We start from the raw sequence: 230,686 nt of genomic DNA on the forward strand, positions 1-230,686 counted from the left end.
GCGGCATTACCTGGCCAGCGCCGCTTCGATACCGGCACCGCGGCGCGCTTCTCCTATTGCGGAGAGGCGAGCCGGGCCGACCGCAAGGAAGGATGCGAACACATGGAGTGCAAAGCGCTGCATTGGTCGAGCGCGTACCGCCGCACAGTCTCAGCGCGAAATATTGCTGTGGTCTAATTTTGCCGGACACCTCAATGGGTGGATAATCCATCAACTGAGGAAAAGTACATGGCAAAGCAACGCAAGAAGTTTGACACGAATCTGAAGCTGGAAGTCGTGCGCATGATCAAAGAACAGGGGCTGAGCGTCCAGCATGTCAGCGAAAGTATGGACATAGGCCCGACGGCGATCCGTCGTTGGGTTACGCAGTACAGCGCCGAGCAGAGCGGCCAGGCCGGGATTGGTTTGCCGCTCACGTCAGAGCAACAGCGCATACGACAATTGGAACTCGAGAATCGCCAACTTCGCCAGGATGTCGATATATTAAAAAAGGCCTCGGCCTTCTTTGCCCGCGAACTGAAATGAGCTATCAACTCATTCGTCAACTGCAAGAGAAGGCCTTCCCTGTGCAGCACTGTTGCCGCGTTCTGTCGGTCAGCCGTTCTGGCTATTACGAGGCGCAGCGTCGTTCTGCTAAACCGGTTTTGTGCAAAGCAAGCGTCCACCTGAAGGCTGCTTTCATGGCCAGCCATCAAAGCTATGGAAGCCGCCGGTTGGTCACCGCGATGGCGAACCAAGGTATCCAGGTTGGACGCCACAAGGTGCGCAGTCTGATGCGCAAAGCTGCCCTAAAGCCCGTGTGGAAGCGTAAATTCGTCCACACCACCGATAGCAAGCACAACTTGCCGGTCGCTGCCAACATCCTCAATCGGCAGTTCAATCCGGTCGCGCCGGACATGGCGTACGTGACCGACATCACGTACGTCCGTACCGGTGCTGGATGGCTTTATCTGGCCATCGTGCTGGACTTGTTCGCACGCAAAGTGGTCGGCTGGGCCATGGCCCCGAACATGCCTGCTGAACTAGTCTGTGCTGCTCTGAACATGGCGATTCAGCAGCGCCGGCCAGCCCCCGGGCTGATCGTCCATTCTGACCGTGGCAGTCAATATGCAAGCGAGCTGTACCAGGACCTTCTCGACGAACATGGCTTTGTTTGTAGCATGAGTCGCAAAGGAAATTGTTGGGACAATGCCGTCGCGGAACGCTTCTTCTTGAATCTCAAGATGGAGCGCGTCTGGCAGCGCCAGTATGCCAACCATGCCGAGGCCAGGAAAGACATCACTGCGTACATCGTCGGCTTCTACAACACCGAGCGATTGAATTCAGTATTGGGCAATCTGCCGCCCGCCGCCTACGAGCGGAAAATGGCAGAAAAAGAACCTATTGTTGTGTCCGAAATTACTTGACCACCGCATATCACGGCCCAAGCGTTTAGCAAAGGCCGCGCGTAATTCAGAAAAATCGTCGTCCACCTTAGCCTGATGCGCTTCCCCATTGTCGACCACGATCTGCGAAACGACGCGGTCACGCCATTTTTGCGGCTGGCGGTTTTTCAGCCAGAAAATCGCCGCCGTCGGATCCGGTGCGTATCGCTTGATGATCGGCGTCAGCGTGATTTCGCCCTGATAATTCGAGACGTGGACGTCGTCGTGGCTGTAGCCGAGCGCGCGTTGGTACAGCTTATCGACCACCTCGGCATCGGCCTGGGCTTTGCCACTTTTTAAGGACTTAAGAAATGTCGGGTGAGCATGCTTCCACGCGTTAATCGTCACCTCCGACACACCAAAAAAATCGGCCAGCTCGTTGTCAGTCGCGCCGAGCAAGCACAGCTTCCGCACCTGCTCACACATCTCATCGCGGTACGCGGTACGCGGTACGCGGTACGCGGTACGCGGTACGCGGTACGCGGTACGCGGTACGCGGTACGCGGTACGCGGTACGCGGTACGCGGTACGCGGTACGCGGTACGCGGTACGCGGTACGCGGTACGCGGTACGCGGTACGCGGTACGCGGTACGCGGTACGCGGTACGCGGTACGCGGTACGCGGTACGCGGTACGCGGTACGCGGTACGCGGTACGCGGTACGCGGTAGGTCGACCAACCGTTTTCTTTTCATGCGCGTCCAGTATTTCTAACGACCTCGTATTTTTTTTCATATTGCACTCTCAAGATAACGGACTGTTTCCACCGCTGCCTGCGCGCGCGAGATTATTCCGTCAAAGTTATTCCACGCCGTCGGTTCCGGAAAACCCTGAGGCGACCGCGCAGGAGGCTTACCTTTCTGCCGACATGATTTGTGAAACACCCGGAATACAAACGTCATCGCGATTCACCTTGATCCCGGTCCAGGTAAATTAGTAAGATTCTTTTCATTTCTGTTTTCCTTGAAATTATTCCTTTGTCATTTTTCCTTCCTCGACCATAAAACCACTGATCCTTACTCCATCTCACTCCACCCCTAAAGGGTAGCCCGCTCCTGCAAGCCGACTCCGAAGGACCTTCCTTCATCTTCAATAAAGCACCGCAAACGTCGATGCGCTGACGTTCGCGTTCTTGGCACACCCCAACAATTTCCTTTGCGACTCATGCTACAAACAAAGCCATGTTCGTCGAGAAGGTTCTGGTACAGATCGCTTGCATATTGACTGCCACGGTCAGAATGGACGATCAGCCCGGAGGCTGGCCGCCGCTGCTGAATCGCCATGTTCAGAGCAGCACAGACTAGTTCAGCAGGCATGTTCGGGGCCATGGCCCAGCCGACCACTTTGCGTGCGAACAAGTCCAGCACGATGGCCAGATAAAGCCATCCAGAACCGGTACGGAGTACGTAATGTCGGTCACGTATGTCATGTCCGGCGCGACAGGATTGAACTGCCGATTGAGGATGTTGGCAGCGACCGGCAAGTTGTGCTTGCTATCGGTGGTCTGGACGAATTTACGCTTCCACACGGGCCTTAAGGCAGCTTTGCGCATCAGACTGCGCACCTTGTGGCGTCCAACCTGGATACCTTGGTTCGCCATCGCGGTGACCATCCGACGGCTCCCATAGCTTTGATGGCTGGCCATGAAAGCAGCCTTTAGGTGGACGCTTGCTTTGCACAAAACCGGTTTAGCAGAACGATGCTGCGCCTCGTAATAGCCAGAACGGCTGACCGACAGAACGCGGCACAGTGCTGCACAGGGAAGGCCTTCTCTTGCAGTTGACGAATGAGTTGATAGCTCATTTCAGTTCGCGGGCAAAGAAGGCCGATGCCTTCCTAAGAAACACACCCTGATTCTGATAAATCCTGTGGATGCAGCGTAAATCCGAATTGCGCGGCACGACGATGAAGCTGCTTGATGACGCGGTCCCGGTATTGCTGCTCATAATGGTCTGCGCCCGGATCCCGGTAGTCCATGCCATATCGCATCGCGTTGTAGAACAGGACGGCGATCTTGCGCGCGGTCGCGGTCACTGCCTTGGCTTTGCCGATGCGTGCGGCAAGGCGCCGGTAGAACGCACCAAGCGCGGTATTGCCGAGTCCACGACTTGTGCCCATCACTTGTCCGGTGTGCCCAGTGTTAGGGGGGCTGCAGGCACATCCTGGTTGATAAGCGCCGCCGGGGCTGGCGCCAATACCGGTGACGTAGTTAACAGCCCCGGCTTCGGCCGCGCGCCTTCAGGCAGCATCACACGCTTTAGAATGCCATCTTTAGACAGCAGGACATAGGTGGCATGCACCTCTTTGATGCTGGTCCCGGGCAGCAATTCCCTGCCCTGCATGACCGCCTGTGCCGGCTTGCCGTCGGCGCTCAGAATGGCGATGCTTTCCTCGGTTTTTTTTGCGACCACTACGCCCGTCAGCTGGTAATTGCTGCCGACTGTTGCCGTGCTGGGCCCGCCAAACAAGCCGGCAGCCTGGGAGATATCGATCTGCGCATCCTCCGCCTGAGGCGGCGCTGCGACCGCACGCAACGCCGGCTTGACTAGCTGCATCACCCAGTAAGCAGTGCAAACGCATAGCAGGATGAAGAGCAGCGGGCTGAGGAGTTGAGGCAGACGCCTGGTATATCCGCCCAATTTTTTACTTATTTGTCTGTTCATATACTGTCCACGAAAATCACGAAAAAAAATTTGTAGGCTGGGATTACATCCCAGCCTTGTAATCGGCGCCATGATGCGAAAACTCGTTCATGTGGGTTTCGGTGTCCTCAAATCAGGGGAATCATTTAAGTCCGCCTTGCATCGCACTTGGCGGTCATAACAGTATCTACTTCCAAGGTGTTGTTTTTCCTTGATGGAATGCGCATTAACAGGTTGTTGAAAAATCCCCGGGGCCTGTCAACACCTGGGGGCGGGTATACGTTGTACGGTCAGGGCAATTTTTCTTGATAAATCCATGCGCAAATCCGACGTCACCCAACACGCCATGTTCAGCTACCGTACGCTGGAAGAACGCATTCCTGCCGACCATCCGCTGCGCAAATTGCGCGTTCTGGTCGATGGCATTTTGCAGAGCATGAGCCTGGAGTTTCAGGCGCTGTATTCGCGCCGTGGCCGGCCGTCGATTGCGCCGGAACGCTTGTTGCGCGCCAGTCTGATTCAGACGCTGTTCTCGATCCGTTCGGAGCGGCAACTGGTGCAGCATATCGAGTACAACCTGCTGTATCGCTGGTTTGTCGGGCTCAACATCGACGAGCCTGTGTGGAACCATTCGACCTTCAGCGCCAATCGGGAGCGCCCGTTCAGTGAAGCGATGACGCAGCGGTTCTTCGCGCAGGTGCTGCGCATTGCGCAGTGGCAGAGCCTGGTATCGGATGATCATTTCACGGTTGACGGTACGATGATCGAAGCCTGGGCGTCGGTCAAAAGCTTCGTGAAGAAAGATGGCAGCAGCCCGCCGCCTGAGGGTGGCGGCCGCAATCCCACGGTGGATTTCAAGGGTGAGACGCGCTCGAACGACACGCATGCATCGACGACCGATCCCGATGCACGGCTGTACAAGAAAAGCGAAGGCGAGAAGTCCCGCCTGAGCTACCTGAGCCACGCGCTGATGGAGAATCGCAACGGCTTGATCGTCGATGCCGAGACGACGCTGGCGACCGGCACAGCGGAGCGCGAGGCGGCACTGACCATGGCCGAGCGCACTATCACCAAGTCGGGCGCGACACTGGGCGCCGACAAGGCATACGACGTTGCCGGCTTCGTCGAGAAGTTGCGCAAGTTGCGGATCACGCCGCACGTGGCACAGAAGAAAAGCAGCGCCATCGATGCACGCACGACACGGCACGCCGGCTATCAAGTGAGCCTGAAAAAGCGCAAGTTGGTCGAAGAGATTTTTGGATGGAGCAAGACCGTTGGAGGATTGCGCAAGGCCAGATTCATCGGTCTGGCCAAGGTCAAGGCGCAAACGGTCTTTACCTTCGCCGCGTACAACTTGACCCGTATGGCGACGATTCTTGGTTGGCGTTTGTCGGCCGTATAGGGCGTAATCCGTCCGCAGCATGCCGAAAGGCACGGAATTCTGCCCAACATGGACTAAAAGCCCGCTAGAAACCGGTTCCCAGGCTTCATCCGTGGTCGCAGCGAATTGATTTCGACTAGTCATCGATAAAACCCGAAGGTATTCATGCCTTTTTCAACAGCCTGTTAACGTATCAACTGGTTGATTTCAATAATCGGCATCAGCACCGCCAGCACGATCAACAATACCACCACCCCCATCGCCAGAATCAGCGCCGGCTCCAGCAAGCCGGCGATGGTCATTGCGCGCCGCTCCAGATCCTGCTCCTGCGCACTGGCGGCCCGCTCCAGCATGGCTGGCAATTCGCCGGTTGCTTCGCCGGCACGGATCATGTGGATCAGCATCGGCGGAAAATGCCGGTGCGCCGCCAGCGCCCGCGCCAGGCCGACACCCTCGCGCACGCTGGCGGCGGCGCTGTCGACCTGCTGCCGCAGCGCGACGTTGGAAAGCGTATCGCGACTGGTTTGCAATGCCTTCAGAATCGGTACGCCGGAGCCGGTGGTAATCGCCAGCGTACGGGCGAAGCGGGCGGTATTCAGGCTGCGCTCGAATTTGCCGTACAGCGGTGCGCTCAGCAGCCAGATATGCCAGCGCATCCGGGTCGAGGGATTCTTGAGCGCAGTACGCCAGCCGTAGACCAGGGCGATCGCCACAATCAGTACCATCCAGCCATAGTTGCGCACAAAGTCGGAAACGGCCAGCATCAGTACGGTTAGCAGCGGCAATTTCTGCCTGGTATTGGCAAACACCGAGACGATCTGCGGCACCACATAGGTCAGCAGGAAGATCACGATAACGAATGCCACTACCGTGACGATGGCGGGATAGGTGAATGCCAGTTTCACCTTTTGTACCAGCGCATTGCGGCCTTCTATGTAATCGGCCAGCCGCAACAGCACACGCGCCAACTGACCGATCTGCTCGCCGGAGGCCACCAGCGCCCGATAAATGTCGGCGAAATCGCGCGGATGGCCTGCGAGTGCGCTGGACAACGAGGCACCGCCCATCACATCCGAGCGAATCGATCCGATCAGATCGCGCAAATAGCTGCGCTCGGCCTGTTCCAGCAACGCGGTCAAGGCCTGCTCCAGCGGCAGGCTGGCTTCCAGCAAACTGGCCAGCTGGCGTGTAAACAAGGCGATCTCAATCGTCGACAGATGCTCGCCAAAGCCACGCCGGCGCAGGTTGCCGGCGCCATCTACCTGCTGCGCAACCAGCTCTACCGTCAGCGGCAGCAAACCCTGGGCGCGCAGATCGGCACGCGCCGTTTTGGCACTGTCGGCATTCATCACGCCGTTGCTGGTGCTGCCGGCGGCATTCACCGCTTCGTATCGAAATGCTGGCACGCTGTCCTCTCTTATTCTTTGGTAACGCGCAGCAACTCGGCTTGCGTCGTGACGCCCTCGGTCAGCCAGCGCAGACCATCCTGGCGCATGGTCTGCATGCCGTCGCGTTGCGCCGCCTGCCCGATCTCGGCTTCGGCAGCGCGATTGTGAATCAGCGACCCGATCTCATCGGTGCATTGCAACAACTCGTAGACGCCGACCCGGCCGTGATAGCCGGTGTGACCGCATGCTTCGCAACCGACCGCATGCCACAGCTGGCCATCGTGACGGCGGCAATCGGTGCACAGTTTTCTGACCAGACGCTGCGCCACCACGCCCAGCAAGGACGACGACAACAGAAACGGTTCGATCCCCATATCCAGCAAGCGGGTCACGGCAGCAGCAGAGTCGTTGGTATGCAGGGTCGCCAGCACCAGATGCCCGGTCAGCGACGCCTGCACCGCAATCTGGGCGGTTTCCAGATCGCGGATTTCACCGATCATGATGACGTCCGGATCTTGCCGCAAGATCGCCCGCAGGGCTTTGGCGAAGCTCATGTCGATGCGTGCGTTGACCTGGGTCTGGCCCACCCCGGCCAGCTCGTATTCGATCGGATCTTCGACCGTCAGAATATTGGTTTGGCTGGTATTCAGGCGCGCCAATGCGGCGTATAAAGTGGTGGTCTTGCCGGAGCCGGTGGGTCCGGTGACCAGCACGATGCCATGCGGCTGCGCGATCAGGCGGTCAAACTGCGGCAGCACTGCGGCACTCATGCCGAGATGCTGCAGATCGAGCCGGCCGGCTTCCTTATCCAGCAAACGCAGCACTGCGCGTTCGCCATGCCCGGTCGGCAAGGTCGACACCCGCACATCCACCGGCTTGCCGCCGACCCGCAACGTGATGCGGCCATCCTGCGGCAAACGCTTTTCGGCGATATCCAGCTGCGCCATGATCTTGATGCGGGAAATCAGCGATGCATGGACCGCCTTCTTGGGCCGCACGACATCGCGCAAACGGCCATCGACACGAAACCGCACCACCGAAATCTGCTCGAATGGCTCGATATGAATATCCGACGCGCCCTCGCGCAAGGCCTGCGTCAGCAACACATTGATCATGCGGATCACCGGCGCATCGTCGGACGACGCCAGCAAATCCTCGATCGCCGGCATATCGTGCAACAGTTTGGCGAGGTCCAGATCGGATTCGAACTCATCCACCACTTGCGCCGCATCGCCACCGGAACCGGCATAGGCCTCGGCAATCGCCGCATCCAGCGCAGCGCACGCCATCGACCGCAATTTGACGCGACCGAAGCGACGGCTGACTTCGGCAATCGCGGTCGGCCGTGTGGCGTCGGAAATCCACAATTCCACGGCGTGGTCAGCGTCGTCGGCCTCCCCGCTACGCTGCGCCAGCAATGAGAAATTGCGGGCGAACGCGTAAGGTAACAGGCGAGCGTCGCTCATGGCGCTTTGTCATGCAGGAAACCCGGTGCCGGCACGGGTTCAGGTATCAGCATCGCAGGTAGCGCCGGTTGCAGGTCCGGTCCGGCTTGCTGCCTGGACCGCAGATCAAGGAACGGACCGCCATCTTCCAGTTTTGGCGATACCGACGAGCCGAAATCGGTCAGAATGCTGTTGCCCGGTTGCACGCTGCGTTGTGCTTTGCGCATGTAATCGTAACGGTCTGCCACCACCGTTGCGCTCTGCTCCCTGTTGCGAATAATGGTAGGACGCAGGAATATCATCAGGTTGGTTTTGTTGCGGGAACCGGACTGATATTTGAACAAGTTGCCGATCACCGGCAGATCGCCCAACAAGGGCACTTTTTGGATAGCGCTCTCGTTGTCGTCGCCGATCAGGCCGCCCAATGCGATGATGTCGCCATCGTCGATCACGACATTGGTATCCAGGGAACGCTTGGTGGTGGTCGGCCCGTTTTGATTGGATGCGGTACTGGGCACCACTGCCGACACCTCTTGCGAAATTTCCAGGCGCACGGTACCGCCTTCCGAGATATGCGGCTTGATCTTCAAGGCGGTGCCCACGTCCTTCCGGTCGACGGTGGTAAACGGATTGGTGGTGGTCCCTCCGGTCGTGGCGTACGAGCCGGTAACAAAGGGCACGTTCTGGCCGACTACGATCTTCGCTTCTTCGTTATCCAGGGTCAGTAAATTCGGCATGGACAGGACGTTGCTGCCAGTCGTCGCATTCAAGGCACTGGCGAGTGCGCCCAGGCCGATTTTTCCGGCAATCTGGCGCAACACGCCAAGCTGCAAACCGCTGCCGAGAGTCGGCACACTTGCCGTGGCGCTTCCTGAATTCAGCGCCTGGCCAAGCGCCGTGTTGAACAGGTTGCCGCTGGTGATGCCTGCATTGCTACCTTGAAATCCGGTACCGCCGCCGACCCGGTAAGCACTGTTTTTGTCCCCGCTCAGCGCCAGCCACTGCACGCCGATCTCGCTCGCCGCCGTGTCCGTCACCTCGACGATCAAGGCTTCGACATAGACCTGGGCACGCCGGGTATCGAGCTGATCGATGACGCCGCGAAGGTTGCGGTAGACCGGCTCGCTGGCGGTAATGATCAGCGTATTGGTGGTGTCGTCGGCCTGGATAAAGCCCGCCGCACCGGCCGCTGGCGCAGAGCCGCCGGAAGATGCCGCTGGTGAAGGTGGCGCTGGTGCCGGCGTGGCGGACGCTGCGCTGCCGGCACTTTGCAACATGCCGCCTGCGCTGCCGCCAGCACTCGGGCCGGCGGAAGAATGGCCGGTCGGCGGCGGCGAGGTATCGAGTGAAACGATGGCGCGCAGCGTTTTCGCCAGCTTGACGGCGTCGGCATTTTTCAAATAAACCACATGCACATTGCCGACCTGCGTCGTCGGCTGATCGAGCTTGGCGATAAGCGACTTGGCCAGGTTGGCGCGCGCCGTCGATGGCGCGCGAATCACCACCGAATTGGTTCTCGAATCGGCCAGCATAACGATGCGGGCGCTGTCGCCGCCAGCCGCTGCAGCGCTACCGGACTCCAGCAATTTGCCGGCCATAACGGCAATATCGCTGGCCACTGCGTAGCGGATCGGGACGACATCCAGATCGCTGATGGCCGGCACGTCAAGTGCCGCGATCATTTTCCCGAGACGCTGCAGATTTTCGGCGTAGTCGGTGACCACCAGCGTATTGTTGCCCGGGTTGACGTTGATCGTATTGTTGGGCGAAATCAGCGGCCGCAGCACCGGCATGATATTGCTTGCCGATTCGTAATTCAGGGAAAAAATCCGGGTTGCAATCTGGTCGCCCCTGACGCCCGCCGCCCGGGTCGGCCCCAGTTGCAACTTGGCGTCGGCTTCCGGCACCACTTTGACAAAGCCGTCGCCGCGCACCACCGCATAGCCTTGCAGACGCAAGGTCGACGCCAGCAAATCGAAGGCCTGGGATTTGCTCAGCGGTTTTTCCGATACCAGATTAATGCTGCCCTTGACGCGCGGATCGACGATGAACGTCGTATTGGTGTATTGGCCGACGGCCTTGATCACGGACTCGATGTCGGCGCCGACAAAATTCATCATGGCCTGGTCACTGGCGTTAGTGGCAGCTGTTGGCGCCGGCACCGGCCGTGCCGCCGTTGCCGTCGTTGCCGCAGCGCAACTCAGCAGGGCGATGGCTGCCGCCGCCGCTACGCGCCGGCTGTGTGCTTCGAATGTTGAGCGTATTGCGAGATACATTTTATCTTTCATGATTTGAACTCTAGTCCGATAACATTCTTGCCGTTGATGCGGCGCGGCTGGCCCAGCAAGCTCAGTAAGGCGGCCAATTTTTCTTCCTGACCCGCCGCAGCTTGCGCCGTCCCCGAAAACTGTAGATGACCGTCATGCAAATTGCCACTACCCTCGAGCAACATCGATCCGCCCAATGTCTGCAAGGTCAATCCGGCCTGCCTGCCCTGCCAGTCAAACCGCATGCGATAACTGCCCAGCGGCTTCTGCGGCGACAGGCGCGTTGCCATCCCCATCATGTCGAGTGTCATCACGCCGTAAAAATCGACGCCATCGGTGCGACGCGCAAGCGCCATCTGCTGCCAGCTTAGCCGCAGCTTCCCCGACGGCTGCAGGGTATTTAATGGCGCACCCAATGCCGCCAACCGTTCCGCCGGCAACGACATGCTGGCCGCACTAATGGTCCAGGTACTCCAGCTGCCGCGAATGCTGACCGGTTGTGACAGCACTTGCGCGTTCTCCAGGGTCGCACCCACCCGCCCGACCAATACCAGCGGCGACAATTGCCAGACAAAGCGGCCCGGCAGCAACGGCATCACGGCATCCCTGCCGCTGGGTGCCGCGCCGATAAATGCAGAGCCGCGCCACAGCGAACCTTGTGCATCGCCCAGCGTGATCCGTCCGCCGGTCCGGCTTTCGAGTAGCGGCGCCAGCCATGCTGCCGGAAGAAAGGCAAGCACGGTGATTAGCACGCTAAGGAGTGCTGCTCCCGCCCACAGGAGTCCAATGCTTAGCGCTCGCCCACGCTGAAAACGCAAGCCCTTACTCATGCTTGGGCTGCCACAGCGTGACAGTGGCATTCACGGTATCGGGCTGCGCGCCTGGTCCGCCGGGGGCGCTGACATTGGTGTCCACGACCTGCCAATGCGCGGTCTTTTGCGCATCGTCAAGCCAGTCCACCAAGCCGGAAAAAGCCACCGCAGACAACTGCACCTTGGCCATGTCGCCGCTCATCACAATGCTTTGCGGATGCAGGCCCTTGCTCTTGAATGCGGCGTCAAGGGCCTCCTTGCTCAACGGCGAGGCCGGTCGCTCGGCCGCATGACCAGATAAGGACGCAGCCTTGGCCGTCAAGGACTGCAATTCGGCGGATTGCTGGCGCAGCGCCGGCAACACTTCTTGCAAGCGGGTGCATCCGCTCAAAGCCGGATCGATCAAGGCCAGATATATCAATGCCAGCAACATCAGTGCCGCGGCAGAACCCAGCAAGCGCCGTTCACGCCGATTTCGTTGCGACCACCATGCGCTAGCCGACCCACGCGTTTTTTCCCAGGCCTGCTGGAGTGGATTGGATGCCGGCATCACTTGCTACTCCCGATCTGCCATACGCCGGCGGCCGGCCTGGTCAAGGTTAACTTCTTCTGCTCCAGGGCTTTGCTGATTTGCGCTTCGGCTGCTTCGGCAACGGCGGTATCTTTCACATGCACCAGCAAATGGTGGTCGCGATATTCCAGCGCCGCAATCGCGCCACTGTCCGCGCTCTGCGGCAATGCGGCCCAAGCCTCGCCAAAACCGGCCGCAAGTGCAATAAAATCGTCAGGCGCAAACTGACCGCTGGCGCGTTCCGCGGCGGCAACCTTTTGCTTCATCTGCGCGATCGGATCGACGATCACGGTCTCGTTCGGATAGGCGGCACGATAGCTTTGCATCATGCCTGCACGCAGGCTGCCGGCCTCACGGCGCATGCGCCACCAATCGACATTCAAACTGACAATACTCACCAGCAACAAGGTCGCCGCCAGTCTCAACGGCCAGCGCCAGCGGCGCCAGCTGAACCCGGTCCCGGCGGCACTGGCCGTCAGTCCGCTCATCAAATCCACGCCACCGCCGCGCGTCAACGCTTGCGCGCCTGCAACCCAGTGCGACCAGTTGTCGGCCAGTACCGTGACTTGCGCCACGCCGAGCTCCTGATAGGCCGAACGACTGGATTCAGGGACATACAGTGTGACCTGCTGCTGCGGCAGAATAGCAGTCAGCCCATCCAGCACTTCTTGTGCCACCGACTGGCCGGAAAGCGGCGATAGCAACCAGCCTATCCCCTCCTCTGCGGAGGTACGCAATGCGACGTCGATAGCGCCGCCGTGATCGGTCACGGCAGCGACTGCCGTGCCGGGCCCGCGCAACGGCAGGCAAAGCTGCGCCGGCAAGGCTTGCAGATTGTGTGCGCCGAGCGCCAGCATAGTCTTGACCACCAGCTCCAGCCAATCCCGTTGCACCACGGCGATCAGGCGCACATTATCGGTAGCGCCATTGCGCCCGCGGCCGGCAACAATCACGCAGGCTAGCGGGTCGGCCAGCAATTGCTCCTCCACCAGGTTCGGCAAAGCCAGCTTCAGTTTGGCGTCCGACAATGGCGGTATCGGCATCCGCCACAGGTTGACATCGACGGCGGCCAGTATCAGCACTACCCGCGCGGCGGCGGCGACAGTCTCGGCCAGATCGGACAGTTGTTCGGTTCCCTGGCGTTCGATGCGGCCCTGCTCGGATACCAGCGCAAACCGGCAATCCGGCATCGGCAGCGCGGCCGCGCCATCGAGCATGGCCCTGGCGGGTAGCCGGATAAATAAGATACTCAAAACGTTTCGTCCATTTATTGTTCCTTGGCCCACACGATATTGGTACCGGTACGGTTATCGGTGCGCTGTATCAAAAATACGGCATTGAGTGCAGCGCGCCCCATGCGAATCTTGCCGTTGACCAAAAAATAATTGCTGGAAAGCGCCACATTCGCCGTGTCCGTGAAATTCCTGCCAAACAGTTGCTTCATTTGCGCCGACAAGTTTGGTATATCGAGAAAGGGCGCGCTACGACGACTGGCAACCAGGGTATTCGCCTGCGCCAACGATAAAGCCGCAAAACGTGCGGCCAGCAGTTCCGCCGGCGCAGTATTCACATTGACCGGCGTTGCCACCGGCAGCAGCACGACAAAATCGTTCAATTGGCGCACCATCTCCGGCTTGAAGCCGGGCAAGGACAACAGGTCGTCTACCTGCAGCATCGCCAGTGTGCCCTTGCCGGCGTTGGCTGGCGTCTGCTGTGCTGCCGAGGGTGACGCTTGCGCGGCGATGGCCTGCGCCACAACGGTGGCCAGGCTGACAGGCAGGCGCAGGTTGCCCAGCAGGCGTTGGAAAATTGCCAGCTCATTGTGATTGACGACGCCATTGGCGCTCAGATTACTCAGGTTATAGCGTGACTGGGCATCTATGATATTGCCGGAAAGGACGGCATCACCAGCATCGCCACCGGACTGAGCGTCTTCCACATACTGGTCAAGGCGCGTTTCCGCCAGCGGCGTAGCCCATGGTTGCCCCAAATGATCCACGGACGATTGCCGGCCGCCTGCGCGTAAAATCATGCTGGCCCAATCCAGTGCGCCGCGCATTATCCAGTCCTTCTGCAACTGCAAGCGCTGGTTCTCGATCGAGCGCACCTGCACCTGCTGTTGCCAGAACAGGCTGGCAACGATGGTGACCGCCAGCGTGGTCAGCAACAAGGCGGTGACCACCGCGACACCGCGCTGCGCGGATGGGGGCCGGGCCGGCGCTCTCATGTCGCCCCCAGCAAGAAGGTCTTGACCATGCTGCCGTTACGGCCGCGCAGCTGCAAGGCAACTTCGAGTCCGGTCCAGCGGTTGGCGCCGAAAGTGGTGTCATGGCTGCCGCTTGGCGTAACGGCGGGCGGCAGCCAGCCAAGTCCGTCGCTGTCCCACAATTGCATCTGCAGCGCCGCGATATTCGATTGCAATACCACTGCCTGCGCATTCGCCGCGCCGTTACCGGCGTCGTTGAGCGCCGCCTGCCACATCGCATCGAGTGCGTTCAGATCGCGGGTCGCGACCGATTCCTGGCGTGTCAGTACACCATTGCGCAGGCGGTAATTGACTATCTGTACACGGGCCGGCTGTTGGTCTGCAAATACCAGTCGCACCATTAACAGGCGATCCCGGGCTGCCAGCAGGGTGGGACGCGTCGGCATCAGGCTGCCCGGCGCAAGCCGCGCACAATCGCTTTGCAGTTGCGCAAAGGTGAGTTGCATGGCGCGCGTTTGTTCCATTTCCTCGGTCAGCGCGACACGGGCGCGCACGATACCATCGAGCCCGCGCCAGCCGAGTACGGCAACCAGCGCCAGTATGGCGATCGCAATGACCAGTTCGACCAGTGTGAAGCCGCGCGCAGCGCAGCGCGGACTCTGTCTAGCGCACATTGGGCACCACCTGGGTCAGCTTGACGATGCGCGACTGCTGGGCGTCGAACACTGAGACCTCGACCTGCCGAAAATAGGGGTTCGGCGTGCCTGACACATGCTCTTCGCACAGCAGCTGCAATTCGCCTTGCGTGCAATTGAAGGAACGATCGCCGGTTGCAGGCCATTCATGCCCGAGGCGAATTTGGGTCAAGCGGTTTTCAGCCGACCAGCTTGCCATCGTGGTGGCACGCAGACCGCTGCTGTTTTGCCTCAGGCTAGCAACCACACGCAGGCTAGCGCCCAGTGCAGTGCAGACAATGACCAATGCTACCAGCACTTCCAGCAAGGTAAAACCAGCCTTATAACGGTAGGCAAGCAGGCGCGGGATAGGCATCTATTCAACCGAAAAATGACCGATACCGTCAGCGCGGATGATGACGCTGGTATCGCCGCTGGCCATGGTCAGTGCAAACGGCTTGTCGACCGGCTCGCGGCCGAAGGTAATGCGCAGCGCATGCGGCGCTCCGGCGTCGGTTGGGGGTGGATTCATCGATAACTGCATCGGCGTACGGTTGAATTCGCGCTGACGCAGCATGTCGTCCTGCGTGAGCGGTTGCCAGCCGCTTTCTTCCCGCACCAGAAAACGGTAGCTGCTGGCGTCGGCTTCGAAGGCGGTGGGCCGATTGCGCAAGATGGCCTCTTCACGCGTCAATTGCAACAGCAACGCGATCCGTTGCGCATCGTTTTGCATTACCTGGCGATCGCCGGGGAAGGCAGTCAGCGACACGACTCCCAGCGTCATGCCGGCAATCACCACCACCACCAGCAATTCCAGCAAGGTGAAGCCGCGTTCCGAAGCCATCACAATGCCCAGGAACCGATATCGGCATCATTGCCTTCGCCGCCCGGCTGCCCATCTGCTCCGAAAGAAAGGACGTCGATTTCACCCTTGATCCCCGGCGATAGATATTGGTAGGGATTACCCCAGGGATCTTTCGGCAGCTTGTCTATGTAGCCGCCGGTTTTCCAGCCATTTGCTGCGGGACCGGCGGTCGGTTTGACGACTAGGGCCGGCAAGCCTTGTTCGGTGGTCGGATAATGCTGGTTGTCGAGTTTATAAAGCTTCAGCGCCGACATCAAGGTCGAGATATCGGAGCGTGCCGCCATCACGCGTGCGTCGTCGGTGCGGCCCATCAATTTAGGCACTACAAGCGCCGCGAGAATGCCCATGATGACCACCACCACCATGATTTCGATCAGCGTAAAACCACGTTGCGTGTGAGTGCGATGTGCTTTGCTGCACATCAATTTCGCGTCCGGCTTACCCATCTCTGTACTTTCCCTAACCATCGTTGTATGAAATTTTGAAAACGTCGCTCCATCAATTGCCGCTTCCATCCACTAGGGGCACCTCGAATAACCCATTTTTGACACTACGAGCCAGCGTTACGGATTTTCTCGGGCGACAGGGCGCGTTTTTGGCCAATTTTATTGGCTAAAAATGGAGCGATATCTTTAATCAGTTCACCCGATTAGGCGTGCTTGACACCATTCGCGTGCTCTGATTTTTTGGGGTATCAGGCTATTGAGCTCAGCAATATATTTATCCAACAAAGCCTCGTCGCCGAAAGAGTAGGAAATTTATGAGGTCCCTGCTCTCCGAGAGAACAAGGACCTTATCTTCAAACTAAGGCTTAAAAGAATTTTCGTATACCAACCATCGCGCCCGTCTGCGAGACTCCGGCAACAGGATTGCTTCCCGGAGCAGCAGCACTAACAGATAAAGCCGACACGCCACCATTGGCAATATGACCTGCGGTGACATAAACAGCAGTCAATTTAGAAAAATAATAAGTGGCTCGAAGCGCAACCAAGGTTGCGTTGCTCGAAGCATTCCTTACAATGAGCCGAGATACTTCGCCGTCGAGCAGTATCGACGGCGTAAGCAAATAGGCGGCATCAAGAAAGTACAGGTCACTGCGCGGCGTCGCACTGGCGCCGTTGTTACGCCGGATATCCCCACCGCCAACCTTGAAGTCGCCAAATTTTGCATAGCCATTGAGCATAGTACGCGTGTCCGTCATCGAACTCCTGATCAAACCGCCGAAAGCGCCAGGGCCGCCGTGCAATTCATCTCTGACTAGCGCAACACCCCAATTCGCTGCATCGTACTTGAGCATCGCCGACCATTCACGGCATTGCTGTGCGTTTGCAGCATTTTCGCCTGCACAGTTGGTTCCAGCAGGGCTTGGTCCTGCATTTACCACGTCGCGTCCCAAACTATATCCAGCCCCCACGGTAAGCCCGCTGAATGTTCCGCGGTAAGCAATTGAATTGTCAGCGCGCGCGTTTGGGATGTAACTATCGAGGGAAGCCATACTGTAAACATTTGGCCCCAAAAGATAGCTGTCCAAGATGGACCAAAAGAACATCGTATATTGACGCCCCACCGTCAAAGTTCCCCAGGGATTAGAAAGGCCAACGAAAGCCTGGCGTCCGAACAATCGACCACCTTGATTCGCTTGTCCCTTGGACAAAGCAAAACCATTTTCAAGTGCAAAAATAGCTTTGAGTCCATCGCCCAGATCTTCGGCACCCCGAAATCCCAGTAAGGATGGTAGACTCCCTGACAAGGTGGGCGTACGGATTAAGCCTTCGCCCTTTGCGCCAACGTTATTGACATACTCGACACCGGTATCGACCAAGCCGTAGATGGTTACATTCGATTGTGCATAACTGGCACTTGCGACACATGCCATTAGTCCTGCGATCAAGTATTTTATTTTCATCACTGTCTCCTCTTTATAATAATTTTGGCAAAGCGTCTCCCTTAAGCTTGCGACGACGCAGCCCTCTGGTGTTACAAAATCAAAAGACTTAAAAAAGTTTCTATCAGCCCTGTATTACGAATAATGCAGATTTTTCTTCAATATCATGGATGTAAAAAAGGCATTTCCGTAATAGGCATCTCTTCCAGCGACAAATGCGCCGACGCAATATTTTTCAGTGCTTTAGCCAGCGCTAATCGATTCCTTGCGTAGATTACCGACTAATACCGCTACATTTTTTGAGTGTCCATTCCATTTCCTATTATTCAAATTCAAATTTCCCGTCGGAGAAGGTCACGCGCAAACGAAAACCGCCTTCGTTGATTAACCACGGGCGAACTTTGAATGAGCGTGCGCCGGCCCGATGCATCGGATCGGCGGCAGCGATTTCTTTCGCGTGCACCAATGAAGTCGCGCGAATCACAAACGTTCCCTCACCCAACCATTCCGATTCATCATCGTTCCAATGCGGGCCGGCGGCCAGCATCACGCCGCTCCGCTCAATCGCGCATTGATGTTCTAAATGGACAGGTAGATTTTCCATCACCGGCCCCAGTCCATTGGTCGGGGTTGAATGCACCATATAAAATTGTTTTTGCAGCATGCCCTTGCTGGCTTCAAGTAATTGGGTTTTGGTTACTTTCACGTTGGGATCGCTCAAGTCAACGTTCGTCTTCAATCGTATTTCGAAGTGTTCCCAATCCATCGATCTCTATCTCGCATACGTCGCCAGCCTTCATGAAAAGCTGTGGTTTTCGTGCCAAGCCAATCCCCGATGGTGTGCCTGCAATAATCAAATCACCGGGTTGAAGAGCGAAAGGCTCGGAACAAACCGACACCAGGGTTGCGACATCAAAAATCATTTCTTTCGTATTCGCATCTTGTACAGTTACGCCATTCAAACGTGTCTGAAGACGTAAGCCTTTCGCACCTGACGGTAATTCGTCTGCCGTGACAAATTCCGGGCCAAACGAGCCTGATTTTTCGAAATTTTTTCCCATCATCCATTGCGCGGATTTGAACTGATAATCACGGATGGACCCTTCGTTGAAAATCGAATAACCGGCGACGTAATCCAAGGCGTTCGACTTGTCGATATAGCGGCCAGCCTTTCCAATCACAACAACCAACTCACCTTCGTAATCGAATTGCGTCGATACGCGAGGACGAATGATTGGAGTTCCATGACCAACCCAAGAACTCGGATATCGGTTAAACAGCACTGGATAGGTCGGCGCTTCGAAATTACTTTCCGTCGCATGGTCTGTGTAATTAAGACCAACAGCGATCGCCTTGGACGGCGCGCGCACCGGTGCAAGCAATTTCAAGCTGGACAATGGCGTGCGCACTTTCGCGTTTTTAATCGCGCTGTTTGCACCGTCCATTGCCGATGAGCCTAGCGCCAGGAACGCTTCTAAAGTATTCGGTAAGCCAGCCATCGTGAGATTGACTATCTCATCACCGAGGCGAGCACCGAGCGCCGGGATTTGGCCATCCATAAAGGAGACAATACGCATATAAAACTTTCGTTAGTGAATAAGATGAATAAAATTTCTCAGGTATCTATAGGAGGCTGATCGATTTCGTAATTTTTCACAAAATCATCGGGAAGCTCCGGCCCCCATACATACAGCGAGTCATGCAGCGGATGATCGGCTGCAGGCCAGGTGAAGCCGCTGGGTACAAAGTCCATGTCAAATGAATATTCGCAATAACTGCCCCATGGATCCCGCACGTAGCGAAAATAATTGGAGCCCAGTACATGACGGCCCACACCCCACCCGCGTTTGTAATCGGCCTGAATCATTTGCTCCATGCCCTTGCCCACTTCATCAATGTTCGCGACATCCCAGCTGAGGTGATGTAGACCGGGACCTTCACTTTTTGCCATGGCAATAAGGTGGTGATCACTGCCATGGATTCCATGCATGAACACGATCACGTCGCCGGAGCGGTCTGTAACACGCAGACCTAGTGCCTCCTGATAAAACGCTATAGATGCCGGCACATCACCAGAAAAAAGCAAGATGTGCGAGAGGCGGCGTGGTCGTACCGGCAAAACTTTTGCCCGATTGGGCGCTGCGCCAGCCCCCAATCGAACCGCAGGCTCGATTAACGGGCTGCTTTTCGCATAGGGGGAGCTTTTCTCCGACACGATGATCTGTATTGGAAAACCCTCTGGATGCCGTAGCCAGAGACCATTTGCCGTTCCGAATGAGTGTGGTTCGGCGCGAGTAAAACCACCTAGCTCTGCTTGCTGGACCAAGCCAGGGAAGTCAGTGTCATAACAGGCAAACGTCAAAAATTGCAGCTTTTTTGGTTGCCCGACGTGCTCATGTATGACACCCCATCGATGGGAATGCCCCAGCGTGTAGAGCTCAAGGTGCGAGTCGGCCTCTCGTACATCTAAGCCGAACGCAGTATAAAAACGCGCTGCTTCTGCCAAGTCAGGAACGCTAAATGCAAAACAATCGAGGGAATGGACGGCTGACATATTTTTTGAATATTCGTTTTGATGAAAGATATTTTTTCTGTTTTGAGACCAGTCTTGAAGTAACTATTGCAAAACAGCTCTTCCGATAGTTCTATGGGCCGCGGCGAGAAAACTTGCATCCAGCGCATTCCCGCGCCAAGCAATATGCTGGTCCGGACGTATCAGCGCGAAATCGTTGCCATACAATTCGCGTACCTCGTGATCATGCACCCTGACTAATGAGAAGCCTGGCAACAAAGCGCGCGCTTGAAGTAGCTCATCGGACTCCCCCACTTCGCTGCCCATATGGAGTAAGGTAAAACCCATTCCGAATCGGTCATACAGCGATGTACCGTCCTCAAGCCAGAAATGGGGGGCCCGATGGCCAGCTCGTGCGCACGGTTGATAAAGATTGGCGCTATCCTGCGTAGTAGGTCCCGACTCAATCTCGACCAGAGGCGAATCTTCATAGCGCGTACCCAGTTGGACGCCTGGGATCACGAATTCACGATAAGCGTGGAACGCCAAGTAGTCTCCAAGCGCTTCGCGCATCGGAGCGCCACGCGCGCTCCCCTCGAAGGTGGCTCCAGGGGGATGAATATGGCCAATGCTGTCGGCAAATTCACGCGCGAAGCGGGTATTACGTAAAGCAACCGGATGCCGTTCAGCGTGATAGCTTTCTCCCAGCATATCGTCGGCATGTCCCTTCACCATCGCTTCCAATTTCCACGCCAGGTTTGCGGCATCATCGATACCCGTGTTGTAACCCAAGCCACCCGTTGGCGTAAATAAATGAGCGGCGTCGCCAGCCAGGAACACACGACCGGTACTTAAGCGTTCTGCTACCAAAGCAAAGCCAGCGGTCCAGGACGATTTGCTCTTCACTTCAAAGGGTATATCTGCTCCGATGGCAGCAGCAATGCGACGGCGAATATTCTCGTCGCTGGCAGCTTCGCCTTCGACTGCCTGTACATTCATGATGAAATGCCCGGTTCCATCGACTGCAATCACCAAAGCCCGCTGTGTCGGACCGAAAGTCCAGTATTGCCAAGCCGGCTTGTGTGGCCCAACTTCGTAAAGCCCTGGTGCATAAAAATAGACCGCATCCATTTGACCTCCCATGAAGCCGCGTTTTTCTCCTGCGACGCCTTCATAACGAATATTTAGTCCCTTTCGTACCGAGCTGCGCGGCCCATCACAACCGACCAGATAACGGGCGCGTATGGAACGCGTTTGTGCAGGACGATCCTCTGTTGCAGCGATTGCGACCAACGCGGTAACGCCATGCTCATCCTGTGTAAAACTTTCCATCTGTGCCGAAAATGCAATATCGCAGCTTGTTTGTCGACGCGCACAATCCAACAAAATGGGTTCAATATATAACTGAGAACAACGATGCGGCGGCTCTGCCGTGGGCCATGTATATACGTGATCGGCGGCCCATCGGACCGCATCGGCGGATGTCGGCTGTTTCAGGCGGGCCAGTTCGTGTCCAGCGATCGACGTAAAATAAGCAATATCCGGCGGATAGTCTGAAGGCAAGCCCGACGCGCGCACAGCGCGGGAAACACCGATGCGGCGAAAATGTTCCATCGTCCGCGCGCTATTTGCGTTGGCAGCCGGGTGCACACTCGTGCCTGGCTTATTGTCGTAAAGCTGCACGCTAACGCCTCGCTGTCCTAGTTCTGTAGCCAAAAATAAGCCGACAGGTCCACCGCCGACGATAAGAACATCACAATTGAACACTTTAGTTCCTCTAGTTATTTATATAAATTCGCTATTTCTTCTGCGGCCAACGCCATATGATCTTAGGCCGTTCTATTTCGCTGAAACAATGAATTGGATGCAAATTAAGTAGCCACCTTTTCGGCATCCAATTAAATGCTAAGTCGCGACCATAGAAATTACTTCCTTGTATGCCTGTGATAAATGGCTCCCGTACCGAGCATCGCAAGACTGGCAATCACGGTCGGTACTGCAAAGACGACAAACGCTACTTGCGGTGTATGCACTGCGGCCAACAAAATTCCACCAGTCATGGACCCGATGATCGAGCCGACGCGTCCGACTGCCAGTGCCCAACTCACACCGGTAGCGCGAGCGACGGTCGAATAGAATCCGGAAGCTAATACATTTGCGCCAGACTGCGCACCGGCTAAACCCACGCCAGTAAAGAACACCATGACATACAGCAAACGCACATCTGACATCGCCAGGCCGATGCAGGCGATCGAAACTGCTGCAACCAGATAGGAAACGCTAAGCACCACAAACGGATTAAAGCGATCCATCAGTTTGGCGTTGATCAGGGAGCCGATCACTCCGCCAGCGGGCATCATCGCGCCGATAGTTGCTGCTTGCGTCACCGGAATGCCAGATTCGGTAATGATGGTTGGTAGCCAGCTGCTGACTTGGTAGTAAACCCACAGAGTACAAAAGAAGACAATCCACAGCAGGACGGTACCAGCTCGATAATGCTTATTAAACAAAGTGGAAATGACACCGTTATTCTTGTTGAACAAAGTCCAAATAAGGCCATAGTTTTTAGTGGACGAAGATAGTTCAGCTATCAAAATTTCCGGTATCGGATTGTTCTTGCCAACTTGGCGTTCAACTACTTTACGTGCTTCTGCATCGAAACGTGATTTGCCGGCCATAAAGCGTAGCGACTCCGGCAACCCGATCCAGATGATCGGTGTCAGAATGAACGGCACGATACCGCCAAACAAAAACACGCCCTGCCAGCCAAAAGATGGAATCAGCAACGACGCGATGGCACCGCCAAATGCAAGACCTAACGGGAAGCCGCAAAACATCAACGTGACCAGCCACGCTCGATTTTTCTCGGGAGCGAATTCGGCTGATAGCGTAATCGCTGTGGGCATCGCACCCCCAAGTCCTATACCGGCCAAAAATCGTAACCAGCCCAGTTGACTCGGTGATGTTGCATAGGCACAAGCTATGCTTCCGATGCCGAACAAGATCATCGATATGAGAATCACGCGCTTACGGCCAATACGATCCGCGAGCGGACCGAAAACAAAACTACCGATAGTGAGGCCAAACAGACCGGCACCGAAAATCGGCCCCAGTTGCGTCGATGTCAATATCCATTCCTTTTTAAGCAAAGGTGCGACGTAGCCAACTGAGCCCACATCGAATCCATCGGCTGCCACTACCAAAAAGCATAAAAATAAAGTCAGAATCTGTAGACCGGACGTCTTCCTGCCATTCATCAAGGTGTCCGACGTCATTGTTAGTGTTTGCATGTTTTGTCTCATTTGTTGTTCGCTAATGCGAATCTCTAGTAGTTATTCGTTGTTGCCTGGATGCGTCGGCAGTCGCACGAAAAATGGCACACGACTTGATCGCCACCTGCGCCGGTTTCCAACTGCTTGGGTCAATTTGCAGACGCACAACGGGAGAGTCGCCCACAGCGGTCGCGGCCAGCGCCTCGCCTAAGCGGCGGCAGTGGGACCAGTCATCGTTAATACGCTTGCTCCAGGCACCGTCTTCGATTTATTGCCGGGTGATACTAGTGATGGACAGGGCACAACCTTTGGTGGCACCGCTGTCTACCGATATTCACGAAATGTGTCTGTCCCAGCGATGAATGTAGACTTTGTCATACAGACCTGCCAGGGTGAACGGATCGCCGTTGTGGAAGCGCGCCACATCTTCAAGGCTAGCCGCCTCAAGAATCATAAAACTTGCCAGATTCGTGTCGTCGTCATCGCTCACGCACAGGGGCCCGGCTTGAATCAAGTGAGGCATGACATCCGCCTGTAGATTCGGTTTGAAATATGCGCGATGATCAGCTCGAAGCTGCTCACGTAACTCCGTGGTACCCACCCTGTCGAAACACAATCGAATGTAGAGCATTTTGATTTCTCCTTTTTTTTGTCAAATATTTCCGCCAACATGAGACGCACATCGACATCCATTTCACACTTCAGTGCTGAGTACAAAGTGCAGGGACATCCTGCCTCCGAGAGGCCAACAGCATTCATACGGGCAGACAACTGCAGGCCACTCCCTATCTGCAGAAACGAGCTCAATACGAAATTAAGCCATTCACTCGGAAGCGATCCAAGAATTCGAATCGAGCGGTCCCCTCTTCCGGGCCGGCTTGAATCACGTTTCCAATCTGCATGGCTTGACCGCCGGCGCCTGTGTATTGAGGCCATTGAGGCAAGCCAGCGCCATTCGGATTTCCAGTACGCGCAAAATTCGTCCAATAAGACTGCATCGTGTCCGACACAGCAATATCCTGTGCCGATGGTGCCGCCGTTCCGGGCGCGAAATGGCCAAACACGTACCCCACTTCGGTCCCGTGCGTTGCGATCGGGTTATAAGCAGACGTCTGTCCAAAGTTATACTCATATACGGGCGAGTGCCCTGTCTTTCGATGCTGACTAAGCCAACCCCAAGTCTGAAACTTGATGACCTGATCCCCAATCAAACTTTGAGCCGATTGTGTTGCCTGATCGACAGAAGTAGCCGGATATACATGTAAGAAGCTCTGCAGATTCGCGGCACCGAATTCTGCTGTTGCAGCGTCGGTGTAGGCCTGGATAGTCTGGTGCGGCAATGCCCAGTTAAAAAATGCCAAACCTTCGTCGGCATTCCAGCCAGCGAGAAGCGGAACGTCGTTTTGACGTCCGTTCATGAAGGTAACATACGGATTTTCCTGCAAGACATAACCATCGACAATCGGTGCATAGTTGGTCACACCGGGGTCGGTCGCCAAGGTCCAGTTGGTCGCAGTTTGCAATTGCAGCGCGGGAACGGCTCTGAGCTTATCAAGCGTCCCGGCATTAAACTGGGTGCCTAGCGCGAGTCCCATCGACTGAGCGGCAGCATAGGGCTTCATCTCGCCATTTACGCTCTCCCAGAATGCGCCACTTTCGCCAATCGCTTTCTGGAACAAACCTGCAGCCAGAGGTGATGCCATGAGTATGCCTGTGGCATGAGCGCCGGCCGATTCCCCGAAGAGTGTTACGTTTGCCGGATCACCGCCGAACGCGGCGATATTGTTCTTCACCCATTGGAGAGCTGCAATCTGGTCTTCCATGCCATACATCCCTGACTTGTGCCCAGTTGACTCGGCATCAAGGTCTGGTCTCGACAAGAACCCAAACACACCTAACCGATAGTTTAACGTGACCAAAACAACGCCCTTTTTGGATAGAGAGGTACCGTCCAATGGGAATCCGTATGTTGAACTATCCGAGGTCGTACCAAACTGAAAACCACCGCCGTGCAGGAAAACCATCACGGGCAACTTTGCTCCGCGTGTTTTCGCGCCACTCCAGACATTTAAGAACAGGCAGTCTTCGCTGACATTGTTTGTGATTATTGGCCCACCGAATGGAGCCGCACCCCAACACCTGGCGCCAGAAGTGGTAGCAGAGCGTTGGCCGCTCCATGGCTGAACTGGTTGAGGCTCCTTCCAGCGCAGGTTACCAACGGGCGCTGCGGCATAAGGAATGCCCTGGAAGCTGACGATGCCCGAAGCGTCCGCAGGATTGCCGGCGAGGCTTCCCGCGGCAATCGTGACATGATTGTCTAGAGGCGTCATTGAGAGGTCGAACGTTGAATCCCCCCCTCCGCATGCCGCCAAGATCATAGTCGCGAATGAAATAGCGATCCCGCATCGAAGCGTCTTATTTTTGAGCTGAAGCATTATTTGTCTCCTGGGTCAAGCTGACTCCAACATGCGCGACGCACTTTGCGAGGCGGATGTTGGGGGGCAGATTAAACATTTGAAAAGCTTATGGGCGGTCGGATTTGATCATCCAACCTTCTAGATCAAGCAACGTTATCCAGATCAGCAGCACCGATAAATATACTGAGGTGACTGATCAATCAAGACGCTGTCGGTCTGGGCTTACCAGGAAGTTGTAGATGCAATGATATTGCCAAATTGCAATATGCCGTTTTCAAATAGCACATGATTATTGTCTCCTAGCTGTCGATTATTTTTTATTTAGAACTGATTTTTACCTGATAATACCGACTTATATTTATTTGAAAATAGAATTATCATAATAATATTTATTCGATTTTCATATAGTCGTATCACCAATCGAGGCTCGAGAGAAAACAATGAAATTTGATCTAAACCTGCTGCAGGTGGCACTCGCAATTTTTGAAGAACGCGGTGTCAGCGCGGCATCGCGCAAGCTTGGCATGAGTCAGCCCGCGGTGAGTGTGGCTTTGAATAAATTACGTACAGCGCTGGGAGATCCTTTGTTCGTGCGTACGGCCCACGGTATGGAACCGACGCCGCGCGCGTTATCGCTGATCAGTCCAACGCGTGACATCTTGCAACGAATTGATGTCGACGTACTATCCAGCGAACAATTCAATCCAGCAAGCACAAGTAGAAATTTCTCGATTGCGCTTTCCGATGTTGGTGAAATGACTTTTCTGCCTAAGATCTTAAGCAGCTTTCGCCGGGATGCTCCAGGCGCGACTATTAGTTCTGTGACAATGGCACCCGCCGATTTAACGATGGCGCTCGAAATGGGAAGGGTCGATCTTGCGATCGGCTATTTTCCTGATCTCAAGAACCGCAACCTCTATCAGCAGCGGCTGTTTTCCCATAATTTTATCTGTCTGCTCAGCAGGACAAATCCAGTCAAGTCAAAGCGCATTTCGATGGAAGAATTTCTGAACGCAGACCACGTGGTGATCAAGGCGGAATGTCGCAGCCAAGACTTATTTGAGCAACAGCTAAGCAAAAAAAAGATACGGCGTCGGATTGTGTTGTCGACACCAAATTTCATCTCAATTCCATTTTTGATCGCATCAAGCGATCTCGTAGCCACGGTTCCGCGCGCGCTCGGTGAAATGTTCGCTGGCTTTGCCGACATCAGGGCAGTCGAACCACCGTTGGAAATGCCGAAATGTGATCTGATGCAGCATTGGCACAAAAAATATCACAGGGATGGCGCCAACATCTGGCTTCGAGGAATAGTTGCGGACATGTTCAAGGACTAAGCTTACGCAAGGCGCTGTCCGCCGACCTCAGACAAGATTGAGGCTGATCTTGCTGCATGCGAAATTTATCAAAGCACATCTTGTCATGCATTAATTAGCGAATGACAAGATGTACTGCTTACATATTTTCATCTTCGGTCAGTGCATGCTAAGGCAAATCTTGAAACAGTTACTGCAAAATGTTTTCTCCGGTAGCTCTATGAGCTGCCGCGAAAAATCTTACATCCAGCGCATTACTGTACAAAAACTAGTCATACTGAATTTCTTAGTTGCTCCTAGCTTGAGTGAGCTCTAGAAGATGGTTGTCTTGGCAAGAGGTAATTATGCGGATCTATGACGAATTTCTTTGGTGCACCTGCATCGAATTGTTCATAGCCGGAGGGGCCCTGATCAAGCGAAATCACTTGCACACCGACGATATCAGCAATGTGGATGCGGTCCCACAGAATCGCCTGCATCAATTGCCGGTTATATTTCATGACCGGCGTTTGGCCGGTATGCAAACTATGTGACTTGGCCCATCCCAAACCCAAACGAATGCTCAGGCTGCCGCGCTTCGCTGCTGCGTCGCTTGCTCCCGGATCCTCAGTAACATACAGCCCTGGAATACCTATGCGACCGGCAGCGCGCGTAATTTCCATCAGAGAATTTAGAACGGTCGCAGGCGCCTCTATTTGAGAGCCGTCTTGACCATGTCCTCGCGCTTCGAATCCAACGCAGTCTATTGCGCAGTCGACTTCAGCATCGCCAAGTAATGTAAATATTTGATCCGCCAGTGTAGTTTCCAGTGATAGATCCACGACTTCGAATCCGACATGGCGGGCATGCTCCAGGCGGGCCTGGTTCATATCGCCAACAATCACAACAGCAGCACCCAATAGCCGAGCGGATGCGGCGGCAGCAAGACCAACGGGCCCAGCGCCGGCCACATAGACAGTCGTGCCAGGTCCGACACCTGCAGTGACAGCGCCGTGAAAACCGGTTGGTAAAATATCGGAAAGACAGGTCAGATCCGTGATCTTCGACATTGCCTGATCCTTGTCCGGGAATCGCAATAAATTAAAATCTGCGTACGGCACCATGACGTATTCCGCCTGCCCACCGATCCACCCACCCATATCTACATAGCCGTACGCGCCACCTGCGCGTGAGGGATTTACGTTCAGACAGACACCGGTATGTTGCTCCTTGCAAGTACGACAGCGTCCGCATGCGACGTTGAACGGTACCGACACCAGGTCTCCCTTTTTCAAAGTCTCGACATCCTTACCAATTTCGAGGACTTCACCGGTGATTTCGTGCCCCAATATTAATCCCGCCGGCGCCGTCGTCCTGCCACGTACCATGTGCTGATCCGAACCGCAAATATTGGTTGTAACCACTTTCAAAATCACACCGTGCTCTATTTTCTTTCCTTGCGGGGTTTCCAATTTTGGAAAAGGAATTGAACGAACTTCGACTTTGCCCTGCCCTAAATACATTATTCCGCGATTTTCTAGCATTGCCATCTCCGATGTTTTGAACGTTTTAGAATATTTTTACGAAATCCCGGCATCTACGATTACAAATCCAGTACCAACTCCGCACTCAGTGCCCGCGAGACGCATGGACAAATCTTGTCTCCCTTGGCCTTCTCTGCATCCGTCATATAGGCATCTCGATGCTCTGGTATCCCTGCCAGCACACTAATCAGACATGTACCGCAGATCCCCTGCTCACAACTGGTAGGGATTTCCACTCCCTGCTCCGCAAGCGCTTGCACTATACTTTTGCCAGACGTAACCGAATATCTCCCTCCCGAACGAGCAAGGGAAACAACAAAATCTTTCTCGAACCCCGATATCACATTTGGCGCTGCGCCGAAATATTCACGATGAAGTGCCTCGGATGGCCAACTTGTCGCAGCGACCGATTCAACCGTATTCATAAACGGTCTTGGTCCGCAGAGATAAAGCTGAGCGTCAGTCGCTCGATGTCTAAGCAGACTGAATAAAGAAGCCTTCACCTGATCGACGTTACCCTCATGGTGAAACGTAACCTTGCCCAAAAACGGGGACATAGATAGGTGCCCATGAAACGCCGTGTGCTCGACCGATCTTGTGAAATAGTGGAGAACAAATTGCCGGTCGGATTCTAGCAAGTCATGCGCCATGGAAAGCAATGGCGTAATCCCGATTCCACCTGCGATGAGCAAAATCGGCCCGCCGCCCTCGTTCAGTAAAAAATTATTTCGTGGTGGACTTATTTTCAGAACGTCTCCGACACGGATTTTTTCGTGCATCGATTTCGAACCACCTCTTGAAGCAACTTCTTTTTTTACCGCTATTCGGTAGACCTTATCCGATGGCGAATTCCACAATGAATATTGTCGAATCAAACCATCCCCGATAAATACATCAATGTGCGATCCAGGTGAAAATTCGGGTAACGGTGCACCGTCGATGCTAAGTAGTTCAAAAGATCTGATGTCGATCGCTTCGTCACGAATACTCGCCACCGTGGTAAAAATAACAGTCATTTCTTGCATCTCCTTCAAGCCAAGGAACAAGATGATGAAACCAATTTTCTTTGGCCCATGCTCATTCTCCGAGACAATCTAATAATTTAGCCGGATACATTGGGCTTCTTTACATCTCACCCTCGGGCTGATTAAGTGACTTGTTTGTCGCCTTCGGCGCGAGCCTTGATGATACGGCGAGCTCGGTTGGGACCTACGTCAACGTGGATGTCGATCATGGGGCCTTCACCGAAACGGCACATATTGCGGTACTGCGCTTCGATGATTGCTTTGTCTTCTAGAAATGTCATAGCCGTCTGTTGATAAAGTGCTTCAAGACTATCTGGCTTGTCCGGATGAGATGATTTTGCTATCGTCCAAAAGTAATGGCTCGTCGTCGCGGTCTCCGGCGTAACACCGTGAAAGCCTCGAATATGCAGCCCACCACGTCGTGGATCGTCCAGCGATTCGGTATCTACATCGACAGCGCCAGTAAATATATTGAGATGACTGACGTGAAAGTCAATTTCCATCCAGCGATCAACCTTGCCTTTGAATGGCCAAACAGCAATATAAGTGGCGGGCGGTTCTGACGCTTTTAAAAAACGCACCACACGAACGCTTTCCGCATCGCTCGTTACTTCGTTTGATGCTTCCATGTGCGCCTTCGGGTTGCCACCGATTGTCTTTGAATGCACATAACCGACGTGACTTAGGTCAAGCAGGTTGTCATGAATGAGTTGATAGGGTGCGTCATAGTGGAATACCCCACCTTTGAATTGATATCGGGGATCCTCATGAGTGGTCACTTCCGGCGGTGCGCCGACGGGTTCGGTTATCGTGTCCGTGCTGTCGCTCTTACCCATCCAGATCCAAATGATCTGGTTTCTGATTTCGACACGATAAGCTCGCACACACGCTTTGACCGGAATTTTTGCCTGACCCGGAATTTCGATGCACTTACCATTCGGCGCATATAACAATCCATGGTAGCCGCAACGAATACCGCCTTCATCCAGCATGCCGGAGGAAAGTGGAAGGTTGCGATGACAGCAGCGATCCTCCAAAGCGGCAACTTCGCCGGATTCGGTGCGAAACAACACAACCGGCTGGCCCAGATAGGTGCGAGCCAAGGGCTTGTCTTCTAGCTCCCAAAGAAAACCTGCTACATACCATTGATTCAGCGGAAACATAATTTCTCCTAATGTGTAGCCTTGACGATGGCGCCTTGGCGATATTTTTATAAATAGGCATCTATGCAGACAATGCCTCGACGATTCGACGCGAAACAAAGTTGTTGAAGATCGTGCCAAATCACGTTTCAGTATTCATACTAAGAACGAAATCCGAAACGGTCGAGAGCATGCAGCGGGAGCCGCGTTAAAGATCTGTCCAGCAAATGGTCGCAGGTTGCGCAAAAATTTGGGAGACGCGTGCGTTGCCAACAATGAAGACCTTACCAGCCTGAGCTTGTCAGAGAGTCGTAAATACATCGCTGATATTGCACGGCAAGACAATGTTTCCAAATGGACCGTGATTCTTGTCTCCGAAATATCACCCTGTATTTGTGATTCTTTTGTTCGTCGATCATTTTATTTAAAACAGATTTTTATGAGATGATACCGATTTAGGATTATTTGAAAATAGAATTAAGCGAATAATATTTATTCAAATTTCGTATAATCATTTCGGTGATTGGGAATTGAAGGCGTTGATCGGCGCATTGATCATCGGCGTCACCGGAACCGCATTCGAGCAGATCGGGCCTTTACTGGTGATCTCTTCGACCAGCTTCACGCGAACACCGGCTGAACCTATGCCGCAAACCAAATGCGCCCACCGCACTTTGATACACGGCGCAGGCCAATGTTCTTTATCATGCGAGGATCGTGTGCACTAACGAAATAGATGGACACGTGTACACCATGGAAGAGAATGACATGAAAAAAGCCATGAACAACCCCACCGCAATCTCTTCAGAATTGGCTAAAGCTTATGCCGACGCCCGATACCAAGTCGCAGGCCCCCACGCGAACTTCACACTGCATCCCGGCGAATACTCGCCAGAACTGATGTCGCTGTATCGCCGCAACAACACATTTTCGTCGGCGTTTTTAACCGCTCACAACCCGCTATCGAACATCGTTACGGATGCGGAAAACGCGACCGCACAACATGCGCTCGAAGCCAAGCTGGCCGAGCTCGGATTGACGTTTCTGAGTGGTTACGGCTGCGATGGCGGTGGTGCGTGGCCGAAAGAAGTAAGCGCACTCGTTTTAGGAATCGATTTTGAAACCGCCCAGGCGATTGCGATCCGGTACGGCCAGAATGCGTTTTTGTTCGCGGCCGATGATGCTGTGCCGAGGTTGATTTTGAACCGATAACGGATGCGTTTTGCGCGATTCTTTCCGGCGCCGATCGTCCCGATATCGAAACACTCACGACAATTGCACACGGGGCGCCAGCGCCGAAGATGGCCCGTGGGCCTTCAATGCGCTGCCCGACGCCGTCGGTATCGGTCGTGATGGTCACGCCATCGAACGAGCTGGAAGCGGATAATTTTTAGGTCAACTTTCGTTGCATTCGTGCACGCTTGCGGCAAACGAACTGGCGTTTCGTTGACCTTCTCGCGCACTGGCCAAGACGCAGTCAAGCGCCGTTTTTATGTCGATTCCGGATAATCATCCTTGACCATGCATTTGGGCTTTTGACTGGGTTGGAAGGTAACAACACGACGCGCAGCAATGGAGATCTCTTCCCCAGTCTTCGGGTTACGGCCAGGTCGCTGGGGTGTCGCCCGCCGTACCGCCGAAGGGCTATCAGCCAAAGAAATTCATCGCTGTTTGAAGCGCTACATTATTTGAGAACTGTACCCGCTCATTCGGGCTGATCTATCAGATGCATCGAAAATTTCTTGGCATAGGAGCGTCAATGCCGTCGCGGAACGCTTCTTCTTAAATCTCAAGATGGAGCGCGTCTGCCAGAGCCAGTATGCCAACCACGCCGAGGCCAGGAAAGACATTACTGCGTACTTTGTCGGCTTCTACAACACCGAGCGATTGAATTCAGTATTGGGCAATCTGTCGCCCGCCACCAACGAGGAGCGTGTACTTATCGTCCGGTTTGAGGTTTTTTAGATTCATTGTTTGTCTCCAGGCCACCCTTTGGGCGTGCTATGTTTTGATCGTTAAGGGATAAAGATCGTGTGTGAAGTCATCGAGACGGGAAAAAGAAAGAAGGGTCTCGTTATTGAGCGACTGGATTCGCCTGCGCCAAGCCGCCAGAATCGCCAGCCGGTCTTCATTGGAGACATAGGGCACATGCCAGCCGATGAACGGCGGATGCACTTGCAGCCCGGTGTAGGCCAGGGTTCCTTGCAGGAGATGCTTCAACATGTCTTGCAGCGGCCCGTGGATGCCATCAGGTCTGAACATGTGCTCCTGCTATTGATTATTTATATTGAAGCCCGACTTAGACAAACGTTTTCATTGCTGCGAAATGGTCCACTCATTTACCTTTGCGTTTTTTGTAAAACAATTGAAGCACTTTGCCATATTCCGATTTCCTCTGACTGACCTTGGTCCTATATCGGTGAGATTCGGCTATTTAAAGCAATTCAAGACTTGGGCGATCAGATCGCGACTGAAATAAAGTGGCGGTCCTACGAGCTCAATCCAGATATGCCTGCTGACGGAAAAGATCGCAAAGAGTATCGCTCAGGAAAGTACGGCTGGGAGCGCTCGAAACTCATGGATGCGCAGGTGGAGGAAGTTGGCTCCCAGGATGGCTTGGCGTTCGATTATTCAAAGATTACACGTGCACCCAATACCCGCCTTGCGCATCGCTTGACTGAACTGGCAAAGCACTATGGTCGCGCCAACGATTACGTGAACAACGTATTTCATGCGTACTTTGAAAATGGAAAGGACATCGGCGACAAGGCGGTACTGTTCGCTATCATCGAACAGATTGGGATCGATAAAAAGCAGGCAGAAGCCTACCTAGACATTAACGAAGGCCTGTAGGAATTAATCGACGCCGAAAAAGAGGCACAGTTTCATGGAGTCAGTAGCGTACCGCAATTCGAAATTGGCAACCTGATTATCGGTGGGCAAAACCATGGACCGTATGTCGCGACGCGCTGGTAGCCGTAGCGTCATCTGCGAAAACACCTGCACCTGGACTTTCCTGCGACGTTAATATCGGTCTTTGCGCCGAGTAAGAGAGACACCTAATAGCCAGCCCAAGCATATTGGATTCGGCAGTTGCATCAAGAGTTCGCTTCGCCGGGCTGCGCCCTTGGCCTGCCTGCCGAACCCACTCATTATTCAAAAGAGGCTGAAAGGTATCAAGATTTCTGGCTCCCTAACATCGGAATGGGAAGGTGGGGTTAATTTCGCGCTTACGTTATTTTCAGAGGAAGGCGGCGGTGGTGCTGCCAAAGTGGTGGCAAGGTCAGAACAGATCCGTATCAGACCTGCATGCATCAGTTCATCCAGATGTTCTTGACCAAGACCGAGACCGGCCCCTTTCTTTAATAACGCGTCGCCACTATTTTTTCCGTCAACCAGCAATAGTAGTGTACGCAAACGCGATGCCAGTTTCTGGCTACGGGTTCTTATTTCTTCACGGCCTGAATCCGTTTTGTCAAAAATTATCATGATCTCCGTGCGCTCTTATGTAATTTATTTTCGCCAAATAACAGTACGACAAATTATTGCGAATTGCAATACAACAATGTGACAGTGCCGCATAACGATCCGAACTTCGTGCGTACTGAAATGCATTGTCGTATTCTCTGCTTTGCACCCAGCGATGATGCTGTCGCCCAACTCACCAGAAACGTTTCGCATCGACTGCCGTTTGAACGTTGTAGCCAACCATCCCGGTTCCGCGCGTCTTCATGGAGCGGGAATCAGGGTCGGTCAGGGAAATCTGTCCATCTGGCGCATCCTTGAGCTGGACCTCGATTTCCTTGAGTACCTGCATTTGTTTCTTGAGGGCGGCAATCTTGTCTTGCAAGCGTACTGTTCTCAATTGCGCTACGTCGGGTTCTTGACGGTCGGCGGTGTCGAGGGCCGTGAGATATTGATTGATGCTGTTTTCAATCTCTTTCATCCGCCGTTGCATTTTCTCTTTGGTGAAGTTCCGGTCGCGGTTGTTGACTGCCTTGAACTTACTACCGTCGATGGTGACGAGCGCGTCGGAGAACAGATCAAGATTCTTGCATAGCACCACAAACTCGCGAGACACATTACGAATCGCCTTGCCATTGTCTTTACGAAAGTCGGCAATCGTCTTGAAGTCGGGTGCCAATCGACCGGTCAGCCACATCAGTTCAACGTTACGTTGCGCTTCCCGTTCAAGACGTCGACTGGACTGGATGCGGTTGAGATAGCCGTAGATGTAAATCTTCAAGAGCATGGCGGGATGATACGAAGGCCGGCCAGTTTCCGCGGGAACGACGCCACCAAATCCGAGCATGGCCAGGTCCAGTTCGTCGACGAACACATCGACGACGCGCACTGGATTGTGTTCGGTGATGTAGTCATCCAAATGCTCGGGGAACAGCGTGCCTTGCGTGCGATGCTCTCCTTGGATAAAGCGCTTCATCTAGCTACCCCGCCGTTGGATGAGATAGCCAAATAACGTTTCGGGAATAACTTCGTTTACACAGATGGCCAAAAAAATGGTGAAAATGCAATCCCCTAAGAGCATCGCGTTTTCACACACTCTGGGCCGATGTTGGGATTCAAAGTTTTTCGCTGCGCGCGCATCATCCTGGACGGTATTGAGACGATGCACATGATCAAAAAGGGGCAGCTCAGCTGCCCCGAAGGCGAAGTCTCGTCCGCAGCGTCCCAGTTCTATTCCCTCGCTTTCTAACCAACTGCAGTCGGCGAGCGTCTAGCCGCCTCCATCGTCTTATCGCGACAAAACCGTGCTGAGTGGGTAGCGGCAGCGTGACCGATGCTCCGTAGCCTTGAGTAGGCTCAACTCTTTACTTCCATCAATCCGTTTGAAGCATCGATTTTCTTCGAGGTTGGCTCAGTGTCTGGCAGCAGCATCGTAGCGACACCCGCTAAACAATAGAACACTGCACATAACGCAATCCCAAAAGAAAGACCGTAGGCAGTGGCAATTCCCCCTAGCAGAAATGGCGAGAATGCCGATATTCCCCGGCCAGTGTTGAAGCAAAATCCAGCCCCTGTCGTTCGAATCCTTGTCGGGAAGAGCTCAGAAAAATATGATCCGAAAAGGCCAGCGAAGGCGATAAAGAACGAATAGACGGGACCTAACCAGAAGAGGGTGACATGGTCAGTCGTCACCGCATAGATTGGCAGCGTGATTGTCGTTCCAACAAACGAAAGAATAATGGCGCGCTTCTTTCCTATCGCGTCTGCGATATAGCCAAACACGTGATAACCAATGAATTGGCCGACACTCAGAAGAGTGATGAACATAGCCATCGAGTGAACGGAAAGCCCTCTCTCTCGCACTAAATACGTAGGCAACCATGTCGCTGCTCCCCAGTATGCCGTCAATGCGAACGTCGAGGCCATCGTACCAAGCAACGTTCGGCGGAGAAGCTCCGGCGCGAAAATCTCCCTCATCGAGACCGACTGTTGCGCGGTAGCCTTGTCTCTACGGACACTTCGCGCCTCCCATGCAGGCGATTCTGGGACACAAAAATAGACGTAAACAACGGCCGTTGCGACGGCGCCTCCACAGACCAGAAATAGGGCACGCCAACCGTACGTGGGCAGGACTGCGGCCGCGATCAACGCCGCAAGACCTCCGCCAACTGGAAACGAACTCAGGACAAAAGCAACAGCCCGGCCGCGCTGGGCTGCCGGCCAAGTCTCAGCTACATACGTTGAAGCGATGGCCCACAGCCCGCCCAGACCCAAGCCCGCCAGGAATCGCAATACAAGTATCTGCCACCATGCATTTGTCACTGCGATTGCAGCAGTAAAGCCCCCAAAAATGATGATGGAAAGAAGCAAGGACTTGCGCCGCCCGAAATTGTCCGAATATGAACCAAGCACGACGCTGCTGGCTCCAATTCCAATCAGGGTAGCTGTCACCAGCAAGCCCGCCTCGGAAGGGGACATTTTTATTGAATTCATCAAGATGGGCATCGCGATTGTAAGAACGATGATTTCCATCGAATCGAACATATAGCTGACGAAACAACCGATCAAGACCCGCCATTTAAGAGATTTCATGTTATTCCTTACGGTTGTCATCCGAACCATGCATTCGTACGGCATCGATCAGTGCTCAACCCAATGTTTCTAATTAACCTCATGGATATTGAGGTCATGAATTATGCCGTTCGGATAACGTATTAAATAATAGTATACGTATCCGTCTTTCATGGATTTACCTGTCAGGATTGGCTTCAGAACGAATGACTGATTCCCAAATACCCACCTATCTGTTTCTCGCCTGGAAGCGGGTTATTGCCCGATGCTTCAACTGAAAAATTGGCGGTCGCGCTATTCCGTACCTGACCTACCGTTGTATATAGCAACGTCCGCTTCGACAGACTGTAGTTCAAGCCAGTCATGAACAAATTTGCGTTTCCTGCACCGCCGCTATTGGTTGTAACCCGGAAAACGCCGCCGATGAGCTTTAGCGCGGGAGTTACCAGATAGTTTGCACCAACCCAGTAATGGTTGGCCTTGTTGGTAGCGCCGGCAACAGCTTGTGGCGAACGCAAGTTTTGGTAGCCCGCGAATAGTTTGAGCTTATCCAAAGTCAAAGTTCCGCCCAACATCAATTCTTTGGATGTTTCGAAAATGCTGACGTATTTGCCATCTATGTTGCGCACAACGTCGTAGACTGCACGCACTTCCATGGATGGCGTCGCATAAACAAGCGACACCGCGTCTTTTCGCAATGCTGTGGTTGATCCGGCCTGCTCGCCCAGGCTGATCTGAGCCGCAGCATTAAATCCGTTCCAGTCGGGCGTTTGATATTCGATCATGTTGGTCGTCGCCAGCCAGCTACGCCCCCGCACCAGGGTCGGTGTCCCAATGAATTGTTGGCCGCCCGGGTCGAGGCTATAGAAGGCCCCGCTGTCGAGAAACTTATTGCTTCCAATTTTCACGGATCCCCAGGTTGGACTACCCAAGCCAACGTAGGATCGACGATTGAAAAGCGCCGGACCATTGGTCGTCCCCTTACTGCTGTCGAAGCCGGATTCCAGTAAGAAAAACGCTTGCAAACCGCCGCCAAGGTCCTCGCTTCCCTTGAAGCCGAACCAGCTGGTCCCCCACTGGTTACCAGCAGCGCGCAAAAGATTTCCAGTTGAGCCATCCGGCTTTCGGACATTAGTCTGAAAATCCACGCCGGCGTCGACACGACCATATAGCGTAACGTTGGTTTGCGCTTGCACCTGGCTAACACAGGCGCAAGCGAGTATCGTTGCAGCGCCGAATTGCGAGGTTTTCAAAACAGATTTTTTCATTTCATCTCCTAAGTAAATAATATGGCGTTAGCCATTTTTTCGAGTCTGGAAAGCTCGATTTCTTGATTCGGACGACGCGAGTCACATAATTTTGGGTATAAAAGTCCCCAGATCCCATTGGATCTTTTAAAAATTTCAGATTGATTTGTTCCCGGGACCGGCCGGAAATCAGGGAGTAAAAATAGTTATGGCAAAAATTCGAACCTGTTCGTTTACAGCAATGAACAAGCCTGTTCGAACGTCAATCGAGGATTTCGAGGAAATATTTTTGCGCTATCGCCATAGCCAAGACCGCAAATAAAATTGGCTTTCACGACGCCATCCGGAAAAAATGCCTGATTGACCTTGCTTGCGTCAAATCCGGACATTGGCCCGCAATCCAGTTCCAAAGCCCTGGCGGCGATCATCAAATACGCGCCCTGCAAACTGCTATTTCTGAATGCGGTCGCCTCCGACAATACGTCATTGTCTTTGAAGAGATTGCTTGCATTCGGATTATGCGGAAACAGATATGGAAGCTGACCGAAGAATTTTGTATCGTATCCAATGATGGCGCACACGGGTGCACTGTTCACTTTATCGATATTACCCGGCGAAACTGCCGCAGCTAGACGGGATTTTGCTTCCGCACTTCTCAAAAAGATAATCCGCGCCGGACTGCAATTCATGCTCGTGGGACCAAATTTCATCAAATCATAAAGCTCGGTCAATATTGCGTCGCCGACCGGTTTCTTCGACCATCCGTTTTGACTTCTGGCTTCAGTAAAAAGCTGTTCGGATAATTCCTTAGATATTCTTGTCATCATCAATTTCCTGCTAAATGTTTAACTGCATGAATGGATCAGTGTTAATGAGGTAGGTTGGCAAACGGTTATTTCAGCGATCGCCCTCCATCTACGGGAATAATGATGCCGGTGGAAAACTTGAGATGGCTCGCTGCGGCAACGACTGCATCCGCCACTTCTACCGGCGACGCGAGGCGTCCCAGGACGGCGAGAGCGACTTGCTGGTCGCGCCACTCCTGATCCAGCGACTTGACGAATTCGGTGTCGATCAAGCCGGGCGAGACCGACACCACGCGGATCGAAGGGCCGAGCGCGCGCGCCAGCGACATCGTCATGTTGTCGATGGCGGCTTTGGACGCGCAGTAGATGACGTTGCTACCCATCGCCGTACGCGCCGCTATCGACGAAATATTCACAACAAGCCCGTCACCCTTGGCTGCCAGCAAACGCTTGAACGCTCGTATCACCGCAAACGGCCCACGGACGTTGGTTGCCAGAATCTCGTCGATGAGGCGGTCATCCAGTGCATCCAGATCGGCATGCTCTACGAAGCGCGTAGTGCCGGCACAATTGACGAGGATGTCGACACGGCCTAGCTTCGTGTCTATTGCCGCCGCTGCGGCCGACAACGCCGGTCCATCCGTCACCGGCATATGCACCGCGAGATGCGGGTGGCCACCGAGTTCGTTCACCAGTTTGTCGGCTGCTTGTCCTGAGCTGTTGTAGCCAGCCGCAACGGTGCAACCCTGAGCCGCCAAGGTATGACAGATGGCGGAGCCCAGGCCACCGGACGCGCCAGTGACGACGGCTACTTTTCCTTGAAGTGATAAATCGCGGTTCATGACCTGGTTTACTCCGCGCAAACCGCAGTGTTGGGCTTTCCGTAACGCCGTACCCGGATATCAGCCTGTTCCTGGTGGCCGGCAAAGCCTTCCAGCGCGCACAGGCGCGAGCAGTATTCGCCGATGAGCGCGGACGCCTCATCGGTCACAACACGTTGATAGGTGCAGGTCTTGATGAATTTTCCGACCCACAGGCCACCGGTAAAGCGCGCAGACTTCATGGTGGGCAGCGTGTGGTTGGTGCCGATCACCTTGTCACCGAACGACACATTGGTGCGCTGGCCGAGAAAGAGCCCGCCAAAGTTGGTCAGGTTATGGAGAAAGTAATCCGGGTCGGCGGTCATCACCTGCACGTGTTCAAATGCAAGACGGTCGGCTTCCTGCACCATCTCATCGACGCTGTCGCACAGGATGATTTCGCCATAGTCTTGCCATGCCACGCGCGCCACCGCTGCCGTGGATAGTTTAGCGAGCTGGCGCTCGATTTCGGCGGGGACCTCTGCCGCGAGTTTTGCGCAGGTTGTGAGCAGGATGGACGGTGAATTCGTACCGTGTTCCGCCTGGCCCAAGAGGTCGGCCACCGCCAGTTCAGCATCGCAGGTTTCGTCGGCGATTATCAGGGTTTCGGTCGGGCCTGCGAGCAAGTCGATACCGATCTTGCCGAATAGTTGACGTTTGGCTTCGGCAACAAACGCATTGCCGGGACCGACGATCATGTCGACCGCGCCGATCTGCTCAGTCCCCAGCGCCATTGCGGCGACCGCTTGCACGCCCCCCAGGCAATAGATTTCATCGGCACCGGCCAGATGCATCGCAGCGACGATTGCGGCATTGGGTTTGCCGTCGAATGGCGGCGCGACCGCCACCACACGTTTTACGCCCGCGACTTTGGCGGTCAGGACGCTCATGTGGGCGGAGGCGACCAATGGATACTTGCCACCGGGGATATAACAGCCGACAGAGCTCACTGGAATGTTTTTATGGCCGAGAATCACACCGGGCAAGGTTTCTACCTCGACGTCGCGCAAGCCCAGCATCTGAATTTCGGCGAAGCGGCGAATCTGTGCCTGCGCGAACCGGATGTCAATCAGGTTTTGTTCCGATAGCTCGGACATGCATTGCTGGATTTGCGCGTCCGAGAGGCGGAATACGTTTGGCGCCCATTTGTCGAATTTTTGTGAGTACTCCCGAACCGCCGCATCGCCGCGCTCTGAAATTTCCTTGATGATGCCCTCGACGGTTGAACGCACTTGCGTTGCAATTTCCGCCTTTGCCTCGACTGGCTTGCTGCTTTTCAAAATTCGTATCATCGTTTTCTCCTATGTTCAAAAAATGGTTATTTACAGAAGTTGCTTGAATCGACAGGCGAGCGAGAACCTATGTTCATCGCCATACCGCTCTCTCATCATCAAATTACCGTCGTACCGAAAGGGACAATCAGGGCACGCCCATGCCTGCGGTGGCTACCCTCATGCTGCGAATAAATCCGTGGCGTCGAATAGTCGACTTGTCGCTATCGTCTAGCTCTGCATACAGTAGAAAAGGGTTTTACGGTCTTCGCCGCCGAGCACGCATGGCACTCCTTATCTGAGATGAACTTTAGCACCCATTAAATACTAATTCAATAAAAATATATATTTTATTTTGCTAGGTAAGATCTGAAATAGGTTCGCACCGAGGTTGCCAATAGGAAAAAATGGGCTCCATACAAATTTTAGGAAAGTCAAATATGTATATCTACCAGGTTGAGGGAAGATAACTCGCAGAAGCCGGGCGGCTTGATAAGGAAGGATCGACGAGGCGATAGCCTCTGAGTCAGGGGGGGGGGAATGCGCCGAGCGTATTCCGGTGCGCGTCGGCGCTCGGCGGCGGTGGAGTTTATGCAACCAGGGAAGGATCTTGTTTGCGCTTTGGCTCTTCATGGTCAGACCCGGCGTCAATTGCCGAAAGACCGGCAATCACAATGTTCATGGTGACTTCCATGTGCTGGGCGAGCAGTTGCGCAGCGCGCGGCACGTTGCGCGCCACCGCAGCATTCATCAAGTCGAAGTGCTCCTGATTTGTATCGCGCTTGACCGTCTGGAAAGGTATTGAAAGTTGCCGGTAGCGCTCCGTCTGCTGGTAGAGCTGTAACCGAATTCGCAAAAGCCAGGGGCTGTCGCAGGCGGCAATCAGCTTTTGATGGAATTGGGTGTGCACGTTGGACCACCCATCGTTCAAGCGCACCGCGCCATCGGTACTGATGCGCTCTGGGGTCCGCGAGAGCAGGTGATAGGCCGCCACAAGGTCAGCCTCCCAGTTAACATCGCCGCATGACATTGCGCGCTCAAGGCAGATGGTTTCGATCTGAATCCTGGTACGCGTCAGGTCACGCAATTCTTCGATCGAGATCGGCGCGACCCGAAATCCTCTCTGCGGCTCGGCAATTACCAGCCCCTCCGCAGTAAGACGCGATAAAGCCTCACGCACAGCACCCAGGCTAACACCCAGACCTTCGCACAAGTCCTTTGTTTTGAGTTGCTCTCCCGGCTTGAACTTGCAAGATAGAACGTCAGCTCGCAATCGCTCGTACGCCACTTGAGTCAAACTCCCCTGCCCACTCAGTCCATTCATTTCATACTCTCGCACATTCTTAAGACACTACAAGTCTAGCACAAAATATATATTTTACTTGACTCAACATTTTGATTCACATTATAGTTTAATATATATATATTTTTCTTATCAACAAATCAGAAAGGTGTCCACGTGCGCTTTATTTCTTTCAATTTAAACGGCAAAGACGGGCTGGCCGTCGTTAATTCCTCCGGTGAAGCACGCGGTTACTTCGTCGGAGATTCCAAGTTCCCGGGTACGCTCGACACGCTGATACGGGATGGCGCGGCCGCATTGAAGGATGCCGGTCGGATATTGCAGGATGGTGCCTTGGTGAATATTCAAGATGCCGATTATTTGCCACCCTTTCTTGCAGCGGAAAAGATACTTTGCGTCGGCCTTAATTACGTCGACCATTCCAAGGAAAGCGGATACGATGTACCGAAGTATCCAACGATCTTCGGCCGTTTCAACTCAAGCTTGATAGGTCATAACGCACCCTTGATTCGCCCGCGCAACTCGATCCAGTTTGACTACGAAGGCGAATTGGTCGCCGTCATCGGCAAGAAAGGCCGGCACATTTTGAAGGACGCCGCGCTTGAGCACGTGGCCGGCTACTCCCTGTTCAATGATGGCTCGATACGCGATTTCCAGCACATGACGCCGCAATGGACCGTTGGCAAAAACTTCGACGGTACCGGCGCCTTCGGCCCCTGTTTCGTCACGGCGGATGAACTGCCGCCCGGCGCACGCGGTTTGCGGCTTCAAACCCGCTTGAATGGCGCTATCGTCCAGGAAGCGTCTACCGACGACCTCGTATTTGACGTCGCCACGTTGATTTCACTACTGAGTCAAGCCTTTACTTTGACGCCCGGAGATATCATTGTCACTGGCACACCGTCGGGCGTCGGCGCCGCACGCAAGCCGCCGCTGTTTATGAAAGCAGGAGACATCTGCGAAGTGGAAATCGAGGGTTTGGGTATTTTGCGCAATCCGGTCGCCGACGAATGACAGAAGCGCGACGCCAGACAGCGATATGAACATGACAACAGCTAACCACAGCGTGAGACGGCGTACAGATCGACTAGGCGTGCATTCGCTAGACCATTTCTGCATGACAGTGCCTGACCTGGAAATCGCACATCATTTTTATTCCACCTTCGGTCTGAACGTTCTCCGCGAAGACGGGGAGCTGCACCTGTACACGCATGGGCACCCCCATAGGTGGGCAATCCTCCGACGAGGACCGTCCAAGAAATTGCAATACCTGTCTTTCGGCGTATATGAGGAAGACTTTGACGCCTTTTGCGAACGGCTCGCCGTTACAGGCGTTGCTTTGGTGGATCCGCCCACCGACCATGATCGAGGCGGTCTGTGGATCCGGGATAATGAAGGAACCCTGCTGCAACTGAAAGTGGCAAAGAAGTGCTCGCCAGACGCCAAAGCGGCAGTCATCAATCTTGCCACGCCGCCCGGCGTTCGCGGTGTACAGGAGCGAGAGCGGGTGAGCGCAGTTCGGCCGCGGCACCTGTCGCACATCTTATTGTTCGCCTCGGACATGCCGCGTTCGCTAAGTTTTTACGTCGATATACTGGGATTGCGGCTTTCCGATAACGCAGGTACGGTGGCATTTCTGCATGGCGCACACGGCAGCGATCACCACCTGGTTGCCTTTGCTCAAGGTCGTGGTCGTGGCCTGCATCACTCGTCCTGGGACGTAGGATCGATTCAGGATGTCGGTCTTGGCGCCATGCAGATGGCGGCCCAAGGATATAAAGCCGGATGGGGCCTGGGACGGCACGTATTGGGATCAAATTTTTTCCATTATGTACGTGACCCCTGGAATAGCTACGCAGAATATTCTTGTGATATGGACTACGTTCCCAATACGATGGAATGGGAAGCGAAGGTGCATACGCCTGAAAATGCCTTTTATCTTTGGGCACCAGATCCTCCGGAGGATTTTGCGGTCAATTATGAAGCTAACATCCCGGCGTAAAATCCCTTAGCGTTGGCGGTCCAGATAAACGGCTTAGAGTTCTTGAAGTGAATATCTGGCACGCTCCATTCCGATCGACAGATTGATCGCGCTGGCGCAAAACCAGATAACACTAAAAACGACGAATAACGCGCTGCCGCTGATGCGTGGCGCCAACCAAGCCCGGCCTGCAAACAAGGCGCCCCACAACGCAAGTCCGCCTAAGATCACTTTGACGCTGTGCATATCACGCTCCGCGCATCGGCACGCACGCAGATCGATAGCGTTGCTCCAGCGATGACGGAAAAATAAAAAAATATTTCGGCACGGCACTCTCCCTGATTGCTGATCCGCACCATCCGCCATTGTTGATCCGATGGCGGATGATCTGTCCGGGCTAAGCGATGGTGGATGGATGCAACAAATCTGCGATACCGATGCGTCGCGCGAATTCTTCACGCACCCGTTCGGCGACTTCTGTGACTGCGCCAGCGCCATCGTCGATAAAGTCAATTACCGAACGGAACGGCCGTTCGCCAGCCGGCAGGTTGACGATGCGGGTCATTTCTTCGGCCACCGCCAGCGGATCTGCATGTTCCGGCGACATCGCCGCCAGGCGCGCCCCAATCTGGTCCATTAGACCGTTGTAACGTGCATAGGCTGCAGCCGTTTTCTGGTCGGCTGGCTTGCCAGCGTTGGGGAAATGATCGGTGCCACGCGTGAATGCCCCTGGAACGATGATCGACGTTTCTATACCGAAGCGAGCCAGTTCGTAAGACTGTGTGACTGCCAACGAATCCATTCCCGCCTTGGCCGCTGCGTATGGTCCGATGAACGGCGGAAAGCCACCGCGGGTGGTCGTGCTGCTGACCCACAGCAGCAAGCCCGATTGCTGCTCCCGCATCTGCGGCAGCACGGCGCGATTGACACGCTGGGCGCCAAGCACATTGGTATCGAATACCTGGATCATTTCTTCAGGGCTGAACGCTTCCGTCGGTCCGACCACCAAATGGCCGGCGTTGTGAACGACGACGTCAATGTGTCCTCGCTCGGAAATAATCTTCTCGGCTGCTGCATCGGCCGAGCTCTGCGATAACACGTCCAGTTCCACCGCGCGCAGATCAAATCCCTGGGCAAAGCTCCAGTCCTGCAGGTCACGCACCTTAGGCGCGTTCTTGCCATTGATATCGCGCATGCTTGCGTACACGGAATGTCCGGCCTGCGCTAGGGAACGTGCAGTCAGGTTGCCGATTCCGGCCGAGGCGCCTGTGACCAGGATGACTGATTTTTTCATGATGATTCCTTTCGATGAATTGATGCGGGGTCTGGACGCGTCCGATTAAACCAGGCCGCCGTTGGCACGCAAGGTCTGCCCATTGACCCAGGCGCTGGCAGGTCCCACCAAAAAGCTGACCGCTTTGGCGATATCTTCAGGAGTGCCCAAGCGTTCCAGCGGCGCGGCCTTAGACAAGCGTTCGATGACTTCAGGGCTTTTGCCGTTGAGGAACAAGTCGGTCGCTGTCGGTCCCGGAGCGACGGCGTTGACGGTGATCTGTTTGCCGCGCAATTCCTTGGCCATGATGTTGGTCATTACCTCGATTGCACCCTTGGTCGCGGCGTACACCGCGTAGCCGGGAAGTGCCAAGCCGATCACACTTGTGGAAAAGTTGACGATGCGTCCACCTGCCTGCAGGCGATTGGCCGCTGCACGCAGGGTGTTAAAGCTGCCCTTGAGATTGACGGCGATCAGGCGATCAAAGGTGCTGTCATCGGTGTCTGCCAACATGGGCAGATTTGGCGGCATGATTCCAGCATTGTTGACAAGAACGTCGACCCGGCCGAACGCCTGTATCGCCTGGTCGAACATCGCCTCGACTGCAACAGGATCGGCGACATCGGCCTGCACTGCGATGGCTTGCCCCTGGGCTGACACGATCCGGTCCACGACTTTTTGCGCTTCCACCGCGTTGCCGCTGTAATTAACGACGATGGCGTAACCGTCACTGCTGAGTTGTGCGGCGATGGCAGCGCCGATGCCACGGGATGCGCCGGTGACGATGGCGACTTGTTGGGATGAGGACTGTTGCATGATGAATTCCTAAGAAAATGGATTAAAGGTCAGTTGGGCTAACGTGCCTTTGTTGTTTGGCGGCGAGTCAGTGGATGCATTCTCGCAGCTGGAATGATTTGGATAAATATGCTTAGATTGCCATCATTATTCAGCCAGCATCAACAATCAGGAGTGGACATACATGGACCGTTTTGATGCAATGCGCCTCTTTACCCGCATCGTGGAGCTAGGCAGTTTCACTAAGGCGGCCAATGATTTACAGATGCCGCGGGCGACCGTGACATACACGATCCAGCAGATGGAAGCGCGCTTAGGCGTGCGCCTGCTGCAACGTACTACCCGCCATGTCAGGGCAACGCTGGATGGCAACGCTTATTACGCCCGTTGCATTCAACTCATAGCAGATCTGGAGGAAACGGAGACGGCCTTCGACGCCAGCGCATCAAATCCCAAGGGGAAGTTGCGCGTCGATATGCACGGCAGCCTGGCCATGCATTTTGTGCTGCCGCATTTGCCGCAATTTCTGACGCTGTATCCGGATATCGAACTTGAAATCGGCATGGGCGACCGCCTCGTCGATCTCGTTCGCGAAGGCATCGACTGCGCCTTGCGTGTAGGTGAATTGCGCGACTCCAGTCTGGTCGCCCGAAAAATTGCGGTGCTGCCGCAGGTTACCTGCGGCAGCACCGACTATCTGGAACGCTTCGGCACCCCGGATTCGATTGCCGCCTTGAACGAACACCTTGCCGTGAATTTCTTTTCATCGGTTAGCGGCAAGATCCTGCCTTTCGATTTTTTGGTCGATGGGGTGGAGCAGAGCTTGATGCTAAAAGGGAAAGTTGCAGTGAATAGTGCCGATGCTTACATACGTTGCTGCGAAGGCGGTCTCGGTCTGATCCAAGTTCCGCGCTATCACATTGAAAGTCAACTGGCAGCGGGAATTTTGGAAGAGGTTCTTGCCAGTTTCCGACCCGCGCCAATGCCCGTCTCTATCCTGTATCCGCATCACCGGCAGTTATCCCGTCGTGTGCGGGTGCTGGTTGACTGGGTCGCTGATCTGATGAGTCGCGCTGAAGGGATTTAATCAGATATTTCTAGTTTGAAGAAAAAATTTTTGGCCGCCGCTAGTAGAAAAGGATCCGCTCCGCCTTATCGCTGATTTCCATCAAATCCGTTTTTGAAGGTCACCTTAAGCATGACTGAGCTCGAGGTCAATCTGTTCTCCCTCTATGTACACCGCTTTGAGGTTTAGCTGGCGATCAAACACCAGAATGTCGGCATAACAGCCGGTTTTCAGACGGCCGCGTTCTGTGACGCCAAGATAATCGGCCGGATAAGTCGACGTGCGCAGCGAGGCTTCAGCCAGCTCAATCCCGAGCGACACCAGATTGCGCAAGGCCTGATCCATGGTCAGCGTACTGCCGGCCAAGGTGCCGTCGGCGCGGCGCACACCACCCATGCATTTGTGGACGACTTGTCGTCCCAGCATGTATTCGCCGTCCGGCATGCCCGACGCTGCGGTTGAATCGGTCACGCAATACAAGCGTGGAATGGCACGCAATGCCGTTTTGATGGCGCCGGGATGAACGTGCAGCAGGTCGGGAATCAGTTCGGCATATTCGGCATGCGCCAAGGCGGCGCCCGCCATGCCTGGTGCGCGGTGATGGAAGGAACTCATGGCATTGAACAGATGCGAAAACCCGGCTGCACCATTGTTGAGCGCCGCGACGCCATCCTCATAGGTGCCGAGCGTGTGACCGATCTGCACCCGCATGCCACTGGCACTCAGGGTCTTGACAAGTTCCAGGTGGCCGTCCACTTCCGGCGCTATCGTAATCAGTTTCAGCGGTGCGAAGCTGCGCAGCCAGTCGACCTGTTCGAGTGTTGCCTCCACCGCAAAGTCAGGCTGGGCGCCAAGCTTGCCTGGGTTGATGTACGGACCTTCAAGATGTGCGCCCAGCACGCGCGCGCTGCCGCTGCGACGCACGCGGCTGGCGCGGCCGATGGCACTCAACGCTGCTTCGAGATCAGCAACTGGCGCTGTCATGGTGGTCGCCAGCATGCTGGTAGTGCCATGCCGTGCCTGCATCTTTGCGATCACATGCACCGCTTCGCCGGCATCCATGACGTCCTGACCGCCGCCGCCATGAACATGCAGATCGATAAAGCCGGGCAAGATATAGTCACCGCTATGCGTGATGTGAGTCGGATCAAGGTCCAGGGCTTCGCCGCTGATGCCTGTTATCAGCTCGTGGAAGCTGATTGCACCGGCGATCCAGCCCTCGGTGGTCAGCACGTTGCCGTGCAGTTGTGAGATCGAAGGCATCAGATTTTCTCCGCAATAAAGGGGTATGGAACTCTTGGTGCGGATTGCTCTGGGCGCTTGGGTGAGTGATCATCCAAGCCTGCCCGACCGGTCTCCTTGGGCGTAGCGCTGCGCCATCCGTTCCAGCGGCGTTATCTTGATCTTCGACGCCTGCCCGGCTGAGCCGAACGCTTCAAAACGCACTTGGCATATTTCCCTGGCTGCCGCCGTGGCATCCTTGAAAAACTTGCGCGGATCGAATTCGGACGGATGCTGGGCCACGCTGCGACGCATTGCGCCGCTCATTGCCAGGCGAATATCGGTGTCGATATTGACCTTGCGCACACCGTGCTTGATACCTTCCAGAATTTCTTCGACCGGCACACCATAGGTTTCCTTCATGTCGCCGCCGTACTGGCGGATGATTTCCAGCCATTCCTGCGGCACGGAAGAGGAGCCGTGCATCACCAGGTGGGTATTGGGAATGCGCGCATGGATTTCCTTGATACGGCTAATCGCCAGAATGTCGCCGGTCGGCTTGCGGCTGAACTTGTAGGCACCATGGCTGGTACCGATCGCAATCGCCAACGCATCCACACCGGTGCGCTTGACGAAGTCCGCTGCCTGGGCAGGATCGGTTAGTAACTGGTCGTGCGACAGTATTCCCTCGGCACCGGAGCCGTCTTCCTCGCCCGCCTGACCGGATTCGAGCGAACCCAGACACCCCAGTTCACCCTCGACCGACACGCCGATATAATGAGCGAAGTCCACCACCTGACGGGTTACTTCCACGTTGTAATCGTAGGAGGAAGGGGTTTTCATATCTTCCATCAGCGAACCGTCCATCATCACGCTGGAAAACCCGGAACGGATCGAAGCCTGACATACCGCCGGGCTACCGCCATGGTCCTGATGCATGCAGATCGGGATATGCGGATAGGCTTCCACCGCCGCTTCCACCATCTTGCGTAAAAATGCTTCACCGGCATATTTACGCGCACCGGCCGAGGCCTGCAGGATCACCGGGCTGTCGCAAGCATCTGCTGCCTGCATGATAGCGAGAATCTGTTCCAGATTGTTGACGTTGAAAGCCGGTAGGCCATAGCGGTGTTCAGCAGCGTGGTCCAGCAGTTGGCGTAGCGATATGAGGGACATGCAAATTTCCTTTAACGGTCTGTGTAGTCAAGCGTTGAATTTTTTCACTGACACGGGATTCGGTACATCACTCTTCTGCGGCGCATTATGATAGCCCTCAATGCGCTCGACTTCATTGCGCGAACCGAAGATCAGGCCGATGCGCTGATGCAACGAGGTCGGTTGCACGGCCGTAATCGATTGACGGCCGGTACTGGCTTTACCGCCTGCCTGTTCCATGATGAAGCCGATCGGATTGGCTTCGTACAGCAGCCGCAGTCGACCTGGCTTGCTGGGGTCTTTTGAGTCGCGCGGATACATGAACACACCGCCGCGCATCAGAATGCGGTGCGCTTCGGCCACCATGGAGGCAATCCAGCGCATATTGAAGTCCTTTCCGCGCGTCCCTGTTTTACCGGCCATGCATTCATCCACATAGTGTTTAATCGGTTCTTCCCAAAAGCGGCTATTCGATGCGTTGATGGCAAATTCATTCGTATCGGGCGGGATTTGCAAGCTGGGATGGGTCAAAATGAATTCGCCCAAATTAGGGTCGAGAGTGAAGCCGTTGACGCCATTCCCCACGCTCAGCACTAGCATGGTTGATGGGCCGTAAATGGCATAGCCGGCAGCAAGTTGCTGCGAACCCGGTTGCAGGAAATCCTTTTCGCTGACGCTTTGGATACCATCCGGTGCGCGCAGTACCGAGAAAATACTGCCTACCGACAAATTCACGTCGATGTTGGAAGAGCCGTCAAGCGGGTCGAACACCAGCAGGTATTTTCCCTTGGGAAACTGGTGTGGAATCTGATACGGATCCTCCATTTCCTCTGATGCCATTCCTGCCAGTTGGCCACCCCGTTCCGTGACATGCAAGAAAGCATCGTTACTCATGACATCTAGTTTTTTTTGCGTCTCACCCTGGACATTGACTGAGCCGCCTGCGCCACCCGCATTGCCGAGTACACCGCCCAGCGCGCCAAAGGCCACTGCACGCGCAATACTCTTGCATGCCAGCGCAACATTCAGAATCAAGCTATTGAATTCGCCGCTGGCTTCTGGATAACGACGCCGTTCTTCAATCAAGAACTGGGCCAAAGTAGTGCGATGCTGGGACAAGGGCATGATAATTTCCGATAAGTTCATCATTCATAGTTCCGAACATGCTTCCATTGTGGAAGCAGTGCACGGACCGTATTACAGACATGCGGCACGGTAAACCCAAAATGTTCGTAGAGTGCGCTAGCCGGCCCGGACTCGCCAAACGTGTCCATGCCCACCACAGCGCCACGCAGCCCGACGTACTTGCGCCAGTAGTCGGACACACCCGCTTCAATGGCGATACGCGGCGCATGCTCCGGCAGCACTGCGTTCCGGTAGTCGGCATCCTGGCGATCGAAATTGTACGGCGATGGCATCGACACCACGCGGACAAATATCCCTTCGTTCAGCAATGCTTCCTGTGCCTTCATCGCCAGATCGACTTCGGAACCGGTGGCGATCAGCACGGCTTGTAGTTCACCGGCTTCTGCCTTCAGCACATAGCCGCCCTTGCGGATATCGGCCAGTTGCTGCGCGCTCTTCGGCTGGTACGGCAGGTTCTGCCGGCAGAAAATGAGGCTGGTCGGCGTCTGTTTGTGTTCAATTGCAACCTGCCACGCCACCAATGATTCAGCCGTGTCGGCAGGACGCCATACGTCCATGTTCGGGATCATGCGCAGCGTCGCGGTCTGTTCGACCGGTTGATGGGTCGGGCCGTCTTCGCCGAGGCCGATCGAATCGTGCGTGAACACATAAATGGGATTGATCTTCATCAGCGCGGCCATACGCAGCGCGTTGCGCGCGTATTCCGAGAACATCAGAAAGGTGCCTCCGAACGGGCGGAATCCACCGTACAGCGTGATGCCGTTCATGATCGCAGCCATGCCGAACTCGCGCACACCGTAATAGATGTAATTGCCGCCGTGTTGTCTGGAAACGCCGGATGCCTCTTTCCACAAGGTCAGGTTAGAACCGGCCAGGTCTGCCGAACCGCCAATCATTTCCGGTAAGCTGGGCGCCAATGCCTGAATGGCATTCTGGCTGGCCTTGCGGGTGGCAATGGTTTCAGCCTTGGCATTCACTGCCGTCAGTTGCTGCGCGACGTATCGATTGAAGTCGGCCGGCAATTCTCCATCGAGCCGACGCTGGAGTTCCGTCGCCAGCGCGGGGTGCGTTGCCTGATATTCGGCGAACAGCGCATCCCACTCGGCTTGCCGCCCTGCCCCCTCTTCCTTCGCATCCCATTCGGCGTAAATGTCGGACGGGATCTCGAACGGTGCATAGGGCCAGTCAAGGGCGGCCCTGGTGGCAGCAATTTCTTCGGCACCAAGCGGGGCGCCATGCACATCATGGCTACCTTGCTTGTGGGGCGATCCTTTGCCGATCACCGTCTTGCAGCAGATCAGCGTCGGTTTGCCTGCCTCTTTGGCGATATCGACGGCTGCATTGACAGCATCGACGTTGTGTCCATCAACATTGCGCACCACATGCCAGCCGTAAGCTTCAAAGCGCCTCGGGGTATCGTCGGTGAACCAGCCCGCCACGTGACCGTCGATCGAGATGCCGTTGTCATCGTAAAAAACGATCAGCTTCTCAAGACCCAGCGTACCGGCCAGCGAACAGACTTCGTGGGAGATGCCTTCCATCAGGCAGCCGTCACCGACAAACACATACGTGTGATGGTTGATTAAATCAAAGCCGTCACGGTTGAATTCGGCAGCCAGCATCTTCTCCGCCAGCGCCATGCCGATCGCATTCGCCAGACCCTGGCCGAGCGGACCGGTAGTGGTCTCGATGCCGGGCGCATAGCCATATTCCGGGTGGCCCGGGGTCTTGCTGTGCAATTGGCGGAATTGCTTGAGATCGGCTATCGTCAGCGCATAGCCGGTCAGATGCAACAGCGAATACAGCAGCATCGAGCCATGACCGTTGGAGAGTACGAAGCGGTCGCGATTCGGCCACTTCGGATTGGCCGGATTGTGGCGCAAGTGCTTGTGCCAGAGCGCCACCGCGATATCTGCCATGCCCATGGGCATGCCGGGATGGCCGGAATTGGCTTGCTGCACAGCATCCATGGCGAGGGTGCGGATGGCGTTGGCGAGGCGTTTGTGCTTGGGCATTAATGTCTCTTTCTAGAATTAAAGAGCATTCAAAATTGATTCAATTGCGATTGCGCAATATCTGAATGCGGTTTTTTTGCTGCCAATACTTGCCCACCACGGCAGCAATGCTGGCTACACTTTGGGATTATTTGGCGTCTGGCTTGAGCAAGACTTTGATCGAATCCATTGAGTCGGCCACTTTGATCGCCTGCTCCCATTCCGACAGGGAAAAGGTATGTGTGACGATGCCCTTTGATGTCACCAATCCGCGCGCGAGGAGGTCGATGGCTATCGGATAGCAGTCCGCGCTCAGATGCGCACCGCGCAGATCGAGTTCCTTTTCTTCGCCGATGATTGACCAGTCGACCGTGGTGTCTTTTCCGAACACACTGAACTCTACAAAACGCCCCAGTTTGCGAATCATGTTCAAGCCTTGAATCACGCCGATCGGTGCGCCGGTCGTTTCAATATAGACGTCGCAGCCATAGCCATCCGTCAAGGAGCGAAGAATCGCTTCTGCATCTTCCTTGCCAGGATTGATCACCACATCGGCACCGAATGTTTTGGCTAACGCTAATCGCTCATCTACCATATCGATGACAATCAGCTTTTTGGGCGTCTTCAAATGCGCTACCTGAACCATCAGCAAACCCAACGTTCCGGCCCCGGCAATCACCACCACGTCATCCAGTTGAATATCGCCGCGATTGACGGCATGGATGGAACATGACAGCGGTTCGGTAATCGCAGCATCTTCAAACGCAATACTTTCTGGAATTTTGTGGACGATTGCGCGTCTGGAGAGGCGCATGTAGTCGGCCATCCCGCCCTCGGCCACATCGCGCTGAAACCCATACACATCATGCACTTCGCACATCCAGCGGTAGCCCGTCTTGCAATACCGGCATTTGCCGCAGGGAACGATCTGCTCGGCAATGACGCGATCACCGACCTTGACGCCGTGGTGCTCTTCGGCTCCCTCTCCCACTTCGACCACATGCCCCCAGAACTCATGTCCGGGAATCACCGGCGGCTTGACGTACGACGGCTTGTTCTTCTCGGCATCGCCCCAAAACCTCGCCGCGCCGGCATAACATTTACAGTCACCGGCGCAGATGCCGCAGGAAGCGACCTTAATCACCACTTCGTCCGGCCCGGCTGCCGGGCGCTTGACGCGCTCAAGGCGATAGTCTTTGGGCGCGTGACAAACCACCGCGAGCATATCTTCATCGTGGAATTTCATTTTTTTCCGTATATTTTTCTAGGCGTAGAACCTGATATCCCGCAGGGCGTCAATGGCCTAAGACAAGTTTGATGAGTCATCTACTAGTTGCATCAGCGACTGGCCTATGCTGCGCAAGATCAGAAAGCTGGAGCAGGCGCCGGCGTCGAGTACGCCGATCGATCGATCCCCTAGTCTGGCTGCTCGGCCAATACGCGCACGTAGCGCGCGGGTCGAATCCATGCCGCTTTCAGCCGCCGCAATCATGTCGCTCAGACACGCCTTAAAAGACTTGTTCTGATCCAGTGCCTGCTTGTAAGCTTCTCGCGCCGGGATCAGCGTGTCGATCAAAGTCTTGTCGCCGACCTTGGCGTCGCCGATGGTCTGAACCGCCTCAATGGCGGCATCCAGCGCCTGGAAAAACAAGGCCTTGTCCAGAGTGTCATGTCCTTCCAGCGTCTCGCCAATAGCAAAAAAGAAGCTACCGTATAGCGGGCCCATCGAACCGCCAATGCCTTCCAGCAGCACCATCGAAAGATCGTCGAATGCGACCGATAATGGTGCGCTTTCCCCACGCTCTGCCAGCCGCAAGCCGCATTGGGTAAAGCCCTTGCTCATATTGATGCCGTGATCGCCGTCGCCGATGGCGCCATCCACCTCGCTCAGATACTGGCGATTGGCATTGATGGTATCGATCAGCTGATTGACCACCCAGCCGGCCTGGGTGACGTTTACAGAAATGTCCGTATTCATGCGTTGTTCTCCTTGTTGTCTCCTACTGTCAGGCCGATGCTGCTGCAGGCGTGCCGCATGCAGGTTTCGAGCTCAGTATCCAAGCGGGTCAGTGTGAGTGTTACACCCATCATTTCCAGCGAAGTAAACAGATTGCCGACGAACGAATAACGCACATTGAGTCCGGCTTCAGCCAGATAGTCCGCAACGTCGGCATACAAAATGTATTGTTCCATCAGCGGTGTTGCGCCCAGACCGGACAACAGGACCGAGACCGTATCGCCTCTGGCGAATGGCAGGTCCGGCAACAAGCGGTCAAGCATCATGCGCGCCATGTCCCGGGCCGGTACGACTGCCTGCACCGCGATCCCTGGCTCGCCGTGGTGGCCGATGCCAACTTCCATTTCGCCATGCTTGATCGTGAAGTTGGCTTTGCCTACAGCGGGGATGGTGCATGCAGATAAGCCAACGCCTATCGAGCGGGTGTTGTCTACCGCCTTTTGCGCCGCGCTGATCACTTCGTCCAAGGTCCCACCTTGTGCGGCTCTTGCACCGCCGACTTTCCACATCACGATTTCCCCGGCAACCCCACGCCGTTTAAGGATATCTTCAGGCGGTGCCGAGGCAGCATCATCGTTCGCCACCACCGTTCGCACCTGAATTCCAGCCCGTTCCGCCATCTTGATCGCCATCTTGACGTTCATGTTGTCACCGGCATAGTTGCCGTACAGGCAGGCAATACCGGCACCGCCGTCAGCCGCCTTGAAGGCATCGAAAAAAGATTTTGCGGTAGGTGAAGAAAACACTTCTCCGACTGCCACCGCATCCACCATATTGGGACCGACGTAACCGATAAACGCCGGTTCGTGGCCCGAGCCACCACCGGTGACAATCGCAACCCGCCCTTTTCGGGGCGCAGCGACATGTCTGACAACGCGCGGATTTTCCGGGACAACGATCAGTTCAGGATGGGCCGCAAGTATGCCTCTCAGCATGTCCTCGACAACCATATCGGGATTGTTGATCACTCTGTTCATTTTGTTCCTCTATTCACTATTGTGCGGTGTATCCGCCATCGATCAGGATGTTCTCGCCATTGATCATTGCAGCCCCGTCACTGGCCAGGTACAGGATCAGTCCAGCCACTTCCCCTGGACGTGCAAAGCGGCCAACCGGAATCTTTGCCTTCATTTCATCGCCAACTTTTCCGGCCCAGGCTTTTTTCCCAAGCTCGGTTTCTACCACCGTCGGCGACACCGCATTGACCGTCACGCCGTGCGGTGCCCATTCGACCGCCAACACCTTTGTCATGCCGATCAACGCGGCTTTACTGGCGCAATAAGCAACATGGCGCTCCAGCGCAATGACGCTGGCCTGCGAAGCCAGGTTGACGATACGACCATAGTGTTGACGAATCATGTGCCGACCTGCTGCCTGCGCCAGCATAAACGGGGCCTTCAAATTGACGGCCATCGTTTTATCCCAGTCGGATTCGGACAAGGCAGCCGCCGACTCCAGCAAGGCGACTCCCGCGTTGTTGATCAGGATATCGATCTTGCCGAATTGCTCGACGACCTGTTTTATCACCAAGTCAATCGCCGCTGAATCCGTCACGTCCAGCGCAATTGCCAGATGTCGGTTTGCGCCACCCGCCAGACGGGCCGGCAACTCAGACACGGCAGGGCTCATATCGAGCAGCGCAACCTGTGCGCCGCATTGCGCGAACAACTCCGCTACTGCCAGACCGATGCCATTAGCCGCCCCGGTCACAATAGCGACCTTACCGGTCAGATCAAAGCCGTGTGTTGATGTTGATTCTGTTATCACCGTTGCTCCTACTACTGATTGTGGGTCATTGAAGATACCTCTGCGAGGTATCTTCATTTCGTCATTTCTTCACTTTTTTGAGAAATGCATCTGCGTTGGACGGTATGATTTCAGTCCATGGCACTGTATATGACTTTGCTGTGCCATCAGCCCACGGCATATTGGCGGCATACTCCGTCCAGATTGCAGAGCGCGGTTTGTATGACGTACCTTTCAGTGTCCGCAGCGCAACATCCAGCGCACCCTGTGCCTGCGCCTGTGCGTCCTGGAAGTTGGTAGTCATTTCGCTACGCTTGACCGCTCCGATAGCGTCGGCAATGCCGTCCACGCCAACGACTGGAATCATCTTCAGATCGATTCCTTTGGATTTGATCGCTTGTACCGCCCCCAACGCTTCATCGTCATTTTGCGCGATGACGCCATTGATCTTGCCCGGAAATGCAGTCAGCCAGTTCTCCATCAACGCCATCGATTCCGCACGCGACCAGTTAGCCGTTTTGCGTGCAAGGACTTTGACATTCGGGTATTTATCCAGCACTTCCTGATTACCTTTGGCACGCTCGATTTGCGCGGACTGACCGATCGGACCTTCAATGACGACGACATTGCCTTTACCACCGATAGCCTTGATCAGCGATTCCGCCTCCATGCGACCGGCAACCACATCATCATTACCGACGTACGATGTCAATTGATCACCCGACACCCGTGTATTGGAACCGATCACCGGAATATTTGCGGCCCTGGCTTTGGCGACCGCTGCCGCGCCGGCTTTCAGATCGATGGGGATAAAAATGATGGCGTCAAACTTTTGCGTAATCATGGTGTCGAATTGATTGCTTTGGGTCAACGCATCATAGTTGCCGTCGAACACCGTCACTTGTACCGATCCGTCTTTGACCGATGGATGCTCTTTCAACGACTTGCTCCACATTTGCATGAACTCGCCCTTCAATCCATATACCGCAGCACCGATACGCAACGGCTTGGCTGAAGTTTGCGCCATGGCTGAAGTTGAGGTAGCAACCGCCAGTACCAAAACTATCTTTTTCAGTAACATCATTTTATTTATCTCCATGATTGAATAATCGATTAATCGCTTAATCGCTCAACTACTTTTTTTACGTGAAGCATCCAACAAAACGGCACCAACAATGATGACGCCTTTTACCACCTGCTGATAATACGAAGACACGCCCAACAGATTCAAACCGTTATTGATGACACCTATCAGCAATGCGCCGACGACTGTACCGCCCAACGACCCGGCGCCACCGGACAGGCTGGTACCGCCGATTACCACCGCGGCGATCGCATCCAGCTCGTAGGACAGGCCGGCTTGCGGCAACGCTGCGGTAGTTCTGGCGGCCAGCACCAGACCGGCAAGTCCGGCCAGTAAGCCGCTGACGACATATACGGAAAAGATCATCTTTCCAGTGGCAATGCCGCTGGTCTTGGCGCTCTTTGCATTGCCGCCAACCGCATAGATATAGCGACCGTAGGTGGTGTATCGCAATACAAACCAGAAGACGACAATTACCACCGCAAAAATCAATACCGGCACCGGTATCTGCCACAGATGACCGCCGCCAATTGCTAAAAATGCGCTCGGCAAATCGGACACCGGCATGCCGCCGTTATAGATGTAAGTAAAACCGCGTGCGACGCTTAACATGCCAAGCGTTGCCACGAACGGCGGAACGGAGAAGCGCGCCACCAGCAAACCATTCACAGCCCCCAGTCCGCCACCGACGCACAAAGCAGCAGCGATCCCCACCGCAATGCCATGCGGGTTATCACCGGACACCAGGGAGGCACTGACAATGCCGGCAAATGCCAGAATCGCGCCGACCGATAAATCAATCCCTGCGGTAAGAACCACATACGTCATGCCGATCGCCAATATGCCGTTGATGGCGGTTTGACGAAGGATGTCGGTCCAGTTACCCCAGGTCATGAAATATTCGTTCGACAAAGCCAAGATGACGCACAACAAAATGAGTGCAGCAACAATGCCGTAACGGGCGTAAAGGTGCTTTAAATCCACTACATTAAAGCGCCGCGAAGTTTGAATCATGGAGGTTTTAGTATTCATCATGAGGCCAAATGTAAAAGTTCTTCCTGGGTTGCGGTATGGCCGTCGATCAATGCGACTAGCTGGCCTGATTTAAATATCGCGATACGGTCGCTGACGTCGAGAATTTCTTGTGCTTCCGAAGACACCACAATAGCCGCGCCTCCGTTTAGCACAAAGTCGTCCAGCAATTTATATACTTCTCGCTTGGCGCCCTCATCGATGCCACGGGTCGGTTCGTCGCACATCATAAAAATCGGGTCCGTCGAAAAGCAGCGAGCCAATACAACCTTTTGCTGATTGCCGCCACTCATGGAAGAGACCGGGAGGGCGACAGAACTGGTTTTGATGCTCATCCGACTCACCATCGCGGCAACCAACTTCTGCACTCGACTTTTATCAATCAGAGAAAAATGCGATAAGCGCTTGTATGCCGCCAACGCAATGTTGTCGCGCACAGAACTACTTAACACCAAGCCAGTATCCTTACGATCTTCAGTGACCAGCGAGATGCCAGCTTTAATCGTAGCCCCCGGATTGCCAATTGGTATGGCTTGATTGCGCAAGCGCGCTTGGCCAGAATCAGGACGCGTCAAGCCATAGACGCAATTCAGGAACTCGCTGCGCCCCGCCCCCATCAAGCCGTAAATGCCCAACACTTCACCCTCATGTACGGTCAGAGAGATATCATTGAATTCGCCTTTACGGCTCAATTTGTTGGTTTCCAGCACGGCTTGCCCGGTAGAACGACGTTTCTTTTCGGCGCCGTTTAACTGTCGACCGACAATCGTACTGACCAGATAGCCGCGGTCGATATCTTTGATTAAGCCGCTATCGACGAAAGCACCGTCGCGAAATACCGTGTATTCATCCGCGATCTGGAATATCTCGGAAAGTCGATGAGAGACGTAAATGATCCCGGCGCCCTGCGCCGTCAAGCGGCGGATGGCATCAAACAACACCTCGGTCTCGCGCTCGCCAATCGCAGAGGTAGGCTCATCCATGATCATGATGTCGCAGTCATGACTGAATGCCTTGGCGATTTCGACCAGCTGAATCTGCGCCAGGCTCAGCGTTGACATCAATGCGCGGGGATTGATAGGGAATTGAAGTCGGTCGAGCAATTGCTCGGCTTGCCGGATCAGGCGTTTAAAGTCAACCAGAAAACCGGCCCTGCGCGGCTCCCGTCCAAGAAACAGGTTTTCTGCAACCGTCATTCCGGGAATCGGTGACAACTCTTGGGTGATGATGGCAATTCTGTGTTGCAGAGCCTCGGCTGGCGTCGCAAAGTCGACGGATTTGCCTTTCAGCAGCATCTCGCCACCATCCCTGCGGATGATTCCCATCAGGGCACCTAAAAAGGTAGATTTCCCAGCGCCATTACCGCCGCATAACGCATGGACAGTGCCGGGTCGCAGGCTCAATCGGCCGTCCTCAAGTGCACGGACGCCGTTAAACGCTTTTCGCACACCAGTCGCTGCAAGAAGAAGTTCGTTCACTGTGCCTCCTGTTGTTAATCATTTGCTCTATGCTGAGCAATTGCTTGCTGATTTGAATCATAGAAAACTTTTTAAGCACTGTCAATTAATTTGACTAAATAAAATTCAGCGTCCCCCGTCCAGCCATCGCCAACACTTTCCTCAGAATGAAAGTCGCGTTAATTGTGGAGCAAAGTCGATTTTCACTGAATGAGAATAGCGCTTGACAGTCGCCTCTACACAAATGAGAATATGTGCAGCCGTGAGTAATTTCTCATTCATTTGACGCTTGTAACGGCTGACAAGCAAAGGAAACTAACGTGAAAATAGCGCTAGGCTGCGATGAAGCAGCTTTCGAACTGAAGGAAATCATCAAAAAACATTTGCTGGCCAGGGGTCTTGACGTGAGCGACTTCGGCACGCATGATACGAAACCGGTAATTTACCCAGACATTGCATTCGCCGTCGCAGAACAGGTCGCGCAGGGGAAGTTCGATAGAGCCGTCCTGCTGTGCGGAACCGGAATCGGCATGGCGATTTCAGCAAACAAGGTGCCCGGAGTACGTGCAGCACAGTGCCACGACACCTACTCCGCTGAACGCGCCAGCAAGAGCAATGACGCGCAAATTATTACGATCGGCGCACGTGTGGTAGGACCGGAACTGGCGAAGGCCATCGTCGATAAATGGCTGGACGCTGAATTTGACGGCGGCCCCTCGCAGTCAAAATTGAAACGTATTGAAGAATACGAGTTGAACCTGCGAAACACCGACAATCCAAAGAACCAAACCTGATGCCGCCGTCACAGCACCGGCAGGCACCGTAGCCATGAAGATGAAAGGAAAGTAGATGTCGACTGACGAGCTAACACGGATAGCCACGCTTTACTATGTAGATGGGCTGACCCAGGAAGACTTGTCAAAGCGCTTTTCCATTTCGCGCGCCACCGTAGGGCGAATGTTAAAGCGGGCCCAAGAAGTAGGTATCGTCGAGATCAGGGTGCGCCATCATCCGCGCGATACAAGTCAGCTGGAAGAGGAATTAATCGCTCGCTTCGGGATAGAACGGGCGATTGTTTCGATCAATCACAAGGATCAGGATAAACAACGTGAGCTGCTGGCGGGTCTGGTTGCGAGCCACCTGGACCGGATTCTCGTCAACGGTGCGATTGTCGCCGTCGGCATGGGCCGCAATATCAGCGCCATCTCCGAACACGCGGTTTCTTCGACCCAGCGCTCCTCTACGTTCGTGTGTGCCATCGGCGGTTCCTACCGTGGCGGCGAGACGATGAATGCAGACCACATCTGCCGTCGGCTTGCCGCACGGTTTGGCGGAGAAAGCGAAACGCTATACGCCCCTGCCCTGGTCAGCGATCCTCTTGCGCGCGAAAGCCTGCTAAGCAACGAAACGGTAAAACAAACACTTGATAAAGCCAGAAGGGCCGATATTGCCCTGATCGGGATCGGCGACATGAACGATGACAGCAACATGGTACGAATGGGATGGTTCACGCCGGAAGAAATCTCCCAGCTAAAAAGCCTCGGTGCCGTCGGCGACATGATGGGCTACGATTTTATCGACATGAGCGGCAATCTCAGCAAAACTCCGATGCAGGCCCGCGTAATAGGCCTGACGCTCGTGGATTTGAAGAGGATACCGAATGTCATCGCGGTTGCCAGTGAAAGCACAAAAACCACTGCGATACTTGGTGCGCTGCGTACGGGCGTGATCAATACGCTTGCTACTACTGAGCATATAGCACAGTCGATTTTGAGTCTGGAGGAAGCGACGCGAGCATTGCCAGCCTGACCAGAAAAGATCAGCATTTTATTTATGAAAGTTGAGTTTAGAAAATTCTACTTTTAAACGCGATCATTTGGCGGGGGATTACCGACTTTGCGCAGCGCGGATGTACGTTCAGCGTAGACCCACGAAGGCATATTAAGCATTCCATAAAGGCGCAATCTCAAGGGTCAAATCGTGTAATCCGTGGCGAGCAAGGACATCCAGTTTTTACACCTTTTTTCCCAAATCATCTTGGTGTTAGTTGGTTCAATATTTCCATCTGATATAGAGAGCCGCCGCCACTGGTATCAAAAATACCGCAAGGGAAATAGGCAGTTCCTCACTCACGGAATAGCCAGCTCGGCTCACCCCGAACCATAGATTCGCCGCCGCTCCGAACAGCCACAACACAATGAACACCTTGACCGAAGCGCCGATAGCGCTAGGTCCGCCGAGCATACGTCCCATACCGAGACAGATAGCCAGCAATAGCAGACCGGATGCAATCGCCTTAACGGTATGCATGAAATATTTCCTTCTTGGTTAAGGTTTGAGAATCTCGGAATAGAATTGCACGCCGCGTCGCAAGTGCTGGTCGAAATCGAAACCCTGGCGGATCATTTCGTTGAAATCTTCCAGTCGGATCTCCATCAGGTAACTGTCGGCGCTAGCCACTAGGCGCGAAGCAACGGCAGCTGTGTGTACTGTGTCGGCGCCGTACCAGTTGCCGGGATCAGCGTGCCCGACCGGATACTTACGACTGTCTGTCTCGATTTGCCAGCCGCCATCCAGCAACACCCAGAAACTGCCGGGATCGCTGTCGCTGCGGGCAATAAGATTACCCCTGGTAACTTCCCATTCCTTCGAGTGGTCGATGACCCATTGCAACTGCTTACAATTGAGGCCGGTGAAGAATGGCGTCTTGGCCAGCAGATGTAGATAGGTGATGGACGGTTTCATGCTGACTCCTTGCGATGCTAATGCAGCGGTTTTGGGGCTGGCCGCCGCTACCACCGGCGGCGGGTACTGTAGGGCTTGCAGATCCGCACTCAAGCGTTCACCCGTGGACTGAGCAGGTCTTCCAGGCCAATGCGGCGGTGCATCTCGCTGCGCACGCGGTCGGCGACGCCGTTGACGATCTCGCTGCCGTCCTGCGATGGATCGATGTGACGGTGGAATGGCCGGCTACCGAACTGCATACCAACTATTTCGACGATGGCATCGGCCACCGAGCCGGCATCGGAATCCGCAGGTTCCAGCGCGGCCAGACCTTGCAGGGCCTGCTCAGGCACGCCGGCAGACGGACTGTCGTTATATTCAGCGGCACGCACCTGCTCGGCCGGGGCGGCGCTGCCGGAATAATTGATGACTATGGCGAAGTCGTCGTCGGCCAGGCGTTGCGCCACTACTGCGCCGATGCCGCGTGATGATCCCGTGACGATCGCTACTTGTTGGCTCGTGTTGTTCATTTGAAGTTCCTTGATGTTGACTTTTAGCGCCACCGAAGTTGCTCCGTCACTACCGATGAATTTGTTGTGCAAAGCAGTGGGTACATCATGCCGATTAATTTCCCGTAGATAAACCACCTAAAATTGACTACATAATTCGACTGCGATCAACAATAGCCTTGACCCAGTCCGAGGGGTTCACTTCACAAAATGATTGAATGAATGATCCGCTGTGGAGATACATGTTCGACCATAAGCTCTTACCACTTGCTTACTGCCTCCTTTTAAATTGAAAACATTTTGACTCGACAGAACAATGTGATTACGTTCGAGCTTTCCTGTCCGAACGTACCGGTCGGCGCCATGAAGCGCCTTGTCGAGAAAGGGAAAGTGTTGTCGCTTGGCTTGTGCGAAGTGACCGTTATCCAGCTTCAGCGATGAAGCAGCTGGATCCGGCGCTCTGGGCGATGTCGTTCGCAGCAGGCCGGACCAATAACCGAAACAGAAAAATTATTAGGAGACAAGAATGCACACCCAACAAGCGGGCATTGCAGCCGATAGTTTCGGCATCTGATTTCGCTAATAAGGGGTGCTATTTTGTTACGTTCTGGAGTACGGTAAGCTTGCCGCTGCGCATACCGACGATTTGCATCGACGTATGCGAATGATTGTTTTTATCCATCATGAAGGTTCCACCAGAAAGAGACGGCATTGTGCTTGCTTTCAACGCTGCCTGAATGGCCTGGGGAGCGTCGGAACCAGCACGACCAATTGCGTCGGCGATTAGTTTTGTCGCTTCGTACGCGAAGAATGCGCGTTGTGTTGGCACAATTCCATATTTGTCTTGATAGGCGCGAACAAAGATTGCCACGTCCGGGACGATCGGCGTGAACACGGATATACCTGATGCTTGCTCAAATTCACGCGAGGTCAGAAATTTGGGAGAAAGCGCCGTTGCGGCAACTGCAAAGTCAATGCGTCCAGCTAAAGGAGTTTTCCCACCACTTTGCTCATAGGCACGGAGAAATACGGCGCTCGAATTGGTCAGCACTGTAAGGATTCGATCCGGGGTAGACGCCATAAGCTTCGTAATGACATCGGCAATGTCTGTTACACCACTCTTGATTACTTGTGTGGTGACGATCGGAATTCCCAATTCGTCGGCTGCCAACTCCATAGCCTGCGCGTTTGCAAGACTGAAGGCATTGTCATCTGCGACAATTGCCACGCTGTGAACGCTCTGCGATTTCAACCAGCGAATCGTCGCCATTGCGATGTCCAAATCTGACGGATTGGTCTTGAAAACGTACTCGAAACCACCAATACCAGCGGCAGTGACGAATTCTTGCCCGGAAGAGATGTCTATAACAAATGGAATCCGCGCTGCGTTTGTGATCGGCATCACTACTCTTGTGACCGAGGTGGCCAAGGCCCCCAAGAGTACCGAGACGTGTTGTTGTTCGATAAGGCGTCGTGCCGCAGCGATTCCGATAATTGGATCTGCAGAGTTATCGGCATAGCTCGCTTCCACTTGGCGACCAAGCAAACCACCCGATTTGTTAATTTCGTTTAGCGCCAATTCGACGCCATACTGTTCGCTTTGCCCGCGATCAGCGTTTGGCCCGCTCAAGATAGTTGTCACTCCAATTCTGACCGGAGGGGCGCCGAACGCGGGCACTCCCGCAAACACGCAGCATAATGCCAGCAAACTCGACAAAAATTTCATTTCTAACTCCCTGTTTCCGTTTTCTCTTAGTGGAAAATTGTACTTACTCCAGATGCAGACGAACATGCATTATTGGAAGATTCTGTATTGACTGGCAGTGAGAGCTGATCGGCTAACAGGCTCGTGGCTGGGTGCTCTACGCGCCCAAGTTCGGCAATGCTGCCTGGATTTGATATACCTTCATCGAAGTCCCTCAAAGGACGTGCGCAGCCCAAGTCGATCAATTCGCCTAGTTCGAGAGGCCATGCTCCGGGCTGTTATACGAACCCCTTTTTGTTGGTGACGGGCTAACTGGCGTAGACCGCGCGGCGCGCTGATAGACGACCTTGCCATCTTTCGCGGCAATTACTGTGGTGCCGACGGTCTCAGCCGCTACTGACTGCGTCCTGAATAACCACATCCAGCGCATTTGCACGATCTCACAGAGACTTTGTCTTGAGCAGTGCGAGTCATCCCTCAGGTTACATTCCCACTCTGCGGCTGATAATATGCTCAGTAATATTTTCAGTTGATACTAGAGGTGTTAAATAACCATGCTCGATCGCATTACAGGAATGCAGATTTTTTCGCGTGCCGCCCGAGCAGGAAGCCTTTCGGCCGCTGCTCGTCAACTGATGCTGTCGCCAGCGATGGCCACCAAACACGTGGACGCGCTGGAGGAGCGCCTGGGAGTGCGATTATTCCACCGCAGTACCCGCAAGCTCACGCTGACCGAAGCGGGACAGCAGTACTTGGAGGTTTGCAGCCGATTGCTACCCGAATTGGAAGAAGTGGAAGCGGCGATTGCATCGCAGCGCCTGGAAGCGACCGGGCTGCTCCGGCTCAATGCGCCGCTATCATTCGGTGTGCGTTACGTGGCGCCGCTCTTACCAGCCTTTAACAAACAACATCCAAGAGTCACCGTGGATCTCGGATTGAATGATCGCGTCGTCGACCTGATGGAAGAAGGCTGGGATCTGACGATCCGGGTGGGGCCGTTAAAAGACAGTCGACTGGTGTCCAGAAAACTGGCCGACAGCGCCATGATCGTTTGCGCGGCTCCTGGTTATTGGGCGCAATACGGACGCCCCAGGCGCTGGTCCGACCTACAAGCCAACAATTGCCTCAGCTTCACGTTGTCAAACCTGTCGCGCCCAGACGAATGGCGTTTCGGCAAGGCCGGAGATCGACGCGTTGCCGTGAAGGGAACCTTGCGCACCAACAACGGCGATGCACTCGTCGCGGCCGCCATTGCTGGGCTTGGTGTTCTCTACGAACCAGAGTTCATCGTTGCCGATGCTGTCCGGCGCGGTGAGTTGGAGCGAGTCGCGCTCGATGCCGACACCGCAGATCTCGGTGGCATACATTTGGTCCGTTCGTCGGACCGAGCACCACCGGCAAAGGTCCGTGTCATGACCGACTTCCTTCTCGCGGCGTTCAATTCCAATCCTCCCTGGAAGATAGCTTGATGTCCCATATTCCGCCCTCTCCCATGCCTACTCCATGGATTCAGGCGATACGCAGCAGATGGTAAGTTGAATGAGGCGACAGGCTTGGCATCGTCGAACACCAGATGAGGGGCCTTACCTCCAAGTTCGAGCCCGATACGCTTGAACCGCGCGGCACCAGCGATGGCGATCGCACGTCCGGTCGAGGTACTGCCAGTAAAGCTGATTACCGGCACATCGGGCGATTCGACAAGAAATTTTGCGCCATCGGAGCCGCTTTCGACAAACAGATTAACTACACCTCGCGGTAACTCAGGAACGCTTGCCAGGATTTGAGCCGAAAGGTGTGCATTCTGCGCGGCCTGTGCGGGCAGCTTGACGACAGCGGAACAACCGGCTGCAAGCGCCGGCACCAAAGCCCGAATCAACAAGTAGGCTGGCGAGTTCCACGGGACAATCAGGCCGGCTACCTGGACTTCTTCAATCGCTTTCGGCCACACTCGTCGCTTGACCGCAAAACACCGGACATGGTCAACTTCGCCCCCCCCTATCAATTGCAGGCTGCTTGATGGGAATCCGAGTTATACACCGGCGCGTGCACTCGTGCTTGATGGAAGAGCAGCACACGCGCCCGTTCATAACCCTACGCTGCGGAGTTTCCACTTAAAAAGCTAAAACGCGGTCCTAACAAGCTGGGCCACCTCTTACGCGATGAATTAGTAAAGATTCGCACGTCTATCGAACAGCATCCCTTGGCAAGTCCTTGCTTACCGATTAAGTCGGAATTACCACAATTGAGTAACCACAGCGGACAGCCTTGAAATCGCGATGACGTCAACGCGCGCTCCCGTCCACGCCAATTTCCGGACGCTGTCTGCTGTATCTGAGTATCCATGCTCCGGAGTCTCTAACACATCGACATTTCACGTCTGACACAAACCAGATATGAATCATCTGCATGAGTATTTCGCATTTATCGTGCAACATGAATCAACACTTTGCCCACGGAATGTCCTGACGCAACATGTTTAAGGGCATTACCTGCTTGTTCAAATGGATATACGGTATCAACGACCACTTTTAGCAGTCCGGTTGCTACTAGCAAAGCGATCCCATGCAACGTTGCTGAATTGTTGGTAAGTGGTGCAAAGGCACCGCGGATCTCACCACGATTCCCAATCACACGATCAATAAGTGAAACCAGAACGCCATCAGACTTGATAACACTCCATGAGCGTTCTTGCGTCTCTCCGCCGATTGGGTCTAACACTACGTCGACGTCTGTCACACGCTGGGTAAAATCGTCTTTCTTGTAGTCGATTACCTCATCTGCCCCTAAATTTTTGATCAGTTCATGATTTTCCAAGGATGCAGTAGCAATCACGTATGCGCCGGCTAGTTTTGCGAGTTGTACGGCTAACGAACCCACGCCACCAGATGCAGCATGGATCAAGATTTTTTGTTTGGCACGCAGACGTCCTATATCGAACAAGGCGAGCCATGCCGTGCCAGCCGCAGTAGGTAGAGCCGCCGCAATCTTGAAATCAACAGCCTCTGGAATCAGGCACAAACCGTGCTCAGGGGCGATGGCATATTCGGCGAATGCCCCACCAACCCGAGCATCAAGGCGGCCGAACACTCTGTCTCCGCATTTGAAACGTTGAACCAGCTCACCTGTTGCCTCGACTATTCCTGAGATGTCAGTCCCAACGGTATAAGGAAAATCCAACGGGAAGATGGTTGCCATTCGGCCGGAGAGCAACTTAAGGTCGAGAGGATTTGTGCTAGCAAACTCTATTCGCACTCGCACTTCATGCGGTCCTGGCTGCCTGGGCTCGCAATCCAGCATCATTACATTATCAAGTGACCCATATTCGCTGAAGCGTAAAGCTTTCATAATCTTCTCAATCATTAAAGGCATGTTGAATACGACCCATCTGTAGAGATGAAAAACGTAGTTACATTAAAAGCAGCATCGAATTGCCGACAACAAAATAGGCGCACTGCCAGATTTACATCGCGAATCGATGTAACAGTGCGATGGCAACAACTCGAAATAGGTCCCATAAAAAACTCCACTGATGATCTTTTCAAGATAAAACGATCCTACATTTCATTCTCTGAACTGATAATCTAATTACTACGAAATTTAGTTCGCACTAATAGAAGGAAATGTACCGTCTAGGTAATCGTCATAATCTCAACCGCGTCGAAAGTGCGGCGCTGATCGGAGCATTTGTCCCCAGACATCCACTGCTCCCAAAAAAAGGGAAATCGAATGAAGGAATGGACCACGCACGACATGCCATCCCAGATTGGCAAGTTAGCGATCATCACCGGTGCGACCGGTGGCCTCGGCTATGAGATAGCGCTTGCGCTAGCGAAGGTGGGCGCGGAGGTCATCGTTGCGGGCCGTAATTTCGATAAGGGACGAACGGCGGTCGAGCGCCTTCAACGTTCGACCGTGGGCAAGCTTAGGTTCGAACCACTTGATCTGGCTAGTCTTTCATCCGTCCGGGCTTTTGCGGATCGCATCATCGGTCAGGAAAAACCGATCGACATTCTCGTCAACAATGCAGGTGTGATGGCGCTGCCCAAGCGCCTGACGACCCGCGACGGCTTCGAGATGCAATTCGGCACCAATCACTTAGGGCACTTCGCCCTGACGGGGCTCTTGCTGCCGCTGCTCTGCCGTGCGGCGGCCCCGCGCGTTGTTACGATGAGCAGCCTCGCCCAACGTACCGGAAAGATCGATTTTTCAGACCTTCAAGGCGAACAAACATACAGTCCGGGCGCGTCATACGCGCAATCGAAACTGGCGAACGTGCTTTTCTCGCAGGAATTGCAGCGCCGGAGCGAGCGGCGGAGCTGGGGTATCACAAGCGTCGCGGCGCATCCCGGCTCTGCGAAGACCGATTTGATCGTCAACGGTCCCGGCACTACCGGACTATTGGGATGGCTGGACAAACTACTAGGGCCCTTCCTCAGCCACTCTGCCGCAGAGGGAGCGCTACCAGCCCTGTTTGCGGCAACCTCCCCGAACGCTATCCCTGCCGGCTATTACGGACCGAAGAACGCATTCGAGATGAAGGGGCCGGTCGCTACAGCGAAGATCGCGCCTCGGGCCCTTGATACCGATGTTGCCGAAATGCTTTGGAAGGTTTCAGAAGACCTCACGAGCGTGCGCTTCTAACTGTTGGTTTAAAAAAAGATTTGGGTTACACACCGTTATGGCATTTGCTTGAACAGATGGAATATTCTGGCCCGCATGAGGTGAGCAAAGAAAAAATAGGTGCCGAGCACCATCCCGTTGGGCTCTTTGCTCAATTGCCACAGCCCTGGCGAAACTGGGGTCTGAGGTGCAGTGGAACGGAAACCCGGGTTAAGGAAACTGCTTGATGTGTTGACACGGCGGTCCCCTGCCTATGTGTCGTTGCTGACTGCCCCCCCGCTGGCCGGGTTACTCATCGTTTGCCGGATTACGCAAAGGCCGCAGCTCGCCCTTTGCCACCGCATCCGGCACCGAGAACGAATAGCGGCCGTAGTTTTCGCGCTGATCGTTCGAGAGAAAGCTGACTGGCATAGGTCCGATCTGTCGATTTTCTGGATGAACATTAAATCACTAAACTTTCGCGACCAAGGACGCGATTATCTTCACCTACTGCTCATTGTGTTTTGGCATGCCCTGTCCTCGCGACAGCTTCCGTTCTTCTAGAACTGCAAGGCCGCCCCTTGAGGGAAAGGGTCCGGCACCGGCTAGAATGTAGCGCCGACTTCAAGTTTCGCCGGTCGCCTCCAGCGCTCAGTTCGGCCCAATCAACCAAGCCGAGGAATCCTCGGCGTCCCAACTTTGTATTCATTACTGGGACCATGACTGGTTCCTCCTGTTTGCGCTTTGTTCTGTACGCTTTAAACATCGAGCCTTCGCTCGCTCATCCATTTGACCATTGCCGGATCGCGGTGCGAGAAGAAACTACTTTCCGCTTTGTCCAGCATCGCAATCCGCGCCATGTCGGCGTCATCCAGCGCAAAATCAAAAACGTCGAGGTTCTCTTCCATTCGCTCCTTCCGGACGGATTTGGCAAGGGATACGACGCCGCGCTGAACGAGCCAACGAAGAGCGACCTGACCAACTGATTTGCCATGCTTTTCGCCCATGGCGATCAGCTCCGCATTCTGAAACAGGTTGTTGCGCCCCTCGGCGAACGGTGCCCAGGCCTCTGCCTGTACGCCGTTATCGCGCATGAAACTCACGCTCTCTTCCTGCTGATGGAAGGGGTTGATCTCGATCTGATTGACGGCAGGGACCACTTCATTAAAGGCGATGATGTCCATCAGGCGATCAGGCTGGAAATTGCTGACGCCGATGGCGCGCAGCTTTCCTGCCTTGCAGGCCTCTTCCATCGCGCGCCACGAGCCATGAACGTCGCTATATGGCTGGTGGATGAGGTAGAGGTCCAAGTAGTCAAGCTGCAGCCGGCGAAGCGACTTATCGATCGCCTTCAAGGTGCGCTCGTATCCAGTGTCCTGTACCCAAAGCTTGGATGTGACGAACAGCCTATCGCGCGGCACGCCACAGTTTTTCAGTCCCTTGCCGACGGCCTCTTCGTTCATATAGGAGGCTGCTGTATCGATAAGTCGATAGCCGGCCCCGATGGCATCTACGACACAGCGCGCGCATTCCGCGTGATCGGGGATCTGAAAGACGCCGTAGCCGACGATCGGCATCTGAAGACCATTGTTCAAGGTGACGTTTTGCATGGTAGTTCCTTTCAAAGTTACCGCGGTGAGGTTGGTTCTGCCGTCATCCAGGCAGTGACGCGATTCATGGTCTTCTCGCCCGGGTGGCTGACTTGTTCGATGCTGCTCTCCCTCTGCGGCGGGATGGCGAGAATTACTTGGTGTTCTTTTCTGGTGCGGACGAGCCTGCAAAGTATTCCGCATCGGTGACCTTCTCCATCCAGTTCACGTTCTTTCCATCAAGCGCCTCCTGGACTGCGATATGAGTCATCGCAGTCGTGGGCGTGGCACCGTGCCAGTGCTTATGACCGGGAGGGCACCAGATTACGTCGCCGGCTCTGATCTCAACGATCGGTTCACCTTCACACTGAGTCCATCCGCACCCTGCGGTGACGATCAGCGTCTGTCCAAGTGGATGCGTATGCCACGCAGAGCGGGCACCAGGTTCGAATGTGACGCTCGCGCATGAGACGCGTGAGGGCGCGGGTGCGACGTTGAGCATGTCGACGCGTACGTTCCCGGTGAAATATTCCTCGGGGCCTTTGGCTGATGGCTGTGAGCCTGGACGTTTGAGGTGCATGAGAAGTCTCCTTTGAGGTTGATTGCGGGTTCCAGTTTTTGGGGTAAGACGCGTAACGCCGACATACCTGCCGGTCACTTCGGAGCGAGTTCTCCGTACCAATAAGATGCCGTCACACCGCCGTCCATAAGGAAGTCGCTGCCGGTGATGAACCCACCATCCGCCCCCATTAGCAGTGCGCCGACAGCCCCGACCTCGTCCGGGGTGCCGCCGCGTTTGGCGGGCGACAGATCGATCATGCGGCGGTAGCCTTCACCGCGCGGACCGCTCAGTTCGTCCCTGGCAAGGGGCGTGAAGATGATGCCCGGGCTGATCGTGTTGATACGCGCGCCGCGTTTGCCCCATCGCACCGCTTCGGCCATGACCCGCAGAGAATTCCCGCGTTTGGCGAACTGGTAGGCATGCAGCGAGTCCTTGACCTGGTCAGCCTGCAGCATCGGCAGAGCCAGCAAGTCTTCCACCGGGCTAGTTGCGAGAGCCGCGTTTTCCTCCGTGCTCAGGCCGGGCAAGCGGTGCCCGGACTGCGAGGCAATCACGACGCCCGCGTCACCCTCCGCGATGACATTGCCGAACTCTTCCAGCACAAGGGCGGTGCCGTACAAGTCGACCTTTAGGATCGTGGCCGGAGAAGCCTGCGACGGCGAGACGCCAGCGGCATGGATCAAGCCCGTCAAGCTTCCTAGTGCTGTAGCGGTCTGTACGAGTGCATGAACCGATGCGCGTGACGACACATCCACGACAGCCGTCGTCACCTCGAAGCCGGCGTCAGCAAGAACCTTCGCGGCAGCGTCCGCGTTCTCTTGCTTCAGGTCTGCAAGCAGCACATGCTTGCCGGCACTGACGCGGCGTGCGATAGCCTGGCCGATTGAACCGGCTCCGATAACAACAACAACGTTAGTCATGGTCTATTCCTTCTTGGTTGGGGTGATGTCCTTTAGCGCGGCGTTTTCACTTACCGACGAGCTTTTGCCGGTCTGCCGAATAGCGCGCGCCCTGAACCGGGACGCGGGAAACTGCCACTTCAATTTCGATCAGGTCGTCGGGTGACAGCACGACCGCCGCAGCGCCAGCGTTTTCTTCAAGACGATGCAACTTGGTCGTGCCGGGAATCGGAACGATCCACGGTTTTTGCGCAAGCAGCCATGCGAGCGCGAGCTGTGCAGGTGTGACCTGTTTGCGGGTGGCGATGCCTGCCAGCACATCCACGAGCGCCCGGTTCGCCAGACGCGCCTCCGGTGCAAAGCGCGGTACGGTGTTGCGGAAGTCTTTTGCGCCGAACGATGTCGCGGCATCAATAGCGCCGGTCAGGAATCCCTTGCCAAGAGGGCTGAACGGCACGAAGCCGATACCGAGTTCCTCCAGGACTGGAAGGATCTCCCTCTCGGGCTCACGCCACCACAGCGAATATTCGCTCTGCAGAGCGGTGACGGGCTGGATCGCGTGCGCACGACGAATGCTCTCAACGCCAGCTTCCGACATGCCGAAATGCTTCACCTTGCCTTCGCGGATCAGCTCTTTGACGGTGCCTGCCACATCTTCGATCGGGACAGCCGGGTCGACTCGGTGCTGGTAGAACAGATCGATGCGGTCTGTACGAAAGCGCTTCAGCGCCTCTTCAGCAACCTGCCGAATACGTTCCGGCCGGCTGTCGAGCCCTTTGGTCGTGTCTCCGTCCCGAAAGCCGAACTTGGTTGCGATCACGACCTGATCACGCATCGGCTCAAGCGCTTCGCCAACCACGCTCTCGTTGATAAAGGGGCCATAGGCTTCAGCTGTGTCGAAGAAGGTGATGCCGCGCTCGACGCCTGCACGAATCAGCTTGATGGCGTCAGCCGTGTCGGTTGCAGGTCCATAGCCATAGCTCAAGCCCATGCAGCCAAGCCCGAGGGCGGAGACTTCTAAACCACTTTTTCCTAGTTGTCGTTTTTGCATTTTGTTCCTCCTTTGATGAAGCGTTTAAGTTGCGTTCACTGACTTACACCGATGCTGCAGCGGACGTGCAGCGTTGGATCAAAAGCCAGCTTGACGATCAGATCGGACAGGCTGTTCAACGACACATCGTGTCCGTGGAACGGTTCTCCCTTCTGCGTGATTTGGTAGTCGACTTTCGGGTTATGCGTAAACCAACCGGGACGCAGAACCGTGTAGTCCAGGCTTGAAGCCTCAATGACGGCGGCGGCGTCACGGTATGGGTCCAGTACGCTGCGGTACTTCTCCCCCGGCACCTCGCCATAGATGCCCATCGAGCTGATGAAGATCAGACGTTTCAGACCGGCTTCTTTCATTGAAGTCTCAATGTTCCGGGCCTGCTCCGCCATATCGCCGGCAAGGCTGGCGAACACAACTTCCTGATCCTTCATCGCATCGATCAAGGCTGCGCGGTCGAGGACATCGCCCTCGACGATCGTTGCCCGCTGTGGGTCTGGATTCTTCAGCCGGCTCGCATGGCGCAGATAGAGGGTCAGATCTGCATCTGTGTTTTCAAGAAAGCACGCGGTCGTGTGGCGAGCGACCTGACCGTTTGCACCGAGGATAAGAACGCGGGTCATTTCTGCCTCCTATCGGTCCGCAATTGAGGTGAGGCCTTCCGATAGCGGAGCGCCTTTCACATCGATGGCTGCGAATGCCTCATCGATGTGTCGCAAGTCTTCGGGTGTGAGGGTCAGATCGGATGCGGCCAGGTTGTCGTCGAGATGCGCAAGCTTTGTTGCGCCAGGGATCGGCACGACCCACGGCTTTTGAGCAAGCAGCCAGGCGAGCGCGATCTGTGCGGGCGACGCGCCCTTGCTGGCAGCCATCGTCCGGAGAAAATCAACCACAGCAAAATTTGCCTTAAGCGCCTCCGGCGTAAAGCGCGGGAAGGTAGCGCGCAAGTCCGTTGCGTCGTCGAATTTAGTATCCGGTGTGATCTGACCGGTCAGGAAGCCCTGGCCGAGCGGCCCCCACGAGACAAAGCCGATGCCGAGTTCTTCGCATAGTGTTAACAGTTCAATCTCGGGTTCGCGCATCCAAAGTGAGTAGTGGTTCTGAATCGCCGCAACGGCTTGGACCGCGTGCGCACGTCGCACAGTCTTAGCGCTTGCTTCAGAAAGACCAAAATATTTGACCTTGCCCTCGGCGATCAGTTGCTTGACCGCACCGGCTACGTCCTCAATTGGCACGGCTGGATCGACGCGGTGCTGGTACAGCAGGTCGATACGGTCGGTGCGCAGGCGCTTCAATGAAGCTTCAACGACTTCACGAATATGTTCAGGGCGACTGTCGAGGCCGACCATCGTGCCGTTCGCGTCGAGCTTGAACCCGAACTTGGTCGCTATGACGATCTGCTCGCGGATCGGCTCGATTGCCTCACCAACGAGGAGTTCGTTGGTAAACGGGCCATATCCTTCGGCCGTGTCAAAAAAGGTCACACCGCGCTCGAAAGCACCGCGGATCATGGCGATGCCTTCTGCCTTATCGGAGGCGGGGCCGAGGCCAAAGCTCAGGCCCATGCAGCCAAGGCCGAGTTCAGAAACGGTAGGACCGTTGCGGCCCAGTTGACGTGTTTTCATGATGTTTCTCCTGTCTTGTGTTGATCCCATCTAGGTTAGGCCAGTTGACATTCAATGACTAGCCTGTTAAAACGACATTCAATTATTAGGAGATCTAATTAATGGCAGTTTTCGACGACCTTGCAGCCTTTGCTGCCGTAGTGCGGGCGAGGAGCTTTACCCGCGCAGCCGCTCAGATCGGCGTTACACAGTCCGCTCTCAGCCAAACAGTCCGATCGCTGGAGCGCAGGCTTGATCTGAAGTTGCTCAACCGCACGACGCGAAGTGTGGCACCCACGGAAGCGGGCGAACAGTTGTTCCGAACTGTCGAACCCCGACTGGCAGAGATCGAAGCCGAGCTGGCGGTCCTCGGCAACATGCGCGGCAGGCCCGTTGGCACTGTTCGGATCACAGCGACCGAACACGCGGTGCGGTCAATCGTTTGGCCCAGACTTTTGCCGTGGCTACCAAACTATCCCGAAATCAAGATCGAGATAAGCAGCGACAACCGATTTGTCGACATCGTAGCGGAGCGCTTCGACATCGGCATCCGCCTTGGCGGTGACGTTGCCAAAAACATGATTGCGTTGCGCATTGCGCCGGACATGCGCATGGTGGTCGTGGGAAGTCCGGCTTATTTCAAACGCAATCCGCCGCCGCAGACGCCGCAGGAGCTGAGCGAGCACGACTGTATTGGTTTGCGCCTGCCGACATACGGCGGTTCGCTGGCCTGGGAATTCAAGCATGGCGAGCGAATCACTACCGCCCACGTCGAGGGCCGCCTCGTGTTTAACAGGAGCGACTTGATGGCCGATGCCGCAGCGGCCGGGAATGGGCTGGCCTGGCTGCCGGACGACATGGTCCGTGAGCATCTCGCTGCAGGGCGGCTCGTGACGACTCTCGATGACTGGGAGATCACCTTTCCCGGATATCACGTCTACTATGCAAGTCGTCGCTCCTCGTCAGCGCTCTCGCTTGTTGTCGATGCCTTGCGACTTCCAAAGTCGCGCTGATCCAATCTTAGGGTAGCCGTGCCTGTAAAAGCTTCGCGCAAGACCCGGACCGACAGCGCCACAAGACGCTTCCATTGTCGACCAGCGCGACCGTGCAGAATGGCCACGGCAAACAGTGCTACGCCGATCAGTTCGATGGTGGTAGACCTAACATCTTCCCCTTCCCGTGTCAGATTATCGGGCTGGCCTGCCGCTTCCGTCGATGCAACCGGAAGCTGTCCTTCTCTTAGCAATTGAAGCCAAATAGGTGTGAGCGATCAATCAGTTTGCAACTGGACGCGTTGGTGGAAAGAGTATGATTTGGTATGCATTTTGGATGGCTACCGGTCAAATTGACGGCGGAAATGTTGGATATTGCAGAGCAAATCGCGCCTGTAGCGCCGTTGACGTTGGCAGGCACTAAACAGCGATTATTGACGCATCATCCTGGACGCGCCAGATTTCAGTCTTGATCATTGCTTCGGAGAGGTCTGACATGACATCCCAGGTATCCATTACTGGTAACGCATTGCCTGAAAAGAATAATTTTTTGTTGGAGGCGAGAGGGATTTGCAAGCGCTTTCCTGGCGTGGTGGCCTTGAACAAGGTAAATTTGAGCATCAATGCCGGTGAAGTTCACGCACTGATCGGTGAAATCGGCGCTGGCAAATCGACCATGATGAAAATTCTCGCCGGAAGTGATATTCCCGACGAGGGTCAATTGCTGTTGCGCGGTGAAGCACTTGCTATGCGCTCGCAGCGCGAGGCGCTCGATCACAGCATCGCAGTGGTTTACCAGGAGCTCAATTTACTTCCCGATATGACGGTGGCGGAAAATATCTGGATGGGGCATTTACCGACTAATTTTTTAGGATTGGTCGACCATGGTGCATTGCATGAAAAAACGACAGAACTTTTACATCGGCTCAATATCAATATTGACCCCAAGCGTCTGATTGGTGATCTGAGCCTCGCTAACAGGCAGATGATTGGAATCGCTAAAGCGGTTTCGTATGATTCGGACGTGCTGATCATGGATGAGCCGACTTCTGCCATTACCGAAAAAGAGGTGGCGCATCTTTTCGAGATCATCAACGATTTAAAAAAAACGGGAAAGGCCATCATTTACATCACAGACAAGATGAATGAGGTTTTCCAGATTGCCGACAACATTACCGTTCTGCGTGACGGTCAGCATATCTTGACGCGGCCCGCATCAGATTTGACTGCCAGCACCTTGATTTCAGCCATGGTCGGTGGCGAAACGGATCAGTTATTACAACACCTTGCCGGTACCATCGAACATCTGGAAGCGGTATCCGCGGAGGCGAATCGCGCCAAGGACGCTGCCGAAATGGCCAACCAGGCCAAGAGCAGGTTTCTGGCCAACATGAGCCACGAACTGCGCACGCCGCTGAACGGCATTCTGGGCTACGCCCAGATACTGCTGCGGGACAACACGCTGGGCGAGCGGCAAGGCGCGGGGCTGCGCGTGATCCAGCAAAGCGGCGAGCAACTGCTGACGCTGATCAACGATGTGCTGGATTTTGCCAAAATCGAAGCGGGCAAAGAGGAGCTCGACCTCACCGACATCCCGCTGGCCAAGTTCCTGGGCATCATTACCGAAATCATCAGCGTCAAAGCGGAGCAGAAGGGCCTGGTCTTTATCTGCGACACGGCGCCGGACTTACCCGGTGGGCTCCGTGCCGACGAGAAGCGGCTACGCCAGGCGCTACTCAACCTGCTGGCCAATGCCGTCAAGTTCACCGACCGCGGCCAGGTCAGCCTGCACGTCCGCTTTTCGCCTCCCAGCCGGCTGCGCTTCGAAGTGCAAGACACCGGCATCGGCATCCGCGCGGACCAATTGGAATCCATCTTCCAGCCTTTCGAGCAAGGGGGCGAGGCGCAGCGCCGGCTTGGGGGTACCGGCTTGGGCTTGGCCATCAGCCAGCGGTTTGTGCGATTGATGGGTGGTGACATCCGGGTCGAGAGCCGGGTTGGCCAGGGCAGCACCTTCTGGTTTGAGCTGGACCTGCCGGTGGTAGAGGCCGAGATGGCGGCGGCGCCTGCCGAAGGGGGCGTGATCGGCTATCAGGGCGCGCGCAAGAGGATAATGGTGGTGGACGACGTGGCCGAGAACCGGGCCGTGCTGGTCGACATGCTAGGCCAGATCGGCTTTGAGATGGTCGAGGCGGAAAACGGCTGCGAGGGACTGGAAAAAGCCCAAGCCTTGCGGCCGGACTTGATCTTGATGGACATTGTCATGCCGGAGATGGGCGGGCTGGAAGCCACGCGCCGCCTGCGCCAATTGCCGGCCCAGAAGGATGTGCCCATCATCGCGATTTCCGCCAGCGCTTCCGGTGGCGACAAGGAAAGCAGCCTGGCAGCCGGAGTGAACGCCTTTCTGCCCAAACCGATCGACTTCGGCACACTCTTGATACAGATTGCCAGGCTCTTGAAGCTCAACTGGACTAACGCATTGCCCCAAGCGAGCCCCGCTCAGGAACATGAGGCGTCCGGGCCACTGCTTGCGCCACCGGTGCAGGAGATGGAAATCCTGCATCGTCTGGCCCGGGAGGGAAACATGCGCGACATTGTGCGGCGCGCCGCTCATCTGGCCGAACTCGACGAGCGCTATCGTCCGTTCGCCGACCAACTGCGGCTGCTGGCCAAAGGGTACCAGTCCAAAGCCATTCTAAACCTTGTGGAGCAGCACCTGGAAAGGAGACCAGCGCCATGACGGCGACCTCGGCAGCGGAAGCTTGCACCCGCACGATCCTGATTGTGGATGACTCGCCTGCCAACCTGGGCGTGATCGTGGAAAGTCTTGAAGAGCGCGGCTTTCGTGTGGTCGTCGCGCAGGACGGCGAAGAAGGGCTGCAACGCGCCGACTTTGTCCAGCCGGACCTGATCCTGCTCGACGTGATGATGCCGGGACTGGACGGCTTTGAAGTCTGCCGACGTTTGAAGGCTCTTGCAAGCACCCGGGATATCCCGGTGATTTTCATGACTTCACTGACGGAGACCGAAAACAAGGTCACCGCGTTCACGGCGGGAGGGGTCGACTATGTCACCAAACCGTTGCGGATCGACGAAGTGATGGCGCGGGTCAACACGCACTTGAACCTGCACGCGATGCAACAGCAGTTGGAGATGCAAAACGCACAGCTGCAGCAGGAAATCATAGAGCGCAGACAAGCCGAAGAAGCGCTGGAGACAAGCCGTGAGCTGATCCGTCGCCAGCGGGACGAGCTCAAGAACCTCTACGATAAGATCGTAGCGGAACAGAAGGTGTCGGAGCGGCTGCTGCTCAACGTGCTGCCCTACCCGATTGCCGAGCGCTTGAGGGCGCGCCCCGACGTCGGTGCCGATAGCATCCCGGAAGTCATTGCCGACAGCTTCCAGGACGTAACGGTTTTGTTCGCGGACATCGTGGAATTCACACGGTTTTCTGCCGGCATGAGCGCCGAGCGGCTGGTGGCCATGCTGAATGAAATCTTCACCGACTTTGACAGCATTGCCGACCACCGTGGCCTCGAGAAGATCAAGACCATTGGCGATGCCTACATGGCTGCTGCAGGACTGCCCGTCCCGGCAGCCGATCATGCGGTGCGGACAGCGCACATGGCGCTGGACATGATGGATGCGCTGGAGCGCTTCAATCAGCGCAGCGGCTACCGCTTGCAGTTGCGCATTGGCATCAACAGCGGCACGCTGGTGGCCGGCGTCATTGGCAAGCGCAAGTTCATCTACGACTTGTGGGGTGATGCCGTGAACACCGCCAGCCGGATGGAATCCCACGGCGTGGCCGGACGCGTGCAGGTGACGGATGCCACCCGGCGGCGGCTGGGTGAGCCGTTCCTGTTCGAAGAGCGCGGCATCATCGAGGCCAAGGGTATGGGCGCGCTGCATACTTGGTTCCTGGCCGGAAGGCGCAGTGTGTCGTCCGAATGAATGCCGGCATTGCGGCGCCCGGTAGCGCAATCGGCGCAGCTATACAGCCCGTTCCGCCAGATGCCATGGTTGAAAGGAAGCAACGGCTTCGGGCTAGACAACTCGCCCTGGTACCTGATGGCGGATTTGCACACTTTTATCGCGTCATCCATGGCCGTTTCAAGGGCGCTCTCCGCTACATTAATCACTCGCTATTTAAAAGTTCTTTTGGACGCCAGCTATCGTTCCGGTGATAGGGGTGAAATTAAGGCGGATGTCATCCCAAGCTATTTTTTCGCCTTTTTCCCGTTTGCTGGGCGTCCGGTAATGCCAGTCAGCGCCTCTCTTTTGATTGTTTGCCAGTCTAAAAATTTTCCACGAGTGCCGACGATTCCCCGAACGATTAGAATTCCTTCAACATATTTTGCAATATCTGCGGTGGTCAAGTAATTTCGGACACAACAATAGGTTCTCTTGCTGCCATTTTCCGCTCGTAGGCGGCGGGCGGCAGATTGCCCAATACTGAATTCAATCGCTCGGTGTTGTAAAAGCCGACGATGTACGCAGTGATGTCTTTCCTTGCTTCGGCGTGGTTGGCATACTGACGCTGCCAGACGCGCTCCATCTTGAGATTTAAGAAGAAGCGTTCCGCGACGGCGTTATCCCAACAATTTCCTTTGCGACTCATGCTACAAACAAAGCCATGTTCGTCGAGAAGGTCCTGGTACAACTCGCTTGCATATTGACTGCCACGGTCAGAATGGACGATCAGCCCGCGGACTGGCCGCCGCTGCTGAATCGCCATGTTCAGAGCAGCACAGACTAGTTCAGCAGGCATGCTCGGGGCCATGGCCCAGCCGACCACTTTGCGTGCGAACAAGTCCAGCACGATGGCCAGATAAAGCCATCCAGAACCGGTACGGATGTAGGTAATGTCGGTCACGTACGCCATGTCCGGCGCGACAGGATTGAACTGCCGATTGAGGATGTTGGCAGCGACCGGCAAGTTGTGCTTGCTATCGGTGGTGTAGACGAGTTTACGCTTCCACACGGGCTTTAGGGCAGCTTTGCGCATCAGACTGCGCACCTTGTGGCGTCCAACCTGGATACCTTGGTTCGCCATCGCGGTGACCATCCGACGGCTCCCATAGCTTTGATGGCTGGCCATGAAAGCAGCCTTTAGGTGGACGCTCGCTTTGCATAAAACCGGTTTAGCAGAACGACGCTGCGCCTCGTAATAGCCAGAACGGCTGACCGACAGAACGCGGCAACAGTGCTGCACAGGGAAGGCCTTCTCTTGCAGTTGACGAATGAGTTGATAGCTCATTTCAGTTCGCGGGCAAAGAAGGCCGATGCTTTTTTTAAAATATCTACATCCTGGCGAAGTTGGCGATTCTCGAGTTCCAATTGTCGTATGCGTTGTTGCTCTGACGTGAGCGGCAAACCAATCCCTGCCTGGCCGTTCTGCTCGGCGCTGTACTGCGTAACCCAACGACGGATCGCCGTCGGACCAATGTTCATACTTTCGCTGACATGCTGGACGCTCAGGCCCTGTTCTTTGATCATGCGCACGACTTCCAGCTTCAGACTCGTGTCGAACTTCTTGCGTTGCTTTGCCATGTACTTTTCCTCAGTTGATGGATTATCCACCTATTGAGGTGTCCGGCAAAATTAGACCACAGCAGTCCGAATAAGCGTTCATCAGTTTTTATGAAAGTAATGACATGCTCGCCGTTGACATCTCTCCCCAAAAAAATGGGCATTTCAATCATGTCGGCATCGGTCAACTGAGCGGAGACGGGGCGTTGAGTAGGAAATTTCTCCTCCTGCCCCGCAGGCATAAGTATTTCACGGACCTTCGATAGCAGTGCATCGCTCATTTCATTTATTACGCTAGCATCTTGGGAAGAAAATGTAAGGGGCCCGTCGGATGGTGTTTGAGGCTCAACACTCATGATGGCTGAGTTAGGCGCTTGAAATTCTGGCGCGTTGGAAGCGTTGGCACGCTCTGTTGCATCAAGCCCTTGAAGCTTGGCCAAATGCGCCAGGTCACCAACGTGATGCTCGCGCAGTAGCGCTTCCAACCAACTATGGAATCGACTAACACGCACCAGGTATTCATCGACAAACTGGTGAATGTCAATGTGCTCTCCAGCCTGTTCTATGTATTTTTTTGCGGGCGCTGTCCAACCAGACCACTCAAGTAAAGATTTGGTATCGAATCGAATTCCGCTCCTAAGTTCTGTGCCCCGCTCCGGATTTGCAGGGTCTTGCTCGAAGGACAGAAACATATGTGAATTAGGCAAGCCCTTGTGTAACATGAAATTTCTAAGGTCATGTACGAACTTCGAAACGGGATCGCCAGCAAATGTACTCGTAACCTGAGCTCTAAAGCTACTCAGAATCTGAGTTTCAGCGTAGTTTTTTTCAAAAAAAACACGAGTGTGATCCACTAGTGTCTTCGACGAGGCCACAAAATTGTGGATATGACGACTGAGTTCTCGATGAGCTTGTTGACCGGCCTCCTTATGGTCGGGAGACATTAGGGCCAGCCCTTGGTCAGGGTCGCGTACCTTTCGCGTTGCTTCCATTAGCTCTAACGCGTTCATTTGAAATATATTTAGCGAGAAGCTGCGGGCATGAAGCTGATTTAGGAACTTCATACCCGATGAAGCAAGTATTCTCCGAAAATATGACCCCTCTTCCATGTCTGGCTTATTTTCCATCGACAATCCTAATATCCGCAAATATTAACGACCCAGAATGGCTTCGCAAAGCAAGGCTGCGGCGTCCGCATATCTATCTATCACGATGAGCGTTTATGCCAAGCCAGCTCAGACTTGATGCAGCGTGTTTAGGCTCTACCAAGACTACACCGCGAATCAGCACGGACGTTGCCCGGCATGACAGTCTTCCTTTCTGGAGTACGGTCACCTATGAGCCGTCATTCTGAGTATATCAACGAAGATGGGCTTTGGATGACCTCTTTTGGCCGACACCATCCGTTAGCGGATGTCTCAAACGGACTCGTACCCGAATTCCACTCTATGACTTCTGCAATGCCGGTCCAGCCGCTCTTTTCTTCTCAAACCCGGCATACACTAACTCCAGCAATATCTCTGACAACCCATCCTGTACCCTCGGACTATTGAGTACTTGCTTGGCCATTTCCTGATACTTATCCAAGCCGTCAGCAACGGAATCAATCATGACGTTTTTATAGTCAGGACTAGCACCGAACTGCTCCCTGGTATTGGCTGCGGCCTGTTGTGCAAGCATCTCGCTTTCCATCATCAAGCCCCCAACGTGATTCGCCAGGGCCAGCAGATCGTTGTCAGATAAATCGCCTTCAAACAGGGCATTCATCTTGGCGATAATCGCCGACAGCATAGCCGCTTCAGGATCATGTGCCTTGCCAGAGCCAAGGTCAGTCAGCGGTTTCAGCTTATATTCGTCAAGGTCCTGGCCAAGCTTGATCGCTTGCTTGCCCGTATCGCTTAACTTGTAATGGGTCAGCTTGACTGCAGACAGGTCCACCACGTCATGGCTACGCTCGTCCCTTAGCCACGGCAACAGGTGCTTGAAAAAGATCGACCGCTTCTCCAAATCGGTGTCGCCAAAGTCAACGATCTGTGACAGAAAATCGTAAGCCCGGATAAAGCCGCCGACATCTTTCCGGAAGATTTCCAGATTGAATGATTGTGTCCATGATTGAATTTGTGGGCGCAGACGATTTGTGCTTCACCCTCAATCATGATCACACCGGGACGCGTTGAACAGACGGTACTGGCATGACGCATACAGTCCGGCGCGACCAGCCGTCGTTGCAAGTCCACACGATAGTTCCACCATCTCTGCGGTCTTTGCTTAGCGGGCTGCGGAGAGAAAACTTCCGCGACTGGTACGTCGGCGGCAGGCCGAAAAATGTTGCTCCGTGTTATGATGCGCGCCGAGGTAACGGGAGAGAGGGAAAGGCCGAAATCGTGCGAAATAGATGACCTACTCCTGCATATTACAAAAGTATGATTATTTACGTAAAAGGAGAGCGCTAACCCTGTCGTTAGCGTTTGAGAGGGTTTTGAATGGCATTTTTTCTTATTTCCCCATCCGTTGTGTTAGTTATACGCAACCAGTTATGTAGCGCTAAAAACACAATAATTTGCGCCGCTACCGACATTTTTCCCGTTGTCGGTGACTATAAATATCATTTTAGACAAAGTGTCCGTTTTAAATTCCCACCTGTTGTGGATGCGTGCGCACTTCGTGTTTCATCCCTCCTATTGAACGTGGAGGAATAATCATGAATGGCACCTTTACAGCAGCATCAAAAAATGCCGCCCCTCCTCATCTCTCCGTCGTTATTCCGGTGTACAAAGCCGAGAATTGCCTCGACGAGCTATACCAGCGCCTAAAGACTGCTCTGGAAAGCATCTCGCCAGATTTTGAAATAGTACTGGTCGAAGACTGCGGCGGCGACAACTCATGGCAGGTGATAGAGCGATTGGCTATGGCCGACCCGCGTGTGCACGGCATTCAGTTCAGCCGCAACTTCGGCCAGCACTATGGCATCACCGCCGGTCTGGATTATTGTTGTGGTGAGTGGGTGGTGGTTATGGATTGTGACCTACAGGATAGACCCGAGGAAATTCCGCGTCTGTACGCCAAAGCACAGGAAGGCTATGACGTCGTGCTGGCGCGGCGCGGCGTACGGCGCGATCCGTTACTTAAACGCATTACCTCATGGCTGTTCTATAAAGTATTCAGCTATCTGGCGGATATCGAATATGACGGAGAAAGCGGCAATTTTCGTATCGTGTCGCGCAAGGTGGTGGTGAATTTCCGTCGAATGGGCGAGCAACTGCGCTTCTTTGGCGGACTGATGCAGTGGATGGGCTTTCCCACTGCCAGTATCGAGGTGGAACACTCTGAACGTTACGAGGGCAAGTCTACCTATACCTTCGCCAAGCTGTGGACGATGGCTTCCGAAACAATCATCGCCCATTCCGACAAACCGCTGCGGTTGGCTGTGCGTTTCGGGTTCCTGATGGCGTTCTTTTCTTTTTTTTATGGCGCATACATCCTTGGAACGGCATTTCTTCACAGTTCACCGATTCCTGGTTGGAGCAGTTTAATTGTTTCATTATATTTCATCGGCGGTATTATTATTGGCATCCTCGGCATCCTCGGCATCTATCTTGGCAAGACCTTTGACGAAAGCAAGAAGCGACCTCTATATATCATAGGGCGGACAACCTTCAATGAGCCAAGTACAGTTGATTAAGGCCACGCCGTGGGACACAGCCACGTTTGGTATACCCACCTGGGAGCTGCTCGAATACTCGGCGGCTGCGCTACAACAGGCTGAACAGACTGCGGGCCATTACACCATCAAAGTGGATCCACTAGCGGATAAACGGCTGCTGCACGAATGTGGATTTTATTACTGTGATTCTTTGATTGAACCATATTGTAGTGCCGCTCAGTTGCGCCCAGCGCAGCATCCTGACTCAACGATTTCGAAAGAAGTCAACACAGAGCAGGTACTGGCAATCTGCCACGGCGCATTTACTCATGGTCGCTTCCATCGCGATTTCAATCTATCTAAGGCAGCCGCTGACCAACGCTATGACAACTGGCTGGGGCAATTGCTTGAAGCACAACATGTTTATGGTCTGTACTGGCAGGGTGAACTGGCAGGGTTCATCGGCTATAGCGGCAATAACCTAGTGTTGCATGCGGTGGCGGATAAGTATCGTGGTAAGGGTTTGGCAAAATACTGGTGGAGTGCGGTATGCAGCGAATTGCTGGGAAATGGAAATGAGAAAGTGAAAAGCTCGATTTCCGCTACTAATCTCGCTGTTCTTAAGCTCATCTCGTTATACACAACTCTGACTGCGCAGCCGGCATGACGAGAAAATTCGTTAACATTCAATGAGTTACGCGCACCACTTGTAAACTTCGACGAAATCGCGTTTACTCTTGCACTTTGGACGACGAAATGGCCAAGGCTGCACTGCGGTGGACCGATCATGAGTTTGCCGGACTCGACCTTGGCGACGGTCGTCTCAACAAAAGGGCAAAGATACTCATGGAACGATTTGCGGCGAATCCTGAAGCGAGCATTCCGGCGGCATGCGATGGCTGGAGCGAGACGGTGGCGGCTTACCGCTTTCTGCGCAACACGGACGTGGACTGGCGTGACATCTTGGCGCCGCACTGGGCGCGCACGCAGGAGCGCATGCAGGCCCATCCGGTGATGCTGTGCATCCAGGACACGACAGAGCTGGACTTCAATGGACAGGAAACGGCGGGGCTCGGGCCACTGAACTATGAGGCGCGGCGCGGGATGTATGTGCATCCGACCTACGCGGTCACGCCCGGGCGCGAACCGTTGGGCGTGCTCGATGCGTGGATGTGGGCACGCGAGAAGCGCAACGCCGACGGCGCGCGCCCTGGGCAGAAGGAAAGCACGCGCTGGGTCGAGGGTTATGAACGGATCGCCGAGATGGCGGCGCAGATGCCGCAAACGCGACTGGTATATCTGGCTGACCGCGAGGCCGACATGGTCGCGATGATGCGACGCGCCAGCGAGCTGGGAACGCCAGCGGACTGGCTGGTGCGCGCCAAGCACAATCGTTGCCTGCCCGATGAGGACGGTGAGAAGCTGTGGGCCTACACGACCAACGGCGCGGCGCTCGGCGAGATCGCCTTCACGATGCCGGCACGGGGCACCCAAAAGTCGCGCCCGGTGCGCCAGCAACTGTGGGCGCGCGTGGTCGAGATCGCTGACGGCAAACGCGGGCGCATCAGCGCTACCTGCATCGTGGCCCGCGAAGTCGGTGAGCCCGAGGGCGTCAAGCCGCTCGAATGGCGCCTGCTGACCAACCGCGCAGCGACCACCTCCGATCATGTCGTCGAGCTGATCGATTGGTATCGCGCACGCTGGGAAATCGAGATCTATTTCCATGTCTTGAAGAATGGTTGTGAAGTGGAAACCCTGCAACTGGGCGCAATCGATCGGGTCGAGCGCGCGCTGGCGTTGTTCATGGTGGTGGCTTGGCGGATCACCTACCTGATGCGTCTGGGCCGCAATTGCCCCGACTTAGACGCCGCACTGTTCTTCTCGGCAGACGAAATCCGCGGGACTTATCTGCTCGCAAAGCAACCTAGGCCAGCGCAGCCGCCACGCCTAAATGACGTCATCCGCTTGATTGCCAAAATTGGCGGCTTCCTTGGACGCAAGAGCGATGGTGAGCCTGGCGTCAAGACAATCTGGCGTGGATTGGACCAGGTGATGACCGCAGCTCAGACGTTGCAGGCGTTACGCGAAGAAGGCGGCTGAGTTGTGTATAAAGGTATGTCTTAAGCTCTATACTTCTCTCGGCTTTTCCTTCAACAACCCGCAAGATATTTACCATCGTTTGGTGCTATGAGCTATTACTACATTTTTCTCACCATCCTACTCACTCTATACTCGAAAATTGCCGTTAAATGGCAGGTGATCAAGTTCGGAACACTGCTGGAAAAAATCAACATTTGTTATTCATTTCACTACTATTTGGTTAATAGATGAATAAAGCCAGTTGTTTACTCAAAAATGGTGACTACTATGATCAAGTTGGTTTTGGCTTTATGGTCCTGAAAAATGATTGATTTATCTGGAAATACACAAATTGGCAAGTCCATTCAGCAACTGCTTCGCTACGGTTTGGTGGGTGGGGGGATCAACTTAATGCTTTATCTTGGCTACCTGCTCAGTAATCATCTTGGATTAGAGCCAAAAAAATCGATGACTTTGATATATCTCGTCGGGGTAGCCATTAGTTTCTATGGTCATCGCCAATGGACGTTTTCTCATGGAGGAAATGCTCGGAAGTCAATGGTACGTTATGCATTTTCCCATTTACTAGGATATTTCATCAATTACTTCCTTCTTCTGTGCCTGGTTGATCGCTTGAGGTATCCACACGAATTAGTTCAAGGAGGTGCAATTTTTATCGTGGCTGCATTTCTTTTTATTGTCTTTAGATATTGGGTTTTTCCTGGAAACAATAAATATGTCATTAAATAATATTCCATTCAATAAACCCTACATGACGGGACGTGAGCTCTCGTATATCGAACAGGCTCATACGAATGGTCACCTCGCTGGCGACGGCATGTTCACAAGAAAATGCCACGCCTGGCTGGAAGCGCGCACTGGTGCCCGCAAGGCATTACTCACCCATTCATGCACGGCGGCACTTGAGATGGCAGCAATGCTCGCAGACATTCAACCGGGTGACGAGGTTATCATGCCGTCCTATACCTTTGTCTCAACCGCCAACGCCTTTGTACTGCGCGGCGGGGTGCCGGTGTTTGTGGATATTCGCCTGGATACGCTCAACATCGATGAAACGAAGATCGAGGCGGCCATTACACCTCGAACCAAGGCGATTGTCCCCGTCCATTATGCGGGGGTGGCTTGCGAGATGGACACCATCATGAATATCGCCCAGCGTCATAATCTGTTAGTCATTGAAGATGCTGCACAGGGGATTATGTCCACGTACAAGGGTAAAGCCATACCTTTATACACAACTCAGCCGCCTTCTTCGCGTAACGCCTGCAACGTCTGAGCTGCGGTCATCACCTGGTCCAATCCACGCCAGATTGTCTTGACGCCAGGCTCACCATCGCTCTTGCGTCCAAGGAAGCCGCCAATTTTGGCAATCAAGCGGATGACGTCATTTAGGCGTGGCGGCTGCGCTGGCCTAGGTTGCTTTGCGAGCAGATAAGTCCCGCGGATTTCGTCTGCCGAGAAGAACAGTGCGGCGTCTAAGTCGGGGCAATTGCGGCCCAGACGCATCAGGTAGGTGATCCGCCAAGCCACCACCATGAACAACGCCAGCGCGCGCTCGACCCGATCGATTGCGCCCAGTTGCAGGGTTTCCACTTCACAACCATTCTTCAAGACATGGAAATAGATCTCGATTTCCCAGCGTGCGCGATACCAATCGATCAGCTCGACGACATGATCGGAGGTGGTCGCTGCGCGGTTGGTCAGCAGGCGCCATTCGAGCGGCTTGACGCCCTCGGGCTCACCGACTTCGCGGGCCACGATGCAGGTAGCGCTGATGCGCCCGCGTTTGCCGTCAGCGATCTCGACCACGCGCGCCCACAGTTGCTGGCGCACCGGGCGCGACTTTTGGGTGCCCCGTGCCGGCATCGTGAAGGCGATCTCGCCGAGCGCCGCGCCGTTGGTCGTGTAGGCCCACAGCTTCTCACCGTCCTCATCGGGCAGGCAACGATTGTGCTTGGCGCGCACCAGCCAGTCCGCTGGCGTTCCCAGCTCGCTGGCGCGTCGCATCATCGCGACCATGTCGGCCTCGCGGTCAGCCAGATATACCAGTCGCGTTTGCGGCATCTGCGCCGCCATCTCGGCGATCCGTTCATAACCCTCGACCCAGCGCGTGCTTTCCTTCTGCCCAGGGCGCGCGCCGTCGGCGTTGCGCTTCTCGCGTGCCCACATCCACGCATCGAGCACGCCCAACGGTTCGCGCCCGGGCGTGACCGCGTAGGTCGGATGCACATACATCCCGCGCCGCGCCTCATAGTTCAGTGGCCCGAGCCCCGCCGTTTCCTGTCCATTGAAGTCCAGCTCTGTCGTGTCCTGGATGCACAGCATCACCGGATGGGCCTGCATGCGCTCCTGCGTGCGCGCCCAGTGCGGCGCCAAGATGTCACGCCAGTCCACGTCCGTGTTGCGCAGAAAGCGGTAAGCCGCCACCGTCTCGCTCCAGCCATCGCATGCCGCCGGAATGCTCGCTTCAGGATTCGCCGCAAATCGTTCCATGAGTATCTTTGCCCTTTTGTTGAGACGACCGTCGCCAAGGTCGAGTCCGGCAAACTCATGATCGGTCCACCGCAGTGCAGCCTTGGCCATTTCGTCGTCCAAAGTGCAAGAGTAAACGCGATTTCGTCGAAGTTTACAAGTGGTGCGCGTAACTCATTGAATGTTAACGAATTTTCTCGTCATGCCGGCTGCGCAGTCAGAGTTGTGTATAACGAGATGGCTTGAGGCCTGGATTATGGAAGAAGTGCAGGGTGGAGCATCGTTGCCCGGACTTTATCCGCCGAATGCAGCCAATAAAGCACGTTACGAAGCCGCAATGGCTGGCAAACAGGTTTAATCTAAAAGCAGCGCATCGCACGGGTAGTTGCGCGTGCGATGTATCGCTTGCCAAATCAAATTCCTCCGTGTTTCTTGCTTCCCTTTCCCGCCGTTTGTTTCAACAGCCTGTTAAGCCGTAAACTTCTCATTCGGGGCGTTTATGGGCAGTTGCAATGAAAAACGCGTATCACTTGTCGGGCCAGCGAACGGATATCATTGGAAAGTAACTGTATGACCGGAGGTCAATTCGAACAAGATCCTCACATGGCCGGCACAGAAGTTCAGAATTAAACGCAAATCAGTCCGAAAGCAAACGCGACGTTACAGTTTGTTTTTCTGAAGTGTCCCGCCAGTGCCCCATGGGAGTGGGAAAAGAAAAAAGAGCTACAGGCCAAAGCGTGTAACTCTTTGATTTCATTTATGCTGTTCCAGCACCTTGAACGCCTGTCCAACGACGATCTGTTGCTGATGGATCGGGGCTATCCGTGCCGCTGGCTACCAGCTTTGCTGAACTTATGTGGCATCCCTTTTTGCATGCGCGTCAAGCACCCCGCCGAATGCGGCGGCTGCACCTGTGTGCGCCAGTTTCTGCGCTACGGTTTGCCTGAACAAATCGTCACGCTGCAGGCACCACCACGGCGCGATGCCGCCGATTATGAATGTCTTGCGACTCCGCAGATCGTTCGGCAGGTCCGCCATGTTGCCTCTACCGGCAAGATGCGCGTTCTGATGATAAATCTGTTTGAACCCACACGCTTTCCAGCCGCAGAATTCGGCGGCCTGTACCACCACAGCGCTGGCGCATCGAAGAAGCGTTCAAGCGGTTCAAACACCGCCTCAACCTGGAACACGTTCCCGGTCTGTCACAGCTGGCGTTGATGCAGGATTTCGCCGCCAAGACCCTGTGCGACAACCTTCAATTGCCCACTGTCGTGGTGGCGTACGCCATGGTCCCGTTGCCACCAACGCGCCGCATCAATCACGCCTTCGCGCATACGGGGATCAAGGCATTGCTGCCCGCGCTGTTGCTCGGGACGGCTACCGCAAAACTGCTCAACACCGCAGTGCGCCTGATTGCCGGCCACACCTAAAAAACTTAAACAAATCGGCTTGAAACCCGCGCCAGCATTGACTTTGCAGCTTGGATGTCACGGATTCAGGCAAATGATAGCAACGTCATTTTCAACAGTTATTGATTCAGCATGAGGCCATGGCTGTTTAATCTTACAATAACTTTTTCCAACAACTTCCCTGGATCCCAGTGCTCTTTCAAACTTGTATCCGGAAACTTCTGATAACAACGTAACTTTTGAGTAATCGACAAAAAATGCAGAAACATTCATATCGCCCTGTACTGTTCTCAACCTAGCGGGAAAGCCCCATGACCCTCCATTGATGTATACGAATTGGACATTGCCGAAATTCGGATCCATTTCAAGACGAGAAATTATTCGATTCGCCATCATCTTGTCCTGCTGGTTAATCCTTTGTTGGTCGGCCAGGATTTGATTACTTAGAAATACGAATCCAACGAGAACTATAACCCTAAAAACAAAAATTGTTGACTTTAGAAAGCGGTTGCCTGAATCGTGCACACACGAGTCTGCCAAGAGAAAGATCAATCCAATAATTGTTGCAACGTGAGCGATGACTCGAGGGACCGGCCACCAATCCCCAAAGGGTATGACAACTCCTAGCGAAACAGGGATAAGTAGTGAGAACGCACAGCAAGTAAAAAATACATTACTAATAGAATTCTTTCTATCCCCCGTGAAAAAATGCCTAAGAATTATTGCTATTGATATGACAAGCATCAATGCAACCAGTGTCTTCAGCCATCCTGGGAAAACCGGTTCAGATGCCCAATAAATCTGCACCACGGAAGATGATATCTGCTCTATTCGCTCAGGGATCTTATCAAAAGCTATAAAGTTAGCTCTGGCTGTTCCCTTAGTTAAACCCAGCGCTTTAGCTAGCCAAGTAATTGCAACAAAAATAATGGTTGAAATAGTGCTGATAGTTGTCAGCGTTATCGCTCGCTCACGATAAACATTATTAGTAGCCGATAATTGACCATTTTTGTTATGTGTAACTTGCCCACAGATAAAGGAAAAAATAATCGCAACTGCAAAATAGTTTAGAAAAATTTGATAGGTAAAGAGCATTGCAAGAGTCGCAAATAGAGCGAATGCTCGTGCGCCCCAAGTTGCCGGTCTCTTGATCACCATTTCCAATACTATGATGGAAAAAATCAGAGCAACACTGTAAGTAGGTAGTGCCATCCGAAAAGTAAGTATTTCAGTCAAATACGGATGGGCTATCATTATGGCGCCTACTAGACCCGCTGCTGGTGCATCCTCCATTCCAACAAAACGCAAGATAGACGCCAAAAAAGCTGCTTGCAAAAATAATGCTGCTAGCCCAACAGAAAAATACATGTCGTAGATGTTGGCACCGATTGAATCAACGATCCATATGATTGCCGCCGTGATGTAACGACCTTGTGAGAACATCGTCTCGAAGGTTTTGGCGCTAATGCCAGACATGAACCCGTAGTCATCGATTGAATATCCACGAAAAAGGACAGGCCCTTTTGCAAACAAAGCGGCAATAAATATTATTATGAGGAGTCGAATATATGGTTGACCAATATTGAACCGTTTATCGGAAAACATGAATTTTTTTTGCATGACTCACTATGATTATTATTATATTTTTCAAAGAAAACAGGCAGACAATTCGTGCGCTATTTTCTGCTGATGAGCTTCGACGCCAAGCCAGAATGGTAATCGTAACAAGCAATCTGAAGTCAAACGGGTAATTGAAAGATCGTCATGAACACGTCCATGTTTTTTTCCATACGGTGCGTCGTGGAGAGGGACATAATGAAACACTGTATTGATGCCAGCCTCCTTCATTTGCGCGATGGCTTTCGTGCGAATTTCCAAACTGGGCAACACAATGTAGTACATATGGCCATTATGCTTGCACTCCTTCGGAACGACAGGTCGACGCAACTTTTCGGCCGCCTCTAGAGGCGCCAGAGCATTTTGATAAAAGGACCAAACCGCGAGGCGCTTACCAGTGATCTGATCAGCCTCTTCCATCTGCGCCCAAAGAAAGGCAGCGATCACCTCTCCCGGTAAATACGAGGATCCAATATCCACCCACGTGTACTTATCAACTTGGCCACGGAAAAACTGGCCACGGTTGGTACCTTTTTCACGAATGATCTCGGCGCGCTCGGTAAAGCGTTCATCGTTGATCAGAAGAGCCCCGCCCTCACCAGAAATAATGTTCTTAGTCTCGTGAAAAGAGTACGCGCCTAGGTGGCCTATTGAGCCGAGCGCTTTACCCCATCTCGTTATACACAACTCTGACTGCGCAGCCGGCATGACGAGAAAATTCGTTAACATTCAATGAGTTACGCGCACCACTTGTAAACTTCGACGAAATCGCGTTTACTCTTGCACTTTGGACGACGAAATGGCCAAGGCTGCACTGCGGTGGACCGATCATGAGTTTGCCGGACTCGACCTTGGCGACGGTCGTCTCAACAAAAGGGCAAAGATACTCATGGAACGATTTGCGGCGAATCCTGAAGCGAGCATTCCGGCGGCATGCGATGGCTGGAGCGAGACGGTGGCGGCTTACCGCTTTCTGCGCAACACGGACGTGGACTGGCGTGACATCTTGGCGCCGCACTGGGCGCGCACGCAGGAGCGCATGCAGGCCCATCCGGTGATGCTGTGCATCCAGGACACGACAGAGCTGGACTTCAATGGACAGGAAACGGCGGGGCTCGGGCCACTGAACTATGAGGCGCGGCGCGGGATGTATGTGCATCCGACCTACGCGGTCACGCCCGGGCGCGAACCGTTGGGCGTGCTCGATGCGTGGATGTGGGCACGCGAGAAGCGCAACGCCGACGGCGCGCGCCCTGGGCAGAAGGAAAGCACGCGCTGGGTCGAGGGTTATGAACGGATCGCCGAGATGGCGGCGCAGATGCCGCAAACGCGACTGGTATATCTGGCTGACCGCGAGGCCGACATGGTCGCGATGATGCGACGCGCCAGCGAGCTGGGAACGCCAGCGGACTGGCTGGTGCGCGCCAAGCACAATCGTTGCCTGCCCGATGAGGACGGTGAGAAGCTGTGGGCCTACACGACCAACGGCGCGGCGCTCGGCGAGATCGCCTTCACGATGCCGGCACGGGGCACCCAAAAGTCGCGCCCGGTGCGCCAGCAACTGTGGGCGCGCGTGGTCGAGATCGCTGACGGCAAACGCGGGCGCATCAGCGCTACCTGCATCGTGGCCCGCGAAGTCGGTGAGCCCGAGGGCGTCAAGCCGCTCGAATGGCGCCTGCTGACCAACCGCGCAGCGACCACCTCCGATCATGTCGTCGAGCTGATCGATTGGTATCGCGCACGCTGGGAAATCGAGATCTATTTCCATGTCTTGAAGAATGGTTGTGAAGTGGAAACCCTGCAACTGGGCGCAATCGATCGGGTCGAGCGCGCGCTGGCGTTGTTCATGGTGGTGGCTTGGCGGATCACCTACCTGATGCGTCTGGGCCGCAATTGCCCCGACTTAGACGCCGCACTGTTCTTCTCGGCAGACGAAATCCGCGGGACTTATCTGCTCGCAAAGCAACCTAGGCCAGCGCAGCCGCCACGCCTAAATGACGTCATCCGCTTGATTGCCAAAATTGGCGGCTTCCTTGGACGCAAGAGCGATGGTGAGCCTGGCGTCAAGACAATCTGGCGTGGATTGGACCAGGTGATGACCGCAGCTCAGACGTTGCAGGCGTTACGCGAAGAAGGCGGCTGAGTTGTGTATAAAGGTATGGCCTCAAGCCGCTCCTGTTCGGGCGCAGCTGCGACAATCTCATCGACCAATGCAGATGGAATAAGTACCGCACCGTCGCCGTCAACCACGATTACGTCACCGGGCATGATGCAGACGCCACCGCATCCCACCGGTTCTTGCCAGTTCACAAAAGTCAAACCCGCGACCGATGGCGGTGCTGCCGTGCCCTGTCCCCACACTGGCAAGTCGGTTGCCAGCACGCCCTCAAGATCACGGATAACGCCGTCGGTCACCAGCGCCGCCACGCCCCGCCGTTGCATACGGGCGCACAATATGTCGCCAAAAATACCGGCATCAGTGATGCCCATCGCATCAACCACCACGATACATCCCTCTGGCATCGCTTCGATTGCTGCGCGTGTGGACTTGGGAGACGACCATGATTCGGGCGTGGCCAAATCTTCTCTTGCCGGTACGAAGCGCAAGGTAAACGCTTCGCCGACCAAGCGCGGCTGACCGGGGCGTAATGGCTTAGCTCCCCGAATCCATACATTTCTCAATCCCTTTTTCAACAACAGAGTGGTAAGCGTTGCTGTCGTAACGGCAGACAATGTCGCGATAATTTTTTGATCAAGTGCCATGTTGCATACTCCTTTGCTAGGTGTTAAACCGCGTTTGTAGTCAGGCGCTGGCGATCAGGCCGCCGTCGATACGCACGACACTTCCGGTCACGTAGGCTGCGTTCTCACTGGCAAGGAACGTCACAACATCGGCATACTCTTCCGGCTTACCATAACGACCGGCGGGAATGGATGCGGTACTCTCGTCGATCACGTCTTGCAGATCGCGCCCTTCACGTGCAGCCTTGGCGCGATCAAGAAAATGAATGCGCTCAGTCGCCACCCGTCCCGGCAAAACGATATTGGCGGTAATACCGTCTTTTCCGACTTCGCGCGACAAGGTTTTGGACCAGCCCACCAGCGACATGCGTAGCGCATTCGACATACCCAGATTGGCAATCGGCGCGATAACCCCGGATGAGGTGCTGGTAATAATGCGTCCCCATTTTTTCTGACGCATACCAGGCAATGCGCGGTCGGTAATCGAGATGACGGACAGGACCATTAACTGGAACTGCTTTAACCACAACCTGGAAGACTGATCAGACGCCGTGCCGGGCGGCGGTCCGCCGGTATTGTTGAACAGAATATCGACACTGCCGAAATGCGCCTCGATGGCCTTGAAATTCGGTTCAAGCAACGATAAATCACCGATATCCCATTGCAAAGACAGCACTTTCCCCCCTGCAATTTCAATCGCTTCCGCCGATTCTTTCAGCGCTGCTGCATCGATATCAGCCACTACGACATTGGCACCTTCACGCGCCAGTGCCAAGGCGATAGCACGTCCCAGTCCGCCGCCAGCGGCCAGCACCAATGCCGTTTTGTTTGTTAAGCCCAAATCCATAAAATTCCTTCGTTAATGTGTCGGTGTTGTTGATAGTATTGGTGGTAATAATTCAAGCATGCGAGAACATCGGTTTTCCGCCAATCAGCAGACGTGCACGTAAAATGCAGCCGCTTTCTGCCTCGGTAATGTACAGATCGCGTCGGTCGATTCCACCATAGGCGAGGTTCGTCACTGATCGTCCCTCGGGCGAGACTATCCGATGCGTAGGTTCGCCAAAGCTATCGAAAATCCATACTGACCCCAGACCAATGTGAGCGACCGCCAATCCACCTTCCTGATCTAACGCCATGCCATCCGGCCCGGTTCCGCCAGACAATCGAATGAAGACCCCGACCTTGGACACCGAACCGTCCAGCAGGAACGGCAACCGCCAGATCGCGTTATCGCGGGTGACGGCCAGATATAACGCCGTTTCATCGCGATTCAGGACCAAACCGTTTGGGCTGGGAATGCCGGTAAGGATGCGTGTCAGAACACCGCTGGCATCAAGCTTAAATACCGAGCCAGACGGATCATGCAGGCCGGACTGTCCCTGATCCGTAAAATACAGGTCGCCATTTTCAGCAAATATAAGATCGTTCACACCTTTAAAAGGCTGACCCTGATAGGCGCCGCAGACCAGCGACATCTGGCCCGAATCCGGATCGAGCAGCATGATGCCGTTGCGATGATCGGCGACAAAAATACGGCCATCGCGGTGTATTTTCAGCCCGTTCGGCTCGCCGTCATACTCCGTAACAAGCGTAAAAATACCGGCTTCGGATACGCGAAAAATTCGCCCGAAAGGAACGTCTACTACATAGAGATTGCCGCGCAGATCGAATGATGGCCCTTCCAGCAGGGAATGCCGGTCAGCACCGCGCAGATTCAGTTGCAGCCAGCGATTACCGCCGCTGCAACGCTTGCGATATTGCTCTGGCAGACGGGCGAAGATCTCGGGATGGATGGTTTTCGGTTGTTTGTACATGGGAGCAACGCAATCTAGTTGGTCAATCGATACGATCAATATCGCCGTCGAATTCCTCACCGCAAAACGGACCGCCCTGAAATTCACGCTCTACCGCCAGGTCTTCTTCCGTGTTTTGCGCCAATATCTGTTGCGCGTAATCTTCCGCATTGTCGAGAGGAGTAAATCCGATGTTCGCTGCGCCCGTGTTCTGATACCAGGCCCGGGTGTTGGCAGAGACGCCGTAGACAACTTCAAAGTGGACCTGCGCCACGTCCAGGCAACTACGCGCAAGGCGCACCATATCGGCGGGGCTAAGCCAGAGACTCAACATGCGCCGGTTGGTCGGAATCGGTCTGAATTGGCCGATACGCAGGACAATGGTTTCGATGCCGTGCTTATCTGCATACAAGCGCCCCAGTGCTTCGCCGAATACTTTGCTGACACCATAGCGGGTATCGGGACGGACCGGTTCCGCACCGTCGATTTTCCGTTCGCGCCGACAAAATCCGGTGACATGGTTTGAACTGGCGAAGATGATGCGTTTGACCCCGGCCAGCCGCGCCGCCTCATAAAGGTTGTAAGTCCCTACGATATTGCTGTCGAGGATATTAGCCCACGGTGCTTCCACCGGAATGCCGCCAAGATGGATGATCGCATCGACCTCCTTCATTGCCGCCATCACCGCAGCCATATCGCTCAGATCTACGGTCATCGTTTCCTCTCCGTGTCCGGCTGGCGCAGGTGGGACGACATCGATCAGCCTGAGTGCGGGACAATAACCAGACAGCTCCCGCCGCAGCAGTCTGCCGATGTTCCCGGCAGCGCCTGTAATAAGTACGCGATTAAATTGTGACATCTGGTCTCCGGTAGCGCTTACGGTGCCGCATCGGTCGACGCTGGCAAACCGACGCGCGACCTCAGCATTAAAATACTAGCCAAATTTAAGCATCACTTCCAGGCATCGGCCTGATAATTGGCGATGGAGGATTCATCAAAACAATAACCAAGACCCGGTTCAGTTGGCAGCAAAAGATTGCCATCCACGGCGGTCAATTGACGATCGATAAGGCGACGGAAATTCAATACTTTATCGTCAGAAAAGAATTCAACGAAGCGGCCGTTCGGCGAAGACGCGACCAGATGAATATGCAGGTCGTGGAACCAATGCGGACACATCGTGACGCCATAGCTGTCGGCCATCGCTGCGATGCGGCGGAACTCACTGATACCGCCGCAGACCGCTGCATCGGTTTGCAAAATGGCCGCGCCTTTCTTGTCGAGTAATTCCTTGAAGCGCCACCGCCCTGCCTCGATTTCGCCGGTCGCCACCGGGATCTCAATGGCGGCGGCAAGCGTCGCGTGGCTATCGATTTGGTCGGGGCTGAATGGTTCTTCGATCCAATACGGATCATAGTCGCGGTAACGCTCGATATAGCGTAAAGCCGTCGGCACGTCTTGCCATGCATTGTTGGCATCCAGCATCAACAACACATCGGGGCCGATTGCTTCGCGGGCAGCGGCGATACGCGCCTCTTCCTCGTTTGGCGATAGTCTTCCGACTTTCATTTTCACGGCCTTGAATCCCAGCGCCACGTAACCGGCTAACTCCTCACCCAGATGCTGGGGTGTCTTGCCTTCGAGATAATAGCCGCCACTGGCATAAGCGGGCACATGCACACGCGAAGCAGCGCCCAGATATTTGTACAGCGGTAATGCAGCGGCACGCGCATTCCGATCCCATAGCGCAATATCAACAATGCTGATGGCCCGCATGACCGATCCTGTGCGCCCGTGCAGCAAGGTCTCTTGATACATTTCGTTCCACAGAATTTCCGTGTCGTTTGAATCACGGCCGATCAATAGCGGCGCGAGCAACTGGCGGACTGCTTCGGTCACCAGCGCGCCCCCGGCATGACCGCTGTAGCAATGACCGATTCCTTCAAAGCCATCGTCACATTTGATTTTTACCAACGTATATTCACGCGCATGGACTTCACGACGGGCGAACGACGTTGCCCGATCCAACGGCATGCGAACCGTTCGCGCTACAACGGAAATAATCTTCGACATACTTACTCTCCTTTTTTGTAATCGCTTACATTTCAGCGAAAATTGAACATGAAACATGTTTGCCCGACGGGCATCCATCAATGATGGGTGGTGCATTTATTTGGTTTAAAAGTGCCGAAGCGCATCACATACCTGCCGCATGACGCCGCGCGCATCGACTTGATCCAGCCACAGAGCATTGGGGGTGCGGCCGGTTGTTCCCCACAGGTCGACGACGGTCATACCTTTGGTCAACGCCGATCCGTATTCGATTGCGATGTTGACCTTTTTACCGGAGAACAGACTTCGCTCCAGCAGATAGGCAATCACGCAGGGATCGTTAAGCGAAGTATTGTCTGAGCTATAACCATAAACCTCGACCCGCCGCCGATTGAAGAAGTCCAGCATTTGATGCGCGGCTGCAGCAATCGGATTGCCTATTTTGGCGATCGCATCTAGTCCTTCTGCATTGACGATCACCTGACTTGATGCGTCGAGTCCAATGACGACCAATGGGCAACCGCTATCGAATACGACGTGGGCTGCGTGCGGATCGCACACCACATTAAACGTCGCACACGGCGTGACGTTGCCACCGGCACGCCGCGCACCTCCCATGAAGACGATTTCCTTGATGCCCGCGATGATGCCGGGTGCCTTGACTAGCGCCATCGCCAGATTGGTCAATGGCCCCAGACAAACAACCGTGATGGGTTCAACACAATTGGTGAGGCAGTCAATCATGAAATCGACGCCGTGCTGCTGGTCGGGCGCACCGGCGATATCCTGCATTGGTAAGCCATCGAGTCCACTTTCTCCGTGGAAATCGGTGGCGTCTGACCCGCGCTCTACCATCGGCCTGGCGCATCCGGCGCGTACCGGAATATCGGACCGACCGGCAAGCTGACAAAGAAAACGTGCATTTCTTTCCGTAAGCGCTACCGATGCATTGCCTGCAACGGTAGTAATACCGATCACGCGCAGCGCCTGGGGCGAGCCCAGCGCCATGAAAATCGCGACGGCATCATCGTGCCCCGGATCGCAGTCAATTAAAATATTTTCCACAGACATAATGGCATTTCCCGTGATTGCAAAAGAAGCAGTTACTGCCTGCGTCAAGATGAAATGATGTCGAGATATTTGGCCTCTGCTTCGGTCAAATGTTCACGATACCAATCCTCGCTGATCCGAATTTGCCGCGCCAAATTTTCCGGTTGACCGGGATCGTAACGCTTGAGTTCATTCGGGATCAGCGCCGATGCGGCTGGATTGCTCGGGCCCATGCCGATGCTCTTGAACAGCTCAACCTGGCCCACCGGTTCCAGCGACAACTTGATAAATTCCATGGCTTTCTTTTTACCCGCGGGATTTCCTTTGGGGATAATCCAGACCGCCGGGGCCACCACGCCGCCTTCCCATGTCCAGTCGATATCGCCCTTGGTTTCAAGCCGCAACACGTTGGTGCGGTTATGCCACATATTCCCCATGACGACTTCCTTTTGGCGGAACAGGTCTTCGCATTGCGCGCCGGTCTTCCAAAATATCGTGTGCTGTCTGATTTCCTTGATTTTCTCCAGCGCTCGCTTGAGATCAATCGGATAGATTTGCGCTGGAGGCACGCCGTCGGCTAGTAAGGCACATTCAAGCTGGCCGATACACGAGCCGCGCAACGTTCGCTTGCCCGGAAAATCTTTTACGTTCCAGAAATCCTTCCAATTCTTCGGCTGTTTACCGCCCAGCTGACTTTTATTAAAGGCCAGCACGTAGGAAAAAATATAGTTGCATATGGCCCATTTGAATTGATATTCCGGGCGAACGCTTTTGGTCCCGATCACGCCGTAATCGATTGCTTCAAGTACACCGGCTTCTCCCAACAGTAAGGCAGCACCGACGCTGGCATCGCACACGTCCCAAGTAACATTGCGGGCATCCACCATTGCGCGGATCTTACCCGCGCTGGGTCCGCTACCATCGATGATGAGCTTCATACCATTGCGTTGCAGTTCGGTCGCGGCCCAGGCTTTCATAAAAGCCTCGGATGCCAGACCGCCCCAGTTTGCAATCAATATTTCCGAATTATTCGCACCGAAGGCTCTGCCGACTGGCACGGCTGTGAGACCCAGGACGGCAAGTGCGGCAAGAAAATGTCGCCGGTCCATGCCAGCCGGGGCATGCTCTGAACCGTCTGAAATATCTGAAAAAATGTTTGGTGATACACCGCTTCCGATCTTTACCATGTTCAATTTCCCCCTGTTCGATTGAGTTAAGCAACGTTGAATAACATCATGTTCACCGATGGTGCGATGGTTCAACTGTCAAGCGCAATACCGGCCTGCCCTTTGGAATCGCGCAGCGCCATCACGGTGCGATTCAGCACCAGCAGCGCAATCGAAATCACGATCATGACTGCCGCCACGGCCGCAATCATCGGATCCAATTGATCATTGAGACCGTCCCATATCCTGCGTGGAACTGTAAAAATTTCTCTGCTGGCGATGAACAGCACAATCACAATTTCATCCCAAGAATGCATGAATGCAAGGATGCCGCCAGAGACGATGCCCGGCAGAATGTTCGGCAATACCACCATGCGCAACACCTGGAAATAGTTGGCACCAAGACCCCTCGCCGCCTTCACTAACGCGCTGTCGAATCCGGCAAGCGCCGAAACCGTCGTGATCACGACATAAGGCATGCCGGTAACCGCATGCGCAATAATGACGCCGGTATAAGTGTCAAGCAAACCGAGTTGAATGAAGAAACGGTAGATACCCAATGCGTACACCACGCTGGGAATAATCAGCGGCATCAGCATCAGCGCTCGCACAAAATTGGAAAACCGCGTTCCAAGCAACCAGCAACCAACCGTGCATGAAACACCTGCCACCAGAGCGATTGCGGTCGCCGCGGCACCGATAATGCCGCTTTGCGCAAAGCTTGCCAGCCAATCGCTGCTGGCAAAAAGTTTGGCATAATGCGCCAATGACAGGCCGCCTTGCGGCATGGAAAGATACGGCCGATCTGTCAGCGAAAGCGGCAAAACGATCGTCATCGGTAAAATGAGGAAAGCCAATACCAGCCAGTTGCCGGTGATCGCTGCCGCAGATGGTCCTAAGGTTTGTGTATTTTTCATGTTATGTCCCCTCACCACCGAACACACGCCGCACGCCAACCAGACGTATCACCGTGCCCAGCAATATAAATACAGCCACCATCAGCGTCACAGCCAACATGGTGCCTTGTCCCCAATTCAGTAATTCAACGATCTGTAGTCGTACATATTCGGCGATCATCAAGGTTTTTCCACCGCCCAAAATGGCCGGGATCACCAGGAAGCCGAGAGAATAAACCCCTACCAATGCGCCTGCCCCCAAGACGCCGGGAAAACTGAGCGGCAGGAATACTTTCAGGAACGCCTGACTGCGTGAGGCACCCAGCCCGCGACTTGCCATGACATAGCGTTTATCAATCGCCCGCATGTTTGCGTACAGCGGCAAGATCGCATAGGGCAACATGTAATGGATCATGCCGATGGCGACACCAAATTCATTCCAGACCAGATTCAACGGTTCATGGATCAATCCCAGATCCATCAACGCTGTATTGACTATGCCTGCGCGCCGCAACATCGCCACCCAAATGAACGCACGCACCAGCGCCGACACCCACATCGGAATGATCACCAGCACCAACGTTAAACGCTGGATGCGGGCCGAACCATTTACCATGACATACGACACTACATATCCCATTACCAGCGTAGCGATCACGGTAATGCCGCAGACTCTGGCCGTCGTCAGCAGCATCCGCTGGATCGAATCGCTGGTGACCAGAAGCGCAAAGTTTCCCATCCCGGGAACCGGCTCGGTAACGCTGATCGATAGAACCTGTGCCAGAGGATAGAGAAAGAAAACGCACATCAGCAGAATGGCGGGCGCAGTCAGCAACCACGACATCCCGGCATGGGTGATGCGCGGCGGCCGCATTGACCGCGCTGAAGCACTCATTATTGTTTGGTTCATGGCCTTATCCATTGACGACCCGGATCGATTCGTCCGCTCCCCAGCCCAGCCAGACGGTCGCGCCCTCCTCCGGCGAAAATTCGGCTTTTCTGGCGGGAACGGTCACTGACAGATCGATTCCAAGAACGGTACGCACGGTCACGTGATCGTGAATACCGGCATAACTAACGGCAACGATCTTGCCTTCCACGCAATTCACACCGGGCCGAAACGGTTGCGCACCGATGGATACTTTCTCTGGGCGCAGCGCCACTAAAACCGATTCATTCGCAGCCGGTGGCGCGATGCCATCCAGCGATTGCGTGAACATGCTATTACCGCAAGAATAGGTAAATCCGCCCGCATCAATATGCTGTACACGCCCCTCTATGAAATTGCTGCGGCCCAGGAAGTCCGCGACAAAACGGCTACGGGGCTGCTCATACAATTGTTTGGGCGAGCCCACCTGTTCAATCCGTCCATCGCGCAGAATGGCCACCCGGTCGGAAAGAGAAAGCGCTTCGTCCTGATCGTGCGTGACACAGATAAACGTCATGCCCAGACGTTTATGCAAATCGCGCAGTTCTTGCTGTACTTCCGCCCGCAATTTTTTGTCGAGAGCGCTCATCGGCTCATCCAGCAACAGCACATCAGGCTTAAACGCCAGCGCCCGGGCGATGGCAACGCGTTGTTGCTGGCCGCCGGAAAGCTGTTTGGGCATGCGATCTGCCAAATGCGCGAGTTGGACCATGTCCAGAGCCTGACGCACGGTTGCGCTGATCTCATCCTTAGGACGTCGGCGGACATTCAATGAGAACGCCACGTTGTCGAATACGGAAAGATGGGGGAACAGCGCGTAGCCCTGCAGGACCATGCCGAAATTCCGCTTTTCGGGCGGCAACGGCGTGATGACTTTGCCATTTACCAAGATGTCGCCCGAGTCCGGCGTGACGAAGCCAGCAATCGTCATCAAAATGGTGGTCTTACCGGAGCCCGAAGGTCCTAGAAGTGTAAGAAATTCCCCCTGATCGACACTCATAGAGACATTGTCGATCGCCGTAAAACTGCCATAGCGCTTGGTGAGGTCTTTCAATGCGAGAAATGATTGCATTCATTTTCCTTGATGGGATGGTTGCCACATAATGTAATCGCTTGCAATGAATCTATACTATGAAGAATTTCAAAGATCGCAAGATAATTCGTAAAGATCAAATATAGTTCTTCCAACCCATAAATTCACGGGCTTGAATACGCTTCTTGGACCGCACCGCATCGTCCGGCGCAAAAAATTTGTTCGTATTTCCTAAAATTTTTCTATTCAATGTAACCGCTTACATTTAATATACAGATTCAGATTTTCTATGTCAACATGCGGACCCTGTAAATGGCTAAATAATTTTGCGATCAATGATAAAAATCGCCATATTTGCCTATGAAAATCGTAAAAATATCGCTTAATTGATAAACAAATAAAATTTTTACAGTATTTTATTTTTCATTGTAAGCGATTACATTTCAACATAAAGTAATGCACCAATCTCGCCGCACACGCCGAAAACAACGCAACGGCGACTTGGCCGCAAGAGAAAAATTGATCGTGCCCTGTTGTTTCAGGGCTTTTTTTGATGGAGGTAGGAGGTGGAGGTCGATAACGGATATTTAGCAATGAACCAATGGAAAATTACACAACAATGGAGAGGAAACGCAATATGAAGAAAGTAATAATGATGAGCACCTTAGGATTCGTATGCAGCGGTGCCGCCCTGGCGCAGTCGAATGTCACTATCTATGGCGTACTGGATTCGTATGTCGGATATACCAATGCCGCAGGAAAAGGCAACGTCGTCTCGATCGACAGCGGCGGGTATCAGGCTAGTCGCCTCGGCTTTCGCGGCACTGAAGATCTGGGTGGCGGCCTTAAAGCCAACTTTGTGCTCGAAAACGGCTTTTCATCCGATTCGGGTGGCTTAGCCGATTCAACGCGCCTGTTTAACCGGCAGTCATGGATAGGTCTGAGCAGCAGCGAGGGAGAAATCCGGGCGGGTCGCCAAAATTCACCGGCGTTTTACATGTTGGGAAAAATGGACGCTTTTAACGCGGCAACATACGGCTCGTTCATGAATAACATCTCTGGTTATGCGCCCCGTTACGACAATATGATCGGCTATCAGTCGCCCAGTTTCAGCGGTTTCAAAGTACAGGCGCACGTCAGTCTGGGAGAACAAGTCGCCAACCAGAGCAGCCTGAATGTTTACATGCTTGCCGCAGAATATGAAAATGGACCGCTATATCTTGGCTTAACGACTGCAAGGCAAAACAGCGCCAACAACAATCAAAAAGTCATGTCTTCGTTTGCGGGTGGAAGTTACGATTACGGCCAGGGAAAAATTTATCTGGCCTATTATCACGGCAACAATTTAAATGCTGCTGCTGCCACCAACACGCCGGGCACGTATTACAAAGGCTACTCAATATCCGCAAATTACCGCGTCACCGCGGCTGGCACAATCGGGGCAGGATACGGCTGGGCAACCGACGAAAGCGGCGCTGGCAAGGATGTACGGCAACTTAGTCTGATCGGCACTTATGATTTGTCGAAGCGAACCATGCTATACAGCACATTAGCAAGCATGCGCAATAGCGGTGGCGCTACATTTGCGCTGAGCGCAGGCGGTCCTATCACCAGAAACGTGCCGACCGCAGGCGGTACAGCGAACGGCTTCCAAATAGGTGTGCGGCACCTTTTCTAACCTGAGCGCAGGCATTGCGGCGGCCGGACGCGGCTGCCGCAATGCAGCATAATCAGGCGATTTTTTTTACGGCGCTACGCTTTGGATTGTTGGCGGGCGGCGGCGCGGTACTGCCACGGACCACCAGACTTACGGGAATTTCGGTGACTCTTGGTGCCACTTCTCCCGCCAACGAGGAAAGCAAAAAACTTCCCGCCGCATTGCCAATTTCTTCGGCCGGAACCCGGATAGTGGTCAAAGACGGCACCAAATACGCGGAATACACGATATCGTTAAAACCGACTACCGAGACATCGCCCGGCACCGACATCCCGCAAGCAGTAGCACCGATCAAGGCGCCGAAGGCCAATTGGTCGTTACCGCAAATAATGGCAGTCGGTTTGATTGGCGCGGCCATTAATTCCAGCATCGCGTGCCGCCCCTCTAAAATGCGGTAAGGGCGCTCAATCAGCCACTCGGTCTGAATAGTCAAACCATGACTTTCCAAACAGGTCTTTATCCCCTCCACACGTGCCGCAGCCCGATCGTTATTGCGCATTTGCCCGGCAATCACCGCAATCCGCTGATGACCCAGACTCACCAGATATTCGGTGATCTGACGTGCCGCTTCTGCGTTATCGAAACCCACGCAAGGCAGATCTTCGGACAATGTCCAGGTTTCGATAATGGGCACGCCCTGCTTCTGCAAAAGAGGAATCAGCGCAGGATCATGCACGTCGCCAACCAAAACAATGCCGTCGATCCCACGTGAGATAAGCATCTGCGCTTCGCGCAATTCCATTGCCGGGTCATATCCCGAGCTAGCTAACAGCAGCGTGTAATCCGCCTTATTCAGTACGCGTTGCAAAGCCGAAATGGCAACGGAAAAACCTTCATTTTCGATACTGGGGACAATTGCGCCTATCGTCATCGTGCGGCGCGAAGCCAGCGCCCGGGCGGCACCGTTGGGCATGTATCCGGATTCCTTCAACGCACGAGAAACCCGGGCGGCCACTTCGTCGCTCACCACAGCAGTACCGGTAAGGACACGTGAAACCGTTGCAGTCGACACTTTTGCAAGCTCCGCAACATCTTTGAGGTTTACAGACGCCCGCTGGCTGCTACGACTGCGCTTGATTCTGACTATTTTTTCCATTTGCTTCAAACCTGGATGATGATTTGTGCAAATGATAGCGCATTCTTTGAAATCGCTTACATCGGGATACGTGTTTAAAAATAATCAGCGCGCATATGAGACCGGGTTGGGGCCAGCGAGACCCATTAAGTTTTCATATAAACAACGCCATTCGTGCGTACCACTCCGCTGCTTCCGTTATGACAGGCAGAGCGGATGTGGACCGGACTGGAGAATGTCCACCAATACAACGCACACGGTTGTCACGATGCGCTGGAATGTTCCTTATCCTTTAAAAATTGCTCAATCAGATTCGGATTCCCTTCTTGATGAACCGGTGTCATTTTGATTTTGGTTATCTTCCAATTTCCATTTTCTTTCATGAGCGCATGCTCGTACCGGCAATAAAGAAGCCAAAATCCTTCACATGGTTCACGAATCACGTTAGGGCAGCATCTGGATTTCTCTGACAGAGTCGGCGCGATGTTTCAGACTTCAACCTGACAGGTTCGCCCTTATCGTACGATTTTTTCCATTTTCTGCGGCGCCCCTAATTCGGGCTTACGTAAATTGTGCATTCCTACAATTTATTTTGCTTAAATCCCAATTAAATCGAAATGGTAGTGGTACCATTTCTTGGCATAATTGACTTGAAAAGTCGGGCTGGATAAGTAAAGTAGAAGCCGAAAATGCAAGCCTTGCATTATGTGGCAATTTGCCTCACCACGCTGTTCTCGCAAACAGGGGGACGTTGCAGGGATGGCGGATCAGCGTGGCTCCGGCCCTAGGTCCCCGTTTGGGCGGCGATGTCCAAGGCAGCCATGGAGGCGATACGCGATGAAAACCGATATCAACACGAAGGCGAGACTCGCGTTCGTGGCGTTCTTGCTTGTCTCGATAGTCGCTGGGGCAATCTGGTATTTTTTTTCCGTAAGTAAATACGTGAACTATCAGATATCTACCCAGGACGCCGTCTCCGGTCTCATCGCCGATGCTCCCGTCGAATTCCACGGCGTCGATGTGGGAAAGGTGATAAGCATCAAGCTGGTCCATCCGCATTCAGTGAGTATCTTGTTGAGTATTGACAAGACCGCTCCGATCTCTTCGGCCAGTGTCGCGACGATTACTTCCCGTGGACTCGCAACGCGAGGATTTACCGGCTACGTCTACATTGCTATCGAAGACGTTGTCGGCATCGATACGCAGCCATTGGCAACACGACCGGGCGAGCCTTATCCGACAATACCGGCGGCACCGTCCAAATTCTTGACGCTCGATACGACGCTGAATCAAGTGAACCAAAATGTACAAGTCGTCACCGATCTGCTGCAATCGATACTCGACAAGAAGACCATGGCATCGCTGAAGCAATCGGCCGACAGCTTGCAGCAAGTGACCAAAGCACTGGCGGAAAATACCAAGAAGCTAAACTCTATCGTTGCCAATACCGAGCGTGCGAGTCATCGCTTTGCGCCACTGCTGGAATCTAGCCAGGACACGGTGAGAGCACTCCAGACGCAAATCTTGCCGGAAGTGCACAAGACTCTGTCCAATCTCGATGGTCTGTCCAGTTCCTTCGCCGGCGTAGCGACCAAAATCAATCGAGACCCATCGATCTTGATTCGCGGCACCACGCCGCCACCGCTTGGGCCGGGGGAAGAGAAATGAAGGTCGATATGGCTGGGATGGCTTTGGTTGCACTATGCGCCATCCTATTTTCGGGTTGTACCCTGTTCTCGCCGGTCAAGATTGCTGCCAAAAAATATGTGCTGAACAGCATTCCGCTCGACCTGCCCAAAGAAAAGACTCACTTTGCGACGCTGTTAGTCCAGGTCCCCGAGAGCAATCCGGTCTTTGACACAACGCAAATGGCCTACACGACCCAGGCTTATCAAATCGCGTATTTCAGTAGGAATGAATGGGCCGAAACGCCAGCGCAGTTCATTCTTCCCTTAATCGTTGAGACAATTCGGAACACGCACTACTTTCGCGAAGTTCTGTCGCCCCCCCATTTCGGTCACCACACTTTCGCGCTTCGTTCCGAAATCCTGGAACTTAAGCAGGACTTCACTTCGGAGCCAGCGATGCTGCAGCTAACGATGCGTTTCTATCTGAGTCGCGAGGCAACGAATCAGGTTATTGCGACCAAGGAAGTGTCGGTGCGCGAACCCATGCGGGAAAGGAACCCTTACGCCGGAGTCGTGGCTGCCAATAAGGCTATGGAAAAAGTATTGCGGGAACTCGCCAAATTCGTGGTCGAGAAAACTGTTTAGGGCAGCATTTTGCGTAAGGTATCGTCCTTGAATACGAAATGATGCCTGAGCGCCGCGCCCACATGGACGAATATGAAAAGGATGAGCACGTAACCGAACCATTTGTGGATATCGATGAATCGCTGAAACAGATAGTCGTCATGCGGAAGGAAATCAGGCAGCGTGAATAGGCCAAAGAACGACACCGGGATACCAGCGGCGGAAGACATCAGCCATCCAGTCATCGGCAAGGCGAACATCAGTGCGTAAAAAGAAAGATGAACAAATCGGGCGGCGATTTTTTGCCAATCCGGCAGGTGCGCAACCAGTTGTGGCAGTACATGTGTTAAACGCCAAGCCAAGCGCCCTGCAAGTAAAGCAAGCACCGACAAGCCAAACTCCTTATGGTAGAGAATCAACGTGATCTTTTTCGTATTGAAACCGACATCTGGAAGTGTGACCATGTAAAGGCCCAATGCCGCGAGTCCAATGATAAGCAAAGCCATTAACCAGTGGAGCAGGATCGCGACAGCTCCATAGCGGTCTTCGGTGTTCTCAATCGGCGTCATCGCTTGTGTTCCGTTCATAAAAGATCGCGTCAGTGCGAGGCTGGTCCATTTCCTCTTTTTGCGGCAGCAATTTAGACATCATTTCCGCTCGTTTGTGTCCGGTATGCGTCCACTTCCGGGTTCTCCAGCGGCAAGTGCAATGCCACCAGGGTGCCGTGAGATGTGTCGGCAATCCTGATATCGCCTCCGAAATAGCGTGCGCGTTCAGCCATGCCGGCGAGTCCCCAGGACTGGCGGTTAGGTATGTGTCCGGCATCGATGCCCTTGCCGTTATCTTCCACCTCCATCCTGATCGAACCATCTTCATGCATCACCCGAATATCGACTTGCGATGCGTCGGCATGACGCGCCACGTTGGTGAGCGTTTCCTGCACGATACGAAACAGCGCCGTGCTGCGTTCCGCGTCGATGACGGCCTCCTCAACAAAAGCATCTATGCTGACGTGGCAGCGGAAGCCGCTGCGTGCTTCGGCTTGCGCGGCAAGCCATTCCAGCGCAGCCCACACCCCGAGTTGATCCAGCACGCTGGGGCGCAAGTCCGTGATCACTCTGCGCACCGTATCTACTGCTGCATCCAGTAATGCACAGGCATCGAGCAGGCGTGGATTGGGTGCGTTACCGGCGCGGTCATCCTGATCCATGGCAACCGACAGGTTGGCCCTGATGCCGGTCAGCACGCCACCTAGTTCGTCATGGATTTCGCGTGCGATGCGGATGCGCTCGTTTTCCTTGATGCGCTCCTGATAAGCTACCAGCTCTTGCAGTTTCACCTGCGCCAACTGCAACGCGTCTTGCGCTTGCTTGCGCTCGGTGACGTCCGCAATCACGCCGACGAGGCAACGTTCCTCGGCGCTGGCGTCGTAGAAACACCTTCCCGTCAGGTGGCCCCAGAATTCAGTTTGGTCCGCGCGCCAATAAAGTCGGTCCAAGTCCACCGAGGGAATTTCGCCAGACAGCAGCGCCAGCATTTTCTCTCGCCCTAACTCGCGTTCCATAGAGGGCACAAGGGCGACGTATTCTCTCCCCTCCAACGCTTCAATAGACGATCCGAACATCTCGGCCATACGCTGATTAGCTTGCCTGATGCGCCCCTCTTTATCGATCACAAAGATCGCCACGCTGGACGTATCAAGAATTTGCTTGAGCAAGGTCTCCCGTTGTCCCAAGGTTTCCAGCAGGCGATTGAAGCCCCCAATCAGTTCCCCTATTTCATCCTGTCTGGCAATGTTCAAGGGCGGTGGGCGCCGGTTTGTATCCGACAGGGTGGCCAGCGTTGCCGCAGCGGCAAGCAGCGGTGCAAGTTGGCGTCTTAACATCCACCAGGTAAGGACACCCGCCAGCAGCGTCAGGAAGACCGTGGCAATCAGCATGCGTTGCTGTATGGCGCGAATCGGGGCAAAGGCTTCTGCCGTGGGCAATGCAGCTGCCACTAGCCAACCCGCGATGGGAATACCTTTATCCGAAGCCAGGACTTCCACGCCGAGTGGATTGACGACGACCGCAGAACCCTCGTAGCCATGAATAAATCGGTCGATCAACGGATTGATGCCCGGGACGGGGAGGGTTTCCATGATGCGACTTTTGTCGGTGGCGGTGATCACCATCCGGTACTGCCGCGCGACAAGCAGATAACCGCCGGTCTTGCCGTAGCGGCTGTCTGTGACGACGTCCAGGAAATTGGATTTGCCCAGGTTGGTCACCCCCGCCAAGGCACCGATCACTTTGCCCTGCGTATCGCGAATGGGCACCGTCATGCCCACAACCGGCGCCCGCAGCATCTTGCCCATGACCGGCCGGCCGATTGTCGATTTACCCTCCGTGAGCGCAGCCGCAATGGTATCAACGTCCATGTAATTGACGCCAATCCGTCCTGCCGCAAGCGGCACCTCGGCAATCGCGCTGCCATCCAGTCGGTAAGCAATGACGCCACCGTTGAACAGATCCTGAAGAGCCGGGTGCTGCTCCAGAAATGTCTGCAGGGTCGCCGCATCGCCCAACATGGCGGGGCTAACGCTTGCGGCAACTAACTCCAGCGCACTCAACCGGTCTTTCAGCCGGTCGTTGATCACTGCGGCTATGACAGAGGCCGTCGAGAACTGCTGTTCGCCCAACAGGCGTTGCATATCCTCGCGCAGCGTGCGGCTGGCATAGAACGCCAGCAACCAGATGCTCACCAGGAAAATCGCCAAGGTGGTGAGCGTCACCCTTGTCTTGAGCGACCGCCGCTGAAAGTTGTTCAAGTTCATGTAGATTTTCCACCGTCGACAACCTTGCCCCATAAGAAACAACGACCCATGTTCCATCTCGCGCGTGGCAGTGGTGGAATCTGCCAGATTCCGACTGCGAGTGGCGGCAATCGGTCGGTCATGAATGTAGCATATTCAGGGACAAAGTTGCGTCAATAAAATACCGAAAGGCATGGGCTTGCTTGTCGTTGAACCCCTACAAACTCCAGGGATTCCCCTACAGAAGAGTTCCGCCAACAACGATAGCAGTACTTGTGCGACTTGCGCATACTTCACACTCCAACTTGATTTCGTCTGCGGTGTCGATAGCGTCTTGCGCAGCGCTTTTTTCCCGGAGCAGAAACAACACCTATTTGATGAGGCGCATCGGTGTCGACGATGCGTTCGTTGTCCGAGTCCCCATTATTGTTGCTGAAATAGAGAACTTGCCACTCGTCGGAAAAGTTTACTGTGTCCCACCACCATACCTGCTGAAATACTTCGATCTCGTTTTTCTGGGCGAATTGAAATATATCGTCGGTGATTTTTTCACTTTTTTGTAACCATTAAAGGTAACGATCATGCCAACTATCATTGAACAAATTTCAGCCGCCGCAAAAACCAACCATGAGGCCCGGGTCGCGCTGTTCACCGCGTTGACCAGCAGTGCGTTCGATGGCATGTCCAAACTGATCGCATTGAACCTGGATGTCGCGAAGGCGTCGCTGGCGGAATCTACCGCCGCTACCCAGGAATGGTTATCGCTCAAAGACCCGGAGAAACTTTTCGGACCGGTGTCGGCCCAGCCGGCGGTTGAAAAAGCGCTCGCCTATGGGCGCCAGGTGGCAAGTATCGCCTCCGCTACGCAAGCAGAGTTCAGTAAAACCACGGAAGCGGCCATTGCAGAGATTCGCCGCAACCGGACGGCACTGATGAACGAAGTCGCAAAAAATGCGCCGGCCGGCTTTGAACAGACTTTTTCACTGATCAAGTCCACCATCGACAACACCGCTGCGGGCTACGACGCATTGACCAAGCAGGCGCAGCAGGCTGCCGGCGTGCTCAACAGTGGTCTGACGGCAGCCAACCAGACTCCACTAGTTGTAGCCAAAGCGGCCGCTACTGCCAAAGCAAGTGCCGCCTGACGGTCAAAGCCGCAAGCGGAACCCGCATTGCAAAAAAATGCCGCCAGGACAACTCTGGCGGCGGGATCAGTTCGCCATGGTCAAGCGTGGCCTGTGCATTGACGCAGCATGGGCAGCAGAAAGCCGGGCGTTCAGCAAGCAGCGTCATTTTCAACGACATCACAAACTACAATACCAGGAGACAACAACATGGCAAGAATTGCATTGGTGACTGGCGGTATGGGCGGTTTAGGCGAAGCGGTGTGTATCAAGCTGGCATCGCTGGGCCACCGGGTGATCACGACCTATTCGCCCGGGAATACCACGGCCAACAAATGGTTGGCGTCGATGGAACAACAGGGTTACAACTTCCGCGCCTATCGGTGCGATGTGGCCAACTACGAGTCCGCCAGGGAATGCATCCGCACCATCGAGCAGGACATCGGTCAGATTGAAGTGCTGGTCAACAATGCCGGTATCACGCGCGACATGTCCTTCAAGAAAATGGACAAGCCCAACTGGGATGCGGTGATGCACACCAATCTCGATTCCGTATTCAACATGACCAAGCCGGTGTGCGATGGCATGGTCGAGCGCGGCTGGGGGCGCATCATCAACATCTCGTCGGTGAATGGGCAAAAAGGCGCGTTCGGACAAAGCAACTACGCGGCGGCCAAGGCCGGCATGCATGGCTTCACCAAGGCGCTGGCGCTGGAAGTGGCGCGCAAGGGCGTGACGGTGAACACCATTTCGCCGGGGTATATCGGCACCAGGATGGTGATGGCGATTGCGCCGGACATACTCGACAGCAAGATCATTCCGCAGATTCCGATGGGGCGCCTGGGCAAGCCGGAGGAAGTCGCCGGCCTGGTCGCTTATCTGGCGGCGGATGAGGCGGCGTTTGTGACCGGGGCGAATATCGCCATCAATGGCGGACAGCATATGTACTAAAGCCTGTCGGTCAATGCGGCGCACTGAGCGGCCTCGCCGGTGTTCAGAGAGCGCTGCAATTGACTGGTGTTACTTAAGTTTCAGTGTTGAAGACATGATCATTCAAGAAAAGTCTTTGAAGGCGCGCTGAACGTTCTTGATCTGATTTTTGTCCTATACTTTCAATCCCGCTTCAACCATCAACTGCTTCCAAGCCACGTTTGTTTTGATTTCACCTGATTCTGTTGACTCCCCCCAATATTGTTCTGGGTGGCATGTTTAATAACAATGAAGGAGACGAAATGCTAACAACTACTTACGCTCTTATCAGTCTTTCAGTGGAACAAAAGAGGGCACATAACCTTTTATCGACGGTCCAGCAATTATTCCAGAACAGCTCGGCGGACAGGCAGCGCACCGACCCGGTGATTCTTGAATCGGTCGTCAGTCAGCTTGCCAGACTCGATGCATCCTGCCATCGACGCAAAGTGGAGGTTTACCTGATTCCCGCGCTCCAGCATGCAACCAAGGAAGCGGATGCGCTGCTGGCCGAACTGGCATCGTTAAGTGCCGCCGGCCTGCGCATTCTCGAATCGGTCAGGGAATGGGTACGGCAAGCGTTTGATCGTGGAGTGACTGAGGTGAAAGAGTTGTATTCGTCGGTCGAACTGTATTGCAATAACCTGCTGCAACGATTAGCCAAAGAAGAAGAGGAATTGCTGCCGCTGGCGGAACGGGTCATATCGAGCGAAGAATGGTTTGCCATTGGGGCGCAATTTCTGTCACTCTATGCAGAAAAAAAGCCGGCCAGCAATCCATGGGTGTGGTACGGCGACCATTGGCGGCGTCGATTAGCCATTCCTTGCAATCCATCTTCTGGTCAGCCGGGAAATTTGGCACCCGCTTTTCGTAACGGCATGTCGGCGTCATTGTAGCGACTGGTTGTGGGCAAGCGTGGCACGCTGCATGGGGGAAAGGGCACAGCGCCCCTACTCTCCCGCTTAGTGTAGATTCAAGCGGTGAAGCCACGGCCCGGTGCATGACCGATACCGCACCACTTGGGTCGTGGTTCAGCAGCAGATAAACGGCATTTATGGCAAGTCGTTGGCGAGGTTTTCATGTGTACCCATGAAGTGCAGTTTTACCAGCACGACACATTTCTGGTGGCGAGGGTGGCCGACTTCGTGAGCGCAGCGCTACAAGCCGGCGGTAGCGTAGTCGTGATCGCCACCCCTGCGCATCGCGTGGCATTCACTGAACGGCTTCACAGCAACGGCATCGATACGCGCGAGCGGCTGATCTCGCTTGACGCCCGCCAGACCTTGGCGCAGTTCATGGTCGATGACTGGCCTGATGAAGATCGCTTCAATGTGCTGATGGGCACCGTCATTGCCCAGGCTACGGAGGGTGGCGTACTTCAGTTGCACGCCTTCGGGGAAATGGTGGCATTGTTGTGCGCGGATGGTAAGCCGCAGGCGGCACTACGGCTGGAAACACTCTGGAACCAGCTTGCCAGGCAGCATACTTTCTCGCTGCTGTGCGCCTATCCGGCCGCTGTTTTTGATACCGAGGAGCAGTCCCAGGTATTCGATGCAATCTGTTCGGCGCATTCGCATGTCAGCCCCTGTGAGGCGTACCAGTCGCTGCCGGCCGACCCCGACGATTTTCACAGGACGATTGCGAAGCTGCAGCACAAGGCGCAGTTGCTCGAACGTGAAATCACCCGGCGCAAGGAGGCTGAGCGTGCCATCAGTCGTCTGGCCGCCCACCAGGAACATATTCGCGAGGACGAACGCAAGCGTATCGCGCGGGAAATCCATGACGAGTTGGGTGTTGTGCTGACCGGTATCAATGCCTATTTCTCGGTGGCGCTGGACCGCTCTGCGCGGCAAGGCAGGCCAGCGGACGAACATTTGACTAACGCGGCCGATCTAGCCGATAGCGCGGTGGCTACGGTGCGCCGGATAATCACGGATTTACGGCCCAGCGTGCTGGACCAGTTGGGTGTCTGGGCCGCGATTGAATGGTATGCCGGCGAAATCGAAAAACGGGCGGAACTGACCTGCACATTCGATATCGACGATGCAGCGGCCGCCGCCGAGCTGGATGCTGCATGCAGCAATGCGGTGTTTCGCATCGTCCAGGAGGCCTTGACAAATGTTGTGCGTCACGCCGAGGCCTCGCGCGTCGACATCAAGGTGCAGCAGCAGGATGGATTGCTGAGCGTCGTGATAGTGGACAATGGCAATGGCCTCGGCCCGATCCACACGCAGGAGCGCGAATCCTGGGGCATTGCCGGTATGCATGAACGGGCACGTCATTGCGGCGCCGAACTGAAGATGATCCCGCTGCCCGCGCAAGGTACTATGGTCGCTCTGCGCCTGCCTGTGGGAGCCCGGAACGGTCGACCGCCTGCCATATCTATGGACTAATGCCACCGCAATCTTCCTTGGCCCGACAGCAACCAAAGCCGACAGCGACTAATTTTGGATGCACTCCTGGCGTATACGCATCATTGCATCTTCACGCGCTGCTCGAATTTTCAGCCGCTTTGCCCACCATCCGTAATCCGATAGCTTGTTTTCCGCCAATGCCCTCAACCGGCTAGCATTCGGCGATTCTGAAGTGAGGGAACATTCGGGTGGTTCAATTCTTTGCTTTGCACAATATCTAATAGCTCCAGCAAGGTGGCCTCCATCAAGCAGTTCCCGGCAAGCGCTTGAATGCTTCAGTGCCTCATCCATTTTCAGTTTTTTTTCGTCAAAGTTACTCATGATGTTTTGTTGTGATCCGTGTTTCTTTTCAATGCGTCCCTGTGCACGTATCGGCAGCGACAAGGTCAGGTGAGGCGATCATCAATGACGCCAAACCTGCGGAAAGTCATATGCCGTTCATATCGTTAGTAACGTGACTCTTTTGTAGGGGGCTGCCAGTCAATAACGTGTAGGGATTCACCGACAAGCACGTTGCCGGTAGCAACCTCGACAACAATCGAAACGGACTATGCAAGCAAGCCATTTTCAAGTGCGTAACGGGCGAGTTTGGCGTTGCTGGCCAAGCCTGTTTTTTCCATAATGCGAACCCGATAGGTCGTGACGGTACTCGGGCTCAAGTGCAGCATCTTGCCAATATCGACAAGTCTTTCGCCTGTGGCGAGCAGTTTTAATACCTCAAGTTCGCGGTCCGATAGCGCTGCGTGCCGCGCCATGTTACCTCCGCCGATCACGTCGATACATATTTCCGCCAGCTCGGGACTAATATGCTTGCCACCCGCAGCTGCCTTCCGCACCGCCGCAACCAGGGTCGCTGTCGACACCGTTTTAGCGAGATAGCCGGCGGCGCCGTGCTTGATCGCACGCACGGCATAGATATCTTCGGAATACATGCTTAACATCAGCACGGCGAGTTCGGGCTTCTCTGCCCGCAATGCCTTGAGGAGTTCCAGGCCATTCGTTCCCGGCAGCGCGATATCCAGTAGCGCCACATCGAAATTACTCTTCCGTACAAGCTGCATGGCGTCCTTCGCCGTCTCCGCCTCACCCGCAACCTCGATATCACTTGCGGTCCCGAGCATCAGGCGCACGCCATTGCGGGCGATGCTATGGTCATCCACCAGCAAAACCTTGATCTTGCGCTTATTCATCTGTCTCCGACATTGGTATCTTTCTGTACTCGGTGGTGGCGAGAAATGCGCCGCCAACCTGCATGAGCGCGCGTTCTCCGTTATGAACAGTCTCACCTTCGCTACGTACATACCGGCTTAATCCGTCATTGCTGATTCATCTGGCTTCATGTCACTTTGGCACATTATTCAAGCGCTATTTATATGCGGCAGCATATTCCTATTATCCACATCCGAATACCTGATATTGCTTACAGGCAATATTTTAGCGCTGACGCTGCCACGCAGCATGGCGGTTCTTATAATCCACCAGTGCGGACAAAGACCATGCTGTAGACGGTCGAGAGCCAGCGCCTTGAAATCGAGCGGATCGACTATTCGATTGCATACTGGTCTGGCGCACCTCGGTGGTTCAGCGCAGCGGCCGCAGTTCCTTGAACTGCTCGGCGAAATTCGCTTTATTGATACGCTTGTGGTGGTGAGATTTGATCGGCTCGGATACGTTGCGCTGGAATGGATGCGGCCAAGGCATCGAAGAACGGCGAGTACATCGTCAGCGCTGCGCAAGTCACTTACCGGAAGAATTGACACCGCGTTTACTTCTCCTCTCTATTTGTCCTTGCTATTCTCTTTATTGTAATTAATATAACAATTGAAACTGTGCCATTGCGGTTGTGTGCGTGCCAGGCTTGCGTACGCTATGGTAATCACGGTAGTGGCTGTTCCTGGCAGCACAATCGTGGTTTACGTGCAGCAAAACCGGTCCGGTGGCATACCTCATGCAATCATCCGGCCTATTGCCCACAGGGCGAGGAAATCATGAATCAGCCAGCAACGGTAACTCAGCAAGGTTACGACCCTGACCGTCTACTCGATGCGCTGATTGCGCGAATGCACTTGAAAAACGATGCAGCACTGTCCCGTGCACTTGAGGTCGCACCGCCAGTCATTAGTAAGATTCGACATAGGCGACTACCAGTCGGTGCCTGGATGTTGATTCGGATGCACGAAGTCACAGGTATGAGCATTCACGAACTACGCGAACTGATGGGAGACACCCGTATGAAGTTCGGGTTAAGCGATCCCGAAGAAAACCCGAAGCCAGTCGATAAAGATTTCTCCGGCCCAACTTAGCTCCTTGCGCTAGAAATCTGCCTGGTGGGCCACTAATGCCGAATCTCGCAAGCCATGCCACGCCGAACAAATTCCGGGTAACGTCATGGCCGTATAATTCGTGGAAAATCGTTGCGTCCAGATCAGCCGCTGAACTATGCGCATCCTCCGCCACATAAATCTTGCCGTCAGGGAACGCTCCTTTCGGCGTATCGTCCGACTGCTGACGATGGGTCGACTCCTGGAGCGCCGCCGGCTGATCGCAGAATGTCCTGCTCGAATCAGCGTTAACGCCGCCACTTCCGCCACCTGTGACTGATGTTTTCCAGAAAGGGGATTGCGGCCTGGTCGAGTGGCCACTGGTTCGCTAATTGCACCCGGTTGAATTGCTGTATGTCGTGAATCTGTTGCTGGCGCGGCCAGAACGCTTCGAGTCGGCAATACTGGCATTTAATGCTTTTTGTGCAAACGCAACATTATTCCTTACAAATTAAGATGGAACGGCTTATTTATATAGGCGTCTATCAATTGTGCAAACGCACATATTGGAGGTTATATGTTTCAAAAACCATATGAAGTCGACGAGTGCCTGGAAGGTGAAGTTGCGGATTGCGTGGAATGGCAGATGCCGCCTGCGCAGATGGAAGAACTACCACAAGGGTTAATCGGAGATGAGATTTAATCTTCTCAAAAAGATTTTGATAACCCGATCTACCGCCCTCGATCTTGAAGCACGTTCATATCGGTGGCGGTTACTGGGCATTGCAGTCATTTTTCAATCGGCAATGCTACCACGGTGCCCAGTTGGTGCCAGGCCAAATCAACTCATCCAGCTCCGTTAAAATGCACCGAACCACGCATCTGCCACCGCTACAAGCCAACCCTGTCCGAGTACCCATACAACTGCATGAAGCAGCGAGGAGTAAAAGGCGAGTCCCCCCCCCCTTCCCTTCGATGGGAAGGGTAAAACGAAAGCGCTGGCCGATGTCGGCATATCCACCTCAATCGCGACGAACAGCTCTGCTGTTGTCCCAAAAAATCAAAGTCCGCCGGGAAGCAAGTGTCCCGATCGCCGGTTGAACTCCTGCCACGACGGGCACCGTTGGATGAACAATAGAAATTTATCGCCAAATATTTTTTTATAGCCGACAATCAACAAAAAACCAATTCAACTACCGCTTTATCTCGACCTTCTCTGCAACGGCGTTGAATGGGTATTCATCACCAAGCAATATCCCTCACCGAAAGTTAATCCAGTTGTTTTGGTACGACATAGCCGGACATATGGCCACGTAAGTCGTACTCATGTTGCTTGAGGTTATGATATGTTTGAGTCATTCTGGCATAAAAATCAATACAGTAGAGCTGACCACGGAGCGCTTCTTTTTTGTAAAGCATTGAGTTGCTTTGAATTAATGAATTGAATGGTATGTAGCTTGAAAAAGTAATATCGGCAGCCTTTTCAATCGAGGACACTTCACAAATGCGCTCAATCGATGATCCATTTGCCGTAAGCGATACTTGGGAGTTGCCGACTGCGTCAATTCTGCAGGACGACCCCTTGCTGGGTTGTCTGCTGGCATTAGCCAAAATGCATAACAAGCCGGTATCGGCCGATACGCTGATCTCCGGCCTGCCGCTCGTCAAACATCGACTGACACCCGAGTTGTTCATCCGCGCAGCGCTGCGTGTTGGTTTGTCCGCGAAACTGGTCAAGCGTTCGCTCGACAACATCCCGGATCTGGTCTTGCCTGCGGTCCTGCTATTGAATGACAGACAAGCGTGCGTTCTGGTGCGCAAGGGGGACATCGAAAGTGCGCAAGTCATCTTGCCGGAATCAGGCGCCGGCGAACATGAGATTAGCCTGGATGAATTACAGGAGCGCTATGCGGGCCATGTGATTTTTGTGCGGCCGGCCTACCGCTTCGATGAGCGCACCGCCGATAGTGCGATACCCCGGCCGCTACACTGGTTCTGGGGCGTGGCTGTGCAAGCCTGGCCTATTTATGGTGAAGTCCTCATCGCTTCCTTGCTGATCAACCTGTTTGCGCTGATCATGCCCTTGTTTTCAATGAACGTATATGACCGGGTAGTCCCGAATCATGCATTGGAAACGCTTTGGGCGCTGGCGATCGGGGTGGGCCTGGTGACAACTTTTGACATCCTGATGCGCGCCTTGCGCGGCTATTTTATCGATGTGGCCGGAAAAAAGATCGATGTCATCCTGTCCGCCAACATTTTCGAGAAAGTGCTCGGTATCCAAATGACGGCCCGGCCTGCTTCAGTGGGCGCGTTTGCAAGCAACCTTCAGGAATTTGAAGCATTCCGTGAATTTGTTACCTCCGCCACCATTACGACCTTGATCGACTTGCCGTTTGTGCTGCTGTTCATTGGGGTCATGTTCTGGGTCGGCGGTCCGCTCGGGTGGGTGCCCGTCATTGCGCTGCCGCTCATCATCGGTGTCGGCCTGGCCCTGCAGTTACCGCTTGCGCGCGTGGTGCAGGCAAGTGGCCGGCTCGCCGCGCAACGACAGGCGACCCTGGTTGAAACCCTGGTCGGGCTGGAAACGATCAAGGTCATGGGGGCGCAAGGCCCGGTGCAGCGCAAGTGGGAACAGGTGATCGGGCAGATTGCCAAACTGGGGCTGAAATCCCGCTTCCTCTCGGCCTGTGCGGTCAATTTTTCCGTGTTCGTGCAGCAGGCGGCCTATCTCGCCGTGGTCGTGTTCGGTGTTTACCTGATCGCCGACGATAAGCTCACCATGGGCGGCTTGATCGCGTGCTCCATTCTCACCGGCCGCGCGCTGGCCCCCCTGTCGCAGGTGGCAGCGCTGCTGACCCGCTACCATCAATCCCGCGATGCGCTGAAATCTATCGACCGGCTGATGCATTTGCCGGCGGAACGGCCCGCCGGCAAAGGCTTCGTGCACCGTCCGGGCTTGCGCGGCGGGATCGAATTCAAGAATGTCAGCTTTGCCTATCCCGACCAGTCGGTGGAAGCGTTGAGCGATGTTTCATTCAGGATCGCACCCGGGGAGCGGGTCGCGATCATCGGGCGGGTCGGCTCCGGCAAGACCACCATCGAAAAACTGGTTCTGGGCTTGTATCCGCCAACTTCGGGGGCGATGTTGATCGACGGCACCGATCAGCGCCAGATCGATCCGGCAGCGCTGCGCCGTGACATTGGTCACGTGCCGCAGGACATACTGCTGTTTTATGGGAGTGTGCGAGACAATATCGTGCTGGGCGCGCCGTATGCAGACGATGCCGCCGTGCTACGCGCGGCGGAAATCGCCGGGGTGACGGAATTCACCAACCGTTCACCGCAAGGATTCGATCTGCAGGTGGGCGAACGTGGGGAAAGATTATCCGGTGGGCAGCGGCAGGCGATCGCGATCGCCCGCGCCGAACTGTTGTCGCCACCGCTGCTATTGCTCGACGAACCGAGCAGCGCCATGGATAACCGCTCGGAAGAGCAATTCAAAGCCCGGCTCGCGGCCCAGCTTGACGGCCGCACAATGATCTTGATCTCGCACCGCGCGTCGCTGCTTAGCCTGGTCAACCGTCTGATCGTGCTTGACCAGGGCCGCGTGATCGCCGATGGTCCCAAGGATCTGGTGCTGGCAGCACTGGCAGGAGGCAAACTCAATGCTGCACATTGAACCGCCCGCAGGAAATAGTCCGCCGCTGGGTGAAATCGTGGCACCCGGTGGATGGCGTGCTCTAACAAGCCGCATTCTGGCGGCACTCAAGCCTTCTGTCGACGACACCGAGTTCATGCGCGAAAGCAGTGCCGCAGTGATGGAAGGGCCGCGCTATTTTACCCATTGGATTCTGTGGGCGACGCTGATTTTCTGCATCATTGCACTGGTGTGGGCCGCGCTGGCGACCGTTGATGAGTTCACTGTCGGGGAAGGCAAGGTCATTCCCTCAAGCCAGGTTCAGGTAGTGCAAAACCTGGAGGGTGGCATCGTTTCCGAAATTCTGGTGCGGGTGGGACAGGTGGTGCAAAAAGACCAGGCCCTGATGCGCATCGACGACACCCGCTTCAGCGCGTCGTCTCGGGAAGGCCAGGCGAAAGATCAGGCGCTGCTCGCCAAGATTGCGCGCCTGACGGCCGAGGCAGGCAATACCGCTTTTGTGCCGCCGGCCCAATTGGAAAAGGAAAATCCCAAGCTGCTGGCCGAGGAAAAATCGCTGTACCTGTCCACGCAACGCGAACTGCAAGCCAATCAGGCTGTACTCAGGCAGCAGGCCGAACAGCGCCGGCAGGAACTCACCGAGAAGCGTTCCCGCGAACTGCAATTGCAGGAGAGCCACAGCCTGGTCACGAAGGAACTGGCGATGACGCGTCCGCTGGTGCAGCAGGGCGCTGTCTCTGAAGTGGACATCCTCAGGCTGGAACGACAGGCAATCGATTTGCAGGGCGAACTGGATGCAGCCCGGTTGGCGCTGCCGCGGCTTGAATCCGCCTACCGCGAAATGAACCAGAAGATGGAAGAGCTGACGGCGCACTTCCGCGCCGACGCGATGAAAGAATTGAATCTGGCGCGGGCGGAACAAACCGCGCTGAGCGCCGCCAATACCGCGCTGGAAGACCGCGTCACGCGCACCTTGGTGCGGGCGCCCTTGGCGGGGATCGTCAAGCAACTCAAGATCAATACGGTGGGAGGCGTGGTTCAGCCCGGCATGGACCTGATGGAGATCGTGCCGCTGGATGACACTCTGTTGATCGAGGCGCGCGTGCGCCCCGCCGACATCGCCTTCCTGCACCCCGGCCAGGAAGCCATGGTCAAGCTGTCCGCTTACGATTTTTCCATTTACGGTGGTTTTCCCGCCACGCTGGAACACATCAGCGCCGACACGTTGATGCCCGAAAAGCCAGGTGAAAAACAGGAAAGCTATTACCAGATCCGGGTGCGCACCAAGCAGAACAAGCCCAACGGGCAGGCCAAGCCATTGCTTATTCTCCCCGGCATGATCGCCACAGTGGATATCCGGACCGGCAAGAAAACCGTGCTGCACTATCTGCTCAAACCGATTATCAAGACCAAAGACATGGCGCTTCGCGAACGCTAAAGGCACATAGATAAAGGCATATCGTGATCCTACTTGCTAGTTCATCCCCCGCTACACTTTCTCGCTGGCAGCAAGGCCTGCAGGGTTTTATCGCTGTGCAGACAGTGACCGAACTGGGCGCACTCAAGGAAGGCATGGTGCGGATACAGCCGCAAGCCTTGTTGCTGGACATCGATTTGCACGGACTGGATGGTCCGAAGAGCATTGCCGGTTTCATCAAATCGCACTCGGCCACGAAAATCATTGTACTGAGCGGCGCCATTTCCGACCAAATAGAATTGGCCTTATTCAAGGCCGGTGTGCGGGGCTGCTGCCGAAGCGATATCGACCCGCAACTCCTCAAACGCATTATCGTCGCCATCCAGCATGGAGAATTGTGGATTCGGAGAACGCTCACTCCCCTGCTGCTGGATGAACTGGGCGCCAATGCGCGCGACGAAGAAGCCAACACCAGGCGGGCCACCGCCAACCTCGGCCGCCTTGCCGACCTTACCCGGCGCGAGCGGGAAATTGCCGCGCTGGTTGCGAGCGGAGAAAATAACAAGCAAATCGCCCGACGACTGGCCATTACCGAACGCACAGTCAAAGCCCACCTGACCGAAACCTTTCGCAAGCTGGGCATCCCCGACCGGCTCAAGCTGGCGCTCCTTGTGATGGGCATCGACGACACCTGAGCGTTTACTCGTCTACCCTCTTACCCGCTTGATCTCCAGCCAAGCGATCGGAACGACGCTTCCTCTCCCGGTCGACACTCAGCAGGCCGGTTATCCATAAGTCCGACAGCCTCCCCGGCTAGTAGAACCAGTACACCTGTACCAAAGTACAGGGTGTACCAAGGTCCAATAGAACATCTTTCCTGAACACATAAGCTTGAATAGAAGGCGATTTCACGCCGGACAAATATTGAGCGTCGATTCCGCCAATGCGGGAATACTTAGCCAGACGCCGACAAAAATCAAGGGGAGAGTCATGGCCACAACTACGCTATCGTCAGGGACTGCCGTTTCGATCAGCAATACGCCGCAAGCCGGGGATGACCTGTTCACTTCGGCGCAGACCGGCCTCACCGACAATTCGCTTGGCATCGTCTACTTGAACGTGATGGCGAATGATCTGGGCGGCGCCGCCAAGACGCTTTACTCGATCGATGCGGGTAGCGAAACTACAACAACGCTCGAGCAAACAGCGCTGCTGACGCAAGATACAACCAGGACGGAGGCCCTGAGCACAGACCACAGCGATAGGGGCGCGCACATCTGGATTACGTCGGACGGAAAGGTCGGGTACGATGCAAGCACCCTGGATACCGCTTGGCTCTCGAACAGTTACAGTACGCTTGGATACGCACAAGACAGCTTTACGTACGCGATCCGGCTCGGCAACGGGACCCTCAGTTGGGCCACCGCGTACGTGGAAATCGCGCCGCCGGCACCCATCGTTGCGCTCACGCATGACACCGGCAGTTCAAGCAGCGACAAGGTCACCGGCGACGGCACGCTCGGCCTGACTGGTGTCGCGTATGGTGCGACGGTCCAGTACAGCTCCGACGGCGGCGCCCACTGGGGTACGAGTTTTCACGGATTGGAAGGCTTGAACAACTTGCTGGTGCGTCAAATCGACGTGAAGGGCAACACTTCGGCGGCCACAAGTTTTAGTTTCACGGTCGACACCTTGGCACCGACCGAAACCATCAGCAGCACCCTCGGCACCGATACCGGGCTGACCACCACCATCAGCGGCGGCGGGCTCACCAAGGACAACACCCTGGCGCTGTCCGGCACCGCCAGCGACGCCAACGGCGTATCGTCAGTCCATATCTTCGACGGCTCGACCGATCTTGGCGCTGCCGCGCTGGACAGCTCCGGCCACTGGACCTTTACCACCAGTGCGCGCAGTGACGGACTGCATAGCTTCACCGCCGTCGCCACCGACATCGCCGGCAACACCACGACCACCGCGGCGGTCACCGCCATGGTCGACTCCACCATCGCCACGCCGACGGTGGTCCTGACCAGCGACACCGGCAGTTCTGCTAGCGATCACATCACCAGCAATGCCGCATTGACAGTGAGCGCGGCGGCGGGTGACGTGACGCGCACCTACAAGGTGGATGGCGGCACGGCCTCGGCCAGCTATGTGGCGCCGACCGCCGATGGCAGCCACACGGTGGTGGTCAACGACATCGACACCGCCGGCAACACCGCCAGCAGCAGCCTCACCTTTACGCTGGACAAGACCATCGCCACGCCGACGCTGGCGTTGGCCAGCGACACCGGCAGTTCCGGCAGCGACCACATCACCAACAATGCCGCGTTGACAGTGAGCGCGGCGGCGGGTGACGTGACACGCACCTACTCGGTGGATGGCGGCACAGCCTCGGCCAGCTATGTGGCGCCGACCGCCGATGGCAGCCACACGGTGGTGGTCAACGACCTCGACACCGCCGGCAACACCGCCAGCAACAGCCTCACCTTTACGCTCGACAAGACCATCGCCACGCCGACAGTGGCGCTGACCAGCGACACCGGCAGTTCCGCCAGCGACCACATCACCAACAATGCCGCGTTGACAGTGAGCGCGGCGGCGGGTGACGTGACACGCACCTACTCGGTGGATGGCGGCACAGCCTCGGCCAGCTATGTGGCGCCGACCGCCGATGGTAGCCACACCGTCGTCGTCAACGACCTCGACACCGCCGGCAACACCGCCAGCAGCAGCCTCACCTTCACGCTCGACAACACCATCGCCACGCCGACCCTGGCGCTGACCAGCGACACCGGCAGTTCCGCCAGCGACCTGATCACCCAGAGCGGCGGGCTCACCTTCGGCGCGGCGGCCGCAGATGTCACGCGCACCTACACGGTGGACGGCACGATCAGCAGCACCTATACCGCTCCCACGACTGACGGCAGCCACACGGTGGTGGTCAACGACATCGATACCGCCGGCAACACCGCCAGCAGCAGCATTACCTTCACGCTCGACAACACCATCGCCACGCCGACCCTGGCCCTGACCAGCGACACCGGCAGCTCGGCGAGCGACCTGATCACCCAGAGCGGCGGGCTCACCTTCGGCGCAGCCGCTGCAGATGTCACGCGCAGCTACACGGTGGACGGCGGCAGCGCCAGCAGCAGCTATACCGCGCCGACCGCCGATGGCAGCCACACCGTCGTGGTCAACGACATCGACACCGCCGGCAACACTGCCAGCAACAGCATTACCTTTACGCTCGACAACACCATCGCCACGCCGACCCTGGCGCTGACCAGCGACACTGGCAGCTCGGCGAGCGACCTGATCACCCAGAACGGCGCGCTCACCTTCGGCGCAGCCGCTGCAGATGTCACGCGCAGCTACACGGTGGATGGCGGCACGGCCAGCAGCACCTATACCGCGCCCACAACCGATGGCAGCCACACCGTCGTGGTCCACGACCTCGACACCGCCGGCAATACCGCCAGCAACAGCCTCACCTTCACGCTCGACAACACCATCGCCACGCCGACGCTGGCGCTGACCAGCGACACCGGCAGTTCGGCGAGCGACCTGATCACGCAAAATGGCGGACTCACCTTCGGCGCAGCCGCCGCTGACGTGACACGCAGCTACACGGTGGACGGCGGTGCGGCCAGTAGCAGCTATACCGCGCCGACCGCCGACGGCAGCCACACCGTCGTGGTCCACGACCTCGACACTGCCGGCAACACCGCCAGCAGCAGCCTCACCTTCACGCTCGACAACACCATTGCCACGCCGACGCTGGCGCTGACCAGCGACACCGGCAGTTCCGCCAGCGACCTGATCACGCAGAACGGCGGGCTCACCTTCGGCGCAGCCGCGGCTGACGTGACACGCAGCTACATGGTGGACGGCGGTGCGGCCAGCAGCAGCTATACCGCGCCGACCACCGATGGCAGCCACACCGTCGTGGTCAACGACATCGACACTGCCGGCAACACCGCCAGCAGCAGCCTCACCTTTACGCTCGACAACACCATCGCCACGCCGACCCTGGCCCTGACCAGCGACACCGGCAGTTCGGCGAGCGACCTGATCACGCAAAATGGCGGACTCACCTTCGGCGCAGCCGCCGCTGACGTGACACGCAGCTACACGGTGGACGGCAGTGCGGCCAGCAGCAGCTATACCGCGCCGACCGCCGACGGCAGCCACACCGTCGTGGTCAACGACCTCGACACTGCCGGCAACACCGCCAGCAGCAGCCTCACCTTTACGCTCGACAACACCATCGCCACGCCGACCCTGGCCCTGACCAGCGACACCGGCAGTTCCGCCAGCGACCTGATCACGCAAAATGGCGGACTCACCTTCGGCGCAGCCGCTGCAGATGTCACGCGCAGCTACACGGTAGACGGCGGTGCGGCCAGCAGCAGCTATACCGCACCGACCGCCGATGGCAGCCACACCGTTGTGGTCAACGACCTCGACACCGCCGGCAACACTGCCAGCAACAGCATTACCTTTACGCTCGACAACACCATCGCCACGCCGACCCTGGCGCTGACCAGCGACACTGGCAGCTCCGCCAGCGACCTGATCACCCAGAACGGCGCGCTCACCTTCGGCGCAGCCGCTGCAGATGTCACGCGCAGCTACACGGTGGACGGCGGCAGCGCCAACAGCAGCTATACCGCGCCCACAACCGATGGCAGCCACACCGTCGTCGTCAACGACCTCGATACCGCCGGCAACAGCGCCAGCAGCAGCCTCACCTTTACGCTCGACAACACCATCGCCACGCCGACCCTGGCGCTGACCAGCGACACCGGCAGCTCCGCCAGCGACCTGATCACCCAGAGCGGCGGGCTCACCTTCGGCGCAGCCGCGGCTGACGTGACACGCAGCTACACGGTGGACGGCACGATCAGCAGCAGCTATATCGCGCCGACCGCCGACGGCAGCCACACCGTCGTGGTCAACGACATCGATACCGCCGGCAACACCGCCAGCAGCAGCATTACCTTTACGCTCGACAACACCATCGCCACGCCGACCCTGGCCCTGACCAGCGACACCGGCAGTTCCGCCAGCGACCTGATCACCCAGAGCGGCGCGCTCACCTTCGGCGCAGCCGCCGCAGATGTCACGCGCAGCTACACGGTGGATGGCGGCAGCGCCAGCAGCAGCTATACCGCACCGACCGCCGATGGCAGCCACACCGTTGTGGTCAACGACCTCGACACCGCCGGCAACACTGCCAGCAACAGCATTACCTTTACGCTCGACAACACCATCGCCACGCCGACCCTGGCGCTGACCAGCGACACTGGCAGCTCCGCCAGCGACCTGATCACCCAGAACGGCGCGCTCACCTTCGGCGCAGCCGCTGCAGATGTCACGCGCAGCTACACGGTGGACGGCGGCAGCGCCAACAGCAGCTATACCGCGCCCACAACCGATGGCAGCCACACCGTCGTCGTCAACGACCTCGATACCGCCGGCAACAGCGCCAGCAGCAGCCTCACCTTTACGCTCGACAACACCATCGCCACGCCGACCCTGGCGCTGACCAGCGACACCGGCAGCTCCGCCAGCGACCTGATCACCCAGAGCGGCGGGCTCACCTTCGGCGCAGCCGCGGCTGACGTGACACGCAGCTACACGGTGGACGGCACGATCAGCAGCAGCTATATCGCGCCGACCGCCGACGGCAGCCACACCGTCGTGGTCAACGACATCGACACCGCCGGCAACACCGCCAGCAGCAGCATTACCTTTACGCTCGACAACACCATCGCCACGCCGACCCTGGCGCTGACCAGCGACACCGGCAGTTCCGCCAGCGACCTGATCACCCAGAGCGGCGCGCTCACCTTCGGCGCAGCCGCCGCAGATGTCACGCGCAGCTACACGGTGGATGGCGGCGCGGCCAGCAGCAGCTATACCGCGCCGACCGCCGACGGCAGCCACACCGTCGTCGTCAACGACCTCGACACCGCCGGCAACACTGCCAGCAACAGCATTACCTTTACGCTCGACAACACCATCGCCACGCCGACCCTGGCGCTGACCAGCGACACTGGCAGCTCCGCCAGCGACCTGATCACGCAAAATGGCGGACTCACCTTCGGCGCAGCCGAGGCAGATGTTACGCGCAGCTACACGGTGGACGGCACGATCAGCAACAGCTATACCGCGCCGACCGCCGATGGCAGCCACACCGTCGTGGTCAACGACCTCGACACCGCCGGCAACACTGCCAGCAACAGCATTACCTTTACGCTCGACAACACCATCGCCACCCCGACCCTGGCGCTGACCAGCGACACCGGCAGTTCCGCCAGCGACCTGATCACCCAGAACGGCGGACTCACCTTCGGCGCAGCCGCGGCTGACGTGACACGCAGCTACACGGTGGACGGCACGATCAGCAGCACCTACACTGCTCCCACGACTGACGGCAGCCACACGGTGGTGGTCAACGACCTCGATACCGCCGGCAACACCGCCAGCAGCAGCATTACCTTCACGCTCGACAACACCATCGCCACGCCGACCCTGGCCCTGACCAGCGACACCGGCAGCTCGGCGAGCGACCTGATCACCCAGAGCGGCGGGCTCACCTTCGGCGCAGCCGCTGCAGATGTCACGCGCAGCTACACGGTGGACGGCGGCAGCGCCAGCAGCAGCTATACCGCGCCGACCGCCGATGGCAGCCACACCGTCGTGGTCAACGACATCGACACCGCCGGCAACACTGCCAGCAACAGCATTACCTTTACGCTCGACAACACCATCGCCACGCCGACCCTGGCGCTGACCAGCGACACTGGCAGCTCGGCGAGCGACCTGATCACCCAGAACGGCGCGCTCACCTTCGGCGCAGCCGCTGCAGATGTCACGCGCAGCTACACGGTGGATGGCGGCACGGCCAGCAGCACCTATACCGCGCCCACAACCGATGGCAGCCACACCGTCGTGGTCCACGACCTCGACACCGCCGGCAATACCGCCAGCAACAGCCTCACCTTCACGCTCGACAACACCATCGCCACGCCGACGCTGGCGCTGACCAGCGACACCGGCAGTTCGGCGAGCGACCTGATCACGCAAAATGGCGGACTCACCTTCGGCGCGGCCGCCGCAGATGTCACGCGCAGCTACACGGTAGACGGCGGCAGCGCCAGCAGCACCTATACCGCACCGACCGCCGATGGCAGCCACACCGTTGTGGTCCACGACCTCGATACCGCCGGCAACACCGCCAGCAACAGCCTCACCTTCACGCTCGACAACACCATCGCCACGCCGACAGTGGCCCTGACCAGCGACACCGGCAGTTCCGCCAGCGACTTGATCACGCAGAACGGCGGGCTCACCTTCGGCGCAGCCGCTGCAGATGTCACGCGCAGCTACACGGTGGATGGCGGCACGGCCAGCAGCACCTATACCGCGCCGACCGCCGATGGCAGCCACACCGTCGTGGTCCACGACCTCGACACCGCCGGCAATACCGCCAGCAGCAGCCTCACCTTTACGCTCGACAACACCATCGCCACGCCGACCCTGGCGCTGACCAGCGACACCGGCAGCTCGGCTAGCGACCTGATCACCCAGAGCGGCGGGCTCACCTTCGGCGCGGCCGCCGCAGATGTCACGCGCAGCTACACGGTGGACGGCACGATCAGCAACAGCTATACCGCACCGACCGCCGATGGCAGCCACACCGTTGTCGTCAACGACATCGATACCGCCGGCAACAGCGCCAGCAACAGCATTACCTTCATGCTCGACAACACCATCGCCACGCCGACGGTGGCGCTGACTAGCGACACCGGCAGTTCCGCCAGCGACCTGATCACCCAGAGCGGCGGGCTCACCTTCGGCGCAGCCGCCGCAGATGTCACGCGCAGCTACACGGTGGACGGCGGCAGCGCCAGCAGCAGCTATACCGCGCCGACCGCCGATGGCAGCCACACCGTCGTGGTCAACGACATCGACACCGCCGGCAACACTGCCAGCAACAGCATTACCTTTACGCTCGACAACACCATCGCCACGCCGACCCTGGCGCTGACCAGCGACACTGGCAGCTCGGCGAGCGACCTGATCACCCAGAACGGCGCGCTCACCTTCGGCGCAGCTGCGGCTGACGTGACACGCAGCTACACGGTGGACGGCGGTGCGGCCAGCAGCAGCTATACCGCGCCGACGACTGACGGCAGCCACACCGTTGTCGTCAACGACATCGATACCGCCGGCAACACCGCCAGCAGCAGCCTCACCTTCACGCTCGACAACACCATCGCCACCCCGACCCTGGCGCTGACCAGCGACACCGGCAGCTCGGCGAGCGACCTGATCACGCAAAATGGCGGGCTCACCTTCGGCGCAGCCGCGGCTGACGTGACACGCAGCTACACGTTGGACGGCGGTGCGGCCAGCAGCAGCTATACCGCGCCGACCGCCGACGGCAGCCACACCGTCGTGGTCCACGACCTCGACACTGCCGGCAACACCGCCAGCAGCAGCCTCACCTTTACGCTCGACAACACCATTGCCACGCCGACCCTGGCGCTGACCAGCGACACCGGCAGCTCGGCGAGCGACCTGATCACCCAGAGCGGCGGGCTCACCTTCGGCGCAGCCGCGGCTGACGTGACACGCAGCTACACGGTGGACGGTGCGGCCAGCAGCACCTATACCGCGCCGACCGCCGATGGCAGCCACACCGTCGTCGTCAACGACCTCGACACCGCAGGCAACACTGCCAGCAACAGCATTACCTTCACGCTCGACAACACCATTGCCACGCCGACCCTGACGCTGACCAGCGACACCGGCAGCTCGGCGAGCGACCTGATCACGCAAAATGGCGGGCTCACCTTCGGCGCAGCGGCGGCAGATGTCACGCGCAGCTACACGGTGGACGGCGGTGCGGCCAGCAGCAGCTATACCGCGCCGACCGCCGACGGCAGCCACACCGTCGTCGTCCATGACCTCGATACCGCCGGCAATACCGCCAGCAGCAGCATTACCTTTACGCTGGACAACACCATTGCCACGCCGACGCTGGCGCTGACCAGCGACACCGGCAGCTCCGCCAGCGACCTGATCACCCAGAGCGGCGGGCTCACCTTCGGCGCAGCCGCGGCTGACGTGACACGCAGCTACACGGTGGACGGCACGATCAGCAACAGCTATACCGCGCCGACCGCCGACGGCAGCCACACGGTGGTGGTCAACGACCTCGATACCGCCGGCAACACCGCCAGCAACAGCCTCACCTTCACGCTCGACAAGACCATCGCCACGCCGACGCTGGCCCTGACCAGCGACACCGGCAGTTCCGGCAGCGACCACATCACCAACAATGCCGCGTTGACAGTGAGCGCGGCGGCGGGTGACGTGACACGCACCTACTCGGTGGATGGCGGCACAGCCTCGGCCAGCTATGTGGCGCCGACCGCCGATGGCAGCCACACCGTCGTCGTCAACGACCTCGACACTGCCGGCAATACCGCCAGCAACAGCCTCACCTTTACGCTCGACAAGACCATCGCCACGCCGACGCTGGCCCTGACCAGCGACACCGGCAGTTCCGGCAGCGACCACATCACCAACAATGCCGCGTTGACAGTGAGCGCGGCGGCGGGTGACGTGACACGCACCTACTCGGTGGATGGCGGCACAGCCTCGGCCAGCTATGTGGCACCGACCGCCGATGGCAGCCACACGGTGGTGGTCAACGACATCGACACCGCCGGCAACACCGCCAGCAACAGCCTCACCTTTACGCTAGACAAGACCATCGCCACGCCGACGCTGGCGCTGACCAGCGACACCGGCAGTTCCGCCAGCGACCACATCACCAACAATGCCGCATTGACAGTGAGCGCGGCGGCGGGTGACGTGACACGCACCTACACGGTGGACGGCGGCACGGCCTCGGCCAGCTATGTGGCGCCGACCGCCGATGGCAGCCACACGGTGGTGGTCAACGACATCGACACCGCCGGCAACACCGCCAGCAGCAGCCTCACCTTTACGCTGGACAAGACCATCGCCACGCCGACGCTGGCGTTGGCCAGCGACACCGGCAGTTCCGGCAGCGACCACATCACCAGCAATGCCGCGTTGACAGTGAGCGCGGCGGCGGGTGACGTGACACGCACCTACTCGGTGGATGGCGGCACAGCCTCGGCCAGCTATGTGGCGCCGACCGCCGATGGTAGCCACACCGTCGTCGTCAACGACCTCGACACCGCCGGCAACACCGCCAGCAACAGCCTCACCTTTACGCTCGACAAGACCATCGCCACGCCGACAGTGGCGCTGACCAGCGATACCGGCAGTTCCGCCAGCGACCACATCACCAACAATGCCGCGTTGACAGTGAGCGCGACGGCAGCAGACGTGACGCGCACCTACAAGGTGGATGGCGGCACGGCTAGCAGCACCTATACCGCGCCCACGACCGATGGCAACCACACGGTGGTGGTCAACGACATCGACACTGCCGGCAACACCGCCAGCAGCAGCATTACCTTCACGCTCGACAAGACCATCGCCACGCCGACAGTGGCGCTGACCAGCGATACCGGCAGCTCCGGCAGCGACCACATCACCAGCAATGCCGCGTTGACAGTGAGCGCGGCGGCAGCAGACGTGACGCGCACCTACAAGGTGGATGGCGGCACAACCAGCAGCACCTATATCGCGCCCACGACCGATGGCAGCCACACCGTCGTCGTCAACGACCTCGATACCGCCGGCAACACCGCCAGCAACAGCATCACCTTTACGCTCGACAAGACCATCGCCACGCCGACGCTGTCCCTGACCAGCGACACCGGCAGCTCCGGCAGCGACCACATCACCAACAATGCCGCGTTGACAGTGAGCGCGGCGGCGGCTGACGTGACGCGCACCTACACGGTGGATGGCGGCACGGCCAGCAGCACCTACACCGCACCCACGACCAATGCCAGCCACACGGTGGTGGTCAACGATGTCGACACCGCCGGCAACACCGCCAGCAACAGCATCACTTTCACGCTCGACACCATTGCGCCGACGGATACATGGACTTTCTCTACTAGTGCCAAGGCAATCGCGGTCATCACAGACGCTTCAGGTATCGCCACCGTTTCGGCCGTGGACACCACCGACGGCACCGTCACGTTTGGTGCCGCAACGCATGTAGGTGGAACCTGGACGATCCCGACCTCCCCCTCCAAAAATATACATAATGATAACGTTACGGTTACCGTGACGGACATCGCAGGCAACGTGACGACTTCAACGCACACAGCCCCAGCCGGTGTATCCGGCGAACCTATCAACCTGGGCTTGAGCAATCCGTCGGCGGATCATGTTGGCACTGTCACGGTCTCCGGAGTCCCCTCGGATTGGACCCTGAACACCGGAACAAAGCTCGCCGACGAAACTTGGACTGTGCAGACGAACGATCCAACCACGCTGACCGTCACCACACCCGCCGCCTACACCGGCGCAATGGTCCTCACAGTCACCCAAACCTGGACCAACACCGACGGCACCAGCGGCACCCACATCATCGCCGACAACGTCGAAGCCTACGCCCCAGGCTCGCCAATCTTCGCTCTATCCTCAGACGATCACCTCACCGGCTCTTCCGGCGCCGACCTCTTCGTCTTCGCCCAACCGATAACGAACGACACAATCCACAGCTTCGACGCCGCAGCAGACAAAATCGACTTGATCGGCTTCGCAGGTTTCGCGAGCTTCGCCGACGTCCAGGCCCAAACGGTCAACGACGCCAGCGGCAACGCCGTAATTACTCTCTCCAACGGCGAGACCATCACGGTATTCGGTGTCGATACTGCTTCACTGACCGCCAGCAATTTCGTCTTCGACCAGGACCCCGTCACCATCAATGCCGGCACCCTGACCATCAGCGACGGCGCCATCATGCCGTTCAGCGGGGTCATCGAAAACACCGGCACGATCGCGGTCGCTTCCACCGGCAGCGAAACCAGCCTGGAAATCCTGGTCCACAGTGTGACGCTGCAAGGCGGCGGGCATCTCACGCTGTCCGACAACGACCACAACGCCATCTTCGGCGGCACCGGCGAGGCCACGCTCACCAACGTCGATAACACCATTTCCGGCGCCGGCCAGCTCGGTGCCGGACAGATGACGCTCGCGAACGCGGGGACCATCATCGCCGACGGCAGCCACGCGCTGGTCATCGATACCGGAAGCCACGTGATCACAAACACCGGTACGCTCGAATCAAGCGGCAGCGGCGGCCTCCTCATCGAAAGCGGGATCGCCAATTCCGGCAGTCTGTGGGCCAACGGCGGCAACGTTACCATCCATGGCGATGTTACCGGCTCCGGGAGCGCGACGATCAGCGGCGCGGCGACACTCGAATTCGGCGCCGCCTCTGCCGAGAACACCACCTTCGCCGATGGCGGAACTGGCACGCTCATGCTCGATCATTCGGCCAGCTTCACTGGCTCCGTCTCCGGATTTGCCGTCGGCGATTCACTCGATCTCGTGGATGTCGTGTTTGGCAGCGCTACGACGCTGAGCTATTCCGCCAATGCCGGAGGGACAGGTGGAATGCTGATCTTGAACGACGGTGTGCATAGCGCCCAGATCGCGCTTCTGGGCCAATACACGACAGCTGGCTTCCAGGGGACGCACGATCAAGGCAGCGGCACGCTATGGACTTACAACGCCAATCCCGGCGATGGGCATATTTACGGTTCAAACGGCGATGACCTGATGTTTGGCGGCGACGGCAATGACATCCTGGTGGGCGGCGGTGGCAACGACATACTCACTGGTGGCTTGGGTAACGATACGTTTGCCTATAACGCGATCACAGACCGCGGCACGACGGGCGACGTCATTACTGACTTTAGCAAATCAGGAGCCAACGGGACCGATGTTCTGGATCTGCATGATTTGCTCCATGGATTCAGCGGTTATAGCGGCACAGACGCCGGCACCAACGCATTTACCGGCGGCTATCTGCAATTCGACACGACGACTTCGCCCGGCAATACCATCGTCAAAGTCGATAGCGATGGCGGCGCTGATTCCTTTGTTACCCTGGTGACACTGAATCACGTATTGCTGACGCCGAGCGATACGCATAACTACATTGTGTAGAGGGCCGCAGCCGTACGATCCTTCTGGAGGAGCATTATTCATGCAAACCATCACCGTGGCGATTGCTGATCCAGACAGGACAGAGCTGATGGCGTGCAAGCGCATGCTGCGGCATGAGCGCGATATCCTGGTGGTGGGGCAGGCTGCAACGTGCAAAGATGTTGTCGCCACGGTTCTCGGACTCAAACCGCGCATTCTGCTGTTCAGGCTGGGCCTGTGTGCCGATGCGGATTTGCTCTTGCTGCTGGCATTACGCAGGGAATGTCCGGCGACGCGCGTGGTTCTGCTGACCGATGACCCCGTTCAGGAAGAACGGCTCATGCTCGCCCTGTCTACTGGCGCGCGCGGCTACCTGACGCATGACACCGTTCAGCTTTATCTCGCCAAGGCCGTACACGGTGTAGATCAGGGCGAGGCTTGGGTGCCCCGCAAAATGCTCGGCAGGATTCTGGAGCAGATCTTGCGTGAACGATGCTTGGCTTCATGCTGCGATACAAGTTGAACGGAGTGTTGTCGTCATGTAACATCGTGTCGTATCCACCAAGCGCCAAACCTTTCACATCCGACTTTTGTGGCTGGTTTACCATACCTCGGCGGCACGCAGGGAGTTACATGAAAAGAAACAGGTTTTGGTCAGTGTTCGCACTGGCGTGGGTGACCGCTGTTTCATCCGCATGTGCAGTTGCCCAGACGCTAAGGGAAGCAGTCGAGCAGGCTGTGTCGACAAACCCTGAAGTGTTGGCAAGCGCCAATCACCGGCTGGCGGCCGACGAGGGCCTCAAGGGGGCGCGTGGCGGTTACTGGCCGCGTATCGATCTGAGTGCCGGCGCCGGTCGGGAACGGCTCGATAATATCAATACGCGTGCTCTCAATCTGAGCGACCCTAGCTTCGGCCGCCGCGACGCCGGCGTGACCCTGTCCCAGATGCTGTTTGACGGCTTCGCCGTGAAGAGCGAAGTGGCGCGTCAGCAGGCGCGGGTCGATTCTTCCGCCTATAGCGTTGCGGCCACCGCGGAGGATATCGCTCTACGCACGGTGGGCGTCTATCTGGAGGTTCTGCGGCGCCAGGAAACGGTGGCTGCCGCCGTCGACAATCTGGACGCCCACCAGCGTATCTACGATCACATCAAGATCCGCAGTGAAAGCGGGGTCGGCCGACGCGCTGACCTTGATCAGGCCGAGAGCCGCCTGGCCTTGGCAAAAACCAATCTGAGGACGGAGCAGAGCAGCCTCAAGGATGCAGAAGTCTCCTATTTGCGTTTGGTCGGCACGCAGCCGGGTACGCTTCTCAGACCCGTCGCGCCGGAGAATGCATTGCCGCGCAGCGAGAGGCTGGCGCTGGATACCGCCCTGGCCGGCCATCCCACGTTGAAGGCGGCAGAGGCCGACGTGGCTGCGGCCAAGGCGCAGTATGCGGCAGCGAAAGCCGCTTTATCGCCACGCATCGACCTGGAGCTGGGAGTAAACCATGACCGGGACAGAATTAATGGGGTGGCGGACGATCGCACCATCATGCTGCGCCTTCGCTACAATTTTTCGCGCGGCGGGGCTGACTTGGCGCGGATCAGCGAAACCCGCTTCCAGATCAAAGAGTCCGACGAAGCGCTCAATCGCAGTCGTCGCCAGGTCGAAGAAAGCCTGGCGCTGGCTTACAACGCCAACTTCACTGCGCGCGACCAGTTGGAGGTCTTGAAACAATATGTTGATTCCAGCGCTGCAACCCGTGAGGCCTATGCCAAGCAATTCAGCATTGGGCAACGCACCTTGCTGGACTTGCTGAATGCAGAAAATGAGTATTTCAGTGCCCGCTTTTCATACATCACCGGACAATATGCCGAACTCGCCAGCACGTTCAGGATTTATGCCGGCATGGGACAGTTGCTCACTACCTTGCAAATAGCATTGCCGGTTGAAGCCGCCTGGGTAGGCGCAGTGAAGTAATCTGCATGTCTGACACCTGGGCTGCAACAGCAACTGTTTTCAATATATATCAGGCTTTACCCAACCAGCATATCCCGTGAAGGACGGCGGCAGTCTTTACCGTAACGTCATGAATTGAACGCTTGGCAAACTGAAGGGGGCATCGACCACGATCAGGCCACGCATGTCAATAGCAGCGCGGGCTTTCGCATTTTTAAGTGCGGTCGCGTAAGGTAGCCAATAGAAAGGCGACCTTTCTATTGGCGCTAAATCGACCTGCATTTGAACCGCCCACTTCCCCGATTACTCATTCCTGCATGTGGGGATGCATTTCAACTCCTCCAACGATAAAACTTCGTGCTTCAAGTACTGCGCTCGAAATAACTGCCATGCATCGGTCTTGACAGCGAAAAAATGACAAAGAAAACAACCTTTGCCATATCAATCCCGTATGTACTGAACGCCATTTCGAGCACGCTTTCATTTTCACTATGGCATTTTAATGCCGCTTTCAGTTGGATCCATCCATTCCATTAGAGTCGTTATGGTCGTGCATCTGAATGTTATCCGCCGAGATAGGCCTTGCGGACGTGCGGATCGTCGATCATGTCTTTCCCGGTCCCTTCGAGGGATAGCGAACCTGATTCAAACAGATAGGCACGATCACACATATCCAGCGCAGCGTAGGCGTTCTGCTCCACCATCAGCACGGTCATTCCATCGTCGCGAACACGTCTGATGATCTCAAAGGTGCGCTCCACAATATTTGGCGCGAGGCCAAGAGACGGCTCGTCGAACAAGACCAGCTTAGGACGCGACATCAAGGCGCGCCCTATTGCGAGCATTTGTTGTTCCCCGCCTGAAAGTGTGCCGGCCATCTGATGCCGGCGCTCTGCCAGTTTCGGGAAATTGTCGAACATCCGCCCCATATCGGCAGTAATCCCTGCCTTATCCTTGCGTCGATAGGCGCCGATTTCAAGATTTTCCTGGATCGTCATTTGCGGGAAAACACGTCGACCTTCCGGACAATGCGCAATCCCCATTGACAGAATGCGTTGGGCCGACGCCTTTGTGATATCCACTCCCTCAAAGCTTATGCGCCCACTGACCGGAGGCAGAAGACCGGAAATCGCCTTAAGGGTGGACGTCTTGCCTGCGCCATTGGCGCCGATCAAGGTGACGAGCTCGCCTTTCCTGACCACGATCGATACGCCTTTAATTGCATCAACCTTGCCATAACGACAAACTATATTATTAATTTCAAGCATGTTTGACTCCATGCCCTAGATAGGCGCTGATAACGTCGGGGTTTTTCTGGATTGCCGCCGGAGTACCGTCGGCGATGATCTTTCCATAGTTCAGGACGACGATACGGTCCGACACGCCCATCACCAACGGCATGTCATGCTCCACCAGCAGGATGGAAATGCCGCGTGCGCGGATCTTGCTGAGAAGCGCCATGAAATCGGCTGTCTCGGACGGATTCATGCCGGATGCCGGCTCATCGAGAAGCAGGAGCGAAGGATTGGCAGCGAGTGCCACCGCGACTCCCAGCAGACGTTGTGCCCCGTATGGCAGAGCACCGCCAAGTTCGTTGGCGTGCTCGGCGATACCGATGAAGTCGAGTATCTCCCATACTGTTTCACGCAGCCGTGCTTCCTCGCGCTTGACGCTCGGCAGCGAAAGCAGCGTTGCCCATGCCGAAGCGCTGCCGTGGCGATGCAGGCCGGTAAGAACGTTTTCGAACACCGTGTTCGTCGTGAAGAGGCTGGTCTTCTGAAACGTCCGCACCAGTCCGACGCCCGCCACCTGGTGAGGCTTAAGACGGTGAAGGGCTGCACCTCGAAAGTGTACCTCCCCTTTTGTCGGTCGTAAGAAACCTGTGACAACGTTGAATGCGGTGGTTTTACCGGCACCGTTTGGCCCAATCAGGCTCACCAGTTCGCCTTCCCTCACATCGAATGTCATGTCGGAGATTGCCACCAGACCGCCGAAGTGGACCGCCACATGGTTGATCGACAGGATCGTTTTTTTGGTATGCGTTGCCGTCATCATGGCTTCATCTCCCATCTCGTTGAGAGTATCTCTGCCGACGCAAGTTTAGCCCCGTGCTCCGCTTTGTCTCTGCTGTCATGGTGCTCATGCCATCGCGATGGCGAGTTCGACGTCACCGGTCGCACGTGGGCCTGTGCACTGCCCGTTTTTCTGTGCCACCAGCCGGATACTGCCGGTACGATGCCGCGTGGCAGGAAAAAGACGATCAAGATCATTGCCACTCCATAGACGATCCACTGAACTTCGGGTGCTGCGACGGCACGTAAGGCTACCGGCAGCCCCCCGAAAATTACGCCTCCAACGATAGGGCCTGCCAGTGTCCCCTTGCCGCCTGTCACTACCATAATCACCATCGTCACCGTATAAATGAACAGGAAAATGTCCGGGTCGATGATCCTGATGTAATGCGCGTAAAGCCCGCCGGCCGCACCCGCCAGCGCCGCTGCGGCGACCGCTGCGAACACGAGGTAGTGCGTAACGTCGATGCCGACCGAGGTCGCCAGAGCCTCATTCTCTCTCAAGGCGATCATGGCGCGCCCCATTCGAGAGCGCACGACGCGTTGAATGAGAACATAGGCGACGAACGCCACTCCAAGCATCAGGTAGTAGTTCGGTGTTTTTTGCCAGAAAATCATTTCTCCGATTACAGGCAGGTTGAATCCGACTGGCGGGATGTTGTTGAGCGCGAGCGGACCGTTCGTCAGATCAACCCAGTTAAGTGCCACCAGACGAACGACTTCAGCAAAACTGATGGTGACAATAACGAAATACGCGCCCCTGATTTTGAACGAAAGTTTACCCACTATGTAACCGCACACACCGGCAACCAGCGTGCCCATCAGAATCCCGGCGACCGGGTGCCAGGGCTGGTGAACGATGTGGAGGTCGCCGACAATCGGTATGTCGAAACCAAGCGAGGTCAGCGCGCTGGTGTATGCACCGATGCCGAAGAACGCGATGTGGCCCAGACTGAGCTGGCCGGTAAAACCGAGCAGGAGGTTCAGGCTCATCGCCCCGATGATAAAGATGCCTGTCGTGATCAGGATATGAAGAAAGTACTGATCATGAAGCCATAAGGGAATAGTGAGCAAAATTCCCATAAATAGGTAAGTACAGAGGTGTTTCATCCGATTCTCTCTCCGCGTACGTAGAACAAGCCTGTGGGCTTAAACATCAAAACCAGGATGATGAGAATGAACCCCATCGCGTCGCGATAGCCGGACGAGATGTAGCCAGACCCCATCTCCTCGGCGAACGCAAGGATGAAGCCGCCGATGGCGGCGCCCGGAATGCTGCCCAGGCCACCCAGAATGACGATGGCAAACGCTTTCAGTGCCGCCATATTGCCCATCGTGGTCGTCACCACGAAGACCGGTCCAAGCAGTGCCCCGGCTGCAGCTGCGAGCCCGGAGCCAAGCGCAAATGTGACGGTATAGATGATATCGATGTTGATTCCCATGAGCGAAGCCGTTTCGCGGTCCTGGAATGTCGCCCGCATGGCCTTGCCCAACGGACTCTTATTAATCAAGAGATAGGTTGCAAGAATCAGGATCATTGCCGCAGCAAGCACAAAAACACGCAGCCATGCAATGGAAACAGGACCGATAATCAACGGCTCGGCGGGAAACGGAGTCGGAATTGATTTCGCAACGCCACCCCAGATCAGAAGCGCGAAGTTTTGCATGGCGATCCAGCAACCGATCATGACGATCATGGTCGAATCGATATCCGCACTGCGCATCCTGCGCAGAAACACTCTTTCGATGCAGGCTCCAAGCAGGATGCCAAGCATGATGGATACGGTCATGGCGAGGAAGAAGTTCCACCCCAGCGCCGATACAAAGAAATAGGCCATGAAGCCACCGAATGAATACAGCTCGCCATGGGTGAAATTGACGACTTTCATGATCCCGAGGATCAGGGTCAGACCGATCCCGAGAAGAGCATATGTGCCTCCCAGGATCAGCGCATTTGCTATGTGCTGAAGTAATTGGTCCACTTGGATTCCCGCACGCGCCTGAAGACGAAGTGATTGTGGATGGCGCTGAATCCACAACATACAAGACAAATGCCTGGCGTATTCCACTGCAGGATTGCGCGGATTACACCAGGCCTGACTACCTTTTCGTTACGGAACGAGCGCGACCTTTCCATTTTCGATTTTCACAAGGTAGGTATTCGGCGTGCTTTGGCCGCTTTCTTTACCCTGCGGCCCCACCTTGTTGAAGGCGATCTTGCCGGTCAGGCCGATCAACTGGGTTTTCCAAAGTGACTCGCGGATTTTTTCCGCATCCGGGCTACCCGCTTTGGCGATTGCCGCGGCGATTGTGCGGATGCCATCATAGCCGCGGAAACCTTCGGTCAGGCCGGCGGCGTCATAGCCGCGCCGCTGCCACTCGGCGATAAAGATTTTAGCGGCTGCCGGATCGGCGGAAGCCTCGGGAAACCATGGCGCAAACATCATGTTATGCATCGTGCCATTCGCTGCGGAGCCCGCCTGTTCAATCAACTGGTTCGGACTTTGCGAGCCGCCCAAGGTAATGATCTGGCGTTTGATCCCTAGCGATTGGGCCTGCTTCAGGACCAGCGTCAGTTGCTCGACAGCGGTGGTAACGAACAGCGTGTCGCTATCGGTGCCCTTGAGGGTCGACAGCTGCGACGTCATATCCTGCGCTGATGCATCCATGGTCAGCACGCGTCCGACGGTGACCCCCTTCTCCTTGAGCATGGCCTGGAATGCATCGGCCGAGCCGCGTCCCCAGTCATTGTTCACAACGAGCATGTCGGCTTTACGGATGTTCAGCGCGGCGACGTGCCTGGAAAAACTGAGAGCTTCCATGCCGTTGGTCGGACAGATTCTGAAGACATAAGGATTGCCCGATGTCGTGATCTTGTCCGCGCCCGATGTCTCAACCACCATCGGCACCTTGTATTCCATCAGCTTCGGCATCGCTGCGAGCGTATAAGTGGAACTCCACGCACCCAGCATGACCGGTACCTTGTCCCGGACAATCAGCTTCTCGGCAGCGTTAGCCGCTTCAGTCGGATTGCTCTTGTTGTCTTCAATAACAAGTTCAATTTTGCTGCCGTTGACACCTCCTTTCGTGTTGATTTCATCCGCCGCAATCTTCGCGCCATTGGTAACGAAATTTCCGGATGCAGCGACCGCCCCGGTCAAGGGTTGGTTCACCCCGATCTTTACGATGCCTGCAGCTTGCGTTTGAGCAGTTACCGCGAAACACACGGCAGCTGCGGCTAGCGTCATCCCAAACCATTTCTGTCTCATCCTTCTTCTCCTTTTGTATGCTTTGCCGTACAAGATGTCAGCTCAGTCTGCCTATGAATCTATCAATAGGACGTTAGAAAGTCAATGTCATTTCATTTTAATTTGTTATTTCACCGAACGGCCATTTGATTTCTTGCATCCGACTTTTATTGGTGATATGGTTCCATCAATGGAATGATATAACAATGAGGCGAAACAGCTTCTTGATATCAGCCATGCGAAGGGGCTATTGCTGTCGGGACGTGCTTAATTTCATGTCCGGACATTCGATTCGCCGCGTTCTGCGCATAACTCCCTCTCGGGCGTTATGTCAAAACACTAGGAGACAATATGGAAGTTAAATCTTATCTTGAACTGCGCGGAAACCTTGCGCAACGGGATCGAAGTCTGCGCGAAAAAGTGCTTTCGCTAGAAGAAGCGGCTGCACTGGTAAATAATGGGGACTCGGTAGGCATCGGCGGAAGCACGCTTTCACGTACTCCAATGGCAATGATCTGGGCGCTGATCCGAGCCCGGAAAAAAGAGCTTTCAATCGCGCGCAGTATCGTATCAAGTGACGGCGATCTGCTCTTCGCGTCCGGGATCTGCAACCACATCACTACCAGCTGGTTCAGCCAGGGTATCGTGTGGGGCGTGTCCAAAGTCATGCGTCATTACGTCGAGAGTCGTAAAGCCCGATATGACGAGTGGAGCCATCTCGCGATGGGCATGCGCTTTAAGGCCGGCGCGATGGGCGTGCCCTTCCTGCCCATGCGCTCGATGCTCGGCTCTGATGTCATGCGCCAGCGCCCGGAGGCGCGCCAGATCGATTGCCCTTTCACCGGTGAAAACCTGTTGCTGGTGCCGGCGCTCAATCCGGACGTGGCGATCATTCACGTACAGCGCTGCGACGCTTACGGCAATGCGCAGATGGATGGCTTGCAATTCATGGACATTGATCTTGCAATGGCCGCGAACAAGGTCATTCTGACAACTGAGAGGATCGTCTCCAACGATCAGATCCGGCGTGCTCCTGACCAAACAAAGATTCCGTTCTTCGCCGTCGATGCCGTGGTCGAAGTGCCGTTTGGCTCGGCACCGCACGAATGCAGCGGAATCTACGAGCCGCTATTCCACCACATGGATTTCTACACTTCGCTTGCCAATGGCGATCCGGTTGCCGGAATGGAGGAATATTTGAATCGCTATGTCCGCGAGCCAAAGACATGGAACGACTATCTTGGTCTTCTCGGATTAGATGAATTACTGGATGCTTCGCGCCGCGGAAGGAGTCTGCTCAATGACTGATATCGCCAATTTCACCGCCGGCGAGCTGCTGGCGGTCATGAGTTCACGCTTACTCAAGGAAGGACAAATCGTGTTCGCCGGAGTGGGTGTGCCATTGTTGTCGGCAACGCTGGCGCAACGTCTGCGTTGCCCAGGCCTCACGATCTTGTTCGAGGGAGGCGTCGTTGGCCCGATCATTGAGCCGGGTGCGCTACCGCCATCCACCAACGAACAACGTTGTACAAAGCGGGCCAATATGGTGCTCAGCAGTACCGATGTACTGCTTCTACTGCAACGTGGATATGTCGACATCGGCTTCATGGGCGGTGCGCAGATCGATATGTACGGCAATCTGAACTCATCGTATATCGGTAGTCCAGCCAATCCGAAGACGCGTCTGCCAGGCACTGGCGGCGGCAACGACATCTCGAGCCTGACCCAGATGATCGTCGCCATGAAGCATGAAAGGCGCCGCTTCGTCGAAAAGGTTGACTTCGTCACAAGCCCGGGGTTCCTCAACGGTGGTACGACGCGTCGCGACCAAGGTCTTCTTGCCGGCGGCATGTACCGGGTGGTGACCGATCTGGGGATTTTCGGCTTCGACGACAGGACCAGGAAAATGAAGGTGGTCGCACTGCATCCTGGCGTCAGCGTCGAACAAGTAAATGACAACACGGGATTCCGACTTGCGTATGACCAGGATATCGCCGTGACTGAGCTACCGACCGAGCGTGAGCTCGGCGTGCTGCGCGAGCTCGACCCGGAGCGCCTTTACATCGCATAGCGTCTGCATGTTTTACAAAATTTCAGAATGAAAACGACTTTACAGGAGAACACACATGGCTGGTCTGCATAACACGTATGGTATCGCTGCTCGCAATTTCACCGCCTATCCGGAAATGCCGGATGCGAAGGCACTCGTCGACTACGGCGTCAGAATGGAGGAACTGGGTTTTGATTCGATTTGGGTCTGGGATCACATCCTCTTAGGTGTGCAGCCGAATTTCCCGATCATCGATTCGCTGACACTGCTCACCGCCATTGCCGCCCGCACCAAAAAGATCAAGCTGTCTACCGGCATTCTGGTACTGCCGCTGCGTAATCCGGTGGTGCTCGCCAAACAGCTCTCCAGCATGGATCAGCTCTCCGACGGCCGCCTTCTGCTGGCCATGGCCGCTGGCTGGTACAAGCGCGAGTTCGACGCTGTCGGCGTGCCGTTCGACCAGCGCGGCAAGATCATGGGCGAGAACCTCGAGATTCTGAAACGTTTCTGGACCGAGGACATGGTCGAGGGCGAATGGACCAATCACAAGATACCCGCTGGTGTGATGTATCCGAAGCCAGTGCAGAAGTCTCGTCCGCCGCTCCTGATCGGCGGCTACGTCGATCGCGTACTGAAGCGGGCAGCAGTCGAAGGCGACGGATGGTTGACGTATTTCTACCGCCCCGAGAAATTCGCCAAATCGTGGGCGAAGATCCGCAACTATGCCACCGAAGCCGGCAAGGATCCGGATACGCTCATGAATGGCGCCCAGCTTCCAATCATGGTCGGAGAATCACGCGCCGCCGTGGAAGGAAAGATGATGGAATGGCTGAACACGGACTTTGATATTGCACAGGGGAGCGAATCGACCATGGACAGCGCGATCATGGGTACCGTTGACGAATGCGTGGCGCAGCTCAAGGAGCACCTCGCGGCCGGCGTGCAGAAGATCGTCTTCGTTCCTTACAAGTACGAGATGAACCAGTGCGAGATTATCGCGCAGGAAATCATCCCGCAACTCAGGGCATTTCAGGCGTGACGCGCTGTTCCGGTAAATGCGCAAATGGCGTTGGGTTGGACCACTGAAGGAAATGCCGATGAAAGCCAATCACAACCAACTCGCACAACGCCGAGAGCAAGCCTTGCTCGGCGGCGGTGCGGATTGTATCGCCGCGCATCACGCACGCGGCAAGCTCACTGCGCGGGAGCGTGTCGAGCTATTGCTCGACCAAGGGTCCTGCATTGAGTTTGACATGTTTGTGGAACATCGCTGCGCGGACTTCGGGATGGCGGAAAACAAGATACCGGGTGATGGCGTCATCACCTGCCAAGGCACTATCAACGGACGCCCGGTATTTCTCTTCGCCAAAGATATTTCAGTATTCCGCGGCACGCTGTCCGAAGCACATGCACGGAAGATTGCCAAGATCCAGGATTTGGCGCTCAAGAACCGCGCCCCCCTCATTGGTCTGTTCGACAGCGAGGGCGCACGCGCTCAAGAGGGGACGGCGGCACTTGCGGGCTACGGCGAGCAGTATCGGCGCAGCGTGGCAGCGTCGGGCGTGATTCCCCAGATTTCGCTGATTCTGGGCCCATGCCCGGGTGCCGACGCGTTCTTGCCGCCGATGACTGATTTCGTCTTTATGGTGGATGACACGAGTTCAATGTTTGTGAGCGGACCGGATGTGGTGCAGGCCATCACTAATGAAACGGTTACCGCCCAGGAACTCGGGGGCGCCTCTGTGCACACCACGCAATCATCGGTCGCAGATGGCAACTATGATAATGATGTCACGGCGATTCTACAGATGCGGCGTCTTGTCGGCTTCTTGCCCGCGAACAACCTGGACGGCGTCCCGGCGTGGTCCAGCTTCGATGATCGGGAACGGATCGAGCCCTCACTTGATTCGCTCATCCCGGAAGACCCGGACCAGCCCTACGACATCAAGGAGCTGATCCTCAAGCTGGTGGATGAAGGCGACTTCTTCGAGATCCAGGCGATGTTTGCCTCCAATATCGTGACCGGATTCGGGCGCATCGCAGGGAGCACCATAGGCATCGTCGCGAATCAGCCCATGGTGCTTGCCGGCGTGCTTGACTCCGACGCTGCACGCAAGGCGGCACGCTTCGTGCGCTTTTGCGACGCTTTCGGCATACCCATCGTCACGTTGGTGGACGTTCCCGGTTTCCTGCCAGGCACAGCGCAAGAACATGATGGCCTCATCAAGCACGGGGCCAAGCTGCTGTTCGCTTTTTCGCAGGCGACCGTGCCGTTGGTTACCGTAGTCACCCGCAAGGCATTCGGCGCCGCATATACCATGATGGGCTCCAAGCATATCGGGGCCGACGTGAATTATGTGTGGCCCACTGCGCACATCGGGCTCATGAGCGCAAAGAGTGCCTTGACAATCATCGACGGCGGCACCGAAAACGATCCGGATCAAGTCGTGGCCCGCGTAAAGGAGTATGAAGAATGTTTCAACTCTCCTTTTGCCGCAGCAAAACAAGGCTATGTCGACGACATCATCATGCCTTGTCAGACCAGGCGGCACATTGCGCAGGCCCTTGCTGCGCTGGTGCGCAAGACGAGCGAGCAAGCGTGGCGCAAGCACGACAACATTCCCCTATAACCGCATGCATCACGGATAACAACTAGATCCATGTTTTCAAAAATTCTTATCGCCAACCGTGGCGAAATCGCCTGCCGGATCATCAAGACCGCACGCCGCATGGGCATCAAGACGGTCGCCGTCTACTCGGACGCCGACAGGCGGGCGCTGCATGTCGAAATGGCCGACGAATCAGTTCATATAGGACCCGCCGCTGCGGGTGAGTCCTACCTGGTCATGGAAAAAATCATTGCCGCCTGCCGACAGACGAACGCAGACGCAGTCCATCCCGGTTATGGCTTTTTGTCCGAGCGAGCTGCCTTCGCCAAGGCGTTGCAGGCTGCCGAGTTGGTTTTCATCGGGCCGAATCCGAAGGCCATGGAGGCCATGGGCGACAAAATCGCGTCGAAAAAGTGCGCCAGCACCTCGCAGGTCTCGACCGTGCCCGGCTATCTCGGCGTCATCACCGATCCGCATCACGCGGTCCGGATCGCCGACGAGATAGGTTACCCGGTGATGATCAAGGCCTCCGCCGGGGGCGGCGGAAAAGGCATGCGTATCGCCTACTCGGCGTCCGAGGTTGCCGACGGCTTCGCGCGCGCCAGATCCGAAGCGGCGTCCTCGTTCGGAGACGATCGCGTCTTCGTCGAAAAATTCATCGTTGATCCGCGCCATATCGAAATACAGATACTCGGCGACAAGCACGGCAATCTCATTTATCTCGGCGAGCGCGAATGCTCGATTCAGCGACGCAACCAGAAGGTCATCGAAGAAGCGCCGTCACCGTTGCTCAACGACGTGATGCGCAAAAAAATGGGGGATCAGGCCGTGGCGCTGGCCAGGGCGGTCGGATACGACTCGGCGGGTACCGTGGAATTCGTTGTGGGGCAAGACGGCTCGTTCTACTTCCTGGAGATGAACACACGCTTGCAAGTCGAGCATCCCGTGACGGAACTGATCACGGGTATCGATCTGGTCGAACAGATGATCCATGTTGCGGCCGGAGGCAAGCTCGCGCTTACGCAGGCTGACGTAAAACTCAATGGCTGGGCTGTCGAGAGCCGAATCTACGCAGAAGACCCGACGCACAATTTCATGCCGGCCACAGGCCGTCTGGTGAACTACCGACCGCCTGCCGAAGGTACTCATCAAGGCATCACTGTGCGTAATGATACGGGCGTGTATGAGGGTGGAGAAATATCCGTCCACTACGACCCCATGATCGCCAAACTCGTCACGCACGCGCCGACCCGCCAGCAAGCGATCGCATCGCAGTCGCATGCCCTCGACACCTTCGTGATCGACGGCATTCGCCACAACATTCCCTTTCTTTCCGCGCTCATGCGCCACCCCCGATGGCACGCAGGCAATCTCTCAACGGCGTTCATCGCAGAAGAGTTCAAGGGGGGCTTCGCGCTAGCGGAACCTGCGGGGCGCCTGGCACAGAGGTTGGCGGCCGTGGCGGCGGCAATCGACGACCTTTCCGCCGTGAGACAACGTGCGATTTCCAAGTCCGTACGGGAGACACCGGCAAGTCCGCATCGACGCGAGCGCGTGGTGATGCTCCATTCGACACGCTTCGACGTATCGGTGGAAACTACGTCCGATGGCTGCCTGGTTCGCTTCGAGCGCGACGAAGAACCCGCTCATATCGTTGTGTCTGACTGGCGGCCAGGTCAACTTGTCTGGTGCGGCACGGTTGACGCTGAGTACATGGCTGTTCAAGTTCGTGCCGTCCTGAACGGGGTGACACTGGCGCATGCCGGTACGCACGTCGAAGCACGGGTCTGCACGCGTCGCGAAGCCGAACTCATTGCTTTCATGCCCTCGAAGAAGGCCGATGCCGCCGACACGCAGCTGCACTGTCCGATGGCAGGCGTCGTCATGTTGATAGCGGTAGAGGTCGGTCAGGAGGTTCAGGCCGGTGACCCGCTATGCGTCATCGAGGCGATGAAAATGGAAACGACATTGTATGCGGCGCGAACCGGAGCCGTATCGAAAATCAGCGTCAGAAAAGGAGACCTCCTCGCAGCGGAGGCCGTGATCATGGAGTTTGCATGAACATCGGCAGCGCAACTGCATTTCAGAACTGCCCGGCATGGTAGCAATGTCGGGAGTCTGAACGACAAGCAGCACGCTGCCTCAACAGGAACAACATGGATTCTGAAAATTTTGCCACGCTACAAGCAGCAGACGACTGGCGACGGCAAGGCCACGCGGTTGCGCTGGTCACTGTTGCCGAAACCTGGGGTTCGTCGCCACGGCCGGTCGGCGCCATGCTGTGCCTGCATGAGGATGGCAGGGTCATGGGTTCGGTATCGGGCGGTTGCGTCGAGGATGATCTGATCGAACGGCTGCGCCGCGATGGTATGCCGACAGCCTTGACGACCGTTACGTATGGCGTCACACGGGAAGAAGCTGCCCGCTTCGGCCTGCCCTGCGGCGGCACCCTTCGGCTCATTGTAGAACCGCTGACCGATGCACAATGGGTCCATGAAGTCCTTGAGGCTATCGCAGGACATCGACTCGTGATGCGCACCATAGACTTGAACACGGGTGCGCACACGCTGGGCCCGGCATGTAACGATGATCTTTGCGGCCTGGAGGACGGAAGGTTTCGGTGTCTGTTCGGCCCGCGCTGGCGTCTGCTGCTGATCGGGGCCGGGCAGACGTCTGCGATTGCCGCCGAGATCGCCAAGGCATTGGATTTTCATGTGATAGTGTGCGATCCTCGCGATGAGTTCTATCGTGGCTGGTCGGTATCCGGCACCGACCTGCTGACCATCATGCCGGACGATGCGGTGCTGCACATTCAACCCGATTCCCGCACGGCCATTGTGGCCCTGACGCACGACCCCAAGCTTGACGATATGGCTTTGCTCGAGGCGCTCAAGTCACCGGCTTTTTATGTCGGCGCACTCGGCTCCCGGGAAAATCAAAAAAATCGCCGCGAGCGCCTTGCGCTATTTGATCTGGCGACATGTGAAATCAACCGATTATATGGACCTGTCGGCTTGCGCATCGGCAGCCGGACGCCGGCTGAGATCGCAGTCTCGATAATGGCCGAAATTATCGGCGTGCGAAATCAGGTGACGACCACGGTAGCGATCGAATCAAGCGCTTGCGTTTCCTAGCAGCACACTGCAGATACCTGGCGGAGTTCGAAAGCAAGCGGTACTTGGCATTGCCGCAGCATCGCGTTGCCGCAGTCATTTCAAGTGCAAGCCTCTCTTTTTAGCTGATTTACTTGCCTTCCTGTCGCGCCCTGCTCCCCTATTCCGTCTTGAAACGAAAAGGTTATTCATCATGTTGCAACCTGTCACTTTTCATCCTGTTGTCCCTGCCATCACGCCATCGCATGGCGCTACCTGGCCGGTCGATGAGGTATTAGCCTTATTCGAGCTGCCGTTCAATGACCTCATGTATCGGGCGCAGCAGGTACATCGCGCAAATTTCGATTCCGGTGATATCGAGCTGGCGACGCTGCTATCGATCAAGACCGGCGGTTGCGAGGAAGATTGCGGCTATTGCCCGCAAGCTGCACGTTACGACACCGGTGTCGAAGCGAAAAAAATATTGCCTGTTGAAACGGTGCTGGAAGCTGCGCGTGAAGCCAAGGCCAACGGCGCCACCCGCTTCTGCATGGGCGCGGCGTGGCGTTCGCCGAAAGAGCGCGACATGAAAAAGGTCGAACAGATGGTGCGAGAAGTCAAGGCGCTCGGCCTGGAAACCTGCGCCACGCTCGGCATGCTGGAAGAAGGCCAGGCCGACCGCCTGAAAGAAGCTGGACTCGACTATTACAACCATAACCTCGACACCGCGCCTGAGTTCTACAACAACGTCATCTCGACCCGTGAATATCGGGACCGTCTCGATACGCTGGGCCGCGTGCGCCATGCGGGCCTGAAAGTGTGTTGCGGCGGCATCGTCGGCATGGGCGAATCGCGGCGTCAGCGCGCCGCTCTGATCGCACAATTGGCGAACCTGAATCCGTATCCGGAATCGGTGCCGGTCAATCATCTGGTGCAGGTCGAAGGAACGCCCTTGCACGGCATTGACCCACTCGATCCCCTGGAATTCGTACGAACGATTGCCGTAGCGCGCATCACGATGCCAAAAGCGCGTGTCCGTTTGTCGGCCGGACGGCGTCAAATGGGTGAAACGGTGCAGGCGCTATGTTTCCTGGCCGGCGCCAATTCGATTTTTTATGGTGACAAGTTGCTGACCATCGGCAACCCCGATGCCCAAGACGACCGTGCGTTGCTCGCCAAGCTGGGCTTGCGTACCCGCGCCGGTGCAGCCGATGCGGGCTGCGGACCGGCATCGTAATACCGTTTACAGTCAAAGATAATGGACACAACCCTCATCAATCGGGCCTTCTTGGATGACCCTTATCCGACCTACCATGCGTTGCGTGCCGCAGGGCCGCTTCACTGGAGTAAGGAATTTTGTGGAGGAGCGTGGCTGCTGACGCACTACACGGATGTCGCAAACGTGCTGCGCAACCCCGGCTTTTCGGCGCAGCGAGCGAGCCGATGGGTCAACGGCAGCGGGCCCGGAGCACGTGCGGAATTGCGCGAATTCAAGCGGATTTTTTCAAGATCGCTGGTCTTTCTTGATGGATCGCGGCATACCCGTCTGCGCCAGGCGATGAATGCAAGCTTCAAGCCCGCAGCCATTCAATCAATGGGGCCGCGTGTCCAACTTATCGTGGATCGGCTGCTCGACAGCTTCGATGCTAGTGATGAGATGGATTTCATCAGCGACTTCGCACGTCCTCTACCCGCGATGGTAATCGCCGATATGCTCGGCGTAAATGAGTGCGACCATGCGGATTTTATTGCATGGTCGGACGATATTGCTGCCTTTATCGGCAGTCCTACGCCATCTCTGGAGATCGCCCGTCGCGCACAGAGCGGTCTCGTCGCGCTGAACGATTATTTTCGCGCATTGCTGCCAGAGCGGCGCCTGCACCCAGGTGACGATCTCGTGAGCCAATTGATCCTGGCTGAAGAAGCTGGCGGCCTCATAACGACCAGGGAGCTTCTGGCGCAATGTTGCACGCTGCTGTTTGCCGGTCATGAAACGACACGCAATCTGTTGGGCAACGGCCTTTTCGCGTTGCTTAAAGACCCGGGACAATGGCAAATATTGAAGAACAATCCGGCATTGATGCCATCCGCTCTCAAGGAACTGCTGCGTTTTGAGAGTCCTGTCCAATATACGGGGAGAAGAGTGATGGCGGACATTGAACTGCACGGCCATCGACTCAAAAAGGGCGAGCTTGTGATACCAATGATCGGTGCGGCGAACCGTGACCCAGCCAAATTCAGCAATCCCGACACGATCGACCTCACCCGAAATGAAGGAAATCACTTGTCTTTTGGCTACGGCCCCCATGTCTGTATTGGCGCGACCCTTACCTGCATGGAGGCTGAGGTGGCTTTCAACACGTTAATGCGGCGACTACCGAACCTGGAACTCGATAACGCTACGCCGAAGTGGGGCTCAAACGCCGTGTACCGGGGTCTGATAACGCTGCCGCTGCGTTTTTCCCGCAGCGCAGCCGGCCGAGTGCGTCCCGCCAACACACCATCTGAAAAGCTGTAGTCGATGAAATCACGTCCAGACGTTCATGCAAGCTTAACGGCAGTCCACGTGAGGCAATTTTATCGAATGTAGCTTGCCACTTCAGGGTTAAGAGAAGACTTGCTCTTCGAGCGGCCAATCACCGATATACCGCTTCAGCATTCGGTTCTCAAAGCTCTGTTCCTCATGGACAGCCTTTGCGACGTCGTGGAATGACACGACGCCATGCAGGCAGTTCCGCTCGACGACAGGCAAATAGCGCTGACGGTGGCGAATCATCAGCGAACGCAGGTCGGCCACCTCCATGTTGAGCGACGCAACGATTGGTTTTGCATTCATCACCTGCTGCACCGTCAACTCCGTGAAGTGTGGCGTCGGGCCGCACCGCAACTCCTTCTGCCGTTGCGCAAGTATGTTGATCACCTCTCGAAACGTCAGCAAACCGATTAGCTGGCCATGGCTCACCACGAGCAGCGAACCGACATCCTCCTCGGACATCAGGATCACGCACTCGGACAAAGATCGTCCCGGTTCAACTGCAAAGAGTGGGTTGGGTTTGTGCTTCAGAATGTCGCTGACACGCATGATTTTCCTCCATTTCGTTGAATTTCCTGCAATCAGTCTGTTGTTTCACAAGCGAGCAGTCGCTGCGGGGTTTTTTGAGACGCTGCGCTGACGGCATCGCCAGCACGGTTTATACAGGAGCTTAGTACAGCCGCTTAATCGACCGCCTTCACCATATCCTCAATCACCTTCTTCGCATCCCCGAACACCATCATGGTCTTGTCCATGTAGAACAACTCATTGTCCAGCCCGGCATAGCCGGACGCCATCGAACGCTTGTTGACGATCACGGTCTTGGCTTTGTAGGCTTCCAGGATCGGCATGCCGGCAATCGACGACTTCGGATCCTTGGCGGCCGGATTCACCACGTCGTTCGCGCCCAGCACCAGCACCACATCGGCCTGGCCGAATTCGCTGTTGATGTCTTCCATCTCGAACACCTGGTCGTACGGCACTTCAGCCTCGGCCAGCAGGACGTTCATGTGGCCTGGCATGCGTCCCGCCACCGGGTGGATCGCAAACTTGACGGTAACGCCCTTGTGCGACAGCTTTTCGGCCAGTTCCATCAGCGCGTGCTGCGCCCGCGCCACGGCCAGACCGTAGCCGGGCACGATGATGACGGTTTCGGCATTGCCCATCAGGAACGCGGCATCGTCGGCAGAACCCGATTTCACCGGACGTTGTCCTTGTGCGCCGCCCGGCGTCGCGTCAGCGGCAGCGCCGCCAAAGCCGCCCAGGATCACATTGAAGAACGAACGGTTCATCGCCTTGCACATGATGTAGGACAGGATTGCACCGGAAGAACCGACCAGCGAACCGGCGATGATCAGCATCGCGTTATTCAGCGAGAAACCGATCCCGGCCGCCGCCCAGCCCGAATAGCTGTTCAGCATCGACACCACCACCGGCATATCCGCGCCGCCAATCGGGATGATGATCAGCACGCCCAGCACAAACGCGATGATGGTCATCAGGATGAACGGCAGCCAGGATTGGGTCAGTACAAAAATGATCCCCAGACCGAGCATCGCCACCGCCAGCAACAGGTTGATGAAATGCTGGCCCCGGAAGCTGACCGGCGCGCCCTGGAACAGGCGGAACTTGTACTTGCCCGACAGCTTGCCGAACGCAATCACCGACCCGGAGAAGGTAATCGCGCCGACGAAGGTGCCGATGAACAACTCGATGCGGTTGCCGACCGGCAAGGCGTCGCCATGCGCCGCGATGCCGAAGGCCCACGGCTCGGACACGGCTGCGACCGCGATACAGACGGCGGCCAGACCGATCAGCGAGTGCATCGCCGCGACCAGTTCCGGCATCTTGGTCATTTCGACTCTTTTAGCCAGGAAGGCACCGATGCCGCCGCCGACCACCAAGCCGATCAGCACCAGTCCGAAACCCAGGCCGGTACTGCCGGCTTGCGTCTTGAGTTTGATGATCAGCGCGATGGTGGTGATCGCGGCGATCGCCATGCCGCTCATGCCGAAGACATTCCCGCGCCGGGCCGAGGACGGATGCGACAGCCCTTTCAAGGCCTGGATGAAACACACCGAGGCGATCAGATAGAACATCGTCACCAGGTTCATGCTAACGAATGCCATGCTCATGATTTGGCTCCCGCTAAATCTGTTTTAGGGAGCGCGACTGCTTTCGGTTCTTTCTTCTTGAACATTTCCAGCATCCGCTGCGTGACCAGAAAGCCACCGAAGACATTCACGGCAGCCAGCGCCACCGCGAGTGTCCCGGCAACCTGGCCGACGATGCCTTCGGTCAGTCCGGCGGCCAGCATCGCGCCGATGATGATGATCGCGGAAATCGCGTTGGTGACCGCCATCAGCGGCGTATGCAAGGCCGGTGTGACGGTCCAGACCACGTGGTAACCGACGTAGATCGCCAGTACGAAGATGATCAGGTTGGTGATGGTGTGGGTGACTTCCATGATGGGTTTTCCTTTGTCCTTGTTTATTGTTTTCGCAATACTTCGCCGCCGTGGCACAGCAAGGTGGCGGCAACGATATCGTCCTCGAGATTCATCACCAGGCCGCCTTCGGGATTGACGATCAGCTTCAAAAAATCGAGCACGTTGCGCGCATACAGCGCCGACGCGTCGGCCGCCAGCAGCGCTGCCAGATTGCCTTCGCCGATAATGTGCACGCCATGCTTGACGACAGTCTTGCCCGCTTCCGACAACGGGCAATTGCCGCCCTGGTCGACCGCCATGTCGAGGATCACCGAACCCGGCTTCATGGCCTTGACCGTTTCTTCGCTGATCAGCACCGGCGCCCTGCGGCCCGGAATCAGCGCGGTGGTGATGATGATGTCGGCTTGTTTGGCGCGCTCATGCACCAGTTCAGCCTGACGCCGCATCCAGTCGGCCGGCATCTGGCGCGCGTAGCCGCCGACGCCTTGGGCGATTTCACGTTCTTCATCGGTAATGAACGGCACATCGAGAAATTTCGCGCCCAGCGATTCGATCTGTTCCTTGACCGCCGGCCGCACGTCGGACGCTTCGATCACCGCACCCAGTCGCTTGGCCGTGGCGATCGCCTGCAGACCGGCCACGCCCGCGCCCATGATCAGCATCCGTGCCGCCTTGACGGTCCCGGCGGCGGTCATCAGCATCGGCATGAAGCGCTGGTAGGTGTTGGCCGCCATCAGCACCGCCTTGTAACCGGCGATATTCGCTTGCGACGACAGCACGTCCATCGATTGCGCACGCGAGGTGCGCGGTGCGGCTTCGAGGGCAAACGCGGTCAGCCCGTGACTTGCCATCAGCGCAATATTCTCGGCATCGAAAGGGTTCAGCATGCCGATCACGACCGCGCCGCTGTTGAGCAGCGCATATTCTTCCGTACCCGGTGCGCGCACTTTCAGGATCGTCTGCGCGGCAAAGGCTTCGGCGGCGGAACCGATCGTGGCGCCCGCAGCGGCGTAAGCCTCGTCGGGAATGCTCGACAAGATGCCGGCGCCAGCCTGCACCACTACCTGATGCTTTGCCGCCACCAGTTTTTTGACCGTCTCCGGAGTCGCCGCGACTCGTGTCTCGCCTATCAATGTCTCCAGCGGAATGCCGATGTGCATAGTTGGAATCTTTATAAAAGTAAAGTTATCGTAAGCGCGAAAAACCGGTCGAACAACATGGGCAATGCGCCTCACAGCGCATGCTCCGCCCGCAATGTCTATCGCCTCGTTGCTGGAGTCATCAAATTTCAGCAGGTGCCTGGACGTTGGCGTGATTACGCCAACTTACCTGGGAAGCCAGAACAGTGTCGGCCGACTGCCCGACAAGTTGCTCGTAGACCGAGGGAGCGGTAGCGCCTTCGGTGCTAATCAGCAACACCTTAGACTCGGGCCCAAGACCGGTTCTTTGTCGAAGTTCGAATGACCGCGCCAAGTGAACCAGACCGGCGAGGCCTGCTGCGCCCGACTCGCCGCTTACAATCGGAATATCCTCGGCGCTGCCCGCGGCAAGCAAGCGCATCGCTTTTACGGCAGCGTCGTCCGTGATCGTCTCGAAAAAATCCACCGCAGGTTGCAAAAATCGCCATGCAAGCGGCGAGGTTTCGCCGCAGGCGAGACCGGCCATCACCGAGTCGACTGAACCGGTTGCATTTGCCGCACGGCCTTGAATCGCGCTTTGATACAGGCAATCCGCTTGTTGCGGCTCGACGACGATGAACGTCGGGCGCCTTTCCCCATAAAGCTCGCTGAAATAGCTGACGATGCCTGCGGCCAGGCCGCCGACCCCACCCTGCAAAAAAACGTGCGTATAAGGGCAAGGGGCATCCGGCGAAGCGCCTTCCTGAGCCAGCAATTCCGCCGCAATCGTCCCATATCCTTGCATCACATCGCGGGGTATCTCTTCGTAACCGTCGTATGAAGTGTCCGATACGACGTACCACGCGTTTTGCTCGGCGAGTCGTGCCGCTTCTTGAACGGATTCGTCGTAGTTGCCTGCGATCCGGACGATTTTCGCCCCGAACGCAGCAATCGCCGCTTCACGCTCTTCGCTGACGTTGCGGTGTAAAACGATCACACAGCGGCAGCCGACACTTTTCGCCGCAGCGGCAAGCGCTCGGCCATGATTGCCGTCGGTGGCGCTGATGACAGTAAAATCGCGCAACCGGTCTGCATGGCGACCCAGAAAAAGGTCCTTGGCTGTGAACGAATCCTCAGGCCATTTTCGAAGAATCAGACGAATCAATGCGATTGGGGCTCCTAACGCTTTGAAACTGCCAAGCAGGGCCCGCTTTGATTCGTCCTTAACGCTGATCCGCGCAACGTTAAGGCCTTGCGCCAAGCGCGGCAGATGCCACAGCGGTGTTGCTTCCCGGCTTAATTCAGGCCAGCAAGACAGCCAGTGACGGCTTTCTTCCGCTTTCGCAACACTCATTACCTGCCGCAAATCGTCACTATAGGGAGCGCGGCGCGCGTATTTATTCTCAACTAACATACATTCTCCTCAGAAATTAATAAGACTCACCATCTGTAATTGCAGGCACCACAACTTCCGGCAACACGTCAATGCCCGAGGCAAGTCCATGTTGCAGCGTTTCCGGGTCGGACATCGAGACATTCAGGTCGTGCAACAATCCATCCTGCAAGCCATACACCCAACCATGCAGGGTCAGCGCCTGCCCCCGTCGCCATGCGTCTTGAACGACTGTCGTCTGACTGGCGTAGGCGACCTGCTCGATCACGTTGAGCTCGCACAAACGGTCGAGCTTGAGCGCCTCACTCTCGCAACCAGCGAGGAGTCGCTTATGCTTTTCGCGGATGTCGCGCATTTGCCCGAGCCAGTTGTCGCTCAAACCCAGCCGCTCGCCTGACAGCGATGCCCGCACGCCGCCGCAACCGTAATGTCCGCAGACGATGATGTGTTTGACCTTCAGGACGTCGACTGCGAATTGCATAACCGAAAGGCAGTTCAGGTCAGAATGCTTGACCATGTTAGCCAGGTTGCGGTGTACAAAAATCTCTCCCGGCGGAAGACCGATGATGGTGTTGGCCGGAACCCTGCTGTCCGAGCATCCAATCCAGAAGTATTCGGGCGCCTGCTGCCGGGATAGTCTTTCGAAAAACTGCGGATCGTGGGTGCTGACGCCCTCCGCCCACTGTCGATTATTCTGGAATAAGTGCTCCAACTGACCCATCGTTGCCTCTCATTAATCCTTGTTAGCCGATACCGCAGCCTTAGCCATCCAACCCGAAATGCTCCGTTGCCGCTCTAAGCCTGAATATCCGGCGCGACGCGTCCCCAGTCATCGTTTGCCACGGCTTAGGCGGCGCAGGTGTGACCGGTTTCTTTCTTCTTGAACTCGATTCGTACCGGTTCCACCGGCGTCGTCACGGCGCGCGCCTTGTCTTTCGCGCTGTCAGTGGGCGTGCCATACAAAGTGGTCCGTTGGCGCGGGATGCGACCGATCGATTCGAGCAATGCTTCCATCGCCATTGCTGTCATCTCCTGACCGTGTGAAGCACCGGCTGAGCGCGAAATGGTCTCGTTCATCAGAGTGCCGCCCATATCGTTGACGCCAGCTTGCAGACACGCTTTCACGCCTTCCGCGCCTAACTTGACCCAGGAGGCCTGAATATTCGGAATGACCGGGTGCAAGGCAAGACGCCCCACCGCGTGCATCAGTACCGTTTCGCGGAAGGACGGCCCCCGGCGTGCCTTGCCTTTGCGATAGATCGGCGATTCCATGTGTACGAAGGGGAGCGGTACGAATTCCGTGATACCGCCGGTTTCCACCTGCAGCGCACGCAGTCGCAATAGATGGCGCGCCCAGTGCTCGAATTTTTCCATATGGCCGAACATGATCGTCGACGTGCTGCGCAGGCCCAGACCGTGTGCGGTGCGCATGACTTCCAGCCATTCTTCCGTCGTCACCTTGTCGTGGCAAATGACACGGCGCACTTCATCATCGAGAATTTCGGCGGCGGTTCCCGGCAGTGTGCCAAGGCCCGCTGCCTTCAGTTGTGCGAGATAGTCTTGCAGCGGAATTCCCAATGTTCGAGCACCTTGCCACACCTCGAGCGGCGAAAATGCGTGCACGTGCATGTCGGGCGCTTCCGCCTTGACGGCACGGCAGATATCAAGATAGGTCGCACCGGTGTATGACGGATGGATGCCGCCCTGCATGCAGACTTCGGTTGCGCCGCGATCCCATGCTTCGCGCACACGGCGCTGAATTTCTTCCAGCGGCAGGTCGTAGGGTTTACCGCGCAGATCTTCGGTGGTCTTCCCTTTGGCAAATGCACAAAACTGGCAACGGTAGGCGCAGATATTCGTGTAGTTGATATTGCGATTGACGACGAAGCTCACCACGTCGCCGTTCATCTCTTTTCTCAGCGCATCAGCTGCTGCACATACCGCGGTGAATTCCTTGCCGCGGGCGCGGAACAACCGCACGATCTCGGTTTCCGTGAGTGTTGCGCCAGCCCGGGCGCGTGCCAGAATCTGTTCGACTTCACCATGCACCTTGGTGGTCGGTTTTTCTCCGATCAGGCTGATATCTGCCAGAGGCGGATCTTCCTGTGCGCCGGGCGACCAGCTATCGGTACGGGGAAAACCATCGCTGTCGACCCGATGCAGGAGCGCGGTGCGGAATGCCGGATCGACCCAGCGCTCCAACTCACGCGCGTAGGCCGGATAAATGGCGAGGCGCTCGGTCAATTCTTTGCCAGCTGCCTTGGTTGCGCGTGCCAGTGCGTCGAGATGCGGCCACGGGGCTTCCGGGTTGACGTGATCGGGGGTCACGGGCGACACGCCGCCCCAGTCATTGATGCCCGCATCGACCAGCGGACGCAGCGCGCCGGGACTCAGATTCGGCGGCGCTTGAATGTTCATCGACGGTTCAAAGATGAGCCGGGCTGCGGCTATCGTCCAGAGATGCTCTTCCAGCGACGGAGCAGGAGCGTTGACCATCAGCGTTCCCGCCTTGGGCCTGAAATTCTGGATGATGATCTCCTGAATGTGCCCGAACCGGTCCTGCAAATCACGCAATGCCAGCAGTGCATCAATGCGCTCCTCGCGTGTCTCGCCGATGCCGATCAGGATACCTGTCGTAAACGGTACACCGGCTTCGCCCGCCAGGCGGATAGTTTCGAGCCGGGCTGCGGGATTCTTGTCCGGTGAACCAAAGTGCGGGCCACCTCGCTCGCACAGGCGCTCGGAAGAACTCTCCAGCATGATCCCCTGCGAGATGGAGACCTGTCGCAGCGCTGCGAGGTCCGCTGCATCCAGCAGGCCGGGGTTGAGGTGCGGCAGCAGGCCGGTCTCGTTGAACACCGCGCGTGCTGCCTCGGCCAGATAGGACAGCGTTGAGTCATGCCCCAGGCGCAATAGCTCTTCCCGCGCCACGTGGTACCGGTCCTCCGGCTTGTCGCCCAGCGTGAAGAGCGCTTCCTTGCAACCTGCGGCGGCGCCGGCCCGGGCGATCGCCAGCACCTTCTCGATCGACAGGTAAGCTGGCTCTCCCTTGCGCGGCGGGTGGGCGAAGGTGCAGTAGTGGCAAACGTCGCGGCACAATTGCGTCAAGGGGATAAAGACTTTGCGCGAGTACGAGATAACGAGGCCATGGGCTGCATCCCGGCGCAAGGCCGCGGCCCGCGTCAGAACTTTAAGATCGATGACTGGCAGCGTATGGGCCTGAATGCGCGAAAGCCGGTCGTATTGTGTAAAGATTGGCGTAGTCATAAGCGTAGTCATAAGAGGTGTCATCCCTTTTGGTAGAGCGCGACGGGTTCGGCGCGGGTGAAGTCGGTGCGTTCAAGCTGGCGATGGCGCAGTCGTTGTGCGATACCGCTATCGGTCAGGTAGGCATAGCTTCGCGTCGGTGACGGATGCTGGAGGAATGCGAACAGATCGTCCGGCCGGTCAATGTCGCGGCCGAAACGCGGTAACGTCAGTACCTTGGGCAAGAGCCCAAGCGACAAGGCCGCATCGCGATGGCGACGGAAGCTGTTTTCGCCAAAGCAGAATGGCATGGCGGCCGGCGGCGAGCACGCCAGCGCGTTGGTGCCGCCATCGTTGCTGGCGGCCACCAGTGTGATCGACGGCGAGACCTGGTGGGCCAGCGCGATCAACTCGATATCGGCGGCTGTGATGAGTGGCAGGTCGGCGGGGACCACCAGCATGCCGGCGCGCCTTGCGCCGGCCAGATGCTGCGCCGCGTGCTGAACGGCCGGAACGAGCCCTGCATTGGCGCTATCGTCGAGCACTCCCACGCCGGCAGCGTGCGCGATCGCTATGGCATCGGCATCGCTGGTCACGACGATGGTGCCTGCGAGATGTCGGCAGTGTGCCAAAACCCGCAGCACATCCTCGAACATCGCCCGCGCCAGACCCGCTCGCTCCTGTGCAGAAAGAAGCGGCATCAGGCGCTGCTTCGCGCATGCGAACGATTTGACCGGGACTACGGCCCAGAGCAGCGCGCGTTTCATCGGTGGCTCCCCGTCAATCGAGTGCTAACCACGGCCCGCTCGGTCAGCACCTGCGCGAAATCCAGTACCGCCCAGGCCAGCCGTAGTTTGTCCTCTGCGGTCTGCATCAAAGTCCGCGTAATCTGCACGGGCATGGCAAGTTCGTTTGCCTCTGCCGCGTCGCTATGATCAATGACCAGTCCATCGATCAGACTGCGATAATGCTCGGCAACCGCGCCTGAGGTGACGCTGATCCCAAGCTCAGTCATGATTTTTGCCGTCGGTCCCTTGACCGCTTGTCCGCCTACGATCGGTGACACAACAATGACAGGTGCTGCTGCACGCTGCAATGCTGCACGGATGCCGGGCACCGCGAGAATCGGATCAATGCTGAGGTAAGGATTGGACGGACAAATGACGATTGCCGTCAGATCGGGATGCGCAAGCGCGTCCAGCAACGCCGGATTTGCCGCGGCATCGTCAGCGCCGGAAAACGTGATTTTCGACACCGCCGGCTTGCAGGCATGCTTGACGAAATACTGCTGGAACGGCAAAGCGCCGTCCGCCGTATGCACGATGGTGTGTACCGGCTCTTCTGTCATTGGCAAAATCCGCGCTTTCACACCGGTTCGATGAGCGATATCGCTCATTACGGCGGTCAGCGTTTCGCCGGCCAGAAGGCGGCGTGTGCGTTCCACATGCAGTGCCAGATCGCGATCGCCTAGAGAGAACCAGGTTTCACCGCCGAGTTCCTGCATTGCGGCCATGAAATTCCAGGTTTCACCGGCGCGTCCCCAGCCGCGCGTTTGATCGTTCAAACCGGCAAGGGTGTACAGGACGGTGTCCAGGTCGGGCGAAATACGCAAGCCGAGATACTCGAAGTCATCCCCGGTATTGACAACCACTGTCAATTGCCCGCAGCGCAACAGTGTGTCGAGACCCAATGCAAGCTTGGCCCCCCCCACGCCGCCGCACAGTGCCACTACCCGCCCGGATCGCTCGTTTGGCGGGGACCGTTCTTCTTTGTACGATGTCATGAATGCCTCTTTTCCGTCATCGGAACATGTCTTGCTGTTTCGGCCTCAACAGGGCCGCCGCATTGCGCTCAGGTGCGTTCCACTGTAGTCCGCGAACATGAATGACGGGCTTGCCTGCATCGGTCTGCCCCATGATCAGAGAGGCCGCTGCGGCGATTTCATCAGCGACCGCAACCTCGGTCACACGCATCGCCCGTCCGTACAAATCGGGGGCGCCGATGAGGTTCAGCAATGACGGTAGCCCTGCGGCGCCAAGTGCTACACCGACGACGCCGTTGCGCCACGGACGACCGAAACTGTCGTTGATAACGATCGCCAGATCAACGCCGAAAGCGCGGTCCAGCCGCGCCTTCAGTTTGGCGCAGCTTGCGTCAGGGTTTTCCGGCAACAACAGGGCGCGCTCGCGTCCGCCGGGGTGATCGATATTCGATTGATCGATGCCGGCATTGGCCATCACGAAGCCAAGCCTATGCTCCACCACCAGTACGCCACCGCGATGACGCAGCACCTCACGGCTTTCCGCAAGAATGAGCTCGATCAGGCGCGGATCCTTGTTCACCTCTGCAGCGAGATGAACGGCGCGAGGAGATGGCACCACCTCGCACAGATCCACATAGCGGCCTTCCGCTTTCGAGACGATTTTCTGGGCGATGACGATTACATCCTGATCACGCGGCACAATCGATGCGCGACTCAGCTTGTCGATGAGTATGTCGGCGAGATCGTCGCCGGGCTGAACCATCGGAATACCCGCAACTGCGGTCAACGTGACGACTGTGCTCTCCATGATGACCTCTACGCTGCAGCGTTGGCGGTGATGCCAGTAATCTGGATGCCCGCACAATCGACCTTGTAGCGTCGGTTGATGCCGATCAGAATTGAGGTCAGCGCTTCGGAAGCGGCCGCATTCGCAATCGGCCCAGCGTCGATGCCGCGCATGCCGATTGCGTCGGTGATTGCAATCACCGCGTCACGCGCCTCTTTGTCGTTGCCGCACACCAGCACGTCGCATTCGATCGCGCCGCCATTCTGCAACTTTGCCGCACCGACATTGTGGAATGCGGATACCACGCGGGCGACGTCACCCAGGCGTTCCTGTGCGATCTGCGCTGCCGAGCCCTGCGGCGGCAACTGCACCTGCGAAACTTTCGGCGGCACCAGCGGCACCACCGCATCGACGACGATCTTGCCGCTGACAACACTCTTGATGTCATCGAGCGTTGCATCGTGGTGTGAAAACGGCACGGCAATAATCACGATATCGGCTGCGGCCGCAGCGGTGACATTATCTGCGCCACGCACCGCCGGTGTGCCGTTGCCGGCCTTGATCTGAAGTGCCGCTTCCTTGGCCTTGTCGCTTGAGCGCGAACCCAGCACGACCGGAAAACCTGCGGCGGCCCAACGAATGGCTAAGCCGGAACCGAGGGCGCCTGTGCCACCGATGATTGCCAGAGTAGGGCGAGTTTGCATTGTGTACTCCTGTAGTTGCTAAGTGTGAAAGCTATATAGGTGAGCGCGAGGACTTCAGCCCAGTGCCATTTCCGTGAGCGGCACGATCTTGACGCCGGCTGCTTCCAGTCCCTCGCGCACTGCGCGCGAAAGTGCCAGCGCCGTGGGCTCGTCGCCGTGCACGCACAACGTATCGACTCGCCGCGGGATGCGCTTGCCGTTTCGCGAAATGATTTCGCCCTCAAGCACCATCTGCACCACCTGTTTGGTGGCAATGGCAGGATCCTTGATGACCGATCCAGGAATTTTGCGGGAGGTCAGATTTCCGTCGTCTTCATACAGACGGTCGCAGAAACCTTCGCGGGCAAGTTTCAGTCCTAACTTGAGCGCGGCCGTTTCCATTTCAGAGCCGGACAACGCGACATAGATCAGGTCGCGATCGACAGCTTTAATGGCGCGGCCGATGGCCATGGCGTAGTCGGCGTTCTCTGCTGCCATATTGTTGAGTGCACCATGCGGCTTCACATGCGTCACCTTCTCGCCCGCGTATGCGGCCATCGCCTGGAGCGCGCCGATCTGATAAGCGATCAGGCTTTCAAGCTCGTCCGCACGCATGTCGATACGACGGCGTCCGAAGCCCCATAGATCGTTGAAACCCGGATGGGCGCCGATGCTCACGCCCTCCTCCCTGGCGCGCTGCACCACGCGGCGCATGGTGAGCGGATCACCGGCGTGGAAACCGCAGGCGATATTCGCCGAACGGATGATTTTCAGGATTCCGTCGTCATCGCCGATGTCGTATGCACCGAAACCTTCACCCATGTCTGCATTGAGATTGACCGATAGTGTCATTGCCTGTCCTTTATCCTCTAGGTAAAAAATCCATATGGGAATTCGTCCTGACGCGACCGGCAATACCATTGTTGCGTGTTGCCATGCACCGGTAGCGATGGTTTCTCTTGATATCTTCCCGCTTGCGAATTAGTATATGTTACTAAAGATGGAAAGACAATACGATTTTTGAGGTATTCATACCAATTGCTGCATATGCGGCGAGTTACCAGGAGAAGGCAGAATGGATGTAAGGTTTCTTTCCGCGGGTGACACCGCGCTGGCGGTCGAATTCGGAGACGTGATTGATCGCGCTTTGAGCGACCGCGTCCTGCGCCTGGCCGCCAAGGTTCGTGCGGCGCAATTGCCGGGCGTTTCGGAAGCAGTGCCGACGTATCGCTCCTTGATGGTTCACTACGACCCGTTGGCGACGGATAGTGCCAGCCTGATCCAACGACTGAAACAGTTGATCGACGACGCCAGTGTAGTCACCAGAGCGGCGAAACTATGGCGAATTCCCGCCTGTTACGAGGCTTGTCATGCGCCGGATCTCGCGGAAGTGGGCGAGCGCACCGGCCTCGGCAGCGACGAAGTCATTCGATTGCATAGCGGCACGCGCTTTCATGTATATATGATCGGCTTCGTGCCGGGCTATCCCTACATGGGGGATCTTCCCGACACACTCGTGCTCCCCCGCCGGCCGGATCCGCGGACGCGCGTTCCGGCCGGCTCGATTGCAATCGCCTCCGCCATGACTGCGATCTACCCGCTCGAAAGCCCGGGCGGATGGCACCTGATCGGCACCACACCGATCCGGCTGTTCAATGAGCGCTGGCCTCGTCCGGTCTTGTTGAGTCCCGGTGACGCGGTCTGCTTCGAGCCGATCACTACTGCTGAATTCGCGGCAATCCGCTCGGCAAGCGATGCCGATGCCTACCAAGTTCCTTACGAAATGATAGAGATATGAAGCCTGCACTCAAAGTAATCAATCCCGGCCTGCATACCACCGTGCAGGATCTTGGACGTATCGGTTTTCAAGATGTCGGCGTACCGGTTTCCGGTCCTCTCGACCGCATCAGTCTGCGTCTTGCCAACGTTCTGGTTGGCAATTCTGCGGGCACTCCGGCGCTTGAAATGCTCCATCAGGGACCTGCACTGGAGGTGCAGGCGGAATCCGTGCGGGTCGCACTGGTCGGCTGCAACGCCGTGATTGAAATAGGCGCCATCGGCGCGCGCCCGATTTCGGCCGGACGTAGCGTCAGGCTGACCCGAGGTGAGGTGTTTTGCGTAACCAGGCTCGGTGATTCGGGCTGCGCCTATCTCGCGATCGAAGGCGGGGTTGACGCGGCGCCCAGCCTCGGTAGCGCGTCGACTTACGTGCGCGGCGCCCTCGGCGGATATAGCGGACACGCGCTGCGGCAGGCAGACCTGATCCCGTTAAAGCATGCGGCCGTGGATGTGCGCAGCGAACATGCCTTAGCGCGCCCCTTTGACCTGGCCCTCGATCAGCCGATTCGGGTGGTGCTCGGACCGCAGGCCGATTTTTTCACTGACGCAGCGATTGACACGTTCCTGTCCGCCGAGTACGCGGTATCCGCGCAGTCGGATCGAATGGGCTTCCGTCTGGAAGGCCCCAGGCTCGATCACGCCAAGGGGTACAACATCGTGTCCGACGGCATCGTGACGGGATCGATCCAGGTACCGGGCTCCGGCCTGCCGATTGTACTGATGGCCGATGCGCAGACAAGCGGCGGATATCCCAAAATTGCGACCGTCGTTTCCGCCGACATCCCCATACTCGGACGCCGCAAGCCGGGGCAAAAGATCCGCTTCACGGCGATTGGCGTGGGTGAGGCGGAAGCACTGCGCAGGACTCAGGAGGCGGATTTTTTACGGTGCGTTGAAACGCTCCGCGTACTGAGCGCCTCCGCCGGCATCGACCTTGCGGCACTGTATTCGGAGAATCTGGTCAGCGGGGTTGCGAATGCTCTTGGCTGACGGCCCGCTAATATTTTCTTATTGACAGCGTCATGATGGCTATTCCCGGAACCCATCGCAGACATCTGACTGTATAATTCCATCATTAGAATGATAGGAGTATAAAACCATGCAAAAACTGAACAGCGCGGATCGACGCGGCCAAATCCCAGCGTACATTCAAGTCGCGTCCGCGTTGCGGCGCCGGATCGAAACCGGCGAATGGCTACCCGGCAGGAAAATTTCGACTCTGGAAGAACTCGAACAAGAATTTAACTTTGCGCGCGTCACCGTTCGGCAGGCAGTCGGACTGCTTGAGAAGGAAGGCCTTGTCACGCGTCAGCAGGGGCGCGGCACTTTCGTCAACGAACACGTCAACGACAAGCGCTGGCTCAGACTTGAAACCACCTGGGAATCAGTGATTACGTCGATCAAGGAAAACGTTCCCAAGTTCATCAAAGTAGCCACCCCTCCCCTTTTCCCAAAGATACATGAAGACGAAGGGTCGATGGCGTCCGAATACGTCTTCCTGCGTAGCGTGCAGCTCAAGGACGGCGTGCCGTATGCCGTCGTCAATCTTCATCTCGCGCGGGAGGTCTTCGACCAGAACCGGGACGCCTTCCTGAAACATACTGCATTATCGGTATTGGCCACACTCGAGAGCGTCGACATCAAGGAAGCGCATCAAACTCTCGTGATCGGCACCGCCGATCGCGAAACCGCGGATCTGCTCCAGGTACCCTTGAGTGTTCCGACCGCGGAGTGCCGTTGCGTTGTCACCGATCAGGACGACGTGGCGATTTATGTTGCCGAGATCACCTACCGCAGCGACTGCATGAAGCTGCACATGAACTTGCTGGACAGAGTGAAGCCGACGCCGAAAGCGCTTCCGAAAACCCGGAAAAAGCCAGCCTGATCATCACCCGGATTTTCCTGAGTGCGCCGGCCAATAATTACTATCATTCTATAAATGGTATGTTAGAATGATGCCTCTGCTGTAGCATAGAAGTCGGCGGCGTGTTCCACCTTGCCGCGCATGACTCAAGATTGCCAGGGGTGCTTGTTGCGTGACTAGCAGCGGCACCATGGTTTGTATGCCCATCAACGGGCACAGTGAGTGATTAGAGGAGCAGGCCAATGTCAGGACAAGGTGTCGGTGCGCGCGCCCTGCGCAAGGAAGATGATCGCTTGATGCGGGGACGCGGTCAGTTTGTTGCGGACATACGTCTGGCTGGAATGCAGGATGTCGCGTTCGTGCGTAGCCCGCTCGCTCATGCGGGAATTCTGGGCGTCAATATTCCAGATGTCCACCGGAAAGACGTCTATACCATCGAGCAGCTCGCTACAGTCAAGGCGATCAGGTCGGTATCCGGGTTGCCGGGCTTCAAGGTTTCCGAGCAGCCGGTGCTGGCACGCGGCAAGGTGCGGCACGTGGGTGAACTGGTCGCGATGTGTGTTGCTGCCACAAGAGCCGAAGCGGAAGACATCGCGGCAACCGTCAGGCTTGATCTCGATGAGTTGAGCGCCGTTCACGACATGCTGGCTGCCCGCCGGAGTGACGCGCCCCTGCTGCACGAGGCATGGTCGGATAATGTCTTTCTCGAAACAAACGTCAACATCGATATCGCGCAGGTACGCAATGCCCCGATTCAGGTTACCCGCGAAATCAGGACCTCGCGCCAGTCCATGGCGCCGATGGAAGGGCGCGGTGTGGTCGCCTACTGGGATCATCGCCTCGAGCAGCTCGTCGTCTATACTTCGACGCAGATGCCGCATATCGTACGAACCGGCTTGTCCGAATGCCTCGGCCTCGACCAGGGCCAGATCCGGGTCATCGCGCCGGATGTCGGCGGTGCATTTGGCTACAAGGGTATCTTGTTGCCAGAGGAAGTGGCGCTAGGCTGGCTCGCGATGCAGCGCGGTCACCCGGTACGCTGGATCGAGGATCGGCGCGAACATCTGACAGCGGGCGCCAATTGCCGCGAGCATTTCTACCGCATTACCGGCTATGCCGACAATGACGGGCGCCTGCTCGGCATCGATTGCGAGGCAACCGTCGATTCCGGGGCCTATTCGTCCTACCCATTCTCAGCCTGCCTGGAAGCAGCGCAGGTCGCCAGCATCTTACCCGGCCCGTATGACTTTCCGGCCTATCGCTGCAAAACCTATTCGGTGGCGACCAACAAGTGCCCGATTCTCCCCTATCGTGGCGTGGCGCGCACCGGCGTCTGTTTTGCACTCGAACTGGTATTGGATGCCATTGCACGGCAAGCCGGTGTCGAACCGTACGAGGTGCGGATGAAAAGCCTGGTACGGCCCGAGCAGATGCCGTTTGACAACATCACTAACAAGCATTTCGATAGCGGAGACTACCCGGAAGCCCTGCGCCAGGCGATTGACGCAATCAACTACCCGGCCATTCGGGCCCGGCAACAATGCCCGGAAGCGGATGGTCGCCTGATCGGCGTCGGTATTTCAATCTATTGCGAGCAAGCGGCGCACGGCACCTCGGTGTACGCCGGCTGGGGCATCCCGATGGTACCGGGGTATGAACAGGCCACGGCGAGAGTGACGCCCGATGGCGGCCTGGAGCTGCGCATCGGCGCCCATTCACACGGCCAGAGCCTGGAAACCACGCTGGCACAGGTCGCCCATGAGATTCTCGGGATTGATATTTCGCGCGTGAAACTGGTGCACGGCGATACCGCTGTCACACCATACTCTACCGGCACCTGGGGTTCGCGCTGCATGGTGATGTCTGGCGGCGCCGTTTCTCGGGCTTGCCAGACCTTGGCAAAGCGCCTGATCCAGATCGCTGCCTGGATGCTCAAGACGGATCCGGATCAGCTGACAGTGCGCGACGGCTGCGTCGTGGGGCCCGCCGGCAGCCTGACACTGGCAGAAGTGGCCCGGACCTGGTATCTGCGGCCGCAGGACTTGCCTGCCGAAGTCAACCCGGGCGGTCTCGAGGTGACGGAAGGGTACAAGCCGATGCGCGACTCCGGCACCTTCGGCTATGGCGTGCATGCCGCACTGGTGGCGGTCGACCCCGAAACCGGCGATATCGAAATCCTCGACTACGTGATCGTCGAGGATGGCGGAAAACTGGTCAATCCGATGGTGGTCGATGGCCAGATCTATGGCGGAACCGCACAAGGCATAGGCACTGCATTGTATGAAGAAATGGCGTTCGATGCTTCGGCGCAGCCGCTCGCGTCTACCTTTGCCGACTACCTGCTGCCGGGGCCAACCGAGGTACCCGAGCCGCGCATTATCCATATGGAGACCGTGTCTCCGTATACCGAATTCGGCGTGAAAGGGGTTGGTGAAAGTGGCGCGATTCCACCGCCGGCCGCGATCTGCAATGCGGTCAATGACGCCTTGCGTCCGCTGGGTGCCGAGCTGCATATCTCGCCGATCACACCACGCCGCGTTCTGGAAGCGATTGCCAATGCCGCGATACACGCGCAGGCGCCGAAAGCATCTTCGTCCACCACCAAGGAGTTCGCATGAAGCCGTCACGGTTCGACTACGAACGTCCCGCCAACCTGGCCTCCGTCATCGCGCTCATGCAGCGCGATGATATTGTCGTCAAGATCCTCGCGGGAGGCCAGTCGCTTGGCCCCATGCTCAATCTGCGCCTGGTGCAGCCCGATCTGCTGGTCGATATCACCGGCATTCCCGAACTCAAGCGGGTCGAGCTCAGCGCCGATGCGATCACCATCGGTGCTTGCGTCACCCATGCCGATATTGAAGATGGCCGGGTTCCCGACGTGACCGGCGGCGCATTATCGAAAGTAGCCCGCGCAATTGCCTATCGCGCCGTGCGCAACCGCGGCACCATCGGCGGCAGCCTCGTCCATGCGGACCCGTCTGCGGACTGGATTTCAAGTCTGGCGGCAATTGGTGCCGAAGTACTGATCACTGGACCGGCTGGTCAACGCCGGCTGGCTATCGAGGATTTCATGACCGGCGTGTTCGAGGTCGCACTCGCACCAGGTGAAATGCTGGAAGCGGTGCGCATACCGCGCCTGTCTGCGAATGCGCGCTGGGGCTATTACAAGCTCTGCCGCAAAACGGGGGAATTTGCGCATGCCATCGGCGCGGTGCTTCACGACCCGGATCGGGCGGTGTGCCGGGTGGTGCTCGGTGCAACAGAGTCAAAGCCCATCGTCCTCACCGACGCACGTGCGCTGTTCAACAACGCAGCGCACGGCGGGCGGGCACGAGGACTTGATCTCGATGCTGCCAGACACACGCTCACCAGCGCCGGGATGACTGACCCGCTGGAGAATCAAATTCACATTGCCGCCTTGAAGCGCGCCGTTGACCGGGCTGAACTATCATGAAGACGATTAACTTAACCGTAAATGGAAAGAACGTCGCTGCCGCGACCGTCGAACCACGTACGCAACTGGCAGATTTCCTGCGCGACACGCTGAACCTTACAGGCACCCATCTGGGCTGCGAGCATGGCGTCTGCGGCGCTTGTACGCTGCTTATCGATGGCGTACCGGCACGCTCGTGCATCACACTTGCCGTCGCCTGCGACGGTGCCAGTATCACGACTATTGAAGGAATGGATGACGACGAGGTCATGCGCATGCTGCGTGCCGCGTTTTCGCGCGAACATGCCTTGCAATGCGGCTACTGCACGCCGGGCATGCTGGCCTCCGCGCGTGATGTGGTGCTGCGCATGCCGGATGCGAGCGAGCAGGATATCCGGTTTGCCATGAGCGGCAATCTATGCCGCTGTACCGGTTACGTGGGCATCATCAAGGCGGTGCAAAGCGTGATCGCCGAGCGCAAGGAAGCAGGCGTGGTATTGCCGGAAAATCCGCGCACCATATTGGGACCGGCTGGTTCCGGTCATGCTCAGCCCATGGCGAGCGGCAACACGGCATCTGCCGGGACGGCCAAGCCGGTCGCGGCACCGGCACAAAGGGCTGCGGCTGCCACGGCGGCGGCACCGGCCAATAAGGCCGGCGCGTCCGATACCGGCAAGCCACTGACGACATTGCACCAATCCTTCAGCGTCGACTTTCCGCGCGAGCAGGTCTGGGACTTCTTCGGCCGCCTCGGCGATGTGACAACATGCCTGCCCGGTGCATCGCTACTCGCCCCACCCACCGAGACCCATGTCGAACCGAAGCTTCGGATCAAGGTCGGACCGATCGTGGCCGAATTCGAAGGGGCTGCCGACGTAGTGCGCGATCCCGCGAACCACTCCGGGACAATATACGGCAGTGCCCGCGACACGAAGTCGAGTTCCGCAACCCGTGGCGAAATTCGCTACGACCTGATTGAAGAAAAAGGCGGCGCCGCGACCCGGGTCGAGGTCCAGGTCGGGTTCGCGCTGACCGGCCCCCTCGCGCAGTTCAGTCGTTCGAGCATCGTGCGGGACATTGCCAAGCGCATGACCGATGCATTTGCCGAAAACCTGCGCGCGCGTCTGAGTCGGACCGGCAGCGACATCGCGGATGGTAGCGCGGTGCACGCCCCGGCGGCTGAGCTCAATGCGGGAGCGCTTGTTTTCTCGGTGCTACGTGACCGGATAGTGGCGTTTTTCCGTTCGCTGTTTGGGCGCTAAGGCTTCAGCCGGTCGCCCAGGAAATCAGTCTCCGAACAGATCAAAGAACAATCCGCGCAGCCAGCGGTTGGCGGCATCCTCATGGAATCGTTCATGCCAGTATTGCTTGATCGAGTAAACCGGCAGCTTGACCGGCGGCGCCAGTAATTTGATATTGCCGGCGGGGAGATAGGACTCCGCCAGCATGGCCGGAATGGTCACGATCAGATCGGTATTAGCGACGATCAGCGGAATGGCCAGAAAATGCGTCACATGCAGCGCGATTCTGCGCTTGAGACCCTTTTCGGCCAGGACTCTTTCCACCACGTCGTGACCGGTTCCCGGAGCGGAAACGATTGCATGCGATGCCGCCAGGTATTGCTTCAGGCTAAGCCTGTCCTTGATAGTCGGATGATCCGGTCGCGTTACGCACACGTAAGATCGATTGAATAATCTTTGCTGGTAGTAGCCGGCGTTCAGGTCCGGGATGAAGCCGACGGCCAGATCCATTTCCCCGGATTCCAGCGCTTCCCGCATTTCCCTCACCGGTAACTGCACCGTCCTGATATTGAGTCCCGGCGCCACCGTGTTCAGCCGCCGCAATAGATCGGGGAGGAAAACTCTTTCTCCGATATCCGTCATGATCAGCTTGAAAGTCCGGGTCGATGTCGCCGCATCGAAATGCTTGTCCCGATTCAGCGTCTGCCGGATCAAATGAAGGGCATTTCGTATCGGTTCCGACAACTCCAGCGCGAACGGAGTCGGCTCCATACCGCGCGAAGTCCTGACGAAAAGAGGATCGCCCAGCACCTTTCGCAGTTTTCCCAGACATGTACTCATTGCCGGCTGCGTCAATCCGATGGCATCCGCTGCGGAGGTGACATTGCGCGTTACCAGCATGGCTTCGAAAGCAACCAGCAGCTTCAGGTCTAAATGGAGAATATCCAATTTTCTGTATACCTTCCATCAAAAATATGCGATTTACATATGATATGCCAAGGAATATATTCGTGCCAAGAGATAGCGCGATGAGCGCTGACAGTTTAATCAAACACAAAAAAACGGCAGTGCCGATTGGCGAAAAAAACCATGGATCCCATCGTAATCGTCGGAAGCGGTCTTGCAGGCTATTCGGTAGCCCGTGAATTCCGCAAACGGAACAAGATCGATCCGCTCGTGGTCGTGACAGCTGACGACGGACAGTTCTATTCGAAGCCGACCCTTTCCGAAGCCTTTCGCCTGGGCGTCCCGGTGTCGGAGCTGGCATCCAGGACCGCAGATGGAATGGCTGCCCAAATCAAGGCAGACGTACTGACGAAAACCCGTGTACGACACATCGATACGGTCGCCTGTTCGCTGTCAACAACTCAGGGAACCATCGCCTACAGTCAACTGGTTCTTGCCCTTGGCGCTGAACCGATACGGCTGCCACTCGCCGCAGCATCTCTGGAAAACATCTTCTCGGTCAATGACCTCGCAGATTACGCGCGCTTCCGGGCGGCGGCACGCGGCAGGAAAGTTGTTGCCATTCTCGGTGCAGGACTGATTGGCTGCGAATTTGCGAACGATCTGGCGCATGCCGGTTATCGGGTAAAAGTCATCGACATCGCTCCCGCACCCCTGAGCCGGCTTCTTCCCAGCGCCAATGGGCAGTTCCTGTTAAACGCCCTGCGGCAAGCGGGTATCGACTGGCATCTGGGCACCGGGGTGAGTGCCATCGAGCGACATGGGGATGGTGTCATCATCCGTTGTACCAACGGCGATGCGCTCGAAGCGGACATCGTGTTGTCGGCAATTGGCTTGAAGCCGCGTACCTCTCTGGTCCAGGACACGTCGATCCGGGCAAGTCATGGCATATCGGTCGACCTGGGTCTTCGGACCAGTGACCCTAAGGTGTTTGCGCTTGGCGATTGCGCCGAGGTAGGCCGGTTATGGCTTCCCTATATCGCACCGATCGGACCGGCTGCCAGAGTCGTGGCCGGCAACCTGGCGGGCGACGCTGCGCTGGTCCGCTATGCCGCGATGCCAATTATCGTAAAAACCCCGGCCTGCCCGACCGTGGTCTGCCCGCCTCCGCAGGGTGTGGAGGGAGAGTGGAACACTGCATCCGAAGACAGCGGCATGCAGTCGCTGTTCCGCGACGGCAGCGGCCTGTTGCGCGGATTCGCGTTGAACGGGACATGCGTCGAGCGGGCCTACACATTGGCGCAGTCCATGCCGATGTTGCTGGGATAACGAAGCGCATTCATCGATTCGCGGCTGCATCCGCACCTGCGTACGCGAGAAACATACGACAAGGCGTCAACAGACGTCGCATTCCATCCAAGGAGAAGGCATGAACCATCCACAACCGATTTCATTCGTCCGCCACTGGCGTGAACCGGGCTCGTCCCGCGTTCCCTACTGGATCTACACGGATCCTGATATTTATCGACGCGAGCAGGAACGTATCTTCAACGGCCCGCACTGGAACTATGTGGCGTTGACGGCAGAGATCCCGCATGTCGGCGACTTCAAGCGTACCTGGGTCGGCGAGCGCTCCGTGATCGTGGTGCGCGATGAGGAAGGTAATATCAATGTAGTGGAAAACCACTGTGCTCACCGAGGGGCGCAATTTTGTCAGGAACACTCGGGTAACCGGAAGGATTTTATTTGCCCGTATCACCAGTGGAGCTACGATCTTCAGGGCAATCTCCAGGGCGTGCCATTCATGCGCGGCATCAAGGGCAAAGGCGGGATGCCCGCGGACTTCAAGCGGGAGGATCACGGACTGAGAAAGCTCAAAGTGGCGGTACACAACGGCGTCATCTTTGCCAGCTTTCACCCCGATGTGCCGGACTTCAAAGAGTTTCTCGGGCCTACCATGCTGAAATACTTCGAGCGCGTGTTCGACGGCCGCGAATTGAAAGTTCTCGGCTACAACCGGCAGCGTGTTCCCGGCAACTGGAAACTGATCCACGAAAATCTTAAGGACTGCTACCACCCGGGATTACTCCATACCTGGTTCGTCAATTACGGACTATGGCGGGCGGACAACGAATCGCAGAATGTCATGGATGATCTGCACCGCCACTCCGCCATGGTGACGACACGCAACCAGGGCGGGAAAGGTGAGGCAACCACAGGCGTGAGCAGTTTCCGGGCGGACATGACACTGAATGACGGCCGCTTCCTCGATGTAGAGACGGAGCCGTGGTGGGATGGGCCAACGGCGGTAATTCAAAGCATTTTTCCAAGCGTGATCATGCAACAGCAAATCAATTCAGTTGCAGTCCGCCAGGTAATTCCGCGCGGTCCGCAAGCCTTCGATTACATCTGGACGCATCTCGGCTTTGCGGACGATACGCCGGAGATGACCGAGCGGCGCCTGCGCCAGGCCAACCTGTTCGGACCCGCCGGTTTCGTCTCCGCGGACGACAGTGAAATCATCGGACTTGTCGAAGAAGGCATGGCGCAGGATCCCGAATCCGAGACCCTCTGCGAGTTGGGTGGCCACGAAATCGCCGACACCGATACGCATATTTCCGAGACGCTGATCCGGGGCATGTACGAGTATTACCGCAAAGTAATGGAGGTCTGACATGGATGCAACAACACGTTTCGCGCTTCAGGACTTGTACGCTGACTACACACGGTGCGTCGACGACAGCCACTACGAAGAGTGGCCGGAATTTTTTACAGACGACTGCCTTTACCGGAATGTTTCACGCGAAAACTTCGAAGGAGGATTACCGATGTCGGCGCTGGCGCTGGAGAGCAAGGCGATGCTAAAAGACCGCGTCTACGGCGTTACACAGACGATTTTCCATGCCCCGTACTACCAGCGGCATATTGTCGGCATTCCGAAAGTCATCAGCGAAAGCGATGGGGTCATCGTTTCGGAAGCGAACTACCTGGTGATACGGACCAAACTGGATTCGTTTTCCGAAGTCTTTAACGCTGGCCGTTACATCGATACCATCGTCAGCGAAAACGGGCGATTGAAGTTCCGGCAGCGCATCTGCGTCTTCGATAGCGAGCTGGTGCCGAACTCCATCATTTACCCGATCTGAGGTGCCACATGTCTATCGTAAATCCAGATGTGGAGTGGCAGCGGGCAGCGGGCTTCGACGACGTGGTGGAAGGCGAAGTCACCGCCGCGAACGTGGGTGGGCAAAGTATTGCGCTCTATAAGGTCGAGGACGCGGTATATGCGACGCATGACATTTGCACACATGAGCATGCGCATCTGTCGGAAGGATATCTCGATGGCTGCGAGATCGAATGCCCGCTGCACCAGGGCCGCTTCGATATACGCACCGGCAAGGCATTGTGCCGTCCCGTCACCCAAGACTTACCGATCTATCCCGTGAAAATTGTCGGGAAAGATGTGTTCGTAATGCTGGGCATAACCCGATGATTCCGCCATATCGGGCTGTGTCTTCATGCCTTTTTGCAGCCTCTCCCGCTTGGCCTGATCTTCGCTATTGAACGCAATCACATCGACTATACGTTGCTGAGAAAATATGCCGGCTCGGTGTCCGCCGAGCACGGCATCGGCTTGCACAAGCGTGCCTGCTTGTCATATACACGTAGCCCGGAAGAAATCGACTGTATGCTACGCATCAAGCATGCACTTGACCCGGATGGCATCATGCATCCCGGCAAACTGTTTGCGTAATGATTCCGGCAACGAACCCAGGAACTCCCGCAATGAACGACGCCAGCCATGTCCTCACTGTCGATATCATCGTCTACCCCGGCTTCAAGGCGCTGGAGGCGATAGGTCCATTGAAGGTATTCGACTATGCCAACAAGTATCTGGGCTTGCGTCAACTGCCTGGCCGCTATGATGTATGCATTGCCGCCACACATATCGGCAGCATTTGCTCCGACACGTTAATGTCGCTGCAGGCAACGAAAGCAATCAGCACGCTCGCATTGCCAGACATCGCGATGATTGTCGGCACCCCGGACATTGAGGCGGCGCTGAAAAACACTCCTGAGATAGTCGAGTGGGTTGCCGCCATTGCCCCCAGAATCAGGCAACTCGCAGCGTTATGCACCGGCAGCTTCTTCCTGGCCGAAGCAGGCGTACTGAATGGCAGGCGCGCGACCACTCATTGGGGTGCTGCCGAACGATTAAAAAATCGCTATCCAGAGGTGACCGTCGATGCCGATGCGATCTTTATTCAAGACGGCAACATATGGACATCGGCTGGCGTGACGGCCGGAATCGATCTGGCTTTAGCGACCGTCGAAAACGATTTCGGTCGTGACATTGCGTTAGAGGTGGCGCGCGAACTTGTCGTCTATCTGAAGCGACCCGGCGGCCAGTCCCAATTCAGCGTTCATCTGTCAAGCCAGATGACCAGTCATCCGATGATACGAGAATTACAGAATTGGATACTGTCGCATCTGCAGGACGATCTGAGTGTGCCGCTGTTAGCCGCAAAGTCCGCCATGAGCAATAGAAACTTCACGCGGGTATTTCAGCGGGAAGCATCGATCAGTCCCGCCGAGTTCATAGAGAATGCGCGCTTCGAAATCGCCAGACGGCTATTGGAAGAGAATAAATCATCCCTGAAGTCGATCGCATTTAAGTCAGGCTTCAAGACAGAGGAAAGGATGCGCCGGGTTTTTCAGAAAAAGCTCGGGATTACGTCGTGTGCGTATCGCGAGCGCTTTTCGACTACTGCGCGATCTTGATCGCTAAGAAACTATTCAAAATCTTTTTGACAATTCCTCGCCTTGCCGCGCTGAGCAAAGCCAACTGCTCGGAACAATTGCATGCAAATGCAGACGTAATTGCAGCAATTTCGGCCAATATTCCCCCTGTTTTTATTTGCCTTCTTTTTCGTGTCGCAATATGCGTCTAATAAATATTACGGAACTGAATAATGAAAACGAAAGCCGCTATTGCATGGAAGGCCGGTGCGCCACTGACGATTGAAGAAGTCGATCTCGCGGGGCCCAAAGCCGGTGAAGTACTGGTCGAGATTAAGGCGACAGGGATTTGCCATACCGATTACTACACTCTGTCAGGCGCTGACCCCGAAGGGATTTTTCCTTCGATTCTGGGGCATGAAGGCGCAGGCGTCGTGGTCGAGGTCGGTCCGGGTGTCAGCACGCTGAAAAAAGACGATCATGTCATTCCGCTCTACACGCCGGAATGCCGTCAATGCAAGTTTTGCCTGTCGCGCAAGACCAATCTATGTCAGGCCATTCGCTCGACGCAGGGCAGAGGGCTGATGCCGGACGCCACCTCGCGTTTTTCTATCGATGGCAAACCGATCTTTCACTATATGGGAACCTCGACGTTCTCCAATTACATCGTGGTGCCGGAAATCGCACTGGCCAAAATCCGTGAGGATGCGCCATTTGACAAGGCCTGTTACATCGGCTGCGGTGTGACGACAGGCGTGGGTGCCGTGGTGTTCTCGGCCAAAGTCGAGGCCGGCGCGAATGTCGTTGTATTCGGACTCGGCGGCATTGGGCTCAACGTGATTCAAGGCGCCAAGATGGTCGGCGCCGACAAGATTATCGGTGTCGATATCAATCCGGGCCGCATCGAGATGGCGCGCAAGTTCGGCATGACCCATTTCGTCAATCCGAAAGAAGTCGAAAACGTCGTCGATCACATTGTCCAGTTGACGGATGGCGGTGCCGATTATTCCTTCGAGTGCATCGGCAACGTCACGACCATGCGCCAGGCCCTGGAATGCTGCCACAAAGGCTGGGGCCAGTCCTACATCATTGGCGTGGCCGCCGCGGGGCAGGAAATCAGCACGCGTCCGTTCCAACTGGTCACCGGGCGTGAATGGAAAGGATCGGCTTTCGGCGGCGCACGCGGGCGTACCGACGTACCGAAAATCGTTGACTGGTATATGGAAGGCAAACTGAATATCGACGATTTGATCACCCATACCTTGCCGCTGGAACGGATCAACGAAGGCTTCGATCTGATGAAAAGCGGCGAATCGATTCGGTCCGTCGTGCTGTATTGAGCGGGGTACGCCATGCTTGAACTGATCAGCGAGCACTTCACCATCGACGATTAAGTGCGGCCACGCCGTAACGTTATTGATCATTTCCATCCCATTTTATTCAACAGCCGTTTAACCATAAAACCCTCAAGGAGAAATTATTATGAATAGTGCAGTCAACATACATCCAGCCGTCGATAACGGATTGAAACCCGCAGTTCCCCCCGTGCCAATATAACTTGAGACACCTACCCAATTAATTTAGAGTACAACGGTAGGTTCCCAATATGCAAAACCGAAAGCAGCAGATTATCAACATAGCAGACGCCATTGCGCCGGAAGAAGCCACGCAAGGAGCCCGCAGGGCGACTGAAGAGGCTTCTTCCGGCGCGGCGCGGCCCAATCCCGAAGTCGTGGCAACGGCGAAACGGCGCTCCTTTTCCAAGGCCGAGAAGCAGCGCATTCTCATCGCCGCTGACGCTTGCGTCGCAGTTGGCGACATTGGCGCGCTGTTGCGCCGGGAAGGCATCTACTCGTCGCATCTGGCGACCTGGCGCAAGCAGCGCGACGCCGCGGAACAGGCACTTCTCGTCGAGCGCAAGCGCGGCCCAAAAATCAAACCGGGCGCGGCAGAGGCCCGTCTGGTGCTTGAACTGACGCGTGAGAATGAACGCTTGCGCAACAAGCTGGCCAAGGCAGACCTCATCATCGACGTCCAAAAAAAACTTTCCATTCTGTTAGGCCTGACCACGGCCGACGCGCCCAGCGAGCCCAAGTGATGAATGCAGCCATCAGCTTGTCCGCCGACGTTGGTTTGGCCCACGCCTGCCGCGCCTTGCATCTGCCACGCAGTGCGGTCTATCGCGAACGCCTGGCGCGGCGTGCCAGGATGATGCCGCCATCGTCCGCACTGACCATCCCGGCGCCAGCACGGCGCCCGCCGTTGGCTCTGTCTGGCGATGAGCGGCAGGCCGTACTCAACGCGCTCAATAGCCCGCGCTTCGTCAATTGTGCGCCAGCTGCCGTGTATGCCCAGTTGCTCGACGAAGGGTGCTACCTGGCATCGGTAAGGACCATGTACCGCCTATTGCAAGGCTGTACCGCCGTGCGCGAACGACGCAATCAGCTCAGGCATCCGGAATACACCAAGCCGGAGTTGTTGGCTGTGACGCCGAACCAGGTGTGGAGCTGGGACATTACAAAATTGAAGGGGCCAGTCAGGGGCACCTGCTTCCACCTGTATGTCATCCTCGACATCTTCAGCCGGTATGTCGTCGGCTGGATGGTGGCCGAGCAGGAAACCGCCGAACTGGCCGAACAACTGATTGCCGACAGTGCCGCGAAAGAATGTATCGTGCCTGGCATGCTGACCTTGCATGCCGACCGTGGCAGCAGCATGCGTTCCAAGCCTGTGGCCACATTGTTAGCCGATCTGGGAATCGTCAAATCGCACAGCCGGCCATATGTCTCCGACGACAACCCCTATTCGGAAGCGCAATTCAAGACCTTGAAATATCAGCCCGGTTTCCCGTCACGCTTTGGTTCGATCGCCGATGCAAGAGCGCACTGCGTACCGTTCTTCGCCTGGTATAACACCCAGCACCGGCACTCCGGGATCGGCATGATGACGCCGGAGAACGTCCATACGGGCCGCGCTGCAGAAGTGCGCCAACAACGGCAGATCACGCTAAGCGTGGCGTTTCAGCGCAACCCAAATCGTTTCAAGAGCCGGCTGCCGCAACCACACAAACTGCCCACTGCCGCTTGGATTAACCCACCAACCAGGGAGAAAAACGCTGCTTGATACTGAGATTTAGACTCTCATCGCATTCAAACTGGTGTTTCAAATCAATTGACACATTCCGGTTGCGGGATTTTCTGGCGGGACGCTTGTCTGCGCCTGCTCGACGCACAAGGTCGAAGTGGCGATCAAAGGTCAGTGTGCACACAATCACGTGTGTGGTTGTACAAAGTGCTGGAAACCGGAAGGCGCACTGTTTTCACAAGTAGCGGTGGTATCGCGCGATAACGTCAGCGTCATTGCAAACGCCGACAAACTGGCGGTGGTGGATGCGAACGCAACGATTCAACGGCATGCTTGCAAAGAGTGCGGTGTCCATATGTATGGCCGCATCGAAAATAAGGCGCACCCATTCTACGGCCTCGATTTTATCCATACCGAGCGTTCCAGCGAAGAGGGTTGGGCACCGCCGGAATTTGCCGCATTTGTTTCATCGACTATCGAATCGGGTGCAAGCCCGGATAACATGGGCGCGGTCCGGGCACGGCTGGTAGAACTTGGGCTGTCCCCTTACGATAGCTTGTCTCCAGCGCTGATGGATGCCATCGCAACGCACACGGCCAAAGCAAGCGGCGTACTGCAGTAACGGATGCCGGGTGTCGGCAGCGATCGCGAAATCCCCGAAAGCATTGTGTGTCAAGTCTAGGCAACCAGTCAGGAATGTTGTGTTGTGACATTCTGGCGAATGCTATCAATTAACCGGCGTTGTGTTCATTGGTTGCCAGGAGAGCAAGCCTTAGTAATGCGCACGCTGTTGTGCGCATTATTGCCGGCATTCATAAAAAATAAGATTTGCGAACCCTTGGGATGAGGCACGAAACTTGATCAGCCTTGGGGCTGAACAACACTACAGCCCGGTGCTCAGACCATGACACCTTGGCATCTGCAAGCATTTCCGTATTCAGATGCCTGCCCGAAGCGGGCATACGCTCTCTAATGCACTCGCCCAGCGATCGATCCAAGAAGCGTAAATGCACTTTCTTGGCACGCGCCCACGCTTTGGAGGTCGAGGCTCACCGACCAAGCCGCCGTCCGGTCCAGTTCTACGTCCCTTCGCCTTACGGTATTACTCATCCCCTTTTTAACCATCACAGGACCTGGCGCCGAGTGCGTGCCGTGATCCGGGACGCGTCAAGCTGACAGGACAAAGTGATGCCCCGCTTATGATTTTTCGGCGCTTAGTCCAAAGCATATTTCCTACAAGACAGGTGGCTATATCACTGCGGCTATTGCGATTGCTATGATGCCTTGGAAAATTCTGGAAAGTACGCAAGGCTATATCTTCACCTGGCTGGTCGGCTATTCAGCCCTTCTGGGTCCGATTGCCGGCATTTTGATTGTCGACTATTTTGTAGTCCACAAAACAAATATGGAGGCTACCCCGAACAAGAGGTTAACGGACCTTGAAGATTTCGACTATATCGTTGTCGTTGGAGGCCTTTTGTACGGAAGGGATGTTTCTCCGGATATCATTTCTTTCTTGAAATTGGCTGCATTATCGAATATCCCTCTCATCGGGGTCTGCACGGGCAGCTTCATTCTCGCCCGGGCAGGATTGATGAAGGGGTATCGGAGTTGCGTCAGTTGGTTTCATCACAATGAATTCGCAAATGAATTTCCGGAACTGTCCGTAAGCTCGGATGAACTGTTTATCGATGAACGTGATCGGCTGACAAGTGCAGGTGGAACAAGCGTCGTGCATTTGGCTGCTTATCTTGTCGAGCGACACTGCGGCAAGGCCGAGGCGGCAAAAGCGCTACGTATCATGATTGAAAAGGCTCCCTTGCCATCAATATCGCCCCAACCGCAGCCGCTGCTGACTGAGGAAACCGACAATATCCGGGTCCGCAAGGCCATGTTGCTCATTGAACGAAATCTTGACACACCTGTTTGTCTTGAACAGATAGGGGAGCACGTGCATATCAGCGTCAGACATCTCGAACGTTTGTTCCATTCGGAGCTCGGCATGAGTCCCTCGGCGTTTGCCATGAAGCTGCGCTTGCGCAACGCCTACAATCTGCTGCTTAATACGAACAGATCAATTATAGATATCGCAATGGCATGCGGATTCTTGAGCAATTCACATTTTTCCAACAGCTTTCGTCGCGCTCATGGAAAAGCACCTTCGCAGGTGCGGACTAAGCTCATAAGCCGAGCCTAGCCTGCGAAGAACCAGCTTTGGCGGATCGTCATCTTTGGGCAACTTCACGTGCCGCGCACCAGTTCACCGATCTGCCAATGGCTTACCAGCCGTCTCCCGACTGGCAAGCATAGCAACAAGCGCGATGAGCGCAGCACCTACCAAATACCAGGCTGGTGCCAGCTTGTTGCCCGTCACCTGAATAAGCCAGGTGGCAATAAAAGGCGCGGTCCCGCCAAAGACTGCATTAGCCAGATTAAAACTCAATGCGAACCCGCTGTACCTGATTTTCGTCGGAAAGATCTCGGATAGAAAACAGGGAAGCGTTCCATCATTCATGGTCAGCATTGCACCGAATGCGATCTGAATCAGGATCATGCCAACGAGGCCGACCGAACTCAAGTGGCTAAACAGCGGCACCGTAAAGGCAATAAAGAAAAGCGATGCCACGACCAGCATGGTCTTCCTGCCAAAACGATCCGATAATTTACCCATCAGGAATATGAGCCCGATATATGCGACCAACGCAATGGTGGTGGCAAGGAACGATTCCGACTCGCTAACATGCAACTCTACCGACAAGTATGTCGGCATGTAGCTGAGGATGGTATAGAACCCTACGGCATTCAGCATGGTGACGCCAAGAGCGATGATGAAAGCACGCCTATGCGTAGTTAACAAGACGGAGACCGGCGCCTTGGTTACCTGATGAGATTGCTCCAGTGCCTTGAACTTCGGCGATTCTTCAAGCTTTACGCGGATATAGCGGCCAATAAGTCCAAGCGGCGCAGCCAGCAGGAAAGGAAGTCTCCAGCCGAATGACTGCATCTGTTCAGCGGACAGCGCGCTATGCATAACAGTAACGAACAGCGATCCCAGCAACAAGCCCGCCGCGGTACTGGCAGGTACGATGCTGGTATAGAAGCCTCGCTTATCGTCTGGTGCGTACTCTGCAAGGAATGCCGATGCGCCGGCATATTCTCCCGAAGCGGAGAATCCCTGCACAAGACGAACGAGCAAGAGCAGCGCCGGAGCCCACAACCCGACCTGCTCGAAAGTCGGCAGGAATGCGATCAAAAATGTCGCCAGCGACATCAAAATGATAGACAGGGAAAGTGCCTGTTTGCGGCCGATTTTGTCTCCGTAATGGCCCCAGATAACGCCTCCGAGGGGACGGACAATAAAAGATAGCGCAAACACCCCAAATGTTGCCAGCAGCCCTGAAACAGGTGACGCTGCGGGGAAAAATACCTTTGTGATGACTGCCGCAAGATAGCCGTAGGAAGCATAGTCGAACCACTCCACAAAATTCCCTATGAAGCTTGCTGTCGCCGCTTTTCTCAGCTCCCTGTTGTTTTGTCCTGCATCTGCCGTCACACGATTTTGGTGCTGGGTCGCTCGCGACCGGACGTCCACGGTTGATCTCGAATTACTCATTTTTACCTGTCTCCTATAGTGATTAAATTAGGCTTGTGCGATTCAACCGGAATTTTTTCACTTGAAAGTGAGATGCCGGTTAATTGATCTCTGAAGGACCTTGTTGAATATTTGGGGCTTCACTTCCCCCCAAAAAGTCTCGCGTAAGCTCAGAATATGCAGTCTTGCCTGGTCTTTTTGATACGGCTAACGGTAGCCGCCCATGTGTTCGTATGCATTCATCCTTAAAACCCATTCTAGGAGGAAAAAAATGTGCATTTTTCCTGATATCGACGGAGGTTTGCGCAGATTCGACATCGCCATACGTCTCGCTATACAACCCGTCACCGCAACACCACCGTCCTGTTGCCATTAAGAAAAATACGGCGCTCCACCTGGAACTTCACGGCACGGGACAGCGCCAGACATTCCATGTCGCGACCTGTTGCCAATAACTGATCCGGATCGCAGGCATGGTCTACGCGCTCCACCACCTGTTCGATAATAGGCCCTTCATCCAGATCGGTAGTGACATAGTGCGCGGTCGCGCCAATCAGTTTGACGCCCCTGGCGTACGCTTGATGGTAGGGCTTGGATCCTTTGAACCCTGGCAAGAATGAATGATGAATGTTGATGGCCCGACCTCTTAGCGTCGCGCTCAATTCAGGCGACAGAATCTGCATATAGCGCGCCAGCACGACCAGATCAGAACGCGTTTTTTCAACAATGGCGAGTAAGCGCTGTTCCTGCCCAGCCTTGGTGTCCGGCGTGATCGGTAGATGGTGAAACGGAATGCCGTGCGCTGACGCAATCGGCTCCAGCTCCGGATGATTCGAGACAATGGCGGCGATGTCGATCTTGAGCTCGCCGATACGCCAGCGATAAATCAAGTCGTTCAGGCAATGATCGAATCTGGATACCAGAATCAGGACGCGGGACCGCACCGCAGCATCACGCATGGCCCATTCCATGCCGAACCGATTGCTGATCGCCTGAAAATCCTCTTGCATCTGTTCCAGCGGCAAGGCGTCGCCCGAAGCGGCATGAAATACGCAACGGACAAAAAAGGACTGGTTGATACTGTCGTCGAATACTGCGATTTCCTCGATATAGCAACCCCGCGCTTCGAGAAACCCGGTGATGGCCGCGACCTGTCCAGGGGCGCTGGGACACGATAAAGTGAGAATGTATTTTGGTGCAGAACTAACTGAAGACATGATGGATATTCCTGGTTGGAAAAACAGGCGCAAAGCGTTGCACCCTTGCTTTTCGCGAATTTTCAAATATGACAGAGCACACCGCTGGTGTGCGTGCTCAACGCACACCATGCCAACGCATGCGGCATTAGCTACGTATGCCGCGGATGCGCTCGTTGCGACGACGCAGCATCTCCAGGGTTATCAGCAGCAGCACCGAGAAGATGGTCAATAAGGTCGCCACCGCAAGTATGGTGGGGTTCAATTCTTCCCGTATCCCGGTCCACATCTGGCGTGGAATAGTACGCTGCTCAATACCGCCGACAAACATCACCACCACGACTTCATCGAATGAAGTCCCGAACGCAAACAATGCGCCGGAAATCATCCCTGGCAAGACCAGTGGCAGCGTGACTCTAAAAAAAGTGTAGACAGGACCGGCGCCCAGGCTTGCCGCTGCCAGCACTAACCGTTTGTCAAAACCGACCAGCGTGGCGGACACCGTAATGACGACGAACGGTGTACCCAGTGCAGCATGCGCAAGGATCAGTCCGAGCAGGTTATTCGTCAGTCCGATTTTGGAATAGAAGAAGTACATGCCGACCGCAGTGATGACAATCGGTACGATCATCGGCGAGGCCAACAGTGCCATGAGCAATCCCTTGTATGGCAAGTCGCGCTTGCTCAGGCCCAACGCAGCAATAGTGCCCAATGTGGTGGCCAGAATCGTCGCGAAAAAGCCAATGATCAGACTATTCTTCATCGATAACAGCCACAGCGGATTGTGAAAAATTTCCTGATACCAACGCATGCTGAAGCCTGGCATCGGATAGCTGAAATAAGGTTCCGCGTTGAAAGACAACGGGATGACGATCAGGACTGGAAGTATCAAATACAGCAGAATCAGGCCGCAAACGAGGCGGAAAACATAGTGCCAGGCCCTGCCGAGCAGTCCTACATAAGGCGGTAAAGCGGTCATGATTTCACCCCAATTTCATCGCGTTGACGCCAACCAGGCGGTTGTAGATAAGGTACAGCCCCATCACGCCTGCCAGCAGCAAGCCGCCAAGCGCTGAGGCCAATCCCCAGTTGAGCGAGCGGTTGACGTGGTCGGCAATGAAGTAACTCGCCATCTGATCGTTCGGCCCTCCCACCAGCGCAGGCGTGATGTAGTAGCCGAGCGCCAGAATGAAGACCAGCAGGCCGCCCGCCCCGATACCGGGTACGGTTTGCGGGACGTACACCCGCCAAAATGCGCGCACAGGATTCGCCCCCAGAGAACGCGCCGCCCTGACATACACAGGCGAAATGTTTTTCATCACGCTGTAGAGGGACAAAATCATGAAGGGCAGCAAGATCTGCGTCATCGTCACGACGACGCCAAACCGATTGAAGATGAGCTGGACGCGATGATCGATCAGGCCGACGTGGATCAGAAAGTCGTTCAACAGCCCATTACTCTGCAGTATCACGACCCATGCGGTCGTTCGCACCAGCAGCGAGGTCCAGAACGGCAGCAATACCATGATCATCAGGAGGTTGCTGGTCTTTGCCGGCAAGCTGGTCAACAAATAGGCAATTGGATAGCCTAACAGCAGGCACAACGCCGTGACCACCACACTCAACCAGATCGTGCGGCCGAACACATCCACGTAAAGTCGCAAATCCTCGGGCTGGCGCGCAACTGATCCGGCGGCATCGTAGCGGAGGTCCAGAGCGTCCAGATAGTAACCGAGCGTATACGGGTTGCCATAGTGCTGGATCAACGTCCAGGTCTCCGGCTTCGCCCAGCTCTGATTGAGCGCCAGAAATCTGTCCTTCCACGGCCCGGTTTCGGCTTGGTCGATCTTGCGCGCCGTATGCATGATGAGCGTGCGCATGCCGTCGCTTTCATAGTTCAAACGGGTAGCCAGCTTGCTTACGCTCCCATCCTGGGCACCACGCTTCAACTCCCCAGCGAAGGTTGCGTAGAGCGCTTCCGGCACCATCGGTCCGGTCTTGTAGTCCCATGACTTCAGGGCCGCCATGGTCTTCGGAATAGTCTCTGCCACCGCCGGATTGTCGACGCTCTGAAACAGCATCAAGCCGATCGGTGCGAGAAACGTGATGAAAATAAACAGCAGGAGCGGCAAAATCAATCCGTAGGCCTTCAGACGGCCCATCCGTTCAGCCTGACGCAGCTTCGTCTTCAACGAGCTGCCGACGCCCGCTGCGACCCCGGGTCGTCTGTCCGCCTGCTCCATGACGAGGGGCACGCTCACCTTTTCCATGATGCTATCCGATCGAAAATTTTCCTAGAAATCTGAGTACGGCTACCGAGGACTTACCGTCGACAGTAGCCGCATGCATTACTTCGACAGCCAGGCCGCGAACTTCTGGTTGATTTCGTCACCGTGGTCAGCCCACCATTCGGCGTTGCTGACAAGATATTTCACGGAATTTTGCGGTGCCGTCGGCAGGTATGGAAGGATCTTCGGATCGATCAGCTTCATCGCAGATTTGCGCACCGGTCCGTAGGGTACATATTTGGTCTGGTCAGCCAATGCTTGCGAACTGGTGGCGAAACGCAGATAGTCGCGGGCTGCCGCCAGGTGCTTGGTCCCTTTAAGAATGGCATACAAATCCATGACCCGGACGTTGCTGTCCCACATCATGGCAAAGGGCTTGTTCTCGTTGGTAATGGCATCGTAAATGCGCCCGTGGTAAGCGGATGTCATGACGACTTCCTTGTCCGCAAGCAGTTGCGGGGCTTGTGCACCGGCCTGCCACCAGACTACGCTGGACTTGATGGTGTCGAGTTTCTTGAAAGCCCGCTCCAGTCCCTTAGGTGTATCAAGCACTTCATATACCTTGTCTGCCGGCACGCCATCGGCCATCAAGGCCCATTCGATATTGACTTGCGGCTCCTTCTTCATTCCGCGTTTGCCCGGAAACTTCTGGAGATCGAAGAAATCCTGAATGGTCTTGGGTGCGCCGGATCTGTATTTGCCCTTGTCATAAGCAATGATATTCGACCAGACGATGGTACCCACAGCGCACTTTTGCAGTGCGCCGTCGATGAAATCCCTGGATGCCGGCGTACCGTCCGGCGCCGGCGCCAGTTTCGAGACGTCGACGTGCTCGAACAGTCCTTCATCGCAACCGCGCAATTGTTCAGCGAGCTCGACATCCATCGCATCCCACGTCACGTTGCCGGTTTTTACCTGCGCCCTGACTTGCGCCAGGCCGCCGTTATAGTCCTCCGACAGCACCGTGTTTCCGGTTTTGTTCATGAAGGGCTTTTGCTGCGCCTCGATCTGGCTCTTGCCATAGGCGCCGCCAAACGAGGTAACGGTGATTGTTTCTGCCGCCGAGAGATTGGCTGCCGAGAGAGCAGCAACAAACGGCACGGATAAAAATAAAATATTCAGCCTGCGAACGGTAATCATGAATCGTCTCCTGGGATTGTTAAAGTCAATACCTCTGTAGATACATTTAGTGCGATTGGAGTCTGATGGCTCTCTTGTTGTAATTCAGTGCGCCGGCAACTGTTCCGTATGCAAGTCGTGCGGCAGATCAAGCGCCCGACAGTCCTCGGCATGCCAACCGATTTTGATGGTCTCGCCAACTGCCAGGTGCTTATGCGCTTTGGCGTTCGGAACCTTGATGATGAAATTCTCCATTCCACAAATATTTACCCTGGTACGGATGTGATCGCCCAGGTAGATAAATTCCTTTACCGTGCCATGGAAAATATTGGGGTAACTGCCATCCGGCGGATTGATCATGACGCGCTCCGGTCGCAGCGACAGCATCGTGCTGCTACCGACAGCCATATTGGAGACAGGAAGCGCCCGGATTATTCCAGAGCCGTTTACTGCAACATCACAGCTGCTGCCACTGATATTTTTTACAGTGCCGACCAGGCGGTTATTCTCACCAATGAAACCGGCTACAAACGCATTGGTTGGATACTCATAGAGGTCTTCCGGTGAGGCCAGCTGCTGAATCACGCCGTCGTTGAACACCGCAACTCTGTCGGACATGGTGAGAGCTTCACCCTGGTCGTGCGTCACATACACGACTGTCACTCCCAACGCATTGTGAATGCGCTTGATTTCGTACTGCATCTGTTCGCGCAGTTGCTTGTCAAGCGCACCGAGCGGTTCGTCCATGAGTATCAGTTTGGGTTCGAACACCAATGCCCGGGCAACGGCTACACGCTGTTGCTGACCGCCGGAAAGCTGCGCCGGCCGGCGCGCCGCGAATCCGCGCAAACCCACCATATCGAGTGCCGCCAGCACCTTGCGCTCACTGTCCGATTTGGAAATTCTGCGGACATTCAGCGGAAATGCCAGGTTCTCTGCAATGGTCATGTGAGGGAACAAAGCGTAGTTCTGGAACACCATACCGATGTTCCGCTTTTCCGGTGCAATTCTGTTGATCGGCGAACCGTCCAAAAAAATCTCGCCGTTGGTCGCTGTCTCGAATCCCGCCAGCATCATCAGGGTGGTCGTTTTGCCGGAACCAGAGGGGCCCAGCATGGTCAGGAACTCGCCTTTCGCAATGTCGAGATTGAGATTCTTTACTACCAAAGTGTCGCCGTCGTACGTCTTTTGCACATTTTCAAAACGTACGTACGACCTGCTACTTGCAGCCTTGGATTTCTGGTCCATTTGATTCATCCTTTTGGCCCAACGAATTGCGGGCGTTCACCGTATATGCGCCCCATATCACAAACATGGAGCAGGACGCAAGCAACGCCCGCCTTCTCAATTTTTGACGATGTTATGCTCCGGCCCGAATGGGAACTTCGTGATGTTTTCCGCGCCTTCTTTGTTGACGATCAAGATGTCATGCTCGCGGTAACCACCCGCTCCCGGTTGACCTTCGGGGATCATGATCATCGGTTCAATCGACACCACCATATTTGGTTGCAGCACAGTGTCGATGTCCTCGCGCAACTCCAGCCCTGCTTCACGTCCGTAGTAGTGCGACAGCGTGCCGAACGAATGTCCATAGCCGAAGGTGCGATATTGCAGCAAACCATGTTCATGGAAAATCTCATTCAACTCGGCGGCGATATCGGAGCAGCGGGTGCCGGGCTTGATCAGCTTGAGCCCGGCCTCATGGACTTTGACGTTGACTTCCCACATCCGTAGATGCGCATCCGAGCATTCCTCGGCAAACAAGGTCCGCTCCAGCGCGGTGTAATAACCGGCGATCATCGGGAAGCAATTCAGGCTGAGAATATCTCCCTTCCGGATTTTTCTCGATGTCACAGGGTTGTGAGCGCCGTCGGTATTGATGCCGGACTGGAACCAGGTCCAGGTATCCATCAATTCGGCATCAGGATAAGTCCGCGCGATTTCCCGCACCATCGCCTGGGTTGAGGCGAGCGCCACCTCGTGTTCCGGCACGCCGACGCCGATCGCGTCGCGGCATGCGGCACCGCCGATATCAGCAATACGCGCACCATTGCGGATGACGTCGATCTCTTCGTCCGACTTGATCATGCGCATCGCCATGCAGGCCTTCGCCACGTCGACGATGTCGGCATCCGGCAATGCATGCTTGAGCTTCTGCATATTTTCTGCCGTGATGTGATCGAATTCGACCCCTACCCGGCTGCGGCCCGCAACCAGCGACTTCACTGCATGAAAATAATTGTCGCGTTGCCAGTCGGTATACACGATGTTGTCGCCGAAACTGCGGCGCTGCGGTTGGCCGCCGTCGATGTTGGCACTAATGGTGGTGTGCTTGTCCTGCGTGACCACCAGACCGTAAAAGCGACCGAACGAACAGTAGACGAAGTCAGCGTAATAATTAATGTTGTGATACGAGGTAAACAACACCGCATCGATGTTTTCCCTGGCCATGTGCTGACGCAGTCTGGTCACCCGGCTTTGCATTTCCGCATTGGAGAAAGTCGGACGGACCCTGTTCCCGTTCGGAATCGTAATGATCCTGGTGCTTCTCATCAATTCCGCCGCACTACCTGCAGTCGCCGTATTCGTCGTTTTGCTCACTACTGACATAGTCATCTCCATTTAATAAAAGAAAATAAAAGCCTTCGGTTGAAGCTATAGTAGGCTTCTCATCCAATTTATTTTTTTCAATCCCGACAGTAACTTGACTGAATCCGAAGAGCTTTTGGCGGAGTCATTTCGGGGTTGACGCATGGCTTTTATCAGGCCGGAAGCGCTGATTTTTTTGGGAATGGAAGGTAAGGGAACTTGCTGCCGGCGTACTGATGAAAAACGTTGCGGAATTCAGGAGGGCTACAATGATGTCGACGGACTGCTATTGATGCGGCATCAGGACAGCAATTCTTATCCACCTGGTCAAGCAGGCGGATAAGAAGCAAGCGTCACTGGTACCGAAATGAAGGGCTAGAGGAAATGTCCGTGCCGGCCGTGTCAGGCGCTTAACCTTACAGTTGCGAGAAGCTGCGATGGACCGGTATTTCGCCGCTTGATCACCGCCAGTCCGTATTCTTCCGACGCATCTTCCAGCCATAACCAGAGATAATCGGCGAAACTCCGACGGGCTATCAGCTCAAAGGTTGGCTCTGCATCGATTTGACGAATGAGAATCGGCGCCTTGGCCAGATGCGATTGCGCGCAACGGCCAGGACCGAACTCCCGCGGATGTAAATCCAGAGGACAACCCTTGGCCAATAAGTCGCGTGCATTTTGTCCGCTCAAGGTAATGACGGTTTGCCCGCCGCCGACTTCTGTAACGGCGAAGAATTGTCCATGCAGCGCTTTGCGCAAGCCCGCTGCGAGCAATCCTTCCTGCTCACCGGGCGCCACGATCAACCACTCGTTCGGCCCAAGCCAGAGCGCGTAGTTCTCCCGCTCACCCGCAACAGTATTTGACTCCAGAGGCAATTCGAATCCCAATACTCCCGTTGCGGCCGCAAGGAAATCAGAAGCAGACGGATCGCCGCGCAAGTTGATGTGAGCGCAAAATGCACGCTCCCAGACTTTCACCCCTGCTGCCATGGGTGCCGGCGTCGTGCGCTGCTCCAGGCAAAAACGTGCCAGCGGGCTTTCTTTCAATATTGACTTAGACATTTTGTCGTGCTCCTTCAGGATCGATGAAAACCGGGCTTGCGATCATTGCCTTAATCACCCGGCCATTTTCCAGCGGAATCAGTACCGTTTCGCCCAGCCGCTTCAGTCCGCCCTTGACCAGCGCCATCGCAATAGAGCGCCCCAGGCACGCACTGTAATAACTCGACGTGACGTGCCCGAGCATGGGGATAGGTATGGCGACCGTTGCGTCCATGACTATCTGCCCGCCTTCCGGCAAAACCTCCATTGGGTCTTCCGTCAACAGCCCTACCAACTGTTTGCGACCTTCTCGCGCGGTATCGGAGCGGATAAGTGAACGCCTGCCGATAAAATCCTTCCCCTTGGCAACGATCCACTCCATATCCAGATCGATCGGCGTAACAGAGCCATCGGTATCCTGACCGACAATGATGAAGCCTTTTTCTGCGCGCAACACGTGCATGGTCTCCGTGCCGTAGGGTGTAATGTCGTACTGTGCGCCGGCCACCATCACGGCTTCCCATACGTGACGGCCATAGTTCGCGTCGATGTTGATTTCGTAGGCAAGCTCGCCTGAAAAACTGATGCGCATGACACGTGCAGCGACTCCCGCCACGGTCCCTTCCTGGTAAGACATGAAGGGAAACGACGCCGACGAAAAATCAATATCGCTGCATACGCTCTGCAATACCTTGCGGCTGTTCGGTCCGACCACCGCCATCGTTGCCCAGTGGTCGGTCACCGATGTCAGATGCACCTTCAGATGCGGCCATTCGGTTTGCAACCAGCGCTCGAGCCAGGACATCACCCGCGCCGCGCCGCCGGTGGTGGTGGTCATGACAAAGTGATGCGCGTTTAAACGGACGGTGACGCCATCGTCCATTACCATACCGTTTTCATCCAGCATCAAGCCATAGCGACAGCGCCCGATACCCAGCTTGCTCCATGCGTTGGTGTAAACCCAATTCAGAAAAGTGGCGGCATCCGGTCCCTGAATATCGATTTTTCCCAGCGTCGAGGCATCCATGATGCCGACGCTTTTACGGGTCGCGACACACTCCCGGTTGACGGCATCGTGAATGCTCTCTCCCTCTTTCGGGTAATACCATGGCCGCTTCCATTGCCCCACATTCTCGAATAATGCACCCTGTTGCTCGTGCCACTGATGCATGGCGGTTTTACGAACAGGATCGAACAGATCGCCCAGGTCGGTGCCCGCAATGGCGCCGAACGTCACCGGCGTGTAATTGGGCCGGAAAGTCGTCGTCCCGGTAGTCGGAATATCCTGCCCCAGCGTCTGCGCCAGAATCCCCATGCCGTTGATATTTCCCAGTTTCCCCTGATCGGTACCGAAACCGAGCGCGGTATACCGCTTTACGTGTTCCACCGAGCGATAGCCCTCACGCGCCGCCAGGACAATATCGGAGGCGCCGACATCATTTTGCAGATCCACGAATTGTTTGGGCACGCGTCCGATCGATTTGGGAGCAGGCACTACCCAAAGCGCTTTTATCGGTTCTTCGTCGATACGCTTCGCAACAGGAACTTTGCTCACTACCCCGGTACCGAAGCCGGCCAAACGCGCTGCTTCCGCACCATAGACGCTGCCTTCGCTGAGGCAGTCGGCTAGTCCAAAGCTGCCATTGCACGCTCCCACCGAGGACTCCGGCTGCACCGAAGTGCCCGGCACGAAACAGGCCTTGGCGTCGTCAAAGCGTGCCTTCCCGCCAGATTGCGCGTGCAAATGCACCACCGGACTCCAGCCGCCAGATACAGCGAGCAGATCGCACGCAATATCGTTGGCAGAACCAATCACTCCATCACCATTGGTGTTGAGTGCCATTACCTTGATACTTTTTAAACGCTTACTGCCGCTGGCATCGGTGATCACCGAGTTGGCCATGATTTTGATACCGCGTTTGCGTGCCAAGCCCGGCAAGAAACCAGACGGGCTGGTCCGGGCATCGACGATCGCGGCAACAGTAATACCTGCATCGGCGAGATCCAATGCCGTCTGATATGCGCTGTCGTTATTGGTGAAAATCACCGCTTGTGATCCTGCGGTCACCGCATAGCGATTTACGTAGGCCGACACGGCAGAAGCCAACATGATGCCGGGCCGGTCATTGTTGCTGAACACCAATGGGCGCTCGGTTGCACCAGTTGCCAGCACAACCTGTTTTGCCCGCACCCTCCAGAGTCGTTCACGCGGCCCCTTGCGCTGTTGCAACGGCAGGTGGTCGGTAAGACGTTCGTCGATGGTGAGAAAATTATGATCGTGATAGCCAAACACGGTGCTGCGGTTCAGGATACGAACTTCCTTCATGCCTTCCAGCTCGGCCACTGCAGTCGCTATCCAGGCATCGGCAACCTGGCTGTCGATCACATTACGGCTACCAAGCAGGCTGCCACCCAACTCATTTTTTTCGTCAGCCAGAATCACCCGTGCACCGGTTCTTCCCGCCGCAAGCGCCGCTGCCAGACCAGCCGGACCTGCGCCGGCAATGAGAACATCGCAATGGTCGTCCATCTTGCTATAGCAAGATGGATCTTGTTCCCTAGGTGCCTCGCCAAGGCCGGATGCCTTACGGATGAAATGCTCATACTTCTTCCAGAAGCTCTTCGGCCACATAAATGTTTTGTAGTAAAAGCCGGCTGGCATGAAGCGCGAAAACATTCCGGTCAGTGACATCAAATCAAAATCCACGCTAGGCCAGCAATTGACGCTGTTGGCGCTAAGCCCTTCGTACAGCTCAAGTTCAGTGGCGCGTGCATTCGGCACGGTATGGGCGCCAGTTTCCAGCTGCAGCAACGCGTTCGGCTCTTCTACGCCGCAACTGACGATACCGCGCGGACGATGATACTTCCAGCTGCGCCCAACCACGGAAACGCCGTTCGCCAATAACGCCGACGCCACGGTGTCGCCCCTATACCCCTGATACTGTTTACCGTTGAACAGGAAATTGACTGGCTTGGCGCGGTCGATGCGTCCACCGCTCCCGATGCGATTATTCTGGCTCATTGCTGGTCTCCGGGAATAGTTTCACCCACTTTATAAATTCTATTTATTTGATAAGTCAGCGTGTTGCGTTCAACGTTAAACCAGCGGCGGCAACCGTAAGCATGCATCCATTGCTCCCGGTGAAGACCGCGCGGATTTTTACGCATAAACAGGTAATCGCCCCACTGCTCATCCGTCAGTGCATCGGTATCGATAGGCCTCGTGATGTGCGCCTCGCCACCGTAGGAAAACTCAGTCTCTTCTCGCGGTCCGCACCAGGGACAGGTAATTTTCAACATATTCGATCTTCCTTGGGTTAGTGGGCTACGCCTGCGGCGCCGTGTTCGTCGATGAGATGCCCGTTGGAAAAACGCTCCAGTGAGAATGCCGCATTCAGCGCATGCGGCCGATTCTGCGCAATGGTGTGGGCAAACACCCAGCCTGAGCCTGGCGTTGCCTTGAAGCCACCAGTGCCCCAGCCGCAATTGAAATACAGGCCTTTCACCGGGGTAAGACCGATAATCGGACAAGCGTCAGGACACACATCGACGATCCCGCCCCACTGCCGGTTCATGCGCACCCGGCTAAATATCGGAAACAGTTCCATGATGGCCTGGGTAGCGTGTTCAATGACATGAAAGCTGCCGCGCTGGCCGTACCCGGTATACGCATCAATGCCTGCACCGATGACCAGGTCGCCCTTGTCGGTCTGGCTAATGTAGCCATGCACCGCATTCGACATAATCACTGAATTCAATACCGGCTTCACCGGTTCCGACACAAAAGCCTGCAACGGATGGCTTTCGATAGGAAGTCGCAAGTCGGCCATGGCGGCCAACACGCTCGAGCTGCCAGCTGTGACCACGCCGACCTTCTTGCTGCGAATGAAGCCTTTGGTGGTTTCCACGCCGATCACCTCGCCGCCATCGCGCCGGATACCGGTGACTTCGCATTTCTGAATGATGTCTACCCCGTACGAGTCCGCCCCGCGCGCGAATCCCCATGCCACGGCGTCGTGGCGCGCCGACCCGCCCCGGCGCTGAAGTGATGCGCCAAGAATCGGATAGCGCGCGTTCGGTGAAATGTTGATGAGGGGCTCAAACTCCTTAACCTGCTGCGCATTCAATACCTCGCCATCGACCCCATTCAGGCGATTGGCATTGACCCGTCGCGTAATATCGCGCATGTCCTGCAGGCTGTGCCCGAGATTGAGCACACCGCGTTGACTGAACATGACGTTGTAGTTGAGATCCTGAGACAGGCCTTCCCACAACTTCATTGATTTTTCATACAAGTGCGTGGCCTCGTCCCAGAGATAATTGGAACGCACGATGGTGGTATTTCTACCGGTGTTGCCGCCGCCTATCCAGCCCTTCTCGATAACCGCAACGTTCGTGATGCCGTGTACCTTAGCCAGGTAGTAGGCAGTGGCAAGGCCATGGCCCCCACCACCGATGATGATGACATCGTATTCCCGCTTCGGCTCCGGGCTACGCCATGCCGCCTGCCAGTTCTCGTGGTAGCTGAGCGCATTGCGCACCAGACTGAATATTGAATATTTTTTCATGATACCGTCTACCTCCTGTTTTCCCGCAGTGTTGCTTGTTTTGATGCGACTCGTTGAAACGACATGCTTGCCGCGCATTTGCTTGCGTCACTAGCACTCAATGACGTTTACAGCCAGTCCGCCACGTGAAGTTTCTTTATATTTCAGTTTCATATCGGCTCCTGTGTCGCGCATCGTTTTGATTACCTTGTCAAGCGACACAAAATGTTTGCCATCCCCTCTCAAAGCAATCCGCGCCGCATTGATTGCCTTCACCGAGCCCATGGCATTACGTTCGATACAGGGCACCTGAACCAGGCCGCCGACCGGATCGCATGTCAGTCCCAGGTTGTGCTCCATACCGATTTCAGCGGCATTCTCTACCTGCTCTACCGTCCCTCCCAACACTTCGGCCAAGCCACCGGCGGCCATCGAACACGCGACCCCGACTTCGCCCTGGCAGCCGACTTCAGCACCGGAAATGGATGCATTTTCTTTGTACAAAATGCCGATAGCTGCAGCGGTGAGGAGAAAGCGGACCACGCCATCTTCGTTGGCGCCGGGAACAAAGCGCGTGTAGTAATGCAGGACCGCCGGAATTATTCCTGCGGCACCGTTGGTGGGTGCCGTGACGACCCGGCCGCCAGCCGCATTCTCCTCATTGACAGCCAATGCGTACAGGTTGACCCAATCCAGAGTCGTCAACGGGTCACGCAGACTCATCTCCGGCTGACTCGCCAATTTGCGGTACAACTCGGTAGCACGACGGCGTACCTTGAGGCCGCCGGGCAAAACACCCTCGACTTCGCAGCCACGCTTTACGCAAGCCTGCATGGTCCGCCATATGTTGATGAGGCCATTCCGAATTTCACTCTCTGAGCGCCATGCCTTTTCGTTTTCCAGCATCAGCTGGCTAATCGAAAATTTATGCTCCTGGCATAGCGCGAGTATTTCCGAGCCGCTTTTGAATGGGTAAGGCAACTGCGTATCGTCTTCCTTGAGAACGTCGGCCTCTGCCGCCTCTTTATTGACGACGAAACCGCCACCGACTGAATAATAGATTTTGCTGTATAGCTCGACGCCGTCCGCATCCTCGGCGCTAAAGGACATGCCGTTCGGGTGATAAGGCAACGACCTGCGCCGATGAAAAATCAAATGCTCGGCCTCGACAAAATTTATCTTGTGCGTATTCAGAATGGTCAGCGTCTTCAGCTCTCGAATACTCGCCAGACGATCCTCGATACAATCCGGATCGATCGTGTCCGGCGCTTCGCCTTCCAGCCCAAGCATCACGGCCTTATTGCTGCCATGCCCCTTTCCGGTCGCGCCGAGAGAACCGAATAATTCCGCCCGGATGGCGACGGTTTGATCAAGCAGACCTTGATCACGCAGCCCTGTGGCAAACAGCAGCGCTGCGCGCATTGGACCTACGGTGTGGGAACTCGATGGGCCGATGCCGATCTTGAACAATTCAAATACGCTGATGGCCATTTTCAACAACTCCTACTGATAACCTGGACTGTGCAACGAACAAAGCTTTTGTTAAACGACCTGCTGAGCCTTAACGCGCGTACACGGGAAATCTGGCGCAAAGCCCCTTGACTTGCTCGCGCACGCGTTGAATCACGTCATGGTTGTCGACATCATCGAGCACATCGCACATCCACCCGGTCATTTGACTGGCCTGCTCTTCCTTAAAGCCGCGTGTCGTAATGGCCGGAGAGCCGATGCGAATGCCGCTGGTAACGAATGGCGATTGCGGGTCATTCGGCACCGCGTTCTTGTTGACCGTAATGTGCGCTGCGCCCAACGCAGCATCAGCGGCCTTGCCGGTGATGCCCTTGTCAATCAGATCCACCAGGAACAGGTGGTCGTCGGTGCCGCCGGAGACGATGCGGTAGCCGCGATGGATAAATACCGCCGCCATCGCGCGGGCGTTCGCCTGCACCTGTTCTTGATATACCTTGAAGTCCGGTTGCAGGGCCTCTAAAAATGCCACCGCCTTGGCGGCAATTACATGCATTAGCGGGCCGCCTTGGGTACCAGGAAACACCATGGAACTGATTTTTTTCTCAATCTCTGGGTTGGCACGCCCGAGTATCAGACCGCCGCGTGGTCCGCGTAACGTTTTATGCGTGGTGGTCGTCACGATGTCGGCAAACGGCATCGGGCTCGGATAGATGCCGGCGGCCACAAGTCCCGCCACGTGCGCCATATCCACCATCAGGTAGGCTCCCACCTTGTCGGCGATCTCGCGAAAGCGCGCAAAATCGAGAACGCGCGAGTAGGCGGAGAAGCCGGCAATAATCATGCGTGGTTTATGCTCGATGGCGAGTCGCTCGACAGCGTCATAGTCGATCAGATCCTGATCGTTGAGGCCGTACTGCACGGCGTTGTAAATCTTGCCTGAGAAACTTACTTTGGCACCATGGGTGAGGTGTCCTCCATGCGCCAGACTCATCCCCAAAATCGTGTCGCCGGGCTGCAGCAGGGCCATGTAAACCGCAGCATTGGCCTGGGAGCCGGAATGCGGCTGGACGTTCGCCCAATCGGCGCCAAACAGCTGTCTGGCACGATCAATAGCCAGTTGCTCCACTACATCGACATGTTCGCAACCGCCGTAATAGCGCTTGCCTGGATAGCCTTCCGCGTATTTGTTGGTCAGCCCCGTTCCCTGCGCCTGCATGACGCGCGGACTGGTGTAATTTTCTGAAGCGATAAGTTCAATGTGCTCCTCTTGCCGCTTCTCCTCAGCTTGAATGGCGCGCCATAATTCTTCGTCGAATCCTTGTATCTGATCTCGTTTAGAAAACATTTATCTCTCCATGTAGATGTCTCAATTCACTGAAGCTAACTCAGCCGCTGTACTTGAATGAGATTCTAGGTGGAGCACAAAACCGGTTTTGCTCAGATCCGACATTGCATTGCATGAATTCGCCGATCTGCGTTCACAGGCGTCGGCGACATACGAAAGAGGAGCGAAAACCGACTAAAAAGTCAGTGAGGCTGACCAATTAACGCAATATGGAAATTTCCTGCCGGCTGCACTGACGGGGCACAAAAGAACTGCACCCTCGCGAAAACGTACGATGGCGCAGTCTGATTGCATCTGAAAGTCACCTGAAATTTCTTGGGATGGCGGATCCTGACAGGAGCCGATTCCTGATCTGCCACACAGGCGTAGCATTCACAACGAGCCGAGGCGGCGCTCCTTGCCGGGAGGTATGCCAAAGAATTCGCTGTAGCGTCTTGTAAAGTGCGCTACAGATGCGAACCCGCACAAATCTGCCACGTCAATAATCGACTGTTCAGTACGCAAGAGTAATTGGCGCGCACGCACCAGGCGCAACTCAAGATAATAGCTCCCTGGCGTGCATTGGAGATGCTCATGGAACAAGCGCTCAAGTTGCCGGCCGGACAATCCGACATAATTCGCCAACTCATCTACGGTGAGCGGTTCTTCCAGATTGCTCTCCATCAGCGCCACTGCCTCAGACAATTTCGGCTGGCCGGTACCGACCTTTTGGCGTAACGGAATACGCTGCATATCACTGGTCGTACGGATGCGTTCACAAACCAGTAGTTCGGCTACGGCAGCGGCTAACTCCTTGCCACCAGGCTGACCGGCAATCAAGGTAATCATCATGTCAATCGGCGCGACGCCGCCGCTGCAGGTATAGCGGTCACGATCCAGCTCAAATATTTTCCCGGAGACAACAATGCCCTGAAACTCATCGACCAGGCTGTCTGTATCCTCCCAGTGAATCGTGCACCGGTATCCCGCCAACAATCCGGCTCTGGCCAGCAAATGACTTCCCGTACAAATCCCTCCCAATGGGATGTGCTGATGACTTAGCTTGCGCAGCCAGGCGATGAGCGCCTGATCCCCGGTTAACGGAATAGGATTGGGGCCGCACACAAATAATGCATCCAGGACCGGCGCATTTTCCGTCGAGCAATCAGGCAGAATTTGCACGCCGTTACTTGCCGGGACCGGCTTGCCATCAGAGGTAATGGTCAGCCATTGATAGCGCGTGGTTCGCGCCACCATATTCGCCATGCGCAGGGGCTCGGTCGCGGACGCAAATCCAATCAAAGTAAAATTTGGGACTAACAGGAAACCAAACCGGTATTGCTTTTCCTTGCCATCACCACTCTTTTTAACTTTTTGTTTAACTTGACGCGCAACCCTTTCTTCCGATTCCGGTGCATCTATTGGCATTATTTCATCCCCTCTTCATTTCCTGGCAACTGCCAAAATCAGGCTAATCGATTGTATTCCGGCGGATGCTTTAAAACCAGAGGCCGACAACAATTCGCTGTTCGGCTTCTACCGCCTTCTTCACATGCCATTCTGAAAACAGAAAGACTATTCGGATTTGGGCAATTTACTGTCGGGACTGAAAAAAAAAGATTGAGCAAGAACGCTACCATGGGTACCACGCGCAATAGCTTTTACGCCCCCTTCTTATCCACTTGCGGAAGAGCAAATAATGAGCACACGAGTCATTCCCTGGACCATCGAGATTTCCAATCTGGCGACCAAGCTGCGGGTTGGCATTTGGGATCATGAACGCGAGTTCCAGCCGATACGCGTCGATCTTTCGATCCGGGCCATCACTTCGGTAGCCCCGCAATCAATCGAAGACTGCCTGGACTATCAGCCAATTTGTCACTGGATAACAGACGAGTGGCCTAAACAGGTACACACGCCGTTGCTGGAGACCAAGTTGTGCGAATTAATGCATTTCGTCTTTGCCTTCGATGCACGCATCGAATGGATAGACGCCGCTATTTCAAAACCCAAGGCGATTGCCGAAGCGCGTGGCGTCGGGGTGAGGATGGCGATAGCACGTGGCGACCACGAATCGGCATTTGGTTCTCAAGAATCATCTGTCAATGAAAATAGTAGTTATTGTCATTCTGTTGCAAGTGTGTTGGCGCCGATGCGCCATTGACCCACCTGCCGGGATTCCGTTGACCCAGCCGGCATTGTCAACTTGCCGAAACGAAAAGTCGACGTTGGGAAGTCGAGGTCGAGTTGCGCAGTCCTTTGAGCAGTTTGCGAAAGAAGCGCTTGGCCGCCTGCCGGTTGCGCCGGCTTTGCACGAGCGCATCGAGCGTTTTGCCGTCCTGGTCCACAGGATTTTTCCAGGAAAAAATTCTAGCCATAAATCTTCAGGTACAATCCAAATTTTTGCAGCGCACCATTTTCGGCGACCAGCATGAAATGTGTAATTGAACCTCTGGAGAATCTCATGTTTTCGAATCTGGCGGGCCGCACTGCGGCCCGTTTTCATTTGTTTCCAAACTCACCATGCGTCATAAGCACTGGCAGTGACATGATAAAAAGTTTTCTCGCAGCCTCTTGATCTGATCGCAACGCAGCGACTGGCGGTGCCGGAACACCCCTCCCTGCCGGCGCTCACAGGGTAGCTGACTCAAAAAAAAGGATATTAGCTATGTGCAAACTCCCCCTAACCGGCGCAAAGGCCGGAGAATTCAGGAGCAATTGATGACTAACTCGAACACCCCCAAAAACAACGCGAAGCCATCCTTCTTACGCAGGATTCCTCTTGCCTTCGGCGCGTTCTTCGGCACCCTTTCCGATGCCGGATTTGCTGCGCGCATCCAGGACTTACGGCAAGATCCGCCTCAGGTCACACCGCAAGAACCACCGAAACCCGTCCCGCGCCCGCTGAAGGAAGCGCACCCCGACGCAGCGCTGCAGCTGCTCGGGCTGCTGCAGCGGGACGCGCGCCTGATCGATTTCACCGAGGAGAATCTGGCGGGCTATTCCGACGCCGACATTGGCGCCGCCGCCCGCGTGGTGCATGAAGGTTGCGGCAAGGTGCTGCGCGAATATTTCGTGATCGAGCCGGTGCGCCAGGAGGCTGAAGGCAGCCGCATCACCTTGGCCGACGGTTTCGATGTCGCTGCCATCCGGCTCACCGGCAACGTAGTTGGCCAGTCGCCGTTTTCGGGCAGCATCAGCCACCGCGGCTGGCGCGCCACCGCGGTCCGGCTGCCCAAACTGGCCGAAGGTCACGACGCAGCAATACTCGCGCCAGCCGAGGTGGAATTATGAGCGAGCCGCGTTTTGCCATCGGCATCGACCTCGGCACCACGCACTGCGCGCTTGCCTATGTCAATATCGCTGACTCCGACGGTGAAAAAACCAGCCACGGCGTTCTCGATGTCCCGCAACTGACCGCCCCGGGCGAGGTCGAGCAGCCGGCGCTGCTGCCGTCCTTTCTCTACCTGCCTCACGCCGCCGAACTGGCGCCGGGCGAACTGGGCCTGCCGTGGTGCGACGAGCAAGACTATGCCGTCGGCGAACTGGCGCGCAGCAGGGGCGCGACGACGCCAATACGGCTGGTATCCAGCGCAAAAAGCTGGCTTTGTCATCCCGGTGTGGATCGCCGGGCGGCGATCCTGCCCAACGATGCCCCGGCGGAAGTGGCACGCGTGTCGCCGCTCGAAGCCTCCATCCGCTATCTGGCACATCTGCGCCAGGCATGGGACCATGCCCATCCCGAGGCACCGTTCATCGAACAGGATATTACCGTCACCATTCCCGCCTCGTTCGATCCCGCGGCGCGCGAGCTAACGGCCGAAGCGGCCAGAGCAGCCGGTTATGACTCCGTGACCTTACTCGAAGAACCTCAGGCCGCGTTATACAACTGGATACAGACGAGCCAGGGCCGCTGGCGCAAAGAGGTCAAGCCGGGCGACATCATCCTGGTGGTTGATGTCGGCGGCGGCACCAGCGATTTTTCCCTGATTGCCGTGGTCGAGCGTGACGGCAACCTGGAACTGCACCGGGTGGCCGTCGGCGATCACATCCTGTTGGGCGGCGATAATATGGACCTGGCACTGGCCCATGTCGTAGCACGGAAACTTGCTGCCGATGGGACCCAGCTCGACCCGTGGCAATTGCGGGCGCTGACGTATGCCTGCCGCGCGGCCAAGGAAAACCTCCTGAGCGATCCGGCGCTCCAGGCACTTCCGATAGTCGTCGCCAGCCGCGGCTCCAAACTTATCGGTGGCTCGATACGCACTGAATTAACACGGGAGGAAGTCACCGCGACCATCCTGGAGGGGTTTTTCCCGCAGGTGGAAGCGTCGGTTCGCCCGCTCGGCCGGGCTCGCGGCGGCCTGACCCGCCTGGGTCTGCCGTATGCGCAGGATGCCGCCATCACCCGCCATCTTGCCGCCTTCCTCGGGCGCCAGGTGGCGGCGACCGCCGAGCTCGAAGGCTTCGCCGGCAAACAGGGTCCCGACGCCAGTTTTCTCCATCCCACCGCCGTGCTGTTCAACGGCGGCGTTTTCAAGTCCGACATCCTGGTCGAACGAACCCTGGCCACGGTCAATGGCTGGCTCAGCGCCGAAAGTGCCGCTCCGGCACGCATGCTGGCCGGAGCGGACCTGGATCTGGCGGTGGCGCGTGGCGCCGCCTATTACAGCTATGTCCGTCGGGGCAGCGGCGTGCGCATACGCGGCGGTACTGCCCGCGCCTACTATGTCGCGGTGGAATCGTCCATGCCCGCCGTGCCGGGAATGGCGCCGCCGATACAGGCGCTGTGCGTCGCCTCGTTCGGCATGGAAGAAGGAACGGAGATGGAACTTGCGACCCAGGATTTTGGCCTGGTGGTCGGCGAACCGGTGTATCTGCGCTTCTTCGGCTCATCGGTGCGACGCCAGGATCAGGTCGGTACCATGCTCGACTTCTGGCAACCAGACGAGCTGCAGGAACTGGATGAGATCCGAGCCACGCTGCCGCCCGAAGGCCGCCAGCCGGGCGAAGTCGTGCAGGTGAAACTGCACGCCAAAGCCACCGAAGCGGGCACGCTGGAACTGGTGGCCGTTTCCCGCAGCGGCGGCGAGCGCTGGAACGTGGAGTTCGACGTGCGCGGCAACGGCCAGATCTGAAGGCGATGAACCAATACATCGTCGGCATCGACCTCGGCACAACCAATACGGCCGTCGCTTATGCGGACGTAGTCGCGGCGCCCGGCAGCAAAGATATTCGGCTATTTGAAATTGAGCAGCTCGTAGCCCCCGGCCAGGTCAGCACAGGCAGCCTGCTCCCATCCTTGCGCTACCACGCCGCTTCTGGCGAGATGGCCGAGGGCGAACTCCAGCTTCCTTGGCCGCAAGCCGATGTGGCCGGACTGGAACAGGTAGTGATAGGTCGTCTGGCGCGCAAACTGGGGGCGCAAGTCCCCGGTCGGCTGGTGGCCAGCGCCAAGAGCTGGCTATCGCACGCGGCAGTAGACCGGTTGGCGCCCATACTGCCTTGGGGCGCCCAAGCCGAGGTCGGCAAGGTGTCGCCGGTTGCGGCCAGCGCCAGCTATCTGGCCTACGTGCGCGCGGCGTGGAACGCGCGTTTTCCACAACATCCACTGGAACAGCAAGAGGTGGTGCTGACCGTCCCGGCCTCGTTCGACGAGGGTGCGCGCGCGCTGACACTGGCGGCGGCACGCCAGGCCGGGTTACCGCATCTGCGCCTGCTGGAAGAACCGCAGGCGGTGCTCTACGACTGGCTGTTTCGCCACCGGCAAACGCTGGCCGCGGAACTGTCGCAAACCCGGCTGGTGCTGGTCTGCGACGTCGGCGGCGGCACCACCGACCTCAGCCTGATTAAGGTGGACATGCACGAAGGCCAGCCACAATTGACCCGAATTGGCGTCGGCAATCATTTGATGCTTGGCGGTGACAACATGGACCTGGCATTGGCGCATTTGGTCGAAGCGCGCATGACTGCCGCGGCTGGGCCTGCGGCCACGCGGCTATCCGCAATCGGGTTGTCCCAACTCATTGAGCGTTGCCGCGCAGCCAAGGAACTACTACTGACGGCGGGGGCGCCGGAGCGGACCACGGTGACGCTGCTGGGCACGGGCGCCCGACTGGTCGGCAGCGCCCGGTCGGTCGAGTTGACGCGGGAAGAAGTGGAGCGCATCACCGTGGATGGCTTTTTCCCAATGGTCGGCCCGGAGGAACAGGCAAGGCACCGGCGCGGCGGCATCGTTGAGTTTGGGCTGCCCTATGCCAGCGATCCGGCCATCACGCGTCACCTCGCCAGCTTTCTGCACCAGCACGCCGCGGCAGCGCGCCAGGCTTTGGGTTCTGGCAAAGCAGCGGTCCCTGACACTTTGCTGCTCAACGGCGGCGTGTTCCGTGCCGACGCGTTAGCCAGGCGGCTGGCAGATACGCTGGACACGTGGCGTGGCGAGCCGCTTCGGCTTTTGCACAACGAAAATCCGGACGTCGCCGTGGCCCGTGGCGCAGTGGCTTACGGGTTAGCGCGCCGGGGACATGCACCAAAAATCGGCGGAGGCTCGCCGCGCAGCTACTTCCTGGTCGTGGATGAGGAAGGCGGCAAGAATCGCGGCCAATCCCGGCGTGGCATCTGCATTTTGCCGCGTGGCAGCGAGCAAGGCCGCGAAATCCTGCTCACAGATCAAACCTTCGCGTTACGTCTTGGACAGCCGGTGCGCTTTCACTTGGTTTCCTCGACGGCGCAGTCCGGCAACGACCCGCCCCGCCTGGGCGAATTGGTCGATGTCGACGGTCGCGACTTCGTCGGTCTGCCGCCGATCGCAATCGTGCTGCAAGCAGGGATGGCGGGCAGCCGGCGGGAAGTTCCGGTACGGCTGGCGACGGCGCTGACCGAAGTCGGCACTCTCGAGATGCACTGCGTCGGCGCGGCTGACCCTGACCAGCGCTGGCTGCTGGAATTCCAGTTGCGTGGCGAAAACCCGGCATCCTTGAACGCTGAGGAAATCAAAAAGGAAGGTGCGCTGCCACCACGCTTCGCCGAAGCAGTCGAGAAAATCGACCGCATCTTTGGTACCCGCGGGCAGAAGGTGGCGCCGAAAGAAGTCAGGCAACTCAGACTGCAACTCGAGCAACTGCTCGGCAGCCGCGAGCGCTGGCATACACCGCTGTTGCGCCAGCTGTTCGACACGCTATGGCAATGCATGCGCGGCCGCCGGCGCTCTGCCGATCACGAACGTCTATGGTTGAATCTTGCCGGTTATTGCCTGCGCCCGGGATTTGGCTATCCGCTCGACGACTGGCGAATCACGCAACTCTGGTCGCTGTTCGAACCCGGCGTCCAGCATGTCAATGACAACCATGTCTGCACGGAATGGTGGACGCTGTGGCGCCGCGTCGCAGGCGGACTGGACCGGCAAGCGCAATTGCGCCTGCTCGACGATTTCGCATTCAACCTGCAAGAGGACGCCGCGGTACTCCTGGAACGCCCGGCGACGCTGGTCAAGGGCAGTTACGACGACATGCTGCGGCTGGGGGCATCGCTGGAACGCATCCCGGTGGAATACAAGATCGAAATCGGCACATGGCTGCAGGGCCGTATCAGAAAGTCGACCATGGTAGCTGACAAGGTGGCTGGCATGGATAGCCGGAACCTGTGGGCTATCGGCCGCGTCGGCGCGCGCCAGCCGTTCTACGGAAGTGCACACGACGTGGTGCCGCCAGACATTGTGGCCGGTTGGCTGGCAATCCTCCTTGCGCTCGACTGGAAACGGGTCGAACCGGCGGCGTTTGCCGCGGCGCACCTGGCGCGTATGACCGGCGACCGATCGCGCGATTTGCCGGCCGAGTTGCGCGACCAGGTTATCCGGCGACTGGCGATCATGAAGGCCGCGCCTTCCTGGATCACTATGGTGCGCCAGGTCGTGCAACTGGACGAGGCCAACGAACGGCGCGTGCTGGGCGAGTCACTGCCGCCAGGCCTGAAACTGATTGTGTGCGAAGCACGGTTATGAATTTTCAGTTCTGCCGATCGCGCTGTCCTTGATGCACGCTAATCAACGGCAATTTCAATACGGTTGCGACCACTTTCTTTGGCACGGTAAAGTGCCATGTCGCTACGAGAAAGAGAAGCGTCAGCGCTCGCATCGGTTACGTTCATGACAGCAATACCGATACTCACTGTCACTGTGATCGTTTCATCGCCCTCAACGAAAGGCGTTTCAGCCACCTGTTTTTGCACGCGTTTAGCAAATATCTCTGCCTCAGCGACTCCCGCACCGGACAGAACAACTGCAAACTCTTCCCCTCCCATACGGCCCACGGTATCGTTCTTGCGCAGTTGATCACGCAGAATGGATGCGAAATGCTTGAGTACCAGGTCGCCTATGGCATGACCGTAGCTGTCATTGATTATTTTAAAATGATCGAGATCACACATCAGTACCGTACTGCACGTGCCGGCGATCCTCTGAATTCGAGCCAGTTCTTCTTCCGTTCGGGCCATAAAATAGCGCCGATTGGGTAACTGCGTCAAAAAATCTATTTCGGCGAATTCATGTAACTCAATCTCTATACGCTTACGTTCGGTGACGTCGGTGATGAAACCATGCCACAGTGTACTGCCGTCCTGCAATCGACGAGGCCGCGCATCCCCATTGCGCCAACGCAAACCTTGTCTAGGCAATATGACGCGGTACTCAAGATGCCAAGGCATCAGGCTGGCGGCGGATGCATCGAGCGACGCACAGTAACTTGGGAAATCATCTGGATGAATAATTTCATGCATGAGGGAGACATTATTGGCGAGTTGTTCCGGCGTGACCTCGTAAATATCACTGATTCCCTCGCTGACATAAGAGAAAAACGCATCCCCATTCGGCAATAACCTATATTGGTATACGAGGCCTGGCACTTCATTTGTCAGACAGGTTATCAAGTCAACACTCTGCTGCAGCCTATCGGACAACGCCCGCATGGCCGTTATATCGGTGGTCGTGCCTATCATGCGCAGCGGCTTGCCTTCCATGTCTCGGCTAACAACCTTGCCACGGCTCGATATCCATTTGTAGCTGCCATCCTTGCAGCGGATTCTGTGTTCCACCGCATAGCTGTCTGTCTTTTGATCGAAATGCGCCTGTATAGTCGCTTGAACAAAAGGAAGATCATCGGGATGCACACGCGTATAACTTTCCTCAATCCGATTGCCGATCTCTGAATCCGTATAACCCAGAATCGCTTTCCAGCCGATTGAATAATGAATCTCACCAGTCAAGATATTCCGATCCCAAACCCCGGTTCCACTCCCTTCGATTGCCAGCGCCATTCTTGTTTCGCTCTCGTGCAGAGTGATCTCCGCCTTTTTTATCCTGGCTTCAACGATATTGCGCTCAATGGCAATCGATGCCAGCGCTGTGACATCGCCAATGGCTTGTCGATGCTTGTCGCTTGCCTGATCAAGTGTTTGTGAATAGGCGACAAAAATCCCAAGCATACAGTTGGCGGTGGACCGGATAGGGATCGCCGAGCATGCATACAGTCCATGTTGTAGAGCCAGGTCGCAAAAGCTGCGCCAGAATCGGCTTGCTTCGACATGCTCGGCCAAGGTATCCCTTGCAAGCTGACGCGCCAGGATGCCATCGTCAATAGCGATACTGCCAATTGCGCGACTGTAGTCTTGATCCAGACTGGGTGCAGCACCTAGACGCAGGTGATTGGCATCCTCATCCAGCAGAAGAATGGCCCCTGTGATTTCGGGATGCTGATCTTCAATCCCATTCACAATACAGGTCAACGTCTGGGCAAGCGAAGCACCCCGTGCAATGTGCGCTAACGTCAAATTGGTTGCCGCTAGCAATCTCTGATGCAAATTAAAATCCGGGTTGTTGTGAGAGGTGCCGAACGTCGCTATGTACTCAGCGTCGGTTCGATGATGTTTCGTCGTGGTTGCGGCAATATTTGCCCCAAAATTGAAGTTGCTTAGCTCCGCATTAATTTTTTCGAGATCAGGCATTGCTTCTCCTGGGACTAGACATTAACCTTCACTGTAGCGAGTCGTCGCTCACGGAGCTAATCGTGAAATATGCGTAATGCAAACCACTCAGTATGGTTGGAGAAAATACTCAACCAGCGTTGCTGTTCCATTGCGATAACGAATCCAGTCTACTCATTCAACGCACATATGTCCATGAGGCAATAGTGGGTGAATGAATGCCAGTTCAGCCGCGGCCAGATCTCACAGACCATCCCCGACGCTCTTGAACAAAACCGGGCGTCCGTTGCCTTTCCTTGGGGTCTCCACGATGTGCAGCGGCGTGACGCCAGGCCACGCCAACCGCGAATAGATGTGCGAGCCGGAAAAACCGATGGCGTACCCATGTCCAACCGAGGCGACCACCAACCCGGATCGCAGCGAGTCCGCCTATGATAATAAGCGCCACTTGCGCATGCACAACGCGCACCGCGTCGGCCAGCCAGATCATGATGCCCTCACACGGTGCGCTTCGGGGGATGCGCCTGACCTGGCGCTATCGGCCAAAAACAGGCCGGGGTGGTGGCAACCTGCTTTTACATCATGCGACGTGCGAAGTGTCCTCGCTCCGCGTCGGCCATCAGGTCGACAAACTGGCCGATGCTCATATGGACCAGTTCCTGATGGTCGCCTGCCTCGAAATAGATATCCGGCTGCTTGAGCAGGCTGTCGTCCAGGTAGGTGTGCATGCCGTACGCCATCGCCACCGGTGGGATGGCGCCTACGTCGCAATCCTTGAACACCTCACGGATCTCATCCTCGTCCGCAAGTACCAGCTTGCGCCCGGTCTGCTCGCAGATCGCCGCCAGCAGCAGGTGGTGGCTCGAAGGAATCACGGCCGCCACATAGCCGCTTTCATCCTCCAGCAACAGGGTTTTGGCCAAACGGTCTCCAGGAACATGTGCAGCCTGTGCAGTGGCCATGCTGTTGGGGGTATAGGGGTGACGGACGATGTCGAAACGACAGTTCTTGCTGCTTAGGCAACTTGCCAGGGTGTTAGCCAATGCCATGATGCTTCCCCTCTCATTGCGAAAGAGCCTCGGGTTATCCTTGCTCCGCTATCAGTATAGTTTGTGCGGCGTGCCGTCGATAGCATGGCGTGTAAACGGCTAGCCGACAGTGGTTTTCCTTGCGTCTCAATGGGGGCCGGCGGCCATACCGGCAGCTTGTCGCCATTTGCCTTTGTATCCGCGGTATTTTCGATGCCTACCTGATCCTTGGCGGTCGGCACACATCGGCCGCGCGCTTGATTATAAGAACCGCTAATGCTGCATGACAGCGTCTGCGCTCAAATCTTGCCTGTCAGAAATACCAGCTATTTTGATGTAAGTAATAGGGATATGCTGACGCATAAAAATCGCGCTTGAAAAATATGCCAACGCGACAAGCCGTCAGATGAACGGGCAATGACGGATTGATCCGGTATGTACCGCTGTTCATAACGAAGAGCGCGCACGGCAGTGGTTCAGCAAGCGGTGTTATTTTCAACGGCATCACAATCCAAAACACAAGGAAGCAAGAACATGGCAAGAATTGCATTAGTGACCGGCGGCATGGGCGGTTTAGGCGAAGCGGTGTGCATCAAGCTGGCAGCGTTGGGCCACCGGGTGATCACGACCTATTCGCCGGGAAATACCAAGGCCAACGAATGGTTGGCGTCGATGGAACAACAGGGTTACAACTTCCGCGCCTATCCGTGCGATGTGGCTGACTACGCGTCGGCCAGGGAATGCATCCGCATCATCGAGAAGGACGTCGGCCCGGTCGATGTGCTGGTCAACAATGCCGGCATCACGCGCGACATGACCTTCAAGAAAATGGACAAGCCCGACTGGGATGCGGTGATGCACACCAATCTCGATTCCGTATTCAACATGACCAAGCCGGTGTGCGATGGCATGGTCGAACGCGGCTGGGGGCGCATCATCAACATCTCGTCGGTGAATGGGCAAAAAGGTGCGTTCGGACAAAGCAACTACGCGGCGGCCAAGGCCGGCATGCATGGCTTCACCAAGGCGCTGGCGCTGGAAGTGGCGCGCAAGGGCGTGACGGTGAACACCATTTCGCCGGGGTATATCGGCACCAGGATGGTGATGGCGATTGCGCCGGAGGTACTCGACAGCAAGATCATTCCGCAGATTCCGATGGGGCGCCTGGGCAAGCCGGAGGAAGTTGCCGGCCTGGTCGCTTATCTGGCGGCGGATGAGGCGGCGTTTGTGACCGGAGCAAACATCGCCATCAATGGCGGACAACACATGTGCTAGGGTGCGCCCTGTTTGTAGTCATATATGACTACAACGCACAAATATGTCTTGATATGGCAAATTCGCTGACTATGCAGCATTTTCCGCATCTGATTGTTGCTGTGCCCCATATCGGCGGCAGCTCATATAAAGTATCTATTGAACATCAAGGAAAAATCCATGCTTTCGATTCCAGAACAATTTTCAACCGCTATCAAGGCCAACTTCGAGACCCAACTCGCCATGATCAATGCGCTGACCGGCAAAGCGCTTGAAAGCGTCACAAAAGTGATCGAATTGAACGTCAGTGTAGCTAAAGCGTCAGTGGCGGAATCCGCCGTTACTGCCAAGCAACTGCTCTCCGCCAAAAACCCACAGGAATTTTTCGCGCTGAGCGCAGCACAAGCGCAGCCGAATACGGAAAAGGCGCTGGCCTATGGCCGTCACTTGGCTGCTATTGCGTCTTGCACCCAAACTGACTTCACCGCAGCCGCTGAAGCGCAAATTGCCGATGCCCACCGCAAGGTAATATGATTGGTGAACGAAGTCACCAAAAACGCACCGGCCGGTTCCGAACGCGCGGTAGCGATACTGAAATCGGCCTTTGACAACGCCAATGCCCGCTACGAGCAGTTGACCAAGACCGCCAAACAAACGGTGGAAGCGCTGGAAACCAATCTGACCACGGTCACGAGCCAGTTTTCGCAAGCGGTAGAAAAAACTGTTACTCAGACCGCCAAGAAGTAAAGCGTGTGCGTGGGAGGTTTTGACGGGTCGCATTGCGGCCCATTTTCTTTTTCGCAAGCCCGTCATATGGCGCCGGGTTGGCTATGGCGCGCGGCAATCGAATTCCCCGGATTCCACGCTTCTCGATTTTTTACAGACGACCTGCGAAGCCGCCGCCAACTTGGCGAGGTGGGATCGCACCTCGCTGGAACGTGATCTTATTTCCTCATTGGACAGAAAAAGACTCAAGCTCTTCGGTAGTCCGCTTATGAAGCGCACCGCTGGCACTCATGTCTTCGTCAATGATTTTTACGTCACGCTTAATTGCCGGTACGTACCATAAGGCCTTGTACAGGCGCCCGCTGACTGGCGGCGGCGTATAAGGAGCACGCGCCTGCACGACAATAGTCGCTCCAGTTGCGGCACTGCCTGCGGCGCTGCTGGTCGAAGCACCGCGCTGCTCGAATTCTTTTGCCCACTCACCTTCTACTTCAATCTTAAGCGCCTTGAAAGTACCTGCTGCTACTTTCACATCCTCCCAGCCCACAACTGTGTATTGCAACGAGATTTTTTGCGTTTTAGCTTGCGAATCAGGTTTTTCTTCGAGTGTCTCTAATTTCCACGTTTTGCCTGCTTGCATCGGAAAGTCATACGGACGAGAAGTTACCGCATTTTTTCCATTGAGACTACGAGTGACGCTCCAGTCGGCATTGAGGCTGGATTCTTTTGGCGGCAAATTGCTGTCAACCGGTTTACTGGCAAGGATGATGGTGTGCAAACCAGCGCGATTGATCGAGGATTCCCATTTGCGCGTGGAGGAGTTGATTGTTCCAGATCTGTCCTCATCCACACGCACACTATAGACCCACTTGTCACCCTCTTTGAGTGCGGGACGATCAACGGTCTGCGCATGTAGTGTGCTGCTTGCCAAACAGATCAACGTAACGATCGTAGTGCGAAAAGCTATTGTCATTATTATCTCTACAGAAATTTTCCCAGCAGAAATTATAGCTGTCAGGCCAATCAAAAATATCAGTAAATGTTGAATGTTCCATAATTTTTCGGAGGTGAGCGTGTTTATTCAAGCAGCTTCAGGTAGGCGGGCGTCAATGTTCGCGATTCCTTGCGGCAGGATCACGCCACACGCCGATAGCAAGCCGCGAATCTGATCGGCCGCCATAATTCTCAAGACGTCCGCATAACGGATTCAGATCACAGGGTAAGGTTGAACCAGGTCGTCTTCAGGTCGCTGTATTTATCGAGCGCGTGCAAAGACTTGTCGCGTCCGAAGCCGGATTGCTTGACGCCCCCGAACGGGACCGTGATATCGCCATCGGCGTAGCAGTTGACCCAGACCAGCCCGGCCCGCAGGCGGCGCGAGACCCGATGCGCCCGGCCAAGATTAGCCGTCCACAACCCTGAACCCAAACCGTACGGGGAATCGTTCGCCAGCCTGATCGCCTCTTCTTCGGTAGCGAATTTCTGCGCCGCCAGAACGGGCCCAAAGATTTCTTCGCGCACGATGGTCATGTCCTGCTGCGCGCAGTCGAAGATGGTCGGCTCGATATAGTAGCCGCCGCTGGCCGTACGTACCTGCTTGCCGCCGCTGCGCAAATGCGCCCCCTCCTGCACGCCGGCGTCGATATACGACAAGACCTTGCGCATCTGCTGCTCATCCACGATCGCGCCCATCGTCGCGCCCGGATCCAGCGGATCGCCGGGAAGCATGCCCTTGGCAAAGTGCTCTACCCTGGCCATGAAGCTATCGTAGATACTGTCTTGCACGTACAGCCGCGAACCCGCAATGCAGACCTCGCCCTGATTCGAAAATATGCCGGTTGCAGCCGCCAGCGCCGCCTTGTCCATATCCGGGCAATCCGCGAACACGATGTGGGGCGATTTGCCGCCGCATTCCAGCCAGACCCGCTTCAGATTGGACTGGCTGGAATATTCCATGAAGCGTTTGCCGGTCATGGTCGAGCCGGTAAAGGCAATACAGTCGACATCCATGTGCAGTCCGAGCGCCTTGCCGGTCACCGCGCCAAGTCCGGGGACTACGTTGAACACTCCCGCCGGGATACCTGCCTCGGTCACCAGCGATGCCAGTTTCAGGGCGCTCAAAGACGACTGTTCGGCCGGCTTCAAGATCACGCTATTGCCGACTGCCAGGGCCGGAGCGAGCTTCCACGCCGCCATCATCAGCGGATAATTCCAGGGCACCACGGCAGCCACCACCCCGATTGCTTCCCGCGTAATCGTCGCCAGAGCGTCTTCGCCGGTCGGCGCGATTTCATCGTATTGCTTATCGCATGCTTCGGCATACCAGGCATAACATTTCACCGTTTCGGGGATGTCATACGACAACGCGTCGCCGATAGGCTTTCCCATATCGAGCGTCTCCAGCAATGCCAGTTCTTCGCCATGCTGCGCGATCAGCCGGGACAAGCGCAACAGGCACTGTTTGCGCTCACGCGGGTGCATCCGCGCCCATACGCCGGACGCGAAAGTGCGCCGTGCCGCAGCCACGGCAAGATCGACATCCTCGGCCTGGCAAGCAACCACGTCCGCCAGCTTGCGGCCATCGACCGGACTGAACGCGGCAAACGTCGCCCCGTTTTTTGCCTCGACAAAACGGCCATCGATAAACGCCTGACGCGGAATCCGGAGTGTCGCCGCACGTTCTTGCCAATAAGCTAAATCATGTAAATTCATTCGTTACTCCGTGATAAATAATTCCGGGATGCCGCTCACTGCGCCCGGCCCGATCGTGCCAGCATTGCCGCCAGCAGCACATTGCAGCCTGCTTCAAGATGCTCCGGCTTGGCGTCTTCGATTTCGTTGTGGCTGACGCCATCCTTGCAGGGGACAAAAATCATTGCCGTCGGTGCGATCGATGCGATGTACACGGCGTCATGACCGGCACCTGTAACAATATCCATATGCGACAAGCCGGCCTGCGCTGCACCGTCGCGAATCATGCCCACCAATCCCGGGTCGAATGGCGTCGGCTTGAAATACTGGACATCTTTCAATTCCACGGTGAGGCCGAATTTTTTCTGCGCAGCGATACAGGCCTGGCGCCAACGGCGATCCATCGCATCCAGCGTTGCTTCGTCCTCATGCCGGATATCGGCAGTAAACATCACGCGCCCCGGAATCACGTTGCGCGAACCGGGATGTATCTGCACCGCCCCGACCGTTCCGCGCCCATGCGGCTGGTTGGCATTGGCGATGTGCACCACTTCCTGCATCAGATGGGTGGCTGCAAACAGCGCGTCTTTGCGAATGGCCATGGGGGTCGGTCCTGCGTGCATCTCCATGCCGGTGACCGTCACGTCATACCAGCGCACGCCGAGCGAGCCGGTAACGACGCCGATGACCTTGTCTTCATGCTCAAGAATCGGCCCTTGCTCGATATGCGCTTCAAAGTACGCTCCCAGTGGCCGATCGCCAACCGGCGCCGTACCGGCATAGCCAATCGCCTGCAGTGCGTCGCGCACCGAGAGCCCGGCGAGATCTTGCGCATCGAGCGCGGTTTCAAGCGTGAATTTTTGGGCGAATACGCCCGAGCCCATCATCACCGGTACAAACCGCGATCCTTCTTCGTTGGTCCAGATCGCCAGCTCAAGCGGCGCTTCGGTCTGCACCTGATGTTCCTGCAAGGTGCGCATGACTTCCAGGCCGGCCAGCACGCCATAACAACCGTCGAATTTGCCGCCGGTAGGCTGGGTATCGATATGGCTACCGGTCATGATCGCCGGCAGCGCATCGTTGCTGCCGGCACGCCGGCCGAAGATATTGCCGATCCGGTCCACGCTGACGCTCAGCCCGGCGTCCTTCATCCATCCCACCACCAGATCCCGGCCCGCGCCATCCAGAGCCGTCAAGGCCAGGCGGCAATTGCCGCCCTTGTCGGTTGCCCCGATTTGTGCCAGCGTCATCAGCGATTGCCATAGGCGGTCGCCATTGATCGCGATCTTATTGCGTCTGCTTTGCATAAAATTTCTCTCTTCAAGCGGGTTGCTGTTGCCGGATAAATGCTTCCCGACGAATCGCGGACAAGGTATCGCCCGGTGCGATGCCGTCCGGGTCATACCGGATTTCCAGCAATGCGGGCAAATGCTCGCGATCGGCAAACGCACGAGCGCGCTCGAACGCCGGGCCGAAATCCTCGGTTTTTTCGACGATTTCGCCATAGCCGTGATAAGCGCGTATCAGGTCAGTGAACTCAGGATTGTCGAAATTCAACGCCATTGGCCGCGCCGGGAATTCCCGCTCCTGATGGGCGCGTATCGTTCCCCACATACCATTGTTGAACACCAGAACAACGATCCCAAGCTTGTATTGCATCGCCACGCCCAGCTCTTGCATAGTCATCTGAAAGCAGCCATCGCCGGCGTAGCAAACGACGGTGCGTTCGGGGTGCTCCAGCTTCGCTGAAATGGCTGCGGGTAAGCCGTAACCCATGGTGCCGACGGTCGAGGCAAGGCTGGTGCCCAGTCCGGAAAACTGGCGGTAGCGGTGCGGATACAGCGCGTAGTTGCCGGCACCGACCGTAATGCATGCTTGCGCGGGCAAATGGGTGCTCACGTATTGCGCGGCGCGATCGAGACTCATTGCCCCCGGCGCTGCCAAAGGCTCCAGGCTATCGTGATATTGCGCATGCGCCTGGCGTGTCATGGCACTCCATGCCGGCGACCGCGCAGGCCTGAGTTCGGCCACGGCGGCGGCAAAGCCCACCGCATTGGCGGTCAAGGCGAGGGTCGGCATGAACACGCGCCCTAATTCATTCGGGTCGGGATAAACGTGAATCAGCTTTTGGGTCGGGCGCGGGCTTTGGATGACGGTGTAACCCTCGGTGCTGGCTTCGCCCAGCCGGGTGCCGACGGCCAGAATCAAGTCGGCATCCTTGACCCGGTTGCGCAATGCTTCCGTCATCCCCCAGCCGACATGTCCGGCAAAATTCGGATGGCGCTGGTCAAAGCATTCGAGACGACGCCAGGCAACCCCGACAGGCAGGTCAAAACGTTCGGCGAATTGATGCAGTTGCGCGCTAGCCTCGGCGTTCCAGCCGCTGCCGCCGACCAGCATGAACGGCCGTTCGGCAGCTTCAATCATTGAGCGCATGCGTTCGATATCCGGGGCGCTGGGACTGCTGCTTGCGCGCACGTAGTGTGGCAGATCGGCAACCTCGGCCGTTCCCCACAAGGTGTCTTCCGGCAATGCCAGCACCACCGGGCCGGGCCGGCCGCTGGTCGCCACGGCAAACGCGCGCGCAATGTATTCCGGAATACGCTCGGTGCGGTCGATCTGTGCGACCCACTTGGTCATCTGTCCGAACATGCGCCGGTAATCGATCTCCTGAAACGCTTCACGCTCATAGAAATCATTGCCGACCTGGCCGACAAAGAGAATCATCGGCGTCGAATCCTGGAATGCGGTGTGGACGCCGACGCTGGCGTTGGTTGCGCCCGGTCCGCGCGTGACAAAGCAAATCCCCGGCTCGCCGGTCAATTTCCCATAGGCTTCCGCCATATACGCGGCACCGCTTTCCTGGCGGCAGACCACCGCTTGTATCGCGTCCTGACAATCATAGAGCGCGTCTATGCAGGGGAGATAGCTCTCACCCGGCACCAGAAATACACGCTTCACGCCGTGGTTGCGCAATTGTTCGATTAGTATCTGACCGCCGTTGCGTGCGGAATTTGTTGCGATCATATTGTCCTCATACTTGTAGGGATGGCGTCAGTGTGCGACGCAGGTTGAAATCTGGAATAGTCGGAAAAGGCAGCGTGACGTTCCAACAGGCGACGTGCATTGTTGTAGCGAGGCGCATCTATCCACTGCGAATCTACCAACCTAATATCGCAGTCGGGATTGCCGCGTTGCCGCTCGTACGCCGCGCATAACTCACGCGCGGTATGCGCGTCATGATCTGATGGCGTCAGTGCGTTGTTGAGCACCTGGACATGTTCGGGAAACACCACGCATTTCGACTTGAATCCGAGACGGCGCGCCAGACGCAGATCTTCCTCCAGCGCGGGTATTCCACGAAAGGTGAAAGGACAGTCGATGGCGACACAAGCGGCTGCAGTGCATTCAAGCAGGAAGCGGCCGCGTGCATGCAAGAGCTCGACGCAGTCCTCGCCTCGTTCTGCACCCAGACTGGCGGCAAAATCTTCGGCCGCCAGCAAACAAGCCTTGACGCGCTCGCTGGCGCGCAATATGCCGCTGATGGCCAGCAATCCGGCAGCCGATTCGATCGTGGGCACGATCTCGGTACTACCGGCCTGTATGTCGTGCGCTTCTTCAAGCGTGGAAATTTCCCGCGCAAGCGCAACGATCTGCTCCGCCGTTTCGACATGCGGCAAAAAGACAACATCGGGACGAGCATGCATCACGCCCGCCAGATCTGCACGGCCATCCACCGCCAGTTTGTTCACTCGCACTGCGCCGACAACGCCACGTTCGCGGCATGCGGACAACATCGCGGCAATCCGGGCACGCGCAACCGGACGGTCGGCGGCTGCGGTAAATTCCTCCAGATCGGCAACGACCACGTCCGCACCACCGTTGATTGCCGCCACTTGCGCTGCCGTATCCATGCCCGCAACAAACATCCAGCCGCGCCGCAGCGAAGGCGGACGGCGTGGCAGGTGAGCGCGGTTCGTCGTATTGTTCATCGTAAAGCTCCTTACTTCTGACCCAGGTCAGGCACTTGTTGTGCCAGTACCTTGCAGCTTGGCTCCCCTGCTTTCAACCGTTCGAGCAGCTTTGGCTCGGCCCGATCAGATGCCAGCGCTTTCTCGACCACAGCGGCAGCTGTCGCCGCATCCAGAAACAGCACCCCGTTATCGTCGGCAACAACGATGTCTCCCGGATGCACGACAACGCCGCCGCAGTGGATGGCGCCGTTCAAGACACTCGCCCCGCTGTCTTTCAACTTGGTGGTCAGAAGACTGGTTCCGCGGGCAAAGACGGGTAAGCGCATCTCCTGGAGTTCGAGCAGGTCGGTGACCGCGCCATCGACAATAATTGCTTTGGCGCCGGCACATTGCGCTGCACATGCCGTCACAGCGCCAACCGGCGCATGACGATGATCTCCTGCCGTATCGATGACCAAGACATCTCCCGGCCCGAGCTGTTGCAAGGCGCGATTGACGGCAATGGCGTCGGCGTCCGCAAGAAGCAGCGTCACAGCGCGGCCGACGACTTTGACATTGGAGATCAAAGCGCGAATCTTCGGGTCGGCAAAACCATTCTCAAGAAAATGGCCGAGGGTGGGAAAGCTCACTTCCTGCAAGCGTTCCAGTAGTTGCGTGTCAATAGGCTGGTTCACGGGGCATTTCTCTTTCAAACGAGGCATTCGCTGCGCTCTTCCACGCTGCTAGGGATATCTTTTTTTACCGTTTCTGCCAGCAGCAGCAATGCCACCAGCGAAAGCAGGGCCGAGCCGATCATGTACCAGGCAACCGACGATCCATGCCCTGTCATGGACAGCAGCGCGGTCGTGATGATCGGCGTGGCGGCACTACCTAACAGCCCGGACAGCATATAGCTGATCGATAAACCGGAATACCGCACCTTGGTGCCGAACAGCTCTGCCAGAAAAGTGGCGATCGGGCCGTAGTTCGCTGCGAACGCGGTCATCATCAGCATATAACCGAGTATCGCGAACAGAACCTGTTTGGTATCCATTAACCAGAAAAACGGAAATGCAACGACGGCTTCAGCGACGATTCCCCAGACGATGACCCGCATGCGTCCGAACCTGTCAGACAGTCCCCCAAAAACCGGAAGCATGACAATACACAGCAAACATGCGAGCAGCACGATGAATAGCATTGCATTCCGGCTCAGACCCAGCGTTTGCGTGCCGTAGGTAAGGCCGAAGGCGACCATCAGGTTGAAAGAAGAGCCGGTCGACATGGTTGCGATGCCGCCAAGAATGACTTTTTTCCAGGATTTTTTAAACACTTCGGCGATCGGGAGCTTGACCTGGGTTTCGGTCTTTTTTACCGCTTCGAAAGAAGGCGTTTCCGACGTATTGAGCCGAATATACAGGCCGACTCCGACCAGCAGGATGCTGGCCAGGAATGGAATGCGCCAGCCCCAGGCGAGCATATCTTCACTGGAGAACACCAGGGTGCAAAACAGGAATACCAGATTGGCGACAAGTGTCCCGGCCGGAACACCGATTTGCACCAATGAGCCATATAGGCCGCGCTGTTCACGGGGCGCGTGTTCAACAGCCATCAACACAGCGCCGCCCCACTCCCCGCCCAGGGCCAATCCCTGGATGACGCGCAAGGTGAGCAGCAGGATCGGTGACCAGATCCCGATGGATGCATAGTTCGGCAGCAAGCCTATCGAGAAAGTGGCAATACCCATTGTCAGTAGCGATATAAGGAGCATCGATTTGCGCCCCAGCCGGTCTCCGAAGTGACCGAACACGGCAGCGCCCACGATGCGGGCCAGATACGCCGAAGCGAAGGTACCGAACGCAAGCAGCGTCCCTACCAGCGGGTTGAAACTGGGGAAAAATATCTTGTTGAACACCAGCGCGGAAGCCGTGGCGAATACGAACAAGTCGTACCATTCGACCGTTGTTCCAATCACGCTCGCGATGGCTATTTTTTTCATTTTCGACTTCGACTCTTGTACAGCCGATCGATTGTCGAGAGAGGCCTTCTTCTCCATTTATGTCTCCAATAACTCTGGTTGACTATCTTTCCGATAGTTGTATTTCTTGCTGACGATTTTTACGGAATGTCGGCTAGCCCGGTCCATCAACTGGATCACGGACCAACTTCTAACTGAACGGCGATCATGTGAGATATAACCGGGTGCCGCTGATGGGGTGAAATAAACGCATTGCAAATAATTTATATAATCAAGCTATCAAGTGGTAAGGCCACTGACAAGTGTCAATATATCTGAAAAAATTTGTATGTCAAGCCGCCCCGCAACAAAAAGGGCAATTACATGAATCCCCTTGAATCCCATGGTATTGACGGCTGAGGGGGACGCCTGGCTGGGATTGCATCCCAGTCAGCCGGGTTGCTTCCCTGGCAAGACCAGAGCAGCGCCTTCTGGATATCGCAAGCCGGTTGAGTATCAACGCAGCCCATCCCTCTCCCGCAAAGCCTGTAAAACATTTGCAGGCGCCAACTCGGCGTAGCCCTCTAGCCGCTTGAACGCGGTAAGTTCCGTCGATTTCTGAGTCTGAGAAATGATGTCGGCATTGGTCGCGCCACGCTGCGCGGCTTGGTCGATCTCGGCGCGCAATATTGTGAGGTAGGCGCGCGTGTCGGCGTCCATGCGCGCCAGGTTGCCGAGCGTGCCGCGGCCGGGCACTATCTGGCGCGGGTGCAGGCTGGCAAGGCTATCGTAGGCAGCAATCCAGTTGGCAAGACGGCTGTCGGCGCTGAGCGCGAGCAAGGCATCGGACTGCATGATGGCGCCAGCGAACGCGATTTCCTCTCGCGGCAGCCAGACGGCGATGTTGCCGGAACTTTGCGCAGGGCCGAAATACAATAATTGCAGCAGACTGTCGCTGAAGCGTATCTCTTGTGTGTCATTGGAAAAACCGCGTGGCAGCGCGAGTTCGGTGCCATGGGCCTTGTCCTGGAGCAGAGCCTGCATGGCCTTGAGCTGGTCGGCGCCGCGCGTTTCCATGAGTTTGCGGGCTTCCTCATGGGCCAGCAGGGGCACACCAAGCTTCTTGAAGTAGCTGTTGCCGAGCCAGCGCGCCGGGTCGGGACCTGTGTTGATGACGTATTTGATCGGGTAGCCGGTGACTTTCTGGATCGCTCGATGCAGCATCTGGGCGACCCGATAAGAGGGACCGCTGTCGATGACCACAACTCCGGCCGAGGTGGCGACAAAGCCGAGGTTGACTGTCAGCGCGTCGTTGTCGTAGCTGGCCGCCTTGAGGTCGCCATACACGACATACACGCCGGGAGCGACACGCACCGGCACCAATTCCAGATCGGCCGCAACGCCCAGCATGCAGCAGCACGCCATGGCAATGCCAAGCAAGCCTTGGAATAACGCAGCGAATTGATTGTTGGTCATTCTCAACATTGGATCGAGTTCCAAAAATCGGATGCTAAGTCGTACTGCAACGGTCCTTAAGGACACGCAGCCAACCAATATTACGGCTGAATTATCGAAGTAATGCGCCGCCTTGTCCTCTCACGTAACGAGCATTCGCGTAGCGTATCAGCCAGTGATTCAAGGTTCTGGATGCCGTAGATTGATACGGCCTGGAAATTGGTATCAGATGACCGAAGTCGTAGAATGCAGTGCCCCGCCAGCCGCATTCCCAGCGGCTTATGCAGATCAAAATGCTCGATCGTGAATAACTCAACACTGTCCTTGGTTTTGGACAGAACTCCGCGTTCTATCTTGATTCTTTGGGTTGTGATCTGGTAGGTGATCCCGATACTGGTGAACCAGTAGAACAGGTACGCAATCCCCACGGTGAGAACGACTGGTATCCACTGCCACGCACTGTAGATGACCGTCGGATGGCCTGAATACAGGGTCTTTTCAATTCCGGCCTCCTGGCCTGCTTTAAAGGCCAATAAATCGGTATTGCAAAAGCGGCACCTGATTGCTGCCTGCTTGATCGTCTCTCCGCATACGGGACAAACCTTTATATCCTCAGTACTCATTTCTCTCCCCCGCATTGTTCGATTTCTTCCAAGATTGCCGCGTATCAATTACGACATGTAAAGTGGACTATTCGCCGCGATTCCACGTCGACTACGCTCTGCGATCACGCAGAAGGATACATGCTCGAACAACAGTTCTCTCTAAAAATTTCGTTTGCATGGGCATGCTGCGTGGCGTTTTCGCCCTACTCCCTGCGGGCCAACCTCTCCCGCACCAACTTGGCTGTCAGGGAACGGGAGGTCAAGAAAAGTTGCATTTCATTTTAATAAATGACCGGCAATATCAGGCATATTTGTTCTAGATCAGCTTTGGCAGATCCGAGTCGGGCTATTCTCAATCCTCGTTCACCCCGATTTCATGGGCTTTTTTGTTAGCCATGACGATTACTCCCCCAACTTAAGGCAGCCGCCTAAGAACTTGTACCGGCGGCTTGATAGCCCCCATATGAAGCATCGGCATGCCAGATTTGCCGTGAGCGTCACGATGAATGCCGAAAGCAATCCTCCTTGGGAGATTTTGAATGCTGACTAAATCGTTGTATAGCGATACCCAGGATCAATTGTGGCATCTCCGGTACATTAAAATACTTGCTCAGGAACTAGATCGACCGGTACAAGAGATTACGCCTCTGTATGAAGATGTCCTGATGCATCTAAAAGGACACGCAAAAATCGAAAACTATCTGGCGATATTTACGTCAAGGCGCGTGAAATCGATCTTCAATAACGTATCTCAGACGCGATCCGGCAGTCAAAATATCCAACGTGCAAATTGACTCTGGCCAGGCGGGATGATTAGTAGCTCCAGGTCACGTTGATCAATGCACCGTGCCTTGATCCGCGGACGTGCATGACGCCGTTGTCGGTGAATCGATACGCAAGCGATGGGCGTTGTCCGGTTGCGTCCAAGTGCAACCAGACGAGAGGATCGCCCCCAAAGCGCACATTTTTTCCTTGAGCATCCTGGACTTCGCTTTTGAATAAGGGCTCAAAGGCAATCCGTCTGACACCCGGCTCTATCCATCCTGTGCCCAAGTCTTCGAAACGAAGCGGCGCGTCGTGCGGCAGTTCCGGAGCAACGAGAAAGAGCGGATCAGCGAACGTATTTATGTCGGCGCGAGCGGGCGGCACCGCCACCAGGACAGCCGATAAAATCAGGATTTTCTTCGTCGCCAACATGCCCTATGCCTCTAAGGAAATCACGTTGCTTGAGGGAAATCTCCAGACCTCTTGCGATCCTCGCCACGCATCTCCAACCGAAATCCGACTGCCGCTTATCTGGAAATATCATACAACTGAATCTGCGTAGATTGTTGTGAATTTTACATTGAATGGCACCCGATTGTGCGGTGCCGAAAAAGAGGTAATCGAAATGCGAAATGTTATTTATCAGACGGTTGTATTGCCAGCTTCGGCCGAAGAACTTTTCAGCATGTATCTGGACCCCGTTTCGCACCAGGCCATCACCGGGCTTCCCGTCGTCATCGGAGCCGAACCCGGTGCGAAATTTGAGGCGTTTGGGGGAGTGTTGAGCGGTACGATTCTGCAAGTCGCCAGCCCAAGGCTCATCATCCAAACGTGGCGTTCACCTGCGTTCGCATCGGCAGATCAGGATTCGACCTTGATCTTGTCCTTCCATCAGGAAGGGGAAAATGGAAGAATTGACCTGGTGCATCTGGATGTTCCGGATCAGGATTACGACGGCGTTGTAAAAGGCTGGCAGGAAAAATACTTTGAACCATGGAGGGCATTTCTGGCAAGTCGCTGAAATGCAGAGATTAATTTCCTTCTTCACTTCCGTCAACTGGCTCATGTCGGGCCGGCGAAAAATCTACGTCGGTCCCTCGGCTGTCACTACCCACTTGAGCGCACCGACTGGTATATTACGAACGCAAGTCCGACCGGTGCGCTTGCCGCTAACGACATTTTGTGATCAACGATAATGATGATGCCATGCGTGATGACGATAGCGATCATGATCATGATGAAAGTGGTGACGATAATGATCGTGACGTTCCATGGGTCCACGGTCGTGCGCTTGGACGAGAGGTGTGAATGCCAGCAAGAGTGCAGCAATGCTAAGTAGCTTTTTCATTTTTCAATCCTTCGAATGATGGGATTTCACAATCCGCATTGGCAGCGGCATGATATGTAACGCTGCTGGCGACCATCGGCTGACATGCTGAATAAACAGACGCCAATGGATGGAACGGGCGTTTAATTAATGGTCATGGCCACCGTTTTCATGGTGGTCTTCACGATCATGGTCACGACGTTCATCATGGCGCTCGTGCGACCGCTGCTCTTGCCATTGACGCGCTCTTACGTGACGCTCACGCCAGTCTTGCTCCCGTTCCGCCTGCACATACACCGGACGCGGTTGAACATAGACCGGTGCCGGCGCAACATATACGCCTGGCAGGCCAATATTCACGCCGACATCCACGTGCGCCATCGCAGGGCTTGCGGCCATCATTAATGCGGTACTTGCGATCAATCCTGCAGCAATGCCGAGATATTTTTTCATGATTGTTTCTCCTTGGGTGTAAGTCTATTAAACGCCGAATCGGCTTGCGCCACTACCCTGCCTTGGTAACTGCCGTAACAAGATATTTCTTCGATAGAAAAATTAACCTATCAAATATTTCGTTGTTTGATACACGACGCTTTGCTATGTACTGATCGAGTAAGGGACGGGATTACCCCCGTCGCCTTCTCACACCACCGTACATGCGGTTCCGCATACGGCGGTTCATTCAACACGCTGGAAGCGCCGCTGGGTGTCCAGCAGCGAAACCAACCCTAATACATCAAAGAAGCGTTTAGGATACGCCGCGTTCATATGACTCGCTCCGGCGTTCCACCAGTGGCCGCGTCCGTTGCTTGCCGACTTCCATGCGCGCGTCTTATCCAAACCTTGGGCTTGCAGCTTCTTGTTACGGGTGGACGGTCGCTTCCATTGCCGCCATAGCAGGCAGCGCAGTTTGCGCCGAATCCATCCGTCCAATTCCTCCAACACACCTTTTACCTCTGTCAGGCGGAAGTACGATGTCCAGCCACGCAGCACCGGGTTGAGCGCTGCGATCGTTTCGCCGAGATTGCGCGAGGCGTTCCCGACCACGATTTCACGCACCCTGTCTTTCAATCGCTTCAGACTGCTATCGGCGATTTTAAGACGGACTTGCTTATGCCAAGTGACGCTGTAACCTAGAAACTTCCGCTGCCAGGGCCGTGCGACGGCGCTCTTGTCCCGGTTGACCTGAAGTTTTAATTTCTTCTCCAGATAGCCGGTAATCGCAGCCATCGCATGCCGTCCTGCCGCTTCGCTTTTGACGTAAATGTTGCAGTCATCGGCGTAACGGCAGAACCGGTGTTCCCGCCGCTCCAGTTCGCGGTCCAAGTCCGTCAGCAGGATGTTCGACAACAACGGTGACAGCGGGCCGCCCTGCGGCGTACCTTCCGTCCTCGCGCTGACGATCCCTGCCGACATCATGCCCGCTTCCAGATAACGACGGATCAGTTTCAATACCCGTTCATCTTTGACTTTCCTGGCTATCCGCGACATCAGAATGTCGTGGTTCACCCGGTCGAAGAATTTCTCCAAGTCGAGGTCGACCACCCAGCGGCGGCCTTCCTTGATATAACCTTGCGCTCGTTGCACCGCTTGCCATGCATTGCGGCCCGGTCGGAACCCATAGCTATGTTCGGAGAATTCAGGTTCGAACTCTGGTTGCAGGACTTGCAACAGCGCTTGCTGGATCAGGCGATCCAACACCGTCGGGATGCCCAGTGTGCGTACCCCGCCGTTGGGCTTGGGTATCTCCACTTTGCGGATCGCCGCCGGTATATAGTTGCCTGCCAGTAGCGCTGTCTTGACGCTTGGCCAGTGCTGTTGCAGCCACGCCTTGAATTCGAACACAGTGAGTCCATCGACTCCCGCTGCACCCTTGTTCTGCATGACCCGCTCATACGCTCGCCACAGGTTGTGACGTTCGACCACGACGTCCATCTGCCGCAGTCCTTCCGCTTTCGTTTG

197 protein-coding genes and 10 pseudogenes (1 of these 207 only partly in view) are annotated in these 230,686 nt (G+C 56.2%); 74 read left to right on the forward strand and 133 right to left on the reverse strand.

Annotated elements, in window-relative coordinates:
- Positions 1–228: 228 nt before the first annotated feature.
- A protein-coding gene (locus tag AC3CHX_RS16685) for an IS3 family transposase (RefSeq protein WP_488629158.1) occupies positions 229–1,406 on the forward strand; the annotation gives its coding sequence in 2 pieces (ribosomal slippage) (positions 229–496 and positions 496–1,406; 1,179 coding nt in all).
- Here AC3CHX_RS16685 and AC3CHX_RS16690 read toward each other — a convergent pair.
- From AC3CHX_RS16690 to AC3CHX_RS16705, 4 genes and pseudogenes are all read right to left on the reverse strand, one after another.
- Positions 1,323–1,823 (reverse strand): hypothetical protein, encoded by a 501-nt coding sequence (locus AC3CHX_RS16690; protein WP_488629159.1) that lies wholly within the window; start codon positions 1,821–1,823, stop codon positions 1,323–1,325. The two genes, AC3CHX_RS16685 and AC3CHX_RS16690, sit on opposite strands and share 84 nt — an antisense overlap.
- Before the next feature lie 742 nt (positions 1,824–2,565).
- Positions 2,566–3,250 (reverse strand): annotated as a pseudogene (locus tag AC3CHX_RS16695) (IS3 family transposase); the annotation flags it as partial.
- 9 nt (positions 3,251–3,259) lie between these two features.
- Positions 3,260–3,541, reverse strand: coding sequence for a hypothetical protein (locus tag AC3CHX_RS16700; RefSeq protein ID WP_488629160.1), 282 nt, complete (start codon positions 3,539–3,541; stop codon positions 3,260–3,262).
- Positions 3,541–4,086 carry a type II secretion system protein N gene (locus AC3CHX_RS16705; RefSeq protein WP_488629161.1) on the reverse strand — a complete coding sequence of 182 codons (546 nt, stop codon included), beginning with the start codon at positions 4,084–4,086 and terminating at the stop codon, positions 3,541–3,543. Before AC3CHX_RS16705 ends, AC3CHX_RS16700 begins: the two co-directional genes overlap by 1 nt.
- Before the next feature lie 295 nt (positions 4,087–4,381).
- Between AC3CHX_RS16705 and AC3CHX_RS16710 the strand changes: the two genes are divergently transcribed.
- Positions 4,382–5,467, forward strand: coding sequence for an IS5 family transposase (locus AC3CHX_RS16710; protein WP_488629162.1), 1,086 nt, complete (start codon positions 4,382–4,384; stop codon positions 5,465–5,467).
- A gap of 164 nt (positions 5,468–5,631) precedes the next feature.
- Here AC3CHX_RS16710 and gspF read toward each other — a convergent pair whose 3' ends face one another.
- The 19 genes from gspF to AC3CHX_RS16805 form a co-directional block, all read right to left on the reverse strand.
- Entirely contained in the window at positions 5,632–6,852 is a 1,221-nt protein-coding gene (gspF, locus tag AC3CHX_RS16715; RefSeq protein ID WP_488629163.1) for a type II secretion system inner membrane protein GspF, read from the reverse strand.
- An 11-nt stretch (positions 6,853–6,863) separates the two neighbouring features.
- Positions 6,864–8,300 carry a type II secretion system ATPase GspE gene (gene gspE, locus AC3CHX_RS16720; protein ID WP_488629164.1) on the reverse strand — a complete coding sequence of 479 codons (1,437 nt, stop codon included), beginning with the start codon at positions 8,298–8,300 and terminating at the stop codon, positions 6,864–6,866.
- On the reverse strand, positions 8,297–10,567 hold the full coding sequence (gene gspD, locus AC3CHX_RS16725) for a type II secretion system secretin GspD (protein ID WP_488629165.1): 2,271 nt from the start codon (positions 10,565–10,567) through the stop codon (positions 8,297–8,299). The genes gspE and gspD overlap by 4 nt, the downstream gene beginning before the upstream one ends.
- Entirely contained in the window at positions 10,564–11,376 is an 813-nt protein-coding gene (locus AC3CHX_RS16730; protein WP_488629166.1) for a type II secretion system protein N, read from the reverse strand. Before AC3CHX_RS16730 ends, gspD begins: the two co-directional genes overlap by 4 nt.
- Positions 11,369–11,908, reverse strand: a complete 540-nt coding sequence (locus tag AC3CHX_RS16735; RefSeq protein ID WP_488629167.1) for a type II secretion system protein M — start codon at positions 11,906–11,908, stop codon at positions 11,369–11,371. The genes AC3CHX_RS16730 and AC3CHX_RS16735 overlap by 8 nt, the downstream gene beginning before the upstream one ends.
- Positions 11,908–13,182 (reverse strand): type II secretion system protein GspL, encoded by a 1,275-nt coding sequence (gspL, locus tag AC3CHX_RS16740; RefSeq protein WP_488629168.1) that lies wholly within the window; start codon positions 13,180–13,182, stop codon positions 11,908–11,910. The genes AC3CHX_RS16735 and gspL overlap by 1 nt, the downstream gene beginning before the upstream one ends.
- Before the next feature lie 14 nt (positions 13,183–13,196).
- Positions 13,197–14,156, reverse strand: coding sequence for a type II secretion system minor pseudopilin GspK (gene gspK / locus AC3CHX_RS16745; protein WP_488629169.1), 960 nt, complete (start codon positions 14,154–14,156; stop codon positions 13,197–13,199).
- Positions 14,153–14,809 (reverse strand): PulJ/GspJ family protein, encoded by a 657-nt coding sequence (locus AC3CHX_RS16750; protein ID WP_488629170.1) that lies wholly within the window; start codon positions 14,807–14,809, stop codon positions 14,153–14,155. Before AC3CHX_RS16750 ends, gspK begins: the two co-directional genes overlap by 4 nt.
- Complete coding sequence (gene gspI / locus AC3CHX_RS16755) at positions 14,799–15,185, reverse strand: type II secretion system minor pseudopilin GspI (RefSeq protein WP_488629171.1); 387 nt, start codon at positions 15,183–15,185, stop codon at positions 14,799–14,801. Before gspI ends, AC3CHX_RS16750 begins: the two co-directional genes overlap by 11 nt.
- Positions 15,186–15,653, reverse strand: coding sequence for a GspH/FimT family pseudopilin (locus AC3CHX_RS16760; protein WP_488629172.1), 468 nt, complete (start codon positions 15,651–15,653; stop codon positions 15,186–15,188).
- Complete coding sequence (gene gspG, locus AC3CHX_RS16765) at positions 15,653–16,120, reverse strand: type II secretion system major pseudopilin GspG (protein WP_488629173.1); 468 nt, start codon at positions 16,118–16,120, stop codon at positions 15,653–15,655. The genes AC3CHX_RS16760 and gspG overlap by 1 nt, the downstream gene beginning before the upstream one ends.
- A gap of 365 nt (positions 16,121–16,485) precedes the next feature.
- Entirely contained in the window at positions 16,486–17,580 is a 1,095-nt protein-coding gene (locus tag AC3CHX_RS16770; protein WP_488629174.1) for a porin, read from the reverse strand.
- Between the two features lie 301 nt (positions 17,581–17,881).
- Entirely contained in the window at positions 17,882–18,280 is a 399-nt protein-coding gene (locus AC3CHX_RS16775; RefSeq protein ID WP_488629175.1) for a YciI family protein, read from the reverse strand.
- Between the two features lies 1 nt (position 18,281).
- On the reverse strand, positions 18,282–19,136 hold the full coding sequence (locus AC3CHX_RS16780) for a fumarylacetoacetate hydrolase family protein (RefSeq protein ID WP_488629176.1): 855 nt from the start codon (positions 19,134–19,136) through the stop codon (positions 18,282–18,284).
- A gap of 38 nt (positions 19,137–19,174) precedes the next feature.
- The gene (locus AC3CHX_RS16785) at positions 19,175–20,113 is read right to left on the reverse strand and encodes a VOC family protein (protein WP_488629177.1); all 939 of its coding nucleotides are present in this window, start codon (positions 20,111–20,113) and stop codon (positions 19,175–19,177) included.
- Between the two features lie 63 nt (positions 20,114–20,176).
- Positions 20,177–21,838 carry an FAD-dependent monooxygenase gene (locus AC3CHX_RS16790; RefSeq protein ID WP_488629178.1) on the reverse strand — a complete coding sequence of 554 codons (1,662 nt, stop codon included), beginning with the start codon at positions 21,836–21,838 and terminating at the stop codon, positions 20,177–20,179.
- 158 nt (positions 21,839–21,996) lie between these two features.
- The gene (locus tag AC3CHX_RS16795; protein ID WP_488629179.1) at positions 21,997–23,373 is read right to left on the reverse strand and encodes an MFS transporter; all 1,377 of its coding nucleotides are present in this window, start codon (positions 23,371–23,373) and stop codon (positions 21,997–21,999) included.
- A 304-nt stretch (positions 23,374–23,677) separates the two neighbouring features.
- A complete protein-coding gene (locus AC3CHX_RS16800; RefSeq protein ID WP_488629180.1) occupies positions 23,678–23,974 on the reverse strand; it encodes a YciI family protein in 297 nt (98 codons plus the stop codon).
- A gap of 172 nt (positions 23,975–24,146) precedes the next feature.
- Entirely contained in the window at positions 24,147–25,778 is a 1,632-nt protein-coding gene (locus AC3CHX_RS16805) for a carboxylesterase/lipase family protein (protein ID WP_488629181.1), read from the reverse strand.
- Positions 25,779–26,200: 422 nt separating this feature from the next.
- Between AC3CHX_RS16805 and AC3CHX_RS16810 the strand changes: the two genes are divergently transcribed.
- Positions 26,201–27,097 carry a LysR family transcriptional regulator gene (locus tag AC3CHX_RS16810; protein ID WP_488629182.1) on the forward strand — a complete coding sequence of 299 codons (897 nt, stop codon included), beginning with the start codon at positions 26,201–26,203 and terminating at the stop codon, positions 27,095–27,097.
- A gap of 275 nt (positions 27,098–27,372) precedes the next feature.
- Here AC3CHX_RS16810 and fdhA read toward each other — a convergent pair whose 3' ends face one another.
- The 3 genes from fdhA to AC3CHX_RS16825 all read right to left on the reverse strand — a co-directional run bounded on the left by fdhA (position 27,373) and on the right by AC3CHX_RS16825 (position 30,787).
- Entirely contained in the window at positions 27,373–28,599 is a 1,227-nt protein-coding gene (gene fdhA / locus AC3CHX_RS16815) for a formaldehyde dehydrogenase, glutathione-independent (RefSeq protein ID WP_488629183.1), read from the reverse strand.
- Between the two features lie 59 nt (positions 28,600–28,658).
- The gene (locus AC3CHX_RS16820; protein WP_488629184.1) at positions 28,659–29,615 is read right to left on the reverse strand and encodes a PDR/VanB family oxidoreductase; all 957 of its coding nucleotides are present in this window, start codon (positions 29,613–29,615) and stop codon (positions 28,659–28,661) included.
- 131 nt (positions 29,616–29,746) lie between these two features.
- Positions 29,747–30,787 (reverse strand): Rieske 2Fe-2S domain-containing protein, encoded by a 1,041-nt coding sequence (locus tag AC3CHX_RS16825; protein ID WP_488629185.1) that lies wholly within the window; start codon positions 30,785–30,787, stop codon positions 29,747–29,749.
- A 747-nt stretch (positions 30,788–31,534) separates the two neighbouring features.
- Here AC3CHX_RS16825 and AC3CHX_RS16830 point away from each other — a divergent pair.
- A complete protein-coding gene (locus AC3CHX_RS16830) occupies positions 31,535–31,978 on the forward strand; it encodes a DUF3293 domain-containing protein (protein WP_488629186.1) in 444 nt (147 codons plus the stop codon).
- Between the two features lie 278 nt (positions 31,979–32,256).
- On the opposite strand, the pseudogene AC3CHX_RS16835 reads toward AC3CHX_RS16830, so the two are convergent.
- Positions 32,257–32,394, reverse strand: a pseudogene (locus AC3CHX_RS16835) (HU family DNA-binding protein); the annotation flags it as partial.
- 130 nt (positions 32,395–32,524) lie between these two features.
- Here AC3CHX_RS16835 and AC3CHX_RS16840 point away from each other — a divergent pair.
- A pseudogene (locus AC3CHX_RS16840) lies at positions 32,525–32,731 on the forward strand (integrase core domain-containing protein); the annotation flags it as partial.
- A gap of 36 nt (positions 32,732–32,767) precedes the next feature.
- Here the strand turns inward: AC3CHX_RS16840 and AC3CHX_RS16845 are convergent.
- Positions 32,768–33,028 carry a hypothetical protein gene (locus AC3CHX_RS16845; protein ID WP_488629187.1) on the reverse strand — a complete coding sequence of 87 codons (261 nt, stop codon included), beginning with the start codon at positions 33,026–33,028 and terminating at the stop codon, positions 32,768–32,770.
- A 153-nt stretch (positions 33,029–33,181) separates the two neighbouring features.
- On the opposite strand from AC3CHX_RS16845, the gene AC3CHX_RS16850 reads away from it, so the two are divergent.
- The gene (locus AC3CHX_RS16850; protein WP_488644845.1) at positions 33,182–33,619 is read left to right on the forward strand and encodes a DsbA family oxidoreductase; all 438 of its coding nucleotides are present in this window, start codon (positions 33,182–33,184) and stop codon (positions 33,617–33,619) included.
- A 303-nt stretch (positions 33,620–33,922) separates the two neighbouring features.
- Here the strand turns inward: AC3CHX_RS16850 and AC3CHX_RS16855 are convergent, their stop codons facing one another.
- Complete coding sequence (locus AC3CHX_RS16855; protein ID WP_488629188.1) at positions 33,923–34,255, reverse strand: hypothetical protein; 333 nt, start codon at positions 34,253–34,255, stop codon at positions 33,923–33,925.
- Between the two features lie 184 nt (positions 34,256–34,439).
- Positions 34,440–35,207 (reverse strand): annotated as a pseudogene (locus AC3CHX_RS16860) (transposase); the annotation flags it as partial.
- 126 nt (positions 35,208–35,333) lie between these two features.
- Here AC3CHX_RS16860 and AC3CHX_RS16865 point away from each other — a divergent pair.
- Positions 35,334–35,480: pseudogene (locus AC3CHX_RS16865) on the forward strand (IS6 family transposase); the annotation flags it as partial.
- A gap of 107 nt (positions 35,481–35,587) precedes the next feature.
- On the opposite strand, the gene AC3CHX_RS16870 reads toward AC3CHX_RS16865, so the two are convergent.
- The 6 genes from AC3CHX_RS16870 to AC3CHX_RS16895 all read right to left on the reverse strand — a co-directional run bounded on the left by AC3CHX_RS16870 (position 35,588) and on the right by AC3CHX_RS16895 (position 42,310).
- On the reverse strand, positions 35,588–36,823 hold the full coding sequence (locus AC3CHX_RS16870; protein WP_488629189.1) for an MFS transporter: 1,236 nt from the start codon (positions 36,821–36,823) through the stop codon (positions 35,588–35,590).
- Between the two features lie 176 nt (positions 36,824–36,999).
- Positions 37,000–38,070: a porin gene (locus AC3CHX_RS16875; RefSeq protein WP_488629190.1), complete on the reverse strand. Its 1,071-nt coding sequence runs from the start codon at positions 38,068–38,070 to the stop codon at positions 37,000–37,002.
- Between the two features lie 212 nt (positions 38,071–38,282).
- Complete coding sequence (locus tag AC3CHX_RS16880; RefSeq protein WP_488629191.1) at positions 38,283–38,876, reverse strand: malonic semialdehyde reductase; 594 nt, start codon at positions 38,874–38,876, stop codon at positions 38,283–38,285.
- Positions 38,877–38,941: 65 nt separating this feature from the next.
- A complete protein-coding gene (locus AC3CHX_RS16885; RefSeq protein WP_488629192.1) occupies positions 38,942–39,697 on the reverse strand; it encodes an SDR family NAD(P)-dependent oxidoreductase in 756 nt (251 codons plus the stop codon).
- An 8-nt stretch (positions 39,698–39,705) separates the two neighbouring features.
- A complete protein-coding gene (gene hisD / locus AC3CHX_RS16890) occupies positions 39,706–41,007 on the reverse strand; it encodes a histidinol dehydrogenase (RefSeq protein WP_488629193.1) in 1,302 nt (433 codons plus the stop codon).
- Positions 41,008–41,575: 568 nt separating this feature from the next.
- Positions 41,576–42,310 (reverse strand): GntR family transcriptional regulator, encoded by a 735-nt coding sequence (locus AC3CHX_RS16895; protein WP_488629194.1) that lies wholly within the window; start codon positions 42,308–42,310, stop codon positions 41,576–41,578.
- A 135-nt stretch (positions 42,311–42,445) separates the two neighbouring features.
- Here AC3CHX_RS16895 and AC3CHX_RS16900 point away from each other — a divergent pair, with 135 nt between their 5' ends.
- A complete protein-coding gene (locus AC3CHX_RS16900; protein WP_488629195.1) occupies positions 42,446–43,303 on the forward strand; it encodes a fumarylacetoacetate hydrolase family protein in 858 nt (285 codons plus the stop codon).
- A 31-nt stretch (positions 43,304–43,334) separates the two neighbouring features.
- The gene (locus AC3CHX_RS16905) at positions 43,335–44,291 is read left to right on the forward strand and encodes a VOC family protein (RefSeq protein WP_488644846.1); all 957 of its coding nucleotides are present in this window, start codon (positions 43,335–43,337) and stop codon (positions 44,289–44,291) included.
- Between the two features lie 33 nt (positions 44,292–44,324).
- Here AC3CHX_RS16905 and AC3CHX_RS16910 read toward each other — a convergent pair whose 3' ends face one another.
- Genes AC3CHX_RS16910 through AC3CHX_RS16920 form a run of 3 tightly spaced genes read right to left on the reverse strand, consistent with a single transcriptional unit; the run spans position 44,325 to position 46,359 of the window.
- Positions 44,325–44,636, reverse strand: coding sequence for a hypothetical protein (locus AC3CHX_RS16910; protein ID WP_488629196.1), 312 nt, complete (start codon positions 44,634–44,636; stop codon positions 44,325–44,327).
- Between the two features lie 31 nt (positions 44,637–44,667).
- Positions 44,668–45,564 carry an SDR family oxidoreductase gene (locus AC3CHX_RS16915; protein ID WP_488629197.1) on the reverse strand — a complete coding sequence of 299 codons (897 nt, stop codon included), beginning with the start codon at positions 45,562–45,564 and terminating at the stop codon, positions 44,668–44,670.
- A gap of 45 nt (positions 45,565–45,609) precedes the next feature.
- Positions 45,610–46,359: an SDR family oxidoreductase gene (locus tag AC3CHX_RS16920; protein WP_488629198.1), complete on the reverse strand. Its 750-nt coding sequence runs from the start codon at positions 46,357–46,359 to the stop codon at positions 45,610–45,612.
- 163 nt (positions 46,360–46,522) lie between these two features.
- Here AC3CHX_RS16920 and AC3CHX_RS16925 point away from each other — a divergent pair, with 163 nt between their 5' ends.
- Positions 46,523–47,425 (forward strand): LysR substrate-binding domain-containing protein, encoded by a 903-nt coding sequence (locus AC3CHX_RS16925; protein ID WP_488629199.1) that lies wholly within the window; start codon positions 46,523–46,525, stop codon positions 47,423–47,425.
- A 105-nt stretch (positions 47,426–47,530) separates the two neighbouring features.
- On the opposite strand, the gene nagA is transcribed toward AC3CHX_RS16925, so the two are convergent.
- The 11 genes from nagA to AC3CHX_RS16980 form a co-directional block, all read right to left on the reverse strand.
- A complete protein-coding gene (nagA, locus tag AC3CHX_RS16930) occupies positions 47,531–48,667 on the reverse strand; it encodes an N-acetylglucosamine-6-phosphate deacetylase (protein ID WP_488629200.1) in 1,137 nt (378 codons plus the stop codon).
- A gap of 69 nt (positions 48,668–48,736) precedes the next feature.
- Entirely contained in the window at positions 48,737–49,801 is a 1,065-nt protein-coding gene (gene fba, locus AC3CHX_RS16935) for a class II fructose-bisphosphate aldolase (RefSeq protein ID WP_488629201.1), read from the reverse strand.
- 27 nt (positions 49,802–49,828) lie between these two features.
- On the reverse strand, positions 49,829–50,905 hold the full coding sequence (locus AC3CHX_RS16940) for a class 1 fructose-bisphosphatase (RefSeq protein ID WP_488629202.1): 1,077 nt from the start codon (positions 50,903–50,905) through the stop codon (positions 49,829–49,831).
- 20 nt (positions 50,906–50,925) lie between these two features.
- Entirely contained in the window at positions 50,926–52,941 is a 2,016-nt protein-coding gene (gene tkt / locus AC3CHX_RS16945; protein ID WP_488629203.1) for a transketolase, read from the reverse strand.
- 127 nt (positions 52,942–53,068) lie between these two features.
- Positions 53,069–54,166 carry an alcohol dehydrogenase catalytic domain-containing protein gene (locus tag AC3CHX_RS16950; RefSeq protein WP_488629204.1) on the reverse strand — a complete coding sequence of 366 codons (1,098 nt, stop codon included), beginning with the start codon at positions 54,164–54,166 and terminating at the stop codon, positions 53,069–53,071.
- 57 nt (positions 54,167–54,223) lie between these two features.
- Positions 54,224–54,898, reverse strand: a complete 675-nt coding sequence (dhaL, locus tag AC3CHX_RS16955) for a dihydroxyacetone kinase subunit DhaL (RefSeq protein WP_488629205.1) — start codon at positions 54,896–54,898, stop codon at positions 54,224–54,226.
- Complete coding sequence (locus AC3CHX_RS16960; protein WP_488629206.1) at positions 54,895–55,914, reverse strand: dihydroxyacetone kinase subunit DhaK; 1,020 nt, start codon at positions 55,912–55,914, stop codon at positions 54,895–54,897. Before AC3CHX_RS16960 ends, dhaL begins: the two co-directional genes overlap by 4 nt.
- Positions 55,915–55,930: 16 nt before the next feature.
- Positions 55,931–56,704 (reverse strand): SDR family oxidoreductase, encoded by a 774-nt coding sequence (locus tag AC3CHX_RS16965; RefSeq protein WP_488629207.1) that lies wholly within the window; start codon positions 56,702–56,704, stop codon positions 55,931–55,933.
- A 61-nt stretch (positions 56,705–56,765) separates the two neighbouring features.
- Entirely contained in the window at positions 56,766–57,710 is a 945-nt protein-coding gene (locus AC3CHX_RS16970) for a substrate-binding domain-containing protein (protein WP_488644847.1), read from the reverse strand.
- 102 nt (positions 57,711–57,812) lie between these two features.
- On the reverse strand, positions 57,813–58,799 hold the full coding sequence (locus AC3CHX_RS16975) for an ABC transporter permease (protein WP_488644848.1): 987 nt from the start codon (positions 58,797–58,799) through the stop codon (positions 57,813–57,815).
- A complete protein-coding gene (locus AC3CHX_RS16980; protein WP_488629208.1) occupies positions 58,799–60,277 on the reverse strand; it encodes a sugar ABC transporter ATP-binding protein in 1,479 nt (492 codons plus the stop codon). Before AC3CHX_RS16980 ends, AC3CHX_RS16975 begins: the two co-directional genes overlap by 1 nt.
- A 299-nt stretch (positions 60,278–60,576) precedes the next feature.
- Between AC3CHX_RS16980 and rpiB the strand changes: the two genes are divergently transcribed.
- Both rpiB and AC3CHX_RS16990 read left to right on the forward strand, forming a co-directional pair.
- Entirely contained in the window at positions 60,577–61,050 is a 474-nt protein-coding gene (gene rpiB, locus AC3CHX_RS16985; RefSeq protein ID WP_488629209.1) for a ribose 5-phosphate isomerase B, read from the forward strand.
- A 55-nt stretch (positions 61,051–61,105) separates the two neighbouring features.
- The gene (locus AC3CHX_RS16990) at positions 61,106–62,065 is read left to right on the forward strand and encodes a sugar-binding transcriptional regulator (RefSeq protein ID WP_488629210.1); all 960 of its coding nucleotides are present in this window, start codon (positions 61,106–61,108) and stop codon (positions 62,063–62,065) included.
- 243 nt (positions 62,066–62,308) lie between these two features.
- On the opposite strand, the gene AC3CHX_RS16995 is transcribed toward AC3CHX_RS16990, so the two are convergent.
- From AC3CHX_RS16995 to AC3CHX_RS17010, 4 genes are all read right to left on the reverse strand, one after another.
- Entirely contained in the window at positions 62,309–62,566 is a 258-nt protein-coding gene (locus AC3CHX_RS16995) for a hypothetical protein (RefSeq protein WP_488629211.1), read from the reverse strand.
- Between the two features lie 18 nt (positions 62,567–62,584).
- A complete protein-coding gene (locus tag AC3CHX_RS17000) occupies positions 62,585–63,001 on the reverse strand; it encodes a hypothetical protein (protein ID WP_488629212.1) in 417 nt (138 codons plus the stop codon).
- Between the two features lie 89 nt (positions 63,002–63,090).
- Positions 63,091–63,510, reverse strand: a complete 420-nt coding sequence (locus AC3CHX_RS17005) for a hypothetical protein (RefSeq protein ID WP_488629213.1) — start codon at positions 63,508–63,510, stop codon at positions 63,091–63,093.
- A gap of 571 nt (positions 63,511–64,081) precedes the next feature.
- Positions 64,082–65,215, reverse strand: coding sequence for an ABC transporter substrate-binding protein (locus AC3CHX_RS17010; RefSeq protein WP_488629214.1), 1,134 nt, complete (start codon positions 65,213–65,215; stop codon positions 64,082–64,084).
- Positions 65,216–65,748: 533 nt separating this feature from the next.
- Between AC3CHX_RS17010 and AC3CHX_RS17015 the strand changes: the two genes are divergently transcribed.
- Positions 65,749–66,663: a LysR family transcriptional regulator gene (locus tag AC3CHX_RS17015; RefSeq protein ID WP_488629215.1), complete on the forward strand. Its 915-nt coding sequence runs from the start codon at positions 65,749–65,751 to the stop codon at positions 66,661–66,663.
- Positions 66,664–66,806: 143 nt separating this feature from the next.
- On the opposite strand, the pseudogene AC3CHX_RS17020 reads toward AC3CHX_RS17015, so the two are convergent.
- Both AC3CHX_RS17020 and AC3CHX_RS17025 read right to left on the reverse strand, forming a co-directional pair.
- Positions 66,807–67,142, reverse strand: a pseudogene (locus AC3CHX_RS17020) (aldehyde dehydrogenase family protein); the annotation flags it as partial.
- Positions 67,143–67,615: 473 nt separating this feature from the next.
- On the reverse strand, positions 67,616–68,539 hold the full coding sequence (locus AC3CHX_RS17025; protein WP_488629216.1) for an NADP-dependent oxidoreductase: 924 nt from the start codon (positions 68,537–68,539) through the stop codon (positions 67,616–67,618).
- Positions 68,540–68,920: 381 nt separating this feature from the next.
- Here AC3CHX_RS17025 and AC3CHX_RS17030 point away from each other — a divergent pair, with 381 nt between their 5' ends.
- Positions 68,921–69,835, forward strand: a complete 915-nt coding sequence (locus AC3CHX_RS17030) for an oxidoreductase (protein WP_488629217.1) — start codon at positions 68,921–68,923, stop codon at positions 69,833–69,835.
- Between the two features lie 267 nt (positions 69,836–70,102).
- On the opposite strand, the gene AC3CHX_RS17035 is transcribed toward AC3CHX_RS17030, so the two are convergent.
- The 7 genes from AC3CHX_RS17035 to AC3CHX_RS17065 form a co-directional block, all read right to left on the reverse strand.
- Positions 70,103–70,225, reverse strand: coding sequence for a hypothetical protein (locus AC3CHX_RS17035; RefSeq protein WP_488629218.1), 123 nt, complete (start codon positions 70,223–70,225; stop codon positions 70,103–70,105).
- Between the two features lie 326 nt (positions 70,226–70,551).
- A complete protein-coding gene (locus AC3CHX_RS17040; protein WP_488629219.1) occupies positions 70,552–71,403 on the reverse strand; it encodes an aldo/keto reductase in 852 nt (283 codons plus the stop codon).
- Between the two features lie 133 nt (positions 71,404–71,536).
- Entirely contained in the window at positions 71,537–71,962 is a 426-nt protein-coding gene (locus tag AC3CHX_RS17045; RefSeq protein ID WP_488629220.1) for a (R)-mandelonitrile lyase, read from the reverse strand.
- A gap of 74 nt (positions 71,963–72,036) precedes the next feature.
- Positions 72,037–72,864, reverse strand: a complete 828-nt coding sequence (locus tag AC3CHX_RS17050) for an SDR family oxidoreductase (RefSeq protein ID WP_488629221.1) — start codon at positions 72,862–72,864, stop codon at positions 72,037–72,039.
- Positions 72,865–72,910: 46 nt separating this feature from the next.
- Positions 72,911–73,894, reverse strand: a complete 984-nt coding sequence (locus tag AC3CHX_RS17055; protein ID WP_488629222.1) for an aldo/keto reductase — start codon at positions 73,892–73,894, stop codon at positions 72,911–72,913.
- Positions 73,895–73,929: 35 nt separating this feature from the next.
- Positions 73,930–74,511, reverse strand: a complete 582-nt coding sequence (locus AC3CHX_RS17060; protein ID WP_488629223.1) for an NAD(P)H-binding protein — start codon at positions 74,509–74,511, stop codon at positions 73,930–73,932.
- A 9-nt stretch (positions 74,512–74,520) separates the two neighbouring features.
- Entirely contained in the window at positions 74,521–75,513 is a 993-nt protein-coding gene (locus AC3CHX_RS17065; RefSeq protein ID WP_488629224.1) for an aldo/keto reductase, read from the reverse strand.
- A 101-nt stretch (positions 75,514–75,614) separates the two neighbouring features.
- On the opposite strand from AC3CHX_RS17065, the gene AC3CHX_RS17070 reads away from it, so the two are divergent.
- The gene (locus tag AC3CHX_RS17070) at positions 75,615–76,505 is read left to right on the forward strand and encodes a LysR family transcriptional regulator (RefSeq protein WP_488629225.1); all 891 of its coding nucleotides are present in this window, start codon (positions 75,615–75,617) and stop codon (positions 76,503–76,505) included.
- 399 nt (positions 76,506–76,904) lie between these two features.
- Here the strand turns inward: AC3CHX_RS17070 and AC3CHX_RS17075 are convergent, their stop codons facing one another.
- Positions 76,905–77,105: a hypothetical protein gene (locus AC3CHX_RS17075; RefSeq protein ID WP_488629226.1), complete on the reverse strand. Its 201-nt coding sequence runs from the start codon at positions 77,103–77,105 to the stop codon at positions 76,905–76,907.
- Between AC3CHX_RS17075 and AC3CHX_RS17080 the strand changes: the two genes are divergently transcribed.
- Genes AC3CHX_RS17080 through AC3CHX_RS17090 form a run of 3 tightly spaced genes read left to right on the forward strand, consistent with a single transcriptional unit; the run spans position 77,098 to position 80,867 of the window.
- On the forward strand, positions 77,098–79,224 hold the full coding sequence (locus AC3CHX_RS17080) for an ATP-binding protein (protein WP_488629227.1): 2,127 nt from the start codon (positions 77,098–77,100) through the stop codon (positions 79,222–79,224). The two genes, AC3CHX_RS17075 and AC3CHX_RS17080, sit on opposite strands and share 8 nt — an antisense overlap.
- Positions 79,221–80,438 (forward strand): adenylate/guanylate cyclase domain-containing protein, encoded by a 1,218-nt coding sequence (locus AC3CHX_RS17085; RefSeq protein WP_488629228.1) that lies wholly within the window; start codon positions 79,221–79,223, stop codon positions 80,436–80,438. Before AC3CHX_RS17080 ends, AC3CHX_RS17085 begins: the two co-directional genes overlap by 4 nt.
- Complete coding sequence (locus tag AC3CHX_RS17090) at positions 80,439–80,867, forward strand: hypothetical protein (RefSeq protein WP_488629229.1); 429 nt, start codon at positions 80,439–80,441, stop codon at positions 80,865–80,867.
- Here AC3CHX_RS17090 and AC3CHX_RS17095 read toward each other — a convergent pair.
- The 3 genes from AC3CHX_RS17095 to AC3CHX_RS17105 form a co-directional block, all read right to left on the reverse strand.
- A protein-coding gene (locus AC3CHX_RS17095) for an IS3 family transposase (protein ID WP_488629230.1) occupies positions 80,860–82,037 on the reverse strand; the annotation gives its coding sequence in 2 pieces (ribosomal slippage) (positions 80,860–81,770 and positions 81,770–82,037; 1,179 coding nt in all). The genes AC3CHX_RS17090 and AC3CHX_RS17095 overlap by 8 nt on opposite strands.
- Positions 82,001–83,143 (reverse strand): hypothetical protein, encoded by a 1,143-nt coding sequence (locus AC3CHX_RS17100; RefSeq protein ID WP_488629231.1) that lies wholly within the window; start codon positions 83,141–83,143, stop codon positions 82,001–82,003. The genes AC3CHX_RS17095 and AC3CHX_RS17100 overlap by 37 nt, the downstream gene beginning before the upstream one ends.
- A gap of 319 nt (positions 83,144–83,462) precedes the next feature.
- Entirely contained in the window at positions 83,463–83,957 is a 495-nt protein-coding gene (locus AC3CHX_RS17105; RefSeq protein ID WP_488629232.1) for a hypothetical protein, read from the reverse strand.
- A gap of 760 nt (positions 83,958–84,717) precedes the next feature.
- On the opposite strand from AC3CHX_RS17105, the gene AC3CHX_RS17110 reads away from it, so the two are divergent.
- The 5 genes and pseudogenes from AC3CHX_RS17110 to AC3CHX_RS17130 all read left to right on the forward strand — a co-directional run.
- Positions 84,718–85,698 (forward strand): glycosyltransferase family 2 protein, encoded by a 981-nt coding sequence (locus AC3CHX_RS17110; protein WP_488629233.1) that lies wholly within the window; start codon positions 84,718–84,720, stop codon positions 85,696–85,698.
- Positions 85,676–86,326: a GNAT family N-acetyltransferase gene (locus AC3CHX_RS17115; protein WP_488629234.1), complete on the forward strand. Its 651-nt coding sequence runs from the start codon at positions 85,676–85,678 to the stop codon at positions 86,324–86,326. The genes AC3CHX_RS17110 and AC3CHX_RS17115 overlap by 23 nt, the downstream gene beginning before the upstream one ends.
- A gap of 89 nt (positions 86,327–86,415) precedes the next feature.
- Positions 86,416–87,759: an IS4 family transposase gene (locus tag AC3CHX_RS17120; RefSeq protein WP_488629235.1), complete on the forward strand. Its 1,344-nt coding sequence runs from the start codon at positions 86,416–86,418 to the stop codon at positions 87,757–87,759.
- Between the two features lie 303 nt (positions 87,760–88,062).
- Entirely contained in the window at positions 88,063–88,488 is a 426-nt protein-coding gene (locus tag AC3CHX_RS17125) for a GtrA family protein (protein ID WP_488629236.1), read from the forward strand.
- A pseudogene (locus tag AC3CHX_RS17130) lies at positions 88,475–88,984 on the forward strand (aminotransferase class I/II-fold pyridoxal phosphate-dependent enzyme); the annotation flags it as partial. The gene AC3CHX_RS17125 and the pseudogene AC3CHX_RS17130, both read left to right, overlap by 14 nt.
- Before the next feature lie 14 nt (positions 88,985–88,998).
- On the opposite strand, the gene AC3CHX_RS17135 reads toward AC3CHX_RS17130, so the two are convergent.
- Positions 88,999–90,342, reverse strand: coding sequence for an IS4 family transposase (locus AC3CHX_RS17135; protein WP_488629235.1), 1,344 nt, complete (start codon positions 90,340–90,342; stop codon positions 88,999–89,001).
- Between the two features lie 130 nt (positions 90,343–90,472).
- Between AC3CHX_RS17135 and AC3CHX_RS17140 the strand changes: the two are divergent.
- The 3 genes and pseudogenes from AC3CHX_RS17140 to AC3CHX_RS17150 form a co-directional block, all read left to right on the forward strand.
- Positions 90,473–90,589 (forward strand): annotated as a pseudogene (locus AC3CHX_RS17140) (ribonuclease activity regulator RraA); the annotation flags it as partial.
- A gap of 401 nt (positions 90,590–90,990) precedes the next feature.
- On the forward strand, positions 90,991–91,449 hold the full coding sequence (locus AC3CHX_RS17145) for a hypothetical protein (RefSeq protein WP_488629237.1): 459 nt from the start codon (positions 90,991–90,993) through the stop codon (positions 91,447–91,449).
- Positions 91,449–91,661 carry a hypothetical protein gene (locus AC3CHX_RS17150; protein WP_488629238.1) on the forward strand — a complete coding sequence of 71 codons (213 nt, stop codon included), beginning with the start codon at positions 91,449–91,451 and terminating at the stop codon, positions 91,659–91,661. Before AC3CHX_RS17145 ends, AC3CHX_RS17150 begins: the two co-directional genes overlap by 1 nt.
- 57 nt (positions 91,662–91,718) lie before the next feature.
- Here AC3CHX_RS17150 and AC3CHX_RS17155 read toward each other — a convergent pair whose 3' ends face one another.
- Both AC3CHX_RS17155 and AC3CHX_RS17160 read right to left on the reverse strand, forming a co-directional pair.
- Positions 91,719–93,260 carry a glucosyltransferase domain-containing protein gene (locus AC3CHX_RS17155; protein ID WP_488629239.1) on the reverse strand — a complete coding sequence of 514 codons (1,542 nt, stop codon included), beginning with the start codon at positions 93,258–93,260 and terminating at the stop codon, positions 91,719–91,721.
- A gap of 27 nt (positions 93,261–93,287) precedes the next feature.
- Positions 93,288–93,986: a DegT/DnrJ/EryC1/StrS family aminotransferase gene (locus AC3CHX_RS17160; protein WP_488629240.1), complete on the reverse strand. Its 699-nt coding sequence runs from the start codon at positions 93,984–93,986 to the stop codon at positions 93,288–93,290.
- A gap of 70 nt (positions 93,987–94,056) precedes the next feature.
- On the opposite strand from AC3CHX_RS17160, the gene AC3CHX_RS17165 reads away from it, so the two are divergent.
- The gene (locus tag AC3CHX_RS17165) at positions 94,057–95,400 is read left to right on the forward strand and encodes an IS4 family transposase (RefSeq protein WP_488629235.1); all 1,344 of its coding nucleotides are present in this window, start codon (positions 94,057–94,059) and stop codon (positions 95,398–95,400) included.
- Here AC3CHX_RS17165 and AC3CHX_RS17170 read toward each other — a convergent pair.
- The 10 genes from AC3CHX_RS17170 to AC3CHX_RS17215 form a co-directional block, all read right to left on the reverse strand.
- Positions 95,364–96,020, reverse strand: a complete 657-nt coding sequence (locus AC3CHX_RS17170) for a ribonuclease activity regulator RraA (RefSeq protein ID WP_488629241.1) — start codon at positions 96,018–96,020, stop codon at positions 95,364–95,366. The two genes, AC3CHX_RS17165 and AC3CHX_RS17170, sit on opposite strands and share 37 nt — an antisense overlap.
- A gap of 40 nt (positions 96,021–96,060) precedes the next feature.
- Complete coding sequence (locus AC3CHX_RS17175; RefSeq protein ID WP_488629242.1) at positions 96,061–96,846, reverse strand: SDR family oxidoreductase; 786 nt, start codon at positions 96,844–96,846, stop codon at positions 96,061–96,063.
- A 52-nt stretch (positions 96,847–96,898) separates the two neighbouring features.
- Complete coding sequence (locus AC3CHX_RS17180; protein WP_488629243.1) at positions 96,899–97,816, reverse strand: SMP-30/gluconolactonase/LRE family protein; 918 nt, start codon at positions 97,814–97,816, stop codon at positions 96,899–96,901.
- A gap of 22 nt (positions 97,817–97,838) precedes the next feature.
- Positions 97,839–98,654, reverse strand: coding sequence for an NAD-dependent epimerase/dehydratase family protein (locus AC3CHX_RS17185; RefSeq protein ID WP_488629244.1), 816 nt, complete (start codon positions 98,652–98,654; stop codon positions 97,839–97,841).
- A gap of 92 nt (positions 98,655–98,746) precedes the next feature.
- Positions 98,747–99,868 (reverse strand): mandelate racemase/muconate lactonizing enzyme family protein, encoded by a 1,122-nt coding sequence (locus AC3CHX_RS17190; RefSeq protein ID WP_488629245.1) that lies wholly within the window; start codon positions 99,866–99,868, stop codon positions 98,747–98,749.
- Positions 99,869–99,973: 105 nt separating this feature from the next.
- Positions 99,974–100,912 (reverse strand): nucleoside hydrolase, encoded by a 939-nt coding sequence (locus AC3CHX_RS17195; protein WP_488629246.1) that lies wholly within the window; start codon positions 100,910–100,912, stop codon positions 99,974–99,976.
- A 50-nt stretch (positions 100,913–100,962) separates the two neighbouring features.
- Positions 100,963–102,159 (reverse strand): extracellular solute-binding protein, encoded by a 1,197-nt coding sequence (locus AC3CHX_RS17200; protein ID WP_488629247.1) that lies wholly within the window; start codon positions 102,157–102,159, stop codon positions 100,963–100,965.
- Positions 102,156–102,980 carry an ABC transporter permease gene (locus AC3CHX_RS17205; protein ID WP_488629248.1) on the reverse strand — a complete coding sequence of 275 codons (825 nt, stop codon included), beginning with the start codon at positions 102,978–102,980 and terminating at the stop codon, positions 102,156–102,158. Before AC3CHX_RS17205 ends, AC3CHX_RS17200 begins: the two co-directional genes overlap by 4 nt.
- 1 nt (position 102,981) lies before the next feature.
- Positions 102,982–103,869 carry an ABC transporter permease gene (locus AC3CHX_RS17210; protein WP_488629249.1) on the reverse strand — a complete coding sequence of 296 codons (888 nt, stop codon included), beginning with the start codon at positions 103,867–103,869 and terminating at the stop codon, positions 102,982–102,984.
- A gap of 4 nt (positions 103,870–103,873) precedes the next feature.
- Entirely contained in the window at positions 103,874–104,959 is a 1,086-nt protein-coding gene (locus tag AC3CHX_RS17215; RefSeq protein ID WP_488629250.1) for an ABC transporter ATP-binding protein, read from the reverse strand.
- 598 nt (positions 104,960–105,557) lie between these two features.
- Here AC3CHX_RS17215 and AC3CHX_RS17220 point away from each other — a divergent pair.
- Positions 105,558–106,598, forward strand: a complete 1,041-nt coding sequence (locus AC3CHX_RS17220) for a porin (RefSeq protein WP_488629251.1) — start codon at positions 105,558–105,560, stop codon at positions 106,596–106,598.
- Between the two features lie 52 nt (positions 106,599–106,650).
- On the opposite strand, the gene AC3CHX_RS17225 is transcribed toward AC3CHX_RS17220, so the two are convergent.
- Positions 106,651–107,733, reverse strand: coding sequence for a LacI family DNA-binding transcriptional regulator (locus AC3CHX_RS17225; protein WP_488629252.1), 1,083 nt, complete (start codon positions 107,731–107,733; stop codon positions 106,651–106,653).
- 816 nt (positions 107,734–108,549) lie between these two features.
- Between AC3CHX_RS17225 and AC3CHX_RS17230 the strand changes: the two genes are divergently transcribed.
- Both AC3CHX_RS17230 and AC3CHX_RS17235 read left to right on the forward strand, forming a co-directional pair.
- Positions 108,550–109,380, forward strand: a complete 831-nt coding sequence (locus tag AC3CHX_RS17230; RefSeq protein ID WP_488629253.1) for an MlaD family protein — start codon at positions 108,550–108,552, stop codon at positions 109,378–109,380.
- Positions 109,377–109,985: an ABC-type transport auxiliary lipoprotein family protein gene (locus AC3CHX_RS17235; protein WP_488629254.1), complete on the forward strand. Its 609-nt coding sequence runs from the start codon at positions 109,377–109,379 to the stop codon at positions 109,983–109,985. The genes AC3CHX_RS17230 and AC3CHX_RS17235 overlap by 4 nt, the downstream gene beginning before the upstream one ends.
- On the opposite strand, the gene AC3CHX_RS17240 is transcribed toward AC3CHX_RS17235, so the two are convergent.
- Both AC3CHX_RS17240 and AC3CHX_RS17245 read right to left on the reverse strand, forming a co-directional pair.
- Positions 109,982–110,551, reverse strand: a complete 570-nt coding sequence (locus AC3CHX_RS17240) for a cytochrome b (protein WP_488629255.1) — start codon at positions 110,549–110,551, stop codon at positions 109,982–109,984. The two genes, AC3CHX_RS17235 and AC3CHX_RS17240, sit on opposite strands and share 4 nt — an antisense overlap.
- Before the next feature lie 53 nt (positions 110,552–110,604).
- Positions 110,605–112,779, reverse strand: coding sequence for a PAS domain S-box protein (locus AC3CHX_RS17245; protein WP_488629256.1), 2,175 nt, complete (start codon positions 112,777–112,779; stop codon positions 110,605–110,607).
- 560 nt (positions 112,780–113,339) lie between these two features.
- Between AC3CHX_RS17245 and phaP (AC3CHX_RS17250) the strand changes: the two genes are divergently transcribed.
- The 4 genes from phaP (AC3CHX_RS17250) to AC3CHX_RS17265 all read left to right on the forward strand — a co-directional run bounded on the left by phaP (AC3CHX_RS17250) (position 113,340) and on the right by AC3CHX_RS17265 (position 117,244).
- Positions 113,340–113,903, forward strand: coding sequence for a TIGR01841 family phasin (gene phaP / locus AC3CHX_RS17250; RefSeq protein WP_488629257.1), 564 nt, complete (start codon positions 113,340–113,342; stop codon positions 113,901–113,903).
- Positions 113,904–114,092: 189 nt separating this feature from the next.
- Positions 114,093–114,833: an acetoacetyl-CoA reductase gene (phbB, locus tag AC3CHX_RS17255; RefSeq protein WP_488629258.1), complete on the forward strand. Its 741-nt coding sequence runs from the start codon at positions 114,093–114,095 to the stop codon at positions 114,831–114,833.
- Positions 114,834–115,114: 281 nt separating this feature from the next.
- Entirely contained in the window at positions 115,115–115,747 is a 633-nt protein-coding gene (locus AC3CHX_RS17260; protein WP_488629259.1) for a hypothetical protein, read from the forward strand.
- A gap of 183 nt (positions 115,748–115,930) precedes the next feature.
- A complete protein-coding gene (locus AC3CHX_RS17265) occupies positions 115,931–117,244 on the forward strand; it encodes an MEDS domain-containing protein (RefSeq protein ID WP_488629260.1) in 1,314 nt (437 codons plus the stop codon).
- 48 nt (positions 117,245–117,292) lie between these two features.
- Here AC3CHX_RS17265 and AC3CHX_RS17270 read toward each other — a convergent pair whose 3' ends face one another.
- Together AC3CHX_RS17270 and AC3CHX_RS17275 are read right to left on the reverse strand one after the other, a co-directional pair.
- The gene (locus AC3CHX_RS17270; protein WP_488629261.1) at positions 117,293–117,586 is read right to left on the reverse strand and encodes a hypothetical protein; all 294 of its coding nucleotides are present in this window, start codon (positions 117,584–117,586) and stop codon (positions 117,293–117,295) included.
- A 227-nt stretch (positions 117,587–117,813) separates the two neighbouring features.
- Positions 117,814–118,455, reverse strand: coding sequence for a response regulator (locus tag AC3CHX_RS17275; RefSeq protein WP_488629262.1), 642 nt, complete (start codon positions 118,453–118,455; stop codon positions 117,814–117,816).
- Positions 118,456–119,253: 798 nt separating this feature from the next.
- Between AC3CHX_RS17275 and AC3CHX_RS17280 the strand changes: the two genes are divergently transcribed.
- The 8 genes from AC3CHX_RS17280 to AC3CHX_RS17315 all read left to right on the forward strand — a co-directional run bounded on the left by AC3CHX_RS17280 (position 119,254) and on the right by AC3CHX_RS17315 (position 139,694).
- Entirely contained in the window at positions 119,254–119,568 is a 315-nt protein-coding gene (locus tag AC3CHX_RS17280) for a hypothetical protein (RefSeq protein WP_488629263.1), read from the forward strand.
- Positions 119,569–120,103: 535 nt separating this feature from the next.
- The gene (locus tag AC3CHX_RS17285) at positions 120,104–120,229 is read left to right on the forward strand and encodes a hypothetical protein (RefSeq protein WP_488629264.1); all 126 of its coding nucleotides are present in this window, start codon (positions 120,104–120,106) and stop codon (positions 120,227–120,229) included.
- A gap of 801 nt (positions 120,230–121,030) precedes the next feature.
- Positions 121,031–123,208 carry a type I secretion system permease/ATPase gene (locus tag AC3CHX_RS17290; RefSeq protein WP_488629265.1) on the forward strand — a complete coding sequence of 726 codons (2,178 nt, stop codon included), beginning with the start codon at positions 121,031–121,033 and terminating at the stop codon, positions 123,206–123,208.
- The gene (locus AC3CHX_RS17295; protein ID WP_488629266.1) at positions 123,195–124,625 is read left to right on the forward strand and encodes an HlyD family type I secretion periplasmic adaptor subunit; all 1,431 of its coding nucleotides are present in this window, start codon (positions 123,195–123,197) and stop codon (positions 124,623–124,625) included. The genes AC3CHX_RS17290 and AC3CHX_RS17295 overlap by 14 nt, the downstream gene beginning before the upstream one ends.
- A 23-nt stretch (positions 124,626–124,648) precedes the next feature.
- Entirely contained in the window at positions 124,649–125,299 is a 651-nt protein-coding gene (locus AC3CHX_RS17300; protein ID WP_488629267.1) for a LuxR C-terminal-related transcriptional regulator, read from the forward strand.
- 295 nt (positions 125,300–125,594) lie between these two features.
- Positions 125,595–137,753 carry an Ig-like domain-containing protein gene (locus AC3CHX_RS17305; protein ID WP_488629268.1) on the forward strand — a complete coding sequence of 4,053 codons (12,159 nt, stop codon included), beginning with the start codon at positions 125,595–125,597 and terminating at the stop codon, positions 137,751–137,753.
- Between the two features lie 40 nt (positions 137,754–137,793).
- Positions 137,794–138,255, forward strand: a complete 462-nt coding sequence (locus AC3CHX_RS17310) for an ANTAR domain-containing protein (RefSeq protein WP_488629269.1) — start codon at positions 137,794–137,796, stop codon at positions 138,253–138,255.
- A 110-nt stretch (positions 138,256–138,365) separates the two neighbouring features.
- Positions 138,366–139,694, forward strand: a complete 1,329-nt coding sequence (locus tag AC3CHX_RS17315; RefSeq protein WP_488629270.1) for a TolC family outer membrane protein — start codon at positions 138,366–138,368, stop codon at positions 139,692–139,694.
- Between the two features lie 542 nt (positions 139,695–140,236).
- Here the strand turns inward: AC3CHX_RS17315 and AC3CHX_RS17320 are convergent.
- The 5 genes from AC3CHX_RS17320 to AC3CHX_RS17340 all read right to left on the reverse strand — a co-directional run bounded on the left by AC3CHX_RS17320 (position 140,237) and on the right by AC3CHX_RS17340 (position 145,014).
- Complete coding sequence (locus AC3CHX_RS17320; RefSeq protein WP_488629271.1) at positions 140,237–140,953, reverse strand: ABC transporter ATP-binding protein; 717 nt, start codon at positions 140,951–140,953, stop codon at positions 140,237–140,239.
- Complete coding sequence (locus AC3CHX_RS17325; protein WP_488629272.1) at positions 140,934–141,728, reverse strand: ABC transporter ATP-binding protein; 795 nt, start codon at positions 141,726–141,728, stop codon at positions 140,934–140,936. The genes AC3CHX_RS17320 and AC3CHX_RS17325 overlap by 20 nt, the downstream gene beginning before the upstream one ends.
- Positions 141,725–142,855 (reverse strand): branched-chain amino acid ABC transporter permease, encoded by a 1,131-nt coding sequence (locus AC3CHX_RS17330; RefSeq protein ID WP_488629273.1) that lies wholly within the window; start codon positions 142,853–142,855, stop codon positions 141,725–141,727. Before AC3CHX_RS17330 ends, AC3CHX_RS17325 begins: the two co-directional genes overlap by 4 nt.
- Positions 142,852–143,727: a branched-chain amino acid ABC transporter permease gene (locus tag AC3CHX_RS17335; RefSeq protein WP_488629274.1), complete on the reverse strand. Its 876-nt coding sequence runs from the start codon at positions 143,725–143,727 to the stop codon at positions 142,852–142,854. The genes AC3CHX_RS17330 and AC3CHX_RS17335 overlap by 4 nt, the downstream gene beginning before the upstream one ends.
- Positions 143,728–143,856: 129 nt before the next feature.
- A complete protein-coding gene (locus AC3CHX_RS17340) occupies positions 143,857–145,014 on the reverse strand; it encodes an ABC transporter substrate-binding protein (RefSeq protein ID WP_488629275.1) in 1,158 nt (385 codons plus the stop codon).
- 330 nt (positions 145,015–145,344) lie between these two features.
- On the opposite strand from AC3CHX_RS17340, the gene AC3CHX_RS17345 reads away from it, so the two are divergent.
- The 8 genes from AC3CHX_RS17345 (at position 145,345) to AC3CHX_RS17380 (ending at position 155,262) form a co-directional block, all read left to right on the forward strand.
- The gene (locus AC3CHX_RS17345; protein ID WP_488629276.1) at positions 145,345–146,301 is read left to right on the forward strand and encodes a CoA transferase subunit A; all 957 of its coding nucleotides are present in this window, start codon (positions 145,345–145,347) and stop codon (positions 146,299–146,301) included.
- Positions 146,294–147,064 (forward strand): CoA-transferase subunit beta, encoded by a 771-nt coding sequence (locus AC3CHX_RS17350; protein WP_488629277.1) that lies wholly within the window; start codon positions 146,294–146,296, stop codon positions 147,062–147,064. The genes AC3CHX_RS17345 and AC3CHX_RS17350 overlap by 8 nt, the downstream gene beginning before the upstream one ends.
- A gap of 55 nt (positions 147,065–147,119) precedes the next feature.
- A complete protein-coding gene (locus AC3CHX_RS17355; RefSeq protein WP_488629278.1) occupies positions 147,120–148,082 on the forward strand; it encodes an LLM class flavin-dependent oxidoreductase in 963 nt (320 codons plus the stop codon).
- A 58-nt stretch (positions 148,083–148,140) separates the two neighbouring features.
- Positions 148,141–149,673, forward strand: coding sequence for an acyl-CoA carboxylase subunit beta (locus AC3CHX_RS17360; RefSeq protein WP_488629279.1), 1,533 nt, complete (start codon positions 148,141–148,143; stop codon positions 149,671–149,673).
- 30 nt (positions 149,674–149,703) lie between these two features.
- Positions 149,704–151,713: an acetyl-CoA carboxylase biotin carboxylase subunit gene (locus tag AC3CHX_RS17365; RefSeq protein ID WP_488629280.1), complete on the forward strand. Its 2,010-nt coding sequence runs from the start codon at positions 149,704–149,706 to the stop codon at positions 151,711–151,713.
- A gap of 95 nt (positions 151,714–151,808) precedes the next feature.
- Positions 151,809–152,786 (forward strand): XdhC family protein, encoded by a 978-nt coding sequence (locus tag AC3CHX_RS17370; protein WP_488629281.1) that lies wholly within the window; start codon positions 151,809–151,811, stop codon positions 152,784–152,786.
- Between the two features lie 169 nt (positions 152,787–152,955).
- A complete protein-coding gene (gene bioB / locus AC3CHX_RS17375; RefSeq protein ID WP_488644849.1) occupies positions 152,956–153,981 on the forward strand; it encodes a biotin synthase BioB in 1,026 nt (341 codons plus the stop codon).
- Positions 153,982–154,002: 21 nt separating this feature from the next.
- Complete coding sequence (locus AC3CHX_RS17380; protein WP_488629282.1) at positions 154,003–155,262, forward strand: cytochrome P450; 1,260 nt, start codon at positions 154,003–154,005, stop codon at positions 155,260–155,262.
- A gap of 87 nt (positions 155,263–155,349) precedes the next feature.
- Here AC3CHX_RS17380 and AC3CHX_RS17385 read toward each other — a convergent pair whose 3' ends face one another.
- The 12 genes from AC3CHX_RS17385 to AC3CHX_RS17440 all read right to left on the reverse strand — a co-directional run bounded on the left by AC3CHX_RS17385 (position 155,350) and on the right by AC3CHX_RS17440 (position 167,567).
- Complete coding sequence (locus tag AC3CHX_RS17385) at positions 155,350–155,826, reverse strand: CBS domain-containing protein (RefSeq protein ID WP_488629283.1); 477 nt, start codon at positions 155,824–155,826, stop codon at positions 155,350–155,352.
- Positions 155,827–155,960: 134 nt separating this feature from the next.
- The gene (locus AC3CHX_RS17390) at positions 155,961–157,406 is read right to left on the reverse strand and encodes an NAD(P)(+) transhydrogenase (Re/Si-specific) subunit beta (protein ID WP_488644850.1); all 1,446 of its coding nucleotides are present in this window, start codon (positions 157,404–157,406) and stop codon (positions 155,961–155,963) included.
- A 2-nt stretch (positions 157,407–157,408) separates the two neighbouring features.
- Positions 157,409–157,744: an NAD(P) transhydrogenase subunit alpha part 2 gene (locus AC3CHX_RS17395; protein ID WP_488629284.1), complete on the reverse strand. Its 336-nt coding sequence runs from the start codon at positions 157,742–157,744 to the stop codon at positions 157,409–157,411.
- Positions 157,745–157,767: 23 nt separating this feature from the next.
- Positions 157,768–158,886 carry a Re/Si-specific NAD(P)(+) transhydrogenase subunit alpha gene (locus AC3CHX_RS17400; protein ID WP_488629285.1) on the reverse strand — a complete coding sequence of 373 codons (1,119 nt, stop codon included), beginning with the start codon at positions 158,884–158,886 and terminating at the stop codon, positions 157,768–157,770.
- A 121-nt stretch (positions 158,887–159,007) separates the two neighbouring features.
- Complete coding sequence (locus AC3CHX_RS17405) at positions 159,008–160,258, reverse strand: diaminopropionate ammonia-lyase (protein WP_488629286.1); 1,251 nt, start codon at positions 160,256–160,258, stop codon at positions 159,008–159,010.
- Between the two features lie 16 nt (positions 160,259–160,274).
- Positions 160,275–160,958, reverse strand: a complete 684-nt coding sequence (can, locus tag AC3CHX_RS17410; protein WP_488629287.1) for a carbonate dehydratase — start codon at positions 160,956–160,958, stop codon at positions 160,275–160,277.
- A 125-nt stretch (positions 160,959–161,083) separates the two neighbouring features.
- Positions 161,084–163,516, reverse strand: a complete 2,433-nt coding sequence (gene cofH / locus AC3CHX_RS17415) for a 5-amino-6-(D-ribitylamino)uracil--L-tyrosine 4-hydroxyphenyl transferase CofH (protein WP_488629288.1) — start codon at positions 163,514–163,516, stop codon at positions 161,084–161,086.
- 8 nt (positions 163,517–163,524) lie between these two features.
- Complete coding sequence (cofC, locus tag AC3CHX_RS17420; protein ID WP_488629289.1) at positions 163,525–164,250, reverse strand: 2-phospho-L-lactate guanylyltransferase; 726 nt, start codon at positions 164,248–164,250, stop codon at positions 163,525–163,527.
- Positions 164,247–165,266: a 2-phospho-L-lactate transferase gene (gene cofD, locus AC3CHX_RS17425; RefSeq protein ID WP_488629290.1), complete on the reverse strand. Its 1,020-nt coding sequence runs from the start codon at positions 165,264–165,266 to the stop codon at positions 164,247–164,249. The genes cofC and cofD overlap by 4 nt, the downstream gene beginning before the upstream one ends.
- A gap of 16 nt (positions 165,267–165,282) precedes the next feature.
- Positions 165,283–166,053, reverse strand: coding sequence for a coenzyme F420-0:L-glutamate ligase (gene cofE / locus AC3CHX_RS17430; RefSeq protein WP_488629291.1), 771 nt, complete (start codon positions 166,051–166,053; stop codon positions 165,283–165,285).
- A gap of 8 nt (positions 166,054–166,061) precedes the next feature.
- A complete protein-coding gene (gene npdG, locus AC3CHX_RS17435; protein WP_488629292.1) occupies positions 166,062–166,736 on the reverse strand; it encodes an NADPH-dependent F420 reductase in 675 nt (224 codons plus the stop codon).
- A 54-nt stretch (positions 166,737–166,790) separates the two neighbouring features.
- A complete protein-coding gene (locus AC3CHX_RS17440; RefSeq protein ID WP_488629293.1) occupies positions 166,791–167,567 on the reverse strand; it encodes a LamB/YcsF family protein in 777 nt (258 codons plus the stop codon).
- 223 nt (positions 167,568–167,790) lie between these two features.
- On the opposite strand from AC3CHX_RS17440, the gene pxpB reads away from it, so the two are divergent.
- The 6 genes from pxpB (at position 167,791) to AC3CHX_RS17470 (ending at position 175,113) form a co-directional block, all read left to right on the forward strand.
- Positions 167,791–168,513, forward strand: coding sequence for a 5-oxoprolinase subunit PxpB (gene pxpB / locus AC3CHX_RS17445; protein WP_488629294.1), 723 nt, complete (start codon positions 167,791–167,793; stop codon positions 168,511–168,513).
- Positions 168,510–169,544, forward strand: coding sequence for a 5-oxoprolinase subunit C family protein (locus AC3CHX_RS17450; RefSeq protein WP_488629295.1), 1,035 nt, complete (start codon positions 168,510–168,512; stop codon positions 169,542–169,544). The genes pxpB and AC3CHX_RS17450 overlap by 4 nt, the downstream gene beginning before the upstream one ends.
- Before the next feature lie 109 nt (positions 169,545–169,653).
- A complete protein-coding gene (locus AC3CHX_RS17455) occupies positions 169,654–170,439 on the forward strand; it encodes a GntR family transcriptional regulator (RefSeq protein WP_488629296.1) in 786 nt (261 codons plus the stop codon).
- Positions 170,440–170,660: 221 nt separating this feature from the next.
- A complete protein-coding gene (locus AC3CHX_RS17460; RefSeq protein WP_488629297.1) occupies positions 170,661–173,036 on the forward strand; it encodes a xanthine dehydrogenase family protein molybdopterin-binding subunit in 2,376 nt (791 codons plus the stop codon).
- Positions 173,033–173,872, forward strand: coding sequence for an FAD binding domain-containing protein (locus AC3CHX_RS17465; protein ID WP_488629298.1), 840 nt, complete (start codon positions 173,033–173,035; stop codon positions 173,870–173,872). The genes AC3CHX_RS17460 and AC3CHX_RS17465 overlap by 4 nt, the downstream gene beginning before the upstream one ends.
- A complete protein-coding gene (locus AC3CHX_RS17470; protein WP_488629299.1) occupies positions 173,869–175,113 on the forward strand; it encodes a xanthine dehydrogenase family Fe-S subunit in 1,245 nt (414 codons plus the stop codon). The genes AC3CHX_RS17465 and AC3CHX_RS17470 overlap by 4 nt, the downstream gene beginning before the upstream one ends.
- A 24-nt stretch (positions 175,114–175,137) precedes the next feature.
- Here AC3CHX_RS17470 and AC3CHX_RS17475 read toward each other — a convergent pair whose 3' ends face one another.
- Positions 175,138–176,040 carry a LysR family transcriptional regulator gene (locus AC3CHX_RS17475; protein WP_488629300.1) on the reverse strand — a complete coding sequence of 301 codons (903 nt, stop codon included), beginning with the start codon at positions 176,038–176,040 and terminating at the stop codon, positions 175,138–175,140.
- A gap of 141 nt (positions 176,041–176,181) precedes the next feature.
- Between AC3CHX_RS17475 and AC3CHX_RS17480 the strand changes: the two genes are divergently transcribed.
- From AC3CHX_RS17480 to AC3CHX_RS17525, 10 genes and pseudogenes are all read left to right on the forward strand, one after another.
- Positions 176,182–177,327 carry an NAD(P)/FAD-dependent oxidoreductase gene (locus AC3CHX_RS17480; RefSeq protein ID WP_488629301.1) on the forward strand — a complete coding sequence of 382 codons (1,146 nt, stop codon included), beginning with the start codon at positions 176,182–176,184 and terminating at the stop codon, positions 177,325–177,327.
- Between the two features lie 100 nt (positions 177,328–177,427).
- Complete coding sequence (locus AC3CHX_RS17485) at positions 177,428–178,672, forward strand: Rieske 2Fe-2S domain-containing protein (RefSeq protein ID WP_488629302.1); 1,245 nt, start codon at positions 177,428–177,430, stop codon at positions 178,670–178,672.
- A gap of 1 nt (position 178,673) precedes the next feature.
- On the forward strand, positions 178,674–179,144 hold the full coding sequence (locus AC3CHX_RS17490) for an aromatic-ring-hydroxylating dioxygenase subunit beta (RefSeq protein ID WP_488629303.1): 471 nt from the start codon (positions 178,674–178,676) through the stop codon (positions 179,142–179,144).
- An 8-nt stretch (positions 179,145–179,152) separates the two neighbouring features.
- The gene (locus tag AC3CHX_RS17495; RefSeq protein ID WP_488629304.1) at positions 179,153–179,491 is read left to right on the forward strand and encodes a non-heme iron oxygenase ferredoxin subunit; all 339 of its coding nucleotides are present in this window, start codon (positions 179,153–179,155) and stop codon (positions 179,489–179,491) included.
- Between the two features lie 33 nt (positions 179,492–179,524).
- Positions 179,525–179,752 (forward strand): FAD-binding oxidoreductase, encoded by a 228-nt coding sequence (locus tag AC3CHX_RS17500; protein ID WP_488629305.1) that lies wholly within the window; start codon positions 179,525–179,527, stop codon positions 179,750–179,752.
- A 32-nt stretch (positions 179,753–179,784) separates the two neighbouring features.
- On the forward strand, positions 179,785–180,780 hold the full coding sequence (locus tag AC3CHX_RS17505; RefSeq protein ID WP_488629306.1) for a GlxA family transcriptional regulator: 996 nt from the start codon (positions 179,785–179,787) through the stop codon (positions 180,778–180,780).
- A gap of 191 nt (positions 180,781–180,971) precedes the next feature.
- A complete protein-coding gene (locus AC3CHX_RS17510) occupies positions 180,972–182,078 on the forward strand; it encodes an S-(hydroxymethyl)glutathione dehydrogenase/class III alcohol dehydrogenase (RefSeq protein WP_488629307.1) in 1,107 nt (368 codons plus the stop codon).
- A 308-nt stretch (positions 182,079–182,386) separates the two neighbouring features.
- A protein-coding gene (locus AC3CHX_RS17515; protein ID WP_488644718.1) for an IS3 family transposase occupies positions 182,387–183,861 on the forward strand; the annotation gives its coding sequence in 2 pieces (ribosomal slippage) (positions 182,387–182,815 and positions 182,818–183,861; 1,473 coding nt in all).
- 55 nt (positions 183,862–183,916) lie between these two features.
- Entirely contained in the window at positions 183,917–184,444 is a 528-nt protein-coding gene (gene gfa / locus AC3CHX_RS17520) for an S-(hydroxymethyl)glutathione synthase (protein WP_488644851.1), read from the forward strand.
- Between the two features lie 582 nt (positions 184,445–185,026).
- Positions 185,027–186,019, forward strand: a pseudogene (locus AC3CHX_RS17525) (GlxA family transcriptional regulator); the annotation flags it as partial.
- 63 nt (positions 186,020–186,082) lie between these two features.
- On the opposite strand, the gene AC3CHX_RS17530 reads toward AC3CHX_RS17525, so the two are convergent.
- From AC3CHX_RS17530 to AC3CHX_RS17595, 14 genes are all read right to left on the reverse strand, one after another.
- The gene (locus AC3CHX_RS17530) at positions 186,083–187,435 is read right to left on the reverse strand and encodes an MFS transporter (RefSeq protein WP_488629308.1); all 1,353 of its coding nucleotides are present in this window, start codon (positions 187,433–187,435) and stop codon (positions 186,083–186,085) included.
- A gap of 323 nt (positions 187,436–187,758) precedes the next feature.
- Positions 187,759–188,631: a formyltetrahydrofolate deformylase gene (gene purU / locus AC3CHX_RS17535; protein ID WP_488629309.1), complete on the reverse strand. Its 873-nt coding sequence runs from the start codon at positions 188,629–188,631 to the stop codon at positions 187,759–187,761.
- A gap of 127 nt (positions 188,632–188,758) precedes the next feature.
- Positions 188,759–189,589, reverse strand: coding sequence for an ABC transporter permease (locus AC3CHX_RS17540; RefSeq protein WP_488629310.1), 831 nt, complete (start codon positions 189,587–189,589; stop codon positions 188,759–188,761).
- 4 nt (positions 189,590–189,593) lie between these two features.
- The gene (locus AC3CHX_RS17545) at positions 189,594–190,880 is read right to left on the reverse strand and encodes an ABC transporter permease (RefSeq protein WP_488629311.1); all 1,287 of its coding nucleotides are present in this window, start codon (positions 190,878–190,880) and stop codon (positions 189,594–189,596) included.
- Positions 190,881–190,958: 78 nt separating this feature from the next.
- Positions 190,959–192,038 carry an ABC transporter substrate-binding protein gene (locus AC3CHX_RS17550; protein WP_488629312.1) on the reverse strand — a complete coding sequence of 360 codons (1,080 nt, stop codon included), beginning with the start codon at positions 192,036–192,038 and terminating at the stop codon, positions 190,959–190,961.
- 84 nt (positions 192,039–192,122) lie between these two features.
- Positions 192,123–193,265, reverse strand: coding sequence for an ABC transporter ATP-binding protein (locus AC3CHX_RS17555; protein WP_488629313.1), 1,143 nt, complete (start codon positions 193,263–193,265; stop codon positions 192,123–192,125).
- A gap of 96 nt (positions 193,266–193,361) precedes the next feature.
- Complete coding sequence (locus tag AC3CHX_RS17560) at positions 193,362–194,570, reverse strand: M24 family metallopeptidase (protein ID WP_488644852.1); 1,209 nt, start codon at positions 194,568–194,570, stop codon at positions 193,362–193,364.
- 438 nt (positions 194,571–195,008) lie between these two features.
- Positions 195,009–195,668: a sarcosine oxidase subunit gamma gene (locus AC3CHX_RS17565; protein ID WP_488629314.1), complete on the reverse strand. Its 660-nt coding sequence runs from the start codon at positions 195,666–195,668 to the stop codon at positions 195,009–195,011.
- Entirely contained in the window at positions 195,661–198,669 is a 3,009-nt protein-coding gene (locus AC3CHX_RS17570; RefSeq protein ID WP_488629315.1) for a sarcosine oxidase subunit alpha, read from the reverse strand. Before AC3CHX_RS17570 ends, AC3CHX_RS17565 begins: the two co-directional genes overlap by 8 nt.
- Positions 198,666–198,947, reverse strand: coding sequence for a sarcosine oxidase subunit delta (locus AC3CHX_RS17575; protein WP_488629316.1), 282 nt, complete (start codon positions 198,945–198,947; stop codon positions 198,666–198,668). The genes AC3CHX_RS17570 and AC3CHX_RS17575 overlap by 4 nt, the downstream gene beginning before the upstream one ends.
- A 17-nt stretch (positions 198,948–198,964) precedes the next feature.
- Positions 198,965–200,215 carry a sarcosine oxidase subunit beta family protein gene (locus tag AC3CHX_RS17580; RefSeq protein ID WP_488629317.1) on the reverse strand — a complete coding sequence of 417 codons (1,251 nt, stop codon included), beginning with the start codon at positions 200,213–200,215 and terminating at the stop codon, positions 198,965–198,967.
- Positions 200,216–200,305: 90 nt separating this feature from the next.
- Entirely contained in the window at positions 200,306–201,685 is a 1,380-nt protein-coding gene (locus AC3CHX_RS17585; protein WP_488629318.1) for an L-serine ammonia-lyase, read from the reverse strand.
- Between the two features lie 70 nt (positions 201,686–201,755).
- A complete protein-coding gene (gene glyA / locus AC3CHX_RS17590; protein ID WP_488629319.1) occupies positions 201,756–203,009 on the reverse strand; it encodes a serine hydroxymethyltransferase in 1,254 nt (417 codons plus the stop codon).
- 372 nt (positions 203,010–203,381) lie between these two features.
- The gene (locus AC3CHX_RS17595; RefSeq protein ID WP_488629320.1) at positions 203,382–204,416 is read right to left on the reverse strand and encodes a GlxA family transcriptional regulator; all 1,035 of its coding nucleotides are present in this window, start codon (positions 204,414–204,416) and stop codon (positions 203,382–203,384) included.
- Positions 204,417–204,687: 271 nt separating this feature from the next.
- Between AC3CHX_RS17595 and AC3CHX_RS17600 the strand changes: the two genes are divergently transcribed.
- On the forward strand, positions 204,688–205,152 hold the full coding sequence (locus AC3CHX_RS17600) for a dihydroneopterin aldolase (RefSeq protein WP_488629321.1): 465 nt from the start codon (positions 204,688–204,690) through the stop codon (positions 205,150–205,152).
- 37 nt (positions 205,153–205,189) lie between these two features.
- On the opposite strand, the gene AC3CHX_RS17605 is transcribed toward AC3CHX_RS17600, so the two are convergent.
- The gene (locus AC3CHX_RS17605) at positions 205,190–205,366 is read right to left on the reverse strand and encodes a DDE-type integrase/transposase/recombinase (protein ID WP_488629322.1); all 177 of its coding nucleotides are present in this window, start codon (positions 205,364–205,366) and stop codon (positions 205,190–205,192) included.
- Between the two features lie 343 nt (positions 205,367–205,709).
- On the opposite strand from AC3CHX_RS17605, the gene AC3CHX_RS17610 reads away from it, so the two are divergent.
- Genes AC3CHX_RS17610 through AC3CHX_RS17620 form a run of 3 tightly spaced genes read left to right on the forward strand, consistent with a single transcriptional unit; the run spans position 205,710 to position 210,987 of the window.
- Positions 205,710–206,282: a DUF2760 domain-containing protein gene (locus AC3CHX_RS17610; RefSeq protein ID WP_488629323.1), complete on the forward strand. Its 573-nt coding sequence runs from the start codon at positions 205,710–205,712 to the stop codon at positions 206,280–206,282.
- Positions 206,279–208,126, forward strand: coding sequence for an Hsp70 family protein (locus AC3CHX_RS17615; protein ID WP_488629324.1), 1,848 nt, complete (start codon positions 206,279–206,281; stop codon positions 208,124–208,126). The genes AC3CHX_RS17610 and AC3CHX_RS17615 overlap by 4 nt, the downstream gene beginning before the upstream one ends.
- A 5-nt stretch (positions 208,127–208,131) precedes the next feature.
- Entirely contained in the window at positions 208,132–210,987 is a 2,856-nt protein-coding gene (locus AC3CHX_RS17620) for an Hsp70 family protein (protein ID WP_488629325.1), read from the forward strand.
- A 38-nt stretch (positions 210,988–211,025) separates the two neighbouring features.
- On the opposite strand, the gene AC3CHX_RS17625 is transcribed toward AC3CHX_RS17620, so the two are convergent.
- Complete coding sequence (locus tag AC3CHX_RS17625) at positions 211,026–212,984, reverse strand: sensor domain-containing diguanylate cyclase (protein WP_488629326.1); 1,959 nt, start codon at positions 212,982–212,984, stop codon at positions 211,026–211,028.
- A gap of 554 nt (positions 212,985–213,538) precedes the next feature.
- Positions 213,539–214,012, reverse strand: coding sequence for an aminoacyl-tRNA deacylase (locus AC3CHX_RS17630; RefSeq protein ID WP_488629327.1), 474 nt, complete (start codon positions 214,010–214,012; stop codon positions 213,539–213,541).
- A 513-nt stretch (positions 214,013–214,525) separates the two neighbouring features.
- On the opposite strand from AC3CHX_RS17630, the gene phbB (AC3CHX_RS17635) reads away from it, so the two are divergent.
- The 3 genes and pseudogenes from phbB (AC3CHX_RS17635) to AC3CHX_RS17645 all read left to right on the forward strand — a co-directional run bounded on the left by phbB (AC3CHX_RS17635) (position 214,526) and on the right by AC3CHX_RS17645 (position 216,314).
- Entirely contained in the window at positions 214,526–215,266 is a 741-nt protein-coding gene (gene phbB, locus AC3CHX_RS17635) for an acetoacetyl-CoA reductase (protein WP_488629328.1), read from the forward strand.
- 159 nt (positions 215,267–215,425) lie between these two features.
- Positions 215,426–215,992: pseudogene (gene phaP, locus AC3CHX_RS17640) on the forward strand (TIGR01841 family phasin).
- Positions 215,993–216,011: 19 nt separating this feature from the next.
- Entirely contained in the window at positions 216,012–216,314 is a 303-nt protein-coding gene (locus AC3CHX_RS17645) for a DUF5996 family protein (protein WP_488629329.1), read from the forward strand.
- Here AC3CHX_RS17645 and AC3CHX_RS17650 read toward each other — a convergent pair.
- From AC3CHX_RS17650 to AC3CHX_RS17695, 10 genes are all read right to left on the reverse strand, one after another.
- Entirely contained in the window at positions 216,198–216,944 is a 747-nt protein-coding gene (locus AC3CHX_RS17650) for a hypothetical protein (RefSeq protein WP_488629330.1), read from the reverse strand. The genes AC3CHX_RS17645 and AC3CHX_RS17650 overlap by 117 nt on opposite strands.
- A 239-nt stretch (positions 216,945–217,183) precedes the next feature.
- Positions 217,184–218,683, reverse strand: coding sequence for an aldehyde dehydrogenase (locus AC3CHX_RS17655; protein WP_488629331.1), 1,500 nt, complete (start codon positions 218,681–218,683; stop codon positions 217,184–217,186).
- Positions 218,684–218,718: 35 nt separating this feature from the next.
- Complete coding sequence (locus tag AC3CHX_RS17660; RefSeq protein WP_488629332.1) at positions 218,719–219,969, reverse strand: Zn-dependent hydrolase; 1,251 nt, start codon at positions 219,967–219,969, stop codon at positions 218,719–218,721.
- 13 nt (positions 219,970–219,982) lie between these two features.
- On the reverse strand, positions 219,983–221,689 hold the full coding sequence (locus tag AC3CHX_RS17665) for a thiamine pyrophosphate-binding protein (RefSeq protein WP_488629333.1): 1,707 nt from the start codon (positions 221,687–221,689) through the stop codon (positions 219,983–219,985).
- Entirely contained in the window at positions 221,686–222,654 is a 969-nt protein-coding gene (locus AC3CHX_RS17670; protein WP_488629334.1) for an HpcH/HpaI aldolase/citrate lyase family protein, read from the reverse strand. Before AC3CHX_RS17670 ends, AC3CHX_RS17665 begins: the two co-directional genes overlap by 4 nt.
- Positions 222,655–222,665: 11 nt before the next feature.
- A complete protein-coding gene (locus AC3CHX_RS17675) occupies positions 222,666–223,310 on the reverse strand; it encodes an RraA family protein (protein WP_488629335.1) in 645 nt (214 codons plus the stop codon).
- A 14-nt stretch (positions 223,311–223,324) separates the two neighbouring features.
- A complete protein-coding gene (locus AC3CHX_RS17680) occupies positions 223,325–224,614 on the reverse strand; it encodes an MFS transporter (RefSeq protein ID WP_488629336.1) in 1,290 nt (429 codons plus the stop codon).
- Positions 224,615–225,088: 474 nt separating this feature from the next.
- On the reverse strand, positions 225,089–226,057 hold the full coding sequence (locus AC3CHX_RS17685) for an MBL fold metallo-hydrolase (RefSeq protein WP_488629337.1): 969 nt from the start codon (positions 226,055–226,057) through the stop codon (positions 225,089–225,091).
- Positions 226,058–226,128: 71 nt separating this feature from the next.
- Positions 226,129–226,650: a PH domain-containing protein gene (locus AC3CHX_RS17690; RefSeq protein ID WP_488629338.1), complete on the reverse strand. Its 522-nt coding sequence runs from the start codon at positions 226,648–226,650 to the stop codon at positions 226,129–226,131.
- Positions 226,651–227,445: 795 nt separating this feature from the next.
- Complete coding sequence (locus AC3CHX_RS17695) at positions 227,446–227,829, reverse strand: hypothetical protein (RefSeq protein WP_488629339.1); 384 nt, start codon at positions 227,827–227,829, stop codon at positions 227,446–227,448.
- A gap of 163 nt (positions 227,830–227,992) precedes the next feature.
- On the opposite strand from AC3CHX_RS17695, the gene AC3CHX_RS17700 reads away from it, so the two are divergent.
- Complete coding sequence (locus tag AC3CHX_RS17700; RefSeq protein WP_488629340.1) at positions 227,993–228,418, forward strand: SRPBCC domain-containing protein; 426 nt, start codon at positions 227,993–227,995, stop codon at positions 228,416–228,418.
- An 86-nt stretch (positions 228,419–228,504) separates the two neighbouring features.
- On the opposite strand, the gene AC3CHX_RS17705 is transcribed toward AC3CHX_RS17700, so the two are convergent.
- From AC3CHX_RS17705 to ltrA, 3 genes are all read right to left on the reverse strand, one after another.
- Positions 228,505–228,678, reverse strand: a complete 174-nt coding sequence (locus tag AC3CHX_RS17705) for a hypothetical protein (protein WP_488629341.1) — start codon at positions 228,676–228,678, stop codon at positions 228,505–228,507.
- A gap of 193 nt (positions 228,679–228,871) precedes the next feature.
- The gene (locus AC3CHX_RS17710) at positions 228,872–229,177 is read right to left on the reverse strand and encodes a PXPV repeat protein (RefSeq protein WP_488629342.1); all 306 of its coding nucleotides are present in this window, start codon (positions 229,175–229,177) and stop codon (positions 228,872–228,874) included.
- Between the two features lie 225 nt (positions 229,178–229,402).
- Positions 229,403–230,686, reverse strand: the 3' portion of a protein-coding gene (gene ltrA / locus AC3CHX_RS17715) for a group II intron reverse transcriptase/maturase (protein WP_488629011.1). The gene runs 111 nt beyond the window's last position; the window shows 1,284 of its 1,395 coding nt (coding positions 112–1,395); its start codon lies beyond the right edge, outside the window — the gene reads right to left on this strand; the stop codon is at positions 229,403–229,405.

This window comes from Glaciimonas sp. OK215 (assembly GCF_057787885.1).

What these genes read in the sequence shown, in the direction of transcription:
- AC3CHX_RS16700 (WP_488629160.1), bottom strand. Translation starts at nt 3,541, where the DNA reads ATGGGCACAAGTCGTGGACTCGGCAATACCGCGCTTGGTGCGTTCTAC.
- AC3CHX_RS16705 (WP_488629161.1), bottom strand. Translation starts at nt 4,086, where the DNA reads ATGAACAGACAAATAAGTAAAAAATTGGGCGGATATACCAGGCGTCTG.
- AC3CHX_RS16710 (WP_488629162.1), top strand. Translation starts at nt 4,382, where the DNA reads ATGCGCAAATCCGACGTCACCCAACACGCCATGTTCAGCTACCGTACG.
- gspE (WP_488629164.1), bottom strand. Translation starts at nt 8,300, where the DNA reads ATGAGCGACGCTCGCCTGTTACCTTACGCGTTCGCCCGCAATTTCTCA.
- gspD (WP_488629165.1), bottom strand. Translation starts at nt 10,567, where the DNA reads ATGAAAGATAAAATGTATCTCGCAATACGCTCAACATTCGAAGCACAC.
- AC3CHX_RS16730 (WP_488629166.1), bottom strand. Translation starts at nt 11,376, where the DNA reads ATGAGTAAGGGCTTGCGTTTTCAGCGTGGGCGAGCGCTAAGCATTGGA.
- AC3CHX_RS16735 (WP_488629167.1), bottom strand. Translation starts at nt 11,908, where the DNA reads ATGCCGGCATCCAATCCACTCCAGCAGGCCTGGGAAAAAACGCGTGGG.
- gspK (WP_488629169.1), bottom strand. Translation starts at nt 14,156, where the DNA reads ATGAGAGCGCCGGCCCGGCCCCCATCCGCGCAGCGCGGTGTCGCGGTG.
- AC3CHX_RS16750 (WP_488629170.1), bottom strand. Translation starts at nt 14,809, where the DNA reads ATGTGCGCTAGACAGAGTCCGCGCTGCGCTGCGCGCGGCTTCACACTG.
- gspI (WP_488629171.1), bottom strand. Translation starts at nt 15,185, where the DNA reads ATGCCTATCCCGCGCCTGCTTGCCTACCGTTATAAGGCTGGTTTTACC.
- AC3CHX_RS16760 (WP_488629172.1), bottom strand. Translation starts at nt 15,653, where the DNA reads ATGGCTTCGGAACGCGGCTTCACCTTGCTGGAATTGCTGGTGGTGGTG.
- gspG (WP_488629173.1), bottom strand. Translation starts at nt 16,120, where the DNA reads ATGGGTAAGCCGGACGCGAAATTGATGTGCAGCAAAGCACATCGCACT.
- AC3CHX_RS16770 (WP_488629174.1), bottom strand. Translation starts at nt 17,580, where the DNA reads ATGAAAATAAAATACTTGATCGCAGGACTAATGGCATGTGTCGCAAGT.
- AC3CHX_RS16780 (WP_488629176.1), bottom strand. Translation starts at nt 19,136, where the DNA reads ATGCGTATTGTCTCCTTTATGGATGGCCAAATCCCGGCGCTCGGTGCT.
- AC3CHX_RS16785 (WP_488629177.1), bottom strand. Translation starts at nt 20,113, where the DNA reads ATGTCAGCCGTCCATTCCCTCGATTGTTTTGCATTTAGCGTTCCTGAC.
- AC3CHX_RS16795 (WP_488629179.1), bottom strand. Translation starts at nt 23,373, where the DNA reads ATGAGACAAAACATGCAAACACTAACAATGACGTCGGACACCTTGATG.
- AC3CHX_RS16800 (WP_488629180.1), bottom strand. Translation starts at nt 23,974, where the DNA reads ATGCTCTACATTCGATTGTGTTTCGACAGGGTGGGTACCACGGAGTTA.
- AC3CHX_RS16805 (WP_488629181.1), bottom strand. Translation starts at nt 25,778, where the DNA reads ATGCTTCAGCTCAAAAATAAGACGCTTCGATGCGGGATCGCTATTTCA.
- AC3CHX_RS16810 (WP_488629182.1), top strand. Translation starts at nt 26,201, where the DNA reads ATGAAATTTGATCTAAACCTGCTGCAGGTGGCACTCGCAATTTTTGAA.
- fdhA (WP_488629183.1), bottom strand. Translation starts at nt 28,599, where the DNA reads ATGCTAGAAAATCGCGGAATAATGTATTTAGGGCAGGGCAAAGTCGAA.
- AC3CHX_RS16820 (WP_488629184.1), bottom strand. Translation starts at nt 29,615, where the DNA reads ATGACTGTTATTTTTACCACGGTGGCGAGTATTCGTGACGAAGCGATC.
- AC3CHX_RS16825 (WP_488629185.1), bottom strand. Translation starts at nt 30,787, where the DNA reads ATGTTTCCGCTGAATCAATGGTATGTAGCAGGTTTTCTTTGGGAGCTA.
- AC3CHX_RS16830 (WP_488629186.1), top strand. Translation starts at nt 31,535, where the DNA reads ATGAAAAAAGCCATGAACAACCCCACCGCAATCTCTTCAGAATTGGCT.
- AC3CHX_RS16845 (WP_488629187.1), bottom strand. Translation starts at nt 33,028, where the DNA reads ATGTTCAGACCTGATGGCATCCACGGGCCGCTGCAAGACATGTTGAAG.
- AC3CHX_RS16855 (WP_488629188.1), bottom strand. Translation starts at nt 34,255, where the DNA reads ATGATAATTTTTGACAAAACGGATTCAGGCCGTGAAGAAATAAGAACC.
- AC3CHX_RS16870 (WP_488629189.1), bottom strand. Translation starts at nt 36,823, where the DNA reads ATGAAATCTCTTAAATGGCGGGTCTTGATCGGTTGTTTCGTCAGCTAT.
- AC3CHX_RS16875 (WP_488629190.1), bottom strand. Translation starts at nt 38,070, where the DNA reads ATGAAAAAATCTGTTTTGAAAACCTCGCAATTCGGCGCTGCAACGATA.
- AC3CHX_RS16880 (WP_488629191.1), bottom strand. Translation starts at nt 38,876, where the DNA reads ATGATGACAAGAATATCTAAGGAATTATCCGAACAGCTTTTTACTGAA.
- AC3CHX_RS16885 (WP_488629192.1), bottom strand. Translation starts at nt 39,697, where the DNA reads ATGAACCGCGATTTATCACTTCAAGGAAAAGTAGCCGTCGTCACTGGC.
- hisD (WP_488629193.1), bottom strand. Translation starts at nt 41,007, where the DNA reads ATGATACGAATTTTGAAAAGCAGCAAGCCAGTCGAGGCAAAGGCGGAA.
- AC3CHX_RS16895 (WP_488629194.1), bottom strand. Translation starts at nt 42,310, where the DNA reads ATGAATGGACTGAGTGGGCAGGGGAGTTTGACTCAAGTGGCGTACGAG.
- AC3CHX_RS16905 (WP_488644846.1), top strand. Translation starts at nt 43,335, where the DNA reads ATGACAACAGCTAACCACAGCGTGAGACGGCGTACAGATCGACTAGGC.
- AC3CHX_RS16910 (WP_488629196.1), bottom strand. Translation starts at nt 44,636, where the DNA reads ATGGCGGATGGTGCGGATCAGCAATCAGGGAGAGTGCCGTGCCGAAAT.
- AC3CHX_RS16915 (WP_488629197.1), bottom strand. Translation starts at nt 45,564, where the DNA reads ATGAAAAAATCAGTCATCCTGGTCACAGGCGCCTCGGCCGGAATCGGC.
- AC3CHX_RS16920 (WP_488629198.1), bottom strand. Translation starts at nt 46,359, where the DNA reads ATGCAACAGTCCTCATCCCAACAAGTCGCCATCGTCACCGGCGCATCC.
- AC3CHX_RS16925 (WP_488629199.1), top strand. Translation starts at nt 46,523, where the DNA reads ATGGACCGTTTTGATGCAATGCGCCTCTTTACCCGCATCGTGGAGCTA.
- nagA (WP_488629200.1), bottom strand. Translation starts at nt 48,667, where the DNA reads ATGCCTTCGATCTCACAACTGCACGGCAACGTGCTGACCACCGAGGGC.
- fba (WP_488629201.1), bottom strand. Translation starts at nt 49,801, where the DNA reads ATGTCCCTCATATCGCTACGCCAACTGCTGGACCACGCTGCTGAACAC.
- AC3CHX_RS16940 (WP_488629202.1), bottom strand. Translation starts at nt 50,905, where the DNA reads ATGCCCTTGTCCCAGCATCGCACTACTTTGGCCCAGTTCTTGATTGAA.
- tkt (WP_488629203.1), bottom strand. Translation starts at nt 52,941, where the DNA reads ATGCCCAAGCACAAACGCCTCGCCAACGCCATCCGCACCCTCGCCATG.
- AC3CHX_RS16950 (WP_488629204.1), bottom strand. Translation starts at nt 54,166, where the DNA reads ATGAAATTCCACGATGAAGATATGCTCGCGGTGGTTTGTCACGCGCCC.
- dhaL (WP_488629205.1), bottom strand. Translation starts at nt 54,898, where the DNA reads ATGAATACGGACATTTCTGTAAACGTCACCCAGGCCGGCTGGGTGGTC.
- AC3CHX_RS16960 (WP_488629206.1), bottom strand. Translation starts at nt 55,914, where the DNA reads ATGAACAGAGTGATCAACAATCCCGATATGGTTGTCGAGGACATGCTG.
- AC3CHX_RS16970 (WP_488644847.1), bottom strand. Translation starts at nt 57,710, where the DNA reads ATGGCGCAAACTTCAGCCAAGCCGTTGCGTATCGGTGCTGCGGTATAT.
- AC3CHX_RS16975 (WP_488644848.1), bottom strand. Translation starts at nt 58,799, where the DNA reads ATGAATACTAAAACCTCCATGATTCAAACTTCGCGGCGCTTTAATGTA.
- AC3CHX_RS16990 (WP_488629210.1), top strand. Translation starts at nt 61,106, where the DNA reads ATGTCGACTGACGAGCTAACACGGATAGCCACGCTTTACTATGTAGAT.
- AC3CHX_RS16995 (WP_488629211.1), bottom strand. Translation starts at nt 62,566, where the DNA reads ATGCATACCGTTAAGGCGATTGCATCCGGTCTGCTATTGCTGGCTATC.
- AC3CHX_RS17000 (WP_488629212.1), bottom strand. Translation starts at nt 63,001, where the DNA reads ATGAAACCGTCCATCACCTATCTACATCTGCTGGCCAAGACGCCATTC.
- AC3CHX_RS17005 (WP_488629213.1), bottom strand. Translation starts at nt 63,510, where the DNA reads ATGAACAACACGAGCCAACAAGTAGCGATCGTCACGGGATCATCACGC.
- AC3CHX_RS17010 (WP_488629214.1), bottom strand. Translation starts at nt 65,215, where the DNA reads ATGAAATTTTTGTCGAGTTTGCTGGCATTATGCTGCGTGTTTGCGGGA.
- AC3CHX_RS17015 (WP_488629215.1), top strand. Translation starts at nt 65,749, where the DNA reads ATGCTCGATCGCATTACAGGAATGCAGATTTTTTCGCGTGCCGCCCGA.
- AC3CHX_RS17025 (WP_488629216.1), bottom strand. Translation starts at nt 68,539, where the DNA reads ATGAAAGCTTTACGCTTCAGCGAATATGGGTCACTTGATAATGTAATG.
- AC3CHX_RS17030 (WP_488629217.1), top strand. Translation starts at nt 68,921, where the DNA reads ATGAAGGAATGGACCACGCACGACATGCCATCCCAGATTGGCAAGTTA.
- AC3CHX_RS17035 (WP_488629218.1), bottom strand. Translation starts at nt 70,225, where the DNA reads ATGCCAGTCAGCTTTCTCTCGAACGATCAGCGCGAAAACTACGGCCGC.
- AC3CHX_RS17040 (WP_488629219.1), bottom strand. Translation starts at nt 71,403, where the DNA reads ATGCAAAACGTCACCTTGAACAATGGTCTTCAGATGCCGATCGTCGGC.
- AC3CHX_RS17045 (WP_488629220.1), bottom strand. Translation starts at nt 71,962, where the DNA reads ATGCACCTCAAACGTCCAGGCTCACAGCCATCAGCCAAAGGCCCCGAG.
- AC3CHX_RS17050 (WP_488629221.1), bottom strand. Translation starts at nt 72,864, where the DNA reads ATGACTAACGTTGTTGTTGTTATCGGAGCCGGTTCAATCGGCCAGGCT.
- AC3CHX_RS17055 (WP_488629222.1), bottom strand. Translation starts at nt 73,894, where the DNA reads ATGCAAAAACGACAACTAGGAAAAAGTGGTTTAGAAGTCTCCGCCCTC.
- AC3CHX_RS17060 (WP_488629223.1), bottom strand. Translation starts at nt 74,511, where the DNA reads ATGACCCGCGTTCTTATCCTCGGTGCAAACGGTCAGGTCGCTCGCCAC.
- AC3CHX_RS17065 (WP_488629224.1), bottom strand. Translation starts at nt 75,513, where the DNA reads ATGAAAACACGTCAACTGGGCCGCAACGGTCCTACCGTTTCTGAACTC.
- AC3CHX_RS17070 (WP_488629225.1), top strand. Translation starts at nt 75,615, where the DNA reads ATGGCAGTTTTCGACGACCTTGCAGCCTTTGCTGCCGTAGTGCGGGCG.
- AC3CHX_RS17075 (WP_488629226.1), bottom strand. Translation starts at nt 77,105, where the DNA reads ATGCTCAAATTTACCTTGTTCAAGGCCACCACGCCAGGAAAGCGCTTG.
- AC3CHX_RS17085 (WP_488629228.1), top strand. Translation starts at nt 79,221, where the DNA reads ATGACGGCGACCTCGGCAGCGGAAGCTTGCACCCGCACGATCCTGATT.
- AC3CHX_RS17090 (WP_488629229.1), top strand. Translation starts at nt 80,439, where the DNA reads ATGCCGGCATTGCGGCGCCCGGTAGCGCAATCGGCGCAGCTATACAGC.
- AC3CHX_RS17100 (WP_488629231.1), bottom strand. Translation starts at nt 83,143, where the DNA reads ATGGAAAATAAGCCAGACATGGAAGAGGGGTCATATTTTCGGAGAATA.
- AC3CHX_RS17110 (WP_488629233.1), top strand. Translation starts at nt 84,718, where the DNA reads ATGAATGGCACCTTTACAGCAGCATCAAAAAATGCCGCCCCTCCTCAT.
- AC3CHX_RS17115 (WP_488629234.1), top strand. Translation starts at nt 85,676, where the DNA reads ATGAGCCAAGTACAGTTGATTAAGGCCACGCCGTGGGACACAGCCACG.
- AC3CHX_RS17120 (WP_488629235.1), top strand. Translation starts at nt 86,416, where the DNA reads ATGGCCAAGGCTGCACTGCGGTGGACCGATCATGAGTTTGCCGGACTC.
- AC3CHX_RS17125 (WP_488629236.1), top strand. Translation starts at nt 88,063, where the DNA reads ATGATTGATTTATCTGGAAATACACAAATTGGCAAGTCCATTCAGCAA.
- AC3CHX_RS17135 (WP_488629235.1), bottom strand. Translation starts at nt 90,342, where the DNA reads ATGGCCAAGGCTGCACTGCGGTGGACCGATCATGAGTTTGCCGGACTC.
- AC3CHX_RS17145 (WP_488629237.1), top strand. Translation starts at nt 90,991, where the DNA reads ATGCTGTTCCAGCACCTTGAACGCCTGTCCAACGACGATCTGTTGCTG.
- AC3CHX_RS17150 (WP_488629238.1), top strand. Translation starts at nt 91,449, where the DNA reads ATGCAGGATTTCGCCGCCAAGACCCTGTGCGACAACCTTCAATTGCCC.
- AC3CHX_RS17155 (WP_488629239.1), bottom strand. Translation starts at nt 93,260, where the DNA reads ATGCAAAAAAAATTCATGTTTTCCGATAAACGGTTCAATATTGGTCAA.
- AC3CHX_RS17160 (WP_488629240.1), bottom strand. Translation starts at nt 93,986, where the DNA reads ATGTTAACGAATTTTCTCGTCATGCCGGCTGCGCAGTCAGAGTTGTGT.
- AC3CHX_RS17165 (WP_488629235.1), top strand. Translation starts at nt 94,057, where the DNA reads ATGGCCAAGGCTGCACTGCGGTGGACCGATCATGAGTTTGCCGGACTC.
- AC3CHX_RS17170 (WP_488629241.1), bottom strand. Translation starts at nt 96,020, where the DNA reads ATGGCACTTGATCAAAAAATTATCGCGACATTGTCTGCCGTTACGACA.
- AC3CHX_RS17175 (WP_488629242.1), bottom strand. Translation starts at nt 96,846, where the DNA reads ATGGATTTGGGCTTAACAAACAAAACGGCATTGGTGCTGGCCGCTGGC.
- AC3CHX_RS17180 (WP_488629243.1), bottom strand. Translation starts at nt 97,816, where the DNA reads ATGTACAAACAACCGAAAACCATCCATCCCGAGATCTTCGCCCGTCTG.
- AC3CHX_RS17185 (WP_488629244.1), bottom strand. Translation starts at nt 98,654, where the DNA reads ATGTCACAATTTAATCGCGTACTTATTACAGGCGCTGCCGGGAACATC.
- AC3CHX_RS17190 (WP_488629245.1), bottom strand. Translation starts at nt 99,868, where the DNA reads ATGTCGAAGATTATTTCCGTTGTAGCGCGAACGGTTCGCATGCCGTTG.
- AC3CHX_RS17205 (WP_488629248.1), bottom strand. Translation starts at nt 102,980, where the DNA reads ATGAAAAATACACAAACCTTAGGACCATCTGCGGCAGCGATCACCGGC.
- AC3CHX_RS17210 (WP_488629249.1), bottom strand. Translation starts at nt 103,869, where the DNA reads ATGAACCAAACAATAATGAGTGCTTCAGCGCGGTCAATGCGGCCGCCG.
- AC3CHX_RS17215 (WP_488629250.1), bottom strand. Translation starts at nt 104,959, where the DNA reads ATGCAATCATTTCTCGCATTGAAAGACCTCACCAAGCGCTATGGCAGT.
- AC3CHX_RS17220 (WP_488629251.1), top strand. Translation starts at nt 105,558, where the DNA reads ATGAAGAAAGTAATAATGATGAGCACCTTAGGATTCGTATGCAGCGGT.
- AC3CHX_RS17225 (WP_488629252.1), bottom strand. Translation starts at nt 107,733, where the DNA reads ATGGAAAAAATAGTCAGAATCAAGCGCAGTCGTAGCAGCCAGCGGGCG.
- AC3CHX_RS17230 (WP_488629253.1), top strand. Translation starts at nt 108,550, where the DNA reads ATGAAAACCGATATCAACACGAAGGCGAGACTCGCGTTCGTGGCGTTC.
- AC3CHX_RS17235 (WP_488629254.1), top strand. Translation starts at nt 109,377, where the DNA reads ATGAAGGTCGATATGGCTGGGATGGCTTTGGTTGCACTATGCGCCATC.
- AC3CHX_RS17240 (WP_488629255.1), bottom strand. Translation starts at nt 110,551, where the DNA reads ATGAACGGAACACAAGCGATGACGCCGATTGAGAACACCGAAGACCGC.
- AC3CHX_RS17245 (WP_488629256.1), bottom strand. Translation starts at nt 112,779, where the DNA reads ATGAACTTGAACAACTTTCAGCGGCGGTCGCTCAAGACAAGGGTGACG.
- phaP (WP_488629257.1), top strand. Translation starts at nt 113,340, where the DNA reads ATGCCAACTATCATTGAACAAATTTCAGCCGCCGCAAAAACCAACCAT.
- phbB (WP_488629258.1), top strand. Translation starts at nt 114,093, where the DNA reads ATGGCAAGAATTGCATTGGTGACTGGCGGTATGGGCGGTTTAGGCGAA.
- AC3CHX_RS17260 (WP_488629259.1), top strand. Translation starts at nt 115,115, where the DNA reads ATGCTAACAACTACTTACGCTCTTATCAGTCTTTCAGTGGAACAAAAG.
- AC3CHX_RS17265 (WP_488629260.1), top strand. Translation starts at nt 115,931, where the DNA reads ATGTGTACCCATGAAGTGCAGTTTTACCAGCACGACACATTTCTGGTG.
- AC3CHX_RS17270 (WP_488629261.1), bottom strand. Translation starts at nt 117,586, where the DNA reads ATGAGTAACTTTGACGAAAAAAAACTGAAAATGGATGAGGCACTGAAG.
- AC3CHX_RS17275 (WP_488629262.1), bottom strand. Translation starts at nt 118,455, where the DNA reads ATGAATAAGCGCAAGATCAAGGTTTTGCTGGTGGATGACCATAGCATC.
- AC3CHX_RS17280 (WP_488629263.1), top strand. Translation starts at nt 119,254, where the DNA reads ATGAATCAGCCAGCAACGGTAACTCAGCAAGGTTACGACCCTGACCGT.
- AC3CHX_RS17285 (WP_488629264.1), top strand. Translation starts at nt 120,104, where the DNA reads ATGTTTCAAAAACCATATGAAGTCGACGAGTGCCTGGAAGGTGAAGTT.
- AC3CHX_RS17290 (WP_488629265.1), top strand. Translation starts at nt 121,031, where the DNA reads ATGCGCTCAATCGATGATCCATTTGCCGTAAGCGATACTTGGGAGTTG.
- AC3CHX_RS17295 (WP_488629266.1), top strand. Translation starts at nt 123,195, where the DNA reads ATGCTGCACATTGAACCGCCCGCAGGAAATAGTCCGCCGCTGGGTGAA.
- AC3CHX_RS17305 (WP_488629268.1), top strand. Translation starts at nt 125,595, where the DNA reads ATGGCCACAACTACGCTATCGTCAGGGACTGCCGTTTCGATCAGCAAT.
- AC3CHX_RS17310 (WP_488629269.1), top strand. Translation starts at nt 137,794, where the DNA reads ATGCAAACCATCACCGTGGCGATTGCTGATCCAGACAGGACAGAGCTG.
- AC3CHX_RS17315 (WP_488629270.1), top strand. Translation starts at nt 138,366, where the DNA reads ATGAAAAGAAACAGGTTTTGGTCAGTGTTCGCACTGGCGTGGGTGACC.
- AC3CHX_RS17320 (WP_488629271.1), bottom strand. Translation starts at nt 140,953, where the DNA reads ATGGAGTCAAACATGCTTGAAATTAATAATATAGTTTGTCGTTATGGC.
- AC3CHX_RS17325 (WP_488629272.1), bottom strand. Translation starts at nt 141,728, where the DNA reads ATGATGACGGCAACGCATACCAAAAAAACGATCCTGTCGATCAACCAT.
- AC3CHX_RS17330 (WP_488629273.1), bottom strand. Translation starts at nt 142,855, where the DNA reads ATGAAACACCTCTGTACTTACCTATTTATGGGAATTTTGCTCACTATT.
- AC3CHX_RS17340 (WP_488629275.1), bottom strand. Translation starts at nt 145,014, where the DNA reads ATGAGACAGAAATGGTTTGGGATGACGCTAGCCGCAGCTGCCGTGTGT.
- AC3CHX_RS17345 (WP_488629276.1), top strand. Translation starts at nt 145,345, where the DNA reads ATGGAAGTTAAATCTTATCTTGAACTGCGCGGAAACCTTGCGCAACGG.
- AC3CHX_RS17350 (WP_488629277.1), top strand. Translation starts at nt 146,294, where the DNA reads ATGACTGATATCGCCAATTTCACCGCCGGCGAGCTGCTGGCGGTCATG.
- AC3CHX_RS17355 (WP_488629278.1), top strand. Translation starts at nt 147,120, where the DNA reads ATGGCTGGTCTGCATAACACGTATGGTATCGCTGCTCGCAATTTCACC.
- AC3CHX_RS17360 (WP_488629279.1), top strand. Translation starts at nt 148,141, where the DNA reads ATGAAAGCCAATCACAACCAACTCGCACAACGCCGAGAGCAAGCCTTG.
- AC3CHX_RS17365 (WP_488629280.1), top strand. Translation starts at nt 149,704, where the DNA reads ATGTTTTCAAAAATTCTTATCGCCAACCGTGGCGAAATCGCCTGCCGG.
- AC3CHX_RS17370 (WP_488629281.1), top strand. Translation starts at nt 151,809, where the DNA reads ATGGATTCTGAAAATTTTGCCACGCTACAAGCAGCAGACGACTGGCGA.
- AC3CHX_RS17380 (WP_488629282.1), top strand. Translation starts at nt 154,003, where the DNA reads ATGGACACAACCCTCATCAATCGGGCCTTCTTGGATGACCCTTATCCG.
- AC3CHX_RS17385 (WP_488629283.1), bottom strand. Translation starts at nt 155,826, where the DNA reads ATGCGTGTCAGCGACATTCTGAAGCACAAACCCAACCCACTCTTTGCA.
- AC3CHX_RS17390 (WP_488644850.1), bottom strand. Translation starts at nt 157,406, where the DNA reads ATGGCATTCGTTAGCATGAACCTGGTGACGATGTTCTATCTGATCGCC.
- AC3CHX_RS17395 (WP_488629284.1), bottom strand. Translation starts at nt 157,744, where the DNA reads ATGGAAGTCACCCACACCATCACCAACCTGATCATCTTCGTACTGGCG.
- AC3CHX_RS17400 (WP_488629285.1), bottom strand. Translation starts at nt 158,886, where the DNA reads ATGCACATCGGCATTCCGCTGGAGACATTGATAGGCGAGACACGAGTC.
- AC3CHX_RS17405 (WP_488629286.1), bottom strand. Translation starts at nt 160,258, where the DNA reads ATGTTAGTTGAGAATAAATACGCGCGCCGCGCTCCCTATAGTGACGAT.
- can (WP_488629287.1), bottom strand. Translation starts at nt 160,958, where the DNA reads ATGGGTCAGTTGGAGCACTTATTCCAGAATAATCGACAGTGGGCGGAG.
- cofH (WP_488629288.1), bottom strand. Translation starts at nt 163,516, where the DNA reads ATGACTACGCTTATGACTACGCCAATCTTTACACAATACGACCGGCTT.
- cofC (WP_488629289.1), bottom strand. Translation starts at nt 164,250, where the DNA reads ATGAAACGCGCGCTGCTCTGGGCCGTAGTCCCGGTCAAATCGTTCGCA.
- cofD (WP_488629290.1), bottom strand. Translation starts at nt 165,266, where the DNA reads ATGACATCGTACAAAGAAGAACGGTCCCCGCCAAACGAGCGATCCGGG.
- cofE (WP_488629291.1), bottom strand. Translation starts at nt 166,053, where the DNA reads ATGGAGAGCACAGTCGTCACGTTGACCGCAGTTGCGGGTATTCCGATG.
- npdG (WP_488629292.1), bottom strand. Translation starts at nt 166,736, where the DNA reads ATGCAAACTCGCCCTACTCTGGCAATCATCGGTGGCACAGGCGCCCTC.
- AC3CHX_RS17440 (WP_488629293.1), bottom strand. Translation starts at nt 167,567, where the DNA reads ATGACACTATCGGTCAATCTCAATGCAGACATGGGTGAAGGTTTCGGT.
- pxpB (WP_488629294.1), top strand. Translation starts at nt 167,791, where the DNA reads ATGGATGTAAGGTTTCTTTCCGCGGGTGACACCGCGCTGGCGGTCGAA.
- AC3CHX_RS17450 (WP_488629295.1), top strand. Translation starts at nt 168,510, where the DNA reads ATGAAGCCTGCACTCAAAGTAATCAATCCCGGCCTGCATACCACCGTG.
- AC3CHX_RS17455 (WP_488629296.1), top strand. Translation starts at nt 169,654, where the DNA reads ATGCAAAAACTGAACAGCGCGGATCGACGCGGCCAAATCCCAGCGTAC.
- AC3CHX_RS17460 (WP_488629297.1), top strand. Translation starts at nt 170,661, where the DNA reads ATGTCAGGACAAGGTGTCGGTGCGCGCGCCCTGCGCAAGGAAGATGAT.
- AC3CHX_RS17465 (WP_488629298.1), top strand. Translation starts at nt 173,033, where the DNA reads ATGAAGCCGTCACGGTTCGACTACGAACGTCCCGCCAACCTGGCCTCC.
- AC3CHX_RS17470 (WP_488629299.1), top strand. Translation starts at nt 173,869, where the DNA reads ATGAAGACGATTAACTTAACCGTAAATGGAAAGAACGTCGCTGCCGCG.
- AC3CHX_RS17480 (WP_488629301.1), top strand. Translation starts at nt 176,182, where the DNA reads ATGGATCCCATCGTAATCGTCGGAAGCGGTCTTGCAGGCTATTCGGTA.
- AC3CHX_RS17485 (WP_488629302.1), top strand. Translation starts at nt 177,428, where the DNA reads ATGAACCATCCACAACCGATTTCATTCGTCCGCCACTGGCGTGAACCG.
- AC3CHX_RS17490 (WP_488629303.1), top strand. Translation starts at nt 178,674, where the DNA reads ATGGATGCAACAACACGTTTCGCGCTTCAGGACTTGTACGCTGACTAC.
- AC3CHX_RS17495 (WP_488629304.1), top strand. Translation starts at nt 179,153, where the DNA reads ATGTCTATCGTAAATCCAGATGTGGAGTGGCAGCGGGCAGCGGGCTTC.
- AC3CHX_RS17505 (WP_488629306.1), top strand. Translation starts at nt 179,785, where the DNA reads ATGAACGACGCCAGCCATGTCCTCACTGTCGATATCATCGTCTACCCC.
- AC3CHX_RS17510 (WP_488629307.1), top strand. Translation starts at nt 180,972, where the DNA reads ATGAAAACGAAAGCCGCTATTGCATGGAAGGCCGGTGCGCCACTGACG.
- AC3CHX_RS17530 (WP_488629308.1), bottom strand. Translation starts at nt 187,435, where the DNA reads ATGAGTAATTCGAGATCAACCGTGGACGTCCGGTCGCGAGCGACCCAG.
- purU (WP_488629309.1), bottom strand. Translation starts at nt 188,631, where the DNA reads ATGTCTTCAGTTAGTTCTGCACCAAAATACATTCTCACTTTATCGTGT.
- AC3CHX_RS17540 (WP_488629310.1), bottom strand. Translation starts at nt 189,589, where the DNA reads ATGACCGCTTTACCGCCTTATGTAGGACTGCTCGGCAGGGCCTGGCAC.
- AC3CHX_RS17545 (WP_488629311.1), bottom strand. Translation starts at nt 190,880, where the DNA reads ATGGAAAAGGTGAGCGTGCCCCTCGTCATGGAGCAGGCGGACAGACGA.
- AC3CHX_RS17550 (WP_488629312.1), bottom strand. Translation starts at nt 192,038, where the DNA reads ATGATTACCGTTCGCAGGCTGAATATTTTATTTTTATCCGTGCCGTTT.
- AC3CHX_RS17555 (WP_488629313.1), bottom strand. Translation starts at nt 193,265, where the DNA reads ATGGACCAGAAATCCAAGGCTGCAAGTAGCAGGTCGTACGTACGTTTT.
- AC3CHX_RS17560 (WP_488644852.1), bottom strand. Translation starts at nt 194,570, where the DNA reads ATGAGAAGCACCAGGATCATTACGATTCCGAACGGGAACAGGGTCCGT.
- AC3CHX_RS17565 (WP_488629314.1), bottom strand. Translation starts at nt 195,668, where the DNA reads ATGTCTAAGTCAATATTGAAAGAAAGCCCGCTGGCACGTTTTTGCCTG.
- AC3CHX_RS17570 (WP_488629315.1), bottom strand. Translation starts at nt 198,669, where the DNA reads ATGAGCCAGAATAATCGCATCGGGAGCGGTGGACGCATCGACCGCGCC.
- AC3CHX_RS17575 (WP_488629316.1), bottom strand. Translation starts at nt 198,947, where the DNA reads ATGTTGAAAATTACCTGTCCCTGGTGCGGACCGCGAGAAGAGACTGAG.
- AC3CHX_RS17580 (WP_488629317.1), bottom strand. Translation starts at nt 200,215, where the DNA reads ATGAAAAAATATTCAATATTCAGTCTGGTGCGCAATGCGCTCAGCTAC.
- AC3CHX_RS17585 (WP_488629318.1), bottom strand. Translation starts at nt 201,685, where the DNA reads ATGGCCATCAGCGTATTTGAATTGTTCAAGATCGGCATCGGCCCATCG.
- glyA (WP_488629319.1), bottom strand. Translation starts at nt 203,009, where the DNA reads ATGTTTTCTAAACGAGATCAGATACAAGGATTCGACGAAGAATTATGG.
- AC3CHX_RS17595 (WP_488629320.1), bottom strand. Translation starts at nt 204,416, where the DNA reads ATGCCAATAGATGCACCGGAATCGGAAGAAAGGGTTGCGCGTCAAGTT.
- AC3CHX_RS17600 (WP_488629321.1), top strand. Translation starts at nt 204,688, where the DNA reads ATGAGCACACGAGTCATTCCCTGGACCATCGAGATTTCCAATCTGGCG.
- AC3CHX_RS17605 (WP_488629322.1), bottom strand. Translation starts at nt 205,366, where the DNA reads ATGGCTAGAATTTTTTCCTGGAAAAATCCTGTGGACCAGGACGGCAAA.
- AC3CHX_RS17610 (WP_488629323.1), top strand. Translation starts at nt 205,710, where the DNA reads ATGACTAACTCGAACACCCCCAAAAACAACGCGAAGCCATCCTTCTTA.
- AC3CHX_RS17615 (WP_488629324.1), top strand. Translation starts at nt 206,279, where the DNA reads ATGAGCGAGCCGCGTTTTGCCATCGGCATCGACCTCGGCACCACGCAC.
- AC3CHX_RS17620 (WP_488629325.1), top strand. Translation starts at nt 208,132, where the DNA reads ATGAACCAATACATCGTCGGCATCGACCTCGGCACAACCAATACGGCC.
- AC3CHX_RS17625 (WP_488629326.1), bottom strand. Translation starts at nt 212,984, where the DNA reads ATGCCTGATCTCGAAAAAATTAATGCGGAGCTAAGCAACTTCAATTTT.
- AC3CHX_RS17630 (WP_488629327.1), bottom strand. Translation starts at nt 214,012, where the DNA reads ATGGCATTGGCTAACACCCTGGCAAGTTGCCTAAGCAGCAAGAACTGT.
- phbB (WP_488629328.1), top strand. Translation starts at nt 214,526, where the DNA reads ATGGCAAGAATTGCATTAGTGACCGGCGGCATGGGCGGTTTAGGCGAA.
- AC3CHX_RS17650 (WP_488629330.1), bottom strand. Translation starts at nt 216,944, where the DNA reads ATGACAATAGCTTTTCGCACTACGATCGTTACGTTGATCTGTTTGGCA.
- AC3CHX_RS17655 (WP_488629331.1), bottom strand. Translation starts at nt 218,683, where the DNA reads ATGAATTTACATGATTTAGCTTATTGGCAAGAACGTGCGGCGACACTC.
- AC3CHX_RS17660 (WP_488629332.1), bottom strand. Translation starts at nt 219,969, where the DNA reads ATGCAAAGCAGACGCAATAAGATCGCGATCAATGGCGACCGCCTATGG.
- AC3CHX_RS17665 (WP_488629333.1), bottom strand. Translation starts at nt 221,689, where the DNA reads ATGATCGCAACAAATTCCGCACGCAACGGCGGTCAGATACTAATCGAA.
- AC3CHX_RS17670 (WP_488629334.1), bottom strand. Translation starts at nt 222,654, where the DNA reads ATGAACAATACGACGAACCGCGCTCACCTGCCACGCCGTCCGCCTTCG.
- AC3CHX_RS17680 (WP_488629336.1), bottom strand. Translation starts at nt 224,614, where the DNA reads ATGAAAAAAATAGCCATCGCGAGCGTGATTGGAACAACGGTCGAATGG.
- AC3CHX_RS17685 (WP_488629337.1), bottom strand. Translation starts at nt 226,057, where the DNA reads ATGTTGAGAATGACCAACAATCAATTCGCTGCGTTATTCCAAGGCTTG.
- AC3CHX_RS17690 (WP_488629338.1), bottom strand. Translation starts at nt 226,650, where the DNA reads ATGAGTACTGAGGATATAAAGGTTTGTCCCGTATGCGGAGAGACGATC.
- AC3CHX_RS17695 (WP_488629339.1), bottom strand. Translation starts at nt 227,829, where the DNA reads ATGTTGGCGACGAAGAAAATCCTGATTTTATCGGCTGTCCTGGTGGCG.
- AC3CHX_RS17710 (WP_488629342.1), bottom strand. Translation starts at nt 229,177, where the DNA reads ATGAAAAAATATCTCGGCATTGCTGCAGGATTGATCGCAAGTACCGCA.